The organism is Saccharothrix stipae (genome assembly GCF_054781895.1).
In genome coordinates this window covers 575,284-777,936 of record NZ_BAAGTN010000001.1, presented here as the reverse complement: position 1 = coordinate 777,936, position 202,653 = coordinate 575,284, and the positions used below count along the sequence as shown (strand labels likewise).

141 protein-coding genes and 3 pseudogenes (1 of these 144 only partly in view) are annotated in these 202,653 nt (G+C 71.5%); 79 read left to right on the top strand and 65 right to left on the bottom strand.

What is annotated here, in order from left to right; genetic code table 11:
- Together ACYVLT_RS03195 and ACYVLT_RS03190 are read left to right on the top strand one after the other, a co-directional pair.
- Window positions 1–995 (top strand): cellulose binding domain-containing protein (locus tag ACYVLT_RS03195; protein WP_461118545.1); only part of this gene is annotated, 995 nt, incomplete at its 5' end.
- A 46-nt stretch (window positions 996–1,041) separates the two neighbouring features.
- Window positions 1,042–2,121 carry a LacI family DNA-binding transcriptional regulator gene (locus ACYVLT_RS03190; protein ID WP_461118544.1) on the top strand — a complete coding sequence of 360 codons (1,080 nt, stop codon included), beginning with the start codon at window positions 1,042–1,044 and terminating at the stop codon, window positions 2,119–2,121.
- Here the strand turns inward: ACYVLT_RS03190 and ACYVLT_RS03185 are convergent.
- A complete protein-coding gene (locus tag ACYVLT_RS03185; RefSeq protein ID WP_461118543.1) occupies window positions 2,079–3,074 on the bottom strand; it encodes an acetylxylan esterase in 996 nt (331 codons plus the stop codon). The two genes, ACYVLT_RS03190 and ACYVLT_RS03185, sit on opposite strands and share 43 nt — an antisense overlap.
- Window positions 3,075–3,254: 180 nt before the next feature.
- On the opposite strand from ACYVLT_RS03185, the gene ACYVLT_RS03180 reads away from it, so the two are divergent.
- From ACYVLT_RS03180 to ACYVLT_RS03165, 4 genes are all read left to right on the top strand, one after another.
- Entirely contained in the window at window positions 3,255–5,396 is a 2,142-nt protein-coding gene (locus tag ACYVLT_RS03180) for a glycoside hydrolase family 36 protein (RefSeq protein WP_461118542.1), read from the top strand.
- A 653-nt stretch (window positions 5,397–6,049) separates the two neighbouring features.
- Window positions 6,050–7,540, top strand: a complete 1,491-nt coding sequence (locus ACYVLT_RS03175; RefSeq protein WP_461118541.1) for a non-reducing end alpha-L-arabinofuranosidase family hydrolase — start codon at window positions 6,050–6,052, stop codon at window positions 7,538–7,540.
- A 144-nt stretch (window positions 7,541–7,684) separates the two neighbouring features.
- Window positions 7,685–9,010: a CE1 family esterase gene (locus ACYVLT_RS03170; RefSeq protein ID WP_461118540.1), complete on the top strand. Its 1,326-nt coding sequence runs from the start codon at window positions 7,685–7,687 to the stop codon at window positions 9,008–9,010.
- Window positions 9,011–9,378: 368 nt separating this feature from the next.
- The gene (locus tag ACYVLT_RS03165; protein ID WP_461118539.1) at window positions 9,379–11,220 is read left to right on the top strand and encodes an RICIN domain-containing protein; all 1,842 of its coding nucleotides are present in this window, start codon (window positions 9,379–9,381) and stop codon (window positions 11,218–11,220) included.
- 160 nt (window positions 11,221–11,380) lie between these two features.
- Here ACYVLT_RS03165 and ACYVLT_RS03160 read toward each other — a convergent pair whose 3' ends face one another.
- On the bottom strand, window positions 11,381–12,334 hold the full coding sequence (locus ACYVLT_RS03160) for a helix-turn-helix domain-containing protein (protein ID WP_461118538.1): 954 nt from the start codon (window positions 12,332–12,334) through the stop codon (window positions 11,381–11,383).
- 84 nt (window positions 12,335–12,418) lie between these two features.
- Here ACYVLT_RS03160 and ACYVLT_RS03155 point away from each other — a divergent pair, with 84 nt between their 5' ends.
- Window positions 12,419–13,267, top strand: a complete 849-nt coding sequence (locus tag ACYVLT_RS03155) for a hypothetical protein (RefSeq protein WP_461118537.1) — start codon at window positions 12,419–12,421, stop codon at window positions 13,265–13,267.
- Between the two features lie 85 nt (window positions 13,268–13,352).
- Here ACYVLT_RS03155 and ACYVLT_RS03150 read toward each other — a convergent pair whose 3' ends face one another.
- Complete coding sequence (locus ACYVLT_RS03150; RefSeq protein WP_461118536.1) at window positions 13,353–14,537, bottom strand: hypothetical protein; 1,185 nt, start codon at window positions 14,535–14,537, stop codon at window positions 13,353–13,355.
- A 138-nt stretch (window positions 14,538–14,675) separates the two neighbouring features.
- On the opposite strand from ACYVLT_RS03150, the gene ACYVLT_RS03145 reads away from it, so the two are divergent.
- Window positions 14,676–17,621, top strand: a complete 2,946-nt coding sequence (locus ACYVLT_RS03145) for an AfsR/SARP family transcriptional regulator (RefSeq protein WP_461118535.1) — start codon at window positions 14,676–14,678, stop codon at window positions 17,619–17,621.
- Here ACYVLT_RS03145 and ACYVLT_RS03140 read toward each other — a convergent pair.
- The 11 genes from ACYVLT_RS03140 to ACYVLT_RS03090 form a co-directional block, all read right to left on the bottom strand.
- Complete coding sequence (locus tag ACYVLT_RS03140; RefSeq protein ID WP_461118534.1) at window positions 17,605–18,372, bottom strand: Calx-beta domain-containing protein; 768 nt, start codon at window positions 18,370–18,372, stop codon at window positions 17,605–17,607. The genes ACYVLT_RS03145 and ACYVLT_RS03140 overlap by 17 nt on opposite strands.
- Window positions 18,373–18,535: 163 nt before the next feature.
- Window positions 18,536–20,575: a cellulase family glycosylhydrolase gene (locus ACYVLT_RS03135; RefSeq protein WP_461118533.1), complete on the bottom strand. Its 2,040-nt coding sequence runs from the start codon at window positions 20,573–20,575 to the stop codon at window positions 18,536–18,538.
- Window positions 20,576–20,610: 35 nt separating this feature from the next.
- Window positions 20,611–22,725, bottom strand: a complete 2,115-nt coding sequence (locus tag ACYVLT_RS03130) for a beta-galactosidase (RefSeq protein ID WP_461118532.1) — start codon at window positions 22,723–22,725, stop codon at window positions 20,611–20,613.
- A 95-nt stretch (window positions 22,726–22,820) separates the two neighbouring features.
- Complete coding sequence (locus tag ACYVLT_RS03125; protein WP_461118531.1) at window positions 22,821–24,548, bottom strand: cellulase family glycosylhydrolase; 1,728 nt, start codon at window positions 24,546–24,548, stop codon at window positions 22,821–22,823.
- A 64-nt stretch (window positions 24,549–24,612) separates the two neighbouring features.
- Entirely contained in the window at window positions 24,613–26,112 is a 1,500-nt protein-coding gene (locus tag ACYVLT_RS03120; protein ID WP_461118530.1) for a glycoside hydrolase family 43 protein, read from the bottom strand.
- A gap of 84 nt (window positions 26,113–26,196) precedes the next feature.
- The gene (locus ACYVLT_RS03115; RefSeq protein ID WP_461118529.1) at window positions 26,197–28,158 is read right to left on the bottom strand and encodes a beta-galactosidase; all 1,962 of its coding nucleotides are present in this window, start codon (window positions 28,156–28,158) and stop codon (window positions 26,197–26,199) included.
- Window positions 28,155–30,185 (bottom strand): glycoside hydrolase family 31 protein, encoded by a 2,031-nt coding sequence (locus ACYVLT_RS03110; RefSeq protein WP_461118528.1) that lies wholly within the window; start codon window positions 30,183–30,185, stop codon window positions 28,155–28,157. Before ACYVLT_RS03110 ends, ACYVLT_RS03115 begins: the two co-directional genes overlap by 4 nt.
- A 78-nt stretch (window positions 30,186–30,263) precedes the next feature.
- Window positions 30,264–31,304 (bottom strand): LacI family DNA-binding transcriptional regulator, encoded by a 1,041-nt coding sequence (locus tag ACYVLT_RS03105; protein WP_461118527.1) that lies wholly within the window; start codon window positions 31,302–31,304, stop codon window positions 30,264–30,266.
- 71 nt (window positions 31,305–31,375) lie between these two features.
- The gene (locus ACYVLT_RS03100; protein WP_461118526.1) at window positions 31,376–32,353 is read right to left on the bottom strand and encodes a carbohydrate ABC transporter permease; all 978 of its coding nucleotides are present in this window, start codon (window positions 32,351–32,353) and stop codon (window positions 31,376–31,378) included.
- On the bottom strand, window positions 32,350–33,297 hold the full coding sequence (locus ACYVLT_RS03095; protein WP_461118525.1) for an ABC transporter permease: 948 nt from the start codon (window positions 33,295–33,297) through the stop codon (window positions 32,350–32,352). The genes ACYVLT_RS03100 and ACYVLT_RS03095 overlap by 4 nt, the downstream gene beginning before the upstream one ends.
- Window positions 33,294–34,973: an ABC transporter substrate-binding protein gene (locus ACYVLT_RS03090; protein ID WP_461118524.1), complete on the bottom strand. Its 1,680-nt coding sequence runs from the start codon at window positions 34,971–34,973 to the stop codon at window positions 33,294–33,296. Before ACYVLT_RS03090 ends, ACYVLT_RS03095 begins: the two co-directional genes overlap by 4 nt.
- A gap of 197 nt (window positions 34,974–35,170) precedes the next feature.
- Between ACYVLT_RS03090 and ACYVLT_RS03085 the strand changes: the two genes are divergently transcribed.
- The 4 genes from ACYVLT_RS03085 (at window position 35,171) to ACYVLT_RS03070 (ending at window position 41,506) form a co-directional block, all read left to right on the top strand.
- On the top strand, window positions 35,171–38,017 hold the full coding sequence (locus tag ACYVLT_RS03085; RefSeq protein WP_461118523.1) for a glycoside hydrolase family 3 C-terminal domain-containing protein: 2,847 nt from the start codon (window positions 35,171–35,173) through the stop codon (window positions 38,015–38,017).
- Between the two features lie 425 nt (window positions 38,018–38,442).
- Window positions 38,443–39,705 (top strand): ABC transporter substrate-binding protein, encoded by a 1,263-nt coding sequence (locus tag ACYVLT_RS03080; RefSeq protein WP_461118522.1) that lies wholly within the window; start codon window positions 38,443–38,445, stop codon window positions 39,703–39,705.
- Entirely contained in the window at window positions 39,702–40,661 is a 960-nt protein-coding gene (locus ACYVLT_RS03075) for a carbohydrate ABC transporter permease (protein ID WP_461118521.1), read from the top strand. The genes ACYVLT_RS03080 and ACYVLT_RS03075 overlap by 4 nt, the downstream gene beginning before the upstream one ends.
- A complete protein-coding gene (locus tag ACYVLT_RS03070; protein WP_461118520.1) occupies window positions 40,658–41,506 on the top strand; it encodes a carbohydrate ABC transporter permease in 849 nt (282 codons plus the stop codon). Before ACYVLT_RS03075 ends, ACYVLT_RS03070 begins: the two co-directional genes overlap by 4 nt.
- Window positions 41,507–41,579: 73 nt before the next feature.
- Here the strand turns inward: ACYVLT_RS03070 and ACYVLT_RS03065 are convergent, their stop codons facing one another.
- The 6 genes from ACYVLT_RS03065 to ACYVLT_RS03040 form a co-directional block, all read right to left on the bottom strand.
- On the bottom strand, window positions 41,580–42,869 hold the full coding sequence (locus tag ACYVLT_RS03065) for a ricin-type beta-trefoil lectin domain protein (RefSeq protein WP_461118519.1): 1,290 nt from the start codon (window positions 42,867–42,869) through the stop codon (window positions 41,580–41,582).
- A gap of 78 nt (window positions 42,870–42,947) precedes the next feature.
- On the bottom strand, window positions 42,948–43,655 hold the full coding sequence (locus ACYVLT_RS03060; RefSeq protein ID WP_461118518.1) for a hypothetical protein: 708 nt from the start codon (window positions 43,653–43,655) through the stop codon (window positions 42,948–42,950).
- 86 nt (window positions 43,656–43,741) lie between these two features.
- Window positions 43,742–47,215: a ThuA domain-containing protein gene (locus tag ACYVLT_RS03055; protein ID WP_461118517.1), complete on the bottom strand. Its 3,474-nt coding sequence runs from the start codon at window positions 47,213–47,215 to the stop codon at window positions 43,742–43,744.
- A gap of 398 nt (window positions 47,216–47,613) precedes the next feature.
- Window positions 47,614–48,387 (bottom strand): FadR/GntR family transcriptional regulator, encoded by a 774-nt coding sequence (locus tag ACYVLT_RS03050; RefSeq protein WP_461118516.1) that lies wholly within the window; start codon window positions 48,385–48,387, stop codon window positions 47,614–47,616.
- Window positions 48,388–48,668: 281 nt separating this feature from the next.
- Window positions 48,669–49,562, bottom strand: coding sequence for an amidohydrolase family protein (locus ACYVLT_RS03045; protein WP_461118515.1), 894 nt, complete (start codon window positions 49,560–49,562; stop codon window positions 48,669–48,671).
- A gap of 85 nt (window positions 49,563–49,647) precedes the next feature.
- On the bottom strand, window positions 49,648–52,503 hold the full coding sequence (locus tag ACYVLT_RS03040) for a glycosyl hydrolase family 95 catalytic domain-containing protein (protein ID WP_461118514.1): 2,856 nt from the start codon (window positions 52,501–52,503) through the stop codon (window positions 49,648–49,650).
- An 808-nt stretch (window positions 52,504–53,311) separates the two neighbouring features.
- On the opposite strand from ACYVLT_RS03040, the gene ACYVLT_RS03035 reads away from it, so the two are divergent.
- The 10 genes and pseudogenes from ACYVLT_RS03035 to ACYVLT_RS02990 all read left to right on the top strand — a co-directional run bounded on the left by ACYVLT_RS03035 (window position 53,312) and on the right by ACYVLT_RS02990 (window position 67,237).
- The gene (locus tag ACYVLT_RS03035; protein WP_461118513.1) at window positions 53,312–56,128 is read left to right on the top strand and encodes a PQQ-dependent sugar dehydrogenase; all 2,817 of its coding nucleotides are present in this window, start codon (window positions 53,312–53,314) and stop codon (window positions 56,126–56,128) included.
- A gap of 82 nt (window positions 56,129–56,210) precedes the next feature.
- Window positions 56,211–57,908, top strand: a complete 1,698-nt coding sequence (locus ACYVLT_RS03030) for a ThuA domain-containing protein (RefSeq protein WP_461118512.1) — start codon at window positions 56,211–56,213, stop codon at window positions 57,906–57,908.
- A 112-nt stretch (window positions 57,909–58,020) separates the two neighbouring features.
- Window positions 58,021–59,292, top strand: a pseudogene (locus ACYVLT_RS03025) (RICIN domain-containing protein); the annotation flags it as partial.
- 127 nt (window positions 59,293–59,419) lie between these two features.
- Window positions 59,420–60,607 (top strand): substrate-binding domain-containing protein, encoded by a 1,188-nt coding sequence (locus tag ACYVLT_RS03020; RefSeq protein ID WP_461118511.1) that lies wholly within the window; start codon window positions 59,420–59,422, stop codon window positions 60,605–60,607.
- Window positions 60,608–60,663: 56 nt separating this feature from the next.
- Complete coding sequence (locus ACYVLT_RS03015; protein ID WP_461118510.1) at window positions 60,664–61,809, top strand: inositol-3-phosphate synthase; 1,146 nt, start codon at window positions 60,664–60,666, stop codon at window positions 61,807–61,809.
- Window positions 61,806–62,588 carry an SCO3242 family prenyltransferase gene (locus ACYVLT_RS03010; protein WP_461118509.1) on the top strand — a complete coding sequence of 261 codons (783 nt, stop codon included), beginning with the start codon at window positions 61,806–61,808 and terminating at the stop codon, window positions 62,586–62,588. Before ACYVLT_RS03015 ends, ACYVLT_RS03010 begins: the two co-directional genes overlap by 4 nt.
- The gene (locus tag ACYVLT_RS03005; protein ID WP_461118508.1) at window positions 62,585–63,913 is read left to right on the top strand and encodes an EboA domain-containing protein; all 1,329 of its coding nucleotides are present in this window, start codon (window positions 62,585–62,587) and stop codon (window positions 63,911–63,913) included. The genes ACYVLT_RS03010 and ACYVLT_RS03005 overlap by 4 nt, the downstream gene beginning before the upstream one ends.
- On the top strand, window positions 63,913–64,782 hold the full coding sequence (locus ACYVLT_RS03000) for a TatD family hydrolase (protein WP_461118507.1): 870 nt from the start codon (window positions 63,913–63,915) through the stop codon (window positions 64,780–64,782). Before ACYVLT_RS03005 ends, ACYVLT_RS03000 begins: the two co-directional genes overlap by 1 nt.
- Window positions 64,779–65,858, top strand: a complete 1,080-nt coding sequence (gene eboE, locus ACYVLT_RS02995; protein WP_461118506.1) for a metabolite traffic protein EboE — start codon at window positions 64,779–64,781, stop codon at window positions 65,856–65,858. Before ACYVLT_RS03000 ends, eboE begins: the two co-directional genes overlap by 4 nt.
- On the top strand, window positions 65,855–67,237 hold the full coding sequence (locus ACYVLT_RS02990; RefSeq protein ID WP_461118505.1) for an alkaline phosphatase family protein: 1,383 nt from the start codon (window positions 65,855–65,857) through the stop codon (window positions 67,235–67,237). The genes eboE and ACYVLT_RS02990 overlap by 4 nt, the downstream gene beginning before the upstream one ends.
- A gap of 22 nt (window positions 67,238–67,259) precedes the next feature.
- On the opposite strand, the gene ACYVLT_RS02985 is transcribed toward ACYVLT_RS02990, so the two are convergent.
- Window positions 67,260–68,369 (bottom strand): LacI family DNA-binding transcriptional regulator, encoded by a 1,110-nt coding sequence (locus ACYVLT_RS02985; protein WP_461118504.1) that lies wholly within the window; start codon window positions 68,367–68,369, stop codon window positions 67,260–67,262.
- A 518-nt stretch (window positions 68,370–68,887) separates the two neighbouring features.
- Window positions 68,888–69,661 (bottom strand): FadR/GntR family transcriptional regulator, encoded by a 774-nt coding sequence (locus ACYVLT_RS02980; protein WP_461118503.1) that lies wholly within the window; start codon window positions 69,659–69,661, stop codon window positions 68,888–68,890.
- Window positions 69,662–69,814: 153 nt separating this feature from the next.
- Between ACYVLT_RS02980 and ACYVLT_RS02975 the strand changes: the two genes are divergently transcribed.
- From ACYVLT_RS02975 to ACYVLT_RS02930, 10 genes are all read left to right on the top strand, one after another.
- Window positions 69,815–71,083 (top strand): ABC transporter substrate-binding protein, encoded by a 1,269-nt coding sequence (locus tag ACYVLT_RS02975; protein WP_461118502.1) that lies wholly within the window; start codon window positions 69,815–69,817, stop codon window positions 71,081–71,083.
- Window positions 71,084–71,227: 144 nt separating this feature from the next.
- Window positions 71,228–72,073: a carbohydrate ABC transporter permease gene (locus tag ACYVLT_RS02970; RefSeq protein ID WP_461118501.1), complete on the top strand. Its 846-nt coding sequence runs from the start codon at window positions 71,228–71,230 to the stop codon at window positions 72,071–72,073.
- Window positions 72,073–72,900, top strand: coding sequence for a carbohydrate ABC transporter permease (locus tag ACYVLT_RS02965; RefSeq protein WP_461118500.1), 828 nt, complete (start codon window positions 72,073–72,075; stop codon window positions 72,898–72,900). Before ACYVLT_RS02970 ends, ACYVLT_RS02965 begins: the two co-directional genes overlap by 1 nt.
- Before the next feature lies 1 nt (window position 72,901).
- Window positions 72,902–74,092: a mandelate racemase/muconate lactonizing enzyme family protein gene (locus tag ACYVLT_RS02960; protein ID WP_461118499.1), complete on the top strand. Its 1,191-nt coding sequence runs from the start codon at window positions 72,902–72,904 to the stop codon at window positions 74,090–74,092.
- 246 nt (window positions 74,093–74,338) lie between these two features.
- A complete protein-coding gene (locus ACYVLT_RS02955) occupies window positions 74,339–74,719 on the top strand; it encodes an L-rhamnose mutarotase (protein WP_461118498.1) in 381 nt (126 codons plus the stop codon).
- 175 nt (window positions 74,720–74,894) lie between these two features.
- A complete protein-coding gene (locus ACYVLT_RS02950) occupies window positions 74,895–77,252 on the top strand; it encodes an RICIN domain-containing protein (protein ID WP_461118497.1) in 2,358 nt (785 codons plus the stop codon).
- A gap of 216 nt (window positions 77,253–77,468) precedes the next feature.
- Window positions 77,469–79,292, top strand: coding sequence for an alpha-galactosidase (locus ACYVLT_RS02945; RefSeq protein WP_461118496.1), 1,824 nt, complete (start codon window positions 77,469–77,471; stop codon window positions 79,290–79,292).
- A 341-nt stretch (window positions 79,293–79,633) separates the two neighbouring features.
- Window positions 79,634–81,070: an arabinofuranosidase catalytic domain-containing protein gene (locus ACYVLT_RS02940; RefSeq protein ID WP_461118495.1), complete on the top strand. Its 1,437-nt coding sequence runs from the start codon at window positions 79,634–79,636 to the stop codon at window positions 81,068–81,070.
- Between the two features lie 75 nt (window positions 81,071–81,145).
- The gene (locus ACYVLT_RS02935; RefSeq protein WP_461118494.1) at window positions 81,146–82,270 is read left to right on the top strand and encodes a ricin-type beta-trefoil lectin domain protein; all 1,125 of its coding nucleotides are present in this window, start codon (window positions 81,146–81,148) and stop codon (window positions 82,268–82,270) included.
- Between the two features lie 220 nt (window positions 82,271–82,490).
- Window positions 82,491–83,246, top strand: a complete 756-nt coding sequence (locus ACYVLT_RS02930; protein ID WP_461118493.1) for a GH12 family glycosyl hydrolase domain-containing protein — start codon at window positions 82,491–82,493, stop codon at window positions 83,244–83,246.
- Window positions 83,247–83,306: 60 nt separating this feature from the next.
- On the opposite strand, the gene ACYVLT_RS02925 is transcribed toward ACYVLT_RS02930, so the two are convergent.
- The 4 genes from ACYVLT_RS02925 to ACYVLT_RS02910 form a co-directional block, all read right to left on the bottom strand.
- Window positions 83,307–84,824 (bottom strand): glycoside hydrolase family 43 protein, encoded by a 1,518-nt coding sequence (locus ACYVLT_RS02925; RefSeq protein ID WP_461118492.1) that lies wholly within the window; start codon window positions 84,822–84,824, stop codon window positions 83,307–83,309.
- A 114-nt stretch (window positions 84,825–84,938) separates the two neighbouring features.
- Entirely contained in the window at window positions 84,939–87,038 is a 2,100-nt protein-coding gene (locus ACYVLT_RS02920; protein ID WP_461118491.1) for a family 43 glycosylhydrolase, read from the bottom strand.
- Between the two features lie 73 nt (window positions 87,039–87,111).
- Window positions 87,112–87,294 (bottom strand): hypothetical protein, encoded by a 183-nt coding sequence (locus ACYVLT_RS02915; RefSeq protein ID WP_461118490.1) that lies wholly within the window; start codon window positions 87,292–87,294, stop codon window positions 87,112–87,114.
- A gap of 94 nt (window positions 87,295–87,388) precedes the next feature.
- The gene (locus ACYVLT_RS02910) at window positions 87,389–88,825 is read right to left on the bottom strand and encodes an endo-1,4-beta-xylanase (protein WP_461118489.1); all 1,437 of its coding nucleotides are present in this window, start codon (window positions 88,823–88,825) and stop codon (window positions 87,389–87,391) included.
- 1,209 nt (window positions 88,826–90,034) lie between these two features.
- Between ACYVLT_RS02910 and ACYVLT_RS02905 the strand changes: the two genes are divergently transcribed.
- From ACYVLT_RS02905 to ACYVLT_RS02890, 4 genes are all read left to right on the top strand, one after another.
- A complete protein-coding gene (locus tag ACYVLT_RS02905; protein ID WP_461118488.1) occupies window positions 90,035–91,681 on the top strand; it encodes a glycoside hydrolase family 27 protein in 1,647 nt (548 codons plus the stop codon).
- A gap of 158 nt (window positions 91,682–91,839) precedes the next feature.
- Window positions 91,840–93,312, top strand: a complete 1,473-nt coding sequence (locus ACYVLT_RS02900; RefSeq protein WP_461118487.1) for a glycoside hydrolase family 43 protein — start codon at window positions 91,840–91,842, stop codon at window positions 93,310–93,312.
- A gap of 406 nt (window positions 93,313–93,718) precedes the next feature.
- Window positions 93,719–95,515: a glycoside hydrolase family 6 protein gene (locus ACYVLT_RS02895; RefSeq protein WP_461118486.1), complete on the top strand. Its 1,797-nt coding sequence runs from the start codon at window positions 93,719–93,721 to the stop codon at window positions 95,513–95,515.
- A 13-nt stretch (window positions 95,516–95,528) separates the two neighbouring features.
- Complete coding sequence (locus tag ACYVLT_RS02890) at window positions 95,529–96,875, top strand: glycoside hydrolase family 6 protein (RefSeq protein WP_461118485.1); 1,347 nt, start codon at window positions 95,529–95,531, stop codon at window positions 96,873–96,875.
- A 152-nt stretch (window positions 96,876–97,027) separates the two neighbouring features.
- Here the strand turns inward: ACYVLT_RS02890 and ACYVLT_RS02885 are convergent, their stop codons facing one another.
- Entirely contained in the window at window positions 97,028–98,380 is a 1,353-nt protein-coding gene (locus ACYVLT_RS02885) for an extracellular catalytic domain type 1 short-chain-length polyhydroxyalkanoate depolymerase (RefSeq protein ID WP_461118484.1), read from the bottom strand.
- Window positions 98,381–98,652: 272 nt separating this feature from the next.
- On the opposite strand from ACYVLT_RS02885, the gene ACYVLT_RS02880 reads away from it, so the two are divergent.
- A complete protein-coding gene (locus ACYVLT_RS02880; protein WP_461118483.1) occupies window positions 98,653–99,681 on the top strand; it encodes a PaaX family transcriptional regulator in 1,029 nt (342 codons plus the stop codon).
- A gap of 85 nt (window positions 99,682–99,766) precedes the next feature.
- Here ACYVLT_RS02880 and ACYVLT_RS02875 read toward each other — a convergent pair whose 3' ends face one another.
- From ACYVLT_RS02875 to ACYVLT_RS02860, 4 genes are all read right to left on the bottom strand, one after another.
- On the bottom strand, window positions 99,767–101,191 hold the full coding sequence (locus ACYVLT_RS02875; protein ID WP_461118482.1) for an endo-1,4-beta-xylanase: 1,425 nt from the start codon (window positions 101,189–101,191) through the stop codon (window positions 99,767–99,769).
- A gap of 404 nt (window positions 101,192–101,595) precedes the next feature.
- Window positions 101,596–102,795 carry a hypothetical protein gene (locus ACYVLT_RS02870; RefSeq protein ID WP_461118481.1) on the bottom strand — a complete coding sequence of 400 codons (1,200 nt, stop codon included), beginning with the start codon at window positions 102,793–102,795 and terminating at the stop codon, window positions 101,596–101,598.
- A 64-nt stretch (window positions 102,796–102,859) separates the two neighbouring features.
- On the bottom strand, window positions 102,860–104,635 hold the full coding sequence (locus ACYVLT_RS02865; protein ID WP_461118480.1) for an ABC transporter permease subunit: 1,776 nt from the start codon (window positions 104,633–104,635) through the stop codon (window positions 102,860–102,862).
- Between the two features lie 6 nt (window positions 104,636–104,641).
- The gene (locus tag ACYVLT_RS02860; RefSeq protein WP_461118479.1) at window positions 104,642–106,159 is read right to left on the bottom strand and encodes an ABC transporter substrate-binding protein; all 1,518 of its coding nucleotides are present in this window, start codon (window positions 106,157–106,159) and stop codon (window positions 104,642–104,644) included.
- Between the two features lie 247 nt (window positions 106,160–106,406).
- Between ACYVLT_RS02860 and ACYVLT_RS02855 the strand changes: the two genes are divergently transcribed.
- The 4 genes from ACYVLT_RS02855 to ACYVLT_RS02840 are packed head-to-tail and all read left to right on the top strand — an operon-like array spanning window position 106,407 to window position 111,500.
- On the top strand, window positions 106,407–107,903 hold the full coding sequence (locus ACYVLT_RS02855; protein WP_461118478.1) for an ABC transporter substrate-binding protein: 1,497 nt from the start codon (window positions 106,407–106,409) through the stop codon (window positions 107,901–107,903).
- Between the two features lie 5 nt (window positions 107,904–107,908).
- Window positions 107,909–109,711, top strand: coding sequence for an ABC transporter permease subunit (locus tag ACYVLT_RS02850; RefSeq protein WP_461118477.1), 1,803 nt, complete (start codon window positions 107,909–107,911; stop codon window positions 109,709–109,711).
- On the top strand, window positions 109,708–110,715 hold the full coding sequence (locus ACYVLT_RS02845; RefSeq protein ID WP_461118476.1) for an ABC transporter ATP-binding protein: 1,008 nt from the start codon (window positions 109,708–109,710) through the stop codon (window positions 110,713–110,715). The genes ACYVLT_RS02850 and ACYVLT_RS02845 overlap by 4 nt, the downstream gene beginning before the upstream one ends.
- Window positions 110,712–111,500, top strand: coding sequence for an ATP-binding cassette domain-containing protein (locus tag ACYVLT_RS02840; RefSeq protein ID WP_461118475.1), 789 nt, complete (start codon window positions 110,712–110,714; stop codon window positions 111,498–111,500). Before ACYVLT_RS02845 ends, ACYVLT_RS02840 begins: the two co-directional genes overlap by 4 nt.
- A gap of 14 nt (window positions 111,501–111,514) precedes the next feature.
- On the opposite strand, the gene ACYVLT_RS02835 is transcribed toward ACYVLT_RS02840, so the two are convergent.
- Complete coding sequence (locus ACYVLT_RS02835) at window positions 111,515–113,152, bottom strand: PucR family transcriptional regulator (RefSeq protein ID WP_461118474.1); 1,638 nt, start codon at window positions 113,150–113,152, stop codon at window positions 111,515–111,517.
- Window positions 113,153–113,368: 216 nt separating this feature from the next.
- Here ACYVLT_RS02835 and ACYVLT_RS02830 point away from each other — a divergent pair, with 216 nt between their 5' ends.
- The 3 genes from ACYVLT_RS02830 to ACYVLT_RS02820 are packed head-to-tail and all read left to right on the top strand — an operon-like array spanning window position 113,369 to window position 118,925.
- On the top strand, window positions 113,369–114,628 hold the full coding sequence (locus ACYVLT_RS02830) for an aspartate aminotransferase family protein (protein ID WP_461118473.1): 1,260 nt from the start codon (window positions 113,369–113,371) through the stop codon (window positions 114,626–114,628).
- Window positions 114,625–117,492 (top strand): FAD-binding and (Fe-S)-binding domain-containing protein, encoded by a 2,868-nt coding sequence (locus ACYVLT_RS02825; RefSeq protein WP_461118472.1) that lies wholly within the window; start codon window positions 114,625–114,627, stop codon window positions 117,490–117,492. Before ACYVLT_RS02830 ends, ACYVLT_RS02825 begins: the two co-directional genes overlap by 4 nt.
- Window positions 117,489–118,925, top strand: coding sequence for an NAD-dependent succinate-semialdehyde dehydrogenase (locus tag ACYVLT_RS02820; RefSeq protein ID WP_461118471.1), 1,437 nt, complete (start codon window positions 117,489–117,491; stop codon window positions 118,923–118,925). The genes ACYVLT_RS02825 and ACYVLT_RS02820 overlap by 4 nt, the downstream gene beginning before the upstream one ends.
- 20 nt (window positions 118,926–118,945) lie before the next feature.
- Here the strand turns inward: ACYVLT_RS02820 and ACYVLT_RS02815 are convergent, their stop codons facing one another.
- The gene (locus ACYVLT_RS02815) at window positions 118,946–119,692 is read right to left on the bottom strand and encodes an IclR family transcriptional regulator (protein WP_461118565.1); all 747 of its coding nucleotides are present in this window, start codon (window positions 119,690–119,692) and stop codon (window positions 118,946–118,948) included.
- Window positions 119,693–119,951: 259 nt separating this feature from the next.
- Between ACYVLT_RS02815 and solA the strand changes: the two genes are divergently transcribed.
- The 12 genes from solA to aspA all read left to right on the top strand — a co-directional run bounded on the left by solA (window position 119,952) and on the right by aspA (window position 132,584).
- Window positions 119,952–121,085, top strand: a complete 1,134-nt coding sequence (gene solA / locus ACYVLT_RS02810) for an N-methyl-L-tryptophan oxidase (RefSeq protein WP_461118470.1) — start codon at window positions 119,952–119,954, stop codon at window positions 121,083–121,085.
- Between the two features lie 7 nt (window positions 121,086–121,092).
- Window positions 121,093–122,076 (top strand): M14 family metallopeptidase, encoded by a 984-nt coding sequence (locus tag ACYVLT_RS02805; RefSeq protein WP_461118469.1) that lies wholly within the window; start codon window positions 121,093–121,095, stop codon window positions 122,074–122,076.
- Window positions 122,077–122,128: 52 nt separating this feature from the next.
- On the top strand, window positions 122,129–123,220 hold the full coding sequence (locus tag ACYVLT_RS02800; protein WP_461118468.1) for an ABC transporter substrate-binding protein: 1,092 nt from the start codon (window positions 122,129–122,131) through the stop codon (window positions 123,218–123,220).
- Window positions 123,213–124,355 (top strand): ABC transporter ATP-binding protein, encoded by a 1,143-nt coding sequence (locus ACYVLT_RS02795; RefSeq protein ID WP_461118467.1) that lies wholly within the window; start codon window positions 123,213–123,215, stop codon window positions 124,353–124,355. The genes ACYVLT_RS02800 and ACYVLT_RS02795 overlap by 8 nt, the downstream gene beginning before the upstream one ends.
- Before the next feature lie 3 nt (window positions 124,356–124,358).
- Window positions 124,359–125,288: an ABC transporter permease gene (locus tag ACYVLT_RS02790; protein WP_461118466.1), complete on the top strand. Its 930-nt coding sequence runs from the start codon at window positions 124,359–124,361 to the stop codon at window positions 125,286–125,288.
- Window positions 125,285–126,142: an ABC transporter permease gene (locus ACYVLT_RS02785; RefSeq protein WP_461118465.1), complete on the top strand. Its 858-nt coding sequence runs from the start codon at window positions 125,285–125,287 to the stop codon at window positions 126,140–126,142. Before ACYVLT_RS02790 ends, ACYVLT_RS02785 begins: the two co-directional genes overlap by 4 nt.
- Complete coding sequence (locus ACYVLT_RS02780; RefSeq protein ID WP_461118464.1) at window positions 126,139–126,603, top strand: hypothetical protein; 465 nt, start codon at window positions 126,139–126,141, stop codon at window positions 126,601–126,603. Before ACYVLT_RS02785 ends, ACYVLT_RS02780 begins: the two co-directional genes overlap by 4 nt.
- Before the next feature lie 35 nt (window positions 126,604–126,638).
- On the top strand, window positions 126,639–127,592 hold the full coding sequence (locus ACYVLT_RS02775; protein WP_461118463.1) for a succinylglutamate desuccinylase/aspartoacylase family protein: 954 nt from the start codon (window positions 126,639–126,641) through the stop codon (window positions 127,590–127,592).
- A complete protein-coding gene (locus ACYVLT_RS02770; protein WP_461118462.1) occupies window positions 127,589–129,091 on the top strand; it encodes an aldehyde dehydrogenase family protein in 1,503 nt (500 codons plus the stop codon). Before ACYVLT_RS02775 ends, ACYVLT_RS02770 begins: the two co-directional genes overlap by 4 nt.
- Before the next feature lie 17 nt (window positions 129,092–129,108).
- Window positions 129,109–129,774, top strand: coding sequence for a haloacid dehalogenase type II (locus ACYVLT_RS02765; protein WP_461118461.1), 666 nt, complete (start codon window positions 129,109–129,111; stop codon window positions 129,772–129,774).
- Window positions 129,775–129,791: 17 nt separating this feature from the next.
- Complete coding sequence (locus ACYVLT_RS02760) at window positions 129,792–131,075, top strand: NAD(P)/FAD-dependent oxidoreductase (RefSeq protein ID WP_461118460.1); 1,284 nt, start codon at window positions 129,792–129,794, stop codon at window positions 131,073–131,075.
- 102 nt (window positions 131,076–131,177) lie between these two features.
- The gene (gene aspA / locus ACYVLT_RS02755) at window positions 131,178–132,584 is read left to right on the top strand and encodes an aspartate ammonia-lyase (protein WP_461118459.1); all 1,407 of its coding nucleotides are present in this window, start codon (window positions 131,178–131,180) and stop codon (window positions 132,582–132,584) included.
- A 23-nt stretch (window positions 132,585–132,607) separates the two neighbouring features.
- Here aspA and ACYVLT_RS02750 read toward each other — a convergent pair whose 3' ends face one another.
- Together ACYVLT_RS02750 and ACYVLT_RS02745 are read right to left on the bottom strand one after the other, a co-directional pair.
- The gene (locus ACYVLT_RS02750) at window positions 132,608–132,868 is read right to left on the bottom strand and encodes a hypothetical protein (protein ID WP_461118458.1); all 261 of its coding nucleotides are present in this window, start codon (window positions 132,866–132,868) and stop codon (window positions 132,608–132,610) included.
- A complete protein-coding gene (locus ACYVLT_RS02745) occupies window positions 132,865–133,677 on the bottom strand; it encodes a phytanoyl-CoA dioxygenase family protein (RefSeq protein ID WP_461118457.1) in 813 nt (270 codons plus the stop codon). Before ACYVLT_RS02745 ends, ACYVLT_RS02750 begins: the two co-directional genes overlap by 4 nt.
- Before the next feature lie 70 nt (window positions 133,678–133,747).
- On the opposite strand from ACYVLT_RS02745, the gene ACYVLT_RS02740 reads away from it, so the two are divergent.
- Window positions 133,748–134,515 (top strand): helix-turn-helix transcriptional regulator, encoded by a 768-nt coding sequence (locus ACYVLT_RS02740; protein ID WP_461118456.1) that lies wholly within the window; start codon window positions 133,748–133,750, stop codon window positions 134,513–134,515.
- 8 nt (window positions 134,516–134,523) lie between these two features.
- Here the strand turns inward: ACYVLT_RS02740 and ACYVLT_RS02735 are convergent, their stop codons facing one another.
- Window positions 134,524–137,418, bottom strand: a complete 2,895-nt coding sequence (locus tag ACYVLT_RS02735) for a glycosyl hydrolase family 95 catalytic domain-containing protein (RefSeq protein ID WP_461118455.1) — start codon at window positions 137,416–137,418, stop codon at window positions 134,524–134,526.
- A gap of 184 nt (window positions 137,419–137,602) precedes the next feature.
- Window positions 137,603–138,166: a DJ-1/PfpI family protein gene (locus tag ACYVLT_RS02730; RefSeq protein WP_461118454.1), complete on the bottom strand. Its 564-nt coding sequence runs from the start codon at window positions 138,164–138,166 to the stop codon at window positions 137,603–137,605.
- A gap of 365 nt (window positions 138,167–138,531) precedes the next feature.
- Between ACYVLT_RS02730 and ACYVLT_RS02725 the strand changes: the two genes are divergently transcribed.
- Window positions 138,532–139,923, top strand: a complete 1,392-nt coding sequence (locus ACYVLT_RS02725) for a hypothetical protein (protein ID WP_461118453.1) — start codon at window positions 138,532–138,534, stop codon at window positions 139,921–139,923.
- Window positions 139,924–139,931: 8 nt separating this feature from the next.
- Here the strand turns inward: ACYVLT_RS02725 and ACYVLT_RS02720 are convergent, their stop codons facing one another.
- Entirely contained in the window at window positions 139,932–140,975 is a 1,044-nt protein-coding gene (locus tag ACYVLT_RS02720) for a glycosyltransferase family 4 protein (protein WP_461118452.1), read from the bottom strand.
- A gap of 134 nt (window positions 140,976–141,109) precedes the next feature.
- Here ACYVLT_RS02720 and ACYVLT_RS02715 point away from each other — a divergent pair, with 134 nt between their 5' ends.
- On the top strand, window positions 141,110–142,144 hold the full coding sequence (locus tag ACYVLT_RS02715; protein ID WP_461118451.1) for an SAM-dependent methyltransferase: 1,035 nt from the start codon (window positions 141,110–141,112) through the stop codon (window positions 142,142–142,144).
- 31 nt (window positions 142,145–142,175) lie between these two features.
- Here the strand turns inward: ACYVLT_RS02715 and ACYVLT_RS02710 are convergent, their stop codons facing one another.
- From ACYVLT_RS02710 to ACYVLT_RS02635, 16 genes and pseudogenes are all read right to left on the bottom strand, one after another.
- The gene (locus ACYVLT_RS02710; RefSeq protein WP_461118450.1) at window positions 142,176–142,877 is read right to left on the bottom strand and encodes an HAD family hydrolase; all 702 of its coding nucleotides are present in this window, start codon (window positions 142,875–142,877) and stop codon (window positions 142,176–142,178) included.
- Complete coding sequence (locus ACYVLT_RS02705) at window positions 142,871–143,560, bottom strand: hypothetical protein (protein WP_461118449.1); 690 nt, start codon at window positions 143,558–143,560, stop codon at window positions 142,871–142,873. The genes ACYVLT_RS02710 and ACYVLT_RS02705 overlap by 7 nt, the downstream gene beginning before the upstream one ends.
- 9 nt (window positions 143,561–143,569) lie before the next feature.
- On the bottom strand, window positions 143,570–144,682 hold the full coding sequence (locus ACYVLT_RS02700; RefSeq protein WP_461118448.1) for a radical SAM protein: 1,113 nt from the start codon (window positions 144,680–144,682) through the stop codon (window positions 143,570–143,572).
- A 21-nt stretch (window positions 144,683–144,703) separates the two neighbouring features.
- The gene (locus ACYVLT_RS02695) at window positions 144,704–145,966 is read right to left on the bottom strand and encodes a glycosyltransferase (RefSeq protein WP_461118447.1); all 1,263 of its coding nucleotides are present in this window, start codon (window positions 145,964–145,966) and stop codon (window positions 144,704–144,706) included.
- Window positions 145,963–146,340 (bottom strand): cupin domain-containing protein, encoded by a 378-nt coding sequence (locus tag ACYVLT_RS02690; RefSeq protein ID WP_461118446.1) that lies wholly within the window; start codon window positions 146,338–146,340, stop codon window positions 145,963–145,965. Before ACYVLT_RS02690 ends, ACYVLT_RS02695 begins: the two co-directional genes overlap by 4 nt.
- A gap of 8 nt (window positions 146,341–146,348) precedes the next feature.
- On the bottom strand, window positions 146,349–147,083 hold the full coding sequence (locus ACYVLT_RS02685; RefSeq protein WP_461118445.1) for an SDR family NAD(P)-dependent oxidoreductase: 735 nt from the start codon (window positions 147,081–147,083) through the stop codon (window positions 146,349–146,351).
- A complete protein-coding gene (locus tag ACYVLT_RS02680; protein ID WP_461118444.1) occupies window positions 147,080–148,783 on the bottom strand; it encodes a thiamine pyrophosphate-binding protein in 1,704 nt (567 codons plus the stop codon). The genes ACYVLT_RS02685 and ACYVLT_RS02680 overlap by 4 nt, the downstream gene beginning before the upstream one ends.
- A complete protein-coding gene (locus ACYVLT_RS02675; protein WP_461118443.1) occupies window positions 148,780–149,775 on the bottom strand; it encodes a glycosyltransferase family 2 protein in 996 nt (331 codons plus the stop codon). The genes ACYVLT_RS02680 and ACYVLT_RS02675 overlap by 4 nt, the downstream gene beginning before the upstream one ends.
- A 212-nt stretch (window positions 149,776–149,987) precedes the next feature.
- Entirely contained in the window at window positions 149,988–151,127 is a 1,140-nt protein-coding gene (locus tag ACYVLT_RS02670; RefSeq protein ID WP_461118442.1) for a pyridoxal phosphate-dependent aminotransferase, read from the bottom strand.
- A gap of 5 nt (window positions 151,128–151,132) precedes the next feature.
- Window positions 151,133–151,900 (bottom strand): PIG-L deacetylase family protein, encoded by a 768-nt coding sequence (locus ACYVLT_RS02665; RefSeq protein WP_461118441.1) that lies wholly within the window; start codon window positions 151,898–151,900, stop codon window positions 151,133–151,135.
- A 23-nt stretch (window positions 151,901–151,923) separates the two neighbouring features.
- Window positions 151,924–153,729, bottom strand: a complete 1,806-nt coding sequence (locus tag ACYVLT_RS02660) for an ATP-binding cassette domain-containing protein (RefSeq protein ID WP_461118440.1) — start codon at window positions 153,727–153,729, stop codon at window positions 151,924–151,926.
- Entirely contained in the window at window positions 153,726–155,573 is a 1,848-nt protein-coding gene (locus tag ACYVLT_RS02655; RefSeq protein WP_461118439.1) for an ATP-binding cassette domain-containing protein, read from the bottom strand. Before ACYVLT_RS02655 ends, ACYVLT_RS02660 begins: the two co-directional genes overlap by 4 nt.
- Window positions 155,570–156,123: pseudogene (locus ACYVLT_RS02650) on the bottom strand (NADPH-dependent FMN reductase). Before ACYVLT_RS02650 ends, ACYVLT_RS02655 begins: the two are co-directional and overlap by 4 nt.
- Before the next feature lie 53 nt (window positions 156,124–156,176).
- The gene (locus tag ACYVLT_RS02645) at window positions 156,177–156,797 is read right to left on the bottom strand and encodes a class I SAM-dependent methyltransferase (RefSeq protein WP_461118438.1); all 621 of its coding nucleotides are present in this window, start codon (window positions 156,795–156,797) and stop codon (window positions 156,177–156,179) included.
- Window positions 156,794–159,649 carry a glycoside hydrolase family 3 C-terminal domain-containing protein gene (locus ACYVLT_RS02640; RefSeq protein WP_461118437.1) on the bottom strand — a complete coding sequence of 952 codons (2,856 nt, stop codon included), beginning with the start codon at window positions 159,647–159,649 and terminating at the stop codon, window positions 156,794–156,796. The genes ACYVLT_RS02645 and ACYVLT_RS02640 overlap by 4 nt, the downstream gene beginning before the upstream one ends.
- Before the next feature lie 91 nt (window positions 159,650–159,740).
- Window positions 159,741–162,560, bottom strand: a complete 2,820-nt coding sequence (locus tag ACYVLT_RS02635; protein ID WP_461118436.1) for a glycoside hydrolase family 3 protein — start codon at window positions 162,558–162,560, stop codon at window positions 159,741–159,743.
- Between the two features lie 490 nt (window positions 162,561–163,050).
- Here ACYVLT_RS02635 and ACYVLT_RS02630 point away from each other — a divergent pair, with 490 nt between their 5' ends.
- The 3 genes from ACYVLT_RS02630 (at window position 163,051) to ACYVLT_RS02620 (ending at window position 166,911) form a co-directional block, all read left to right on the top strand.
- Complete coding sequence (locus ACYVLT_RS02630) at window positions 163,051–164,445, top strand: glycosyltransferase family 4 protein (protein WP_461118435.1); 1,395 nt, start codon at window positions 163,051–163,053, stop codon at window positions 164,443–164,445.
- Between the two features lie 133 nt (window positions 164,446–164,578).
- Window positions 164,579–165,562, top strand: a complete 984-nt coding sequence (locus ACYVLT_RS02625; RefSeq protein ID WP_461118434.1) for an NAD-dependent epimerase/dehydratase family protein — start codon at window positions 164,579–164,581, stop codon at window positions 165,560–165,562.
- 32 nt (window positions 165,563–165,594) lie between these two features.
- Window positions 165,595–166,911, top strand: coding sequence for a UDP-glucose dehydrogenase family protein (locus ACYVLT_RS02620; protein WP_461118433.1), 1,317 nt, complete (start codon window positions 165,595–165,597; stop codon window positions 166,909–166,911).
- 27 nt (window positions 166,912–166,938) lie between these two features.
- On the opposite strand, the gene ACYVLT_RS02615 is transcribed toward ACYVLT_RS02620, so the two are convergent.
- Window positions 166,939–167,589, bottom strand: a complete 651-nt coding sequence (locus ACYVLT_RS02615; RefSeq protein WP_461118432.1) for a hypothetical protein — start codon at window positions 167,587–167,589, stop codon at window positions 166,939–166,941.
- Window positions 167,590–167,706: 117 nt separating this feature from the next.
- The gene (locus ACYVLT_RS02610; protein ID WP_461118431.1) at window positions 167,707–167,952 is read right to left on the bottom strand and encodes a hypothetical protein; all 246 of its coding nucleotides are present in this window, start codon (window positions 167,950–167,952) and stop codon (window positions 167,707–167,709) included.
- A gap of 61 nt (window positions 167,953–168,013) precedes the next feature.
- Between ACYVLT_RS02610 and ACYVLT_RS02605 the strand changes: the two genes are divergently transcribed.
- Both ACYVLT_RS02605 and ACYVLT_RS02600 read left to right on the top strand, forming a co-directional pair.
- Window positions 168,014–168,619: a TetR/AcrR family transcriptional regulator gene (locus tag ACYVLT_RS02605; protein ID WP_461118430.1), complete on the top strand. Its 606-nt coding sequence runs from the start codon at window positions 168,014–168,016 to the stop codon at window positions 168,617–168,619.
- 48 nt (window positions 168,620–168,667) lie between these two features.
- Window positions 168,668–169,123 carry an alpha/beta fold hydrolase gene (locus ACYVLT_RS02600; RefSeq protein WP_461118429.1) on the top strand — a complete coding sequence of 152 codons (456 nt, stop codon included), beginning with the start codon at window positions 168,668–168,670 and terminating at the stop codon, window positions 169,121–169,123.
- 586 nt (window positions 169,124–169,709) lie between these two features.
- On the opposite strand, the gene ACYVLT_RS02595 is transcribed toward ACYVLT_RS02600, so the two are convergent.
- On the bottom strand, window positions 169,710–170,273 hold the full coding sequence (locus ACYVLT_RS02595) for an AAA family ATPase (RefSeq protein WP_461118564.1): 564 nt from the start codon (window positions 170,271–170,273) through the stop codon (window positions 169,710–169,712).
- Window positions 170,274–170,310: 37 nt separating this feature from the next.
- On the opposite strand from ACYVLT_RS02595, the gene ACYVLT_RS02590 reads away from it, so the two are divergent.
- Window positions 170,311–171,273, top strand: a complete 963-nt coding sequence (locus ACYVLT_RS02590) for a threonine ammonia-lyase (RefSeq protein ID WP_461118428.1) — start codon at window positions 170,311–170,313, stop codon at window positions 171,271–171,273.
- 98 nt (window positions 171,274–171,371) lie between these two features.
- On the opposite strand, the gene ACYVLT_RS02585 is transcribed toward ACYVLT_RS02590, so the two are convergent.
- The gene (locus tag ACYVLT_RS02585; protein ID WP_461118427.1) at window positions 171,372–171,938 is read right to left on the bottom strand and encodes a DUF402 domain-containing protein; all 567 of its coding nucleotides are present in this window, start codon (window positions 171,936–171,938) and stop codon (window positions 171,372–171,374) included.
- A 95-nt stretch (window positions 171,939–172,033) separates the two neighbouring features.
- Here ACYVLT_RS02585 and ACYVLT_RS02580 point away from each other — a divergent pair, with 95 nt between their 5' ends.
- The 6 genes from ACYVLT_RS02580 (at window position 172,034) to ACYVLT_RS02555 (ending at window position 183,460) form a co-directional block, all read left to right on the top strand.
- Window positions 172,034–172,843 carry a phosphotransferase family protein gene (locus ACYVLT_RS02580; RefSeq protein WP_461118426.1) on the top strand — a complete coding sequence of 270 codons (810 nt, stop codon included), beginning with the start codon at window positions 172,034–172,036 and terminating at the stop codon, window positions 172,841–172,843.
- A 214-nt stretch (window positions 172,844–173,057) separates the two neighbouring features.
- Window positions 173,058–174,320, top strand: a complete 1,263-nt coding sequence (locus ACYVLT_RS02575; RefSeq protein WP_461118425.1) for a glycosyltransferase family 39 protein — start codon at window positions 173,058–173,060, stop codon at window positions 174,318–174,320.
- Between the two features lie 134 nt (window positions 174,321–174,454).
- Window positions 174,455–174,892, top strand: coding sequence for a hypothetical protein (locus ACYVLT_RS02570; protein ID WP_461118424.1), 438 nt, complete (start codon window positions 174,455–174,457; stop codon window positions 174,890–174,892).
- Window positions 174,864–178,670: an NACHT and WD repeat domain-containing protein gene (locus tag ACYVLT_RS02565; RefSeq protein WP_461118423.1), complete on the top strand. Its 3,807-nt coding sequence runs from the start codon at window positions 174,864–174,866 to the stop codon at window positions 178,668–178,670. The genes ACYVLT_RS02570 and ACYVLT_RS02565 overlap by 29 nt, the downstream gene beginning before the upstream one ends.
- 248 nt (window positions 178,671–178,918) lie before the next feature.
- The gene (locus ACYVLT_RS02560; protein WP_461118422.1) at window positions 178,919–179,467 is read left to right on the top strand and encodes a hypothetical protein; all 549 of its coding nucleotides are present in this window, start codon (window positions 178,919–178,921) and stop codon (window positions 179,465–179,467) included.
- A 12-nt stretch (window positions 179,468–179,479) separates the two neighbouring features.
- Window positions 179,480–183,460, top strand: a complete 3,981-nt coding sequence (locus tag ACYVLT_RS02555; RefSeq protein WP_461118421.1) for a hypothetical protein — start codon at window positions 179,480–179,482, stop codon at window positions 183,458–183,460.
- 279 nt (window positions 183,461–183,739) lie between these two features.
- On the opposite strand, the gene ACYVLT_RS02550 is transcribed toward ACYVLT_RS02555, so the two are convergent.
- Window positions 183,740–184,603: an NAD(P)-dependent oxidoreductase gene (locus ACYVLT_RS02550; protein ID WP_461118420.1), complete on the bottom strand. Its 864-nt coding sequence runs from the start codon at window positions 184,601–184,603 to the stop codon at window positions 183,740–183,742.
- A gap of 85 nt (window positions 184,604–184,688) precedes the next feature.
- On the opposite strand from ACYVLT_RS02550, the gene ACYVLT_RS02545 reads away from it, so the two are divergent.
- Together ACYVLT_RS02545 and ACYVLT_RS02540 are read left to right on the top strand one after the other, a co-directional pair.
- Complete coding sequence (locus ACYVLT_RS02545; RefSeq protein WP_461118419.1) at window positions 184,689–185,081, top strand: MerR family transcriptional regulator; 393 nt, start codon at window positions 184,689–184,691, stop codon at window positions 185,079–185,081.
- Window positions 185,078–185,647 (top strand): dihydrofolate reductase family protein, encoded by a 570-nt coding sequence (locus tag ACYVLT_RS02540; protein ID WP_461118418.1) that lies wholly within the window; start codon window positions 185,078–185,080, stop codon window positions 185,645–185,647. The genes ACYVLT_RS02545 and ACYVLT_RS02540 overlap by 4 nt, the downstream gene beginning before the upstream one ends.
- A 31-nt stretch (window positions 185,648–185,678) precedes the next feature.
- Here ACYVLT_RS02540 and ACYVLT_RS02535 read toward each other — a convergent pair whose 3' ends face one another.
- The 3 genes and pseudogenes from ACYVLT_RS02535 to ACYVLT_RS02525 form a co-directional block, all read right to left on the bottom strand.
- Window positions 185,679–186,269, bottom strand: coding sequence for a hypothetical protein (locus ACYVLT_RS02535; RefSeq protein WP_461118417.1), 591 nt, complete (start codon window positions 186,267–186,269; stop codon window positions 185,679–185,681).
- Between the two features lie 72 nt (window positions 186,270–186,341).
- Window positions 186,342–187,570, bottom strand: a pseudogene (locus ACYVLT_RS02530) (DUF1501 domain-containing protein).
- Between the two features lie 4 nt (window positions 187,571–187,574).
- A complete protein-coding gene (locus tag ACYVLT_RS02525; protein WP_461118416.1) occupies window positions 187,575–188,834 on the bottom strand; it encodes a DUF1800 domain-containing protein in 1,260 nt (419 codons plus the stop codon).
- A 93-nt stretch (window positions 188,835–188,927) separates the two neighbouring features.
- Here ACYVLT_RS02525 and ACYVLT_RS02520 point away from each other — a divergent pair, with 93 nt between their 5' ends.
- Window positions 188,928–190,049 carry a glycoside hydrolase family 43 protein gene (locus ACYVLT_RS02520; protein WP_461118415.1) on the top strand — a complete coding sequence of 374 codons (1,122 nt, stop codon included), beginning with the start codon at window positions 188,928–188,930 and terminating at the stop codon, window positions 190,047–190,049.
- Window positions 190,050–190,084: 35 nt separating this feature from the next.
- Window positions 190,085–190,594 (top strand): polyketide cyclase, encoded by a 510-nt coding sequence (locus ACYVLT_RS02515; RefSeq protein ID WP_461118414.1) that lies wholly within the window; start codon window positions 190,085–190,087, stop codon window positions 190,592–190,594.
- Between the two features lie 32 nt (window positions 190,595–190,626).
- On the opposite strand, the gene ACYVLT_RS02510 is transcribed toward ACYVLT_RS02515, so the two are convergent.
- The 3 genes from ACYVLT_RS02510 to ACYVLT_RS02500 form a co-directional block, all read right to left on the bottom strand.
- A complete protein-coding gene (locus ACYVLT_RS02510) occupies window positions 190,627–191,019 on the bottom strand; it encodes a hypothetical protein (RefSeq protein ID WP_461118413.1) in 393 nt (130 codons plus the stop codon).
- A 262-nt stretch (window positions 191,020–191,281) separates the two neighbouring features.
- Window positions 191,282–192,574, bottom strand: coding sequence for a cellulose binding domain-containing protein (locus ACYVLT_RS02505; RefSeq protein WP_461118412.1), 1,293 nt, complete (start codon window positions 192,572–192,574; stop codon window positions 191,282–191,284).
- 95 nt (window positions 192,575–192,669) lie between these two features.
- On the bottom strand, window positions 192,670–194,025 hold the full coding sequence (locus tag ACYVLT_RS02500; protein WP_461118411.1) for an endo-1,4-beta-xylanase: 1,356 nt from the start codon (window positions 194,023–194,025) through the stop codon (window positions 192,670–192,672).
- Window positions 194,026–195,159: 1,134 nt separating this feature from the next.
- Between ACYVLT_RS02500 and ACYVLT_RS02495 the strand changes: the two genes are divergently transcribed.
- The 4 genes from ACYVLT_RS02495 to ACYVLT_RS02480 all read left to right on the top strand — a co-directional run.
- Window positions 195,160–196,209, top strand: a complete 1,050-nt coding sequence (locus ACYVLT_RS02495; protein ID WP_461118410.1) for a LacI family DNA-binding transcriptional regulator — start codon at window positions 195,160–195,162, stop codon at window positions 196,207–196,209.
- Between the two features lie 119 nt (window positions 196,210–196,328).
- Window positions 196,329–199,226: a beta-xylosidase family glycoside hydrolase gene (locus ACYVLT_RS02490; RefSeq protein WP_461118409.1), complete on the top strand. Its 2,898-nt coding sequence runs from the start codon at window positions 196,329–196,331 to the stop codon at window positions 199,224–199,226.
- Between the two features lie 113 nt (window positions 199,227–199,339).
- The gene (locus tag ACYVLT_RS02485) at window positions 199,340–201,700 is read left to right on the top strand and encodes a family 43 glycosylhydrolase (protein ID WP_461118408.1); all 2,361 of its coding nucleotides are present in this window, start codon (window positions 199,340–199,342) and stop codon (window positions 201,698–201,700) included.
- 136 nt (window positions 201,701–201,836) lie between these two features.
- Window positions 201,837–202,653 carry the 5' portion of a beta-L-arabinofuranosidase domain-containing protein gene (locus ACYVLT_RS02480; protein WP_461118407.1) on the top strand. It continues 1,514 nt past the right edge of the window, so 817 of the gene's 2,331 nt are visible here — the first part of the coding sequence; the start codon lies at window positions 201,837–201,839; its stop codon lies beyond the right edge, outside the window.

Sequence of the window (202,653 nt, the reverse complement as noted above, 5' to 3'; positions counted from 1 at the left end):
GGGGCGACGTGTCGAACATGTGGCGCACCACCGAGGACATCACCAACAAGTGGGACACCGGCCAGACCAACGGCTACCCGATGGGCATCCAGAACATCGTCAACGTCACCGTGCCCCTGGCCTCCTACGCCAAGCCCGGGTCGTTCAACGACATGGACATGCTCGAAGTCGGCCGCGGCGGCATGAACGACACCGAGATGCGCAGCCACTTCGCCCTCTGGGCGATCATGGCCTCGCCCCTCATCGCCGGCAACGACCTGCGCAACATGGACGCCGCCACCCAGACGATCCTGAAGAACCCCAACCTCATCGCCATCAGCCAGGACCCCCTCGGCTTCCAGGCCAGGCAGGTCTCCAACGACGGCACGCGCCGCATCCTGTCCAAGACGCTGAACAACAACCAGGTCGCGGTCGCCCTGTTCAACCAGGGCTCCAGCACGACCACCATCAGCACCGACCGCTGGGCCGTCGGCGGCCTGGAAGGCGTGGACATCTCGGTGCGGGACGCCTGGACGAACGCGGCCGTCCCTACGAACGAGGGCAGGTTCTCCGCCACCGTGCCTCCCCACGGCACCGCCGTCTACGTGGTCAAGGGCTCCGGTTTCCCGACGAGCACCACCACTACCACCACCACCACGACGACGACCACCACGACGACCACGACGCAGCAGCCGGGCGACTCCTGCCGGATCACCAACACCGTCAACGCCTGGGGCAACGGTCTGACCTCGGACATCACCATCACCAACACCGGGTCCGCGCCCATCAGCGGCTGGTCGCTGGCGTTCACCCTGCCGGGAGGCCAGAACATCACCTCCGGTTGGAACGCGAGCTACTCGCCGTCCTCCGGGCAGGTGACGGCCAGGAACGTCTCCTACAACGGCAACATCGCACCCGGCGGGTCGGTGAGCATCGGCTTCCAGGCCACCCACACCGGCAACGCGGCCAAACCGACTTCATACACCCTCAACGGCGCTACCTGCACCAGCGCCTGACCGCCGGCGCGGAGCAGCGCGCGAGCACCACGTAGATAGGACGGTAGTGGGGAAGAGGACCTTCAACCCGCCGGCGATGGCCGACGTCGCCCGGCTCGCCCAGGTCTCGCACCAGACGGTGTCGCGGGTGCTCAACGGGCACCCGCACGTCCGGGACCAGACCAGGATGCGGGTCCGGGCGGCGATCGACCAGCTGGGCTACCGGCCGAACCGACTGGCCCGCGCGCTGGTGACGGGCCGCTCGCAGCTGATCGGCGTGGTGGCGCAGAACTCCACCCTGTACGGGCCGGTCTCGCTGGTGGCGGCGTTCGAGCAGGCGGCGGCCGAGGTGGGTTTCGTGGTGACCGCGCACCGGGTGGACGTGGCCGACCGCGGGTCGGTCACGAGTGCGTTGGAGTGGCACCGCGACCAGCGGGTGGCGGGCATCGTCGTCATCGCACCCACCGCCTCGGTGAGCGACGCGATCGACGCCATCCCACCCGGCGTGCCGTTGGTGATGGTGGACGGCGACCCGGAGCGGTCCACCCCGCTGGTGACCGTCGACCAGGCGGCGGGCGCGTACGCCGCGACCCGCCACCTGCTCGACGCGGGCCACCGCACGGTGTGGCACGTGTCCGGTCCGCCGGACTGGTTCGACAGCGCGGGTCGCGTGCGCGGCTGGCGGGCGGCGTTGGCGGACGCGGGTCTGGAGGCGCCGCCGCCGCTGCCCGCGGACTGGAGCGCGGCGGCGGGGTACCGGGCGGGGCAGGAGCTCGCGCGGATGCCCGAGGTGACCGCGGTCTTCGCGGCCAACGACCACCTGGCGCTCGGCATCCTGCGTGCGATGGGCGAGCACGGCAGGCGCGTGCCGCACGACGTGAGCGTGGTCGGCTTCGACGACGTGCCCGAGGCCGGGTACCTGATCCCGGCGTTGACGACCATCCGGCCGGACTTCGACGCCGTCGCCCGGGAGACGCTGGACCTGCTGCTGGCCCAGGTCGGCGACCGCGAGGTCGGCGACTGGCAGCGCACCATCGCACCGACCCTGGTGGAGCGCGACAGCGTCCGCCCGCCGGCGGACGGACGCCCCGAGCAGGAGCCGGGTCAGGCGGACGCGCCCGCCGCCGCGGTGAGCCCGCGCTCGTGAAGCCAGGCCAGTTGCACGGCCGTGTTGGAACCGTAGCCGCCACCGTGGTCGGCGAAGGGCCACACGGTCATCGTCCGCTCGTCGCCCGCGTAGTGGTTGAAGGCGGCGTAGACCGTGGAGGGCGGGCAGATCGGGTCCATCAGGCCGACGCTGAACAACGCCGGCGCCGTCGCCCGCTGGGCGAAGTGCACGCCGTCGAAGTAGGACAGCGTGGCGAAGGTCCGCTCCACGTGCTCGCGGCTGTGCCAGCGCAGGTACTTGGCCAGCTCCGGGTACGGACCCTCGCCGCTGATCTCCGCCGCCCGGCGGAAGTGGCACAGGAAGGGCACGTCCGGCAGGACCGCGGCCACGGCGTCCCGCGCCAGCCCCGCGACGGCGAGCGCGAGGCCGCCGCCCTGGCTCCCGCCGGTGACGATCACCCGTCGGGGGTCCAGCCCGGGCAGGTCGGCGACCGCGTCCACCGCCCGGACGCAGTCGGTGATGAGACGTCGGTAGTAGTAGTGGTCGGGGGAGTCGACACCGCGGGTCATGAAGCCCTCGGCCCACTGCGTGCCGGAGCCCTCGGTCGAGTCCGGGGTGTCGTGGCCCTGGCCGCGGCTGTCCACGACGAGCTGCGCGTACCCGGCGGCGGACCAGAGCAGGTGGTCGGTGGGCAGCCCGCGACCCCCGCTGTAGCCGATGTATGTCACGACCACGGGCAGCGGGCCTTCGGCGCCGCGCGGGCGCAGCAGCCAGGCGGCCACCGGGTCGCCGTTCCAGCCGGGGAACCGCACGTCGTCCACGTCGACGGTGCGCAGCAGGTGCCGGTCGGTGACCCGCTCGGCCCGCACCGCTCCGTCGCAGGCGCGTGCCGCCGAGAGGGTGCGCTCCCAGAAGGCGTCGAAGTCCTCCGGAGGGCTGGCGTCCGGGCGGTAGTGGGCCAGTTCGTCGTGCGGCGAGTCCGTCAGGGGCATCGGGGAGTCCTCCGGGTGGCACGCGGGCGGTGAAGCGCTTCGACGTTCGCACGTGTCCGCCGAGTATGTCAATCGTGTGACGGCAAGGAGTGTTCGCGCTGTTGAAGGCCTTGTTGAAGGTCGATGTGCGTGGTTAGTCTCGACGGGACAGGTCAAGCGCTTCGACACCGGGGGCTCGTCGTGACCAGCGAACCGCAGACGATCCAGTGGGGCCACGAGACCCTGGCCGCCGAGTTCGACCTCACCGAGGACGGCGTCATCCGACTGGCCCGGCTCGGCTCGCCCGGTGACACCGCCGATGAGCACCACCCCGGCGCGGCGGTGCCGCTGGTGGCCGTGACCGCGGTGGACCACGGCCGCCGGTGGTCGGGCAACCGCTTCATCCACTCCACGATCGGCGAGAGGCTCCGCTACCGGACGCACCGCTCGACCCACGAGGACGGTTGGCACACGCTCGCCGTCGAACTCGGCGATCCGGAGACCGGCCTGGTCGCCGAGGTGGTCTACGGCTCGCCGGACGGCGTCCCCGCGCTGCGCGGTCAGGTCGTCCTGCGCAACGAGGGCGACACCACCCTGCGCCTGCAGGCGGTCAGCTCGCTCGCGCTGGGTGGCCTCACGCCGGCGCGGGCGGAGGCGCTGGACGACGCCGACCTGCTGTGGGCGGACAACGACTGGTTCGCCGAGTGCCGCTGGCAGCGCCGACCGCTGCGGCTGACCTCGCCCGCCCTCACCAAGCGCGTGCGGATGTCCAACGGTCGGGGCGCGTTCGTGCTGGCAGGCCAGGGCGCCTGGTCCAGTTGCGGTCAACTGCCGATGGGTGGTCTGGTCGACCGCCGGACCGGTCGGGCGTGGGTGTGGCAGGTCGAGCACAACGGTGGCGGCTGGCGCTGGGAGTGCGGCGAACGCGAGGAGTCCGCCTACCTGGCGGTCTTCGGTCCCTGCGACGGCCACCACGGCTGGCACCACGCCCTCGAACCCGGCGCGGAGTTCCGCACCGTGCCCGCGTCCCTCGCGTTCGGCTCCGACGGCGGGACCGACGTCGCCTTCGCCGCGCTGACCGACTACCGCCGTGCGACGCGCCGACCGCACCCCGACCACGAGCGCCTGCCGGTCATCTTCAACGACTACATGAACTGCCTGATGGGCGACCCCACCACCGCCAAGCTGCGGCCCCTGGTCGACGCCGCGGCCGATGCGGGTGCGGAGTACTTCGTCATCGACGCCGGCTGGTACGCCGAAGAGGCCGAGAACTGGTGGGACTCGGTCGGGCTCTGGGAGGCGTCCCGCTCCCGCTTCCCCGGGCCGCGAGGTCTCCACGACGTGCTGGACCGCATCCGGGACCGCGGCATGGTCCCCGGTCTGTGGCTGGAACCGGAGGTGATCGGGGTCTGCAGCAGCGTTGCCGACGCGTTGCCCGAGGAGGCGTTCTTCCGGCGTGACGGCGTGCGCGTCGTCGAATCGGGCCGCTACCACCTCGACCTGCGCCACCCCGCCGCCCGCGCCCACCTCGACGCGGTGGTGGACCGCCTGGTCGGCGAGTGGGGCGTCGGCTACCTCAAGCTGGACCACAACGTCGACGTCGGCGTCGGCACCAGTGGCCACCCCGGCGAGAGCCCGGGCGCCGGCCTGCTCGGCCACAACCGCGCCCAGCTGGATTGGCTCGACGGCGTCCTGGACCGCCACCCGCACCTGGTCGTGGAGAACTGCGCCTCCGGTGGCATGCGGATGGACCACGCGCTGTTGTCCCGGTTGCAGGTGCAGTCCACCAGCGACCAGGAGGACCTGGCGCTCTACGCACCCATCGCGGCCGCCGCGCCCACCGCGGTCACCCCGGAGCAGGGCGCGGTCTGGGCCTACCCGCGGCCGGAGGACTCGCTGGACGAAGTCGCCTTCACCATGGTCAACGCGCTCCTGGGCCGGGTGCACCTGTCCGGGCGGATCACGGAACTCGGCCCCGAGGCCCGTGCCCTCGTGCACGAGGCCGTGACCGTGTACAAGAGCATCCGCGCCGACCTGCCGCGGGCCGTGCCGGCCTGGCCGCTGGGACTGCCCGCCTGGGACGACCCGTGGATCGCCCTCGCCCTGCGCACAACCGACACCACGTACCTCACCGCGTGGCGGCGACCCGGCACCGGGGACACCGCGACGCTGCGACTGCCACACCTGCGGGGCACGGGCGTCGTGGTCGACCTGCTCTACCCCGGCGCCGCTCGGGCCGTCACGACGTGGCATCCCGAGACGGCCGAACTCGCGCTCACCATGCCGGCGGCGCCGTCGGCCGTGTCGTTGCGCCTGAGGCGTTCCCCTGCGAGCGCCCAGTAGCCGGAGCCCCAGTAGCGGGACACCCGGTAGCCGGTCGTCGCGGTAGCGGAGTATCGCGGTCGCGAGCAGTTCACGAGACCGTGGTGTTTGCGCTAACAATTCTGCTCACCGTGCAGTCTTTGTTCATTGACCTGAACAGCACGATCGCCTCGAAGGTGCAATCTGATCACCGCCTATCCGCTGCGGTCAGTCGATTGCGTTCGATAACACGGCGGTGACCGGCGAAAAGTGAGCGCTAACAGTTTTAGCTTCCTTGAGCGTTGACCGCCGCTGCGGGTGCCGGCTAGATTGGCTCGAAAGTAGTGGTCTCTGCACCGAAAGTTTCGAACCCTGTCGGTCGGGCAACTCCGCCGCGGCCGTCCGTCAACGACGACGATGGGGACACGGATGCGATCGCCTCCTGCGCCGTGCGCGTTCGACGCGCACCCCTCCTCCGGGCTCTCCCGATCAACCCGTCGGGGTCAGCCCTGGTGTCGTCGGCCGATCGTGCCCGGCGCGGTGCCCGCCCTCGGACCGGCCCGGCTCCCCGGCGCGCGACCCTCCATTGAGGACGGTCTGGTCGCGCGGGTCGATCCGGTGCGCCTCCCTCGATCCGGTCCCCGCGCGAGTCCGTGAGCAGGCTCCGGCACGATCACGCTCAGGAAGGCGAAGTCATGCTCTTGTCACGGCGTTTCAGGTCGAGGCGGGCCAAGCTGGCCATCGCGGCGTTCACACCGGTGGTCGCCCTGTCCGCGCTCGCGGGGGTGTCGGTGCCGGCCTCCGCCGCACCGGGCTGCTCGGTCGTCTACTCCGCACCGTCCCAGTGGCCGGGCGGGTTCACCGCGAACGTGTCCATCACCAACCTCGGCGACGCGGTCGACGGGTGGACGCTGACGTGGTCCTACCCGGCCGGGCAGAAGGTGACCCAGGCGTGGAGCGCCACGGTGTCGCAGGCGGGGGACCAGGTCAGCGCGCGGAACGTCGGCTACAACGGGTCGATCCCGACCGGTGGCCGGGCCGAGTTCGGCTTCAACGGGTCGTGGACCGGCAGCAACCCCGCGCCGACCGCGTTCTCGTTGAACGGCACGGTGTGCACCGGTGAGATCGGACCCACGACCACGACGACGACCAGCACCACCAGCAGTAGCACCACCACGAGTACGACCACCAGCACCACGACCACCACGACGACTACGCCGTCGGGGAACCTGCCGTCGAGTTTCCGGTGGTCGTCCACGGGCGCGATCATCGGTCCGAAGCCGGATTCGAGTCATGCCAACGTGGCGGTGAAGGACCCCAGCGTGGTGTACCACGGTGGTAAGTGGCACGTGTTCGCGTCGACCTACACCACCGGCTACAACCTGATGTACACCAGTTTCAGCGACTGGTCGCAGGCGTCGTCGGCGCCGCACACCTACCTGGACACCACCGCGATCGGCGGCGGGTACAAGGCGGCGCCGCACGTGTTCTTCTTCGCGCCGCAGAACCTGTGGTACCTGGTCTACCAGACCGGCGACAACGCCTCGTACTCCACCACGACCGACATCGCCAACCCCCGCTCGTGGAGCGCGCCCAAGAAGTTCTACGCCAACGGGATGCCGCAGATCATCCGCGACAACATCGGCCCCGGCTACTGGGTCGACTTCTGGGTCGTCTGCGACACCGCCAAGTGCTACCTGTTCTCCTCCGACGACAACGGTCACCTCTACCGCTCCGAGACCACGGTCGCGAACTACCCCAACGGCTTCACCAACACCGTGATCGCCATGCGGGACTCCGACAAGAACCGCCTGTTCGAGGCGTCCAACGTCTACAAGATCGCGGGCAAGAACCAGTACCTCCTCGTGCACGAGGCCATCGGCACCGACGGCCGCCGCTACTTCCGCACCTGGACCGCACCCGCCATCACCGGACCGTGGACCGCCCTGGCCGACACGGAGGCCAACCCCTTCGCCCGGCACAACAACGTCACGTTCCCGGGCGGTGCCTGGACCCGGGACATCAGCCACGGCGAGATGCTGCGCTCCGGCTCCGACCAGACCATGGAGATCAGTCCCTGCCACCTCCGCTTCCTCTACCAGGGCATGGATCCCAACGCGGGTGGCGACTACAACCGCCTGCCCTGGCGGCTCGGCCTGCTCACCCAGACCAACTCCCCCTGCTGACACCGGACCCGGGCGCGGGACGTCACGACGAGGTCCCGCGCCCACCGGACGCACCTGATCACTTCCGCCGCCGCCGGGTGGTCGGCCTCCGCGGTGACCGCCCACCCACGCACTCGATGTCCGAACGGCAGAAAAGAGTCCTTGATGATCACGCGTAGGCTTCTCGGGCCCGCGCTCGCCGCGGTGCTCCTCACCGCGGCGGCGACCGGCACGGCGTTGAGCGGAGGGCTGGGCGAGACCGCGCCGGCCTCGAACGTCGGCGCGCTCGCGTCGAGCGCCGGCTGCGGCAAGGCGCCGACGTTGCGCAGTGGCAGCCACACGATCCAGAGCGGCGGGAAGAGCCGCAGCTTCATCCTGCGTGTACCCGACGGCTACGACAACACGCGCCCGTACCGGTTGATCTTCGGGTTCCACTGGCGGGGCGGGACGATGAACGACGTCTCCTCCGGCGGCACCAGTGGGACCGCGTGGTCGTACTACGGGATGCAGGAGCAGTCGAACAACAGCGCGATCCTGGTCGCCCCGCAGGGCCTGGGCAACGGCTGGGCGAACTCCGGTGGCGAGGACGTCACCTTCACCGACGACATGATCAGGCGGATCGAGAGCGACCTGTGCGTGGACACGGCGCTGCGGTTCGCGATGGGCTTCAGCTACGGCGGCGGCATGAGCTACGCGCTCGCGTGTGCCCGGGCGACGGTGTTCCGGGCCGTGGTGGTGTACGCGGGCGCCCAGCTGAGCGGGTGCAGCGGCGGAACCCAACCGATCGCCTACTTCGGCATGCACGGCTTGACCGACAACGTGCTCAACATCTCGATGGGGCGTTCGCTGCGGGACAAGTTCGTCGCCAACAACGGCTGCACGCCGCAGAGCCCGCGTGAACCGGCGCAGGGCAGCATGTCCCACATCACGACGACGTACTCGTGCCGGGCGGGGTACCCGGTGCAGTGGGCCGCCTTCGACAACGGCCACATGCCCGGTCCCGTGGACGGCACCTACGCCGAGAGCGGCATCCGGACCTGGACCAAGGGCGAGGCGTGGAAGTTCATCTCGCAGTTCCAGGGCGCCCCCGGCACCACGACGACCACCACGTCCACGACGACTACCACCACCACCTCCACCACGACGACCACGACGACCACGAACCCGCCCGGTGACGGCTGCAAGGTGACCGACACCGTCAACGCCTGGGGCAACGGTTTGACCTCGGACATCACCATCACCAACACCGGGTCCGCGCCCATCAGCGGCTGGTCGCTGGCGTTCACACTGCCGGGAGGCCAGAACATCACCTCCGGTTGGAACGCGAGCTACTCGCCGTCCTCCGGGCAGGTGACGGCCAGGAACGTCTCCTACAACGGCAACATCGCACCCGGCGGGTCGGTGAGCATCGGCTTCCAGGCCACCCACACCGGCAACGCAGGCGAACCGTCCTCGTTCACCCTCAACGGCGCGGCCTGCACGGTCGCCTGACCCACCGGCGCGGGCCCGGCCGGTGAACCCGGACCGGCGCCCACGCCACGGGTTCCGCCAGAACACCACCGCAGGAGCCGCCGTCGCGGACCGGCCGGTGCGAGGCAACCAGCCCGCACCGGCCGGCCGCACGGCGGCTCCTGCGGTTTCGCGCTCGCCCACCCGTCCGCACGTAGTCGAACCGGTTCGGTCGATCTCGCCCGCGACGATCCAGGCAACCGTTGCATCCCTGACAGGACTGCGCGTACGGTGATCCCTGTCACTCGAATCGGTTCGACCTCCCCCCGGTGGTCCGATCGACCTGGGCCGACCGCATCCACGACGGAGTCCGGGAACCGCGGCCACCAACCCTGCACCAGGAGTCTCCTGTGGACACCACACCCCCGAGGCGGCGCCCTCGCCGCCGCGGCCTTGCCGGCCTGTTCGCCGTCGGCACCTTGGTCGCCTCGTCCCTGATCACGATGACCGGTCCCGCCCAGGCCGGTGACGAGTCGATCGCGGTCGACTTCTCCGTGGCGGGCGGTTCCCCGACCTACCGGGCGTCCGGCTGGATCTACGGCATGTCCGAGGACGCCTCGGCGCCCGCGGACAACTTCTTCCGCGACGTGAAGTTCCGGTACATGCGTGCCGGTGGCGCGCAGCTCGACAGCCCCGGTGGCTGGGTGTCGGGCAAGTACGACCGCAGGTGGAACGCGACCCGCGCCCAGCTGTTGCGCACCCGGTCGCTGGGCGGCGAGTTCATCCTGCTGCCCCACGACCTGTGGGGTGCCGACGGCTACCCGATCTCCCGGTTCCCGGGCGACAACGGCAACTGGACCGACTACGACAACTTCCTCACCCGGTTGATCAACGACGTGCGGGCCACCGGAGCGCCGGTGCAGTGGGACATCTGGAACGAGCCCAACATCACGCTGTTCTGGAACCGCCCGCAGGCGCAGTACTTCGAGCTCTGGCGGCGCTCGTACCAGCGCATCCGCGCCGCGTTCCCCACGCACCTGATCGTCGGCCCGAGCTGCGCGTGCGTCCCGTCGACCTCCGGGTGGTGGACGCAGTACCTGGACTTCGTCAAGGCCAACAACGTCGTGCCCGACATCATCAGCTGGCACTCCCTGCCGGGCGACCCGGTCGCGAACGTGGCGACGGCCAACGCCACCCTCGACGCGCGCGGCATCCCGCACCCGCGCCCGTACCAGATCAACGAGTACGGCGCGTCCAACGAGCAGAACCCCGGTGACGGCTCCTGGTACATCGCCCGACTGGAGCGAGCCGGAGCCGACGGCCTGCGCGCCAACTGGGCCAGCGCCGGGAACCTGCACAACGACCTCGGCAACCTGCTGGTCCGCGACTCGGCGGGCCGGCACCAGCCTAAGGGCGAGTGGTGGGTCTACCGGTTCTACGGCTCCCAGACCGGTCAGATCGCCTCGGTCACGCCCAGCCAGTCCTACGACGCGTTCGCGACGAAGGCGCCGGGTGAGGCCAAGGTGCTGGTCGGTGGTGGTCGCACGACCGGCAACATCGCGGTCTCCCTCCGGCGCCTGGACGCCACCGAGGGCCTCGTGGTGAACAACCAGGTGCGGGTGCTCGCCGAGCGCATCCCGCACAACGGCGGCGGGGCGGTCCAGGGCCCGGTCACCGTGCTGAACACGATCGTGACCCTGGCCGGCAACGCCACCACGGTGAACCTGCCGCACTCCAACGTCGACGACTCGTTCACCATCACGGTCCTGCCGCCCTCGGGCACCGGTGACGGCTCCTTCCAGTCCACCGCGGTCGTCCAGCACTCGCAGCAGTGCCTGACCAACCCCAACCGCAGCACCGCCGACGGCACCCAGCAGCGGCAGTCGTCCTGCGGCACCGGTGACGAGCAGCGGTGGAACTTCGCCCCGGTGGCCGGGCTCGCCGACACCTTCACGGTCGTCAACCAGCAGTCGGGCAAGTGCCTGGACGTCAACGCGGCCTCCACCGCGGACGGCGCCGCGGTCATCCAGTGGGCCTGCAACAGCGGTGCCAACCAGCAGTTCACCCTGCGGAAGGTCACCTACGCCGGCAACGACCCGGACGACCACCAGCTCGTCGCCCGGCACAGCGGCAAGTGCGTCGACGTCAACGGTGTCTCCACCGCGCAGGGCGCCGTGGTCCACCAGTGGACCTGCAACCCCGTGACCCAGGGCAGCCCGCTCAACCAGACCTGGCGACTGGCCGGTCGCTAGCCCCGCACGCGGTCGTTCTGCCCGACCCCGCACCGGTCACGGCTGGGGTCGGGCAGAACCACCGCGTCGCGGCTGGTCGCACCCGCGGCGGGTGCTCGACCGGCTGATCCTCTGGAGGCTGGCGGCGCGGGATCTCGGTGCGGCAACTCAGCGCGGCAACTCAACGCACCGTTCGGAACGCCCGGCGGTGGTCGGTCGGTGTGATGCCGCGGCGGTCGGTGAAGTGGTGCCGCAGCGTGTCCGGACTGCCCAGGCCCGCTCGGGCGGCGACGGTGTCCACGGTCAGCTCGGTGGTCTCCAGCAACCGTTCGGCCAGGTTCAGCCGTTGGTCGAGGATCCAGCGGTGCGGCGTGGTGCCGGTGGCGGCGCGGAACCTGCGGGCGAACGTGCGGGGTGACATGTGCACGCGTGCGGCCAGGGCGTCGACGGGGAGCGGTCGGTCGAGGTTGCGCTGGACCCAGTCCAGCAGCCGGGCCAGGTCGTCGTGGTCGGCCCGGGCGGGCACGGGGGTCTCGACGTACTGGGCCTGGTCGCCCGAGCGGTGTGGCGGCACCACCATGCGCCGGGCCAGCGAGTTGGCCGACTCCGCGCCGAACTCCCGCCGCACCACGTGCAGGCACGCGTCGATGCCTGCGGCCGCGCCCGCGCTGGTGACGATCGGGCCGTCCTCGACGTAGAGGGCGTCCGCGTCCACCCGGACCCGCGGGTGGCGGCGGGCCAGCAGCCGGGCGAACTGCCAGTGCGTCGTGGCGCGGCGGCCGTCCAGCAGCCCGGCTCCGGCCAGCGCGAAGGCGCCGGTGCACACGGAGACCAGCAGCGCGCCCCGGTCGACCGCCGCGCGCAGGGCGTCGGCGAGCCCCGGCGGCACCGGTGCGTCGACGTCCCAGGCGGGCAGGGTGACCACGTCGGCTTCGGCCACGCGGTCCAGGCCGTGCTCGACGTCCAGCGCGAAGCCCGAGGTCGTCGGGATCCGGCCGGGCGCGGGAGCGCACACCTCGAAGGTGAAGGCGGGCAGCCCGCAGTCGGTGCGGTCCAGCCCGAAGACCTGGCACACCAGGCCCAGTTCGAAGACCGCCGCCCGCTCGCCGACCACGGCCACCACGTTCCGGATCACGCCCACGAGTATGGCAGAAACCTCCGGAACCCTGGCATTCCTGCCACTCACCGCGGTCCGCACCGCGGTATCAGGCTTGCCGTCATGAGCTATTTCCCGGGCAATCGCCCCTACACCGTCGTCGCGTCCGCGCCGGGCGTCGGTCCGCACCAGTGGGCCGGTGCTCCGTGCGCCGTGTTGGACGACGACGGCTCGATCGTGCTCGCCTACCGCGTGCGCGGCGACGGCGACCACAACGTCATCGCGCGGTCGGCCGACGGCGAGAACTTCACCACGGTCGCGACGATCACCAGGGACCGCTTCGGCGCCGCCATGCTCGAACGGCCCGCGCTGGTGCGCACCGAGAGCGGGGCGTGGCGGCTCTACGTCTGCTGCGCGGAGCCCGGGACGCCGCGGTGGTGGATCGACGCCGTCGAGGCGCCGACGCTGCGGGCCCTGCCCCACGCGCCGATCACGCGGATCTTCTCCGGCGACCCGGTCACGGCCGTCAAGGACCCGGTGGTGCGCCGCACCGCCGAGGGTTGGGAGGCGTGGATCTGCTGTCACGCCCTGGACATCCCGGGCGAGGAGGACCGGATGAGCACCGCGTACGCGACCAGCGCCGACGGGCTCGGTTGGACGTGGCGCGGCACGGTGCTGAGCGGCCGACCGGGGGAGTGGGACGCCCGCGGTGCCCGGTTGACCGCGGTGCTGCCCGACGGCCGCGCCTTCTACGACGGCCGCGCCACCCCGGCGGAGAACTGGTTCGAGCGCACCGGGCTGGCCGCGCCGGTCGGCGGCCGGTTGGTCGCCGTGCCGGACGCGCCGGTGGTGGACGTCCGGTACGTGGACGTCCTGCGGCTCCCGGACGGCGGGTGCCGGCTCTACTACGAGGCCCGGTTGCCGGACGCGAGCCACGAACTGCGGACGGAGTTCATCCCCGGTGCGGGTTGACGCGGCGCGCCACGCGGGCGGGAAGTGGTGTGGCGCAGGCGAAAGCTCCCCCGGCCGCGCGCCGGGGGAGCCCTTCGGTGGCAGCTCAGGCGTTGACCTGCCAGTGCACGTTCACCCGGTAGTCGCCCCCGTGCCCGACGAACCGCATCTCGGTGGTGGGCAGCCGGTGGTCGGTCCAGCCGAGGTCCGCCGCCTGCCGGTACAGGAACTCGTACCGGTGCGGGAGGCGGACGACCGCGGTCCGCGCGTCGAACAGGTCGTCCTCGAACATGCCGATGAACCACCGCACGGCCTCGTCGACGATCCAGCCGACGACCTGACCGATGAGCTCGCCGATCACCTCGCCCAGGGACGGGGACACGACGGCCGCGGTGCCCTGCACGACCACCCTCCGCACCTGTTCGGCGACCTTGGCCCAGGCCGAGTGCAGGGCGCTCGCGAAACCGCCGTGGTCCTCCTCGGCCATCATCACCACGGCCACGTACGTGCGCGGCCAGGTCCCGGTCGTGGTGAGCGAGGACCGGCTGAACAACCGGCCCGGCGCGGTGTAGTCGACGGCCTCACCGGCGTCGAAGTCGCCGCTCACCAGCCACGGGCTGACCTTCCTGGTCACACCGGCCGGGTCGATCTGCATGCCGCCCATCAGGATCTCGTCGCTGTCGCTCCACTCGTCGGTCTCCTCGATCGCCCGCACCCGGTCGATCCGGAAGTCCAGCGACGTCAACCTCGGCGTGGTGGCGAGGTCGATCGACCGCTCCCGGGCCTTGCGCTGCGCGTCGGTCTCCTGCGCCTTGTCCTCCCGTGCGAGCTCCTGGGCGCGCGCCGCGGCTGCGGCCGCCAGCGCGCTCCAGTCCACCTGCACCGAGCGGAACGCGCCGGCGAAGCCGAGCGCCCGGAACTGGTCCGCGGTCAGCGAACCGTGCCTGCCGAACTGCGCGACCCTGGTGTTCGCCGACGCGGTCACGAGCTGCTTGGCCGTCGCGACGATCGGGGCGCGGTCGGCCGCGGGCAGGGACAGCAGGCCCTCCTTCAGGTCGGCCTCGACGGTCCCGGCCGCGTAGGACCTGCCCAGGTCGGCCGCCACGGCCGCGAACGAGTACCGGAAGGCGTGGTTCGCGTCCCGGGTCAGCGAGAAGACCTGCGGGTTGCCCTGCTCCGGCGAGACCGGTCCGGGCGTCGGCGGCAGCTGGGAGTCGGCCGCCGCGATCCGGGCCTGCGAGATCGCCTGCCCGGGCCCGGCGAGCGTGGCGGCGATCACCAGCAGTGGCACGGCGATGGTGCGCCGCAATCGATATCCGGTACGGGCTCCGTCGTTCATCCGGGTACCTTCCCCCTTGTGGACGATCAGGTTGACCGTCGTGGGGACAGGTCTACCGACGGGGGGCTGTCGTCCGGCTGTGAGCCGGTTGTGGGGCGGATCGCGGTGCTGGGACCGGTCGAGGCAGTCGGCCCGCTCGGCCCCGCCGCGCTGGTCGGCACGAGGCAGCGGGCGGTGCTCGGGGTGCTGGCCCTGCACGCCGGCGCCGTGCTGCCGTTCACCCGGCTCGTGGACGTGCTGTGGGGCGACGACCCGCCGCGCACCGCGATCAAGACCCTGCACAGCCACGTCGCCCGCATCCGCCGGGCGTTGGCCGACTGCGGGCTGCCCGACGTGCTGCTCACCAGGGAACCCGGCTACCTGCTGACCGGCGTCGAGGTCGACGCGCGGCGGTTCGAGGAACTGCTGCGGGCCGGTCGGGCGGAGCGGTCGCCGCGGCGCGCGGCCGAGCTGCTGCGCGCCGCGGCCCAGCTGTGGCGCGGTGACGCGCTCGCCGACGCGGAACCGGCCGGGTGGGCGCTGCGGGACGTGGAGCGGCTGCGCGAACTGCGGTCGGCGACCCTGGAAGACCTGTGGGACGCCGAGTTGCGCGCCGGCGGCCACGAGGCGGCGGTGGTGGAGCTGCCCGCGCTGCTGGCCGCCAACCCCACCAGCGAACGCCTGACCCGGCTGCACATGCTCGCCCTGTACCGGTCCGGCAGGCACGTCGACGCGTTGGACGCCTTCCGGCGGCTGCGCGAGCAGCTCGCCGACGAGTTCGGTGTCGACCCCGGCCCCGAGCTGGTGGAGCTGCACACCGCGATCCTGCGCCGCGACCCGGACCTGGACCCGCCGGTCGCCCGCGCGCCGGCCGAGCTGCCCGCGCGGGTCGGCCACTTCACCGGTCGGGACGACGAGCTGGCCGGGCTCGACCGGCTCCTCGCCGAGGGCGACGACCCGTCGGTGGTGGTGATCTCCGGCCCCGCCGGCATGGGCAAGACGGCGCTGGCGGTGGAGTGGGGCCACCGGATCGCGCACCGGTTCCCCGGCGGACGGCTGTTCCTGGACCTGCGCGGCCACGACCCCGAGCAGGCGTTGTCCGGCGCCCACGCGCTGGCGCATGTGCTGCGCGTGCTGGACGTGCCCGAAGACCACATCCCCGCCGACGAGGCCGAGCGGGTCGCGCTGTACCGGACGCTCGTGCACGACCGGCGGTGCGTGGTCGTGCTGGACAACGCCGGGAACGTGCGGGACGTGGAACCGCTGGTGCCGGGCGGTGGGGCGTCGCTGCTCGTGGTGACGACCAGGCGATCGCCCGCCGCGCTGGCCGCCCGGCACGCGGTCCACCCGGTGCTGCTGGACGCGTTGTCGCACGAAGAGTCCCTGGCGCTGCTGGGCGCCGTGCTGGGGGAGCGGCGGGTCGCGGCCGAGCCGACGGCGGCACGTGAGCTGGCGGCGCTGTGCGGCGGCATGCCGCTGGCGTTGCGCATCGCCGCCGCCCGGCTGCTGGGCAGCCCGAACCGGCGGATCGAGGCGTTGGTGGCCGAGCTGGCCGAGGACCGGCTGGACGGGCTGGAGGTGGAGGGCGACTCGCGGAGCGTGCGCGCGGTGATCGCGGGCGCCTACCGGCCGCTGGCGGAGGAGCAGGCGCGGGTGTTCCGCCGAGCCGCGGTCACGCCGGGCGCGACGTTCACCTCCTGGTTGGCCGCGGCGGTCTCCGAGGTCGAGTCGGCCCGGGCGCCCCTGGCGTCGTTGGCCGCCGCGCACCTGGTGACCGAGCTCGGGCCCCACCGCTTCGGTTTCCACGACCTGATCCGCGAGTACGCCCGCGGCCTGCCGACCGACGACGAGCGGACCGAGGCGGGCGAACGGCTGCTGGACTGGTACACGCAGGCCGCGCACGAGGTGAACCTGGTGGCCAACCCGGCACGCGACCTGGTCCGCCCCGTCATCCGGTACCCGTGGCAGAAGCCGCCGTTCCCCCGGGACCGGCACGCCGCGCTCGCGTTCCTCGAAGGGGAGCGGGAGAACCTGCTGCCCGTGGTGCAGTTCGCCCGCGAGCGGCGCGACCTGACCACCGCCTGGCAGCTGACCTACCTGTTGACCAGCTTCTACGAGGCCACCGGCCACTGGCACGAGCGGGTGGCGATGTGCCGGGTCGCCGTCCGGGCCGCCGCCGAGCTGGGCGACCGGGCCGCCGAGGCGGAGATGCTGCGCGCGCTGGGCGTCGCGCTGTTCATGACCCGCCGGCTGGCGGAGGCCATCGACGCCAACCACCAGGCGCTCGCGATCGTCCGCGACCTCGGCGACCTCGCCGGCGAGGGCCACGTGCACAACAACATCGCCAACGCCCTGGCCGAGCTGCGCCGGTTCGACGAGGCGGTGCCGTCGCACCTGCGCGCCGTGGACTGCTGCGCCCGCGCGGGCAACCCGCTGGGCCGGGCGCTGTCGCAGCGCAACCTCGGTCACACCTACATCCGCATGGGAGACCCGGACGCGAGCCTGGCGCCGCTGCGCGACGCGTTGGAGGCGTTCCGCGAGCTGGGCAACACCAGGTTCGAGGCGGGCACGCTGAACACCCTGGGCGAGGCGCACCTGCGGCGCGGTGAACCGGACGTGGCGTTGCGGGACCTCGACCGCGCCCTGGAGCTGAGCCGCGAGATCGGCGACCGCTGGCTGGAGTGGGAGGTGCTGGCCGACATCGGCGCCGCCCACCTCGACCGCGACGGGCACGGCGTGGCGTTCTTCGAGCAGGCGCTGGCGATCTGCCGCGAGGTGGACGACCGCCACGGCCTGGCCACCGTGCTGAACCTGCTCGGCCGGGCCCACGCGCGGGCCGGTGACCTCGACGCGGCGGCGGGAGCGCTGTCGGCCGCGCTGGCCGAGCGCTCCCGCGTGCCGGACGCCTTCGAGGAAGCGGGCGTGCACCGCGACCTGGCCGACCTGGCCGACCGGCGCGGCGACGGGGCCGCCGCACGACACCACCGGGACCGGGCGACCCGGCTGTACCGGCAGGTGGGTGCGACGGCCGAGGCCGCGGCTACTGACCGGACTTGACCGTCACCGAGCCGTTGCCGCCGACCACCCGACCGGCGGACGTGCTGAGCACTTCGAGCTCGAACACCTCGTCCGGCTCCGGTGACTGGTCGGGCAGCAGCCTGACCGGCACGACCACGCTCGTCACGCCGGGCTTCGCGGTCACCTTCGCCCTGGTGACCACCACGTAGTCCTGACCGCCGATCGCCGTCACGTCGTGCGTGCGGTAGTACAGCGTGACGGGGGCGCGCAGCGGCACGGAGAACCTGATCGGCACCCGGCAGACGTCCGGGACCCAGCAGATCTTCCCGCTGTCGACCTCCGTCTGGACCGGGCGGAGGACCATCCCGTCGTCGTCGCGCAACCACCCGATCGCCACCGGGTCGGTCACGACCACCCCGTTCGCGCCGACCAGGTGCAGTTCCAGCTGCTCGTCGTGCTCGCCCCGGTCGTCGTGGTGCACCGTCACCGTCACCGACCGCGTCGCGGACGAGGTGGCGGTCCACGTCAGGGTGCCCTCCGGGACGGCGGTGAAGTCGCTGCCCGCGGTGGCCGAGGTGCCCTCGACGTAGTAGCGCACCGAGCCGACCGGGTCACAGCCGGCGTCCGCCGTGGCGGTCACCTGGAACACCAGGTGGTTGTCCGTCGTGGTGCCCTCGTACTCGTTGACGTCCTCCGCCGCCACACGGGCGGGCGTGCACTCGGTGGCGTGCGCGGCGGACACGGGAACCAGCACCCCGGCCGCGGCGACCACCGCCAGGACCAGTCTCATCGTGAACTTCATGGGGTGATTCCTAGTACCGGCCGGTTGTGGCCGGGTTGTGGTGCAGGTCAGCGCCGTGCACCGGCGCCGCGGCGGGTGGGGTGGGCGCCGCGCCGAAGACCGCCGAAGACCGTGAACGGCCTTCGGCGGTCTGCTCGTCGACCCGGTCCGGTCAGGCCGTCGTACCGGTGACCGCCGTGCCCGACTTGGTGACGTAGTACGTCACCTTGTCGCCGCTCCAGTAGTGGAACGTCAGCGTCACCCGCGAGTCGTCCTTGACCGCGGCGAAGAACTCCGGCGTCAGGGTGGTGTGACCGTCGGTGTAGTTGGGCGTGAACGCCCGGTCGTACTCCTTGAAGGACGTCCAGTCGTGCGGGCCCGCGTTGGTGCCGTCGTCGTACTTGGCCTCCATCGTGGCGAGCAGGTCGCCGCGGAAGGCCGTCGGGATGACGAACGAGGCCGTCGTCCCGGTGGCGGCGGACAGCACCGGGGTGTCGTAGGTGATGACGTAGAACCGCCACGGCACACCGTGGGAGAACCGGGCCGTCAGCACCGCGTTCGTGCCGTAGCCCCGCGAGCCGCTCAGCCTCGTCAGCGCCGCGGCGGTCAGCGTCAGCCGGCTGCCCTCGATCGTGTAGTCCCGGCCGCGCGCCAGTTTCGTGTTGCCGTGGTACAGATCGGTGAACGACGTGCCGTTGAGGTTCAGCGCGATCGTCTTGGCGGTGATGGCGCTGGACTTCGAGTTGAAGACCTGGTCGGTGTAGGCCGTGCCGGAACGGGTCTTCCAGCTCGACTTGATCTGCGCGAACAGCTCCGGGTCGCTCCACTGGAACGAGGTGCGGTGGAGGTGCTGGCCGTTGTCCCACAACATCGTGGTGACCTTCTTGCTGCGCGCCTGGTGGCCGAAGTACTCGAAGAACTTCAGCTTCTCGCCCTGCTCGATGGTCCCGGTGTGCCGGTCGAAGCCGAGCAGGCCGTACTCACCGATGATCACCGGGATGCCGCGCGCGATGAAGCTGGTGGACACGCGGTCGAACGTGTCGGTGACGTCCTTCTGGACACCTTCGTCGAAGCGCGTGCCACCCGCGACGTTCACGCTGAACGGCCAGTAGCCGTAGTAGTGCACGGTCGCGATCAGGTTGGGGTCGTTGAACCCCTGGATCTGCTGCACCAGCGGGTCGACGTACACCTGCTCGGACGAGGTGTGCAGGGTCGGCAGGACCAGCAGGCGGGTGGCGTTGTTGCCGCCCGAGCGCCGCACGATGTCGTGGAACGACGCGTTCAGCTCGGCGTTGAGCTCCACCTCCTGGGGCTTGCCGGTGCTCCCGGTGAACTGCGGCTCGTTCCAGCTCTCGAACGTCAGCTTGGGCCCGAACTCGGTGAAGGCGCCCGCCAGCTGCGTCCAGATCTTGTTGAACCGGTCGAGCACGCCGGTGCGGTCGGTGGGCATGTTCCAGACCCACTGCCACGAGTCGTGGTGCAGGTTGATCATGACGTACAGGTCGCGCGCCAGCGCCCAGCGCACGACCTCCTTGACGCGGTTCAGGTACGCCGCCTCGATGGCGTGGTCCGGCCCCGGGCCGAGGTGGGCACTCCACGTGACGGGCAGGCGGACGCTCTTGAAGCCCTGCGCCTTCACGTTGTCCAGCAGGGCTTCGGTGATGCGCGGGTTGCCCCAGGACGTCTCGTCGCTGCCGGTCGAGTCCAGCGTGTTGCCGAGGTTCCACCCCGGCTGCATCGCCGCGGTGTGCTCCATCGCGCTGAGCTGCTTGCCACCGTGGACGCAGCCGACGCCGTTGAGCGAGAACGACAACGGCGCCGTGTTGGCGTCCGTCCAGGTGCCGGTGAAGCCGAAGCTCACCGTCTTGTTCGTCGCGACCTTGGCGTTGTAGCCGGCGTCCGCGGCGGTGACCTGGTGGTCGGACTCGGTCACCTTCGCGTTCCAGGCGTGGCCGACCTGCTGGCCGGACGGCCACTCCCAGCCCAGCTGCCAGCCGTCGACCGCGGCGCCGAGGTTGGTCACCGCGACGTCGGCGGTGAAGCCGCCTTCCCACTGGCCCGTCACCGAGTACGTGACGCGGCACCCGGCCTCCGCCGCGACGGCCTCGTTCGCCGTCACCGTGACCAGGCTCGCGGCCAGGGTCGCGACCCCGGCCGCCACGACACCCATCCGGCGACCGGCCGGTAGTGTCTTCCTGCGCAATCCGAACATGGGACTCCTCACTCTTTCAGCTGACGAAGAGGTTGTTACGGCCTGCGTGGCGCGTCGTCGCCCGCGGTGAAGATCCGCACATCGCACGCGTCGAGGCGCACGGGTCCGCCGGCGTCGACCGAGTCGCCGGACAGCACGTCGGTCAAGTCGTGCGGCGCCCGGACCTCGGTGGGCAGCGGGCTCCAGTTGTGGACCACGTGCACGCGGCGGCCGTCCGGTGACGTCCCGGTGGTCGCGGTGGCGGTGGCGGGCAGGTCGGCCCAGCCGCTGACGGGTACGGGCGCGAGCCAGGCCGCCAGGCTCCGGGCCAGGGCGCGCCCGGGCACGGTGCCCACGCTGGTGACGCGGCCGGCGCCGTGCCGGCGGGTGGTGACGGCGGGCCAGCGGCCGAAGTGCGGGTGCTCGTACTCGGCGAGCACGTCCGCGTCCACCGCGGTCAGGCCTTCCACCCACCGCGTCGCGGTCGCGTCGGCGCCGAGGTCGAGCGGGCTGCCCGGCGTGGCGCGGACCGGCAGCGGGGTGGCCAGGTTGCTGAACTCGTCGTACCACGCGCCCGCGGCCTCGACGAGCCGCGGCGGGGCGGTCTCGGGCCGTGCGCGCGCCTCGTGGTCCGCGTAGCCCGTGCGGGGGCCGAGGACCAGGTGGCCACCGGCGTGCGCGTAGGCGGCGAGCCAGTCGAGCGTCGCGTCGTCGGCCATGTACAGGCCGGCGGCGACCAGCACGGGGTGGCGTCGCACCGCGTCCTCGGGGGTCGAGCGCTGGAGCAGCTGGCGGGTGTGGATGATGCGCGCCTGTCGACCCGCCTCGAAGACGCCGCGGTAGAACGAGTCGAAGATGCGGTGGTACGAGGAGTGGTCCGGACCGCCGTCCGCGGTCGCCAGCGGCGGGTACTTCTGCATCAGCCACTTGTTCGGCATCGAGTAGACCAGTGCGATGTCGGCGTCCGGCTCGATCCCGGCCACCAGGGCGCCGGCGGTGTCGAACTCGGCGCCGAGGCGGGCGATCTCGGCGTAGACCCGGCCGGGACGGCCGCTGTGCGGCAGCACGCCGCCCCAGTGGGTCTCGGCGCCGAAGTGCAGCGTGTGCCAGTGCCAGTACTCCACCATCCGCGCGCCGCGCGAGACCAGCGCCCAGGCCGCCTGCCGCCACTGCCCGTCGTAGCCCGGCCGGTTGTCCGACGTGCCGCCGACCGCCTGCGCGTTGGTCTCGGTGATCAGGAACGGCTCCTGGCGCGACGAGAAGACGCGGTCCGCGTTCTCGTAGAGCGCCCACACGCCGGTGGTCTTCCAGTGCTGCTGCTCGTGGTCGTCGGGTGTGGGATCGGGCAGCACGAGGCCGTCCTGCATGTCGTAGTACGGGTTGCCCGCGGTGACGTCCAGCGCGTCGGTGAGCTCGTCGTCCTCGAAAGCCGGGTGGCCGTAGGAGATGCACGTGGTGATGAACTGGTCCGGGTTCGCGTACTCGCGCACGATGTCCGCCTGCCAGGCGACGAACTCGGTGGTCTGGCGGGCCTGGAACGCCCGCCACGCGACGTCGTACTGGGGCTGTGCGTTGTCGTCCGGTGTCCAGAGGTCGGCCCAGGTGGAGAGCCGGTGCGACCAGTAGACCAGGCCCCACTCCCGGTTGAGGTCCTCCACGGTGCCGTACCGCGCGCGCAGGTCGTCCACGAACCGCTGGAACAGGCCGTGGTTGTGCGGCAGCCGCAGACCCGGTTCGTTGTCCACCTGGAAGCCGACGACCGCCGGGTGCGAGGCGTGCCGGACGAGGATCCGGCGGGTCACGCGTTCGGCGTGGAAGCGGAAGGCGGGGTGGGTGAAGTCCACCTCCTGGCGGGCGCCCCAGCCCATCCGCTGCCCGGTGGCGTGCTCGGTCACGATCTCGGGGTACTGCCGGGACAGCCACGGCGGCACGGCGTACGTGGGCGTGCCGAGGACGACGGAGATGCCGCGTTCGTGGGCGCCGTCGAGCACGGGCGTCACCCAGTCGACGTCGAACCGCCCGTTCTCCGGTTCCCAGGTGGACCACACCGACTCGCCGACCCGGATGACGGTGAACCCCGCTCGCGCCATCAGGTCCAGGTCGGTCTTCAACCGGTCGTGGGGCTGGTACTCGTGGTAGTACGCGGCGCCGAACAGGATGCGCGGTGGCATGGATCGATCCATATCTCGTCAGCCTCCGAAAACCGTGTGTGTGGTGGAGGCGGCCGGGGCCACACCGGACCCCGGACCCCGGCCGCCGGCACCGGTCAGGACGTCGTGCCGGTCACCGAGGTGCCCGACTTGACCACGTGGTAGGTCAGCTTGACGCCGCTCCAGAAGTGGAACGTCAAGGTGACCGGTTCACCGTCGCGGACCGGCTCGAAGAACGCGGGCGGCAGGATGATGGCCTCGCCGGGGTAGTCCGGGCGGACGGTCGTGTAGAACTCCTGGAACGGGGTCCAGTTGGTCGGTCCGGCGGCCGAACCGTCCGCGTACTTGGACTCCATCGTCGCGAGCAGGTCGCCCTGGAACCGCGTCGGCACGGTGAGGGAGTTCGCGGTGCCGGTCGCGTCGGAGAGGGTCGGCGTGTCGTTCGTGATCACGTTGATCCGCCAGGGGATGCCGCGCGTGAACCTGGCCTCGATCGTCGAGTTGACGCCGTACGCCCGGTCGCCGACGAGCTTGGTCAGCGCGGTGGCGGTCAGCGTGAGCTGGTCGCCGGAGACGGTGTAGTCGCGGCCCTCGCGCAGCCTGGTGTCGCCGTGCCACAGGCCGCGCAGGCTCGTGCCGTTCAGGTTGAGCGTGAGCGTGGTGGCGGTGATCGGGGTGGACTTGGGCACGAACAGCAGGTCGGACGAGGCCGTGCCCGAGCGGGTGGTCCAGCCGGACTTCATCTGGGCGAAGACGTCCTGGTCGCGCCACTGGAGCGTGTGGCGGTTGATGAACGAGCCGGCGTCCCACAGGGCCGTGACGACCTTGCTCTTGCGGGCTTCGTGACCCACCGCCTCGAAGTACTTCAGCACCTCGCCGCGCTCGATGATGCCGGGACGGGTGTAGTCGTAGGAGAGCAGGGCGTATTCACCCAGGTAGACCGGGATGCCCTTGGCGGTGAAGGTGTCGCGCATCCGGGCGAACGCGTCGGTCATGTCCTTCTGGACGGTCTCGTCGAAGCGGGTGAAGCCCGCGATGTTCACGCTGAAGGGCCAGAAGCCGTAGAAGTGCACGGTGGCCATCAGGTTGGGGTCGTGCAGCGAGGCCATCGTGGCGGCCAGGTCGTCCATGAGCTTCTGGTCCGGCGTGCACACCTGCGTGGGCAGCACGAGCACCCGCGTGGCGTTCCGGCCGCCGGACTGTCGCACGATGCGGTGGAACGAGGTGTTCAACTCGTCCAGCAGCCGCACCTTCTGGGCGTCGTCGGCGTTGGTGAAGGTCGGTTCGTTGACGCTCTCGAACAGCAGCCTGCGCGACGAGTGCTTGAACGTGGTGGCGATCTGGGTCCAGGTCGAGTCGAACCGGGCGCGCACGTTGTCGTGGTCGGTGGGCATGGTCGCGATCCACTGCCACGAGTCGTGGTGCATGTTGAGCACGACGTAGAGGTTCTCCGCCAGGGCCCAGTCCACGACCTGCTTCACGCGGTTCGTCAAGGTGGCGTCGATGGTGTACGGAGCGGTGGTGGACTGGGAGTTGGACCAGGTCACCGGGATGCGGACGCTGCGGAAGCCCTGCGCTCGCAGGGTCTGGAACAGCTCCCTCGTGGCGGGCGGGTTGCCCCAGGCCGTCTCATCGGGGATGGCGTCGAGGCTGTTGCCCAGGTTCCACGAGGGCTGCATCGCGGCGGCGACGGCCATCGCGCCGCTCGGGACGCCGGAATCCGCCTCGGGCGCGGCGCCGGAGGCCGTGCCGGCGGCGAGGACCCCGGCGACGACCAGCGCCACCGGGATGCTCACCACCCGGCGGAGCCTGCCGCGCCAGGACTGCGGTCGGGTTCGATCCATGTCGGTCGCCTTTGCTGTCGGTGGAACCGGTTGCGGCAGGCGGAACACCCGCGCGGGACGCGGGTCAGCTGTCGAGCGGCTCATACTCGAACCAGTCGAAGTGGACGGCGCCGTCGGCGGCGTACAGGCCGATGACCCGGCCGGTGAAGCCACCGGCGACCTCGGTGGAGAGGTAGCGGCCGTCGAGGGTGGCCAGGGCGGTGAACGTCCCGTCCGGCTCGCCGATGCCGAAGGTGACGGTGTCGGGGCCGGTGCGGGCGTCCCGGAGGGTCTTCTCCTCCCGCACGTCCACACCCAGGACCAGGGGACCGGCGGGTACCGCCCGGGACGCCACCACGGTCTTCAGCGAGCCGACGCGGGCGACCACCCGCACCTCGTCGGCGGTCGCCTCGATCCCGTAGTGGTGCTCCTCGTCCAGCCGCACCGCGAGACCGCCCGTCCCGCCCGCGGCGTCCACCAGCGCGCGCACCCGGCACGACCGGTGCTGCTGGCGGCGGCCGACGAACACGACGTCGCGCTCGTCCAGGGACGCGCCGCGCGCGTGCAGGGTCAGCCACCCGGCGCGTTCCTTCGTCGTGCAGTGCCGTTCCTGGCGGTCGCGCAGCGAGATCCAGGCCGGCTGGAGCGCGGGGAGGTCGAAGTCGTCGCGACCCGGCGCGGGCGGCTGCGGCCGCAGCGGCCACGGCACGGTCGCCTCGGGCTCGAGCGGCCCGACCACCGGCCAGTCGTCCACCCAGGTCACGGGCGCGAGGAAGGTCTCGCGGCCCAGTACGTGCCAACCGGGCGTCCCGCCACCGGGCCGCACGCCGAGCAGCACCATCCACCAGGAACCGTCCGGTCCCTGCACGAGGTCGCCGTGCCCGGTGTTCTGGATCGGGTGGTCGGTGCTCCGGTGGGTCAGGACCGGGTTCGCCGGGCACGGCTCGAACGGTCCGTCGGGGGTGGTGGCGCGGGCGATCGAGACGCCGTGGCCGCGTTCGGTGCCGCCCTCGGCGATGAGCAGGTACCAGTGGTCGCCGACGCGGTACAGGTGCGGCGCTTCCGGGGCCTTCGCGCCGGGCCCTCCGGACCAGATCCGCCGAGGTGCGTCGAGCACCTGCCCGGTGTGCGGGTCGAGCCGGACCTGCGCCACCCCGGCGACCGTGCACCAGCAGGTGCCGTCGGAGTCCCACGCCAGGTCCGGGTCGATGCCGGGCACGTCGGGCAGCAGGATCGGGTCCGACCACGGTCCGGCGGGGTCGGTGGCGGTGACCAGGAGGTTGCCGTCACCGCTCACGTTGGTGGTGATCAGCCAGAACCGGCCGTCGTGGTGGCGCAGGGTCGGCGCGTAGACACCGCCGGACGACGGCGTGTCGAGCGGGAGGCGGAGCTGCTCGGGCCGGTCGAGCACGTTGCCGATCTGCGTCCAGTGCACCAGGTCCCGGCTGTGGAAGATCGGCACACCGGGGAAGTACTCGAAGCTGGAGCAGACGAGGTAGTAGTCGTCGCCGACCCGGCACACGCTCGGGTCGGGGTGGAAACCCGCGAGCACGGGGTTGGCGAACGTGCTGGGGTTCGGTGACATCCCAGGCCCTTTCGTGGTTGGGGGCGCGCTCCAGCGCACCGGTGCGGCACGGCGCACGGTGTGGTCGACGGGTTCGGCGTGGGGTCAGGGCATCCGGAGCACGGCGCAGCCGCCGGGTGGCAGCTCGGTCAGCGGCCCGCCGGTGAGCAGGTCGTGCGCGGCCCGGGGGATCGGGACGGTGTCACCACCGTGGTTGAGCAGGAAGCACCAGTCGCCGCGGGTGACGGCTTCGACGCCGGGCGGCCACTCGCGGACCACACCGACCTCCCGCAGCAGTCGGTCGACCAGCGCGGCGTAGTCGGCGGTGTCGAGGATCGTGGAGAGGTACCAGCCGTGGCCGGCACCGAAGGCGTGGCGGGTGAGCGCCGGGCGTCCGGCGAGCATCCCGTGGGTGTAGGCGGCGACCGCCTCGGCGCCGTCGAGGTCCAGGTACTCGCTCCACGCCGTGCCGTGCGTGCCGTCGGACAGCGCGATCCGCTCTTCCCGCCGCAACGGCCGCGGCTCCTCGACCCGGATGCCGAGAGCTTCGCGCAGCGCCGGGGCGGGGTAGCCGCCCAGGCGCGCCTGCGCCCGTTCGTCGACCGCGCCGCCGAAGTGCTGGACGAGCAGCGTGCCGCCGTCGGCGACGTAGCGGCCCAGGTTCGCCGCGCCCGCGTCGGACAGCAGGAAGAGGGCGGGGGCGAGGACGAGCCGGTACCGGCCCAGGTCGTGCTCCGGGTGGGCGAAGTCGGTCACCACGCCCGCGTCCCACAACGCCCGGTGCGCCCGCCGCAGCATCGAGTGGTAGTCGAGGTCCGGCGAGGGCAGGCCGTCCGCTTCCGACGCCCACCACGCCTCCGCGTCGTGCAGCACGGCCACCTCGGCGGTCACGGTCGACCCGGCCACCTCACCGAGCCGGGCGACGGCCTCGCCGACCGCCGTCACCTCCCGGAAGATCCGGCTGTCCGGCCCGGCGTGCGGCACCATCGCCGAGTGCCACGTCTCGGCGCCCGCCTTCGACTGGCGCCACTGGAAGAACAGGGCGCCCTCCGAGCCACGCGCGACGTGGGCGAGCGTGTGCCGCAGGATGTCGCCCGGCTCCTTCGGCAACACCCGGCCTTCGGCGTAGACGGTGTTCGTGCCCTGCTCCATCAGCAACCACGGCCGGCCGCCGCCGAACGAACGGGCGCGGTCCGCGCCGAACGCGGTGTCCGCCGCGGCGTCGAGGCCCGGCCGGTCCGGGTAGTGGTCGATGGTCACGACGTCCAGTTCGCGGCCGAACGCCCACAGGTCGAGGTTCTGGTAGCCGGGCAGCATCAGGTTGGTGGTCACCGGTAGGTCGCTGTGCGCGCGGATCGCGTCGCGCTGCTCCCGGTAGGCCGCGAGGGCCAGGTCGGACCAGAAGCGGCGGAAGTCCAGCGACTGACCGGGGTTGTGGTGCCACTGCGTGGCGCGTGGCGGCAGGACGTCGTCCCACGAGGTGTAGCGCTGGCTCCAGAACGCCGTGCCCCACGCCTCGTTCAACGCCTCCAGCGAGCCGTGCCGGTCGCGCAGCCAGGTGCGGAACGCGGCGGCGGTGTGGTCGCACCAGCAGACCGTGGCGTACTCGTTGTGCACGTGCCACAGCGCGACCGCGGGGTGCCGGGCGTAGCGCTCGGCCAGCGCGGCGGCGATGCGGCGGGCCGCGTCACGGTAGGCCGGTGCGGCGAGGCAGTAGGTGTCGCGGCTGCCGTGCACGAGCCGGACGCCGTCGGGGGTCACCGGCATCGCGTCCGGGTGCGCCCTGGTGAACCACGGGGGAGGTGATGCCGTGGGCGTGGCCAGGTCGACGGCGACGCCGCCCGCGTGCAGGCGGTCGAGGTGCGCGTCGAGCCAGGAGAAGTCGTAGCGGCCTTCCTCGGGCTCCAGCAGCGCCCAGGAGAACACGCCGACCGTGGCGAGGTTGACCCGCGCCCGGCGCATCAGCTCGTCGTCCTCGGCCCAGACCTCCTTGTCCCACTGCTCGGGGTTGTAGTCACCGCCGAACGCGAGACCGCCGAGCCGCTTGGTCAGGTCGTGTGCCGTCATGCCTGCTCCTCGTGCAGCGGCAGCCGTGCGTCGTCGCGCACGAACAGCGGGATGTGCTCGATCGGGGCGGCGACGGTGACCGTCCGCCCGCCCGTGTACTGCCGGTCCGTCCACGCGTCGGTCCACCGGGCTCCGGAGGGCAGGTGCACGGTGCGCTCCCGTGCCCCCGCGGCGGTGACGGGTGCGACCAGCAGGTCGGGGCCGAGCAGGAACGCGTCGTCGACCTCCCACGCCCGCTCGTCGTCGGGGAACTCCAGGAACAGCGGCCGCATCGGCGGCAGACCGGTCCGCGCGGCGGTGTGCATCTGCGCCATGACGTAGGGCCGCAGGCGTTCGCGCAGGCGGAGGTGGTCGACCAGGATCGGGTAGACCTCCTCGCCGTAGGACCAGACCTCGTTGGGCAGGCCCGTCATCGCCGGCTCCAGGACCTGTGAGGGACCGCGGAAGCCGTGCAGGCGGAACAACGGGCAGAACGTCCCGTACTGGAACCACCGCACCAGCACCTCGCGGTACGCGGGGTCGTCGGGGTCGCCGCCGTGGAAGCCGCCGATGTCCGTCGTCCACCACGGGATCCCCGACATCATCACGTTCAGGCCGGCCTTGATCTGCGCGCGCAGCGTGGTGAAGTCCGTGCCGATGTCGCCCGACCACAGCGCCGCGCCGTAGCGCTGCGCGCCCGCCCAGGAGGACCGGTTGAGCGAGATGATCTCCGTCTCGCCCGCCGCGCGCAGGCCGTCGTGGACCATGCGGGCGTTCTCGCGCGGGTACAGGTTGGCCACCTCCGGGCCCGGGCCCGCGTGGTAGCGCAGACCGGTCTGGTGGCCGGGCCTGAGCTCCGGCTCGGAGGCGTCGAGCCAGAAGACCGTGATGCCCAGCTCGTGGTAGCCGCGCCGGATGCGTTCCCACACGTAGTCGCGGGCCTCGGGGTTGGTGCTGTCGTAGAACGCCACCTGCGCCGAGTACGCGCCCAGGCCCTTGTCCGGCCAGTCGGCGTGGGCCACCGGCCCGTAGTCCGAGCCGATGAGCAGGCCCCGGTCCGACATCGGGTGGAAGTTCTCGCTCGCCGGGCCGACCGACGGCCAGACCGAGACCATGAGCTTGACGCCCAGCTCGTCCAGCTCGCGCACCATCCCGGCCGGGTCGGGCCACTCCCGCGGGTCGAAGCGCCACTCGCCGAGGTGCGTCCAGTGGAAGAAGTCGCACACGATCACCGACAGCGGCAGGCCGCGCCGCCGGTACTCGCGGGCGACCTCCAGCAGCTCCTCCTGGGTGCGGTAGCGCAGCTTGCACTGCCAGAAACCGGCCGCCCAGGCGGGCAGCTCCGGTGCGTGGCCGGTGGCGTCGGCGTAGCGGCGCAGCACGTCGGCGGGGGTGCCCGCGGTGACCCAGTAGTCGATCTGGCGGGCGCTGTCGGCCACCCACCGGGTGCCGGTCTCGGCCAGCTCCACCCGGCCGACGGCGGGCGAGTTCCACAGCAGGCCGTAACCGCGGTCGGACACCAGCAGCGGGATGGTCACCTCGCCGTTGCGCTGGACGAGGTCGACCACGGCGCCCTTCTGGTCGAACAGGCCGTGGGTGTGCTGGCCGAGGCCGAAGAGCCGTTCACCGGGGTAGGCGCGGAACCGCTGCTCCAGGCGGTGGTAGCCGTTGCCCGTCGGCGCCGCCGACCGCGGTCCCGGCCACCAGAAGTGGGCCGGTTGCTCGGCCAGCAGCTCCGCACCGTCCTCCGTGCGCAGGAACGTCAGCCGGCCCGCCGTCGCCGGCAGGTACGGGGTGACCGAGCCGTCGGTGTCGGCGTCGACCCGCACCGTCAGCGCCCCGTTGACCAGGGTCGCGTGGTGCTCGGCGAGGCTGATCTCCGGCTTGCCAACGGGCGGGGCGTCCAGCAGCGCACCGGGCAGGTCGTCCAGCACCGGTCCGCCGGAGGTGGCCCGGACCCGGACCGCGTCGGGCCCCCACGCCTCGATGCGCAAGGTCTCGCCGTTGGCCCGCCATTCGAGGGCGTTGCCGAGATCGCGGAAGTGCATGGGGGTGCTCCTGGCGGTGGTGAAGGTCGCCCGCGCCCGAAGCCGGTGCGGCGGACGAGGCAGAGCCGGTTGCAGGTGTCAGGGGGTGCTGGAGGTCCGGCTGCGGTGGGGTCCGGTGCTCTCCCGGACGGTCAGGACGGGTCGGAGCAGCACGAGCTCGTCGTCGGGCTGCTCGTCGCGTCCGGCGGCGGCGATCCGTTCCAGGACCTGCTCGACGGCGACCCGCCCGAGCTCCTGTGCCGGGCCGGTGACCGCCGTCAGCGCGGGTGCGTACTGCTCGGCGAGCAGCTCGGGGCACAGCGCGATCACCGAGGCGTCCTCGGGGACCGTCCGCCCGCTGATGCGCAGCAGGCTGAGCAGCGGGCCGATCGCGCCCTCGTTCTGCACCACGAACCCCGTGGTGTCCGGTCGGTCGGCGAGGATGCGGGCCAGCGTGCCGGCGGTGCTCTCGTACGTGCCCTCGCACGGCCGGTGCACGAAGCGCAGACCGCGTTCCCCGGCGCGTTCCCGGAAGCCGATCAGGGTCCGCTCGGCGTACCCGGCGTGCCGCTGGTACACACCCGAGCCGTACCCGACGAACGCGACCTCGCGGTGGCCCAGGTCGGCCAGGTGGTCGGCGCACAGCGCGCCCGCGGCCGCGAAGTCGTGGTCCACGCAGGACAACCCGCTCCGGTCGTCGGGCAGGCCGATGAGCGCGGCCTGCGTGCGCAGCTCACGCAGCACCGCGATGCGCTCGTCGTCCAACCCGACGTCCATCAGGATCACGCCGTCCGCCAGCCCGCTCAACGCGACCCGGCGGACGCCCTCCGGACCCTCGTCGTTGGTGATCAGCAGCACGTCGTAGCCGTGCTGGCGGGCCGTCATGGTGACCGAGATGGCGATCTGCATCATGATCGGCACGTAGACGTCGGCGCGCAGCGGCACCACCAGGGCGAGTATGTGCGAGCGCTTGGCCGCCAGCGCCCTGGCGCCCGCGTTGGGGTGGTAGCCGAGCTCGGCCACCGAACGCTCGACGCGGCGCCGGGTCTCCTCGGAGATCGAGCGCTTGCCGCTGAGCACGTAGCTGACCGTGCTGGCGGATACGCCCGCGTGCCTGGCCACATCGGCGAGTGTCACCATGCGTGATGCTCCTGCTCCCTCGTCGGTGTTCCGGGCCCGCTCCGGCGCCCGCGTGCGCCCAGTCTGCCGGTTCAGCCCTTGACCGCCCCGGTGAGCACGCCGACACGGAAGTGCTTCTGCATGAACGGGTAGACCAGCAGCAGCGGCACGATCGTCAGCACCACCACTGCCATCTGCAAGGACAGGGGCGCGGTCTGGGCGAACTGCGAGCCGAAGCCGGAGTTCACCGACCCCGGCATCCCGTTGCCCCGGTTGACGTAGGTCAGCAGCACGTACTGGAGCGGCCACTTCGCGCTGTCGGTCGGCATGTAGAGCATCACGTTGAAGAACGAGTTCCAGTAGCCGACGCCGTAGAACAGGGCGACGACCGCGGTCACCGCCCGGGACGTCGGCAGCACGATCGTCCACAGGATCCGCCAGTCACCGGCGCCGTCGATCCGCGCCGCCTCGATCAGGTCGGCCGAGGTGCTCGAGTAGAACGCCCGCAGCACCAGGATGTTGAACACCGAGACCGCGCCGGGCAGGATCAGCGCCCAGTACTGCCCGTAGCCGCCGAGTTCGGTGACGACCAGGAAGGTCGGGATCAGGCCGCCGCTGAGGAACATCGTGAGGATCAGCACGACCAGGATGAAGCGGTGGGCCACCGAGCCGGACCGGGACAGGCCGTAGGCGCACAGGATCGACACGACCATGGAGATCGCCGTGCCGACCGCCGTGATGCCGAGGCTGACCAGCAGCGCGTTGCGCACCGTGGGGTCGCCGAGCATCACGCGGTACGCCTCGAAGGTCACGTCGGTCGGCCACAGCACCAGGCCACCCGCGCGGTTGACCGCCGCCTGGGTGGACAGGCTGGTCACCACGATGATCCACAACGGGACCAGGACGACCGCCACGACCACGCCGAGGGTCAGGCCCTTGGCGGTCTGACCGGCCGCGGTCGGCGGCTCCTCCCAGATCGGGCGCTTGGAGCCCTTGCGACGTCGAACGGGCGCCCGGCCGGTCACGTCGCGCTTGTCCTTGGTGCGGTCGATCGTCAGCGTCTCGGTCATTTCCGGTACAACCCGTCTTCGCCGAAGGCGTGCGCCAGCTTGTTCGCGCCCCAGATGAGCAGCAGTGAGATGACGCTCTTGAACAACCCGGCCGCCGCGCCGTAGCTGTAGTTGTTGGTGGCGATGCCGTAGTAGAACGCGAAGGTGTCGAGCACGTCGGCCGCTTCGTGGCCGACCGCGTCCCGCTGGATGAGGAACTGCTCGAAACCGACGCTGAGCGCGTTGCCCAGGCGCAGCACCAGCATGAGCATGATGACGCCCATCATGCCGGGCAGGGTGATGTGCCACAGCCGCCGCCACCGGCCGGCCCCGTCCACCGCGGACGACTCGTACAGGTCGGTGTTGATGGCGGCGAGTGCGGCCAGGAACACGATGATCGACCAGCCGGCTTCCTTCCAGATCGCCTGTGAGGTGATCAGCAGCACGAACGTGTCCGGGTCGGTCATGATGTCCCAGGTGCTGATGTCGTTGCTGCGCAGGAACTGGTTGAGCAGCCCCGCACCGCCGAACATCTGCTGGAAGATCGTGATCGCGAGCACCCACGAGAAGAAGTGCGGCAGGTAGGCGATGGACTGGATGAGGTTGCGCAAACGCTCGCTGAGCACCGAGTTCAACAGCAGGGCCAGCGCGATGGGGATCGGGAAGAACAGGATCAGCTGCACGAAGCTGAGGTACAGCGTGTTCGTCAGCGACCCCCAGAACAGCGAGTCACCGAACAGGGCCTCGAACTGGGCGAGGCCCACCCACTCGCTGTTCCACACCCCCACCAGCGGGTTGTAGTCCTGGAACGCGGTCAGCAGCCCGAACAGCGGCACGTAGTTGAAGACCAGGAGCAGGGCCACGCTGGGCACGGTCATCAACAACAGCGACCGGTCCCGCCGCAGCCTGACCCGCAGGCTCAGCTTGTTCCTCCGTGCGGGCGGCTCCGTGTCGACGGAGCTCATTGCCCGGTCCCGAACTTCTGGAGGACGTTCTCGTCCATCCACTGGACCATCTTGTCGCCGCCGCCGCTGGACTTCCAGGTGGTGATCGCCTCCTTCACCTCGGCGACGGTCTTCTTGCCGTGGTAGCAGTCCTTGATCGCGTCCTCGACGGCCTGCGCGGCGTCGGCGGTGGCCATCGAACGGGGCAGGCTGATGTTCATGTTCCAGAACACCGGCTTGTGCAGGTACTTGACGTTCGCGGCCTGCCAGGCGGTGTAGTCCTTGGTGACGACGTCCGAGCCGGGGTTGCTGATCACCGAGGCCGGCGAGGCCAGGAACGGGAAGGTCTGCGGCTGGACGTTCTTCTTGCCCTCCTCGGTGGCGGTCGGGACGCCGTTGACCATCGTGTGGTGGACGCCTTCGACGCCGAAGTTGATCAGCGTGTACTCCGCCGATCCGTACGGCGCGGCCAGGTAGTCGGCGACCGCCAGCAACTCCTCGATCTGCTCGGGCTTCAGGTTGCTGTTGAGGTAGCTGAGGATGCGGGAGGAGGCACCGATCTCGATGCGCGGCTCGCCCTTGCCGTCCGCGGTGAAGAAGTCGAAGGCGCCCTTGCGGAAGTTCGGGTTGGCGGCCGTGCCGGACTGGTGGTCGGAGGCGTTCCACCCGCCGGAGCCGCCGCCCGCGATCAGCACCTTCCCGGAGTAGAAGCGCACGTTGCCGTCGGCGTTGTTGCCGGCCAGCGCGTCCGGGTGGACGTAACCCCCGGTCGCGAGCTTGTGGTGCCACTCCAGGGCTTCCAGCAGTTCCGGCATGTCGTACTTGTGGACCAGCTTGCCGTCCTTCACGGTCCACTTGAGGGGCACGCCCCAGGACGGGAACATGTAGGTCCACACGTCGTCGAACGCCCACACGCCGCCCTTGGCGTCGGTCAGCTCCTTGCCCAGGTTCATCAGGTCGTCGGCCGACTTCACCTGGTCCGCGGTGATGCCCCTGGCCTCCAGGAGGTCGCGGCGGAAGGACACGTTGCCGGCGACCACGAACCCGCTGGAGAACGACGGGATGCCGTAGATCTTGTCGCCCCAGGCGCCGGCCTGCCAGGCGCCCGTGGGGATGGCCGCGAGGTTGGGGTACTTCTTGATCTTGTCGCCGGCCAGGTAGGGCGTCAGGTCCGCGAGCTGCGACCCGGCCAGCTCACCGACGTTGAAGTTGGCGTTCCACCAGCTCGGCAGCTGGATCCAGTCGGGCAGCCGCTTGGCGGCGGTCATCGTGGGGATGATCGTGGCGTAGTTGTTGCCGTCGGCCGGCTTCATCTCCAGCGTGACGCCCAGCGCCTGGTTCATGGCCTGGTAGAACGAGTTGTCGGCGGGCGGGATCGTGCCCCACAGCGGCGTGACGGTCGTGTACTTGCCGCCCTTGCCCGGGATGCCGGACACCGTGGTGACCGGGTTCGACGGGTAGGTGAGGAAGCCGGGGTCGGTCAGGACGTCCGCGCCACCGGCGACGGAGGGGATGTCTGCCTTGATCGCGCTGCTCGGCACGTAGTTCGGCAGCGCGGACTTGAGGGCGTCGCTGTTCGCGCCGGTCTTCTGCTGAGCGCCGCCGCCGCAGGCGGACAGCAGGCCACCCGTGGCCGCGAGTCCCGCGACCGAGGCCGTGACGCTCAGGAACCTCCTGCGATTCAGCTCAATCCCCATGACAGGGCCCACCCTTCTTCGTTGAAAGCGGAGTGTCGAAGCGCTTGACGATGTCGGGAGAGTAATCATGTGACGTGGCGCACGGCAAGGGTAAGTTCCCGGTAAATCCCGAGCTTGGCCGGACTGATTGACAGCTCTGCCAGCCGCGTGTCAGCGTTGAAGCGCTTCACCTGGACTGACTCAAGGGGTTGTGCCGCGTGAGTTCCTCATCCCTGTCCGCTACCGAGCGGCTGCCGTTCCACGACTCCGAGCTCGACGTGCGCAAGCGCGTCGATGATCTACTCGGTCGGTTGACGCTCGACGAGCGGATCGCGATGCTGCACCAGCACGCGCCGGCCGTGCCGCGGTTGGGCATCGGCCCCTTCCGCACCGGCAGCGAGGCCCTGCACGGCGTGGCGTGGCTCGGCGTGGCCACGGCGTTCCCGCAGGCGGTGGGTCTGGGCGCGACCTGGGACGAGGACCTGGTGCACCGCGTGGCCGAGGCGACCGCGATCGAACTGCGCGCGTTCCACCGGCACCGCCCACCGACCGACGGCGACGCCCCGACGAGCCTCCAGGCGTGGGCACCGGTGGTGAACCTGCTGCGCGACCCGCGCTGGGGGCGCAACGAGGAGAGCTACTCCGAGGACCCGCTGCACACCGCGCGACTGGCGGAGGCGTTCTGCCGCGGCATGGCGGGCGACGACCCGCGGTTCCTGCGCGCCGCCCCCGTGCTCAAGCACTTCCTGGCCTACAACAACGAGGACGACCGCTGCACCACGTCGTCCGGCGTGCGCCCACGCGTGCTGCACGAGTACGACCTGGCGGCGTTCCGGCCCGTGGTGGCGTCCGGCGCGGCGACCGGCGTCATGGCCGCCTACAACCTGGTCAACGGGCGTCCCTGCCACGTCAGCCCGCTGATCGAGGACGAGCTGCGCCGCTGGGCCGAGCCGACCGGGCACGAGCCGTTCGTGGTCAGCGACGCGGAGGCGCCGTCCAACCTGGTGGACCTGGAGCACTACTTCGACGACCACGTGCAGTCCCACGCCGCCGCGCTCAAGGCGGGCATCGACAGCTTCACCGACCACGGCCTGGACAGCGACGTGACGATCGGGCGGCTGCGCGAGGCGCTGGAACGCGGCCTGATCGACGAGGCCGACGTCGACCGCGCGGTGCGCCGGCAGCTGGCGCTGCGGTTCCGCCTCGGCGAGTTCGACCCGGACCTCGACCCGTACGCCGCGATCGGTCCGGACGTGATCGACCACCCGCGGCACCGGGTGCTGGCCGCACGTGCGGCCACCGAGTCCGTGGTGCTGCTGAAGAACGACGGGCTGCTGCCGCTCGACCGGGCCGCGGCGCCCCGCGTCGCGGTGATCGGCCCGCTCGCGGACGTGCTGCACGAGGACTGGTACAGCGGCACCATGCCGTACCAGGTCACCGTCGCCGCCGGGCTCGAAGAGGCGGTCGGCGGGGTGGTCCGCGTGTCGGGTGAGGACCGCATCGCGCTGCGGTCCCGCACCACCGGCCTGCTCCTCGGTGACACCGCGTTCGACGTCGTCGAGTGGGGCGACGACGTGGTGACCCTGCGGTCCGCCGACACCGGTCGCCACCTCGGCGCCAAGTACGGCACGCTGGTCATCGAGGAAGAGCGCGTCAAGAGCTGGGACGTGCACGAGACGTTCCGGCTGGAGCCCGTCGCGGACGACGGCGACGTGGTGCTGCTGCGCAACGTCCTCACCGGCCGTTACGCCGCGGTCGACCAGGCCGACGGCCGGGTCGCCGTCACGGCCGAGACGCCCGAGGCCGCCGAGCGCTGGACGCGGGAGCTCGTGCGCGACGGCGTGGCGGAGGCCCGTGCCGTCGCGGCCGCCGCCGACGTCGCGGTCGTCGTCCTGGGCAACCACCCGTTGATCAACGGTCGCGAGACCCAGGACCGCACCGGCACCGCGCTGCCCGCCATGCAGGAGGCGCTGCTCCGCGCCGTCGCCGAGGTCCGGCCGGCCACCGTCCTCGTGGTGACGAGCAGCTACCCCTACGCCGTGGACTGGGCCGACGAGCACCTGCCCGCCGTGGTGTGGACCTCCCACGGCGGGCAGGAGACAGGTCGTGCGCTCGCCGCCGTGCTGCTCGGCGAGGCCGACCCGGCCGGCCGGCTGCCGCAGACGTGGTACCGCGGCGACGACGACCTGCCCCACCCGCTCGACTACGACATCATCAAGGCGGGGTGGACCTACCAGTACCACCGGACCGCACCGCTGTACCCGTTCGGCCACGGCTTGTCCTACACCGACTTCGCCTATCGCGACCTGGGGTTGTCGTCGGAGGTCGTGCCGCAGGACGGCGCGCTCGACGTCTCGGTGACGGTGGCGAACACGGGCGCGCGGCCCGGCAGCGAGGTGGTCCAGGTCTACGCGCGGGCGTTGGGCGCCGGTTACGAGGCGCCCCGGCTGCGCCTGGTCGACTTCCGCAAGGTCCGCGTCGGCGCGGGGGAGAGCGAGGCGCTGACCTTCCGGCTGCCCGTCGAGCGGCTCGCCCACTGGGACGTGGCCCGCGGTGCGTTCACCGTCGAGCCGGGCGACTACGAGATCGTCGTCGCCCGTTCCGCCGAGGACCACGTCCTCGTCGCACCGCTGACCGTCACCGGCCACAAGCCCGCGCCGCGCGCGGTGGTCGACCGGCACACCCGTGCCGTCGACTTCGACGACTACGCGGAGCTCGTGCTCGTCGACGCCACCAAGGTCACCGGTGACGCGGTCGCCCCGGCGGACCCGGCGCGACCCGCGAGCGTGCTGTTCCGCGCCGCCGACCTGACCGGCGCGGTCGGCGTCGAGGTCGAGGTGGCGCGGGCGGAGGGCTCGGGGCAGGCGAGGCTGGCGTTCCACCTGGCCGACCGGTCGCTGGGGGTGGTCGACGTACCGGTGACGGGCGACCGCTACGCGTGGACGACCGCCGACACCCGGTTCGATGAGCGGTTGGACGGCGTCCACGACCTGTGGCTGACCCTGCACGGCGACTTCCGACTCGCCTCGTTCCGCCTGGTGTCGTCTCACCCGGATGTCGAGTGACAAGCCCAGGCCCGGAGTCCTGACGCGCGGCTCGGTGGCGACACCGAGCCGCGTCTGATCTGGATTTCGGAAGACGAGCGGGAACGCGGGCGCGTCCGGGCGCGGAGCCGATCAAGAGCAAGCTGGTTCGCCCAGGTCGTGACTGCGCGGCGACTCAGGTGTTCCCGTGCGCCGGAGAGGGGTGTGCACGTTCACAAACGAGGGCTGGACCGATTACTCCAGGTATGAGTACGACTGCCCCTCCGGTTTTCTTGACGATGCATGTGACACAGCTTACTGTCGTGAGCGCTAACATTCGAGGGTTGCTTCGAAAGTTTCGGTCCGGCGGCCGGGTGCCGACTCCGGTGCCACACGGCCTCCGGCCGTGACGACCGAGCGCTCGTCGAGGCTGTGCCGCCTGTCATCGTCGGTTCTGGAGGAGCGTCGTGAGCATCCGCTTGCCCCTGTTGTGCGCCGCCGTGGCCTTGGTCGCCGCATGTACACCCGGCACCGGAGGTGGTGGCGGGGGTGACGGCAAGTCGTTCGAGTTCTGGTCGTTCTCCGCGATCAACCAGAAGCTGTCGGTCGACGCCTACAAGCAGAAGCACCCCGACGTCGACGTCAAGCTGACCGAGGTCGGCTCGTCGGTGGAGACGGCCCAGGCGCTCACCACGGCGCTGGCCGGCGGCAAGGTGCCGGACCTGGTGCTGATCCAGGGTGACGACCTGCCCAAGTTCGTGCAGCAACCGCAGAACTTCGTCGACCTGCGGACGATGGGCGCCGACGACATCAAGGGCGACTACCTGGACTGGGTGTTCAAGCAGAGCGTCGCCAAGGACGGCGAGGTGCTGGGCATCCCGACCGACGTGGGCGGCATGGCCATGGTGTACCGGACCGACCTGTTCGCCGCGGCCGGCCTGCCCACCGACCGGGAGGCCGTCAGCGCGCTGTGGCCGACGTGGGACGACTACATCGAGACCGGGAAGCGCTACAAGGCGCAGACCGGCAAGGCGTTCGTCGACAACGCCGCGACCAGCGTGTTCTACCAGGCCGTCAACCAGGTCTCCGAGAAGTACTACGACAACGACAAGCGCGAGCCGGTCTACGACAACAACCCCCAGGTGAGGGCGGCCTTCGACCTCGGCATCAAGGCGGCCACCTCCGGGATCACCGCCGGGCAGACGTCGTTCGAGACCGCGTGGAGCGCGGGAATGGCACAGGGCCAGTACGCGACCGTGGCCGCGCCGTCGTGGATGCTCAACAGCATCCGCACCACCGCGCCCGACACCAAGGGCAAGTGGGACATCGCCCGCATCCCGGGTGGTTCCGGCAACTGGGGCGGCAGCTACCTGGCCATCCCCAAACGCGCGCAGAACCCCCAGGCGGCCTGGAACTACATCAAGGAGATGCAGTCGCCGCAGGGGCAGTTGGAGCACTTCGGACGGGTCGGCGCCCTGCCTTCCACGCCGTCGGTCTACAAGGACGACAAGCTCGCCTCGGCGAAGGACCCGTTCTTCTCCGACGCGCCGACCGGCACGATCTACACCGACTCGCTGCTGGAGCTGAAGCCCTTCTACATCGGACCGGACAGCGCCACCATCGGGCAGGAGTTCCTCAACTCCATCACCAACGTCGAACAGGCCGGTGGTAACGCGGCCACCGCGTGGGACGACGCGGTCCGCAACATCAAGACCGCCATCGGCGGGTGACTGCCGTGGTCGCCACCGTCACCCCGGTGCGCCCGGCCACTCCGCCTCCCCCAGCCTTCGGGACTTCCCGAGGGCTGGGGGAGCGGCTGTCGCCGTACGCGTACATCGCACCGTTCTTCGTCATCTTCGCCGCATTCGGGCTGTTCCCCTTCGCCTTCACGTTCTACGTCGCCCTGTTCGACTGGAACCCCATCGGCGACCAGGAGTTCATCGGCCTGGACAACTTCACCCGCATGCTCGGCGACCCGAGGTTCTGGAACGCCACCCGCAACACGGTGAGCATCTGGGCGTTGTCGACGATCCCCCAGCTCCTGATCGCCCTGCTGCTGGCCCACGTGCTCAACAACGCGCGGCTGCGGTTCGCGTTGTTCTTCCGCATGTCGATGCTGGTGCCCTACGTGACCTCGGTGGCGGCCACCGCGATCGTGTTCGTGCAGCTGTTCGACCGCGACTTCGGGCTGCTCAACTGGTTGCTCGGGCTGGTCGGCGTGGCGCCGATCGACTTCGTCCAGTCCACGTGGGGCAGTCACCTGCTGATCGCCGCGATGGTCACCTGGCGGTGGTTCGGCTACACCACGCTGCTCTACCTCGCCTCGCTGCAAGCGGTGCCCCGCTCGGTCTACGAGGCCGCGGCCATGGACGGCGCGGGCCCCTGGCAGCAGTTCCGCCACATCACCGTCCCCTCGCTGCGGCCGATGATCATCTTCACCGTGGTCACGTCCACCATCGGCGGCCTGCAGATCTTCACCGAACCGCTGTTGGTCGGCACGGGCGGGCCGCAGTCCTGCGGTGTGGTGCGGCAGTGCCAGACGCTGACGCTGTTCCTCTACGAGCAGGGCTTCGGGCAGTTCCAGTTCGGCTACGGATCGGCGGTCGGCGTCGCGCTCTTCGTCATGGTCGTCGCCATCGCGGCGATCAACTACCTGCTGTCCACCCGGATCAAGGCGGACCGATGACGAGTACCACGCCGCAACCCCGACGCCACGGCCGGGTCCGCTGGTGGACCTACGCGCTGCTGGCCGCGGCCACCGTCGCGTGCCTGTTCCCGCTGTACTGGATGTTCATCGTCTCCACCACCGACAGCGCGACCGCGACGGAGATGCCGCCCGAGATCGTGCCGGGGGACAACTTCTTCCACCTCGCGGGCCTGGTCCTGGACACCGTGCCGTTCGTGCAGTCGCTGCTCAACAGCCTGTTCGTGGCCACCGCGATCGGGGTGGGCCAGGCGGTGCTGTGCGCGCTGGCCGGGTTCGCCTTCGCCAAGCTCGACTTCCGGGGCCGCAACACCCTGTTCCTGATCGTCCTGCTGACCATGACCGTGCCCACGCAGCTCTCGGTCATCCCGCAGTACCTGATCATGTCCTGGCTGGGCTGGGTGGACACCCTCCAGGCCCTGGTGGTGCCCGGCCTGGCCAGTGCCTTCGGCATCTTCTGGATGCGCCAGCACATCATCTCCACGGTCAGCGACGAACTCCTCCAGGCGGCGCGGATCGACGGCGCGAGCACCTGGCAGGTGTTCTGGCGGATCGCCTTCCCGATCGTGCGCCCGGCGGCGTTCGTGCTGGGCCTGTTCGGGTTCATCACCGCGTGGAACGACTTCCTGTGGCCGTTCATCGTGCTCAAGTCGCCCGAGCGGTACACCGCCCAGATCGCCATCAAGGCCTTGCAGAACAGCCTCGACGTCGACCTGGGGCTGGCCATGTCCGGCTCGTTCCTGGCCACCATCCCGCTGGTCGTGGTGTTCATCGTGGTCGGGCGGCGCATGGTCGCGGGCATCCTGGACGGCGCCTTCAAGGGCTGATCACGCCACCGGCCACATCCCACCGACGCGGGGTCGGCGGGATGTGGCCGGTGGACCGTGGCGAGCGAACCGCTTACGCCTTGGCCCAGCGCTGGTTGGCGCCGGTGTGGCAGTTCCACACGATCACCGCGGAGCCGTTGGCGGTGGCGGCGCTGTTGACGTCCAGGCACAGCCCGTTCTGCACGTTGCTGATCGTGCCGTTGGTGTTGAGGTTCCACTGCTGGTTGGTGCCGCTGTTGCAGTCCCAGATCCGCACCCGGGTACCGGCGGCGGCGTTGCTCGGCATGTCCAGGCACTTGCCCAGCACCTGCAGGGCCTTCCCGTTCACCGTGAACTGCTGGTTGGACCCGCTGTTGCAGTCCCAGATGATCATCTGCGTGCCGTTGGCCGAGTTCGCGCCGTTGACGTCCAGGCACCGGCTGCTCGCCTCGCCGCGCAACCGGAACGTGGTCGGGTCCGGGCCGGGGCCGGGCTGCTCACCGGTGAAGAACTTCCACACCTCGCCCTTGACCCAGCTCCTGGCACCGCTCTCGCAACCCGAGCAGCCGTCCACGGGTCCCTGCTGGTGACCACCGTCGAACGCGGCCCAGACCACCGGGTACCCGGTCCGGCACCCCGAGTAGGTGGTGCTGATGTGCGTGTTGCTGCCCCGGGCCGGCTCCGGCGGGTTCTGCGCCGTGCAGCCGTTGTTGCGGACCCACCTGTCGCGCTGGGCGCGTCCACCGCCGATGTTGTCGCCGAGGCCGTGGATGCCCATGTAGGCGACGGGCGAGGTGCCGCCCGCGCATCCACTGATCTCACCGGGCGAGGCGATGGCGGCGATGGCGCGGAACACCGTCGGCCGGGAGCACGCGAGCGAGATGCTCATCGCGCCGCCGTAGCTGAAGCCGAGCGAGAAGCGCTGCGTCGTGTCGACGCAGAGGTCGTCCTCGATCCGCTTGATCATGTTGTCGACGAAGGTGACGTCCTCGCCGCCGGAGTTGCCCCAGCCGTTGTTGAGGCCCTGGGGCGCGACGAAGATCGCGGTGTTGTTCGACAGCTGCTTCAGCCCGTAGTGGGCGTAGACGGCCCCGTCGCTCCCGCCACCGGCGACCTGGTCCATGGTGCCACCCAACCAGTGGAACCCGAAGACCAGCTTGTGCTGGTAGGTGTTGTTGTAGTTGTCGGGGACGCTCAGGATGAAGCTGCGGTTCTTGCCGCCGCTCTGGATCGTGTGCGTGCCGCTGCGCAGGGTGGGCGTCTTGCCGCAGCCCGGGGTCGCGGCGGCGGTGGTGACGGAGTCCGGTACCGCTGCCGCCGGTGCCGGTTCGGCGCCGGCGACATCGGTGCCGCCCAGCAGCAACGCGGCCGCGGCCGCGAACAACGTCCATCGTCGGTGAAGGCGTTTGTCCTTTGACACGGGTGCTTCCGTTCTCTGTGGTGTGGTTGCTGATGGGGTGGGTCAGCCGCTGCCTTCCGGCGCCGTGTCGGCGGGGATCGCGCCGGAGTCCGGCCCGGAGGGCAGGTACACGTGCACGTGGCCCTTGCCGGCGTCGATGCTGATCACGTCCAGCTGGAGCGCGGCGACCGACCAGGTCCGCAGCGCCAGCGTGCGCTGCGCGCCGGCCAGGGTCAGCAGTTCGCCCGCCAGCGGCTCGGGAGCGGTGACCGCGGCGGCGAAACCGTCGACCGCGGCGGCGAGCTGCTGGACGGCGGTGCGCATCCCGGTGCGGGCGACGTTCACGCCGTTGCCCGCGGACGGGGTCTCCTCGTACCGCCGCACCTCCGCGGCGACCACGTCGCGCCAGCCGCGCACCTCGTCGATCGTGGGTGCGGCAGGCGCCGTCGCGGCCTGGAGGGGAGACGCCTTCGCCATCGCCTGGAGCACCGGGGTCAGGCGTTCCCGGCCACCCTTGGCCAGCTCGATCAACGTGCCGACCTGCTCGACGTCGCGCTGCGCCTCGGCCTGCTCCAACTCGGCGATCCTGCGCTCCGTCGCGTCCGGTCCGGACGTCCAGGAGCCGGTCACGAACGCGACGGCGAACCCGAGCGCGAACGTGGTGACCAGGGCGGTGGCCGAGCCCCACCGGGATCTGGGTGGTCGCGCCGCCGCGGCTTGGCGCGGGGACTTCCCCGGCCGTGCCCGTCCCACCGATGTGGTCCTGCCCATGACCTTCCTCCTTGCCGAACGGTGAGAAGGAACCTCGCGGCGGAGGTCCGCGGCCCCGGCGCTTGCCGGGGCCGCGGACGACCCGCTCAGGACAGCGTCCACCTCTGGTTGGTGCCGCCGCTGCAGGTCCAGATGATCAGCTGGGTACCGTCCGCGGAGCTGCCGCCGTTGGCGTCCAGGCACTTCGTGCCGTTGCGGATCGTGCCGTCCGACTGCACCGCCCAGTTCTGGGCGGACGAACCGTTGCACGTCCACAGCTGCACTAGCGCGCCGTCGGCGGTGCTGCCACCGTTGACGTTGAGGCACTTGCCCAGGGCCTGGAACGTCTGCCCGGTGCGAGTCCACGCCTGGTTGGTGCCGCCGTTGCAGGTCCACAGCTGGACCTTGGCGCCGTCGGTGCTGCTGTTGCCGTTGACGTCGACGCACTTGCCGCCGATGCCGGTGATGCGAGTGGTCCCACCGCCGGGGCCGGGTACACCGACACCGTTACCGGTGAACGTCATCGAGTCCAGGTCGTAGCTGGTGCTCGAACTCGTCTTGAACACCACGAACAGTTCCGTGGTGCCACCGGGGTTGGTGACGTTCACCGCGGGCGTGCTCGCGTAGTTGTCCCAGCCGCCGGTGCTCGGGACCGGGACCGTGGCGATCAGCGCACCCGTCGGCGAACCGGCGCGCAACTCGACCGATCCACCACCGCTCGGCGACGACAACCGGAGCGACACCTGGTTGATGCCGGTGAAGTTGTACGGCGTGAACGAGATCCAGTCGTTGTTGCTGATGTCGCCGACCCTGGAGCCGGACTCGGCCGCCGCCTGCGCCACGACCCGCACGCCCGAGGAGCCGGTGAAGAACTCGGCCTGCTTGCGCTTGGGTTGCAGCAGGACCTTCCGGTTGCCTTCCAGCGCGGGCACGCCGGACGTGCCGTTGTCGGTGTACCTGCTCGCCGCCACCCAGAACGAGTTCAGGTTGGCGTGCGCGCTGTCGGTCTCGGCCTTCAGCGTGCCGGTGCAGCCGGGGATCGGCGAGAGGTCGTGCCCGTGCTGGTCGTGACCCAGCGCCGGGGTGGTGGTCACCCTGCCGCAGTCGACGGTGCCGTCCTCGGGGTCGGTGACGGTGACCGTGTACGGGATCGAGTCGCCCCAGCCGAACATGCCGCCGTCGGGGATGCTCAGGTTGACCGTCGGCGCGGTGTTGCCCGAGGTCACGACCACGCTGGTGACGCCGGACTTCCCGCCGGCATCGGTGACGGTGAGCTTGGCGTTGAACTGGCCCCTCGCGGTGTAGGTGTGCGTGGGGTTGGCCTCGGTGGACGTGCTGCCGTCGCCGAACTCCCACCGGTAGGTCACCGGACCGCCCTCCGGGTCACCCGAGCCCGCGCTGGAGAACCGCACGGTCAGCGGTGAGGAGCCCGAGGTGGGCGTACCCGTCGCGGTCGCGACCGGACTGCGGTCGCCGCTCTTGTAGTCGATGCGGTAGAGCCCGGAGTCGGGGTTGTCCCGACCGTACCCGGAGCCCCACTCCAGCAGGTACATCGAGCCGTCCGGGCCGAACTTCATGTCCAGCGGGGACTTGAAGCTCAGGTTCGACAGGAAGTCGTTGATCTTCAACAGCTTCCCGTCCTGGCCGAGCCGGAACTCCCACATCCGGTTGCGCGACCACTCGCCGAAGAACGGCGTCTGGTCGAAGTAGGCCGGGAACTTGGTGGGGGAGGGGTTGTTCGCGTCGTACTGGTAGATCGGGAACGCGCCGGGCGCCTCACCGCCCGAGGGGCTGCCCATCTCCGGGAACTTGTTGCCGTTCGCGCCGTTGCCGTACCAGACGTCGGCCTTGCGCGCGGCCGGCAGGTCGGTCAGGCCGGTGTTGTTGGGCGAGTTGTTCACCGGTCGGTCGCAGTTGAACTTGGCGCCCGACTGGCCGGTGGCGAAGTTGTAGTCGTTGAACGGGATGTTGTCGCCGATGCAGTACGGCCAGCCGTAGAAGCCCGGCGACGAGATGATGTTCCACTCGACGGTCCCGCCGGGACCGCGGTTCGCGTTGTCGTTGGCGGCGTCCGGGCCGTAGTCGGCCGCGTAGATCACGCCCGTGGTCGGGTGCACCGAGAACCGGAACGGGTTGCGGAAGCCCATCGCGTAGATCTCGGGCTTCGTCCGGGCCGTGCCCTGCGCGAACATGTTGCCGGTCGGGATGGTGTAGGTCCCGTTGGTCTCCGGGTGGATGCGCAGGATCTTGCCCCGCAGGTCGTTCGTGTTGGCCGCGGTGGCCTGGACGTCGTTGTTCGCCCAGCCCGGCCGCTCGTCGATCGGCGCGTAGCCGTCGGAGCGGTGCGGCTGGACGTCGTCGCCGGTGCCGATGTAGAGGTTGCCGTTCGGACCGAACGCGATGTAGCCGCCGGTGTGCCCCGGTTCCGGCGCCTGCCGCGAGGACGGCACCTTCATCAGGATCCGCTCGCTGGCCATGTCCAGCGCGTCGCCGTTCACGGTGAACCGGGAGACCCGCGCGATGTCCTCGCCTCCGCCGGAGGGGGAGTACATCAGGTAGATCCACTTGGTGGTGGCGAAGTTCGGGTCCAGGGCGAGCCCGGTCAGGCCGTCCTCACCACCCGTGTACACGCTCAGGGTTGCCGCCGTGACGGTGGTGCGGGTGTCCGGCTTGTGGATCTTCACCTTGCCGCCGTACTCCGCGTAGAACACGCGGCCGTCCTTGGCGACGTCGAGCGCGGCCGGTCCGACGGTGTTGTCGTCCAGCGCCACCTTCTCGAAGCTGCTCCACGCCGTGGGACCGCAGTCGGCCTGGACCTTGCCGCCGGCCGATTCCACGCCGCCCTTGACGTGCTCGCGGAACAGCGGTTCGGAGTAGCTGGACGCCTGGTGGCCCATGGCGGTGGCCCACAGCCGACCGCCCTCGAAGTTGCGGCACCACGAGATCGGGTGGTCGTAACCCATCCGGCTCGTGCCGGGGTCGTACGTCGTCTCGTCGGCGGTCACCAGGACGTGCGCGTTGCCCCGCACCGAGCGGTTGAAGTTGTACCACTCCTCGGTGCGCGTCCACCGGTCCGGCAGTCCCGTGCCGGACGGGTGCTTGCGGTCGGCGACCTTGGCGGTGCCGGACACGATGGCCGAGTGCTGCGTCATCGTGGCGCCGAGCATCTGGTCCCACCACGGGAACTGCTGCTCGATGTTCATGTCCGTCGCGTTGTGGATCGCGACGAAGCCGCCACCGGCGCGCATGTACCTCTGCGCCGCACTGCGCTGCGCGTCGTTGTCCCACACCATGCCGGAGGTCTGGAGCATGACGACCACGTCGTACGTGGCGAGCGAGGCGTCGTTGAAGACCGACGAGTCCTCGCTCTTGGTCATCTCCCACTGGTTCTGGGCGGCCAACTGCTCGAACATCGTGATCCCGGCCGGGATCGAGTCGTGTCGGTAGGCCCCGGCAGCGGTCTTGCTGAACAGCAGGACGTGGAAACCTTCAGGGTGTGCGGGAGCCGGCGCGGTAGCCAGCCCCATGATCACCAGCGCGCAACCTATGATCGACGACAGGCGCGCGAATCTGTGCCGCATTGCCACTCCTCTGGGGCATGTGAAGGCGACTGACTGGATTACGCGGCGGCGGCGGCGTATGGAGAGGTCGGCGTCCGGCGGATGTCACCGGACGTCGGTGCTTGCGGTACGCGTGCTGCGCTGGACCGGGGTACGAGGGTCCGTCCGGCGCGGCTGGTGGCGCCGCGCCGGACGGGATTCGGATTCCAGTCAGCTGGAGCACTTCGAGGGTTCAAGAGCAGACATGGGCGCCCCCTCGGTGCGTCGTTGCCCGGGTGCTGAATGTCATACAAGTGCTCGTAGATCCGCCACGATTTGTAACACACATTCGGCGGGCGAGTCCAGACGCACCAGTCGGCCCGGGCGCTCCGCCTGTCGTCTGACAAGCGGTTGCCACGTGGCGGATCGGCGTTCGGGCGTCAGCCGAAGAGGCGGCGCTGGATCTCGCGGCGGTAGTCCTGCAGGGTGTTGTCGATGTGGACACCCGCGGCCGCCGCGGCGGCTTCCGGGTCGCCGTCGCGGATCGCCTGGTAGATGGCGAGGTGCTCCTCGACCGCCTCGGTCGCGTGGCCGCCGATCGTGCCGTGCAGCCCGATGGTGCTGGACTGGCGTTGCAGGCGGCGCGCCTCGCGCACCGCGGCCACGAAGAACTGGTTGTGCGACGCCGCGGCGACGGCGAGGTGGAAGTCCTCGTCGCCGCGCTCGAACAGGGCGAGGTGGCCGGTCAGGTAGCCCTCTCGGCACGTCTCGGCGGCGGCGGCGATGGCCCGCAGCTCAGCCGGGGTGGCGTGGGTGGCGGCCAGGCGGCTGGCGGCGGTCTCCTGGACGCGGCGGAACTCGAAGAGCATGTAGACGTGGTCGAGGTTGGTGGGCAGGAAGAAGCCTCCCCACCGGGAGGAGCCGAGCATGCCCTCGTCGTCGGCCACGTAGAGCCCGCGCCCCTTGTGCGCCCGCACCCGTCCGATCGCGGAGAGGATCTTGACGGCTTCCCGCACCACCGTGCGGCTGGTGCCCATCCGCGCGGCCAGCTCGTTCTCGGTCGGCATCCGGTCGCCCGGTCGCAGCTCCAGCTCGGCGATCAGCCGGAGGATCTGCTCCGCCACGAGCTCGTACCCCGGTCGGTACGGACCGGTCGTCGGGGTGGTGTCCGGCTGCCCGCTCGGGCCTCCCGGCACAAGTGCGCCATCCGTCAACGCCGCTCCTTAGTGACGGGTCGCCTGAAGAGTATGACGGCTCACCGCTGTCCCCACAGACTACATCCCGGTGGGCACGACCTGCCCCAGCTTGCGCAGATGTGGATGTCGTCGCAGGTCAGGCGCTCGGTCCCGGTAGGCGCCGCCATCGCGCGGCCGGACGGTGCGGATAAGCATGCTCATCGGTCGCGTGGCGGGTGGCGATCGGCCGCTCCGGGCGGCGATGGGTAGTACTCACCTCCATCGGGGACGGTCGGGGTAGCGCACCATCCGGCGCACCTTCACAGTCGTTCTTCCGGCAGCCGGTACACGCGCGCCGCCGTGCCGCCGAACACCTCGTCCCGCTCGGCGGCGGTCAGCCCCGAGGTCAGCCCTTCGGCCGCCGCGACGACCTCCTCGTACGAGGCCGCGAGCAGGCAGACCGGCCAGTCGGAGCCGAACATCACCCGTGACGGGCCGAACGCGTCCAGCACCACGTCGGCGTACGGGCGCAGGTCCGCCACCGTCCACCCGACCGGGTCGGCCTCGGTGACCAGGCCCGACAGCTTGCAGGTCACGTTCGGCTCGGCGGCGAGCTCGCGGATGTGGGACGCCCACGGTTCGCGCTCACCGGTGGCGATCGGCGGTTTCGACAGGTGGTCCAGGACGAACGTCGCCCCGGGCAGGGCGCGCACGGTCTCGATCGCCGCCGGCAGCTGGTGGACGAGGGTGAGCAGGTCGTAGGCCAGTCCGGCCTCCGCCATCGCGCGCAGGCCGCGCCGGACGTCCGGCCGGGCCAACCAACGGGGGTCCGGCTCGCCCTGCACCAGGTGCCGCACACCGACGAGCAGGTCACCGCCGGGACCCGCGCGCAGTGCGGCGAGCACGTCGCCGACGGCGTCGTCGGTGAGGTCGACCCACCCGACGACGCCCGCCACCAGCCCCTTGCCCTCGTCCGCCGACAGGGACAGGAAGTCGGCGGTCTCCTCGACCTCCGGGACCACCTGGACCAGGACCGTCCGGTCGATCTCCGCCACCGCGGCCACGGACGACAGGTCGTCCAGGCCGAAGTCGCGGCGGATCGGGGCGAGGTCCGCTCCGCTCAGCCAGTCGTGCGCGCGAGGGCTCGGCCCCGTTCGGGCGTGCCCGTCCGGCAGGAGCCGCCAGACGTGGTGGTGCGCGTCGATCCGGGTCATGTCGTCTCCACCTCGGTCGGCAGGTCGTCGGCCGCCCGCGGCCGCCACCGGGAACGATGGCGGCCGTGCCCCGGGACGACGACGGTCACACGCGCTGGAGTTGGAAGCGCTGGTTGTCGCCCGCGCCGGGGGTCCACTGCGAGATGCGCGCGCCGTCGGCGGTCGACGCGCTCCACACGTCCATGGCCAGGTTGCTGAGGCGGTTGACCAGGCTGACGACACCTCCGCCCTGGTCGACCACGCGCCACTGCTGGCTCGTGGCGTTGGTGTCCGGCCGCTGGGTGATGTCGGCGCCCGTGCTCGAACTCGCCACCTGGAGCACCATCCCGCTGTGCCGGGCCCGGACGCGGTAGTAGCCGCCGCCCGAGTCGACGAAGTCGAACTGCTGGTTCTGCCCGCCGGTCGAGGACCACTGCTGCAACAGCGCGCCGGCGGCGGTGGACACGCCACTGATGTCGGCGAACTTGCCGCTGTGCCGCGCGACCAGCCGGTAGTACACCCCCGGCTGGACGATCGGCCCGCTGCCGCCGCCCTGCCCGGTCGCGCGGTAGGTGTGCCCGGCCTGGCCGGCGAACTGGACGACGTCCGCCTCGGGCTTGGTCGGTTGCACGATCGCACCGCTCGTCGTGTCGGTCAGCTCGAACGTGCCGGTGAACACCCGGCTGCGGACCCGGACCGTGCCGTCGCGGTCCGGCGTGACGGAGAGAGTGATCGCGCTGCTGCTCCAGGTCGCCCCGACCGTGTACCCGCCGCGCCCGCGCAGACCCGTCACGCTGCCCGCCGACCACGCCGGTGGCAGCGCGGGCAGGACGTGCAGCTCGCCGTTGTGGCTGTGCAGCAGCATCTCGGCGATGCCGGACGTCGCGCCGAAGTTGCCGTCGATCTGGAACGGCGGGTGCAGGTCGAACATGTTGGGCGCGAGCCTCGCCGGCGTGACCAGGTAGCGGATCAGGTCGTGCGCCCGGCCGCCCTCCTCCATCCGCGCCCAGTAGTTGATCTTCCAGGCCAGCGACCAGCCGGTTCCGTCGTCACCGCGCAGCTGGAGGGTCCGGCGGGCGGCCTCGAACAGCTGGGGTGTGCCGCGCTTGGTGATCTGGTTGCTGGGGTGCAGGCCGTACAGGTGCGAGACGTGCCGGTGGTTCGTCTCGGGCTCGACCCAGTCGTAGAGCCACTCCATGATGTTCCCGCGCGAGCCGACCCGCATCGGCGCGAGCCGTTGAGCCGTCGCGCGGACCCGCGTGCGGAAGTCGGTGTCCACGCCCAGCACCTCCGAGGCGCGGGCGGAGCCCTCGAACAGGTCGCGCAGGATCTGCATGTCCATCGTGGGCCCGGCGGCCACGCTGGCGTTGGCGTGGTGCGGCAGCTCCGGGGAGTTCGACGGGTTGGTGACCAGCCACTTCAGCGTCGGTTCCTCCACCAGGGTGTCGAGGAAGAACTGGGCGGCACCCTTCATCGCGGGGTAGTAGGACCGCAGGAACTCGACGTCGCCGGTGAACAGGTAGTGGTCCCAGATCATGGTGGCGAGCCACGCGCCGCCGGTCTGCCACATGCCCCACATCGCGCCGTCCACGACCGAGGAGCCACGCCACCCGTCGGTGTTGTGGTGCGTGACCCAACCACCGGCGTTGTACTGCGCACGCGCGGTGCGGGCGCCGGTCACGGTGAGGTCGTTGATCATCCGGAACACCGGCTCGTAGCACTCGGCGAGGTTGGTCGTGTCGGTCGGCCAGTAGTTCATCGGCAGGTTGGCGTTGATGGTGTACTTCGAGTCCCACGAGGGGGCCAGCTGGTCGTTCCAGATGCCTTGCAGGTTCGCCGGCTGGGTGCCCGGCCGCGACGACGCGATCAGCAGGTACCGGCCGTACTGGAAGAGCAGGGCGGAGAACTGCGGGTCGACCGCGGTGTTGTGCTGGGCGATCCGGACGTCGGTCGGCTGGTCCGCCGCCGCGGTGCGACCGAGGTCGATGGTGACGCGCCCGAACAGCCGCTGGTAGTCGGCCACGTGCCGGCTGCGCAGCACGTCGTACGCCGTGCCTTGGGCGCCGTTGAGGCGCCCCCGCGCGATGCCCTGGTAGTCGCCCGCCACGTTCCGGTAGTCGACGTAGCTGGTGCCGATCGAGATCAGCAGGGTGACGCTGTTGGCGTTGGTCACCCGCAGCGTGCCGCCGGAGCTGCTGGTGCTCCCGCCCTCGGCGATGGCCTTGGCCAGCGCGAGGAACCGGACCGAGCCCGCGATGCCCCGCTGATCGCCGGACCGGCCGTCCAACCCGATGGTCGTGCCGTCCGGGCTCGACATCGTCGCCCGCTGCGGCGTGCTGAACGTGGCGGTGAACGAGATCGACCCGGGCGTCTCGGCGGTCAGGCGCATGGCGATCACCTGGTCCGGCGCGCTGGCGATCACCTCGCGCCGGTACCGCACGTTGTTCGCCACGTAGGTCACCGCCGTCGTGCCGGTGGTCAGGTCGAGCCACCGCTGGTAGCCGGACACGGTGCCGGGGCTGGGGAAGGCGAGCCTGAGGTCGCCGACGGGCTGGTAGGCGAGCTGGCCGGCCGGGTTGCCCAGCATCGCCTGGTCGATGAGGGTCTGCGCCTGCGACCACTGGTTCGCGAACACCAGGCGTCTGATCTCCGCCAGCGCGGCCGCGCCGCGCGTGTTGGTGTAGTCGTGGGGACCGCCGGCCCACACCGTGTCCTCGTTGAGCTGCAACCGCTCCGTGTCGGCGTTGCCGAAGACCATCGCGCCGAGGCGGCCGTTGCCGATCGGCAGGGCGCGGAGCCACTCCGAACCGGCCTGCCGGTCGTACCACAGCGCCAGGTCGTTCACCGCGCGCACTTCCGGCGGCGCGGCCGAGTCGGCCCGGGCCACCGCCGTCCAACCGCCCGGCACCAGCACGGCCCCGGCGCTCGCCGCACCGAACTGCATCAGTCGCCTACGTGGCATTTCCGGCATTTGAACCCTCCACAATGGACGGTATTCGCTCGGGGAGCGGGGCCGCCGCCTTCGACGGTGGTGGAAAGCGGCGTGGCCGCGGCTCAACCGAAACCCCTCGGCAACGTAGCCACCGGTGAACGCAGCCGTCAACGGCGAAGGCCCCATTGATGTTAGCGGTAACACCGTTGGGTCTGCCGAGCGACGTGGTCGAATCCACCTTCGGTGCGGCGTTTTGCCGAATGGGCCGGCACGTCAGGGGGCCGGGTCGGACATGCCGTTAGCGCTAACAGTTTTAGCACCGCAAAACGTTGACGCCCCGTCTCGTCGGTGGCTACCGTGCCGGAAGGCCCCGGTGAGACCTGTGGTTTCCCGAGGTCGGAGTTGGCAGTCCGGTTGCGCCGTCGACGATGACGAGGGGGACCCTTCGATGTGCTGAACACGTTGGAGTGGAACGAGTGCCGCCCTCCGGTCGGCACGTCCCGCGGCCGCACTTCCCCGGACGGCCGCGCCCGATCGGCGGGTGCTCCATTGAGGACATTCCGGTCCACGTCGCCCTGAGGTCGTGCGAGCGACGGGCGAGCCGCTTTTTTAGCGGCTATTAGCACTTGGCCTTCTTCCCGTTCCAAGTCGGTTCGAACCGCGGACTTCCCGATTCGCTCGGAGTTCCGTTCACGAGTGTGCCTGGGAGCGCTCCCGGAAGGATCGCCCCGGACCGACTCGAACCGCCGACCGCCAGCGCGGTCCACCGGCGCGTCGCTTTCCGGCGCGCCGGCCGTGTCGATGCCCGTCAGTTGAGAACAAAGGGTGTGAGCCTGCCATGAGATACCGAGTCAGGGCGGCGATGACCGCCGCTCTCCTCGTGGCCGCCGGTGTGGTGGCGACGGTGATCGGCTCTTCGTCACCGGCCGCCGCGCACGCGGTCAACCCCGCCGACTTCCAGCAGGTCGAGCTGGCCCGGGGGGTCGGTGAAGTGGGCGAGCCGATGACGCTCGCCGTGTTGCCGGACCGCTCGGTGCTGCACACCGCCCGCAACGGGACGGTGCGCCGCACCACGGCCGCCGGCGTCACCAACGTGATCGGCACGGTGCCGGTCTACACGCACGACGAAGAAGGCATGCAGGGCATCGGGGTGGACCCGGGCTTCGCCACCAACCGGTTCATCTACCTGTTCTTCGCACCGCCGCTGTCGACCCCGGGCGGCGACGCACCGGCCACCGGCTCGGACTTCTCGGCGTGGAAGGGGGTCAACCGGCTGGCCCGGTTCACCCTGAACGCCGACTTCACGCTCAACATGGCCAGCCAGGTCACCGTGCTGGAGGTCGGGACCGACCGGGGCAACTGCTGCCACGTCGGCGGTGACATCGACTTCGACGCGGCCGGCAACCTGTACCTGTCCACCGGTGACGACTCCAACCCGTTCGACTCCAGCGGCTACACCCCGATCGACGAGCGGACCAACCGCAACCCGGTCTACGACGCCCAGCGCAGCGCGGGCAACACCAACGACCTGCGGGGCAAGGTGCTGCGGATCAAGGTGAACGAGAACGGGTCGTACTCGATCCCGGCGGGCAACCTGTTCGCGCCCGGCACCGCGAACACCCGGCCCGAGATCTACGCGATGGGTCTGCGCAACCCGTTCCGGTTCAACGTGGACAAGGCGACCGGCGCGATCTACGTCGGCGAGTACGGTCCGGACGCGGGCACCAGCAGCAACACGCGGGGACCCGCCGGCATGGTCGAGTTCAACCGGGTCACCTCGGCGGGCAACTACGGCTGGCCCTACTGCGTCGGCTCGAACACCACGGCCGAGGCGTACGTGGACTACAACTTCGCCAACGGGCAGTCCGGCAGCCGGTTCAACTGCGCCGCGCCGGCCAACAACTCGCCGCGCAACACCGGGTTGGGCACCCTTCCTGCCGCGCGTTCGGCGTGGATCAAGTACGACAACTGCTCGTTCTCCGCGTTCGGTTGCGGCTCGGAGTCCCCGATGGCCGCCCCGGTGTACCGGTACGACGCGGCCAACCCGTCGTCGATCAAGTTCCCGCCCGCGCTGGACGGCCACGTGTTCGCCACGGAGTTCGGCCGGCGCTGGATCAAGACCATCGACGTCAACGCCGACGGGTCGGCCGGCCAGGTCAACGACTTCCCGTGGCGCGGCACGCAGGTCATGGACGCCACCTTCGGCCCCGACGGCGCCCTGTACGTGCTGGACTACGGCACCGGGTGGGGCAGCGGCGACGCCAGCTCCGCGCTCTACCGCATCGAGTACAACCCGGCCGGGAACAGGGCGCCGACCGCACGGGCCGCCGCCGACCGCGTCTCCGGCAGCGCGCCGCTGACGGTGAACTTCTCGTCGGCCGGCTCCTCCGACCCCGAGGGCACCGCGCTGAGCTACTCGTGGAACTTCGGCGACGGCACCACCTCCACGGCGGCCAACCCGAGCCACACCTTCACGGCCAACGGCCAGTACTCGGTGACGCTCACGGTGACCGACACCGGTGGCCGCTCCGGCTCCGCCGGCGTGTCCATCTCGGTCGGGAACACCGCTCCGACGGTCAAGCTGAACACACCGATCAACGGCAGCCTGTTCAGCTTCGGCGACGCCGTGCCGTACACCATCACGGCGACGGACGCCGAGGACGCCACGATCGACTGCAACCGGGTGAAGCTGAGCTACGTGCTCGGCCACGACAGCCACGGGCACCCGATCACCACGCAGACCGGCTGCTCGGGCACGTTGCAGATCCCGGTGGACGGTGAGCACGACACGGCGGCCAACCTGTTCGCGGTGTTCGACGCCGAGTACACCGACTCCGGCTCCAACGGCCAGCCGCCGGTGACCACGCACACGCAGCACGTGCTGCAGCTGAAGCACCGCCAGGCCGAGCACTACTCGACGCAGTCCGGCACCGCCCTGTACGACAAGGCGGCGGCCGAGGGCGGGCGGACCGTGGGCGACATCCAGAACGGCGACTGGATCGCGTTCGAACCGTACGCGCTGGGCAGTTCCGCCAGGTTCACCGCCCGGGTGTCGTCGGCGGGCGCGGGCGGCACGCTGTCCGTGCGGGCAGGATCGCCCACCGGAACGGTGCTCGGCACGGTGACCGTGCCGGTGACCGGCGGGTGGGACACGTTCACCGACGTGTCCACCAACCTGTCCAACGTGCCGGCCGGAACGTTCACGCTGTACCTCACCTTCGCGGGCGGCACGGGCACCTTGTTCGACCTGGACGCCTACACGTTCGGCACCTCAACGGGCACTCGGACCGGACCGATCGTCGGCGTCGCGAGCAAGTGCGTGGACGTGAACGGCGGTAGTTCGGCCGATGGTACGAAGGTGCAGTTGTGGACGTGCAACGCCGGTGTGAACCAGCGTTGGACGGTGACCGGGTCCACGCTGCGCGCGCTGGACAAGTGCATGGACGCGGCCGGCACCGCGGACGGCGCCCTGGTGCGGTTGTGGACCTGCAACGGCGGCGGTGCGCAGAACTGGACCGCCGGCGCCAACGGTTCGCTGGTGAACCAGCAGTCGGGCAAGTGCCTGGACGCCAACGGCGCCAGTTCCGCCGACGGCACGCAGTTGATCATCTGGAGCTGCCACGGCGGCACCAACCAACGATGGACCCTGCCCTGACGAACTCGGCAAGGACAGCGGTGTGGCGTCGCTCCTCTCGCAGGGGCGACGCCACACCGCCCTCCTCCCAGGAGGCCAAGAGATGAGAAGCTCCCTCACCCGACGCGTGATCGGCACGGCCGCGGCCGTGCTGACCATCGCCGCCCTCAATTCGAGCCCGTCGGCCGTCGCGGCCGACGCGCCGTACGACGTGCTGGTGTTCTCCAAGACCGCGGGTTTCCGGCACGACTCGATCCCGGCGGGCATCCAGCTGATCCGCGACCTCGGCGCGGCCAACAGCTTCACGGTCACCACCACCGAGGACTCGGCCCACTTCACCTCGGCCAACCTGTCCCGGTACGAGTCCGTGGTGTTCCTCAACACCACCGGGGACGTGCTCAACGCCACCCAGCAGACCGCGTTCGAGTCCTACGTCCGGGGCGGGGGCGGGTACGTCGGCATCCACTCGGCGTCCGACACCGAGTACGACTGGCCGTTCTACGGCGAGCTGGTCGGCACCTACTTCACCTCGCACCCCGCCATCCAGCAGGCGACGGTCCGGGTCGAGAACCGGGCGCACCCGGCCACCGCGCACCTGAGCCCGGCCTGGACCCGGACCGACGAGTGGTACAACTTCCGCGGCAGCGTCCGGTCGACGGCCCGGGTCCTGGCGACCCTGGACGAGTCGACCTACAGCGGCGGCTCGATGGGCGCCGACCACCCCCACACCTGGTGCAAGGCGGTCCAGGGCGGGCGCTCCTTCTACACCGGCAGCGGCCACACCCAGGCCAGCTACGCCGAGGCCGGTTTCCGCGCCATGGTCCTCGGCGGCATCCGCTACACGGCCAACCGGGCCGACGCGGACTGCCGACCGGAGACCGGTTACACCACGCTGTACAACGGCTCGACCACCGGCTGGACGCAGGTCGGTCCGGGCGGCTTCACCAACAGCGACAACACGCTGACCTCGACCGGCGGCATGGGGATGCTCTGGTACAGCGCCAAGGAGTTCCGCTCCTACTCCCTCAAGCTGGACTGGCGGATGCCCGGGGACGACAACTCCGGAGTGGTCGTCGGGTTCCCGGCGGGCAGCAGCGCGGACTCGGCCCTCGCCAACGGCCACGAGGTGCAGATCGACGCCACCGACACCGCGGACAAGACGACCGGCGCGATCTACGGGTTCAAGGGGGCCGACCAGGCCGCCCGTGACGCCGCGCTCAACCCGCCGGGCGAGTGGAACACCTTCGAGCTGCTGGTCGAGGGCGAGCGCCTCCAGGTGTTCCTCAACGGCGCGCTGATCAACGACTTCACCAACACCGACCCGGCGCGGTCCCTGGCGTCCGGGCACATCGGCATCCAGAACCACGGCACCGGCGACGACGTGTCGTTCCGCAACATCCGCATCAAGGAGCTGGGCGGCACCGTGCCGCGCACCGGGCCGATCACCGGGGCCTCCGGCAAGTGCGTCGACGTCAGCGGTGGCAGCACGGCCGACGGCACGAGGTTGCAGTTGTGGTCGTGCAACAGTGGCGTGAACCAGCGTTGGACGGTCAACGGCTCCACCCTGCGCGCGCTGGACAAGTGCATGGACGTGTCGGGCACGGCGAACGCCGCCGCGGTCCGACTGTGGACGTGCAACGGCAGCGGTGCCCAGAACTGGACCGCGAACGCCAACGGATCGCTGGTGAACCCGCAGTCGGGCAAGTGCCTGGACGCCAACGGCGGCGGCTCCGCGGACGGCACGCAGCTGATCATCTGGACCTGCCACGGCGGCACCAACCAGCGGTGGACCCTGCCTTGAACCGAAGGAGTGTTCGATGAAAACCCCCGGTGAGGCCCACGCCTCCCCACAGGCACGACGCAGACGGCCGGTGACGGTCGCCGTGGCGGCGGTGCTCCTCGCGGCCGGCACGATGACCGCGGTGACCGCGCTGCCCGCGTCGGCGGCCACGGTCGACACGAGCGCCTGGTACGTCCTGGTGAACCGCAACAGCGGCAAGGCCCTGGACGTGTACGGCCTGTCCACCAGCGATGGTGGCCGCATCGCCCAGTGGACGCGAAACGACGGCGCGAACCAGCAGTGGCAGTTCCTGGACTCCGGCGGCGGCTACTACCGGCTCAAGTCGCGCCACTCCGGCAAGGTCCTGGACGTGCCCAACTCGTCGACCGCCGACGGCGTCGCGATCCAGCAGTGGACCGACCACGGAGGCAACAACCAGCAGTTCCGGTTGGCCGATTCCGACGGCGGCTTCGTGCGGATGATCGCCCGGCACAGCAACAAGGCGGTGGAGGTGCAGGGCTCCTCCACCGCGGACGGCGCGAACGCCGTCCAGTACTCCGACACGGGCGGCAACGGCCAGCAGTGGCAGATGGTCAAGGTGGGCAACGGTGGTGAGCCCGGCGGCTCCGGCTGCGGCAAGGCACCGACGTTGCGCAGCGGCTCGCACACGATCACGAGCAACGGCAAGACCCGCAACTTCGCCCTGCGGGTCCCGGACGGCTACGACAACACCCGGCCCTACCGGTTGATCTTCGGCTTCCACTGGCGTGGCGGCACGATGAACGACGTGTCCTCCGGTGGTTCCAGCGGTGCGTCCTGGGCGTACTACGGGATGCAGGAGCAGTCGAACAACAGCGCGATCCTGGTGGCTCCCCAGGGCTTCGGCAACGGCTGGGCGAACTCCGGCGGTGAGGACGTCACGTTCGTCGACGACCTGATCAAGCGGATCGAGAGCGACCTCTGCGTCGACCCGAAGCTGCGGTTCGCGATGGGCTTCAGCTACGGCGGCGGCATGAGCTACTCGCTGGCGTGCTCCCGGGCCACGGTGTTCCGCGCCGTGGTGGTGTACGCGGGTGCGCAGTTGAGCGGGTGCTCCGGCGGTTCGCAGCCGATCGCGTACTTCGGGATCCACGGCATCTCGGACAACGTGCTGAACATCTCGCAGGGGCGGTCGCTGCGCGATAGGTTCGTGGCGAACAACGGCTGTGCCGCGCAGAGCCCGCGCGAACCGGCCGCGGGCAGTCGCACGCACATCACGACCACGTACTCGTGCCGCGCGGGTTACCCCGTGCAGTGGGCCGCGTTCGACGGCGGTCACGGCCCGGGGCCGGTCGACGGCTGCGCGTGCGAGGACGGTGCCAGGACGTGGACCAAGGGCGAGGCCTGGAGGTTCATCGCCCAGTTCTGATCGCAGTCACCTGATCGGCACGACACACGGGCGCCTGGGCTCCCCGTCGCGCGATCGACCCGGCCGGTTCGGCCGCCGGTCGCGCGGCGGTGGGGCCCAGGTGCCCGTACCGAGGAGCAGCACCATGCGCAGGAAGTGGCCCGCAGTCGTCCTCGCGGGCGTCTTGGCGACCGCCGGTTGTTCGAGCGACCTGCCCACCGGGGGTCCGGGCGCGACGACGACCTCCGACCGGGCCGGGGCGAAGTCCGAGTTCTTCGACCAGGCCGAGTACGAGCGCCAGCTGAGGGCGCGCACCGTGCAGCCGGTCGGGTTCGAGGACGGCGGCGGGCTCCACCCGTGGGAGCAGATGCTCGACCCGCAGCTGGTCGACACGGCGAAGTTCGCCAAGCCGGGCGGCGAGCACCACCTGTGCTTCTCCAACGCCGCGGTGAACAACCCGTGGCGGCAGGTCGGGTTCAAGACGATGAAGGAGGAGGTGAAGCTGCACCCGGAGATCACGAAGTTCACCGTGCTGGACGCGGAGGCCAAGGACGACAAGCAGATCAGCGACATCCAGTCGTTCGCCTCCCAGGGGTGCAGCGCGCTGATCGTGTCGCCGAACACGACCGCGACCCTGACCCCCGCCGTCGAGGCGGCCTGCAAGACCAACGTGCCGGTGATCGTGTTCGACCGGGGCGTCAACTCCACCTGTCCCGTGACGTTCATCCACCCGATCGGCGGGTTCGCGTTCGGCGCGGACGGCGCGGAGTTCCTGAAGGAGAAGGTGAAGGCGGGCGGCAAGGTCCTGGCCCTGCGCATCCTGCCCGGTGTGGACGTGCTGGAGCAGCGGTGGGCGGCGGCCAACGAGATCTTCGCCGGCAGCGAGCTGAAGGTGGTCGGGGTGGAGTTCACCGACGGTGACGCGGCCAAGACCAAGAGCATCGTCAACGACTACATCCAGCGCGAGGGACAGCTCGACGGCGTCTGGATGGACGCGGGGGCGACCGCCGTCGCCGCGGTCGAGGCCTTCCAGGACGCGGGCGCTCAGATCCCGCCGTTCGTCGGCGAGGACCAGCAGGACTTCCTGCGGATGTGGGCCGAGCAGAAGATGACCGCCGTCGCCCCGACCTACCCCACCTACCAGTGGCGCACCCCCGTCATCGCCGCGCTGCGGGTCCTGGAGGGCAAGCGGGTGCCCGGGGAATGGGTGCTGCCCCAGCCGAAGATCACCGAGGACGACGTGCGGAACTTCATCAAGCAGGACATGCCACCGCTGCACTACGCCATGTGCGGCTGCGAGTCGATGCCGGGCTACCCCGGCCCGTGGAAGTAGTGGTCGTGGACGGGCGAACCGGCCGCGGCGCGGCACCCGAGTTCGGAGGAGGACGCATGGGGGACGAGCCCACCGGGCTCTGGCTGATCGGCGCACGCGGCTCGGTCGCGACGACCGCGGTGAGCGGGCTGCTGGCCCTGCGCGCGGGACTGACACCCGCCACCGGGTGCGTGACCGAACGGCCCGAGCTGGCCGGTGTCACGCTGCCCGGGTGGTCGGACCTCGTGGTCGGCGGGCACGACATCGCGCAGACGCCGCTGGAGAAGCGGGCCGAGCTGCTGGCGCAGGACGGTGTGCTGCCGCACCACCTCCTGGACTTCATCGCACCCGGTCTGCGCGAGGTGGACCGCGAGATCCGGACGGCGGGCTTCGACGGCGTGCAGGCCGACGTCGCCCGGCGCCTGGCCGACGACATCACCTCGTTCCGCGAGCGGCACCGGCTCAAGCGCGTCGTCGTGGTCAACGTGTCGTCCACCGAACCGCCCGTGCCGGCGCTGCCCGAGCACGCCGAGCTGGCCCGGCTGGAGCGGGCGATGGCCGACCCGGACCGGAAGGTGCTGCCGCCGAGTTCGCTGGCGGCCTACGCGGCGCTCACGGCGGGCTGCCCGTTCGTCGAGTTCACCCCTTCGACCGGGATCGCCCTGCCCGCGCTGGACGAGCTCGCCCGGCGGGAGGGGCTGCCCTACGCCGGGCGGGACGGCAAGACCGGTGAGACCCTGCTGCGCACGGTGCTCGCGCCGATGTTCACCGCACGGGCGCTGCGGGTCAGGTCGTGGGCGGGCACCAACCTGCTCGGCGGCGGGGACGGCGCGACGCTGGAGGACCCCGCGCACGCCGACAGCAAGCTGAGGTCCAAGGCCAACGGGCTCGCCGCGCTGCTCGGCGGTGAGGTGACCGCGCCCCTGCACATCGACAACGTGCCGGACCTCGGCGAGACCAAGACCGCCTGGGACCACGTGTCGTTCGAGGGGTTCCTCGGCGCCCGGATGAGCCTGCAGCTCACCTGGACCGGCCTGGACTCCGCACTGGCGGCGCCGCTGGTGCTCGACCTCGCCCGGCTCGTCGCCGCGGCGCACGCGGCGGGGGAGAAGGGCGCGTTGGGCGCGTTGGCGTTCTTCTTCAAGGATCCGCTCGGCAGCGACGAACACCGCTTCGCCGAGCAGACCCGACAGCTGTACGAGTGGGCCGGAGGACTGGGATGAGGGCGTACCTGGAGCTCGTGCGGGCGCCCGCCGCGCTGACCGCGCTCGGCGACACCCTCGTCGGCGCGGAGGCCCCGTTGCGGGGCAGGCGACTGCTGCTGCCCCTGGCGTCGGCGGCGCTGTACTGGGCGGGCATGGCGCTCAACGACTGGGCGGACCGCGACCTGGACGCGGTGGAACGGCCGGAGCGACCCATCCCGTCGGGCAGGATCAGCCCGAACGCCGCCCTGGCCACCGCCATCGGCCTGACCGGCGCCGGCATCGGGCTCGCGGCCGCGGCCGGGCGCAACGCGGTGCCGCTCGCGGTGGCGGTGTGGGGCTACGACACGGTCCTGAAGAACACCCCCGCAGGCCCGGCCGCGATGGCCGCGTGCCGAGGGCTGGACGTGCTGCTGGGAGGCAGGGCCGCGGTGCCCGCCGCGCTGATGGCCCTGCACACGTTCGGCGTGACGGCGCTGTCGCGCGGCGAGGTGCACGGCACGTCGCCCGCCGTGGCCAAGGCGGTGGTGGGCGGCACGGCGCTGACGGCGTTGACCGCACTGGTCGCCACCCGTGGCCGGTACACCGCCGTCGCGGCGGCCGCGGCCTTCGCCGCGTCGGTCGGACGTGCGCAGTGGGCCGTGGTGCGTGACCCGTCGGCCGAACGCGTGCGCCTGGCCACCAAGGCCGGCATCCACGGCATGGTGCTGCTCCAGTCCGCCCTCGCCCGGCACGGATCGGCCGTCGTGCTGGTCCTGCCGCTGGCCCGGGCGCTGAGCCGGAAGGTGAGCCCGACATGACGTTCCAGCTCGGCTACGGCACCAACGGGTTCGCCAACCACCGCCTGGACGACGCGTTGGCGATCATCGCCGACCTCGGGTACACGGCGGTCGCGCTCACGCTGGACCACCACCACCTGGACCCGTTCGCCGACGACGTCGCCGCGCAAACGCAACGGGTCGGGGCCCGCCTCTCGGCGCTGGGCCTGCGCGTCGTCGTGGAGACCGGGGCGCGTTACCTGCTCGACCCGCGCCGCAAGCACCACCCGACGCTGGTGAGCGAGGATCAGGAGGTCCGGGTCGACTTCCTGCGGCGCGCCAAGTGGATAGCGGCCGACCTCGGCGCGGACTGCGTGTCGTTCTGGTCGGGGGTCGGCTCCAAGGACAGCTGGGAACACCTGAAGTCCGGCGTCGCCGCGGCGCTGGAAGCCGGACCTCCCGTGCCGCTCGCGCTGGAGCCGGAGCCCTGCATGGTGGTGGAGCGACTGGACCAGGCGCTGCGGCTGCGCGAGGAGCTCGGGAACCCGGAGCTGCTCGGCATCACCGTGGACGTGGGGCACTGCGTGGCGGTGGAGCCGCAGGACGCGGCGGCGTGCCTGCGGCAGGCGGGCGGGCTGCTGATGAACGTGCAGCTGGACGACATGGTGCCCGGCGTGCACGAACACCTGGAGTTCGGGGAAGGGCGGCTGGACCTGCCCGACACCCTCGGGGCGCTGATCGACATCGGCTACACCGGTGTCGCGGCCGTGGAGCTGCCCCGGCACAGCCACGCCGCACCCGTGGTGGCCGACCGGGCGTTCGAGGCACTGCGCACGGCGAACTGGCTGGCCGGCGCCGAACAGGCGCTGCGAGCGGATCCGTCCTGCATCCAGACCCTCTTCCCGGTCGTGGGCCGAGCGGTGCCCTCCGGTGTGCGCGAGGCCCGGGCGCGGCTGCTCGTCACCTACGTCGACACCTCCGAGGACGCGGCCGAGGGGCTCACCGCGCTCTACCGGCACGGCACGTCCGCCGAACGCCTCGGGGTGCTGCGCGGGCTCGCCGAGATCGGCGGCCGCGTGCCGCAGACCGGGGTCGACCTGGTCAAGGACGCGCTGCGCAGCAACGAGACCGGGCTGGTCGCGGCGGCCATGGGCGCCTTCGCCGCCCAGCACCTCGACGAGCACACGTGGCGGCACGGCGTGCTGAAGTGCCTGTTCATGAACATCCCGTTGAGCGTGGTGAGCGATCTCGACCGGCGTGCGGACGACGAGTTGCGGCGCATGGTGTCCGCGTTCGCCGACGAACGCCGCGCCGCCGGCCGCCCGGTGCCCGCGGACGCGCTCGACCTGCTCGGGAAGGCGTCCTGATGCGCATCTTCGACCCGCACGTCCACATGACGTCGCGCACCACCGACGACTACGAGGCCATGCACGCGGCCGGGGTGCGGGCGCTGGTGGAACCGGCGTTCTGGCTCGGGCAACCCCGTACCAGCGTCGGGTCGTTCCTCGACTACTTCGACGGTCTGATCGGGTGGGAGCGGTTCCGCGCGGCGCAGTTCGGCATCGCCCACCACTGCGCGATCGCGTTGAACCCCAAGGAGGCCAACGACCCGCGGTGCACCGGCGTGCTGGAGCACCTGCCGCGCTACCTGGTCAAGGACGGGGTCGTCGCGGTCGGCGAGGTCGGGTACGACTCGATGACGCCGCAGGAGGACCACGCGTTCGCCCGTCAGCTGGAGCTGGCCGTGGAGCACGACCTCCCGGTCCTCGTGCACACACCGCACCGGGACAAGCTGGCCGGCACGCTGCGGACCCTGGACGTGGTCCGGGAGTCCGGCATCGCGCCGGAGCGGGTGCTGGTCGACCACCTCAACGAGACGACCGTGCGCGCCGTCGCGGACTCGGGGTGCTGGATGGGGTTCTCCATCTACCCGGACACCAAGATGGACGAGGCGCGGATGGTGGCGGTGCTGGCCGAGCACGGCACCGACCGGGTGCTGGTGAACTCCGCCGCCGACTGGGGTCGCTCGGACCCGCTGAAGACCCGGTCGACCGGTCTGGCGATGCTCGCGGCCGGGTTCGACGAGACCGCGGTCGACACCGTGCTGTGGGGCAACCCGGTGGAGTTCTACGGCCGGAGCGGACGGCTCGTGCTCGACCCGGCCACCTCGGTCGCGACCGGGACCACGACCGACACCGCGACCGGGAACTCGGTCCTGCGGGGTGAACGCCGGTGATCGCGTACTGCACGAACGTCCACCCCGCCGACGACCTCCCCGGCATCCTCGACCAACTCGACCGCCACGCGGTCGGCGTGCGGGCGCGACTCGGTGTGGACACCCTACCGCTGGGGCTGTGGCTGCCCGCGTCGGTCGCGCGCGGCCTGGCCGAGGACGGCTCCGCGCGGCGCGCGCTGCGGGCCGAGCTCGACGCCCGGGGGCTGTCGGTCAGCACGCTCAACGCCTTCCCGTACGGCGACTTCCACGGCGAGGTGGTCAAGCACGCCGTGTACCACCCCACCTGGGCCGATCCACGCCGCCTCGCCTACACGGCCGACTGCGCCACCGTGCTCGCGGACCTCCTGCCCGACTCCGCCTCGTACGGCAGCATCTCGACGTTGCCGCTGGCGTGGCGCGAACCGTGGGGCGTCCGGGACGACGCCGTCGCCGAGGCCGCGCTGACCGAGTTGACCAGGCGGCTGCGGGGCAGTGGCGACCGGCCGATCAGGCTGGCCGTCGAACCCGAACCCGGCTGCGTGCTGGACACCGTCGCGGACGCCGTGGCGTGGCTGGCCGGCCGCGTCGACCCCGAGTACGTCGGCATCTGCCTGGACACGTGCCACCTCGCGGTGTCGTTCGCCGACCCGGTGGAGACGGTCACGACGATCCGCGCGGCCGGGCTGTCGATCGTCAAGGTGCAGGCCTCCGCCGCCCTGGAGGTCGCCGAACCCGGCGGTGAGGAGGGCCGGCGTGCCGTCGCCGCCTACGCCGAACCCCGCTACCTGCACCAGGTCCGGGAGAACGCGCCCGACGGCGTGCTGGCCGCGGACGACCTGCCGGACGCGTTCGCGACCCTGCCCGCGCGGCACCCGTGGCGGGTGCACTTCCACGTGCCGCTGCACGTCCAGCCCGCACCGCTGCGGTCGACCACGGACGTGCTGGTGGCCGCCATGGCGGAGGTGGACCCCGGCACCCACGTCGAGGTGGAGACCTACACGTGGAACGTGCTCGCGGACGCGGGCGACCTGACCGACGGGATCGCCGCGGAGCTGCGGTGGGCCCGGGCACACCTCTCGACGGGGGTATCGGCGTGAAACCACTGGTGGTCGTCGACGTGGTCGGCATGACGCCCGCGCTGCTGCGGCACATGCCCAACCTCGCCGGTCTCGGCTGGCAGGCCGAGCTGGGCACCGTGCTGCCCGCCGTGACGTGCAGCGCGCAGGCGACCCTGCTCACCGGGCTCACCCCCGCCCGGCACGGCATCGTCGGCAACGGCTGGTACTTCCGCGACCTCGGCGAGGTCCACCTGTGGCGCCAGTCCAACCGGCTCGTCGGGGGCGAGAAGCTGTGGGAGACCGCGCGGCGCGTCCACCCCGGCTACTCCGCCGCGAACGTCTGCTGGTGGTACGCGATGGGCGCGAGCACCGACATCACCATCACGCCGCGGCCGATCTACCACGCGGACGGCCGCAAGTCGCCCGACTGCTACGTCCGCCCGCCCGAGCTGCACGACCGGCTCACCGGGGCCCTGGGCGAGTTCCCGCTGTTCCAGTACTGGGGACCGACCGCCTCCCTGGCCTCCAGCGAGTGGATCGTCGGCGCGGCCCTGAAGGTCCTGGCCGACCACCGACCCGACCTGCTGCTGGTCTACGTGCCGCACCTGGACTACGACCTCCAGCGGTTCGGGCCCTCCTCGCCGCAGGCGATCAAGGCCGCGGCCGACGTGGACCGGGCGCTCAAGCCGCTCCTGGACTCCGACGCGACGATCGTCGCGCTGTCGGAGTACGGGATCACCGAGGCGCGCCGGCCGGTCGACGTCAACCGGGCGCTGCGGGCGGCCGGCCTGCTGGAGGTCTACGAGCAGGCGGGCATGGAGTACCTGGACCCGTGGACCTCCCGCGCGTTCGCCGTGGCCGACCACCAGGTCGCGCACGTCTACGTCGCCGATCCCGCCGACCTGGCCAAGACCCGCGCCGTGCTCGACGACCTGCCCGGCGTGGACGTGGTGCACGACCGGGACGCGCAGGCGAAGGTGGGACTCGACCACGAGCGGTCCGGTGAGCTGATCGCGGTCGCCGAGCCGGACGCCTGGTTCACCTACTACTACTGGACCGACGACGACCGGGCGCCCGACTTCGCCCGCGGCGTGGACATCCACCGCAAACCCGGCTACGACCCCGCCGAACTGTTCTTCGACCCGGCCGACCGGCTGGCCAAGGCCAAGGCGGGGGCGAACCTGGTGCGCAAGAAGCTCGGCCTGCGGTACGCGATGAACGTGGTGCCCCTGGACCCGTCGTGCGTGCGCGGCACGCACGGCAGGCTCCCGGACGTCGCCGCCGACGGCCCGGTGCTGCTGTGCTCCGACCCGGTCGTGCCGCGCTCGGTCGAGCGGGACGGGCGGCTCGCCGCCACGGACGTGCGCGACTTCCTGTTGGGGCTCCAGGGGATCAGCGCGCCGCCCGTGGGGCGTTGAGCCCGCCCGGCGGGTGCCCGGCTCATCGAGGCGGTGCCACGGAATCCCGGTGGCGGACCGGCATCGGGACGCGGTGGGTGCTGCCGCGGCGCACGCGGTCCAGGTCCGGGTGGTCGATGTCGGCGAACAGGAGGTCGACGGCCTTGGCACCGAGGTCGTGGTGGGGGAGGGCGACGGTGGTGAGGGCGGGGCGCAGCCACGAGGCGATGGGGTGGTCGTCGAAGGAGACGACGGAGACGTCGTCGGGCACGCTGACGCCCGCGTCCTGCAACGCCTGGTAGGCGCCGAGCGCGAGCCGGTCGTCGAGGCAGATCAACGCGCGGGGGCGGGCCTTGCCCAGCAGGTCCCGGGTCGCCTCGAAGCCGTACTTCGGCAGCCACCAGCGGCAGGGGCGTCCGCTCTCCACCTCGACCCCCACCTCGCCGAGTTCCTTGCGGATACCGGTGAGCCGGTCGAACGCCGCGGTCCGACCCGGGGGCACGTCGTCACCGGACGGGCCGACGCCGATGAGGTGGATGCCCTCGCGGTGGCCCGCGTCGAGGAGCACGCGCGCGGCGGCGCGGCCGGCCTGGACCTCGTCCGGCAGCACGGAGACCAGCGGTGACGGTTCCCGGGGCAGCAGGTTGAGCAGCACCGCGGGTCCGGTGGCGAGTTCGCTCGGGATGCTGATCGTCCTGGTGTGCACCGAGGCGAGGATGATCCCGTCGACGTGGTAGTCGTGCATCGTCTCGATCAACGTGCGCTGGAAGCCGGCGTCGCCCTCGGTCTCGCCGAACAACAGCGTCACGCCGTGCCGGCGGGCCGCGCCGAGCGCACCCTTGATCATGTGGCCGGCGAGCCGCGAGCTCGCGACCGAGTCGGACACGAAGGCGATCGTCTGCGTCCTCGGCCCGCGTTCACCCAGCGAGACCCGGTGTCGGCGGTACTCCAACTCCGTCGCCGCCTCGCGGACCCGGCGCTGCATCTCCTCGGAGATCCGCAGGTCGCGGCCACGTCCCGATAAGACCAGGGACACGGTGGTCTGGGAGACGCCGACCACCTTGGCCACGTCGGCCAACGTGACCCGTCGTGCGCCCAACGTGGACCTCCCGTTCTCCGTGTCCGGCCGCCGGTGCACGGCGACCCGGTGCATGCACAACAAGGGACGGGGCCGTTCGGGTGGAGAGGCGGCCCCCGGGGAACTCTCGCGGGGCCGGTGAGGCGACGCGCGACGGCTGTTCGTCAGCCGCCCGTCAGCCGGGGCCGCCGGTTCGGGGCGCGCAGGGTGCGCGGCCGTTCGGCCGTTGTGGCATGAGCTGCTCCACTACGTCGTGGTGCTCGTGGGGGCGTTGCGCTCGTGGACCGGAGCCCGGCGAGCAGAACCACCGGTCGATGAGTCTGACTTATCGAGCGGTGGTGCTAGCTACTCATGACAGCTTGTGTGCGGCCGTGTCGTCAAGGGTAACGGACCCGCAAATTTCGGAGCAGCCTTGTTCACCCGGACCTGCGGTCGGTCCGCCGCGAGGCTGGTCGACCGTTGATCCGGTAAGTATTACTCATCGTTCCCTGATGGGCCGCAGATCGGTATGCTGACCGCAACCGTCGGCCGTGCGCATGGCGACGACTCAGCGAAGTGGCTGTGCGAGGGGGGTGGTGTCGCCGAGTGTCCGCCTAGCGCTCCAGGCGGCTCGGGTCTCCGTTGTCGGTGCGGCGCACCAACCACGCTTCGGTGATGTGGGTGTGCATGGCGTCGGCGGCGCCCGCCGGGTCGTGCGCCGCGATCCGCTCGTAGATCCGGCGATGTCCCCGGTTGGACGCCACGCACAACGCCCGTTCGGTCCGACCCATGTAGCGAGCGGTGTTGATGACCTGGCTCTCCAGGGAGCGCACGACACCCCGGGCGATCCGGTTGCCCGACGTCTGCATGATCGTGTCGTGGAAGACGCGGTCCTGCTCGCCGTAGGCGGCGGGGTCGTCGACGAGTTGGTCCATCCGGTCCACGAGGGCACGTAGCCGGTCGATCGTGTCCTGGTCGGCCGCGCGGGCGGCGACCTGGGCCATGTCCGATTCGAGGAGCCTCCGGGTGATCACGAGATCGTCGAGCACGGCCAGCGTCTCGTCTTCGGCGATGGTGGCCGCCAGGACGAGTTCGTCCAGCATGTTCCACATCGCGGGCGGGGTGACCATGGTGCCCGCGCCTTGTCGCACCTGGACCAGGCCCTTCTCCTGCAGGATCTTCACCGCTTCGCGGATGACCGTCCGGCTGACCGAGAAGGTCGCGCCGAGGGCGGGCTCGGGCGGCAAGGACGTCCCGGAGGGGTGGACGCCCCTGACGATGCGCCCCACGAGTTCCTCGGTCACCGCCTTGGCCAGGTTGGTCGGTCGACGCGCCCACCCGGGAGGTGCGGGTGCGTCTTCGGCCGGTCGCCTGCCCGCTGCGGTCATCTTTCCTCCGGTTGCGCCCTGCGCCCCGGTGCTTCAGGGCTGCGCCAAGTATACGTAGCACCGTTGACGTCAGACGTCATACGAGTTAGGTTCCGAAACGCTGTCGCGCCGAGCGCGTAGATCGCCCGGTCGCCGTCTGGGAAGTGAGCAGCAATGAAGCAGCGCGCACTGTGGTCGGCTGCCCTGGTGCTGGGTCTGGCTCTGGCAACCGGCTGCGGAAGCGCCGCGGGTCCGGGATCCTCCGGCAGCTCGGGCGACAAGCTGGTGGTGTGGGACTGGAAGTCCGGCGACGCGAACGTGGCCGCCTACCTCGACAAGGCGAAGGCGGACTTCGCGAAGGGCCACCCGGACACCGAGGTCGAGTTCGTGGCCCAGCCGTTCGACCAGTACTACACGCTGCTCGGGGCGGCGATCCAGGCCGGCAAGGGGCCGGACGTCATGCTCTTCAACGGCGGCGGCCAGCTGCGCGACCGGGTCGACGCGCTGGTGCCGCTGGACACCTACGTCGACCAGGACAAGCAGCGGCTGGCCGGCTGGGAGGCGTTCACCAAGGACGGGAAGACCTACGCCGCGCCGGTGACGCTGCAAGGCCACCCGCTCTACTACAACAAGGCGTTGTACGAGCAAGCGGGACTGGACCCCGAGGCGCCCGCCAAGACGTGGGACGACTTCGTCGAGGACTGCGGCGCGATCGCCGGCAAGACGGGCGCCAAGTGCTTCGGCGTGGGCAACAAGGAAGGGATCGGAATCCAGTTCTTCCTGTCCAGCATCGGTGCGGCGGTGCTCACGCCGCAGGAGTACGACGCCTGGATCGCCGGGACGCGGAACTGGTCCTCGCCGGACGTGAAGCGGGTCTTCGAGCTCTGGAAGCAGGTCAACGACGCCGGCCTGAACAACGACGGGATCAACTCGACCGCGATGTTCAACGACGCGTTCGCGGTCTTCCAGTCGGGCAAGGCCGCGCACATCATCGGCCTGATGTCGGACATCGGGCACTGGAAGGACTTCGGCGAGTTCCTCGACCCGGGCGACATCGGCGTCATGGCGGCGCCGGTGGTCAACCCGGCGGCGACGCCGAGCCTGCCGTACGACGGCGGCATCGGTTTCGGGGTCGCGAAGTGGACCAAGGACCCGAAGCTGGCCGCCGACCTGGTGCGGTCGTTGACCTCGTCCGAGGCGTTGAAGGCGTTCTACGCCGACGCGGGCGCGATCACGTCCGATACCACCATCGACGTCTCCGCCGGCGGCCCGTCCGTCGGCACGATCCTCGCGGGGATCAAGTCCGGCAAGCCCGCCCTGCACGTCGCCCTGTCCAGCAAGACCATCGACCTGATGGGTCGACTCTCCCAGCAGCTGCTCAGCGGCTCGATCACCGCGGACGAGGCCGTGGCGCAGCTGGCCGAGTCCGACAAGGCGAGTTGATTCGTGCCGCCCGGAGGTTCCCCGTCCTCGGTCCGCCCGGCAGTGGTCGGGCGGACCGGAGGAGCGGTGGTCGCGGAAGCGGCGGGCCGGCGACCGGTGAGGCCGCTCCGACGGCGCAACCGTCGTGGGTCGCGGTCGGAGCGCTTGGCGCCGTTCGTGCTGTTGGCGCCGGCTGTGCTGATCATCGTGGTGTTGCGGTTGTGGCCGTTGGTGTTGGGGGTGAACTTCTCCTTCACCGGTGACGGTGTGCGCAACGGCATGTGGGTCGGTCTGGCGAACTACGTGACCCTGTTGGGTGATCCGTTGTTCCGCATGGCGTTGCGGAATGTGGGTCTGTTGGTGTTGTTGCTGCCGGTGGCGGTGGCGGTTCCGGGTCTGCTGGCGACGTTCGTGTACCTGCGGGTGCCGGGGCATCGGGTGTACCGGGGTGTGTACTTCTTCCCGGCGGTGTTGTCGCCGGTGATCGTCGGGGCGATCTTCAACCTGCTGCTGGCGTTCGACGGTCCGGTCAACACGGTCCTCGGCGGGGTGGGGCTGGGTCCGGTGGACTGGTTGGGTGACCCGGACGTGGCGATCTTCGCGGTGGTCGGGGTGCACATCTGGGCGACGTTCGGCATGGCGTTGGTGGTGTTCCTGGCCGGGTTCTCGACTCTGGATCCCACGTTGTTGGACGCGGCCAAGGTGGACGGTGCGTCCTTGTGGCAGACCATTCGGCACGTGATCGTCCCGAGTCTGTCGCGGACGATCCAGTTCGTGTTCGTCACCACGATGATCGGCATGTTGACGTCGATGTTCGGTCTGTTGTTCGTGATGACCAACGGTGGTCCGGAGGCGTCGACGTACCTGCCCGAGTACTACATCTGGGTGCAGCAGGGGCAGTTCAACCAGCCCGCGCTGGCGTCGGCGGCGTCGACCGCGTTGTTCCTGATCATGCTCGTGGTGGGGCTGGCCCAGATCGCCGTCCTGCGCCGCACGGGCAAGGAGACATGATGGCCGGCCGCCGGGTGACGAAGTGGGTCGTCGCGGTGCCGATGGCCGCGCTCGCGCTGGCGACGATCTACCCGCTGGTGTTCACCGCCAACGTCGCGATGAAGACCCGCCGCGAGTACGTGCTCGACCGGTTCTCGCTGTCGGGTTCGCTGCGGTGGGACAACATCGCGGCGGCGTGGACGAGCGTGGGCATGTCCCGGTACTTCGTGAACTCGGTGATCGTGGTGGCGTGCTCGGTCGCGTTGCTGCTGCTGTTCGGGTCGATGGCCGGGTTCGCGCTCGCCCGGCTGCGCTTCCGCGGGTCCTCGGTGCTCTTCCTGGGTGTCCTCGCGGCGCTGTTCATCCCGTTCCAGGTGATCATGGTCCCGCTCACCCGGGTCATGGCCGACGCCGGCCTCATCGACACCTACCCGGGGCTTGTTCTCGCGTACGTGGCGCAGTTCCTCCCGTTCACGATCTTCCTGATGACCAGCTTCTACTCGACCGTGCCCGCGGAGATCGTGGACGCGGCGCGGATCGACGGGAACACGCTGTACGGCGTGTACTGGCGGATCATGCTTCCGATGGGTGCCCCGGCACTCCTGTCGGTCGGTGTGCTCAACGCACTGTTCTGTTGGAACGACGTGCTCATCTCCCTGCTGATGATGCCGTCGGCGGACAATCGCACGCTCATGGTCGGGGTGACCTCGTTGCGGGGGCAGTACTCGGATGACATCCCCGTGTTCGCCTCCGGCGTGCTGATCGCCGCGGTACCCGTCCTCGTCGTCTACCTGTTCCTGCAACGCCAGATCGCCGAAGGCGTCACCGCGGGGGCCACGAAGGGCTGACATGCGCATCACTGGTTACCGGACCCTCACCACCGTCCAGGACTGGGGTCGGCCGATCGGCGACGCCAACGGCGTCTTCGCCGACGGCGTCATCCGGGTGCCGATCGTCCTCGTCGAGACCGACGTGGGCATCACCGGCGTCGGACTCGGTTCACACGTGGAGATCGCCTCGATCTTCGCCGCCCTGGAGGGGGAGGACCCGCGCGGCGTCACCGCCCTCTACGACCGGATGCTGCGCCAGACGTTCAAGGCCGGTCACGCGGGCACGGTGTTCGGCACGATCGGTGCCTTGGACACCGCGTTGTGGGACATCAAGGCACAGGCCGCGGGCGAACCGCTGTGGCGACTGCTCGGCGGCCGCGACCGCCGCGTGCCCGCCTACGCCTCCGGTGTGGACATCGGGCTGGGCGACGACGAACTCGTGGCCCTGTACGAGACTTACGCCGACCGCGGCCTGCGGGTGGCCAAGATCAAGGGAGGTCTCGACGTCGACCGGGACCGGGACCGCCTCATGCTGGTGCGCGACGTGCTCGCCAACGCCGGTCGCGGCACCCGGCCGGGCCTGATGCTCGACGTCAACGAGGCGTTGACCCGCAAGCAGGCGGTGCGCCATGTCGGCGAGCTCGAACGGGCGCTCGACCTGATCTGGATCGAGGAGCCGGTCCGGCGGTGGGACGCCGAAGGGCACGCGGCCGTCAGCCGCGGCATCCGCGCCTCGGTCGCCAGCGGCGAGAACCTCACCGGGCTCGACCAGTACCGCCCGCTGATCTCGACGGGAGCGATCGACATCGTCCAAGCGGCCGCCGGCTGGGGCGTCACGCACTTCCTGCGGGTCTCCGCCTTCGCGCACGCCCACGACCTGCCCGTCAGCCCCATCGGCAACTCGCCGGTCGGCCTGCTGCACGCGGCCACGTCGGTGCCGAACCACCTGGTGAGCGAGTTGCAGGACCTGCGGCCGCCGTCGGGCATCTCGATCGACCTGCACGTCGAGGACGGGGCGTTCATCCTGGGCGACAGCCCGGGGCTGGGCGTCCGCGTCGACGAACAGGCGATCGCCGCGTCCCAGGGCCTCGTCACCCTCCCGGTGTCCGAGGGCCCCCACGTCCGGCCGGAACGCGCGGGCCAACGCCTGCTGGCCGTGGTGCAGGGCGCCCCGACGGTGCCGGAGCAGATGCACCCCCTGCGGTCCTGACCGCCGTCGACTCGCGCTGACAACGATGTCCGGTACTCGCCCTTCCCTTGTGAATACGTCATTCGTATGATGAAGTGATCACGGCCTTGTTTCCGGCACGGGTCGGCTGGTCGTCAGACGTCATCCCGACGCTCGAACCGGCGTGCGCGGGAGCCTCCGGTCCTCGCCGCCGCACGGTTCGCGGACCGGAAGCCGTCGACGACAGCGCCGTGGTCCGGCCGGTGGGGCAACCTCGAGGAGTCCGACGTGGACCGCTTGCAACGTTATGGGATGGTCACCCGGTTGCGCCCGGAGCGGCGTGAGGAATACCTCCGGCTGCACGCCGCGGTCTGGCCGTCCGTCGAGCGGATGCTGCTCGACGCCAACATCCGCAACTTCACCATCTTCCTGCACGGCGACCTGCTCTTCGGCTACTACGAGTACACCGGCGAGGACCACGACGCCGACCAGGCCCGCATCGCCGCCGATCCGGAGTCGCAGCGCTGGTGGGCGTTGACCGACCCCTGCCAGGAGTCGCCCACCGCACCGGACTCCGACGTCCGCTGGGAGCCGATGCGGGAGGTGTGGCACCTGACCCCCGGCACCGCCGTGCCGCGTCCGGCGGACGGGCCACCGGTTCCCCGTTAGGCGCCGCTCGACGCGAGGCGTACCGCCCGACCCGGCCCCCGCCGCGGTCGTGGACCGGGCCGGGACGCCCGCGTCACCACGAAGTGCCATCCGACACCTCGACCGGGCGTCGCACCACACTCCAAGTCAGGAGGTCTCCTTGTTCGCGTCCTCGTCCTCTGCGGTGCGAAGGCCGGTGTCGGCCGGCGTCGCCGCCGTGGTGCTGACCGCCACCGCCGCGGCGGTGGCCCTCGCTCCTACCGCATCCGCCGCCACCACGACCCTCTACGCCTCGCCCACCGGTACGGGCACCAGTTGTTCCGCCGCCCAGCCGTGCTCGTTGCCCGCCGCCCAGACCGCGGTGCGGTCGCAGAACAGCAGCATGTCCGGTGACATCGTCGTGCAGCTGGCCGACGGGGTGTACCGGCTCTCCCAGCCGCTGCGGCTGACCGCGGCGGACTCCGGCAACAACGGTTACCGCGTGCAGTGGCAGGCGGCCCCGTCCGCGCGTCCCGTCATCAGCGGCGCCCGCGCCGTCACCGGCTGGTCGGTCGTCGACGCCGGGAAGAACATCTGGCGGGCCAACGTCCCCACCGGGGCCGACTCCCGCCAGCTGTACGTCAACGGCGCGGTCGCGACCCGGGCGCGCACGCAGGTGAACCGGGCCGACTTCACGTTCACCAGCACGGGCATGAGGTTCTCCAACTCCGCGCTGAACTACCTGAACAACCTGGGCAACCAGAGCCGGGTCGAGGTGGAGAGCGTCAACTCGTTCACCGACCGGTACTCGCCGGTGCAGAGCATCAGCGGGAACTTCCTCACCATGCAGCAGCCCGCGTGGAACAACAACACCTTCGGGTACGACACGCTCAGCCAGCCGCACCGGGCCGGGCCCTTCTACCTGGCCAACGCCTACGAGTTCCTGGACTCGCCGGGGGAGTGGTACCTCAACCCCGGGACGGGCGCGTTGTCCTACATCCCGTTGGCCGGGCAGAACATGAGCACCGTCAGCGTCGAGCTGCCGGTGTTGCAGTCGCTGGTGGACGTCGGCGGCACCTATGACGCGCCGGCGCACCACATCTCGTTCAGCGGCATCACGTTCACCGGCACCACCTGGCTCGGCCCCAGCAGCAACCAGGGGTACGCCGACCAGCAGACCGGCGCCTTCATGACGGGCAACTGGAACTGGCCGGGCGACCGGCTGACCTCGTGCCAGAACGGCTGCACCCAGTTCGAGGCGGCGCGACCGCACTGGAACCAGATGCCCGCCGCCGTGCAGGTCTCGGCCGCCAACAACATCACCTTCAGCGAGTCCCAGTTCGTCAACCTGGGACAGACGGCCATCGGCATCGGCAACGACGCGAACGCCCACGCCAGCGGTGTCGGCCTCGGTGCCAGCAACATCACGGTCACGCGGTCCGAGATCGCCCGCAGTTCGGCGGGCGGCGTCGTGGTCGGCGGCGTGCGCGCCGACGCGCACCACCCCAGCGACCAGCGGATGGTCAACCGGGACATCACCGTCAGCTACAACCGCATCCACGACCTCGGCATCGAGTACCGGGGCAACGTCTCGGTGCTCAACACCTACGTCAGCACCGCCACCGTGGCCCACAACGAGGTCTACAACATGCCGTACTCCGGCATGTCGATCGGGTACGGCTGGGGCGCCAACGACGCCGGCGGCAACAACAACTACGCCAACCGCGGCCTGTACAACTACCAGCCGCGCTACACGACGGCCACCACGGCGTCCAACAACAAGCTCATCAACAACTACGTCCACGACGTCATGCAGCAGATGAACGACGGCGGGTGCATCTACACGCTGTCGTGGAACCCCGGCGCCTCGATCAGCGGGAACCACTGCCAGCGGACCAACGGCTACTTCGGGGTCTACTTCGACGAGGGCTCGAAGTACTACTCCGTCACGGGCAACGTCTTCAACAACACCGGCACGTGGGCCACCGCCAACTACTGGGGCGGCGAGAACATGGGCAACTGGACGGTCACCAACAACTGGTCGACGAACAACAGCACGAACGTGACCAACGGTGACCGGGGCAACGTGGTGTCCGGCAACACGGTTGTCAGCAACGGCAACTGGCCGTCCGGCGCGCAGGCCGTGATGGCCAACGCCGGGCCGGGTGGCGGCAGCACCACCGGTCCGCAGAACGCCATGCTCGTGGGCACCCAGTCGGGCCGCTGCGCCGAGGTCGCCGCCGGGAGCGCCAACGGCGCCCAGGCCCGGCTCTGGGACTGCGGCGGCGCCGCCAACCAGCGGTGGACCTACACCGCGGGCAAGCAGTTGACGGTCAACGGCAACAAGTGCCTGGACGCCAACGCCGCCGGGACCGCGAACGGCACCGCGGCGATCATCTGGGACTGCCACGGCGGCACGAACCAGCAGTGGAACGTGAACGCCAACGGCACCATCACCGGGGTGCAGTCCGGGCTGTGCCTGGACGCCAGCGGCAACGGGACCGCGAACGGCACCCTGCTCCACCTCTGGTCGTGCCACGGCGGCACGAACCAGCAGTGGAGCGTGCGCAACTGACCCACCGCGCGGAGGCCGGTCCGCCGGCCTCCGCGCTGGTCGCGTCCCTCTCGCTGCGCCATGTGAGCGCTAACTACAGGGACGACCTTGACTCTCCCCCTGCCCCACAGCAGACTCAAGCAGGCAGGTCACCGACTCGGGGCCGCTCCTTGTGAGCGTGAACAAGCAGGATCGGTGATCGGCGGAGCGCCCTCTCGACGATGAGCAGGAGGCACCGTGGGTGGAGTCCGAACGTCGTCCTCGCGCAAGGCGGGCGTGGTGCTCGCCGCCGCGGCGTTGCTGGCCACGACCCTCACGTCGGGATCGGAGGAGCCGGCGATGGCCTGGGACAACGGGGTCGCCACGACTCCGCCGCTGGGCTGGAACAGCTACGACTCGTTCAACTGGAACGTCACCGAGGCGCAGGTCAAGGCCAACGCCGACTACATGCGCGACAACCTCAAGCAGCACGGCTGGCAGTACATCGTCATCGACTGGGCCTGGTACCGCCCGGGCAGCGGGTCGGGCGCGCCGAGCCAGGACGCCAACTTCCAGCCCAGGCTGCGCACCGATGCCAACGGTCTGCTGCTGCCCGACACCACCCGGTTTCCCTCCGCGTCGGGCACCAACGGGTTCAAGCCGCTGGCCGACTACATCCACACGGCCGGTCTGAAGTTCGGCGTGCACCTGATGCGGGGCATCCCGCGCCAGGTGGTCGCGGACAACCTGCCGGTGTCGGGCACGAACTGCCGGGCCAACGAGATCGAGAACAACACCACCGCGGCCTGGTTGAACCTCAACTGGGGCCTGGACATGAGCAACCCGTGCGCCCAGGCCTACCTGGACTCCCAGTTCAAGCTGCTGGCCTCGTGGGGCGTGGACTACGTCAAGGTCGACGACATCGCCGCGCCCACCTACCGGCAGGCCGAGATCGAGGGCTACAGGCTGGCGATCCAGCGCAGCGGCCGCCCGATGGTGCTCAGCCTCTCGCCTGGCCCGACGTCGACCGGCAACGGCACGCACGTCGCGGACAACGCCAACATGTGGCGGGTGGTCAACGACCTGTGGGACGACTGGCCGGCGTTGGAGGCCCTGTTCGAGCGGCTGCACGCGTGGACGCCGCACCGCAGGCCCGGCGCGTGGCCCGACCCGGACATGATCCCGATCGGCCGGTTGTCGCAGAACGGCCCGGTCGGCTCACCGCGCTACTCCAACCTGACGCCGGATGAGCAGCGCACCCTGATGACCCTGTGGTCGATCACCCGCTCGCCGATGATGTGGGGCGGTGACCTGACCCAGAACCGCGCGTCCGAACTGGCGCTGATGAACAACGCCGCCGTGCTGGCGGTCGACCAGCACAGCACCGGCAACCGGCAGCTCTTCAGCGGCACGCACACCGCGTGGACCGCGAACGTGCCGGGTGGCAACGACAAGTACGTCGCGCTGTTCAACCGGGGCGGTGGCACGTCGACCGTGTCGGTCCCGCTCGCCGAGCTCGGGATCGGCTCCGCCACGGTGGTCGACCTGTGGTCGGGCGCGAACCTCGGCACGGTCAGCGGCACCCTGTCCCGCTCGCTGCCGGCGCACGGTTCCGGCCTCTACCGGCTGACCCCGCAGACCACCGTGCCGGTGCCCACCGCGGAGACCTTCACCGCGCGGCACAGCGGCAAGGTCGCCGACGTGTTCAACGCCTCGACGTCCGACGGCGCCAACGTGGTCCAGTGGGCCCCGAACGGCCAGACCAACCAGCGCTGGCGGGTCCGCGACGTCGGCGGCGGTCAGCACGAGGTCGTCAACGTCGGCAGCGGGATGTGCCTGGACGTCCACGGCGGCACGTCGGCCACCGGCGACGGGGTCCGGGTCGTGCAGTGGACGTGCAACTCGGGCACGAACCAGCGCTGGCGCTTCGAGGACGCGGGCAGCGGGCACGTGCGGCTGGTGGCGCAGCACAGCGGCAAGTGCCTGACCGTGTCCAACGCCGCGACCACCGACGGCACCCAGCTCGTCCAGTGGACCTGCAACAACGGCACCAACCAGCACTGGCGGCGGCAGGGTGTGTAGCCACCGGTGGCCGGGACCGCCCCGCCGTTCCTCCCTGCGGGAGCGCGGCGGCGGTCCCGGCGTCTCAACCGTTGCTTTAGCGCGGTTTTAGCCCCTACGGTCGGCAACAGTCGAAGCGATTCGAAACCCTGTCCCCGTCCAGTGGGTCGTGCCCTGGCGATCCTGCCCGGCGACCCGCTCGCCATTCCACGCACGCGGCACGTCCGGGTGCGCGTCCGTCGCCGCTCTCCCTGCCCTCCCACATCGTCGTAGGAGTGAAGATGCAGCCCTTATCCGGTTCTCCGAAGGGGTCCGTCAAGCGTTGGTGGCGTTCGCGGGCGGCGGTGCGCGCGCGGGTCGTGATGGCTCTCGCCCTCCTGCCCACGGCGTTGCTGACGTGGTCGGCACCGGTGACCGCGTTGGCGGCGGGCACGGGGCCGTGCGACATCTACGCCTCGGGCGGCACGCCGTGCGTGGCCGCGCACAGCACGACGCGGGCGCTGTACGGTGCGTACGCCGGGAACCTGTACCAGGTCAGGCGTTCGTCGGACAACACGACCAGGGACATCGGTTTGCTGGCCGCCGGGGGCACCGCCAACGCGGCGACCCAGGACTCGTTCTGCGCCGGCACCACCTGCGTCATCACGGTCGTCTACGACCAGTCCGGTCGGGGCAACGACCTGTGGTACCAGGGCTCGTCGGTGGTTCCCGGGTCGCCCCAGAGCAGGCCCGCGGTCGCGACGTCGGAGTCGTTGGCGGTGGGCGGCAGCAAGGCCTACTCGCTCTACATCAACCCCGGCAACAGCTACTGGCGTGACGGTCACCTGACCGGTGTGCCGACCGGCGCCGCGCCGGAGGGCATGTACATGGTGACCAGCGGCACGCACGTGAACAGCGGCTGCTGCTTCGACTACGGCAACAGCGAGACGACCCGGAAGGCCGACGCGGCCGGGGCGATGGACGCGATCAACTTCAGCACGCAGTGCTGGTTCGGCGGCTGCTCCGGCACCGGTCCGTGGGTCCAGGCGGACCTGGAGTGGGGCCTGTTCCCCGGCGGCAGCCAGCAGTGGAACCCCAACCAGCGGGCGTTCACCAGCAAGTTCGTCACGGCGATGCTGAAGAACAACGGGACCACGCGGTTCGCGCTCAAGGGCAGCGACGCGCAGGTCGGCAACCTGACCACGCTGTGGGACGGCCCCCTGCCCAACGGGTACAGCCCGATGAAGAAGCAGGGCGCCATCATCCTGGGCAGCGGCGGTGACTGCTGCAAGCCCGACGGCGGCGCGAACCTCAGCGCGGGCACCTTCTACGAAGGCGCCATGGTCGCCGGCTACCCCACCGACGCGACCGAGAACGCCGTGCAGGCCAACGTCATCGCGGCCGGGTACACCACCGGCGGCGGCCCGACCCCGAACGGCGCGGTGCGCGCGGTGGGCGCGGGCAAGTGCCTCGACGTGCCGAACGGGACGGCGGGCACGCAGGCCCGGATCTGGGACTGCCAGGGCGGTGCCGGCCAGACCTGGACCCGGACGTCCTCGGGCCAGTTGACCGTGTACACCGGCTCCGCCCAGATGTGCCTCGACGCCTACGGCCAAGGCACGAGCGCGGGCACGAGGGCGGTCCTCTGGTCCTGCAACGGCCAGGCCAACCAGCGCTGGAACGTCAACACCAACGGCACGATCACCGGCGCGCAGTCCGGCCTGTGCCTGGACGTGTCCGGGGCGTCCACGGCCAACGGGGCGCAGGTGCAGCTGTGGACCTGCAACGGCGGCTCCAACCAGCAGTGGGGCGTCAGCTGACACCCACGACGAGTTCGTGACTCGACAGCGGTCCGGCACGCCGTGCCGGACCGCGGCTCAACCCGAGGAGTACAAGTGCGACAACGCCTCAGCAGATTCACCGCGCGTGCCGCGGCCCTGACCACCGCCGCGCTGACCGCCGGCGCGCTGCTGGCGGCCGGTCCGGCCGCCGCGGAATCCAACGGCGGTGTGCGGGTCATGCCCCTGGGCGACTCGATCACCGAGGGGACGCAGGTGCCCGGCGGCTACCGGATCGGGCTGTGGCAGCGGTTCGCGTCGGGCAACTACCGGGTCGACTTCGTCGGTTCGCAGTTCAACGGTCCCGGCTCGCTCGGCGACCACGACCACCAGGGCCACCCGGGCTGGCGCATCGACCAGATCGACGCGAACGTCGTCAACTGGCTCAGGAACACGACCCCGCGCACGGTGCTGCTGCACATCGGCACCAACGACATCCTGCAGAACTACAACGTGGCGAACGCGCCCGCCCGCCTGTCCGCGCTCGTCGACCGCATCACCGCGACCGTGCCGAACGCCGACGTGTTCGTCGCGACGATCATCCCGCTGGCCAACTCCGGCCAGGCGGCGGCGGCCCGGAACTTCAACGCCACGATCCCCGGCATGGTGCAGAGCAAGGTCAACGCGGGCAAGCGGGTGCGCCTGGTGGACATGCACTCCGCGCTGACCACGGCCGACCTGATCGACGGCGTGCACCCGACCGCGACCGGTTACGACAAGATGGCCGCGAGGTGGTACACCGCGCTGCGCGCCGTCCCCGGGAGCATCGGGGACCCCGTTGCCTCGCAGGGCAGGCAGATCGTCGGCGTGCCGTCGGGCCGCTGCCTGGACGTGCCGGGTTCGTCGACCACCAACGGCACGCAGATCCAGCTGTGGGACTGCCACGGCCAACCCAACCAGTCGTGGACGCACAACGCCGGCAGGCAGCTGGTCGTCCAGGGCACCAAGTGCCTGGACGCCTACGGCCGGGGCACGGCCAACGGCACGCAGGTGGTGATCTGGGACTGCCACGGTGACACCAACCAGCAGTGGAACGTCAACGGCAACGGCACGATCACCAACGTGCAGTCCGGCCTGTGCCTGGACGCGCACAACCTGGGCACCGCCAACGGCACCAAGCTGGTCCTGTGGTCGTGCACCGGGCAGTCCAACCAGCAGTGGATCCAGCGCACCCCGGCCTGACGCCGTGAACCGGCGGGCGTCCACCGGGTGTTCGACGGCGATTCGAAGAATCGCCGATCCCGGTGGGCGCTTGTCCGGAGGTATTCGACAGAAATCGACCAGACATTTCCACGAATTCGACTCAAAATTCGCCTGTCATTCGATATTGACAGTCGCAAAAAGCGGTGCGTAGCGTTTCACGGGCGTTAACCGCCGAATTTCGAGAGAAAGGTGGACCTTCGTGCTCAAAAGGTTCATGGTAACCGTGCTGGCCGCCGCCGCACTGGTGCTGCCCACGACCGGTACCGCGCAGGCGGCCGGCAGCTGTGAAGACTTCTACTCCATCACCATGGGCAAGTACTGGGTCAACAACAACGTGTGGGGCCAGAACTCGGGCCAGGGGTGGCAGTGCGTGTGGGACGTGTCGTCCGGCGGCTCGATCGCGTGGGGCACGAGTTGGAACTGGAGCGGCGGCCCCGGGCAGGTGAAGTCCTACGCCAGTTCGGTGCTGGGCTGGCACTGGGGCAACAAGCTGTCGGGCACGGGCCTGCCGGTCCGGTTGTCGGACAACAGGTCGGTGAACACGGGCGCGAGCTACACGGTCCGACAGAACACGGCGAACGTCATGAACGTCGCCTACGACCTGTGGCTGCACCCGACGGCCAACCCCGGCACGGCCAACCCGTCGGACGAGATCATGATCTGGACCTACCGCGCCGGCGGCGCCGGGCCGGTCGGCACGCGACAGGCCACCGTGTCGATCGCGGGGGCCACCTGGGACCTGTACCGGGGCAACATCGGCTGGGAGGTGTACTCGTTCATCCGGACGAGCAACACCAACTCGGCGACGTTCAACCTGCGCGACTTCACGTCGCACCTGTCGAGCCGCGGCTGGTTGAGCAACCAGAAGTACCTGACCAGCGTGCAGCACGGCACGGAGGTCTTCAGCGGGAACGGTCAGTTGGACGTGCACTCGTACTACGCCAACGTCGGCTGACCACACCGGACGCGGCGCGGCGGTTCCTGTGCCGCCGCGCCGCGTCCGGTGCCGCGGTCGTCACGCGGGGACGTCGGCGACCCGTTCCCGGTACTCGAACCAGTCGAAGGCCGCACTGCCCTCGGTGGTGTACATGCCGATCACCCGGCCGGTGAAGCCGCTCGCGACCTCGGTGGACAGGTAGCGCCCGTCCAGCTCGGCCAGCAGGTCGGTGCCGAGGTGGAAGGCGATCGTGTCGGGTCCGGTGGCCGCGATGCCGAGGTGGACGTCGTGCGCACCGGTCGCCGAAGGCGGCAGCAGGTCGTCGGTCCGGGTCGTCACCGTGAGCACGACCGGGCCGGGCGGCACCGCCCGCCGGGCCACGGCGTGCCGCAGCGGACCGATCCGCGCGATGACCTCCACCTGCCCGTCGCAGACCTCCAGGTCGTAGTGGTGCGCCTCGTCCAGTCGCACGGAGACCCCGGCGCGGGCCGACCCGGGATCCAGCCGCACCTCCACGTGGCACTCGGGGTGCTGCTGCCGTCGCCCGACGAAGGTGCACCCGGAGGCGTCCAGCGTCGACCCGGTCGCGTGCAGGGTGAGCCACCCCGGGCGCTCGGCCAGCGACCACGACGTGTCCGGCCGGCTGCGCGGCGAGATCCACTCGGGACCGAGCACCGGCGCGTCGAAGTCGTCACGCGCGGGTGAGGGCTCCCAGGGGTGCCACGCGCGTGGCGCCTCCGCCCGCAGTTCCACGGTGCCGATGCTCGGCCAGCCGTCGACCCACTCGACCCGGACCAGGAACGTCTCCCGGCCCAGGACGTGGAAGCCGGGGCTGAAGCCGCGGGGACGGGTGGCCAGCAGCACCATCCACCAGTCGCCCTCCGGGGTGGTCACCAGATCGGCGTGCCCGGTGCTCTGGACGGGGTGGTCGGTGCCGCGGTGGGTCAGGATCGGGTTGACCGGCGCGGGTTCGAACGGACCGCGTGGCGAGCGGGCCCGTGCCATCGCCACGGTGTGGCCGCGCTCGGTGCCGCCCTCGGCGATCATGAGGTACCACCAGTCGCCGATGCGGTACAGGTGCGGTGCCTCCGGCCACTGCAGGCCGGTGCCGGACCAGACCGTCAACGGTCCTTCGAGGACCTCGCCCGTCGCGGGGTCGATGCGGGCCACCCCGACACCGTGGAAGGCGGCCCAGCAGTTGCCCTCGTCGTCCCAGGCCAGGTCGGGGTCGATGCCCGGCAGGTCCACCCACACCGGGTCGGACCAGGGGCCTTCCGGACGTTCGGCGGTGACGATGAAGTTGCCGCCGCTGGAGACGTTCGTGGTGATCAGCCAGAAGCGGCCGTCGTGGTGGCGGATGGTCGGGGCGTAGATCCCCCGCGAGGGGTGCGAGTCCGGTGGCAGCGGCAGCTGCTCGGGCCGGTCCAGCACGTTGCCGATCTGCCGCCAGTGCACCAGGTCGCGGCTGTGGAAGATCGGCACGCCGGGGAAGTACTCGAAGCTGGAGCAGACGAGGTAGTAGTCGTCACCGACTCGGCACACGCTCGGGTCGGGGTGGAACCCCGCGATGATCGGGTTGTCGTACGACCGCGGCAAAACCCGCCTCCTGTGAGTGGGTCGAAGGGATGGTCTGGACGGGCAGTCGCTCGCGACCGCGGTGGTCGCGAGCGACTGCCCGCCGTTCGACCCGGTGTTCGTCGTCAGGGTAGGTCAGGGTGTGGTCAGGTCGAACTTGCGCACGGTGACCGAGCCGCCCAAGGCCTGGGTGGCGTGGTTGAAGATGCCGAAGCGGTAGCCCATGAAGAACTGCCAGGCGTTGTTGAGCGTGAACGCCGGTCCGAGCGGCGTGAAGTTCGTGCCGTCGGTGCTGTAGGAGAAGCGGGCTTGCCGGTTCGAGCCGGGTTGGATGTCGGCGTTGATCCGCAGCCAGATCCGGCCGCCGCTGATGCCGGCGCTCGCGGCCTCCGTACCGGTGCTCGTGGTGCGCCAACTGCTGTCCATGGCCAGGCCGTTGGTCATCACGACCCGGGACTGGCCGTTCTCGCGCTTGACGCCGATCCACGCCGACGACTGGCGCAGCATCGCCAGGCCCGACCGGTCACCGTCCCGCATGGTGCTGTAGTCCAGCTCGATGGTGGCGGTGGAGGTCGGCCCCTGGATGCGGTGGGTCAGGGTGTTGCGGGCGGCGTAGAGGTCGCCCGTGACCGTGGCCGTCTGCAACGTCAGCCCGTTGTTCACCGAGTACTTGGACGTGTCCGGGTCGTGGTTCCACTCCCACTGCGGGCCGAGGGCGGTGCCGGCGAACGTGTCGGTGCCGGTGAGCGGTTTGACCGGGCGGGGTGGCAGCGGCGAGGGGTAGTTCACGCCCCACCTGCCGTTGACGGTCTGCAACGTCGGCCAGCCGTCGGCGGTCCAGGTGATCGGTGCGAGCGCGGGCACCCGGCCACCGGGGTAGGCGTCCACGAAGGACATGTAGTGCCAGTCGCCGTTCTGCGTCTGCACCAGGCCGCCCTGGTGCGGCACGCCGCCGCCGGGGATCGGACCGGGCAGGTCGAGCAGGACCTGGCGCAACGTGTAGGGCCCGAACGGGTTGCTGGCCTTGAGCACGTACTGCCCGTTGGCGGGCCGGGTCAGCCAGATGTAGTAGCTGCCGTTGCGCTTGTAGAACCGCGCCCCTTCCAGGGTGCCGATGTTCTGCGGGGTCTGGAACACCTGCTGCGCGCGGACCTGGCTGCGCCCGTCGGCGGAGAGCTCGGCGACGCTGATGGTGCCGTTGCCGTAGGCGACGTACATCTTGTCGTTGTCGTCGATGAGCATGCCGGCGTCGTAGTAGCAGTTGTCGATCTGGGCGTGCCTGCTCCACTGCCCGTCGACGGCGGTCGCGGTGTAGATGTAGGTGTCGTTGAAGTCGATGCAACCGGCCCAGTAGTAGGTGCGGTTGCTCGCCCGGTACTGCAGCGTCGACGCCCAGATGCCGTTGACGTAGGCCCGCTGCCCGTTGGTCAGGTCGTACTTGGTGCCGAAGTCGAGGGACGGCACCGAGTGACCGGCGAACTCCCAGTTCACCAGGTCGTAGGACCGCAGGATCGGCGCGCCGGGGGAGTAGTGCATCGTGGACGCGGTCATGTAGTACGCGTCACCGACCCGGATGACCTCCACGTCGGCGAAGTCCTGCCACACCACCGGGTTGGTGTACTGGCCACCCGGCGCCGGCGTGGTCGTCGTCGTGGTGGGGCCACTGCCGACGGGGACCAGTTGCCACTGCTGGTTCGTGCCGCCCCAGTCGCTGTACTGGACGATGTTGGCGTTGTCGGCGGTGGAGGCGCTCTGCACCTCGACGGCCTTGTTGCTGTTGCGGTTGATCAACCGCACGTGGCCGTTGTCGGAGTCGGCGAGGCGGAACTGCTGGTTGGTGCCGTTGCCGTCGGCCCACTGCACGATGTTCGCGCCGTCGGCGGTGGAGAAGTTGTAGACGTCGAGCACCTTGCCGGAGTGGCGCGACTTGAGCCGGTAGTAGCCGCCGCCGGAATCGACGAACTGCCACTGCTGGTTCGTGCCGTCGTTGCGGGTCCACTGGGTGATGCGGCCGCCGTCGTTGGTGGCGCGGTTGTAGAGGTCCAGCGCCTTGCCGCTGTTGCGGTTCACCAGCACGTACCACGCGTTGGTGTCGACGGTCGCCGCAGAGCTGGTCGCCGATCCGAAGACGACCATCACACCGCCGAGCACGACCGCGGCCATCACCGCGGCCGTCCGCGCCACCAGGCCACGTCTCCGCGCGAGGCGCCGCGGGGGTTGATCGGGGGCAGACATGTCAGCTCCTTACCCGCCCTTCGGGCGGAGTGCGGCCCGGTGCCCGCACGGGCGTGCGGGGCGCCGGGGTCGGTCAACAGGGCGAGTTGGTCTGGGTCAGCAGACCCGTGCGGTAGGGCAGCCGGCTGTAGTCGCCGCCCGCGTTCGGAACGCTGGTCCGGGCCCGGCAGACGTGACCGTTGCCGATGTTGTTCCGCACGATGTCGGGCATGGCGAACACGAAGTTGCGCGGTGCCGTCTTGTAGCCCGGGCCCACGGCCGAGGCGGTGTCGAGGAACGTGTGCGTGGCGTCGTCGAGGGTGCGGCGAACGGCGGGGACGGGGGTTCCCGCCGTTCGCCGCGGTGCTGGATCAGCCCATCCGGACGAGCTGCCACTGCTGGTTGTTGCCGCCCGAGTCGCTGTACTGGACGATGTTGGCGCCGTCGGCCGTGGAAGAGCCCTGTACCTCGACGGCCTTGTTGCTGTTGCGGTTGATCAGCTTGACGTAGCCGCCCGACTCGACCGCGCGGAACTGCTGGTTGTTGCCGCCGTGGTCGGTCCACTGCTGGATGACGGCGCCGTCGGCGGTCGACGAGTTGGGCACGTCGAGGACCTTGCCGGAGTGGCGGGACTTGAGCCGGTAGTAGCCGCCGCCGGAGTCCGTGAACTGCCACTGCTGGTTGGTGCCGTCGTTGCGGCTCCACTGGGTGATGCGGCCGCCGTCGGTGGTGACGCGGTTGTAGAGGTCCAGCGTCTTGCCGCTGTTGCGGTTCACCAGCACGTACCACGCGCTCGGGTCGATGACGCCGGGCTGCGGGATGGTGCCGCCGTTGAGGGCGTTCAGGGTCGCGGTGTAGGCGGGCTTCTTGTTGCCGGAGCCGTCGAACAGCAGCGGAGTGCCGTACGCGCGCCAGGAGTCGGTGTCGCGGATGCCCCAGACGGTGATGCCGGTGCAGCGGGTGACCGCGAGGCAGGCCTTGACGACGCGTTCGTAGTTGGCCGCCTGCGCGGAGCCGGAGCCCTCGATGTCGAGCTCGGTGATCTGCACGTCCACGCCGAGGTTGGCGAAGTTCTGGAGCGTCGTCTGGTAGTTGCCCGGGACCGGGCTCTGTGCGTTGAAGTGGGACTGGAGGCCGACGCAGTCGATCGGCACGCCGCGGGACCTGAAGTCCTGGACCAGCCGGTAGACGGCCTGGGTCTTGGCGTGCGTCCAGTCGTCGGTGTTGTAGTCGTTGTAGCAGAGCTTCGCGTTCGGGTCGGCGGCGCGGGCGGCGCGGAACGCCGCCTCGATCCAGTCGTTGCCGGTGCGCTGGAGGTTGGAGTCACGGCGTGCGCCGGAGCTGCCGTCCTGGAACGCCTCGTTCACCACGTCCCACGCGTAGATCTTGCCCGCGTAGTAGGAGGCGACCTTGGTGACGTGGTTGAGCATGGCCGACCGGAGGGCGCTGCCGGACATGTTCTGCATCCAGCCGGGTTGCTGGGAGTGCCATGCCAGGGTGTGGCCGCGTACTCGTTTGCCCTGGGATCGGGCGAGGTTGACGATGCGGTCGGCGTTGCCGTAGGTGAACTGGTTCTGGTTGGGTTCGGTGGCGTCGATCTTCATCTCGTTCTCGGCGGTGACCATGTCGAACTCGCGCTGCAGGAGTCCGGAGTAGGTCGAGTCGCCGAGCCGGCCCGCGGCCACGGCCGTGCCGAAGTACCGGCCCTTCTCCGCCGCCGCGGCGGCCAACGTCGCGCCCGCCGCCTGGGCGGAGCCGGTGAACGCCGCCGTCAACGTGGTGGCGATCAGTCCTGCGACGAGCAGCAACGCCGTTGTTCTCGACCGACGCGTGAGCGTCGGCCGAATGACCGCTCGTGTCGAATGTTCCATCACATGTCCTTCGGATCGAACACCGCGGGCTCTGGTGCCTGCGGTGGCAGGGGGGACACCGTCGATGTCCGCACGGGCCGATCGCTACCCGAGGCCAGTTCGTGTTAGCGCTAACATGAAGACTTGGAAAGCCTCCTCGATAATGGAAGCGCATTTGGGCGCGGCAATCACGGCCACGAGCGTCGGTCGTGCCCTTCAGACTGTGAACGATGACACACCCTGGGTCAAGACGTAACGCAACTGTTTCGTGCTGGTTAGCCCGGTCCTCCGGGGCTTTGGGTCAGCGCCGGATCACCCGAAAGCCCTATCCGGCCTGCCGGCTGGGAGGGTGTGCGGCGCTGTCCAAAGGTGGGTCGAGGGTTGTTTTCAACGCCCGGACCAGGTCGAACTTCGTTCGACTTGCGATACGACCGGAAAGCTAAAGTTAGCGCAAACATTTTTAGCCGCGCGGATGCGTTGACCACTGATCGGGACGGTGGCTACCGTGAGGCTCGGTGGCCCCGCCGGCTCCGACCTCTCGTCCGAAGTTCGGCCCGAAGTCCGGCCGGCCGTCGGGAGTGATCGCTCGGCGCGGCGAGCCGCGTGCCTGCGGTGCGTCGAGGTGCTCCATCGCGATGGCCAGGCTCAGCCGGTGCTCGGCGCCCATTTCATTGTTCACGCTCACAACGGGCCCGTGTCGACCGGTGCCGCTCGATGCGCTGAACGGCGCAACTTCCCGATCGTCGTGCCCGCGCGCTGCTTTGATAACACCTGGTCCGCCTCCTCGCGGGTGGGTTGCTCAAAGTTAGCGCTCACATTTAGCTTTGACCCACCCCGGCGACCATAGTTTCATTGGCGTGACCTTGAGGCGCGCCGTTTCGGGTGTCATCCCGCCCGGTGCGCGCCGCCACGACCGCCGTCGAAGATGACGTGGGGAACTCCGATGCGACGAACTCCGGTGGCACGAACCGCGACGGGCACGTCTTGCCGGTCGCCCTCGGGGTGTGGTGTGCGACGAGGTGTGCCCAACCGAACCCGAGCCTGACGCCACCGCGTTCCGCGCTCGCTGTCGGTCGGCCCGCGTCGCGTGCTCACCGAGACCGACTCACCCTGCCGATCCCGTGACCGACGCCGCCGGCGTCCCGGTCGAAGCCGAAAGGGACGACGATGCCCACTGGCACGCGCAGACGACTCCTCCACCTCGCCGTCGCGGCCGCGGCGGCGCTGGGATTCCTCACCGCGGCGCCCACCGGGCCCGCGGTCCAGGCCGCGCCGGGCAGTCCCGCGCTCACCCCGCCACTGGGTTGGAACAGCTGGAACAGCTTCGGCTGCGGCATCACCGAGGGGCAGGTCCGCCAGGCCACCGACGCGATGGTGAGCTCGGGCATGCGCGACGCGGGCTACCAGTACGTCGTCGTGGACGATTGCTGGTTCGACCCGCAGCGCGACGCCCAGGGCAACCTGCGCGCCCACCCGACCAAGTTCCCCAGCGGCATGAAGGCGCTCGGCGACTACATCCACGCCCGCGGTCTGAAGTTCGGCATCTACCAGGCGCCCAACGAGAAGACCTGCGCCCAGGGCGTCGGCACGCACCCCGGCTCCACCGGCAGCAAGGGCTACGAGGTCCGGGACGCGCAGTCGTTCGCCTCGTGGGGCGTGGACTACCTGAAGTACGACTGGTGCTCGGGCAGCGGCACCCGGGACGAGCAGATCGCCCGGTTCAAGATCATGCGCGACGCCCTGCGCGCCACCGGCCGCCCGATCGTGTACAGCATCAACTCCAACAGCTTCCACGCGCCCACCGGTGACAAGTACAACTGGGGCGAGATCGCCGACCTCTGGCGCACCACCGAGGACCTGCTCGACATCTGGCAGAACGGCAACACCAACAGCTACCCCATGGGCGTGGGCAACGTCCTGGACATCACCGCCCCGCTCGCCGTCCAGTCCGGTCCCGGGCACTGGAACGACCCGGACATGCTCGTCGTCGGCCGTCCCGGGCTGAGCCTGACCGAGTCCCGGGCGCACTTCGCGCTGTGGGCGCTGATGGCCGCGCCGCTGATGGCGGGCAACGACATCCGCACCATGTCCGCCGACGTCAGCGCGATCCTGCGCAACCCGCGACTGCTGGCGGTGAACCAGGACCCGCTCGGCGTGGGTGGCCGCCGGGTGCGCGACGACGGCAACACCGAGGTCCTCGCCAAGCCGCTGGCCGACGGCTCGGTCGCGGTGGGGCTGCTCAACCGGGGCAGCGGCACGGCCACGGTGTCCACCACCGCTGCCCAGATCGGCCTGTCCGGCGGCTCGTTCTCCCTCACCGACCTGTGGACCGGGGGCACCTCCACCACCTCCGGCGCGATCTCGGCCAGCGTGCCGGCGCACGGCGTGGCGGCGTTCCGCGTCTCCGGCGGCAGCCTGATCTCCGCCACCACCTCCCGACTGCGCGGAACCGGCTCCAACCGGTGCGTCGACGTCGAGAACGCCTCCACCGCCGCCGGTGCGAACGCGCTGCTCCAGGACTGCCACACCGCCGCGGCCCAGCAGTGGACCAGTTGGGCGGGCGGCGAGATCCGGGTGTTCGGCGACAAGTGCCTCGACGCCTACAACCAGGGCACGGCGAACGGCACCCGCGTGATCACGTGGTCGTGCAACGGACAGGCCAACCAGAAGTGGACCTTCGGCACCGACGGGTCCATCCGCAACAACCACGCCGGGCTGTGCCTGGACGCCGAGCAGGCCGGCACCGCCAACGGGACCCGGCTGATCCTGTGGACCTGCAACGGCCAGAACAACCAGAAGTGGAGCCGCGCCTGACGCCTCGCCTGAACGGCGCGTCCGCCCTCCGGCGCCGTCGCGTCAGCACCCCGTCGGCACGGCTTCCGAGCCGGTCCCCTCGCACGGCACCGCGAGGGGACCGGCGTCCGCCGCGCCGGACCGCTCGACTTCCACCCGCGATCGGAGTGAGGAACACCGTGCGCACCGCCCGCAACCCCGTGATCGGTGGATCCCACCCCGACCCGAGCGTGTGCCGAGTCGGTGACGACTACTACCTCGTCTGCTCCAGCTTCGAGTACTTCCCCGGCGTGCCGATCTTCCACAGCCGCGACCTGGTGCACTGGCGGCAGGTCGGCAACGTCCTGCGCCGGCCGGAACAGCTGCGGCCGCCGGTCGGCACGCCCGCGTCGCGCGGGGTCCACCGGCCAACCATCCGCTACCACGGCGGCAGGTTCTGGGTGATCGCGACGGACATGTCGACGGGCGGCACGTTCGTCGTCACGGCCGAGCGGCTGGCCGGTCGGTGGTCGGACCCGGTGTGGATCGACCTGCCCGGCGTCGCGCCGGACCTGGCGTGGGACGAGGACGGCGACTGCTGGTGCACCACGTCCGACGGCGGCACGGCCCGCATCGACCCCTACCGGGGAACGGTGCTGGACGGTCCGTGGCGGACCTGGCGCGGCACGGAGACCCGGTATGCGCAGGCACCTCACCTGTACCACGTCGGCGACTGGTGGTACCTGCTGTTCAAGGACGGCCACGCGTTCGCGGTCGCCCGTGCGCGCACGCCGCGCGGGCCGTTCGAGCCCGCGCCGGGCACCCTCGTCGGCACCGCGGGTGCGATCCGGGGCGTCGGCCGCGCGGACCTCGTCACGACACCGGGTGGTGGCTGGTGGCTGGTGCAACCGGGAACCCGCGAACACCCGTCGGGCTTCCACGTGCTCGGGCAGGAGGTGTTCCTGACCCCCGTGCGCTGGGAGGACGAGTGGCCGGTGGTGGACGAGGTGACGGGAGCGGCGCCCACACCGGGGGAGTGCGCACCGCTGCCGCCGCTGCCGGCGCGCGACGACTTCGACGAGTTCGTGCTCGCCCCGTCCTGGATCTCCCCGCGCGGGCTGCCGGACGGGTCCTGGTCGTTGACCGAGCGCCCCGGTTGGCTGACGCTGCGCGCCACCGGCGACACCCTCGACCGCCCCGGCTGCACGTTCGTCGGCAGCCGGCTGCGGCACCCGGACTCACGGGTCTCGGTCCGGCTGGATCCCGGCACGGGCCGCGCGGGTCTGAGCATCCGGCGCGACGACGCGCACCGCTACGACTTCGAGGTCGTGGCCGGCCGGGTGGACGTGGTCGCCCGGATCGGGCCGGTGCGCCAGGTCGTGGCCAGCCGCACCAGGCGCCCCGGGCCGATCACGCTCACGGTGGTCACCCGCACGACCGACCTCGTGCCACCGTCCTTCGTGCGCCCGACCGACGAGTCCACCGGCGTCGTGCCCGCCGGACCCGACACCATCGCGTTCCACGTCGACGACGATCCGGGCCCCCTGGCGGAGCTGGACGGCCGGTACCTCTCGCCCGAGGTGAGCACCGACCCGGCCGGGCGGGTCGTCGGGATGTACGTCACGCGCGGCGTCGCGGCGTTCGACTGGTTCGACTACCGCGGCTTCGGCTGAGACCTGTGCACGTTAACAATGCAGGCGGAGCGCAATCATTCCGTTGGTTCAGGTGGGTGAACATCTTCCGGGAGCGCTCCCAACTTCCACCTGGCGGGTTTGCAAGATCGAATAGCGAAAGGTTTGCGCTGCGAATCAGCTAAAGTTAGCGATAACAATTTTAGCATTCCTCAGCAATTGACTGCACTGCTGTGCGTGGTTACATTCGACACCCAGAGTGAATCCTTCTCCGGCGGGAGACGCAACCGCTGCGCGGCCTTGCCGCGACCGTCCCAGTAAGCCGAGCTGCCCGGACCGAACGCCTCCTCGGTTCGGGTCGGCCGTCGAGCGAACCGCACGACTGGGAGCGCTCCCGGAAAATTTTTCCCCTTACCCACAACACAGCAACGACGCTGCGAGGACCTGAATGAATGCGACAAAACTGGCACGCGGCGGCGCCGCTGCCGCCGCCCTGACCCTGTGTTCGGGGTTGCTGGTCCTGGCGAGCACCTCGGCCAGCGCGGCACCCGGGTGTTCGGTCGACTACCGGGTCAACCAGTGGGACACCGGCTTCACGGCCAACGTCACGCTCAAGAACCTCGGCGACCCGATCTCCGGCGGGTGGACGCTGGAGTGGGACTTCCCGGGCAACCAGAAGATCACCAACGGCTGGAGCGCCACCTACGCCCAGTCCGGTCAGCACGTGAGCGCGAAGAACCCCTCGTGGTCGTCGTCGCTGCCCACGGGTGGGAGCGCGTCCTTCGGCTTCAACGCCTCGTACTCGGGCTCGAACGCCCTCCCCACGTCGTTCAAGCTGAACGGCACCACGTGCGGCGACCCGATCTCGACGTCCACCTCGACCTCGACCTCGACCTCGACGTCCACGTCCACGTCGACCTCCACGTCGACCACGACGACCACGACCACCTCGACCACGCCGGACAACCCGGGTGAGCACCTGCCCAACCCGTACGCGGGCGCCAAGGGCTACCTGAACCCCGACTACGTCGCCAACGTGAACAACCTGGCCGACGCGACCGGCGGCGCCCTCGGCACCTCCATGCGCAAGGTCGCCCAGCACTCCACCGCCGTGTGGATGGACCGCATCGGCGCCATCACCGCCGGCCGGGGGTTGACCGGTCACCTCGACGAAGCCCTGCGGCAGGCCGCCGGTGGCACGCCGGTGGTGATCCAGGTCGTCGTCTACGACCTGCCCAACCGCGACTGCGCCGCGCTCGCGTCCAACGGCGAGCTCAAGGTCGGCGAGAACGGCCTGGCCCGGTACAAGGCCGAGTACATCGACCCGATCGCCAGGATCCTGGCCGACCCGAAGTACCGCAGCCTGCGGATCGTCAACATCGTCGAGCCCGACTCGCTGCCGAACCTCGTGACGAACCTGAGCAAGCCCAAGTGCGCCGAGGCCAGCTCCAGCGGCGCGTACGTCCAGGGCATCCAGTACGCCCTGAACAAGCTCAGCGCGATCCCGAACGTCTACAACTACGTGGACATCGGGCACGCGGGCTGGCTGGGCTGGGACACCAACATGGGCCCCTCGGTGCAGTTGATCGGCAACACCATCAAGGGCACCACCAAGGGCGTCAACAGCATCGACGGCTTCGTGTCGAACATGGCCAACACCTCGCCGACCGACGAGCCCAACCTGCCCGACCCGAACCTCACCGTCGGCAGCCAGCAGCTGCGGTCCGCGACCTTCTACCAGTGGAACCCGTACTTCGACGAGGCCGACTTCGGCACCGAGATGCGCAACCGCTTCATCGCGGCCGGCTTCCCCAGCGGCATCGGCATGCTGATCGACACCTCCCGCAACGGCTGGGGCGGTCCGAACCGGCCCACCGGTGCGAGCGGTTCGACGGTGGACGCGTACGTGAACTCCGGCCGCATCGACCGCAAGCTCCACCGGGGCAACTGGTGCAACCAGGCCGGCGCGGGCATCGGCGCACGGCCCACGGCCGCGCCGCGGGCGGGCTTCGACGCCTACGTGTGGATCAAGCCTCCGGGTGAGTCCGACGGCATCGCGACCAAGACCGACGGCCCCAACGAGGAAGGCAAGCAGCACGACCCGATGTGCGACCCCGCCTTCCGCGGTGACGACCAGGCCAACGGCGGCAACCTGACCGGTGCCATGGCCGGTGCGCCGCACGCCGGTTCGTGGTTCCCCGCCGGGTTCACCTCGCTCGTCCAGAACGCGTACCCGGCCCTGTGAAGGGGGTGACACGATGACGCGCAGGAAACGGACGGCGGCCGCGTGCGTCCTCTCCAGTGCACTCCTGGCCGGGACGGTGGCCCTGGCGGTGAGCGGCGGTGCGACCGCGCAAGCGGCCGACTCGGCGTTCTACGTCGACCCGTCGAGCTCCAGCGCGAAGTGGGTCGCCGCCAACTCCGGCGACTCGCGGGCGTCGGTCATCCGTGACCGGATCGCCTCGGTGCCGCAGGCGCGGTGGTACACCACCACCAACACCTCGACGGTGCGCTCGGAGATCAGCTCCTTCGTGGGCGCGGCGGCGTCGGCCGGGAAGATCCCGATCCTGGTGGTCTACAACATCCCCAACCGCGACTGCGGTGGGGCCAGTGGTGGCGGCGCGCCCTCGCACCAGGCCTACCGGGCGTGGGTGGACGAGGTCGCGGCGGGATTGGCCGGTCGTCCCGCGACGATCGTGCTCGAACCCGACGTGCTGCCGATCATGAGCAACTGCCAGAACGCCGACCAGCAGAGCCAGACCAGGGCGTCGATGGCCTACGCGGGCAAGAAGCTGAAGTCCGGTTCCGCGCAGGCGAAGGTGTACTACGACATCGGCAACTCGGCGTGGCTGAGCCCGGCGGAAGCCGCCAACAGGCTCCGTGCCGCCGACATCTCCAACAGCGCCGACGGCATCGCGTCGAACGTGTCGAACTACCGCAGCACGTCCGACGAGGTGGCGTACACCAAGAACATCCTCAACGCCGTCGGCGACGGCAGGCTCACGGCCGTGATCGACACCAGTCGCAACGGCAAGGGCCCGCAGGGCACCGAGTGGTGCGACCCGCCCGGGCGGGCGATCGGCACGCCCAGCACGACCAACACGGGCGACTCCAAGATCGCCGCGTTCCTGTGGGTCAAGCTGCCCGGTGAGGCGGACGGCTGCATCGCGCCGGCCGGCCAGTTCGTGCCGCAGCGCGCGTACGACCTGGCGATCGCGGCGGGTCCGACATCGACGACAACGTCGACGACGACCACGACGACCACCACCACCACCACCTCGGGCAACAACCCCGGCGGCGGCTGCACGGTGACCCATCGGGTGGTCAGCAAGTGGTCGGACGGGTACACCGGCGAGATCGTGATCGTGAACCGGGGACAGGCCGTCAACGGCTGGACCCTCACGTTCTCGTCGCCCGGTGTGTCCGTGATCCAGGGCTGGAACGGGACGTGGACCGACACCGGCGACGTGGTCCGGGTCACCAACGCGTCCTGGAACGGGTCGCTCCCGACCGGCGGCACGACGACCATCGGTTACAACGCGGGCTACAACGGAGCAACACCGCCGTTCGGCTCGCCCGTCCTGAACGGCACCGCGTGTTCCTGACACCGTAACCGACCCTGAAGCGGTTCCCCGTCCGGTCATCGCCTCCGCCGGACGGGGAACCGCCACGAGAACCAGAACGCCCCGGCCACCTCTCGGTGGCCGGGGCGTTGTGGTGTGCGGTGGGCCGGGACGGCTCCGGCGCACCTGCCCGATCAGGCGGTGGAGCAGGCCGTGCCGTTGAGGGTGAACGAGGTCGGCTTGGCCGTGTTGCCGGTGTGGGTGGCCTGGAACCCGATGCCGACCGAGCCGTTCGGCGGGATCGCCGCGTTGTAGGAGACGTTGCGCGCGGTCACCTGCCCGGACGACGGCGAGTAGGTGGCGCTCCAGCCCGAGGTGATGGTCTGGCCGCCGGGGAGGGTGAAGACCAGGGACCAGCCGTTGATCGCGGTGCTGCCGGTGTTGGTGATGGTGATGCTCTCGGTCAGGCCGGTGTTCCACGCGTTGACGGTGCTGACGACCCGGCACGAGTCGGACCCGGGCGTCGTCGTCGTTGTCGTGGTGGTGCTCGTGGTGGTGCTCGTACTCGTACTGGTGGTGGTCGTGGTCGTGGTGGTCGAGGTGGGGCCGGTGCGGTCCAGACCGAAGAACTCGATCGCCCGCGCGGCCATGCCGGTGGAGGGCAGGCTGTGCCCGGCGCCCTGGATGCTGTACGCCTCGACCTGGACGGTGCCGGAGGTGTCGGCGTAGCGGCGGCGGTTCCAGTTGGGCTGCGGCGTGTCGGTGGACGTCGGCGTCTGGCTGAGGCCGAACACGTTGGTCCACTGCTCGATGGTCTCCTGGAGCAGCGAGTACGGCACGAGGGTGTCGTTGGTGCCGTGCCACACCTGCACCCGCGGCCGCGGACCGGTGTAACCCGGGTAGGCCTGCCGGACCGCGTCGCCCCACTGCTGCGGGGTCCGGTTCGCGCCTCCGCTGCCGGTGCACCGGCTGCTGCCGGGCGGGAAGTCGGCGGCGTTCGCGAAGCAGTTGAACGGCACGCCCATGAACGCCGCACCGGCCTTGAACACGTCCGGGTAGAGGGCCAGCATGTGGTTGGTCATCATGCCGCCGGACGACGAGCCGGTGGCGAAGACCCGGTTCGGGTCACCGCCGTAGCGCTGCTGGACGTACGTCACCATCGAGATGATCGACACCGGGTCGCTGCCGGCGCCGCGCCGCTTGGCCGTGTCCGACCAGGTGTCGAAGCACTTGCCGAACCCGGCTTCCTGCTGCGCGCTGGGGTAGATCACGACGAAGCCGTGCCGGTCGGCCAGCGAGGCGAACTCGCTGCCCGAGTAGAAGCCGGGACCCGAGCCGCCGCACCCGTGCATGGCCACCAGGATCCCGGGACTGGCCGGGCGCGAGTCCGGCGCGTAGACGTGCATCCGCATCCCGCCGGGGTTGCTGCCGAAGTTGGTGACCTCGGTCAACGACGCCGCCGATGCGGGTGTGGGAGCGGTGGCGGCGAGGCCGCCGACGACCAATGCCGCCGTTGCGGCGAGTAAGAGACTTCCTCTGATCTTCATGCGCTCGACTCCTTTGTTCCGCGCGCGACCGGACGGGGGAAGTTGGCTGCGGGCCGGGAAACCCGACTGCGGCGAAGGGGGAGATCCACGCGTGGACGTGCCCGCCGGATGCTGTCGTGCCTGGTCGAGGCTGCCCGCACCCGTTATGTGACACTTAGCTTGGACCTCGATCACGAAACTGTCAATCAACCGTCTCGACAGTTGCGGCCTGCTCCGCTCGCGCCGATTACAGTCGGTTCCGACCGCTCTCCCGAGCCACCGCCGGAGCCGCCGTGACGAGCCCTTATGACATCGAGGAGATCTTCCCGGACGACGCCGCGGGCCCGGTCCGGCTGCCCCGGCGGCAGGCGGGCAACTCACCGCAGGGACTGACCGTGACCCTGCTCGCCGACTACACCCTGCGCACCCGGGCCTGGCTGCCGTCGGCGGCCATCGTGGCCCTGCTCGCCGAGGCCGGGGTCAGCCACGCGGGCGCCCGCGCCTCCATCAGCCGACTCGCCCGGCGCGGCGTGCTCGAAGGCAGCAAGCAGGGCCGCAACAGCTCGTACCGGCTCACCGAGGCCGTCGCGACCGTCCTGTCCACCGGCGGACGGGCGATCGTCTCCTCCGCGGTCGACACCGGGACCTGGGACCGGCGGTGGACCCTGATCGCCTTCTCACTGCCGCAGGACGAGGTCGCCAGGCGGCGCGAGTTCCGCAGCCACCTGCGCTGGCTCGGGTTCGCGCCCCTCTACGACGGTCTGTGGATCTCGCCGCACGACCTCGCCGACAAGACCAGGTCCTACCTGGCCGACCTCGCCTTCGGTGCCTTGACCGTCTTCCGCGCCCGCCACGTCGAAGTCGGCTCGGTCGTCGGCCGCAACCCCCTCGACGCCTGGGACACCACGGACATCGCCCGCCAGTACGAAGCCTTCATCCAGAGCTGGAGCCCGCTGCTCGACCGGGTGCGCGACGCCCGGGTCACCGGGGCCGAGGCGGTCCGCGCGCGCACCGAGGTCATGGACACCTACCGCCGGCTGCCCTACCTCGACCCCCGACTGCCGCTCGACCTGCTTCCCCCGGGATGGCTGCGCGAACCCGCCCGCGACCTGTTCACCGCCGTCTACGACGGCCTCGCGGGCCCGGCCGCGGACCACGTCCGGGCCGTCGCGGGCAGGTTCACCACCGGACCCCTCACCGACATCCGGGCGCACACCGTCGCGGACCTGCTGGACAGCGTGCGCAGCGGCAGCGGCGCCGGCGCCGGCTTCGGCGAGTCGCCGTCGACGCGCCCCCGAACCGGGTCCGCCGTCGAGCCGTGATCGCGCGGCGCCCTCCTGGCCTGATGCACGACGCCGGCGACCGGAACGAGTCCGGTCGCCGGCGTCACCGGCGCTGTGCGGGCACTCAGCCGGCGGAGCAGGTGAGTGAGAGGGCGCCCGCGGTCCCGTTGGCCTGGAAGCCGAACTCGGTGGATCCGCCGGCGGGGATGCCGCCGTTGTAGGCCACGTTGGTGAACGTCACCGAGCCGGTGTTGCCGCTTCGCCCGGCGTTCCAGGCGTTCACGATGCTCACCCCGGACGGCAGTGCCACCGACGCGGACCAGCCGTTGACGCTGGACGAGCCCGCCGAGACCTTGATCGTGGCCACGAAGCCGCCGTTCCACTGGTCGAGCGCGGACACGGTGGCCGCGCAACCGCCCGGTATCGGCGTTGTCGTGGTGGTCGACGTCGTCGTGGTGGTGGACGTGGTCGTGGAGGTCGTCGTCGAGGTGGTGGTCGTCGTCGTGGTGGTCGTGGTGGTGGAGGACGGCGGGGCCGCGTTGAGCGCGTTGAGGACCGAGGTGTAGGCGGGCTTCTTGTTGCCGGAGCCGTCGAACAGCAGCGGGGTGCCCGAGGAGCGCCAGGAGTCGGTGTCGCGGATGCCCCAGACGGTGATGCCGGTGCAGCGGGTCACGGCGAGGCAGGCCTTGACGACGCGTTCGTAGTTCGACGCCTGCGCGGAGCCGGAGCCCTCGATGTCCAGTTCGGTGATCTGGACGTCGACGCCGAGGTTGGCGAAGTTCTGCAAGGTGGTCTGGTAATTGCCGGGCACCGGGCTCTGGGGGTTGAAGTGGGACTGCAGGCCGACGCAGTCGATGGGAACGCCGCGCTGCTTGAAGTCCTGCACCAGTCGGTAGACGGCCTGGGTCTTGGCGTGCGTCCAGTCGTCGGTGTTGTAGTCGTTGTAGCAGAGCTTCGCATCCGGGTCCGCCGCGCGCGCCGCGCGGAACGCCGCCTCGATCCAGTCGTTGCCCGTGCGCTGCAAGTTCGAGTCACGGCGTGCGCCGGAGCTGCCGTCCTGGAACGCCTCGTTCACCACGTCCCACGCGTAGATCTTGCCCCGGTAGTACGTGGCCACCTTGGTGACGTGGTTCAACATCGCGTTGCGCAGTGCCGAGCCCGACATGTTCTGCATCCAGCCGGGTTGCTGGGAGTGCCATGCCAGGGTGTGGCCGCGTACTCGTTTGCCCTGGGATCGGGCGAGGTTGACGATGCGGTCGGCGTTGCCGTAGGTGAACTGGTTCTGGTTGGGTTCGGTGGCGTCGATCTTCATCTCGTTCTCGGCGGTGACCATGTCGAACTCGCGCTGCAGGAGTCCGGAGTAGGTCGAGTCGCCGAGCCGGCCCGCGGCCACGGCCGTGCCGAAGTACCGGCCGGTCTGCGCCGCCGACGCGCCGAGCGTGCTCGCGGCCGAGGCCGTCGTGGCCGTGAAGATCACCGCGCCACCGGTTGTGGCCACCAAAGCCGTCACGAGCGCTGCTCGTGACACTGACCTCGCTGTCAGCTTCATGTGTGACACCTTCTGAGGGACAGCCGCCGCGTGTCCGACGGGTAGTGGTGAATCGGGCTCGTCCAGGCTTTCCGTGCGCGATGATTCGCGGGAGGACAGCGGCGGATCCGGAATCGACGAACCGGGTGAACGGGTTCGCCGCTCGAAACTTTAGGCGGAAGTTTCGACGGGCTGTCCCTGGATCGACCTGGATGCCGGAAGTATCCCACCTATTGTGGGCGCTCACAAGCGTTGTGCGGGCCTGTCGGCCGTGTCGCCAATGGCATATGCCGAGCTAAAAGGGTGCTAAAAGTTTCGTACTGCTCCATTGGCGGCAATGGCTTCGTACACCGGCCGCGCAATAGTCGTGCGCGCGGGCATTTCGATTCGACCGCGCCACCTCGTCGCCCGTCGGCCACCGGAGCTCATCGTGCGCCGCGCGATTCACCGGGGCCGCCGTGGCGCCGCACAGCCAGGTAGACCGCCCGGACCGCCAGCGTCCGCTCGATCCCGGCGATGATCGGTGCGAAGAACCGCTCGCGGTGATCGGTGTCGCTCATCGAGGTGATGGTGAAGTACATGCTGCCGAACGCGGCGAAGAGGGTGGCGTTGCGCAGCAGCGCCACCGGCACGGCAGGCAGCAGGTCGGACTTCGCGGCCGGTGCGCCGATCCACTGCTCGGCCGTCTCGGGCGTGACCACGATCAAACCGAGGACGATGAAGAACCCGAACAGCGCCAGCCCGACCACGGCGGCTTGCACGAGCTGCCGGGTGGCGAGCACGACCAGCAGGTTGCGGGACTGGCGGCCGTTGAGCGGCACCGCGCGGAAGGGCTCCTCGCGCGCCAGCTCCTCGATCGGCACGGAGGCCAGCGGTGTGCCCTGGCACGCCGCCGTGAGCAGGGGCGGGCTGAGGTCCTGCTCGACGCGGCCGATCTCGTCGCGCAGGCGCGCGGCCGCGGCGAGGACGGTGACCGCGGCGAACAGCAGGACGACGAGCACGAGCCGCCAGGTCGTGAACCGGTTCATCGCCTGCCACAGCTCACCGGTGAAGAACAGGAACAGGGTGACGAACAACATCGACGGCAGGGCCCGCCCGAGCAGGTGCGTGCTGTTGCGCAGGTCCTGCACCACGTGCACGATCGCCCGGCGCAGCAGCGTGCCGAACCCGTAGGTGGTGGCCACGAGCGTCGCGGCGAAGGCCCCGGCGAAGAAGAGGACGAACCCCGGCAGTCCCACGTCCTGCCCCGCGGGCGCCGTGACGTCGTCGTCGACGGCCAGTTGCATCAGGGGCGCGGCGACCGGCATCGCCGCGTACGCGACGAGAATCGCGACGGTGGCCGTCGGCGAGAAGCGGGGCAGCCGCCGCAGGAAGGTCCGCACGGTCACCCACGCGGCCGCCGTCACCACGAGCACGACGCCGAGCAACGCCCACCGATGGGCGCCGGCGGTCTTCAGCGGCACGAGCCACGCGAGGCTCCCGAACGTCACGAAGACCAGTGCGGGCAGCATCCTGGGCAGGATGTGGGAGACGAACCCGTAGCCCTCGATCATGGTCGGGGTTCCACTTCGGACGAACCAGCGTTCGGTCTGGCGCCCGAGCCCACGGGATGCGGTGAACGGCATGGCGCAGATGATGCCCCCTCGTCCGGGTGCGGGTAGCGGCGCGGTACCGGTGTGGCCTCCTCGGTCAACCAGCCGTGGCGCTTCCGGCCCTGCGCCTCACCGACGCGGTGCCGGACATGGCCAGGACGGAGAGCAGCACGAGCGCCGAGGCCGGGCCGAGCACCGCCCAGGGCGCCAGTTCCAGGTACGGCTGGCTCTCGGCCAGCAGCCGGCCCCACTCGGGTGTGGGCGGTTGGTCGCCGAGCCCGAGGAAGCCGAGCGACGCCAGCACGAGGACCGTCGTGGGCAGGCGCAGCAGGGCGTTGCGCAGCACGGCCGGCAGCACGGCGGGCAGCAGGTGGCGGCGCAGCAGGTGCGTCGGCCCGGCACCGCACGAGATCGACGCCAGGACGTGGCCGCTCGCCCGTTCCTGTTCGGACAACGCCGCGGTCTGCGCCGCGTAAGGGGTCCAGCCGACCAGGCACACCGCGGCCGCGGCACCCCACACCGAGGGCCCGGCGACCGCGGTGGTCAGGAGTCCGACCAGGACGGCGGGCAGCGTCGACATGACCTCGGTCAGCCCCGCGGTCACCCGCCCCGCCACGCCGAGCAGCACTCCGGTGACCACGCTGACCGCCGTCACCGCGAGTGCCAGGCCCGCGGTGCGCAGCGCACCGTGCCCCAGCCGGGCCAGCAGGTCGCGGCCGAGCGCGTCCGTGCCCAACGGGTACGTGACCGAGGGGGGCAGCAGGCGGGCCGTCGTGTCGACGTGCAGCGGATCGCGCAGCAACCCGAGGAGGACGAGCGCGAGCAAGGTCGTCGCGCAGAACCCGGCCACCCGACGGGTGGAGCGCCGCGGCCGGAGGACCGGTGCGTGCTGGGCGTTCAGCCCGCCTTCTCGCAGGGCCGGCCCGAGCAGGGCGTGCCGCAGGGCCTGGACGAGCATCCCGGCGGCGACGCCGAGCAGGGCGAGGGCCAGGGTCGCGGTCTGCAACGGCGGGAGGTCCTGGGCGATGGCGGCGTCCAGGGCGAGTCGGCCGAGCCCCGGGATGTTGAAGATCTTCTCCACCGCGACCGCGCCGCCGACGAGGGCGACGACGGTCGGCAGGAACTGGGGCAGCACCCCGGCCACCGCACCGCGCAGTGCCCGCAGGGCGATGCGGCCGGGCGGGATCCCGCAGGCGTGCCACGTCCGCACCCACGGCTCGGCGAAGGCGCCGGGCAGGGACTGGTCGAGCAGGCCGCCGATCATCGCCCCGGACGGCACGCCGAGGGCGAGGGCGGGCAGCACCATCGACGCCGGTCCGGCCCAGCCGCTGGACGGGAACCACCCCAGCCACACCCCGAACACGGTGGCGAGCAGCGCGGCGAGGAGGAACTTGGGCAGCGCGGCGAGGAAGGCGGCACCGGTGCCCGCCCGCCCCGGTGCCGGCGCCTGCCGTGCGCCGAGGTGGAGGGTGCGCGCGCTGACCAGCGCGGCCACCGCCAGCGTGACCACGAGCGCGCCGAGCATCAGCGTGGTCGAGACCGCGAAGGCGCTCGTCACCTGCGGGAGGACCGGTTCACCCGACACCCAGGAGGTGCCCGCGTCGCCGCGCGGCAGTCCGCCAAGCCAGTGCGCGAAGTGCCGGAACGGTCCCTCGTCCAGGCCCAGTTGCTCCCGCACCGCGGCCAGTTGCGCGGGGGTGGGGTCCTGGTCCGCGGAACGGGCCCGCAGGACCGTCAGCGCGGGGTCCGTCCCGGACAGCCAGGGCAGCAGCGTGACGGCCGTCAGCAGCCCCGCGCCGGCGGCGACGCGCCCCGCGCCCGCCCGCCACCGGGGCGGGCGGGCGTCGACGCCGGTGGACGTGGTGCCGATCATCCGCCGCTACTTCAGGCGGGTGTCGAGGTCGATCAGGGAGCGCTCACGGGGGTCGAGGCGCACGCCCTCGACATTGGCGCCGACGCCCTGCACGACCTTCTCGTGGACCAGCGGCACGAGGGCGTCGGTGCGCAGGACCTCGGCTTCCGCCGACATGATCTTCCGCTGGCGCAGCGCGGTGTCGCCCTCCTCGGCGGCGGAGCTGATGGCCCGGTCGACCGCGGCGTCCTTGACCCGGGCGATGTTGTAGACGCCGCTGCCGGCGAAGTCGCTCGCGAGGTACGCGACCGCGTCGCCGGTGTCGAGGAGCGTGACCCTGGAGAAGACCAGCGCGTCGTACCTGCCGGCCAGCAGGTCGGCCTCCATCTGCGTGTACTCGCGCACGTCCTGCCGCACCGCGAACCCGGCCTGCTCCAGCTGCTGCTGGAGGACCGTCGCGATCTCGGGCAGTTCGGCCCGGTTGGTGTAGGTGGCCAGGCGCAGCGGCGTGCCCTGCGTCTTCGACCTGACCTGGTCGGCGGTCGCGGCCGCCGCCCGGCCGGTCACCTCGACCCGCTGGTCGGCCGCCCACGGGATGGCGGGCCCGAACAGGCCGCGCGCGACGTCGGCGTACCCGCCGAAGACCGAGTCGACGAGCGCGGCACCGTCCACCGCCTCGCGGGCGGCCGCGCGCAACGAGGCGTCGGCGAAGACCCCGTCCGCGGTGTTGAGGACCAGGCTGTCGGTCCGGACGGAGGGCACCTCGTGCCGGGTGCCGGCGTCCAGCAGCTTCGCCTGGGCGGTGGGGATCCACTCGGCGATGTCGACTTCACCGGCGCGCAGGCCGTTGGCGCGGGCGGCGCCGTCGGCGATCCAGGTCACGTCGATCCCGGGCGCCTGGGCCTTGCCGCCCCAGTAGTCGTCGAAGCGGTCCAGGGCCGCCTTGGTCTTCCCGGTGAGGTCGGTGATCCGGAAGGGACCGGTCCCGGTGCCGATGGGGCTGACGGTGCCGTCCTGCGCGTAGGCCTTCGCGGCGAAGATGCCCAGCGCGGGGCTGGCGAGCCGGAGGGGGAGCACCGGGTCGGGGACCTTCGTGGCGATCGTGACGGTGTCGGCGTCCACGGCCTTCGCGGTCAGCGTCACGTCGCTGAGGACGCGGGGCTTGGCCTTCGCGGCGCCGGCGTGGTCGAGCGCGTTGACCACGGACTCGGCGGTGACCTCGGTGCCGTCGTGGAACTTCGCCCGGCGCAGCTCGAAGACCCAGGTCGTGCCGTCCGTCCGGGTCCAGGACTTCGCCAGCGCGGGCGCGGCGGCTCCGTCCGCCCCCAGCGCCGTGAGTCCTTCGGCGACGGAGAGCTTGCTCAGCACGGTCGCGTCGTTGCTGTACGGGGACAGTGCCTGCGCTGGGGGCACCGCGAGCGCGACCCGCACCCGGCCGCCCGACCCGGTTCCCGCGGCCGGGTCACCCGAGCCCGACACGAAACAGCCCGCCAGCAGCGGGACGAGGGCGAGCGCGGCGACGACGCCACGGGTGGTTGAGCGCATGGTGGGTCCTATCAGGGCAGAGCGGCGATGACGTCCCGGCTCACCGGAGGGCGGCGAGGGCGACGACACCGTATAAGGCGAGCCTTACCAATCCTCCGGTGAGGTGATTGAAGTCTCAATGATCCACAAGCGTCCCCGCGCGGCGTCGTGCGCCGATCCCGGGCACATCGTGGGACGAATTAGTTGGAAACGATTGTCATGAGCTACGGTCCGATCGTTCACTCTTCAACGACCTCGGGACAGGCTCATGCACCACCGCACACCCCTGGCCGCCGCCGGCCTCATGGCGGTCTCCGTTCTCCTCACCGGCTGCTTCGCGTCCGGGGCGACCGGAACCGACGACCCGTCCGGTGAAAGCCGGATCAAGGTGGCGATGATGCTGCCGCCGCGGTCGGGGTTGTCGCCGTTCAGCGACGACGCCTTCAAGCTGTCCCGCTGGTCGACGGCCGAGACGCTGGTGAACCTGGACGAGAAGGGCGACGCGCGGCCCGCGCTGGCCACCCGGTGGAGCCGCACGTCCGACACGACGTGGGAATTCGTCGTCCGGCAGGGCGTGACGTTCCACGACGGCAGCGTGCTCACCGCGGCCGTGGCCGCGAACACGCTGACCCGCGCGATGAAGGCCTCGCCCAAGCCGCGCATCCTCGACGGCGTCCGCCTGGAGGTCCGCGCCGAGGCCGACAAGGTCGTGCTCACCACCGACATGCCGGATCCCCTGGTGCCGCAACGACTCTCCTCGCCGCAGCTGTCCGTGCTGGCCGAGCGGGCGTACGCCCCGGACGGCAAGGTGAACCCGATCGGCGCCGGCAGCGGCCCGTTCGAGCTGGTGCGCGTCAACGGCACGACGGGCGCCACGCTCGACCGCTTCGACGGTTACTGGGGTGACAAGGCGAAGGCCGCGGGCATCGACGTCTCGTTCGTGCCGGACGGCGCCGCCCGCGCCGCGGCGATCCGCAGCGGTGAGGCCCACGTCGTGGAGGCGGTGCCGGTGTCCCAGGCCGCGCTGCTGGACCAGCGGACGATCACCGAGGTGCCGATGCCGCGCACCAACACCCTGTACCTCAACACCAGGACCGGGCCGTTCGCCGATCCCGCCCTGCGTGCCGCGGCACGTGAGGCGATCGACGCCGAGGCGATCGTGAAGGGCGTGTACGAGGGACGGGCCGACGTGGCGCGGGGCCTGCTCGGCCCGGCGCTGCCGTGGGCGGCCGAGGGACGGAAAGCCTTGGGCGACCGGACGAAGGCCGCGGCTCCGACGGGGGTGACCATCACCCTCGCGACGTTCACCGACCGGGCCGAGCTGCCCGAGGTCGCCTCGGTGTTGCAGCAGCAGTTGCAGGACAAGGGGTTCACGGTGAACCAGGTCGTGCGCGAGTACGCGCACATCGAGCAGGACATGCTGGCCGGCAAGTTCGACGCGTTCATCCTGTCCCGGGCGACGGTGCTGGACTCCGGTGATCCCGTCGCCTACCTGAGGTCGGACTTCGCCTGCGACGGGTCGTTCAACATCGCGGGGCTGTGCGACCCGGCGGTGGACGCCGCCGTGGCGAAGGCGGCGGGGGTGGAAGCCGGTGATCAGCGCCGGGCCGCGATCCTGGAGGCCGAGGCGGCGGTGCTGCGGACCGACGCGGCGATCCCGATGCTGCACGAACGCGTCATCCAGGGCGACCTGACGTCGGTGGCGGACTCGGCCAAGGACCCGCGCGAGCGGATGCTGGTCACCGCGGCCACCCGGTTGAGGTGAGCGGAGTGTCGGTGCGCGACCGCGCCGGTGCGCTCCTGTCCCGCGCCGGTGCGCTCGCGTTGGTCGTCGCGGTCGTCGGGTCGCTGCCCTGGCTGTCGGGTCGCGACGCGACGCTGTCGGTGCTGCGTGCCCGTTCCGCCGAACAGGAGGCGACCCCGGAGGCGCTGGCGTCCGTGCGGCGGGAACTCGGCCTGGACGCGGGGCCGGCGGGGCTGTTCGGTGACTGGCTGGGCGGGGTGCTACGCGGTGACCTCGGGCGGTCCTGGGTCAGCGGCGGCGACGTGCTGCCGTCGGTGCTGTCGGGTCTGGGCGTCTCGTTGACCCTGATGGGCGCGGCGTTGGTCGTCGCCCTGCTGGTGGCCGGCGCGTTGTGCGCGCGGACGGTCGTGCGCGGTGCGCGGGGCACGCTGCGCGGAGGTCCGGGCGGCGGCGGTGCCGCGGCGCTGGCGGCGTTGCCGGAGTTCCTGGTCGCCACGATCCTGTTGATCGTCGTCTCGGTGTGGTTGGGGTGGTTCCCGCCGTACGGCTGGGACGGACCGCGACACCTGGTGCTGCCCGCGCTCGCGATGGGCATCCCGGCGGGCGCGGTGCTGGGACGACTGGTCGACGACGCGCTGCCGGCCGCGCTGGGGGAGCGCTGGGTCGGGTTGTGGCGGTCCTCGGGGTGCACGCCGCGCGTCATCGCGTGGGCGGCGTTGCGCCGCGTCCTGCCACCCCTGCTGCCGCAGATCGGCCTCGTGGCCGTGGGTCTGACCGGTGGCGCGGTGGCAGTCGAGACCGTGTTCGCGGTGCCGGGCATCGGCCGTGCCGCCCTGGGCGCGGCGGAATCCCAGGACTTGCCGCTGCTACAGGCTTCGGTGCTCGTGCTGGTGCTCCTGGGCGTGATCGCGGGAGCGGCGGCGTCGCTCGTCCGGCGCCGGCTGCTCGGTCCCGGGTTGCGCGACGCCGCGTTGTCGCTGCCCGCGCCGGTGGCGGGGACGACCGGCCGTGCGCGGCGGGTGGTTCCGCTCGTGTGCGCGGTGGTGCCGGCCGTGGTCATCGGCTGGGGGCTGCTGCTGGAGCCGCTGCGGCTGGACGTGGCCGACCGGCTCGAGGGCCCGTCGTGGGCGCACCCGCTGGGCACCGACTCGCTCGGCCGGGACGTCCTCGCCAGGGTCGGCCACGGCGCCGCCGCGACGCTCGGTGTGGCGGCGGGCGTGTGCCTGTGCTCCTACGTGCTCGCGATGGTGCTGGGGTTCCTGCCGAGCCTGGCGTCGGGCGTGGCGGAGACGGCCAACGCCGTGCCCCCGGTGATCGCCGGCATCCTGGTCGCCGCCGTGCTCGGCCCCGGCGCCCTGGGCGCGTCCATCGCGGTCGCACTCGTGTCCTGGCCGCCGCTCGCCGCCCACGCGGCGGCCCTGGTCCAGGAAACCCGCGCCGCCGCCTACGTGACGGCGTTGCGCGCCATCGGGTCGCCACCGTCGTGGATCCTGCTGCGCCACGTGCTGCCGGCGGTGGCCGGTCCGGTCGCCCGCCACGCCGTCCTGCGCCTGCCGATCATCGCGCTCGCCCTGGCGTCCCTGGGCTTCCTCGGGCTCGGCGCGCAGCCACCCGCACCGGAGTGGGGCCTGATGCTGGCCGAGTCGTTGCCCTACGTGGAGCGCGCTCCGCTGGCGGCACTCGCGCCGGCGGCGATGCTGCTGCTGCTCGCCGCGCTCGCGGTCTCGTTGTCCACGCTGCGCGGACCGGGCCGGACGGATCACGGGCCGTTCGGCGCGATGCGCAGGCGACGCCTGATGCCGATCGTCGAAGGGATCGGTGCGCGATGAGCGCCGGAGCGCTGCTGGAAGTCCGCGACCTGCGGATCACCGCGACCCGGCCGCACGAGGTCGAACTGGTGCGCGGTGTGTCGTTCGACGTCACGGCGGGCGAGATGCTCGCCGTGGTGGGGGAGTCCGGTGCCGGGAAGTCCCTCACCGCGCGAGCCGTGCTGGGGTTGCTGCCCGCCGGGATGCGCGTGCGCGGTCGGATCCGGTTCGACGGCGGGGAACTGGTCGGTGCCGCGGGTGCGGCGCACCGGACGTTGTGGGGACGTCGGATGGCCTTCGTGCCGCAGGACGCGCTGTCCGTGCTCAGTCCCGTGCACACGGTCGGAGACCAGCTCGCCCTCGCCGTCCGGTCCGTGCGGGGCGGCGGTCGTCGGGCGGCGCTGGCACGGGCCGTCGCCGCGCTCGACCGCGTCGGCATCCCGGACGCCGCCCGCCGCGCCCGTGCATACCCGCACGAGTTCTCCGGCGGCATGCGCCAGCGCGCGGTGATCGCCATGGCGACGGTCAACGAGCCGGACCTCGTGGTGGCCGACGAGCCGACGACCGCGCTGGACCCGACCGTCCAGGCCCGGATCCTGGACCTGCTCGGCACGCTCCGCGAGCGGGCCGGGATGGCGGTCGTCCTGGTCACGCACGACCTCGCCGTCGCCGCCGCGCACGCCGACCGGGTGCTCGTGATGTACGCGGGCCGGCACGTGGAGTCCGGTCCGGTCCACCGGGTCCTGCGCGAGCCGCGTGCGCCCTACACGGCCGGCTTGATCGCGTCGTTGCCACCGCGGCACGCGACGAGCAGGTACCTGCCCGCGATGGCCGGAACACCCGCGACGAGCGGTGCCCTGCCACCGGGGTGCGCGTTCGCCCCGCGCTGCCCGGCGGTGACGGACTCCTGCACGGCGCACGAGCCCGAGCCCACCGAGTGGCGGGACGGGCACTGGGCGTCCTGCCACCGGCTCGGCGAGCTGCCGCAACGCACCACCGACCTGTTCGAGGGGGCCGCGCCGTGACCGCGCCGCTGCTCGAAGTCCGCGACCTCGTCGTCCGCTACCCGGCACGGGGACGCCGGACCCCGCCCGTGACGGCGGTGGACCGGATCTCCTTCACCGTGGCCGCGGGGGAGACGCTCGCCCTGGTCGGCGAGTCCGGGTCCGGCAAGTCCAGCACCGCCGCCGCCGTGCTCGTGCTGCGCAAGCCGGACGGCGGGTCGGTCCGGTTCGACGGTCGTGAGCTGACCACCGTGGACGAACGCGGGCTCCGCACGCTCAGGCGCGGGATGCAGCCGGTGTTCCAGGACCCGCACGCCGCGCTCAGCCCGCGCAAGACGGTGTTCGACGCGGTCGCCGAGCCGCTGCACGTCCAGGGCCGCTGGGAGGCTGCGGCCGGTCCCGCGCGGGTGGCCGAGCTGCTCGACCTCGTGCGCCTCGACCGGTCCGTCGCCCGCAGGCTGCCGCACGAGTTGTCCGGCGGCCAGTGCCAGCGGGTCGGCATCGCGCGGGCGTTGGCGAGCGAGCCGAGGCTGCTGGTGCTCGACGAACCGGTGTCGGCGCTCGACCCGTCGGTGCGCGCCGGGGTGATCAACCTGTTCACCGAGTTGCAGGACGGACTGGGGCTCGCCCAGCTGTTCATCTGCCACGACCTCGCGCTGGTCCGGCACGTCGCGCACCGGGTGGCGGTGCTGCACCGCGGCCGCATCGTCGAGTCCGGCCCCGCCCGCCAGGTGTGCGACGCACCCGCCCACGACCACACGCGGGAGCTGCTGGCCGCCGTGCCCGACCGCCTGACCGAGTGGTGATCGGGATCCGGTGGTCAGCCCAGTCTCAGCACGTCCAGCGCCATGAGGGCCACGTGCAGCTCCGTGCGCCGCTCACCGGATTCGAGGTCGCAGTCGAGCAGTCGTTCGATGGTCGCCAGGCGCTGGTAGAGCGTCTGGCGGGAGAGGTCGCCGCGGCGGGCGGCGGTGGTCTTGTTGCCGGCGGCGTCGAGGTAGTGGCGCAGGGTGGGCACCAGGTCGGTCCGGTGGCGGTCGTCGTGCTCGATGAGGCGGCCGATCTGGCGTTCCACGTAGTCCTGCACGCGGATGTCCTCGCGCAGCGTGCGCAGCAGTTCCCGCAGGCCGATGTCGGACAGCTCGTGGTAGGGCTTGCCGACCTCGCCGGGCAGGACGGCTTCCGCGACCCGGGCCGCCTGCCGGAACGACCGGGCGGCGTGGGCGAGGTCGGTGACCTCGGAGCCGACGCTCACCACGGCCGCCGGATCGACGTCGAGCGCGGTGCGGCCGAGGTGCTCGACCGCAGGCCGCCACAGCTGGCCCGCGCGCAGCGCGAGCAACACGCCGACCCGCCCCGGGCTCAGCTCGCCCACCAGGACCGTGCCGGGCTCCAGCGCGTCGACCAGGGCGTCCCCGGCCGACGTGTCCACGAGCACGGCGACGTAGCCGGTGTCCTTGGTCGGCACGCCCAGTGCCGCCGCACGCACTCGTGCCTCGTCGGCGGAGCGGTGGCGTTGTTCGGCGATGTCCTGGAGCAGGTTGCCGTGGGCCCGGCGTTCCCACGTCGAGGTGTGGATGAGGCGGGCGATCGTCAACGCCATCGCCGTTCGCACCAGCACGGTGACGTCCTCGGGTCCGAACGCGGTGGCGCGCGCGGGTCTGCCCGGCACCGGCGGGGCGAGGGCGGGGAGCATGGCCACGCGGCCCCACCGCTCGCCGTGGTACTCCACCGGGGTCACCAGCCACCTCTCGGGACCGCGGACGTCGGTGTCGTCACCGGGTGGGACGGCTCGGGACCGGCGTTCCCAGTCGGCGAGCGCCTCGGCCGCGGTCCGACCCGCGACTTCGCAGAGGAGCGCCTGGTGCGCGAGGTTCTCCAAGACCACCGTGTGGCCGCTCATCTCCGCCGCGGCCCGCAGCACGTCCTCGGGGCCCGCGCCGCGCAGCGTCAACGCGGTGAAGGCGTCGTGGATCTGCTGCGTCCGCCGCATCGCCTCCGCGTGGCTGCCGAGGATCAGGGCGTGGACGACCTGGGTGACCTCGACGAAGTTGACGTCCTTGGCCAGCGTGACCAGGGGCAGGCCGCGGGTCCGGCAGGCGCGGACCAGGGCGTCGGGTGGCCGGTGGAACCTCCGGACCAGCTCGATCACCAGGGCGGCCGCGCCCACGTCGGCGAGCTCGTCCACGTACCGGCGCACCAGCGAGGGATCGGTCGGCAGGGGCATCCCGGTGGTCAGCACCAGCTCACCGCCCTTGAGGAACGACGCCGGGTCGGTCAGCTCGGTGATGTGCACCCAGCGGACGGGCCGGTCCAGGCCGGATTCGCCGGCGACCACCTCGGGCAGACCCGCCGCGAACAGCGGCAGGGCCAGGACGTCGGCCACGGTGAGCGCGCCGCCGACCACCGCCGGGTGGTCCTGCTCGCCGGACCGGGCGGTCCGGTGTTCGTCGTCCACGGCGTCTCCCTGCGTGCCCGGTCACTCTGACAAGCGGCTTCGACCTGCGCAACTGCGCCGGCGACGGCCCGCCGCGGCCGCGGTCGAACGGGTGCGGACCGCCGACGATTGACAAAACGTCCAAACCCCGTGCCTCAAGCGGACAGAACACGCGTTGTCGCGCCCACTCGCCGCCGTGATGCTCGGGATCGCCCCGCGAGACCCAGGGAGACGACCATGACCGCACTGTCACCGCACCTCCGCCAGGCCACGCCCGTGGTCGCGGTCCGAGGGGAGGGCGTCCACCTGTACGGCGAGGACGGCCGGCGCTACCTCGACTTCACCGCCGGGATCGGTGTCACCAGCACCGGTCACTGCCACCCCGCCGTGGTGGCCGCGGCCCAGGAGCAGGTCGGCACGCTCGTGCACGGCCAGTACACGACGGTGCTCCACCAGCCGTTGCGGCGGTTGGTGGACAAGCTCGGCGAGGTGCTGCCGGAGGGCCTGGACAGCCTCTTCTTCGCCAACTCCGGCAGCGAGGCGGTCGAGGCGGCGTTGCGGCTGGCGCGCCACGCCACGGGCCGGCCGAACGTGCTGGTCTGCCACGGCGGCTTCCACGGGCGCACGGTGGCCGCCGCGTCCATGACCACCTCCGGCACGCGGTTCCGGGCCGGGTTCTCGCCGCTGATGAGCGGGGTGGTCGTCACGCCGTTCCCGACCGCGTTCCGGTACGGCTGGGACGAGGACACCGCCACCGACTTCGCGCTGCGCGAGCTGGACTACGTGCTCCAGACCGTGTCCGCGCCCGCCGACACGGCCGCGATCGTCGTGGAGCCGGTGCTGGGCGAGGGCGGGTACGTGCCCGCGACCCGCCGCTTCCTGGAAGGTCTGCGCGAGCGCGCCGACCGGCACGGCTTCCTGCTGGTCCTGGACGAGGTGCAGACCGGCGTCGGCCGCACGGGCCGGTTCTGGGGTCACGACCACTTCGGCGTCGTGCCGAACATCCTGGTCACCGCCAAGGGCCTGGCCAGCGGCTTCCCGCTGTCCGGCATCGCGGCGCCCGAGTCGCTGATGCGGAAGGCGTGGCCGGGCTCGCAGGGCGGCACGTACGGCGCCAACGCGGTGGCCTGCGCCGCCGCCTGCGCGACGCTGGACGTGGTCCGCGACGAGAAGCTGGTCGACAACGCCGAGCGGATGGGCCAACGGCTGCGCGCCGGGCTGGAGGCGGTCGCCGCCACGACGCCGGCGATCGGGGACGTGCGCGGCCTCGGCCTGATGCTGGGCACGGAGTTCGTCACCGCGGACGGCCGCCCCGACGGGGAGACCGCCGCCCGCGTGCACCGCGCCGCCGCGGAGGCGGGGTTGCTCCTGCTGCTGTGCGGCGCGTGGAACCAGGTCGTCCGGATGATCCCCGCGCTGGTGATCGACGAGCAGGCGATCGACGAGGGCCTGCGGGCGTGGGCGTCCGCGGTCGAGGTGGGCGTGGTGGCGCCGTGACGGCGGACGCCCTGGCGCGTCTGCTCGCCCGCTCCGCACCCGGGATGCGGCTGGAGACCGGCGCGAGCGGCACCGCGCCGTACGCCTACGACGCCTCCAACTACCGGGTGCCGCCGCTGGCCGTGGCGTTCCCACGCTCGGTCGGCGAGGTGCGCGCCGTCGTCCTGGCGTGCCGTGAGCTGGGCGTGCCGCTGACCGCGCGGGGCGGCGGCACCAGCATGGCGGGCAACGCCATCGGCCCGGGTGTGGTCCTCGACTTCTCCCGCCACCTGAACCGGATCCTGGACATCGACCCGGAAGCGGGCACCGCCCGGGTCGAGGCCGGGGTGGTGTTGGACGACCTGCGCACGGCCGCGGCGCGGCACGGGCTCACGTTCGGCCCCGACCCCTCGTCGCACAGCCGGTGCACGCTCGGCGGCATGATCGGCAACGACGCGTGCGGCAACCGCTCCGTCCGGCACGGTCGGACCAGCGCGCACGTCGAGTCGCTGGAGATCGTCACCGCCGACGGGGTCCACGCGATCGCCGACCACACCGGACTGCGTGCCGTCGACCCGGCCGACGGCGAAGCGGTGGCGAAGCAGGCCGAGGGCGCGCGGCGACTCGTCGCGGACAACCTGGCGCTGATCCGCACCGAGCTGGGCCGCATCCCCCGCCAGGTCTCCGGCTACCAGCTGCACCACCTGCTGCCCGAACGCGGCTTCGACGTGGCGCGGGCCCTGGTCGGCACCGAGGGCACGTGCGCCGTCGTGGTCGCCGCGACGGTCCGCCTGGTCGCCACCGCCGAGGCGTCGGTCCTGCTGGCGCTGGGTTACGACAACCTCGTGGACGCGGCCGAGGACGTCCCCGAGATCCTGCGCTGGTCGCCCACCGCCGTGGAAGGCATGGACGAGGCCATCGTCACCACCATGCGCGCCCGACGCGGCCCGGACTCGGTCACCGGGCTGCCGGACGGGCGGGCCTGGCTGTACGTCGAACTCGACGGTGACGACGAGGGGGACGTCGGTGTGCGGGCCGCCGAGCTGCTCGACGTCCTCAAGGGCCGCGGGCGCGTGGTCGGCGGCAGGCTGGTGGACAGCGCCGCGCAACGGCGTTCGCTCTGGCGGGTCCGCGAGGACGGCGCGGGCCTGGCCGCACGCCTGGTGGGCGGCGGCGAGTCGTGGCCCGGGTGGGAGGACGCGGCGGTCGCGCCGGAGCACCTGGCGGACTACCTGCGCGGGTTCCGGGCGCTGCTGGCCGAGCACGGCCTGACCGGTGTGCTGTACGGGCACTTCGGCGCCGGCTGCGTGCACGTGCGCATCGACTTCGACCTCGGCACGGACTCCGGCCGGGCCGCCGCACGCCGTTTCCTCCGCGAAGCGGCGGCCCTGGTCGTGCGGCACGGCGGCACGCTCTCGGGCGAGCACGGCGACGGACGTGCCCGCGGCGAGCTGCTGGACGTCATGTACAGCCCGAGCATGATCCGGACCTTCGCCGCCTTCAAACGGCTCTTCGACCCGGACGGGCTGCTCAACCCCGGCGTCATCGTCGCGCCCGCCGCCCTCGACGCCGACCTGGTCCGGCAGGGTCCCGTCGTGCCGGACGGCCGACCCACGCTCTTCACGTTCCCGCACGACGACGGGTTCGCGGGTGCGGCCCGGCGATGTGTCGGCGTCGGTCGCTGTCGCGGCGACACGGGCGGTGCGATGTGCCCGAGCTACCGCGCCACCCGCGACGAGAACCACTCCACCAGGGGCCGGGCGCGCCTGTTGCAGGAGATGCTGCGCGGGGAGACCGTCCAGGACGGCTGGCGGTCGACCGAGGTCCGCGACGCCCTCGACCTGTGCCTGTCGTGCAAGGCCTGCTCCACCGACTGCCCGACCGGCGTCGACATGGCCACGTACAAGGCGGAGTTCCTGCACCAGCACTACCGGGGACGGATCCGGCCCCGCTCGCACTACTCGCTGGGCTGGCTGCCCCTCACCTCGGGCCTCGCCCGTCACGTCGCCCGACCGGTCAACGCGCTGCTGCGCGGACCGTTGGGAACGCTGGCGGCCCGGCTCGGAGGCGTCACGACCCACCGCGCGATACCCGCGTTCGCCTCGCGGCGCGCCCTGCGGTCGACGTTGCGCGACGTGCCGCCGACCACCGAGCCGACCGCGCTGCTGTTCGTCGACAGCTTCACCCGGGCGTTCCGCCCGGAGGTCGCCGGGGCCGCCCTCAGGGTGCTCGGCGACGCGGGGATCCCGAGCGCGGCCCGTGACGGGTTGTGCTGCGGTCTCACCTGGGTGAGCACCGGCCAGCTCGCCGTGGCACGCCGGGTCATGGCCCGCACGGTGGCCCGCCTCGACCGCGCACCGGACCGCGACCTGCCCCTCGTCGTCGCCGAGCCGAGCTGCGCGGCCGCCCTCAAGCGCGACGTGCCGGAACTGCTCGGCACCGACGCCGCCCGGCGCGTCGCGGCCCGCGTGCACACCCTGACCGGAGCGCTCGCGGAGTTGGCCGCGCCCGACTGGAGCCCGCCGCCGCTGCCGGAGTCCGTGCTGGTGCAGACGCACTGCCACGAGTACGCCACGTTCGGCGGCCGCCGGCCGGGCGACCTGCTGCGCCGGCTCGGCGTGCGGCAGGTGACCGAGACCGAGGGCTGCTGCGGCCTGGCGGGCAACTTCGGCTTCGAGGCACGGCACTACGAGACGTCCATGGCCGTCGCGGACCTGTCGCTGCGCCCGCGCCTGGACGACCTGCCCGCCGGCGGCGGCCCGGTCGTCGCCGACGGCTTCAGCTGCGCCACCCAGATCGACCACCTCGCCCGAGGCCGGGGCATCCGCGCGAGACACCTCGCCGAACTGCTCGACCAGGCGGCCCGACCAGGAGGAACACCGTGATCGACGTACCGAGGCAGTTGTTCATCGACGGAGCCTGGCTGGACGCGGCCGATCGCGCCACCATGCCCGTGCACGACCCGGCGACCGGCGAGGTGATCTGCCACGTCGCCGACGCGGGTCCCAAGGACGCCCTCCTCGCGGAGGACGCGGCCGTGCGCGTGCAGGAGGAGTGGGCGGCCACCGCGCCCAGGGCGCGCGGCGAGATCCTGCGCCGCGCGTACGAGATCATCGTCTCCCGCACCGACGAACTCGCCGCCCTGATGACCGCCGAGATGGGCAAGCCGCTGGCCGAGGCCAGGGGAGAGGTCGCGTACGCGGCCGAGTTCTTCCGGTGGTTCGCCGAGGAGGCCGTGCGGATCGACGGCGGGTTCGGCACGTTGCCGGACGGTCGCAACCGGATGCTGCTGATGCGCCGACCGGTCGGGCCGAGCCTGCTGATCACGCCGTGGAACTTCCCGCTGGCCATGGGCACCCGCAAGATCGGCCCCGCGGTGGCGGCGGGCTGCACGATGGTGCTCAAACCCGCGCCGCAGACCCCGCTGTCCAGCCTCGCGCTGGCCGGGATCCTGCGGGAGGCGGGGCTGCCGGACGGCGTGCTCAACGTCGTCACCACCTCGAAGGCGGGCGACGTGGTCGCGCCGATGCTGCGCGGCGGGCGGATCCGCAAGCTCTCGTTCACCGGCTCGACCCAGGTCGGCAGGCTGCTGCTGGCGCAGTGCGCGGACACCGTGGTGCGCGCGTCGATGGAGCTCGGCGGCAACGCGCCGTTCATCGTCTTCGAGGACGCGGACCTCGACGTCGCCGTGTCCGGCGCGATGACCGCGAAGATGCGCAACATGGGCGAGGCGTGCACGGCGGCGAACCGGTTCTTCGTCCACCGCTCCGTCGCCGACCGGTTCGCGCGAGGCCTCGCCGAACGCATGGGCGCGCTCGTCGTCGGACCCGGCGACCGGCCGGGTGTCGACGTCGGGCCGCTGATCGACGAGGCGGGCCGCGCGAAGGTCCGGGACCTCGTGGCCGACGCCGTGCGGCGGGGCGCCGAGGTGCTCGTCGGCGGCGCCACGCCGGACGGACCCGGCAGCTTCTACCCGCCCACCGTGCTGACCGGCGTCGACCCGGACAGCAGGCTGATGTCGACGGAGATCTTCGGCCCGGTGGCGGCGATCCTGACCTTCGACGACGAGGACGAGGTCGTGCGCCGGGCGAACGACACCCCGTGGGGCCTGGTCGGCTACGTGTTCACCCGGGAGCTGGACCGCGCGTTGCGGGTCAGCGAGCGGCTGGAGGTGGGCATGGTCGGCCTCAACACCGGGATGGTCTCCAACCCCGCCGCCCCGTTCGGCGGGGTCAAGCAGTCAGGTCTCGGCCGGGAAGGCGGCCGGTTCGGGATCGAGGAGTTCCTGGAGTACAAGTACGTCGCGGTGCCGGTGTGACCCGGCACCGCGTCAGCGGGTCATGAGCCGAGCCGGCGCGCGCCGATCTCCTCCGCCGCGCCGGCCACCAGCCGACCCCACTCGGGCAGCCGGGCGTCGTCGTACCGGGATGCGGGCATGGAGACGGCCACCGAGGCCAGCGGCGTGCCGTCCGAGTCAAGGACGGCCGACGCGATCGCGCACACGTCGGGCCGGTACTGGTTGAGGTTGACCGCGTACCCGTCGGCGCGCACCCGGTCCAGCTCCGCGCGCAGTTCCGCCGGCTCGGTGGGGGTCGCGTCGCTGTACCGTTCCAGGCCGCCCGCGACGAGCTCCTCGATGTCGGCCTCCGGCAGGTGGGCCAGTATCGCCCGCCCGGTCGCGGTGGCGTGCATCGGCGAGGTGTAGCCGACGTCGTAGAAGGTGCGCACCGGGTGGTTGGAGTCGACCCGGTCGACCACCACCATGCAGTGCAGCGCGTCGGGCACCGCCAGGTGGATGGTCTCGTTCACCCCGTCCCTGAGCCGGATCATCGGCTCGCGGGCCGCCGCGAACAGGCTGGAACCCTGAAGGGCCGCGGGACGCACGGCGAGCACGCGCACGCCGATCTCCCACCGCGTCGTGTCCTTGCGGTTCGCCCGCAGCCACCCCGCCTCGTTCAGGGTGACCAGCGTGCGCTGCACCGTCGACTTGGGCAGGCCGAAGATCTTCGTCAGCTCACCCACCGTGACCGGTTGGTGTTGCGCGACCGCCTCCAGGATGCGCAGCGATCGGACCACGCTCTTCATCTCCACCCGGTTCCCCCATCAAGCCGCTGTTTCGGATGCCGACACCTCTTGACTCCCCCGGAGCCGGGTGTCATTGTTCGTGCCAGATTCTAGCACGGTGTGCCACATAGTGGCACAGGTGATTCGGAAGAAGTGATCCGCGGCCCGGCCGTTCAGCCGGCCCACAATCGCGATCTTCCCGCTGCCCCCTCAGCCTCCGAGTCGAACGATCCGCGTCGGGCGCACAGCATGACCGCCCGAAGAGTCGAAAGGAACCCTCGTGCCTGCCAGGAAGCGAGTCGCCGTCGTCGGCGTCGGAACGATGGGCAGCCAGGCCGCCTGGCGCCTGGCGACCCGCGGCGCCGAGGTGGTCGGGTACGACCGCTTCGCCCCCGGTCACGACCGCGGCGCCGCCGGTGGCGAGACCCGCATCTTCCGCAGCGCGCACTTCGAGGACTCCCGCTACGTCCCGCTCCTCAAGCACGCCGACGCGCTGTGGGAGGAACTCCAGCGGGAGAGCGGGCGGGAACTGCGCCGCCTCACCGGCTGCCTGCTGATGGGTCCGACCGCGCACCACCAGATGGCCACCGTCCTGGAGTCCGTCGCCGAGCACGACCTGGACCACGAGGTGCTCGACGCGGACCTGCTCGCGAAGCGGTTCCCGCAGTACCGGATCGAGGACGGCGACGTGGCCGTGCTCGACCACCGCGCGGGCCTCATCCGCCCGGAGCTGACCGTCCAGACCGCCGCCCGCCGGGCCGAGGAACTGGGCGCCCGCATCCGCCGCTACACCCCGGTCCGCGAGATCCGGCCCGCCCGCGGTGGCGTGGAGGTCCGCACCGACGAGGGCGTCGACCGGTTCGACGCGGTCGTGGTCACGGTCGGCCCGTGGGTCAACGACCTGCTGCCCGGGCTGCCGTGGGAGGTGGACGTCCGCCGACTGGTCAGCGCCTGGTACGTGCCCACCACCGGCGCGTGGTTCGGCGAGGAGCGCCCGGCGTTCATCCGCACCGCGCCGACGCACTGCTACGGCCTGCCGTCACCGGACGGGGTCTCGGTCAAGCTCGGCCTGTCCCGCGCCCTGCACCGCCCGGTGGACGACCCGAACCGGCTCGACCGCACGGTGGCGCCGGAGGAGCTGGAGGTCTTCACCGAGCTGATCGGCCGGCACCTGCCGGACCTGCACCCGGACCCCGTCCGGCTCTCGGTGTTCATGGAGGGCTACACCGGGAGCAGCCGTCCGCTCGTGGGTCCGCTGCCCGGCAACGAGAACGTGGTGCTGCTGGCCGGCTTCTCCGGGCACGGCTTCAAGCTCTCGCCCGCCTTCGGCGACATCGCCGCCGACCTCGCGCTCGACGGCACGTCGGCGCGGCCCATCGACTTCATCTCCACCTCGAACCGCACGGAGGCGTGACGCAGCCATGACCGACACAGCGACCACGAGCAGCGGGGCGACCACCCTCACCGTCGGCGCGGTGGGCGCCGGACCGGGGACCAAGGTGCGCGACAACGTGCTGGCCGACCTCGGCACGCTCACCGTCGACATCCCGCTGGTCCTGGTCAACGGCAGCAGGCCGGGCCCGCGCGTGGTGATCACCGCCGGCGTCCACGGCGGCGAGTTCACCGGGATCGACGCGGCACACCGGCTCGCGAACCGACTCGACCCCGACCAGGTCCGCGGCCAGGTGCTCCTCTGCCTGGTCGCCAACCCTCCCGCCGTCTACCACGGACGGCTCGGCACGTCGCCGCTCGACGGGGTCAACATCAACCGCGTCTTCCCCGGCGACCCCGAGGGCGGTCCCACCGAGCGCCTGGCGGCCTGGCTGTTCGCCAACGTGGTCGACGGCGCCGACGCGTACGTCGACCTGCACTCCGGTCGCATCGACGAGTTCCTGCGGAACTTCGTCGGCTACCGCCTGACCGGCGACCCGGAACTCGACGCGAAGGCCGCCTCCATGGCGCGCGTCATCGGCTACGAAGACGTCATCGTCGGCCTGCACGCCGACGGCGGCAACAGTCACGCCGCAGCGGCTCGGCTCGGCATACCGGCCATCATCGTCGAGACCGGTCAGCTCGGCGAGCGCGATCCGCGGGCGGCCGAACGCCTGGTCGACGCACTGGCGAGGTTGCTCGACCTCCTCAACGGCGACGACGTCGAAACCCCGCCGGCCACCGAGTGGGTCTGGACCGGATTCGCGGTCTCGGAGGCCATGGGCCTGTGGTACCCGGCGATCACCGCCGGGGACGACGTGACCGAGGGTCAGGTCATCGGCCGCATCACCGACCCCGTCGACGGCGTGGACCACGAGGTCCGCGCGCCGGCCACCGGACGTGTCTTCTACGGCATGCACGGCCTGACCGTGGTGCCCGGCACCGACCTCGTCGCCGTCGCGGCGCCCCGCTGACCCGACAGCCCACACCTCTCCCGCCCGTCTCCCCGCCCCTCGGAGGCCCCTCGTGAAAGACGTAAGGATCGACCGCCGACTCTTCCTGCGCGGTCTCGGCGCCGCCGCCGCGACCTCGGCGCTGGCCGCGTGCGGCACCGGCACCAGCCGGTCGGCCGGCGGCAGCGGCGCCGGCTCCAAGACGCTCGTCGTCCGCAACAGCGGAGGCTCCTACGGCGACGCGAACCAGAAGGCGCTCTACGAGCCCTTCATGAAGGAGACCGGCATCGAGGTCAAGGTCGTCAACGCGAACTACGCGCAGATGCTGGCCCAGATCGAGCAGGGCCGCCCGCAGTTCGACCTGATCGACGGTTCCATGCCGGACTTCGTGAAGTTCACCAAGAAGGGCATGACCGAGCCGCTCGACTACGACCGGCTCAAGAACGCCAAGGACGTCGGCATCGCCCCGAACCTCCTGGCGCCCAACATGGTCGGCAAGAACTACTGGGCGAGCGTACTGGCCCACCGCACGGACGCGTTCGGCGGGAAGAAGCCCGGCTCCTGGACCGACTTCTGGGACGTCGACGCGCTCCCCGGCAACCGCGCGCTCCAGCACCCCGACGCGGACATGCCCGAGTTGGAGTTCGCGCTGCTCGCCGACGGCGTGCCGCTGGACAAGCTGTACCCGCTGGACGTCGACCGCGCGTTCCGGGTGCTGGACCGGGTCAAGGGCTCGATCAAGAAGTACTGGGACACCGGCGCGATGCCCGGTCTGCTGCTCGGCCGCAAGGAGGTCGACGCCACCAGCGTCTGGCACGGCAGGCTGGACGAGCTCATCAAGCAGGGACAACCCCTGGCCTACCAGTGGCACGGCGCCCGCAGGCAGAGCAACGCCTGGGCGGTCCCCAAGGGCGCGGGCAACGTGGACGCGGCCTACCAGCTCATCGACTTCTCGCTGCGGCCGGAGGTGCAGGCGGCCTTCGCCGAGATCTACCCGATGGGTCCCGTCGTGCCCGCCGCCTACGAGAAGCTGTCCGAGGCGACAGTGGCGAACCTGGCCAGCTCGCCCGCGAACCTGAAGACCGGGTTCGACATGGACGTGCAGTGGTGGGTGGACAACAGGGAAGCGGTCACCAAGCGCTGGCAGGAGTGGGCCCGTGTCTGAGCTCCACGTGATGTCGGAGCGGCAGGCGCCGTCCGTTCGCACGCCGGCGGGTACCGGCACCGGAAAAGCGCTGTCGGTGGCCGAGGTGCGCAAGACCTACGGCGCCATGGCCGCCGTCGACGGGGTCTCGATGGAGATCGGCGCCGGGGAGTTCGTGACCTTCCTCGGCTCGTCCGGCTCCGGCAAGACCACCACCCTGATGATGATCGCGGGCTTCGTGGAACCCGACTCCGGGTCGATCGTCGTCGGCGGCCGGGACGTCACCCGGTTGGCGCCGCAGAAGCGCGGGTTGGGGTTCGTCTTCCAGCAGTACCTGCTGTTCCCGCACATGACGGTGGGCGAGAACATCGCCTTCCCGTTGCAGCTGCGGGGTGTGCCGAAGGCGGAGATCCGCAGGCGCGTCGGCGAGACGCTGGAGATCGCCGGGCTGGCCGGGTTCGCCCGGCGCCGGCCGCGCGAGTTGTCCGGCGGCCAGCAGCAACGCGTGGCGCTGTGTCGCGCGCTGGTCTACCGGCCCCCGGTGATCCTCATGGACGAACCGCTCGGCGCGCTGGACAAGAAGCTGCGCGACCAGCTCCAGACCGAGATCAAGCGCATCCAGCAGGAGCTGGGCCTGACCGTCATCTACGTGACGCACGACCAGGAGGAGGCGCTGGTCCTCTCCGACCGGATCGCGGTGATGCGCGACGGTCGGATCGACCAGTTCGACACGCCGCGGGAGCTGTTCGAGCGACCGAGGACCCCGTTCGTGGCCGACTTCCTCGGTGCGGCCAACTTCCTCCCCGGACAGGTGGAGGACAGCACCGCGGAGCACGTGGTGGTGCGCCTGGACACCGGCGGCGTGCTGCGCGCCCGTGCGCAGGACGCCGCCGCCCGCACGCGGGTGCGTGCGGCGGTCCAGCCTGGACGGTTGGTCCCGGTCGCGCCGGAACAAGGCTTCTGCACCGGCATCGTCGAGTCCGTGACCTACGTGGGGACGCTCGTCCGCGTGACCGTGCTGCCGGAGGGCGGCACCGGCTCGACGGTCGTGCGCCTGGAGGTCCCGGCGGGCCGGGCGCCGTACGTGGGCGACCGCGTCGGCCTGTCCGCCGATCCAGGTGACGTCAGCGTGTTCGCGGCCGGGACGGAGGGCTGAGCGATGGCCGCACCCGTTCTCGCGCCGGCGCAACCCCCGGTCGCGACCGCACCCGGACACGGGCCCGGCGGACTGCGCCGCCGGCTGTCCGGCCGCCGGACCCGGTTCGGACTGCTCAACGCCACGCCCGTCGTCGTCTACCTGATGGTGCTGTTCATCTACCCGATCTTCAGCACCCTGCTGCTCAGCGTCCAGGACGAGGACGGCGGGTTCACGCTGCACTGGTACGCGGACGCCCTCCAGGGCACGAACCTGGACATCCTGCTGGCGACGCTGCGGATCTCCGCCGAGACGTCGCTGATCAGCCTGGTGATCGGGTTCCTGCTGGCGTACTGGGTGACGCGGCTGCGCCCGTTGTGGGCGGGGCTGGTGATGCTGATCGTCGTCGTGCCGCACTTCATCAGCGCCCTGGTCCGCACGTACGGCTGGATCATCCTGCTCGGCGACCACGGCCTGGTGAACGAAGGCCTGCTGGCGCTGGGCGTCCCCGGCGCACCGTTCCAACTGCTCTACAACGAGATCGGCGTCGTCATCGGCACGACCTCGGTGATGCTGCCGTACACCGTGCTGCTGCTGTACGCCGTGATGCGCGGCGTGGACCGCGGCCTGATGGCGGCGGCCGCGAGCCTGGGTGCCGGCCGGTTGGTCGTGTTCCGCCGGGTCTACCTGCCGCTGGTGGCGCCGGGCCTGGTCAACGCCGGTGTCCTGTGCTTCATCCTCTGCCTCGGCTACTACGTGACGCCCGTGCTGATGGGTGGTCCGCGGCAGACGATGGTCGCCGCCCTCATCGACGAGCAGGTGATGAAGAACAACCAGTGGCACGGCGCGTCCGCGCTCGGCGTGATCCTCCTGCTGCTCACTTTCACCGGCCTGCTGTTGCTGCGGCTGTTCAAGAAGGTGGGCGTGGCCCGCCGGAATCGAGGTGCGGCGTGATCGGCTTGCGTGACAGCGTGGCCGGGCGCATCGTCCTGGCCGTCCTCTCCCTGCTGGTGCTGCTGTTCCTGGCGTTGCCGATCGTGCTGATCGTCGTGACGTCGTTCGGTAGCGACGCGCTGGGCGCCTTCCCGCCCGAGTCGTGGACGCTGGGCTGGTACCAGCAGCTCTTCGCCGACGGCAGCAAGTGGCCTGCCGCGCTCTCGCTGAGCGCGACGGTCGCCGCGCTGACCACGGTGTTCTCCGTGGTGCTCGGGATGACGGCGGCGACCGCCCTGGTCCGCAGCGACCTCCCGCTGAGGTCCGCGGTCTACGGACTGGTGCTGGCGCCGCTGGTGATCCCGCAGGTGGTGATCGCGCTCGGCCTGTTCCTGCTCTTCGAGCCGGCCTCGATGCTGGGCAGCCCGATCGCGATCGCGCTCGGCCACACCGTGCTCGCCTCGCCGATCGCGGTGATGATCCTGATGGCGACGTTGAAGGGGATCGACGAGCGGTTGGAGGACGCGGCCGCCGGCATGGGTGCGGGTCGGCTCACCATCGCGCGGCGGATCACGTTCCCGATGGCCGCGCCCGGTGTCGTCGCCGCGGCGGTGTTCTCCTTCATCACCAGCTTCGACGAGTTCTTCATCTCCCAGTTCCTGTCCTCCGTGGACACCACCACGCTGCCCGTGCAGGTGTTCAACGTCCTGCAGTTCGACGTCGACCCGTCGGTCACCGCGGTCGCCGCGCTGCTCATCGCCGTCGCGGTGCTGGCGCTGGCCGTGGTCGGCGTGGTCCGCAGGATGGGTTCGGGCAAGCAGGGCGGTCTGCTGCCGGTGGAGCCGGGCATCGCACCGGGGGGTGAGTCCACGTGACCGCCGCGCTGTCCGCCACCGCGTCCCGGCACCTGCTGCCGCACACGACGTCCAACGGCTCGCCGGGCCGGGACGGTGTCTTCGTGGTGCGCGGCGGTGACGGCCCCTGCGGTTCGGCACCGCGCCGCGTGCGAGGCCTCGAAACCCACGTCGCCGACCGCAGGGGCGCGCTGAAGGGCCTGCCGATCGTCGCCGACATTCGCGGCGCCGGGTTCTTCCACGCGGTCGAGCCGGTCGGGGACCTGGCGGACGGCGGTTTCTCCGACGCGGCGCGGGCGACCCTCGTCGCCGACCTCATCCCGCCTCGACTCCGCGAGGCCGCGCTGCCGGCCAGGGTCCACGACCGGGCCGCGCCCCGGTTGCGGATCGCGCCACCGCCGATCAGCGACCGGCCGCTGCCGGACCGCATCACCGAGATCCTCGCCGACACGCTCGACGAAGCCGCCGCGGTGTTGGCCTGATGACGTCTCCACGCCACACCACGAAAGGAACGCACATGTACTCCATCGGTCCGCTGACCGTCGCCCCGGGCGAGCGCGCCCAGGGCATGATCCCGGTCGGCGCCAGCACCTACGGCGTGGACATGGGCATCCCCCTGATCGTCGTCAACGGCGCCCACCCCGGGCCGGTGCTGTGCGTGGACGCCGGCGTCCACGGCGACGAGTACGACGGGCAGCAGGCCGTCCGCCAGGTCCTGGCCGAGACCGATCCCGCCACCCTGCGCGGCACGCTCGTCGGCATCCCGTGCCTGAACACCCCGGCGTTCGAGGCGGCGGCCCGCACCAGCGGCCTCGACCACGCCAACCTCAACCGGATCTTCCCGGGCGACCCCGACGGCTCCTACTCCTTCCGCCTGGCCGCCGCGTTCGTGGCGCAGGTCGTCCCGGCCATCGACGCGCTGGTGGACCTGCACACCGGCGGCGCGTACGGCGAGATCGCCCCGCTGACCATCGTGCAGGGCGGCTACGAGGACCTGGCCACCGGCATCGGCCTGGCCGCCGGGCACGAACTGATCTGGAAGGGCGGCAAGTGGGGCGGCACGGTCCGCCACCCCGCCCTCGCCGCGGGCAAGGCCGCCATCACCATCGAGGTCGGCGGCGGCACCTACCGCGACCGGAACGTCGAGACGCACGTCGACTCCGTGCGCAACATCATGCGCCACCTGGGCATGATCGACGGCGCGGTGCGGCTGCGGGACAGCTACACCGTCGTGACCGGCACGTTCGCCCGCTCCGCCGCCGGTGGCTTCTTCCTCGCCCACGCCGAGCCGGGCGAGCAGTGCGAGGAAGGCGACCTCATCGGCCGGGTCGTGGACCACTACGGCGCCACGCTGGAGGAGGTCCGCGCCGACTGGGACGGCATCGTGCTGTGGGTGCGCCGCATCCGCACCGTGCGCCCCGGCGACGAGGTCGTGATCTTCGGCGCGGTCGAAGGTGAGATCACGCCATGAGCGACACCACCGGACTGCTGATCGACGGCAAGCGGGTGCCCGCCGCCGACGGGCGCACCTTCGCCGTGGTGGACCCGGCGCTGGGCACGCCGATCGCCGAGGTCTCCCTGGCCGGCCAGGCGGACGTGGACCAGGCGGTCGCCGCCGCTCGCGCCGCGTTCACCGCACCCGAGTGGGCGCGGATGCGTGCCGCGGACCGCGGTCGGCTGCTCTACCGGATCGCCGAGGCGATCCGGCGCGAGGGAGACCGGCTCGCGCGGCTGGAGAGCCTCGACGTCGGCAAGCCGCTGCGCCAGGCCGAGGCCGACGTCGAAGCGGCGGCGCGGTACTTCGAGTTCTACGCCGGTGTGGCCGACAAGCTCGGCGGCGCCACCATCCCGCTGGGGCCGGGGCTGCTCGACTACACCGTCCGCGAGCCGATCGGCGTGTCCGGGCAGATCATCCCGTTCAACTACCCGTTGCAGAACACGGCGCGGGGGAGCGCTCCCGCGCTGGCGGCGGGCTGCACCGTGGTGCTCAAGCCCTCGCCTGAAGCGCCGCTGACGCCGCTGGAGATCGGTCGGATCGCGTTGGAGTGCGGCCTGCCCCCCGGTGTGCTCAACGTCGTGCCGGGCGACGCCGAGACCGGCGCGGCACTGGCCGGGCACGCCGGCATCGACCAGGTGACGTTCACGGGCTCGGTGGCCACCGGGGTCGAGGTCGCCCGGGCGGCGGCGGCCAACGTGGTGCCGTCGGTGGTCGAGCTGGGCGGCAAGTCGCCGGTCGTCGTCTTCGCGGACGCCGATTTCGACCGGGCCGTCACCGCCGTCGCGGGCTCCGCGTTCGGCAACGCGGGGCAGACCTGCTCGGCGGGCACCCGGCTGTTGGTCCAGCGCGGCGCAGAGGAGTTCGTCGCCAAACTCGTCGCGCACACCGCCTCGTTGCGCCTCGGCCCGGGCTCGACCGATCCGGACGTCGGTCCGCTGGTGTCGGCCAGGCAGCGCGACCGGGTCGCCGGCTACCTCGACGTGGCACGGGAGGAGGGCGCGACGGTCCGTGCGGGTGGTGGCGCGCCCGCGGACCCGGCACTCGCCGACGGCTACTACATCGAGCCGACCGTCCTGACCGGGCTCACGAACCAGGCCCGCGTCGCCCGTGAGGAGATCTTCGGCCCGGTCGTCACGGTCATCGAGTTCACCGACGTCGACGAGGCGATCGCCATCGCCAACGACAGCCCGTACGGCCTCGCCTCCTACGTCTGGACCCGTGACGTCGACCGGGCGATGCGCATGGCCGAGGGCATCCGGGCCGGTCAGGTGTACGTCAACGCCACCGGCGTCGGCACGGGCGTGGAACTGCCGTTCGGCGGCTACAAGCACAGCGGCTGGGGCCGGGAGAAGGGCTTGGAGGCCCTGGCGAGCTACACCCAGACCAAGAACGTCTGCATCCGGTTCGGGGACACCGAAGCCGACCTGGCCGCACCAGATGAGATCGCGACCCCCGGTCACCGGGTGGTCTGAGCAGAGGATTGGACACCATGCGTCAGATCGTCACCTTCGACGCCTATGCGACCTTGATCAACTTCGAGCTCGCGCCCACCACCCTCAAGGTCCTCGAAGACCGGCTGGACCTGGACAACCTGGACGTCGACGAGTTCCTCGACGACTTCCGCGTCATGCGCTTCCAGGCGGTCCTGGAAGCCTACCGCCCGTACCACGAGGTCCTGCACTCCAGCCTGCGCAACGCCATGCGCCTGCACGGCCTGGAGTACCGCGAGTCCGACGGCGACGCCCTCGTCGAGGCCGTCCCCACCTTCGGCCCCCACCCGGAGGTCCCGGACGCCCTGCGCGCCCTGAAGTCCAAGTACGAGATCGCCATCATCTCCAACACCGACGACAACATGATCGCGCGCAACGTCGAGCACATCGGCGTCGAGTTCGACTACGTCATCACCGCCCAGCAGGCCGGTGCCTACAAGCCGGACCGGCAGGCCTTCGAGTACGCGTTCAAGACCATGGGTGTCGAGCCGTCGCAGGTCGTCCACACCGCCCAGGGCTGGGAGTACGACCACATCCCGACCCGCGACCTCGGTCTGCGGCGCCGGGTGTGGATCAACCGCTACGGCCGCCCCGGCAGTGCCGACTACCAGCCCTACGACGAGCTGCCCGACCTGTCGGGCCTGCCCGCGCTGCTCGGCTGCTGAAGGAGAGGGCCGCCGCCGTGAAACAGATCCCCTACTGGCTCGACACCGCACCGCCGCTACCCGACCGTTCGGGCAAGCCACTGCCCGAGAGCGCGGACGTGGTGGTCATCGGTGGCGGCCTCACCGGACTGTCCACCGCCTACCACACCGCCCGCAAGGGTGCCCGGGTCGTCCTCGTGGAGAAGGACAAGGTCGGCTCGGGAGCCTCCGGGCGCAACGGCAGCATGTGCACGCAGGGCATCACCATCACCCCTGCCGAGGCACGCAAGCGCTACGGCCAGGAGCGCGCACTTGAGCTGTACAACGCTTTCCGCGAGGCGGTCGATGTCGTGGAGGACCTCACGCGGACCGAGCGGATCGACTGCGACTTCACCCGCTCCGGGCGCCTCGGCCTGGTCTGCAAGCCCAGGCACTTCGAGGGCCTGCGGGCCAAGCAGCGCGACCTGGCCGAGAACTTCGGTCACGAGACGGTCGTGCTGAGCAAGAGCGAGCTGCGGGCCGAACTCGGCTCGGACTACTACCACGGCGCCCTGCTCGACCCGCTCAGCGCGGGCCTGCACGTGGGCAAGTTCGTCGGTGGCCTGGCGGACGCCGCCGAGCGTGCCGGCGCCGAGATCCACGAGCGCAACGCCGCCACCGGCCTCACCCGTCTGCCGGCCGGCGGCTTCCTGGTGGAGACCCTGCACGGCACCATCCGCGCCAAGCAGGTCATGGCGGCGACGGACGCCTACACCGACAGGTCGATGCCGTGGTTCCGGAAGCGGCTGATCAACGTCGGCAGCTTCATCGTCGTCACCGAGCTGCTGGGGGAGGCGCGCGCCAAGCAGCTCATCCCGAACGGCCGCCTGCTGGTCGCCCACAAGAACGTCGGCCACTACGTCCGCCTCACCCCGGACAACCGCCTCGCCTTCGGCGGCCGGGCCCGCTTCGCCCCCTCCAACCCGGCTTCCGACATCAAGAGCGGCGACATCCTCAAGCGGGAGATGACGGAGATCTTCCCGCAGCTGGCGGGGGTGCGGATCGACTACGTGTGGGGCGGCATGGTCGGCTTCTCCTGGGATCGCGTGCCGCACGCGGGCGAGGTCGACGGCCTGTACTACTCGATGGGCTACTGCGGGCACGGTGTCCAGATGGCCACCTACATGGGCCGTGCCATCGCGGAGGTGATGGACGGCAAGCCGGAGGCCAACCCGCTGCGCGGCCTCGGCTTCCCCAAGGTCCCCGTCCCCTTCTACAACGGAACCCCGTGGTTCCTGCCGTTCGGCGGCGCCTACTACAAGGCCAAGGACCGCCTGCGCTGACGCGTCGGTGACACGGGGCCTTCCGCGATCGGGCGCGGGAGGCCCCGCCGCGCCCACGCACACCCCCTGCGGAACCACGTCCGAAAGAAGGCCGGCACGCCCATGACCACCGCAGCCACCCGGAGAGAGCGCGACCTGCTCGGCGAGCGCGACGTCCCGGAGGACGCCTACTGGGGCGTCCATACCCTGCGCGCGACGGAGAACTTCCCGATCACCGGCACGCCGATCTCCGCCTACCCGCACCTGGTCGAGGCCATGGCCGCGGTCAAGGAGGCCGCCGCGCTCGCCAACGAGGAGCTCGGGCTCCTCGACTCGACGAAGGCCGCCGCCATCGTCGAGGCCTGCCGCGAGATCCGCGCCGGCAAGCTGCTCGACCAGTTCGTGGTCGACGTCATCCAGGGCGGCGCCGGCACCTCGACCAACATGAACGCCAACGAGGTCGTGGCCAACCGGGCGCTGGAACTGCTGGGCCACGAGAAGGGTCGGTACCGGCACCTGCACCCCAACGAGGACGTCAACCTCTGCCAGTCCACCAACGACGTCTACCCGACGGCGGTGAAGATCGCGACGGTCTTCGCCGTGCGTGCCCTGCTGGAGGCGATGGCGATCCTCCAGGACGCCTTCGCACGCAAGGCGGTCGAGTTCCGCGACGTGCTGAAGATGGGCCGCACCCAGCTCCAGGACGCGGTGCCGATGACGCTCGGGCAGGAGTTCTCGACCTACGCCGTCATGGTCGAGGAGGACCGCGCCCGGCTCACCGAGGCCGCCGGGCTGGTCCACGAGATCAACTTGGGCGCCACCGCGATCGGCACCGGTCTCAACGCGCCCGCCGGCTACGCCGAGGCGGCTCGCCGGCACCTCGCCGCGATCACCGGGCTGCCGCTGGTGACGGCCGCGAACCTGGTCGAGGCGACCCAGGACTGCGGCGCGTTCGTGCAGGTGTCCGGCGTGCTCAAGCGGATCGCCGTCAAGCTGTCGAAGACGTGCAACGACCTGCGCCTGCTGTCCTCCGGGCCACGCGCCGGGCTCGGCGAGATCACCCTGCCGCCCGTGCAGGCCGGGTCGTCGATCATGCCGGGCAAGGTCAACCCGGTGATCCCCGAGGTCGTCAACCAGGTCGCCTTCGAGGTGATCGGCAACGACGTCACCATCACCATGGCCGCCGAGGCGGGCCAGCTCCAGCTCAACGCCTTCGAGCCGATCATCCTGCACTCCCTGTCGAAGTCCGTCACGCACCTGCGGAGCGCGTGCGTGACGCTGGCCGAGCGCTGCGTGTCCGGTATCACCGCCAACACCGAGACGCTGCGCGCGACCGTCGAGAACTCCATCGGCCTGGTCACCGCGCTCAACCCGCACATCGGGTACACCGCCGCCACCGAGATCGCCAAGGAGGCCCTCGCCACCGGTCGCGGCGTGGCCGAACTCGTCCTGGAAAGGGGCCTGCTGCCCGCCGCGACCCTGGCCGCCCTGCTGCGGCCCGAGGTGGTGGCGCGCAGCGGTCGGGCGTAGGAGACGTGGTCGGCGGAAAGAGGTCACTCCAGCTTCTCGAAGAAGAACTCGTGCTTGAGGAACGAGGTGTCGTACTCGTGCCCCGGGTAGGGAGGGATCAGCTGGGAGGCCTGGAAGAGCCGCCAGCCGTCGCGCAGGGCGTCGACCCCGGTCACGTACGGCGGCTCGTCGCCGTCCCCGGTGGTGGGCCTGGTGCCGCCCGTGCCGTCGTAGGACGCCCAGCCGACGACCCGGTCGTCGAGGGACGACGAGGACAGGTAGAGCACCAGCACCCGCTGCTTCACGCGGTCCTCCCGGGACGGTTGTGCACCCTGGTGGCCCAGTGCTCGATGTCGAAGGTGTCGTCACCGGTCAGGGTCCGCCACAGCGCGATCCTGTTGTAGATCTCCAGGCGCCCGGTCGCGTACTCGTACCAGGGGAAGGTGGTCGACAGCTCGGCGGTCACGGCGGGGTCGTCCAGGTCGTCGGTGTCCCACAGCCGGACCTGGGGCACGGTCGGGTTGAACCGGATCTTGAACATGTACCGGCGCCGTGCGGAGTCGTTGCGCCTGCCCCCGTGCCAGATGCCGTGGTGCAGCAGCAGCACCGTGCCCGCCGGGCAGGTCAGCCGGACCTGCCCGAGCAGGTTCTGGTAGCGCCCGGTGTCGGATTCGTTGGTGAGGCGCAGGTGGCTGCCGGGCACCAGGAGCGTGCCGCCCATGTCCGCGGTGACCTCGTGCGGGTAGTACATGAGCTGGACGTCGAACGCGTCGCGCCGGGTGTCGATGATCGCGTCGCCGTGCAGGGGTTGGGCGCTGCCCTCGTTCGGCTCGCGCACGTGCACGGCGAGGTGGTCGACGGCGGGGTCGGGGCCGACCAGGCTGCGCAGCGCACCGGCGACGGGCGGCAGGTCGACCAGGCGGCGGGCGAACGAGCCGGCCGGGAACGCCACTTCCAGCGGGATCCCGTAGGGCACGCCTGGGACGCCGCGCTCCATGGCCTCGATCGCCACGGCGTTGAGGGCGTCCGGCACGACCGCGTCGAGGCGGAGGAACCCCTGTGCCGCGAAGCGCGCCATCAGCACCGAGGGCAGCAGGTGGCTGGTGGTTTTCATGCATCCGACCCTAGGTGCGCAACCGGGCGGTGTAATGGGTTGTGTTCACCATTAGTGGTAATTTTTCACCGTGGACCACGTGACCGTCCGGCTGGACGCGCCGCCGGTCGTCGCCAACCTGGGCGTGGCCGTGCACGGTGTGGCAAGCCGCCGTGACGAGTTCCTGCTGCCCGAGCTGTGGCAGCTGCACCTGTACGGCTACACCGCCGAGCTGACCGTCGCCGGCACGACGCACCCCATCCGACCGGGGCACGTGAGCCTGGTCCCGCCGGGGGTGCGGGTGGCCTACCGCTACCAGGGCCGGTCCGAGCACCTCTACGCGCACCTGCGCCTGCCGGGGAAGGGCGCGGCGCTGACCGTGCCGGTCATGCAGCACGCGGGCGTCGACACACCGCTGCTCTCCGGCCTGCTGCGGCACGCCATCGCGATCGCACCCACGGCCGGGGTGATGGCGGCCGCGGAGGTCTGGGCCGTGTTGTGGCGGGTGGCCGACCTGGCGGCGTCCGGGAAGCCCGGCGGGGCGGTGGCCGCGGCCGTCGCGCACGTCGAGGCGCACCTGGCCGGGCCGCTGACCGTGCCCGGCGTCGCCGCCGCGGCCGGGGTCTCGCACAACCACCTGACCAGGCTGTTCCGCGCCGAGACGGGGCACACCGTGGTGGCCTACATCCGACGGCGCCGGCTGGAGCGGGCGCGCCACCTCCTGCGCGAGTCGACGTTGCCCATACCGGCGGTCGCGGCGGCGGTGGGGTTCGGCGACCTCCAGGCGTTCAACAAGGCCTGCCGCCGCGAGCTGGGCGCCTCACCGCGTGCCGTGCGAGCGGGACCTCACGGGGACTGAGCGGACGGTCATTCCGCCGCCACGATCCGCCACTCCTGGTTGGCGCCGCTGGTCGCGGGCCACTGGACGACACGGGCGCCGTCGGCGGTCGAGCCGCCCTCCACGTCCGCGCACAGGCCGTTGCGCACGTTGACGACGCGGTGGTGGCCGCCGCCCGCGTCGACGAGGCGCCACCACTGGTTGTCGCCGCCGGTGTCCTGCCACTGGTCGAGCTGGACGCCCTGGCCCGACCCGCCCGGGCTGTTGAGCACGCGTCCGCTGTGCCGGGCGGCGAGGCGGAACGAGCCGTCGGCGTTGGGGAGGAACCGCCACTGCTGGTTGGTGCCGCCGGACGGGCTCCACTGGATGACCTTGGCGCCGTCGGCGGCGCTACCGCCGTTGACGTCCAGGGCCTTGCCGCTGGCCCGGTTGACCAGCCGGCACCACCCGGTCGGCAGGGACGCGGCCGGGAGGGACACGGTGACGTCCGTGCGCTGTCCGGCGGTCAGCGTGACCTTCCGGGCGTGGCCGCCCAGGGGCGACGCCGCCACGGGCGCCGAGGTGGTCACCGACGCCATCCCGGGCCGGCTGATCAGGGTGACCTCCTGGTTGACGTCGGAGGTGATCGACAGCACGGCCGTGCGGGCGGGCAGGTCCCAGTCGAGGCGGTGGACGCGGATCCGGCCGCGGGCCCGCACACCGGTGATCGTGCCCTTGGCCAGCTGCGCGGGCAGCGCCGGGAGGATCTCCAGCACCCCGGGCCGGGAGTAGACCAGCGCTTCGGCCAGCACGCCCGGGATCGCGTTGGCGGCGTCGGCGTTGTAGATGTCCAGGTTGGGGTTGTGCGAGGTCATCAGCGACCTGAAGACCATGTTGTTGCCGATGATCTTGCGCAGGTTCTGGTAGACCTTGCCGCCGTCCTTGAGCCGCGCGCCGGCCAGGGCCCGGTGCAGGCTGCCGTGGGCGGAGATGTTCTGGTCGCCGCGCAGTTCCAGCGCGCGCAGCGCCGGGCGGACGAGTTCGGGCTTCTCCTCGGGGTTGATCTCGTGCAGCGGCCACGCGCCGTAGAGGTGGTGCACGTGGCGGTGGTCGTACCGGTCGCTCAGGCTCGGCCAGGACCACTCGGCGAGCGCGTTGTCGCCGTTGATCCGGTAGGCGGGGATCTTGTTCAGCAGCGCCGTCCAGCGCGCGACGCCGAGGCCCGGGCCCTGTTCGACGCCGAGGGCGTTGGCCGCGGAGATCGCGGCCTGGAGGGCGTGCTTGCCCGCCATGACGTCGCCGGTCGCGTTGACCGACAGCAGGACGCCGGTGTTGCCGGGGCTGTTCTCCATCGAGAACGACGGCGCGAAGACGACCTTGCCGTTCGAGTCGGTCCGGGTCAGGAAGTCCTCGTAGAACAGCGCGAGCTCCATGAGCGCGGGACCGAGCTGGTCCCGCAGGAACGCCTGGTCGCCGGTGACCTCGTAGTACTCGATCAACGGGTAGAGCAGCCAGTCGGCGCCACCGGTCCAGGTGTGGCCCGGGAAGCCCGCGTCGAAGTGCAGCATGTGGCCGTACTCGCCGTCGGTGCGCGAGGGTGCGAGGAAGCCCCGGGCGCCGTAGAGGTTGCGCGCGTTGGTGCGCCAGTGGCCGAGTTGGCCGAGGACCAGGGCGAAGTAGCCCTGCATCGCCTCGGTGGTGTCCAGGATGTTGCCGCCCGCGACCTGGAGGTTGACGTTGGCGTCGGTGGTGAAGTCGTCGGCCCAGGCACCGGACCACGTGCCGGTCCAGATGCCGGTCAGCCGGGGCGGCAGGACGCCGCTGGAGCTGATGAAGAAGTACCGGCCCGAGTCGTAGAGGCGCTCCAGCAGGGCGATGTCGATGACGTTCTTGTCGGCGTTCTGGCGGGCGATCAGCTCGCCGGTGGACAGCCGCCGGTCGGCGGGGGACACGTTCAGGTCCAGGCGCGAGCGGTCGTACCACTCGGTGTGGATCGCGGTGTGCCGGGAGCGCAGCGCCGAGTAGTCGGTGCCCAGTGCCGCCAGCCGGCCGTGCAGCGGCAGGGAGTCCCAGGCGGTCGACGACTCGTACCGGTCGAGCTTGGTGAGCAGCAGCAGCCTGCTCGCCCCGGCCACGACGACGGTCGACCCGCTCGCGCCGACGGTGCCGCCGGTCGGGACGACCCGGGTGACGCCCTCGTAGCCGAAAGCCCCCTGTCCCGCCGGGTAGGTGCCGCGCAGGTTGAGGTAACCCGAGCCGCCGCTGATCGTGGCCAGGGTGCGGTAGCCGACGTTGCCGGGCACCCCGTCCAGCGCGGTGACGACGCTGAGCGTGACGTCGACGGTCCGGCCAGGAGCCGGGAGCAGCTCGTGCACGATCACGCGGTCGGCTCGCGAGGTGAACGCACGGCGGGTCCAGGTGCCGTTGCCGTCGGTCCAGGTCGAGGTGACCTCACCGGTGCGGAAGTCGGTGATGCGGGCGTAGTCGGCCACCGTCGTCATGCCGGCGGTGGCGATCCTGAGTTCGTAGGCCGGGTGGTAGGTCTGCGTCCAGCGCAGCGACCACCCGGCCGAGAAGTCCCGGTTCGCCCCGGCGTAGTCGCCGGCGATGGCCTTGTCGCGCACCGCCGGCAGCCGGCCGGCGATCACCGGCGGGGTGAGGGATCGGGTGCCGTTCGGCAGGACCAGCCGGTGGTAGTTGAAGATCACCTTCTCCAGCGCGGGCGCACCGTACAGCAGCGCGCCGTACTCGCCGTTCCCGGTGAGGAAGCCGTCGGTCCAGGACGTGGCTTGACCGGTGTCGTAGATGCCGCGCTCGGGCAGGGTGACCTGAGGGGGCACGGCGGCGGCGGCACGCCCGGCCGCCAGTGCGCCGGGGAGCACGGCGGCTCCGGTCGTCAACGCGGTGAGGGCGAGGAAGCGCCTCCGGTCCACTGGGCCGTCCATTGCGCGAACTCCTTCGTGCGGTGGGAGCAGGGGGTGCCCGTCGGTCGGGAGCACGGCGGCCGGGACCTCACCGGCACCGGCCTCACCGGACTCGGCGGGCTACCCCGACACGAGAGGACCCGGCTTCGACCCGCGTGCCCGCCGTGTCCGGGCTCGCGGATCGAAGCCGGGTCCTCACGTGTGCTCAGGCCCGGTCGCTCGACTTCTCCAGCACCTGCATGAACGCGCGGGACCACAGGGGCAGGTCGGGCCAGCCCCGGCAGGAGACCATCGCGCCGTCCACGACGTCGGGCTCGTCGACGAACGTGGCGCCGGCCAGCTCGATGTCGAACTTGAGGGGCGGGTACGCGGCCGTGGTGCGACCGTGCAGGAGCCCCAGCGCGGCCGGTACCTGCGGGCCGTGGCAGATCGTGCCGACCGGGAGCTCGCGGTCGAAGAAGTGCCCGACGATCCGGGCCACGTCCGGGTCCGTCCGGATGTACTCCGGCGCCCGGCCGCCGGGGATCACCAGCGCGTCGTAGTCTCCGGGGTCCACGTCGCCGAACGCGAGGTCCACCGGCAGCAGGTGGCCCGGCTTCTCGGTGTAGGCGTCCCAGCCGGGCTCGAAGTCGTGGACCACGAGCTTCACCGCGCGCGTTGTCGGAGCGGTCACGATCGCTTCGTGACCACCCTCGCGCAGGCGGAAGACCGGGTACATCGAGTCGAGTTCCTCGGCGGCGTCGGCGGTCAGGATCAGCACTCGCGCCATTGGCCACTCCACATCGGACAGTCGTCGGAATTCACGGGATCCCGACTCAGCGTGGCACGGAGTCGTTCGCGTTTACAAGGAGCAATGACCGATCGGCCGAATTGTCCGGGCCGAGCCCGCGCGGACCGACGAAACAATTTCGGGCCGGGGACGACGGCTAAATATGTCGTCCATTTTTTAGCGACCGGCGAGCCTTCACGACCGAAGTGGGTGGCGGGCCGGACTCGCGGGCGGCGGCCGCCGCCGTGATCGCCGGTCGTGGTCGGATCGTGAGCTCCGGTCCCACAAAGGGCGGAGGCCGGGCGGGGTGAGCGGGCTACGGTGCCCCCGGAGCGGGGACGAGGCGCGGCACGAGGGGGACTTCGGTGGATCCGAACGGCGAGAGATTATCGGTGCACGGCACGGGTGGCGGCGAGCCCGGAGCACGGCGCGAGCTGACCTTCGAGGAGATGCTGGCGCAGATGGACGGCCCGGACCCCGTCGACGGCGCGCCGCACCAGGGCCAACCGACCCACGCACTGCCCACGCTGGCCGACGAGGACGACATCACCGTCGACGCGGGCCTGGGCGGGCTCGACCTGGACGACATGCTCGCCGACATGGCCACGGCGTCGACGGGGGAGGCGCGGGCGGCGGTCCGGAAGCAGGCGAAGCGGCTGGTCGGGTCCATCACGGCGGACGTGGTGGTGGACCGGGGCTCCTCGCCGTCGGGCGACAACCCGCTGCCGGTCGTCGTGCACAACACGCTGGACGGCGCCCTGTTCGCCGCGTTCGACCCCGACGCCCTGGTGATGACGATCAACGACACCACCGAGGCCGGCATCATCCAGCTCATCATCGCGGGCGGTGGGTACGGGATGACGGCGGCGACCCTGGAGGAGCCGGTCGCGCGCATCAAGACCCGCTACCTGGCGCTCTCCGACGGCCACGCGACCGTCGACCCGGCGGAGCCGCACGTCGTGATCCTCTCGACGATGCTGGCCGCCAAGTCGAAGCTGGTGTCGCTGTGCGACCGGGTGGCCGTGCCGGACCTCGACCTCCCGCTGCCCCAGGCGGCCGCGTTCGTCCACTTCCTGGAGGTCTACCCCGCGTTCTGGGACAACCTCGTGCGCAAGGGGTGCACCATCGTGTTCAACTCCTCCCGCGCGAACAGCCGGGGTGGCGGGCTGTTCGAACCGTCGGAGAACACGATCTACATGTCCCTGCTGGGTGTCACGCCGCCCGGCGCGTTCGTCCGGCTGCTGGTGCACGAGACGGGCCACGCCCTGTTCGAGTCCACCCTCCTGGACGACCACCCCATGCCGCCCCTGCTGACCGCCGGCAAGGCGGGCGGCCTGCCGGCCGAGTACGACCCCCTGCCGAGCGGTGTGCACGAGGACAAGGACCTCACGCAGGCGGGTCACGAGATCCAGCAGTTGCAGGACTACTGGGACCGCATGTCGGTCCACGCCAAGACCTTCTACCACGCCTGGCTGATCCTGCGCGAACACCGGCACCACCTGCTCGGGCTGGACCTGTGGCGCGACCCCAAGCGCAACCGCCTCTCACCCGAACAACGCCGGTCCTACCAGGCGGGCAAGTTCGACGAGTTCTGCGCCGAGGTGTTCATGCAGTACGCCATGGGCGACCTCCGCCCCTTCCTGGTCACCCTCCTGGCCGCTCCCGAGGTCGAGGACCTCGTGAAACTGGCATGGCGCAACGCCTGGCAGGTCCTCGAAACCATCGCCGCACCCCTGCTCGGCCCTCGCCACGGCTGAGCACGGGTTCACCCGCCCAGCACCGCGCGGTACACGTCCTGGTAGGCCCGAGCCATCCGCTCCGCCCCGAACCGCTCCTCCGCGTCACGGCGGCAGTCGCGGGGGTCGACGTCGGCCAGCGCGGCGATCGCCGACGGGAGGTCCGCGGCGTCGTCCACCGCGTAGCCGTTGTAGCCGTCCACCACGAGCTCCGCCGCCGACCCGCGGCGCAGGGCCACCACGGGCGTGCCGCACGCCAGGGCCTCCGGGATGACCATGCAGAACGGCTCGGGCCACTGGAACGGGCACAGCACACCCGACGCCCCGCCGAGCAGCGCCGTCTTCCGCGCGAAGTCGGCGGGGCCGAACCACTCCGCACCCGGACCGAGCCTCGGCCGGACCTCCTGCTCGTAGTACGCCCGTTCCCGCGGCTCGGCGCACCGCCCGGCGACCACGATCCGACGCCCGGCGGCGCGCGCCGCGTCCATCGCCACGTGCACGCCCTTCTCCGGCGTGATCCGACCGAGGTACAGCAGGTAGTCGTCCTTTCGCGGGACGTGGCGGAAAGCGTTCGTGTCGACCGCGTTGAACACCCGGCCGGCCCAATTCAGGTCCTTCGCGCACTCGATCTGGTAATCCGTGAGCGCGACCAGCGAGACCGCGCCGCCGATGCGCCGGAGGTATTCGCCGAAGCGCGCGTGGACCGGGTTGTGGACGGTGTGGACGGTCGGTGCCGGGCGGGCGGTCGCGGCGAGCAGACCGGCGATGGTGTGCTCGTGGACGAGGTCGAGCCCGGCGTCGGCGACCGCCGCGGAGACCAGCGCGGTGTACAGCAGCGCCGGGAACTCGCCGTCCTGGCCGGGGACCGCCACCTCATCGAAGACCGGAACCGCGTGCTGCGCCTTCGTGCCGTGCGGCCCGGCCGTGAACAGGGTGACCTCGTGACCGAGGTCCACCAGGCCGTCGACCAGGGTGGCGACCACGCTCTCGATGCCGCCGTAGCCGTCCGGCGGAATCGGGAGCCACGGTGGCGCCACCATCCCGATCCGCAACGGCCGTCCGCTTTCCCGCACCCGGGACTCCTCCGCTAAGTGAACGCGCGGTCCGGTGGAGCGTGAATCCGCCTTACCGGACCGAGTGGTAAGATTTACCGGCGCTCGCACGCCAACCCCTCTCGAACAGTTCCCTCTTCACGATTGGCCACAAGATGACTTCACCCGAAGGCGTTCTCTTCGCCACTGCGGAGGACAGCTACCGCGCCGCCTCCCTGGAATTGAAGAACGCTTTCGGCCGGCAGACCGACATCAAGCGGGTCGGCCCGGACGAGGGAATGGTCGTCGGCCTCACCGCCGCGCAGGTCGCCGAGGCCTGCCGCAGCGCCGAGATCGTCTTCATCAAGCACCTGACGAACCAGGTCGCCCACGTCACGGGCGCCGACCAGGCCGATCCGGCGGCGATCAGCCGGGTGGCGCGCGAGGTCGTGTCGGGGCTCGACCTCGGTGACGGGCGCGGGCTCGCGGTGCAGGCGTGGGCCAGCGGCTCGCCGCGGATGGGCTACACGTCGGGGGAGCTGTTCACCGCCATCGCCGAGTCGGTGGGCGAGGACGGCGTCCGGGTCGGTCGCGCCGGTGAGCCCGTCGTGCTGTCCTGCTGCATCACGCCCGAGGGCGTGCGCCTGGGCGTCAACACCGCCGCGGACAGCCTCACCGACTGGCCGGGCGGGCGCGTGCGGCTGGCGCGGGACCCGGCGCAGGTCTCCCGGGCCGAGTTCAAGCTCGAAGAGCTGTTCCAGGTGTTCCCCTCGGACCTGCCGACCGGCGGCCGCGCCGTCGACCTGGGCGCGTCGCCCGGCGGCTGGACCCGGATCCTGCGGACCAAGGGCTTCGACGTGTGGGCGGTCGACCCGGGCGACCTCGCGCCGCAGCTGACGGGCGACCGCCGGGTGCACCACGAGCGCACGACCGCGGGCGAGTTCTTCCGCCGCTCGAACCGGGCGTTCGACGTGGTCGTCAACGACATGCGGATGGACCCGGAGCTGAGCTGCGAGGTGATGCTCGACGCGGCGTCGCACCTGCGACCCGGCGCGGTCGCGATCCTCACCCTCAAGACGGGGACGTACCGCCCGGTGGAGGTCGTGGACCGCTGCCGGCGGCTGCTGCGCAAGCGCTACGACATCACCTTCGCCCGTCAGCTGCACCACAACCGCCACGAGCTGACGGTGGTGGCCACCCGCCGGGCCTGACCCCGACCCGGCACCGACCTCGACACGGCGCTCACCTCCCGGTCGGGGCGGACGCGCCCGGTCCGGTCAGCGCGACGAGCGCCGCCAGGGACACGCCCTCCACCGTCGTCACGATCGCGTCGGCCTCGGCGAAGTCGAGCGACGCCGTGACCGGACCGGGCACGGCCAGGCAGCGCAGCCCCGCCGCCATCGCCGCCCGCACGCCCAGGGGCGCGTCCTCGACGGCGACCGCGCGCCGGGGATCGACGCCCAGCCGGGCGACCGCGGCGAGGTAGGCCTCCGGCGCCGGTTTCCGCTCCCGCACGTCCTCGCGGCACACCACGACGTCGAACTCCGACGCGAGGTCGAGCCGAACGAGGTGGCGGCCGACCCAGTCCCGGCCGGAACTGCTGACCACGCCGGTGGGCACGCCGTGCCGCCGCGCGTCGGCGATCAGCTCCCGCACACCCGGCCTGGTGTCCAGCAGGCTCGCCATGCGCAGGTTGGTCGACCTGATCAGCTCGGTCACGGCCCGGGCCTCCCCGGCGCGTCCCGCCAGCGCGGCCGCGACCCGGTCCTCCAGAGGAGATGGAGGGGAGTGGAAACCGGCGCGCAGGTACTCCGTGCGCCCGAACGGCACGCCCAGCGCCCGGAACACCTCCTGCCAGCTCGTCAGCAGCGTGGTCTCGGTGTCCACCAGCACGCCGTCGAAGTCGAACAGCACGGCGTCGCACGGCCGGCCGCCGGTCACCACGACGGCCCCGCCCAGTGACCGCCCGAGACCAGCTCGTCCCGCAGTCGCCGCCACGGCTCCAGGTCGGGTCCGAGGAACGGGCGCAGCAGCTCCTGCTGGTCCAGGAACGGCTTGCCGCGCAACGACCCGTGCAGCAGGTCCGCCAGGAAGATCACCGTCACGTCCACCACCGGTTCGCCCGCGAGCAGCACCTGCACCGACACGTCCACAGTGGACAGGCTCCGCACGCCGGCGGCGGTGCCGACGACGACCCGGACCTCGGGATGTCCGCCGCACCCGTCCACCACCGCGCGGATCGTCAGACCTGACATCAGCACGTCGTCGAGCACGCAGATCCGTCCGCCCAGGCCGGACACGTCGTCGGTCAGGCGGACCGATCCGGTGCGCCCGTCGTCGTCGTGCACGCGGGTCGTGCGCACGTGGACCACGGGCTTGGCCTCCGCGCGCGCCGGATCGCGTGCCCACAACCGCACCGGCCGGGTGCCGACCAGGACGTAGCAGTCCGCGTCCACGGCCGCCGTCCGCGCCCACAGCCGCTCGAACTCGGCGAAGCCGATCCACGTGAGGACCGCCGGGACCGCCCCGGCCTGGCGTCGCACGACCCGGCGCACGTGCGCGTCGAGGCGCTGCTCGTCCGCGCACGTGCCCATGAGGGGCAGGTCGTTGATGAGGTACAGGTCCACCGGTTGCGCCTACCGCGTGCCCGTCACCGGCTCGATGCCGAGCCGGTAGCGCTCCAGCGCGGGTTCGAACACGTCCTCGAAGTCCACGTTGCGGTGCTGGTAGCAGCGGAAGCAGCCGTGGAAGGCGCGTTGGTCGGCGCGGTGCGGGTCCGCGTGCCAGCGGCGCAGCTCCTGCCAGCGCGGACCGTTCCAGATCTCCTCCAGGCTCGTCCGCCCGGCGTGGCCCTGGCTGTAGTGCTGCATGATCGGACCCACCAGGTGGTCGCAGTAGCCGACGCTGCCGTCGTAGCCCACGGTGAGGTACGACCACGGGTGGATGCACGTCGAGCTGTTCTTCAACGCGGGCACGCAGTGGCCGAGGGACGTGCCGGCGAACAGGTCGACCCCCAGCTCGGCGGCCACCTCGCGCGCCTCGTCGACGGCGCGGTCCACCTCGACCTCCCGGCCGTGCAGACCGGTCGGATCACCCTCGGCGACGGTCACCGCGTTCAGCACGATCTGCGGGACGCCCACCTCGGCGGCGTAGCGGACGAGCCCGGCCAGCTCGGGCACCGTGACCGGCTGGACGGTGGCGACGATGCGCAGCGAGTCGGCCGGTCGGCCGTTGCGGGCGAACCCGTCGACCAGCCGGCGCAGGTTCTCGGTGATCAGGGGCAGCTTCGCGCCCTTGCGGGCCTCGGCGAGCGGACCCTGTTGCGCCGCGTCCAGCGAGACGTCGACCATCGCACCGACCTCGGTGAGCAGGTCCAGGGTCGCGGGCTTGCGGAACGACAGGTTCGTGACGACCCGGCACCGGGCGCCGTGGGCCGCGACCTCCCGGACGATGTCGTCGACGTCGGACACGAGCAGGCTCTCGCCCCAGCCCCGGATGTCGACCATCTCCGCGGTCGGGAACAGCTCCGCAGCGATGTGCGCCAGGACGTCGCGGTCCATCTCGCGTTCGCGGTAGCCGATCGCGCGGTCCCGGCACATCGGGCACTGGAGGTTGCACCCCTGGGTGAGCTCGACCAGCACGTAGCGCGGCTTGCTGCGCAGCACCAGGGCGCCGGCGCGGCTCTCCTGGAGGTTGAGCGCGGCGTTGCGGGCTCTGCGGGTGTCCGGTGAAGCGGTGTCCGTGAGCACGTGGAGCTCCTTCCGGCCCGATCACGGGCGAGAGGCGGTGAGCGGGGAACGGGTGGGGCGCGAGCTCGCGAGCCGTGCGACGGCGGCGCGGTAGACGTCCAGCTGCGCGTCGACCGGCCGAGCCGGCTGGAACGCGCGGATCCACCGCGCCGCGCCGCCGCCCAAGCGGTGTCGAGCCGCGCGATCGGTCATGGCGCCGATGGCCGCCACGAGGTCGGCAACGGAGCCGGGCCGCACCAGCAGCCCGGTGCGGCCGTGCTCGACGACGTCGGGCAGTGCGCCGACGGAGGAGGCGATGACGGGCATTCCGGCGGCGTAGGCCTCCAGGACCACGTACCCGAACGTCTCGGTCCAGGTCGACGGGCACAGCAGCACGTCGGCCCGCCGGTACAGGTCGTGCCTGCGGGCGCCGTGCACCGGGCCGTGGAAGGTGACGCGCCGGTCGCGTTCGGCGGACCCGGCGACCAGCGCGGCCAGCAGGCCGTCCCCCGCCACGTCGAGGCGCAGGTCCAGGTCGTGCAGCGCGTGCACGGCCGCCAGCAGCTCACGCACCCCCTTGTAGTTGTCCAGCCTGCCCACGAACAGCAGGCGCAGGGGGCGATCGCGCGACTCGGTGGCCCTTCGGCGCGCCATCTCGTCCGGGTCACCCCACTCGAACGGCACGGACAGGGGCACGACGCTGGCCGGCACACCGGCGAAGTAGCCGTCGCGCCGATAGGCGTCCAGCGCGAACCGCGACGGCGCGCAGACGTGGTGCACGGTCGTGGACAACCGCCGGTGCCACTTCTTCAGGGCGGTCACCGGCCACGGGCGCTTCGAGTGGATCTTCTCGGGCCGGTCGTCGCGCAGGTAGGCGTTGAAGTTCCACAGGGAGAACAGCTCGTGCACGGTCTGCACGACGGGGAGCCGGTGCGCGCGCAGCACCGGCAGCACGGCCGGGGTCAGCCTGCGCGGCATGTGGACGTGGCACAGGTCCGGGCGGAACCGGCGGACCGCGGCGTGCACGCGGCGGCGCACGAACGGGTTGTGGATGGCCAACGTCTGGTTGACCACGTGACCGGACGGCAGGCGTGGCGGCCTGATCCGGTGCACCTCGATGCCGTCCACCGTGGACACGTCGTCCTCGTCGCCCTGGCACAGGACGGCGACCGTGCGGCCGTCGTCGCGCAGGGCGTGGGCCAGGAGGCGGGTGTGGACCTGCGTGCCCCCGACCGTGCCGTCCTCGTAGTTGCCGTTGACCAGCAGCACCCTCCCGATCGGGTCGGCCGGTGCCGCGCGGCTCATGGCGCACCCCCGGCCGGCACGTCGTCCTCGGGGCCGAACTCGACGTGCGGCAGGAGGATCTCCCGGTCGGTGTGCAGCAGGTGCTGGGGCCAGTGCCAGTGCCGCAGGTGCAGTTCGTCGCCGGTGCTGCGGAACGAGTGCGGCGTGCCGGGGGAGATGACGTATAGGTCGCCGGCGGTCAGCGGGAACGCCTGGCCGTCGACGGTGATGTAGCCGGTGCCCCGGTCGATCATCGTCAGCTGCCCCATGACGTGGTGGACGACGAGCGGCCGGCCGCTGTCCGGGGTGAGCACCTGCACGGGCTCGCCGAGGTGCGTGAACATCTCGCGCACGGCCGGCAGCACGGGTTCTTCGATGCGGAGTCGTTGGAACATCCCAGTCCTCAATCCATGCTCACGGTGCCGCAGACGTTGATGGTCTGGCCGTTGACGGCCCGCCCGACCCCGGTGCCGAGCCACACCACGACCTCGGCCACCTCGTCGGCGTCGAGGAGCCGGCCCAGTCCGGTGCGGGCCGCCATGGCCTGCTCGTAGGCGCCCGGGTCGAGACCGTTGCGCCGGGACAGCTCCGCCCGGCCCGCGGTCGCCAACGCGGTGGCGACCCCACCGGGACAGACGCAGTTCGCCCGCACACCCGAGGACGCGTGCTCGTCGGCGAGGCTCTGCGTGTAGGCGATCAGACCCGCTTTCGCCGCGCTGTAGGCCGGCAGGTACCGCACGCCCGTCCGCCCGGCCGTGGACGCGACGTTGACCACCGCGCCGTCGCCGGCCGCGCACATGCCGGGCAGCACGGCGGCGCACAGCAGCATCGGCGCGGTGAGGTTCAGGGTCACGTCGCGCTCGACCCGCGCGTGGTCGAGTTCCGCCGCGGCGATCGGGGCCGCGCCACCGGCGTTGTTGACCAGCAGCGCCACCGGCGCCAGCTCCGTGACGGCCGCCGCGGCGGCCTGCGCGCCGCGCGGGTCGGCGAGGTCGTGGCGCAGGAACGTGACGGGGCCGTCGACGTCCGGGGCGTGCAGGCCGATCGCGACGCAGTCGTAGCCGGCGGAGACCAGGCGCCGCAGCGTGGCGAGGCCGATCCCGCGCGACGCACCGGTCACCACGGCGACCGGCGTCACGGCGCCACGCCCGCGATCCAGTCCCGCAGGCTCGCGGGCGCCTCGTCCGGGCTGCACCGCACCTCCACGCCCACCGTCCCCGGCGTCGCGATGGCTTCGCGCAGCACGTCCTCGACGTCCTCGGGTCGCTCGACCACGAACGTGCGCAACCCCATCTCGGCCAGCCAGCGGTGCAGCCGCAGGTCCGGGACGTCCGAGCTGACCACGTCGCCGTCGAACGCCATGGCCTGGTTGATGCGCACCCGCGCGTGGGACCGGTTGTTGAACACGATGACGAGCAGGTCCAGGCCGTGCTCGGCGGCCACCGACAGCTCCGTGCCGTGCATGAGCAGCGAGCCGTCGCCGGTGACGCACACCGTGCGCCGGTCCGGGCGGCCGAACGCCATGCCGACCGCCGCGCCGATCGCCCAGCCCATCGCGCCGATGCCGCAGTTGAGCTGGAGGCCGTCGGCGGTGGGGGAGTGGTGCAGGGACAGGGTGTCCAGCCAGTGGTTGCCCGCGTCCGGCAGCACCACGGCGTCGCGCGGCAGGAGGTCCGCCAGGCGTGCGATGGTGCCCGACATCGACGGCGCGCCGTCGTGCTCGTGCGGCTGCGCCTCGACGGCCCGGCGGCCGCGGTCGCGGAAGCGGGCCACGACCGCCCGTGCGTGTTCCGACCTCGCCGCCGCGTGCGGTGGCGGACCCGATCGCTGGGTCTGCGCCACGGCGTCGGCCAACGCGGGCGCGATGACCGCGAGGTCGCCGTGCAGCGCGATGTGGGGCCGGACCCGCAGGCGCAACTGGTCGGCGTCGATGTCGGCGCGGACGAGGGTCGCGTCCTCGAACACCGGCAGCACCGGCCCCGCGTAGTACGACGACATGCTCGCGCCGAGCGCCACCACCACGTCGGGCCGGTAGTCCCGGACGAACGCGGGCGCGTCCGACCGCTGACCGGGCCCCAGGTGGCAGGCGAGCAGCGGGTCGGCCGCGGCGAGCGCGGAGATCGCCTTGGTCGTCGTCACGACCGGTGCCCCGATCTCCTCGGCCAGCCGCGCCACCTCGGCGCCGACACCGGCGAGCGGGACGCCCCACCCGACGAGCAGCAGCGGCCGTTGCGCACCGGCGAGCACCTCGGCGGTGTCCCGCAGCGCGCCGGGCGCCACCGGCAGCGTGGTCGTGGCCCGCTCGACGCCGTCCGGCACCGGGACCTCCTGCGATTGCAGGTCGACCGGGATGCTGAGGTGCACCGGCCCCGGCCGGCCGGAGAGGGCGAGGTCGATCGCCGTGTCGATGAGGAACGCCGCGTTGGCCGAGTCGACGACCTCGATCGACTTCTTGGTGATCGGCGCGAACAGCGCCGCGGGCGACACCGCCCGGTCGAGCACGTAGGACTCCAGGAACGCGCCCCGGCCGAAGCTCGCGGTCGGCGCCTGACCGGTGATCACCAGCATGGGCAGCGAGTCGCGGTAGGCGCACGCCACACCGGTCACGCAGTTGGTCATGCCGGGGCCGCTCGTGGCGAGCACCACGCCCAGCCTGCCGGTCGCGCGGCTGTAGCCGTCGGCCATGAACGCCGCGCCCGACTCGTGCCGGGAGAGCACGATCCGCGGCGACTTCTTGAACTCCTGCCAGATCGGCATGACGAAGTAGCCGGGGATGCCGAAGGCCACCTCGACGTCGTGCGCGGACAGTTGTCGGTGGACGTACTCGCTGAGGATCATCGGACCGCCTCCGGGTCGGTGGGTGCGTGCTCGCGGATGCCGGTGAAGCGCCCGTAGCGGGCGATGCGCTCGTAGACGTCCCTGGCTTCGGCCAGCAGCGACCGCGTCTCGGACAGCGGTGCGGACCGGCGTCCGCCCGCCCAGCGCCGTTCGACGCGGCGTGCGCGGTCGAGCAGGTGCCGCACGTCGAAGTCGGGGGCGAAGTGGAGGTCGCCCGCCGCCGCGGCGGCCACGCCGACCGGCATGACCCGCTCGATGTCGGGGTGCAGGTCGACCAGCCGGACCGCCGACCGGCCCAGTTCGACCGAACGCGCCAACACCGACGCGGGCGCCAGCGGCTTGTGGTGGTAGACCTTGGCCGGTTCGAGCTCGAAGGAGAGCCCTCCCCGCTCCGCCCGGATCGCGAACTCGACGTCCTCGTAGCCGTACGCGGTGAATCCCGGGTCGAACCCGCCGAGACGGAGGAAGTCCTCGCGCGGCACGGCGAAGCAGCAGGACACGAAGTGGCGGAACTGGAGCGGGCCGAGCCGGCGCTGCCTGCGGTAGGCGCGGAAGTACGCGGCGACGTCGAACAGGTGGGTGCCCAGACCGCGCGGCTCGTCGGGCGGGAACACCACGTCGGCCATCACCAGGGTGCGCGGGCGCGCCGCCGATGCCCTCGCCACCCGCCGCACCGCGCCGGCGGCGAACCGCACGTCCGAGTCGACGAACAACAGCGTCGCGCCGCGCGCGAGGTGCGCGCCGACGTTGCGGGCGAGTCCGCGGTTCGCGGTCGACACGCACGTGTAGCGGACGGGGAACGGCAGGTCGGCGGTCCGCAGCCACCCGGCGTTGTCCGGTGCGGGGTTGTCCACGACCACGACCTCCACCCGCGGACCACCGCCGACCTGACCCGCGACGGACGCGAGCAGACGACGCAGCGCTCCACTGCGCGCCCGGACGGGGACGACGATCGACACGTCGGGCACCTGCACGTCAAGCGTGCCGACCACGTCGACCTGCGGCTCGGCTGTACCGGCCAGATCGACGCCTCGGTCGGTGGCACCGGCTACGTCGGCGCGCGGGTTCGTTGTACCGGCCCCGTTGACGCGTGGGTCGGTTGTGCCGGCTTCGTCGGCGCGTGGGTCGAGCGTGCCGGCCGCGTCGACGTGTGGGTCGGTTGTGCCGGCCCCATCGGCGTGTCGGCCGGAGGTCGGTGGGCCGCTCATCGGCGTGCCTCGCGCAGCCGGTCCGCTGCCGCCGTGCCGCGGTGCAGGTCGGCGATCTCGTGGAGCGCGGTGGCCATGCGCCGCATGTCCTCGTCGCGTGCTGCGGCGACGCGGATGTGCCGGGGGAAACCGAGAGCGGCGAGCGGCTTCACGGCGATGCGCCGCCGGGCGAGTTCGGCCGCGAGGTCCTCGGCGGGCAGCGGGCTGTGCACCAGCACGAAGTTCGTCTCCGACGGCAGCGCGTCGGCCCAGCCCGTCTCGTTCACGGCGCGGCGGAACCCGGCGAGCACGGCGCGTGTCCCGCGTGCCACCGCCTCGGTGAACGCCGGGTCGCCGAGGCTGGCCTCGGCGGCCGCGAGGGCGACCCGGTTGACGTTGAACACCAGCACGTTCTTCAACCGGCGCAACTCCCGCGCCAAGCTCGGTGTCGTCACGGAGTAGCCGCAGCGCAGCCCGGCCAACCCGTGGATCTTGGAGAACGTGCGCAGCACGACCACCGGCAGGCCCTGCCGCACGTACCGCACACCGGAACTCGCCCGATCGGGTCCGGCGTACTCGATGTACGCCTCGTCCAACACCAGCACCGCGCCCGCGGACGCCACACCCTCGACCACGGCCCGCAACTCGGCCGCGGCCAGGGCCGACCCGGTCGGGTTGTGCGGGTTGCACACGTAGACCACCACCCCCGGCGCGGCGGCCGCCACGACCCGCTCGACGTCCACGCGACCCGCCGCGAGCGGCACGGTCGTCAACGGCGACCGCGCCGCGCCGACCGCGTTCGCGTGCCCGGCGTAGGTCTGGCCGCTGACGACCCCGCCCGCGTCCGGTGTGGACAGTGCCAACGCGGACAACAGCAGCAGCTCGTCCACCCCGTTGCCGACCACGACGTGGTGGGGCGTCACCCCGTGCACCCGCGCGACGGCCCGCGCGAGCGAGGACGCGTCGGCGTCGGGGTAGCGCTCGGCGTCGGCCAACGCCGCCTCGGCGGCCAGCCGGGCGGCCGGGCTGCACCCGAAGGCGCTCTCACTCAGGCTGAGCCGCAGCCACCCGTCGTCGAACGCCCCGGGCTCCGGGGGCACGAACAGGGGCAGCCGCGGCGGCGGCACCGTCGGCACCGGTGTCGAACGCGGGGACACGGTGATCAACTCCTCGTTCCGGAAGGGGTGCTCGCGGCCGGTTGGCGCAGGGGTTCGGCCCCGCCCGCCGCGGCCCGCCGCCCGGCGTGGTGGGTCAGCAGATCGGCACGCCAGTCCGCGCCGTCCGGCCACAGGACGCGCACCTGCGAGCGGTAGCGCTCCACGGCGGCCAGCTTGGTGGCGAGGTGGGTCCCGCGGACCGGCCGAGCGGTGACGGGCCCGGCCGGGGCGGGGGTTCCGAGGGCGTACGGCAGGTCTTCCCACAGGTGCGGCGTGAGGCCTTCCCCGGCGCACGCGGTTTCCACCGCGGTCCGGCAGAGGCGGTGGTCCACGTGGCCGCCCAGCGCCAGGCACGTCCACACCGCGGCCGGCCGGATCACCCGCAGCAGGCGCCGCACGTGCCGGGCGACCTCCGCAACGACCCCTGGCTCGGGCGGCCACCCCGGGTCGAGCGACGCGCCCGGCCGGTCGTAGAGCCACCCGGCCGGGCCCCGCCGGTACAGGCAGTCCGGCACCGGCAGGTGCACCACCTCGACCCCGAGCACCGCGGCGGCGTCCCGGTCCTCGGCCCGGCGGGTGGCCACGCCGTCGTCGCCCAGCCCGCAGTGCCGGTGGAACGCCCGGCCCGCAGGCGACAACGGTTCGGGCGGGTCACCCGCGAACACCGTGCACACGACGACCCTCCCCCCGGACTGGACGACCGCCGCGAGGGACGCGCCGACGGACAGCACGGCGTCGTCCAAGTGCGGCGAGAACACCATCAGCACGTCCACGCGGCCCTCCCCGGCAGCTGCGGTCACAGATTCGCGAACGACTTCTCGCTCAACGTGAACAGTTCGGCGTAGCCACCACCCCTGGCCATCAACTCGGCGTGGGTGCCGCTCTCGACCAGCCGGCCGCCCTCCAGCACGAGGATCAGGTCGGCGGCGGCCACGGTGGAGAAGCGGTGCGACACCACGACGGTGACGCCGCCGGTCGCCGCCGCGACCGCCCGTGCCCTCGCCAGGTACCGGCCGAAGACCTCGCGTTCGCTGGGCGCGTCGAGCGACGCCGTCGGCTCGTCCAGGACGAACAGCACCGGAGCCGGGCGCATCGACGCGCGCGCCAGCGCGGTCTTCTGCCACTGCCCCTCGGACAGCTCAAGCCCGCCGAAGGCGCGGCCCAGCCTGGTGTCGAGGCCGTCCGGCAGCCGTTCGAGCAGACCGGCGCCCCCGGCGGACACCACCGCCTCCCGCACCGCGTCGCGGTCGTCGATGCGGGGCAGGTCGCCCAGCCCGACGGCCTCGCGGAACGGCACCTCGAACCGGCCGAAGTCCTGGAACGCGGCGGCGGTGGCCCGCCACCACGATTTCCGGTCCAACCGGTCGAGGTCCTCGCCGTCGACCCGGATCGTGCCGCTGGTCGGTCGGTGGAACCCGCACAGCAGCTTGACCAGCGTCGATTTCCCCGACCCGTACTCGCCCACGACCGCGACCGTGCTGCCCGCCGGCAGGTCGACGGTCACGTCGTGCAGCACGTCCCGCCCGGTGCCCGGGTAGCGGTAGCCGACGCCGTGCAGGCCGATGCCCTCACGCAGCCGCTCGGGTGCGGGCAGCCCCGCGCCCTCCCGCTCCTGCCGCCGCGCGTACGCCCGCAGCCACAGGTACGGCTCCAGGAGCCGCCCGGCGCCCGCGGTCTCCGCCGCGCGGTCCACCGTCCGCTGCACGGTGGTGCGCAGGGTGACCGCGATCGTCGTCAACAACACCACGTCGCCCGCCGATGCGTGCCCGCCGCGCGCCTGGTGCACGACCAGCGCGACGGTGCCGACGAAACCGGCCGTGAACACCGCCCACCCGCCGAACCGCCACGCGGCGCCGGTCGCCTGCGCGCGGACGCGGGGGCGGTGGACCAGGTCCCACTCCCGCTCCGCGCGGTCGACGAGCTCGGCCGCCGTGCCGCCGAGCCTGACCTCCTTGTGCGCGTGCGCCGAGGTCAGCAGCGAGAAGAGCTGCCGGTGCAGCCGCAGCCGCCAGGCGGTGTCGACCTCCGCCCGGGTGATCGCGCGCCTGCCGCGCACGTCGAACCACAACGGGATCGCGGCGAAGGCGAGCAGTCCGAGCAGCGCCGGGTGCACGGTGCCGAGCAGGAGGAGCACGATGCCCAGCCGGGCGAAGTTGAGCAGGCCGTCCAGCGCGCCCCACGCGCCGTCGACGATGCCCCAGGCGGCGCCGCGCAGCACGGTCACGCGGTCGAGGTACTCGGGTTTCTCCAGGTGGTCGGTGTCCTCCAACGCGCACACCGCGCCGACGATCTCCGCGTCCAGGACGGTCAACCCGACCCTGGAGACCACCTCCGTGCGGTAGGCGTTGGCCAGCACCTCGATCGTGGCGTTGAGCGCGAACGCCACCGCGCCGACGACCGCCGCGACCACGACCGCGTCGGGCACGCCGCGCCCGGACGCGTCGATGGCCTCACGAGCGGCGAGACCCGTGGCGGGCAGCGTGACCAGGCCGGCCAGCCGGCACAGCAGCGCCGCCCTGGTCAGGCCCGGTCGGACCCGGTGGCAACGACGCAGCACGTCGAGCCACACCGCCACGTACCGCGAAAACCGTCGGGCGCTCACGTCAGGTCGCCCCTCTCCAGCCGGTCGTCGTAGCCCTGGTGGAAGCGGGCCGCCTGCCGGCGGAAGTCGTCCGCGTACCTGCCGTCCAGGCGCATCAACTCGTCGTGGGAACCGAGTTCGGCCACGCGGCCGTCCTCCAGGTAGGCGATGCGGTCGGCTTGCCTCACCGTGGCCATGCGGTGCGAGATGAGCACGATGGTGTTGCGCCCGGCCATGCCGCTCACGCGACCGAACAGCGCCGCCTCGCTGCGCACGTCCAGGTGGGCGGTCGGCTCGTCCAGCACGAGCACGTCGGCTCCCCGTCGCAGCTCGTGCGCGGCGCGGGCGAGCGCGACGTGCTGCCACTGGCCGCCGGAGAGGTCCACGCCGCCCGCGTAGGAACGGGACAGCACGGTGTCCCAGCCGTCGGGCAGCTGCTCCAGCACGTCGTGCAACCCGGCGTCGGCCGCGGCGGCCCGCAACCCGGCCGGTGTGCGCGCGGCCCGCAGCGGCGCCACGTTGTCGGCGAGCGGCAGCGGGTAGCGGACGAAGTCCTGGAACACCACGGCGAGGCGGCGCGGCCACCGGTCTCCCAGGTGGGCGATGTCCGTGCCGTCGGCGGAGATCCGGCCGGCGGTCGGTGCGAGGAGCCCGGTGAGCAGCTTGATCAAGGTGGACTTGCCCGCGCCGTTGAGGCCGACGACGGCCAGCAGCTCACCGGGCCTGATGGTCAGGTCGAGGCCGTCGATGACGGGTCGTGGCGCGCCCGGGTAGGCGAACCGCACGCCGTCGAACCGGATCGTCGGAGGGCGGTCGGCTCGCCGGTCGTCGTGGGCGGTTGCCGGAGCAGCGGCGGGCTGCTCCACGGGGTGGTCGCGGCGCAGCTCCGCGAGCGCCCGGACCGCCGGGATCGACCCCTCGACGTCCAGCGCGTCGTCGGTCTGCCCCACCGCCTGGTAGAGCGCGACGCCCGCGGTGATCACGGCGGTGAACACCGCCACCGCGGTGTGGCCGTCGACGACGGCCAGGCCGGTGGCGGCGTAGGCCACCCCGAGCGGCACGGCCATGAGCGCCGCGAAACCGAGCTGGACCGCCCGGTCCCGCCGACCGAACCGCCAGATCGGCTCGAACATCTCCCGCACGTGCCCCACCACGCGGTCGACCGCCCAGTCGCCGAAGCCGTAGATCCGCTGTTCCCGTCCCTGGGCCGGGGCCATGACCAGGTCTTTCCAGTACTCCGCCTGGCGACCGGCCGGCGCGCCGGCCGCCCACGCGCGGGCGATGCGCAGGATGTTGCGCCGCCGGATCACCCGACCCGCGAGGGCCGGCACCACCACGACGGGCACCAGCCACCACTCCCAGGACGCGAGCACGAACGCGATCCCGATGACACCGACCGACTTCGCGAGCAGCCCGAGCAGGGCCACCGCGCCCGAGCCGGGGCTGCGCTCCACCCAGTTCTCCTGGTCGGCCGACGCGACCCTGATCAGGTCCGCCACCGCCGGGTCCTCCAGCTCCACCAGGCCCATCCGGGTCGAGGCGATGCGCGCCACCCGCGCCCGGTGCCGTCCGTCCACTCCCGCCTTCACCGCCTGGGACAGCGGCACCAGCGCGGTGTCGGCCAGGTGCCCGGCGAGCACCACGGCGCCGAACGACACCAGCGGCCACCAGGTCGCGGACGACCCGAGCCCGGCGATCACCGCCGCCACCGCCACGGCCGCGCCGGCCGGCACGAGGTTCTGCACGAGGGCCGCCACGAGCAGCCCGGCCACCGACGCGGGCCGGGCGGACCGCAGCGCGGACAGCAGGAGCACGCGATCCGACCACGCCTGCCGGAACGCGCCACCGCGCGGGTGCGCGGTCACGGCGCCTCGACCGCCAACTTGCGCACCTCGCCGACCAGCCGGGCCAGGGCGGCCACCAGGTCGCCGAGCAGTTCGCGGACGCCCTCGTCGACCAGCGACCCGGAGCTGTCGAACTTCTCGTGCGCCAGCGCCACGTGCAGCTCGGGCTTGGTGATCATCTGCGAGTCGGTCCACAGCAGGGCCTGGCGCAGCGCGAGCTGGGCGCGGACCGTGCCGAAGTTCGTGATCGACGCCCCACCGACGGCCACCGGCTTGCGGGTCAGCGGCGACCGCCCGAACGGCCGGGACAGCCAGTCGAGGGCGTTCTTCAGCTGCCCCGGGACGCCGTAGTTGTACTCCGGCGTGAGGATCAGCAGGCCGTCGGCCCGGCGCACCGCCCGCGCAGGTCCGCCACCGGCTCCGGCACCTCGTCTCCGTCGTCGTCCTGGTCGTAGGGAGGTATGTCGCGCAACCGGTCGTAGGGCTCCACGAGGACACCGGGCGGGGCGAGGCGCACCGCGCACCCGACGAGCCTGCCGTTGTACGAGTCCCGGCGCAGGCTGCCCGACACCGCGAGGATCGTCGTCTCCGCGGACTCGGTCCGCGCCTCGTCCCGCGCCGCGCTCACGTGTACCTCCCCAGTGCCAGGACCCGGTCCGCGGGTTCACACGCGCTGTCGACGACCTGCCCGTCCTTGAGCATCTCCTCCTGCACGATCAGTCCCTCCTGGAGCGCTTCCCGCCACGCGGTCGCGGGGCCGACGCCCCAGGGGCGCCACGGCGTCAGGTCGTCCACCACGACGTGGGCGTTCGGCTTGCACAACGTCCGCGTGTTGCGCAGGTCGGCGCGCACCACGTCGACCTCGTGCCCGCCGTCGACGAAGGCGAGGTCGAACACCGGGCGCGCGCAGTCGGCCGCGTAGCGCGGCAGGGTCGTCCGGGAGTCGCCGAGGATCAGCTCGTGCCGACCGGGGAAGCGCCGGTCGACGTACTCCTTGGCGCGGTGCACGTACGGGTGGTCGCCCACGTCGAACGAGACCACCCGGGTCGCGGGCGACGCCGACAGCAGGGCCTGGCTCGACAGGCCCGCGTTGAACCCGATCTCCAGGACGGTCTCCGCCGACGTGCGCCGCACGAGTTCCGCCAGGTAGGCCAGCTCCTGCTGCCCCGACGACCCCTCGAACGCCACGTACCCCCACCCGAGCAGGTAGTCCATGGTCTGCTTGTGGATCTCCTGCGTGCTCATCCCGGCTCCCCGGCGAACGTGAAGGTCGCGATCCGCACGCCCTTCGACAGCACCAGGTGGACGTCGTGCCGCCCGACCGGCACGGCCGCCGGGAACTGGACGGTGCGCCACCGCCCGTCGCCCACGACCTCGGTCTCGGCGACCACCGGGCCGTCCTCCGGGTCCGCCAGGCGGATCAGCACGCTGCCGGGTCCGTCCCCGGCGACGCGGGCCACGGCGCTGGTCGCACCGGTGGTGAACTCGCCGGACCGGAACGTCAGCCAGGCCCCCGATTCGTCGGCCTCGACCGCGTCACCGCCCAGCGCGGTCTCCGCCACCAACCGCGTGGCGCGGTAGTCGTCGAACTCCACCGCGCGCACCAGCCGGGTGTCCAGCCGGCGTGGTTGCGGGTCGGGGCCGACGACGTCGACGGTCCCGGTGAGTCGGATGTCCTCGGACGAACCGCCCAGGAGGACCTCGAACCGGCCGGACGTCACCTGGTACCGCCCGCTCGCGGTGTCCCAGGTGGACAGGTCGGAGTCCTCGACCGTGAACCCCACGTCGACGGTCGCGCCGGCCTCGACGCGCACGCGTCGGAAACCCTTCAGCTCCCGACGCGGTCGCGGCACGACGGGGTCGACCGCGCGCACGTAGAGCTGCACCACCTCGTCCGCCGCGCGGTCCGCCGTGTTCGCCACGGCGCACGTCACCGTCATGGCGTCGTCGGTGCGCACGATGCGCAGGGACGAGTACTCGAACGTGCCGTAGCCCAGGCCGTGCCCGAACGGGAACAGGGGAGTGGCTTCGGTGTAGAGGTAGGTCTGCCGGGACTTGATGATGTCGTAGTCGGCCAGGGGCGGCAGGTCGGCTTCGTCGCGGTACCAGGTCTGCGGCAGCCGACCGGCCGGCGAGTGGTCCCCGGAGAGCACGTCCGCCACCGCCCGGCCGAGCTCCTGGCCGCCGTGGCAGGTCCAGAGCAGGGCGGGCGCGTGCTCGGCCAGCCACGGCACGGCGAACGGGTAGCCGCTCACGACGATCCCCACCGTGCGGCGCTGGGCGGCCACCACGGCGCGGGCCAGGCGGTCCTGCTGGTCGGGCAGTTCGAGCCCCGGCCGGTCCTCGCCCTCCTTGCCGTTGATGTGCGGGTGGTTGCCGACGGTGACGAGCGCGACGTCGGCGCCCACCGCCGCCTCGACGGCCGCGGCGACCCCGTCGCGGTGCACTTCGACCGTGAAGTGCGCCGCCGCGCCGGGCGTGGTCGCGCCGAACCGCAGCGGTCCGTCCGGCCCGGGCGGCGCCAGGTAGCTCCCGGTCGCGATGTTCCACAGCACGAACGCGTCGTCGTGCGGTTCGATCGCGAACGTCTCGCGGACCATCCACCCCGGTGGCCAGGACGCCGTGTTGACCAGCACGTCGTCGACGCGGCGCACCGACAGCAGCCGGCCGTTGGCCGCGCTGCGCAGCGACACCACGCCCTGTCCCCAGTCGGCGCGGTCGAACAGGTGCGCCAGGTCGGGGGTGTCGACGGCGTCGATCCCGAGCGGACCTCCGTCGGCGTCGTGCGGCGAGGCCAGGTAGCCGTGGCCGCGGACCAGCAGCGCGATCCGGTCGGCGCCGCCGGCGAAGGTGACCTCCGCACCGGGCCACCGCTCGCGCACGCCGTCGAGGATCGTCCGCCGGTAGGGCAGGGCGCCCGAGTACCAGTCGGTGTGCACCTCGTCGGCGAGCGGCCCGAGGACCGCGATGCTCGTGACGTCGTCCCCGAGGGGCAGCAGCGGGGTGTCGCCGACCACCGCGTTCTTCAGGAGCACGACCGCCTCCCGCGCGGCCCGCAGGGCCAGCGCCTGGTGCTCCCGCGACCCGTACAGCTCCTCGACCGAGGGCCCGGTGTCCGGCCGCCCGTCGAACTCGCCCAGCCGGAAGCGCATCCGCAGCAGGCGGCGCACGGCGACGTCCACGTCGTCCTCGTGCAGCAGCCCGGTGTCCAGCGCGGCGCGGAACCCCGCCACGGTCGGCGCCGGGTTCTTGTTGTGGTCGGTGAAGCTGTCCACTCCGGACCGCAGCGCGGCGGCCAGCGCCCGCGGGTGGTCGGGGAAGTACCCGGTCCGGTCGACCAGCGCGGACGGTCCGGACGCGTCGGTGAAGACCACCAGGTCGGGGTCGATGTCGCGCAGCACCCCAAACCACGGTCCCACGTGCGCCGGGCGGCCGTTGACGCGGTGGTAGGACGGCATGACACCGGACACCACCCCCGCCCGGATCGCGTCCAGGAACGGGCGTGCCTCGTACTCCCAGAACACCCTCGGGCGGACCTGCGCCGAGGCGCCCAGCTTGCCGTCCTCGTGGTTGTACGCCAGGAACGCCTTCAACGTCGGCGCGGTGGACCACGGCCCGTCGTCCGGGCCGCGCAGTCCGGTGCAGTAGGCGATGGCGAGCGCGGTGGTCAGCACGGGGTCCTCCGAGTACCCCTCCTCGTTGCGACCCCAACGCGGATCGCGCAGCAGGTTCACCACGGGCGCCCACACGTTGCGGCTCACCGTCGGGTCGGCGCGGTGGAACGCCTCCACCTCCTTGCCCACGGCTCGTCCGACGTCGCGCAGCAGGTCCGGGTCCCACGTCGCCCCGAGACCGACGGCTTGGGGGAACACGGTGGCCGGACCGAGCCACGCGACGCCGTGCAGCGCTTCGGTGCCGGTGCGGAACGCGTCGACGCCCAGGGCGGGCACCCCCGGCGAGTGCTGGTGCAGCATCGCCACCTTCTCGTCGAGGGTCAGGCACCGGAGCAACGCCTCGACCCGGTGGTCCAGCGGTAGCGTCGGATCGCGGAAGGACAGCCCGGTCCGCGGCGGACCCGACTCGACGAACTCGGTCAATGCGCACATCTCCTTCGGCCGGGCGCGGTCGGCGGAGCCCGGTGTGGGGTAGGGGCGGCGGTGTGGCCGGGTGTGGGACCGGAACGGCGGTTCAGGCGGCCCGGAACAGGGCGAAGGAGGACACCGCCACCGGGCCGGTGAAGCTGAGGAAGATGTTCTGCACCGGATCGGGCCGGCGCAGCGGGTCACAGGGGATCCGCACGGTCGTCCACCCGCCTCCGGCCAGGTCCGGCGGGACCGGGACGGCGGCCAGGATCCGCCCGTACAAGGGGTCGTCCAACCGCACCTCCAGGCAGGAGGTGGCGGACGTCCCGCCGCTCACCCTGGCGACGAAGGTGTCGGGTGCGTCGCTCAGGTCGACGTCGCGGAACAGCAGCCAGCTGCCCGCTCCCGCCGCCTCGACCGCCTCACCGGAGGTGCGGTGCTCGGCCGTGAGGCGGATCCCGTGGTAGTCGTCGAAGTCGACGGCCCGCACCAGTTGCGGTCCCAGGGATCGCGGTGGTGGCGGATCGGCCCGCACGTCCACCTCGGTGCTCAGCCTGATGTCCGTCGAGGAGCCGCCCACCATCATGCGGTGCGCGCCGGGCGCGACGCGCCACCTGTTGCCCGCGACGTCCCAGTAGGCGAACTCGGCGACGTCGACCGACATCTCCACCGTGGCGGACCCGCCGGCGGCCAGCCGCACCCGGCGGAACCCGAGCAGTTGGCGCAGCGGGCGCGGCACCGGTCCGTCCGGCGCGCGCAGGTACAGCTGGACGACCTCCTCACCGTCGACCTTGCCGGTGTTGGTCACGGTGACCTGCACCGCGACCCGGTCGTCCTCGCTGACGACGTCGGTGTCCAGGCGCAGGTCCGAGTAGTCGAACGACGTGTACGACAGGCCGTGCCCGAACGGGTACAGCGGTGGTTCGCGCAGGTACAGGTAGGTGGCGCCGCTCTTGATGATGTCGTACTCGAACAGGTCGCCGAGCTGGTCGACGGAGCGGGGCCAGGTCTGGGGCAGCCGTCCCGTCGGCGCGTGGTCGCCGGCGATCACCTCGGCGAGCGCCGTGCCGAACTCCTGGCCGCCGTGCGCGGACCAGAGCACCGTCGGCGCCTGCCCGTCGATCCCGTCCATCGTCACGGGATGGCCACTGGCCACCACCACGACCGTCGAGGGGTTCGCGGCCACCACGGCGCGGGCGACCGCCACCTGGCGCGGCGCCAGTTCCAGCTCCGTGCGGTCGTGCATCTCGTGACCGTTGATCTGGGGATGGCTGCCCACGACGACCACGACCACGTCCGCGCCCCGTGCCGCCTCCACCGCCGCCGCGACGCCGTCGGACACCCGTTCCACGGTGAAGGCCGCCGCGGTGTCGGGTCCGGCCGTCATGACGAGTGCGCCGCTCTCGGGCACGACCGCGACGTACTTGCGCGTGGCCGCGTTGTAGATCAGGAAGTCCTGTCCCGAGGCGACCAGGCGGAACGTCTCCCGCACCACCCAGCCCCAGGGCCGTTCCTTGTCGTCGACCAGTTCGTAGTCGTCGGAGCCCGAGAGGAACCGGCGGTTCGCGACGGACCGGAACGACAGGCCTCCCTCGCCCCAGTCGAAGACGTCGAACAGCGTGCGGTCGCCGTCGTTCCCGTCCGCGACCCGCAGGACACCTCCGCCGGTCGTGTCGGCGGTGATGCGGAGGTCGGTGCCGGACAGCCTGAAGGCCATCCTGTCGACGCCTTCGACGTGGCGGACGGCGGCACCGGCGAACCGCGTCCGCAGGCCGTCGAGCGGTGTCACCTCGTACGGCGGTTCCGGCGCGTACCAGTCGTTGCAGACCCGGTCGGCGAACTGGCCCACCACCGCGATCGACGTGATCCGGTCCGACCGCAGCGGCAGCACGCCGTGGTCGTTGCGCAGCAGCACGATCGCCCGCCGCGCCGCTTCCCGCGCGAGTTCCCGTTGCGGGGCACCGGTTCCGACCTCGACCACGTGGTCGGCGTGCGGATCCTCCCCGGGGCCGAGGAACTCGCCGGTCTCCGCGCGCAGGCGCAGCAGCCGCCGCACCGGACCGTCGAGTGCGGACTCCTCCAGCAGACCGCTGTCGAGCGCGCGCCGGAGCACCTCGGTCGTGGGGCCCGGGTCGTCGTCGTGGTCGGTGAAGTTGTCCAGGCCGGCGTTCAGCAGCGCGGCGGAGGCGACGTCCGGATCGGCGAAGTACCCGCTCTTGTCCACCAGGTCCGACGGCGCGAAGGCGTCGGCGACGACGACCAGGTCCGGGAACTCCGCGCACAGCGCCCGCAGGTGCTCGCCGACGTGGTTGGGGCGGCCGTTGACCAGGCCGTAAGAGGGCATCACCGCGGCCGCGACACCGGCGCGGACAACTTCCAGGAAAGGGCGCAGGTCGTACTCGTGGAGCACCCGCGCGGGCACCTGGGAACTCCGCTCGAATTTCGCGGTTTCATGGTTGTAGGCCAGGAAGGCTTTCAGCGTCGGCGTGACCCGGAGAAACTCCTCGTGCTCGCCCCGCAATCCGCGGCAGTAGGCGATCGCGAGTTCTCTGGTCAGCGTCGGGTCTTCCGAATACCCCTCTTCGTTGCGGCCCCACCGGGGATCGCGCAGGAGGTTCACCACGGGGCCCCAGACGTTCAGGCCGACTGCGGGGTCGCGTTCGTGCAGCGCTCTCACCTCGCTGCCGACCATGGTGCCCACCCGGCGCACCAACTCCGGCTCCCAGGTCGCCGCCAGGCCTACTGCCTGCGGAAACACCGTCGCGACACCTGTGAAGCCCACGCCGTGGAGCACTTCGGTGCCGGTTCGGAACGCGGCCAGGCCCAGCCGCGGGACGGCGGGCGCGTACTGGTGCAGCAGGCTCACCTTCTCGTCCAAGGTGAGCCGGGACAACAAGGAATCGACGTAGGAGTCAATCTGTCGCAAAGATCCCCCAACCGACGCGCGCCTCGCAAGCCCCAGCAAATCGAAGCGCTTCGCTTGGCTCGACCATAGGTAGCCCCGACAGAGCCTGTCAACCGATCCCACGCCGCCGCGGTCGACTGTCGAATGCATTCGACAAGGCCGTGGGGGAGTAAATACAGGGGTGTCACGAGCAGGTATCACGCTGTGTCGCGGCACGGCCGGAAACTTGACCCGTATGACCCAACGACGTATCAATTGGCCGCCTTCTTCGACGCGATGCACGCCCTCGTGGCACGGGCACGGCCCGCGCGCGAGACGTGCGTTGTGCCAGGCGAGCGCCGCACTGAAGGCCCCGGCGCGCCATCGGCCCACAGTGGAGTGACGACCTGGGTCCACATACGACTGTTCGGGTCACGGCGCGCGATTTTCGTTCCGGCGGAAGGGAAGTAGGCCCAGGCGGACCACTCGTCGAATCGACGCGGGCAACCGTCCGATCGGTATAACTGGGTCCATGTCGAATGGACGGCCTGCCGTGGTCTTCGTGCACCCCACCGTTCCTCCGCTCTACACGGGCGGAATCGAGACGATGCTGAGCCAGTGGATCGACCACTTCGCCGCCCGGGGTTACCCGGTCTACGCCCTCCACCAGGACCGGACGTGGACGGCGCACCGCCGCTGGGAGTTCCTGGGCGCGACGATGATCGTGACACCCACGGCGTCGGTCGAGCGGGCCCTGGACTACCGCTCCCGGTTCGGCGAGGACGGCGCCACCGAACGACTGCGCGACGAGTTCCACCGCATCCTCCAGGACATCACGGAGGAGGCGGGCCGCGTCGGGGTCGTGCACGCGAACAACATCCACGCCGTGGCCGTGCGCCCGATGGCCGAAGGCCTGGCCGCCGCCGCGAACGACCTCGGGATCCCCGCGGTGCACCTCGCGAACAACGTCTGGCCGGTCCTGCCCGGCGAGGATCCCCGCTACGTGCCCGCCGGTTACCGGCACCACAGCGGCAGCCGGGGGATCCTCGACGCGTACGCCGCTCGCGGCGCGTGGCCGGCCGACGGCGTCGTGACGCGGCCCGGGGTGGACCCCGACCTCTTCACCCCCGACGGGCCGGCCGACCCGCGGCTCTCCCGGTTGCCCGGGTTCAAGGTCTTCCTGCCGGGGCGCGCCTCCCGCGTGAAGGGTGCCGAGTACCTCATCGCGGCGGCCGGCCTGATCAAGCAGTGGACCGCCCGTGCGGCGGCGGAGGGGACCGGGTTCCTCGCCGAGAGGTTCCCGGCGTTGCCGGGTCTGGGCGTGTCCGCCAAGCAGTTCCGGGCGGTGACCGGTGCCGGCCTCGCCGTCGTGCTCTGCGACTCGCTCGACCCCGATCCGGTCGCACGGCAGGACTACCGGCAACCGCTGCGGCGGTTGGCGGCCGAACACGGCGTGCGGGACCAGGTCACGTTGGTGGCGCTGCCGTACGACGACATGCCCGCGGCGCACCGCGCGGCCGACCTGGTCGTGACGCCGTCACAGCGTCCGACGGTCGACGGCACGCGCGCCGAGCAGACGTTGGAAGGGCTGTGCCAGGCCGTGATCGAGGGGATGTCCAGCGAACGCATGGTGCTGACCACCGGTGCCGGCAGCCAGACCGAAGCGGTCCGGCACGCCTACGGCGAGCGCGCCGCGGCGGCGATCGCGGACGGCGACGACCCGGCGTCCCTGGCCGCGCGCATCCTCTGGGCCTGGCTGAACCCCGCCGAACGCCGGTGGTACGCGCGGGCCGGCCGGCACGCCGCCGAGGGCGAGTTCCGGCTGTCGCGGTCGGTCGCGGGGATCCACAAGGCGATCGCCGCGACCGCGCCGCTGATCTCGCGACCCGACGAGGACGTGGCCCGGCACCGGCCGGGCGTCCGATGACGTTGCGCTCGGCGGGGCCGGGTGCGCGGCGGGAAGGCGGCGAGCGTCCTGCCGGCGGGACGGACGGGCTGTCGTCCCGTGCTCGCGGCCGGCGGATCGTCCCCGATCACGCGCCGGACCAACGGGAGTTGCCGTGGTGACGTCGGGTTCGCCGAGCGGTGGCAGGGTCTTCCGCCGGGCCGTGGTGACCGGAGGCGCCGGGTTCCTGGGGTCGAACCTGTGCCGGGCGCTCCTCGCGGCCGGCACCCGGGTCGTGTGCGTCGACGACCTGTCGACCGGGACCGCCGAGGCGGTCGAGCCGTTGCGCGCGGATCCCGGGTTCGAACTGGTCGTCGCGGACGTGAGCGACGGGCTACCCGTGGCCGGGGACGTGGACCTCGTCCTGCACTTCGCCTCGGCGGCGTCACCACCGCGGTACCTGGCCCGTCCGGTGGAGACGTTGCGGGTGGGCAGTGCGGGCACGCACCACGCCCTGAGCCTGGCCCGCGACCGCGGCGCGCGGTTCGTCATGGCGTCGACGTCCGAGGTCTACGGGGATCCGTTGCGGCACCCGCAACGCGAGGACTACTGGGGCAACGTCAACCCGGTCGGCCCCCGGTCGGTCTACGACGAGGCCAAGCGCTTCGCCGAGGCGTTGACCACGGCCTTCGGCCATGCCGAGGGCGTCGACGTGGGCATCGTGCGCATCTTCAACACCTACGGTCCCGGACTCCGACCGGACGACGGCCGTGCGGTGCCCAACTTCATCCGGCAGGCGCTCGCCGGAGAACCGATCACGGTGGCCGGCGACGGGCGGCAGACCCGTTCGCTGTGCTACGTCGACGACCTGGTCCGCGGTGTGCTCGCCCTGGCGCGCTCCGGCCTGCGCGGCCCGGTCAACATCGGCAACCCGCAGGAGGTGACGGTGCGGGACCTTGCCGTGCGCATCCGAGACCTGGCCGGCAGCTCGTCGCCGCTGCGGTTCGTGGAGGCGGCGGCGGACGACCCGAAGCGACGGTGCCCGGACATCGCGCTGGCGCGGCGTGAGCTCGGTTGGGCTCCGGAGGTCGACCTGGACGAGGGGTTGCGGCGGACGATCTCGTGGTTCGCCTCGACCGGGCCCGACCGGCGGTCGTAGGCCCGGGATCCGAGGGGGAGAAGGGGGAATCCATGCAGCGGATCTCGGTGGTGGGCAGCGGGTACCTCGGCGTCACGCACGCGGCGGGCCTGGCCGAGCTCGGGTGCGAGGTGGTGGGGCTCGACCTGGACGAGGCGAAGGTCGCGCGACTGGCCCGCGGCGAGCTGCCGTTCCACGAGCCCGGGCTGGCCGAGCTGGTGCGCGAGCACGTCACCTCGGGCAGGCTCCGGTTCACCACGTCCTACGACGAGGCGGCCGAGTTCGCCGACGTCCACTTCCTGTGCGTGCACACGCCGCAGCAACCGGGCGGGGAGGTGGCGGACCTGAGCCACCTGGAAGCCGCCGTGCACCGGCTGGTGCCGTTGCTGCGGCGGGAGTGCCTCCTGGTCGGCAAGTCGACGGTGCCGGTCGGCACGGCCGCCCGGCTGGCCGGTGTCGTCGCGGACCTGGCGCCGGCGGCGGTGACGGTGCGCCTGGCGTGGAACCCGGAGTTCCTCCGGGAGGGCCACGCGGTCGCGGACACCCTGTCGCCCGACCGCGTCGTCCTGGGCGTCACGGGCCAGGAGCCGGAGAAGGTCCTGCGGGACGTGTACGCGCCCCTCGCGGATGCCGGCGTGCCGTTCGTGGTCACCGACCTCGCCACCGCCGAGCTGATCAAATCCGCCGCCAACGCCTTCCTCGCGACGAAGATCTCCTTCATCAACGCGATGGCCGAGGTGTGCGAGGTGGCCGGTGCGGACGTCACCCTGCTGGCCAGGGGTCTGTCCTACGACCCCCGGATCGGCGACCGGTTCCTCGACGCCGGTCTGGGCTTCGGCGGCGGCTGCCTGCCCAAGGACATCCGGGCGTTCGCGGCCCGTGCCGAGGAGCTCGGCGTGGGCGCCGCGCTGTCGTTCCTGCGCGAGGTCGACTCGATCAACCTGCGCCGCCGTGCCCGGGCCGTGCACCTGGTCCGCGAGCAGTGCGGGGGCTCCCTCGACGGCCGTCGCGTGGCCGTGCTGGGCGGGGCGTTCAAGCCGGACTCCGACGACATCCGCGACTCGCCCGCCCTGCACGTGGCGGAGGAACTGCGCCGCGGCGGGGCCGAGGTCACCGCGTACGACCCGGTGGCGAACGACAACATCCGGCGCCACCACCCCGGGTTGGGTTGCGCGGACACGGTGGAGGACGCCTGCGCAGGTGCCGACGTCGTCGTGCTGGCCACGGAGTGGGCGCAGTTCCGGGAGGTCGACCCCGAGGCGCTGGGCACCGTCGTGGCCCGCCGGCACGTGGTCGACGCCCGCAACGCGCTCGACCCGGAGCGCTGGCGCCGTGCCTCCTGGGACTACCGCGCCCTCGGTCGGCGATGACCCCGCCGGTGCGCTCGGGTGAGGTGCCTACGTCTCGTCGCGGTCGGGACGTGCCGTGGTGCCCGCCCAACGGGACGGACGAGGCGCGGTCCCGTTCGCCGCTTCGTCCCGGCGGTGGATCTCGATCAGCTCCTCGCGGTACCGGTGATCCGCCGTGGGCAGTTCGTCGCGCACTTGAGCGCCGTTGTCCCACCACTGCACGAGACCGCGACCCGACTCCTGACCGGCGCGGGTGTGCACGCAGTGGGCGTAGTCCGGGACCTCGACCAGTGCTTCGCCGAGAGCGACCTTGGTGGCGACCCAATCGGCGTGCTCGGCAGCGGTGCGGTCCTTGGGTGCGGTGGCGAGCAGGCGCACCGCGTGACAGGCCATCATCCAGTCCCCGCCGGGGTTCGCATCGGAGTTGCGGTGGAGCACGTCGACCAGCACCGGCCCGAGCGGCAGCCCCATCCCCACGTCCTCCACCGCGATGATCCGCAGGCGTCGCCACAGGTGTTGAGCGACATCCGCCGAGGTCGTGAACATCTCGTGGGCGGCGAGCACGGCGTTGTCGACGCGACCGCGCCTGATCTCCTTGTGCAGGACGGAGACGAGGTCGTCCACCGGGATGCCGTGCGGCGAGAGGATCTGCGAGTAGGGGTCCTCGGTGAAGTGCCCGGGACCGTAGAGACGCGGCATGATTCGCGTGTCCTTCCACGTGACGACGACAGACACGTCCGACGCGCGGAAGGGGTCTCCAACACCCTCACCGTAGCACCGCACGATCGACCTCACCCTCGTGCGTCCACCTGATCGTCATCGACCGGCGGTGGGGTCGCGCAGCGTCAGGGGCGGGTCGCCGGGTGAGGGCGTCTCGGGTGACCGCTCGGCCTCGACCTGGATCTCGATGTTCGTCCGGTGGCTGATCGGGTCCCAGATCTCCTCGAACGGTGACATGAGCGACTGACCTCCGCCGCGGCGGGCACGCACGGCGTACCAAGCGAACCCCGCCAGGCAGAGCGGGAGGCTGAGCAACGAGGCCGCGACAGCCAGGAAGTCCATGCACCGGAGCTTATAGTAACATCGCGTTTCCAGAAACGCTTCGTTACCGAGTGGGGGGGCGATGGTCAGGCTGACACGGGCCGAGCAGCAACAACGCACGCACGAAAACCTGCTGGTCGCCGGCCGGCAGGTGTTCCTCCGACGTGGCTTCCTGGCCGCGACCGTCGAGGAGATCGCGGCCGACGCCGGGTACACCCGCGGTGCCGTCTACAAGCACTTCGGCGGCAAGGAGGGGCTGTGGCTGGCGATCATCGAAGCCGACGCGGGCGCCCACCTGCGCCACCTGCGCGACACCCTCGCCCACGCCACCGACCGTGATGACCTGATCGCGGCCCTCGTCCCCGTCGACCCGGCCGACGAGCACGCGGCCAAGTGGACCGCCGCCGCCGCGGAAGTGCTCGCCGCGACCGCACAGCAACCCGACACCGCCCCGCTGATCGCCGCCGTCCAGCAACGCCACGACGAGGAGGTCGTCGCCCTGCTCACCGAGCACACCCGCCGCCTGCGCCTCGAACCCGCGATGCCCCTGCACCAGGCGGTCGTCATGCTGGGCGCACTGGGGATCGGCCTGGCCCTGCGCCAGACGATCGCCCCACCCGCGGACTCCACCGCCATCCTCACCCACGTGCTGACAACCATCTTCCCGCGCGGCTCCGCGGACCGCTGAGACCTGCCCGCCGGTCACCGTCATCGGCCGTCCGCCCACCGACGGCCGATGGGGATCCCCGGACCCGGGCTGCTCGCCGGCGGCACCACGATGCTCTCCTGGCGGGACGCGCTGTGCGCGCGGCTCGCCGCCGGCGGACGTCGAGTGGTCCGTTACGACCTGCGCGATTGCGAGGGCTCCACAACCGTCGATCCAGAGGCACCCGACTACACCCTGCGCGATCTCGCCGCCGACGCCGCCGCGCTCGTCACCGCGCTCGGCGCCACCACCGCCCACCTCGGCGGCTCCGGCGTCGGCGGGATGGTCGCGCAGGTCGCCGCACTCGACCACCCGAACGTGTTCTCGGCATTGACCTGCCGACCACCTCGCCTCGCGACTAACCACCGAGCGTTCGCCCCACGGCCGCACCGCTCTCGCAGGAGCGAGCCACCACGGGGAACCTGCCCTCCTGCCCCAGCAGGCACGTTCGATTCACTCAGACGGACGCTCCGCTGTTGCGGCTGAAATCGGGTCTTGAAGGTCCTGAGACACAAGGGCATTCAGTCGAGCGTGGAAGTGCTCTTCCCCAACGGCTTTCCGTATCGTTGCGACGAGTTCGACCCGACGAACGTCCGCTCATGCGGCTCATCGAGCCGTTGGCCATCTTGGGCAGATATCGATGGTCTGCGAGATCGAGTCGTTCGATGCCTGCCCTGTCCCACTCAAGGTGGAGGTGCGAGGGCCGTGCATGCCGCACCAGGGGCGTTCGGCTCCTCGTGCTCGATCTCGTACTGACACTCCGAGCACGGCCCGGGGGCGATGTGCTCGCGCCAGTCGTGTCCGCACTGCGGGCAGTCGCCGTACCAAGGGCGCCGACGCCTCCACTTCATCCGGAGATGATCGCGCGAACCCGAGACCAGGTGAAGTCCGTTTCTGCCGCCGACGGGTGCTTCGGTCTGCTCCTCATGGCGACGTGCGGACAGATCAGGATCACCAGTTGGCGAGGCGCACTCTCACCTGGTGGTTGTGCTCGGCGTGCGAGATGACCGTGCCGGCGATACGCGCACCCATCGGCGAGGTCCCTGTCGCGCCCCACGCCAGGTGGCTGCGGTCAGGAAATGGTCGGTGGCCAGCGATGCTCGCGCCACTCGTCCCAGGAGGCGAATCCGGCCGGCGGGTCGTCGATCGGTTCGCTGCCGTCGAGTTCACCGCGCGTCGGGACCTGGATGACGCCGGCCCACTCGGCGAGTTCCTCGTCGGACATGGGCCACGTGGTGTCCGGCTCGTCGGCTTGGCGCTGGTCGAGTCGTCTCCGCTGTTCGGCCGGGGACACCTCAAAGTAGTGCATCTCCACGCCTGCGCCGCGGTCCGCCGCGGCCTGGCGCAGTGCGGAGCGCTCGTCCCGAGCCCACAGCCCGAAGTCGATCACCACGTTGGTGCCCAGCTCGATGGCGCGCAGTCCGATCCCGATGAGCCGTCCTTCGATCACGTCGGAGGCCGAACGCGGGTTCTCCGGTCCGTGGAGAGCCTTCACCCATTCGTCCTTCGTCAGCCGAAGCGCGCCGCGCTCGACCTCGATGCGCCGCGCGGCGACGGTCTTGCCGGTGGCGGGCAGCCCGACGGTCAGAAAAAGTGTTGGTCGCCTCATCCCATCCCCAAGCGAGAACCTCATCATCACCGATCGCGTGCTCCGAGGTGTATAGGGTCTCGGAGTGCTCAAGACGCGGCTTGATCTCGATCGGATCCACGCGGCCCGCCACGTGATCGACCCCATGTTCCTGGACACTCCGATGTACCGGTGCGACGCCCTGGGAAGCCGACTCGGCTGCACGGTGAGCATCAAACTGGAAACGGCGAACCCGGTCCGCAGCTTCAAGGCCCGTGGTACCGAGCTCGTGACGAGCCTGCTGGCCGAGCAGGGCCGCACTGCCGCGGTGTGCGCCAGCGCGGGCAACCTCGGCCAGGCGCTCGCCTGGTCGGGACGCCGCCGGGGTCTCGACGTGACGGTGGTGGCATCGCGGCGCGCCCCGGTCGCCAAGCTGGATCGAATCCGCGCGCTCGGTGCGGAGTTGCTGCTGGTGGACGGCGACATCGAGACGGCCCGCGAACAGGCGGCGATCATCGCGCAGCAACGCCGCATCCGGTTGGTCGAGGACAGCCTGGACGTCGAGACCTGCGAGGGCGCCGCGACGATCGGCCTCGAACTGGCGGACGGGCGGGCCACGTTCGACTCGGTCCTGCTCGCCTTGGGCGGCGGCGCGATGGCGACCGGTGTGGGTCACGTCCTCAAGAACCTGGCGCCCGGGGTCGAAGTGATCTGCGTGCAGCCCGCGGGCGCACCGGCGATGACCCGCTCCTGGCACGAGCGCCGCGTCGTCACCACCGAGTCGACCGACACCATCGCCGACGGCGTAGCAGGCCGGTTCCCCATCCCGGAGGTCCTGGACGACCTGCTCACGGTGGCCGACGACGCCGTCCTCGTCCACGAGTCGTCGATCATCGCGGGTATGCGGATGCTCCTGGAGCACACCGGTTTGATCGTCGAGCCATCCGCCGCCCTCGGCGTCGCCGCCGTCCTGGAAGACCCTGACCGTTTCGCCGGCCGTCACGTCGTCACCGTCATCTGCGGCGGCAACGTCGACCTCGATGCCTACCACCGTTGGGTTCGTCCGTGACCCGCGCCGATGCACCGTCATGCCGCTGATCGGTCGCTACGCGGACGTCTCCTACTGCCGATGAGCGGATATGGGCGGGACGGGTGGTAGTGGTCCGATCAGCCCGGTGCGGTGACGATCGGTCCGAGTGGGCTGGGGAGCGCCGCCAGGGCGTGCAGCCGCCGAGGCGGGAAGTCGGTCCACGTGTCGCTGGGGTCGCGGGCGGCGTGCAGGTGCCGGTCCAGGAAGCGCTGCCAGCGCCGGAGGCCGTCGATGGCGGTGGCGATGTCGAGTTGCCCGGCTTCGATCGCGTCGGCGAACTCGTCGAGGTCGAGCAGTCGCTGGTGGCGTCCGTCGGTGGGCACCAGGACGTCGGCGTAGAGGTCGCGGACGGTGATCGAGTCCTGGGTGGACGAGACGTGCACGAGGTCCACGTACCAGGTGGTCGGTCCGGTCTGGGCGCGGTCGGTTCCGCGGCGGGACCGCCAGGCGGGAACGGACATGCTGACACCGAGGTCGAGCAGCACGAACACGCGCTCCAGCAGCGTACGTCCGGGCCACGGGTCGAAGCTGTCCGGCAGTTGGAACTCGTAGGTGAGCGTGTCACCGAGGCGGACCCCGGGCAGTGGCCCGAACAACGGTGCCGGATCGCCGTGAGCGCCTCGCCAGACCTCGACTCGTTCCATGAACCATTCGTACCCGACACGGCGGAAGCGTGGTCGACGCGCCGGGCACGGAAATTCGGTGGCGCGGGTTCGGCCGTTCACCCAGGATCAACCGCGTGCTCGTCGCCCCGGACGCCGTCGTGGCCGGTCATGGTCTGCCGATCGGGCCGGTCACGATCCACGTCGATCGTCCCGGCCGGCTGGTCGCCCGGGTCGGCGACTTCGCGGTGAAGGCAGACGAGCGGCCGGGTGCGTTCGGGCGGGAACGGGCGGCGATCGCCCGGCTCAAGGCGGCGGGCCTGCCGGTGTCGGAAGTCCACGCCGGTCGTGATGACACCCCCTCCCATCTCGTGCTGCGGTGGATCGAGGGAGAGCCGCTGTCGGCGGCCGGCCCGCCGTCGGCGTTGCGGGAGGCGGGCCGGTTGCTGCGCCGGGTGCACGCCGAGCCCGAGCGCAGGCCGGACACGATCGGTGCGTGGATGACGGGCTGGACCGCCTGGATCGTGGCCTGGCTGGCGGACTTCGCCGACGTGCCGGCCCAGCGGTGCGACGAGATTCGGGCTTGGTGCCGACGCCTCCAGCCGCTGATGACCGGCCGCGGCACGCTGACGCTGCTGGACGGCCGCCCTGCGCACTTCCTGGTGCGCGACGGCCGGATCGCCGGCCTGATCGACCTGGAGGACGTCAGCGCCGGCGATCCCGCGATGGACCTGGCGGTGCTCGCGGTCGCCGACGAGAACTTGCTGCCCGCGGTGTTGGAGGGATACGCGCCGACGAACGCGGAAGCGGTCGCTTTCGACGAGCTGATCCCGTTCTACGTGCTGCTGCGCCGGCTCGCGGCAGCCAAGTGGGAGCACGAGCGCGGCGACGCCGCTCGCACACCCCGTCTGTTGGAGCAAGTCGCCAGGACGCGGATGTCTCCTTGACGCCGGCCCCGTGGGAATAAAAGTCCCCTCCGGACGGAACAGTTCATTCCCCGGCACCGGAAATAAGCGACGGAATCGATTGGAATATGTGCCCTATACGGGTGAAGTGCGCCTGCGGTGCGTTTGTCGCAACGACACGCTCTGATAGGACGGTCGGCCTGGTCCGCTGCTCGGCGGAACGACCTCGTCGCCGGTCGACAAGGAGCAAGGTCACGTGCTCGAAGGGGCATCGACAAGCACCACCGCGTCCTCGCCGGACTCCGCCGCGCCCGCGAAGGACCCACTCCGGTGGGCCGCGTGGCTCGAGGCACTGTGGATCTTCCTGCTGAGCAGGCTGGCGATGGTGGTGATCACGATCGTCGCGGTCGCCGAACCCGGTGGCTTCCAGTGCCTGTCGCAGCTGCGCCAGTGCTCCAAGAGGTGGCACCGGTTCGACATCGGCTACTACCTCCAGATCGCCTCGCACGGCTACTGGGACCCGCGGCAGCCGGTGGTCTGGCCGCCGGACGGGGTGCGCACCGAGTTCCCCGAGGCGGTCGTCTTCTTCCCGCTGTGGCCGAAGCTGCTCGGGTGGTTGTCCATCCCGTTCGGCCGCACCTACTGGCACGCCTACTACGTCGGTCTCGTGCTGGCCAACGTGCTGGCGCTGGTGGCCCTGTGGCTGCTGTACAAGCTGATCAGCGAACGGTTCGACCGCCGCACCGCCCGGTGGTCGGTGTTCTTCCTGGCGTTCAGCCCGTTCTCGGTCACCTTCGCCGCCGGCTACGCCGAGGCGCTGTTCGTGCCGCTGACCCTGGCGGTGTTCCTGCTCGTGCGCCACGAGCGCTGGCTGCTCGCCGGCGTGCTCGGCGCGCTGGCCACCCTGACCAGGCCCAACGGGATGCTGATCGTCATCGTCTTCGTGGTGGCCCTGGTGCACCGCTTCGGCCCGCGCGACCTGTTCACCCGGCACGGGCTCGGCACCAAGCTCAAGATCGTCGCGTCGGCCGCGATCGTGCCGCTCGGCCTGCTGGCGTACATGGGTTACCTGTGGTTGCGGTGGGACGACCCGTTGGCCTTCTCCCGCTGGCAGCAGGACTACTGGCACCGCAGCCCCGGTTGGCCGTGGGAGCCCATCGTCCAGGCGGTCGGCAACGTCATCCGCTCGAACAGCCCGCACAACGACACGGACTCGTTGTGGGAACTGCTCTTCCTGGTCCTGCCGCTGCTCGCGCTCGGGTTGACGTGGCGGCGGCTCCCGCCGGACTACCTGCTGTTCGCGGTCGCGATCTTCCTGCTGACGGTCAGCACGTCCGCGGGACCGGTGGAGCCGCTGTCCTCGATCGGCCGGCACATGTCCGGCGCCTTCCCCGTCGCCGTGGCCTACGCCCTGCTCGCCGTCGAGAAGGTCCGCTGGCAGCAGGCCCTGATGGTGTTGAACCTGGCGTTCTTCGGCCTGTTCACGGCGTACTTCGCGGTCGGGCGCTGGATGGCGTGACGAACCGACCGCCGCGGCGCTTCGCCACCGCCGTAGGCCATCCGAGTGGTCGTTGGAGCGGTCGTCACATCCACGCTCGCGAATCACGCCACGCTGAGAGGTGGCGGCGTGCCCAAGCTGATGGGGGAGGAAGCATGGATCCGGAAACGGCGGCACTCGCGGCGGCCGCCGCGGCGACGATGGTCGAGCTGCTGACGACCGAGGCGTGGCAGAAGGCCAAGTCGGCGATCGGCGGGCTGTGGCGACGTGCCCGTTCGACCGACGCCGAGGCCGTGGACGTGATCGACGTCGAGATCGCCGAGACCCGGGTGAGCGCGATCGCCGCGCGCCAGGCGGAGGACGACGAGGCCGAGCGCGAGCTGGTGGGCGCGTGGCAGGCGCGGCTGAGCAGGCTGCTGGCCGCCGAACCCGCGCTGGTGCCCGAGCTGCGCAGGCTGCTCGACGACACCCTGACCCCCGCCCTGGACGAGAGCGCGCCGGGCCGCACGACGATCACGATGCGGGCGACGGCCTCGGACGACGCCCGGATCTACCAGGCGGGTGGTGACCAGCACATCAATGAAGGCCGATGACCAGGACGCCGAGCCGGCACCCGGGAAGTCCGTCCACCTGGAGGCGATCGCCTCGGGGGACGCCAGGGTGGTCCAGGTCGGCGGCCACCAGCACAACTACTACGGCGCGGGCGTGCACGGCACCCGGCGCACGGAGCCGGGCTCGACCGACGGGGAGTGCCCGTACCCGGGCCTCGCCGCGTTCGGCCCCGAGCACGCGCGGTGGTTCTTCGGGCGCGACGCGCTCACCGCGGAGCTGGTCGAGCTGGTGGACCACCGGCAGCGCGCCGGGGGAGTGCAGGTGGTGGTGGCGCCGTCCGGCGCGGGCAAGTCGTCGTTGCTGCGCGCCGGTCTGCTGCCCCGGCTCAAGCGGTCGTCGTTGCCGGGATCGGGCACGTGGCCGCAGCTGCTGTTCACCCCCACCGCCGATCCGTTGACCGCGCTCGCGGAGCAGGTCGTGCCGTTGCTGGGCGACCGGCCCGGCGTCACGGTCGAGGCACTGGCCGCCGACCCGGCGCGGTGCGTCGACGCCATCGTCGAGGCCGGCGGGGACGGGCCCGCGGTCGTCGTGGTGGACCAGCTCGAAGAGCTGTTCACCCTCTGCCCCGACGAGGAACGGCGGCGCGCCTTCACCGAGGTGCTCGACCGGTTGGCCCACGTGAGCCCGCCGGCGTTGGTCGTGGTGGGCGTGCGCGCCGACTTCTACGCCTCGTGCGCCAACGACCCGGTGCTGAGGGCCGCGTTGCGGGACAGCCCGCTGGTCATCGGTCCGATGTCGGAGGTCGAGCTGCGCGAAGCCGTCCTCTACCCCGCCCAGGACGTGGGCCTGACCGTCGAGCCGGGCCTGGTGGAACTCCTGCTGAACGACCTCGGCGCCGCCGGTGACGCGGCCGGTTACGACGCGGGCAGGCTCCCGCTGTTGGCGCACGCCCTGCGGGCGACCTGGCAGCGGCGCGAGGGCGACGCGCTGACCGTCGCGGGCTACCGGGCCACGGGCGGCATCGAGGGCGCCGTCGCCCGCACCGCCGACCGGGTCCACTCAAGCTTGGACGCGACCGGCCGACACCTGACCAGGTTGTTGTTCCCGCGGCTGGTGAGCATCGGCGACGGCACGGAGGACACCCGGCGTCGCTTCCCCCGTGCGGAACTGCTCGAAGCCGGTGGCGACCCGGACGCGGCGTCGGCCGTGCTGGCTGCCTTCACCGCCGCACGCCTGCTCACCCAGCGGGAAGACACCGTCGAGATCACGCACGAGGCGCTGGTCCGCGCGTGGCCCGCGCTGCGCCGGTGGATCGACGAGGACCGCGCCGGGTTGTTGGTGCACCAGCGGCTGGCCGAGGCGGCGACCACGTGGGAGCGCACGGAACGCGATCCCGGCGCGCTGTACCGGGGCAGGCTCCTCGCCGACGCCAACGTCGTGGCCGCCGACCCGGCCCGCCCGCTCACCGAGCTCGAACGCGAGTTCATCACCGCCAGCGGCCGAACCCAGCTGCGGAGCGTGCGCAGGTTGCGGCAGCTCATCGCCCTGCTCGCGATCCTGCTCCTGACCGCGTCCGCCCTGGGCGGCCTCGCCTACCGGCAGTCCCTGGACGCGCGGCAGCAGGCCCGCGCGGCGGTCGCGAGCGGGCTGGTGGGCCAGGCGAACGCGTTGCGCGAGAGCGACCCGCCGACCGCGCTGCGGCTCGCCCTGGCGGCCCACCGGCTTGCGCCGACGCCCCGAACGAGGGAAAGCCTGCTCGGCCTCTTGACGCAGAGCCGGTACACCGGCGCGATGACCGGTCCCGACGGCACCGTGCGGGCACTGGCCTACAACCACGACGGCAGCATGATGGCGGTCGCGAGCGGCCACGCGATCACGCTGTGGAACGTGCCGGACCGGACCAGAATCGAAACGCTCAGGACCTTGACCAACGACGTGGAATCGGTCCGGTTCAGCGACGACGGCACGCTGCTCGGCGCGATCACCGACGACGGGACGGCCGCCCTGTGGCGGATCGACGGGACCAGGGCGGGGCCGCCGTCCACCTGGCGGGTTTTCGAAGACCGGCTCGGCACCCCGTTCTACAAGTCGTCCTTCGTCTTCGCGCCCGGTGGGCGCACCGCGTACACCAACGGCTCCGGCGCGGGTTCCTTCGGCATGTCGGTGTGGGACATCTCCGACCCGGGCGCGCCCCGGCGGCTGGCGGAGACGCAGGACACCGGTGCCAAGTCGATCGCCCTGAGCGGCGACGGCCAGGTGTTGGTCACCGCCGAACCGCCCGGCCGGAGCGCGACGCTGTGGAACGTGAGCAGGCCCGCGCAACCGGTGAAGATCAAGCGGTTCGACGTGCCGGGCCCCGGCGTGGACAGCCCCGAGGTCGCCTTCAGCCCGCACTCGGCCACCGTCGCCGCCGCCAACGGCAACACCGTGTCGGTGTGGGACGTCAGCCGACCCGAGCAGCCCGTCCACCTGGCCACCACGGCCGAGCACGGCGAACGGGTCCTGGGGCTGGCCTTCCACCCGACCGCCGATCTCCTGGCCACCGCGAGCCTCGACCACACCGCGGTCGTGTGGAACCTGTCCGACCGCACTCGCGCCGCCAGGTGGTCGACGCTCAAGGGGCACAAGGCCGGGCTGTACGCGGTCGCCTTCAACCCCGACCAGTACACCCTGGCCACCGGCGGAGTCGACCGCAGCGCGATCCTGTGGCGGGTCGGCAACCCGACCGAGCTCGGCGTGCGGCAGGTGGCCCACGGCCACGGCGACGTCGGGCTCAACGCGGTGGCGTTGAGCCGGAACGGCGAACTCATGGCCACCGCCGACACCGGCAGCCAGGTGCTGCTGTGGGACGCGGCCGACCCGCGCGAACCCCGCCAGGTCTCGTCGTTCGAGGTTCCGCTCGCCACCCACTCCGGGCAGACCTCGGTCGTGATGAACAGGTACGGGGTGCAGGAGCTGGCGTTCTCCGATGACGCCGACCTGCTCGCCACGCGGGACCTGAGCCCGAGCGGCACCCTGGGCACGGCGACGCTGTGGGACGTGTCCGACCCCGGCAGGCCGCGCGCGCTGGCCGAGCTCAACGACGACCGGACGATCTACCGGGGCATCGCGCTGAGCGGGAACGGCGACGTCCTCGTCACCGGGAACGAGGTGTGGGACGTGCGCGCCCCCACCGCACCGAAGAGGGTCGCCACGCTGCCCGACCACGCGTCCGTCACGGCGATCAGCCCGGACGGCGACACCATCGTGGTGAACGGCGCGAGTGCCCTGTGGGATCTCACCGACCCGGCACACCCCCGTGAGCTGGCCGACGTGGCCCCCGCCCTGAGGCAGGTCGTGGACGTCGCCTTCAGCGATGACGGGCGCACGCTCGCCGTCACCCTCCAGGATGGCACCACCGCCCTGTGGGACCTCACCGACCGCGCGCACCCGAAGCCGCTGCCACGCTTGACCGGAGGACACGACGGCCCGGTGAACGCGGTCGCCTTCGCGCCCGGCGGCCGGTTGGTGGGCACGGTGGGCGACGACCGGCGGTTGGTGCTGTGGGACCTCACCGACCGGGAGCACCCGGTCAAGCTCATCGCGGCGGCGCAGCACGGCAACGAGGTCATGGGCATCGCCTTCAGCCCCGACGGCACCACGGCGATCACCACCGGCGCGGACGGCAACATCGGCGCCTGGCCGCTTGAGGACCTCACCCGCACGGTGGACGACTTCGTGGGCCGCGCGTGCGAGATCGCGGGCGACGACGTGTCACGCGAGGACTGGTCACGGCTTGTGCCCGGCGTGCCGTTCGAACGGACCTGCGCGGACTCGTAGGTCAGGTTGGCGTTCGGGAGCACAGCTTGGTCCACAATGGACTGTAGTCGGGGCGGTGTCGGAACGGTACGGCGCGGCGACCCGGTCCGGTCGTCGCCAGGACTCGAACCTTGCTCACGTGCGGACTGTGCACGCTTGAGCGAGACGTTCGCCCGTTCGGGCGGATCGCGCGGAATCGCTACCGGCGTTACCACGGTCGGACCAGAATCGGTGGGCCGCAGGTCGCCGAGCGAACCAGGAGCCCGCCGATGGCCGACCCGTTCTCCCTCAGCGCCCTCGGCGCCGTCGCGCTGGGCGAGGGGGTCAAGTTCCTCTACAACCAGGTCACCGAGCTGCTCAAGCGGCGCCGCGATCGCAAGGCGGGCCGGCCGGTCGACACCGAGCCCCGAGCCGAGGCCCCGGTCCTGGACGGGCCGCTGGACACCTCCGAGGTCGACGACGACGTCCTGGAGGCCAGGCTCGACGAGTTCGAGGCGCTCTACGACCAGCTGGGCCGCTACGCGCACGACCTCGCCGACGTCGACCCGGCCGACCGCGCGCTGGTCGAGCGCGTCGAGGCGGTGCGGCGACTGCTGGAACTGGTGTACGGCCGGCGGATCACCTTCCGCGGCGAGCAGCGGGAGCCCTCGGGCACGGCGGTCCAGGTCGGCATCGAGGCCGAACGCGTCGACGGCTACGTCGCGGCCGTGCGCGCCAGGACGATCGGGGGCGCGGACGTGGTGGTGCGCAACCAGGTTCGAGAGGTCGGTCCGACCGGCGAGGTCGTCGGCGTCGACGCCGACCGCATCGGCGACTGACCCGGACCGCCCATGCCGAACTCGACCGTCGGGGACCTGTTCGCGCGTCCCCTGATCGACTCGCACCTGGACCGGCTGTTCGTCGAGCGACCCTGGCTCGCCGAGCAGGTGACGACCGCGCTGGACGACCCCGGTTGCCGGTTCCTGCTGCTGACCGGCGAACCGGGCAGCGGGAAGTCGTCGTTCGCCGCGTGGCTGGCCGACCGGGTGCCGGACGTGCTGCGCTACTTCATCCGCAGGGACAGCAAGTCCGTCGCCTCGTCCGGCGACGTGCAGTCGTTCCTGCTCACCATCGGCCACCAGTTCGCGGTGCTGCGCCCCGAGGCGTTCGAACCGGACCTGCTGCGGCTGGTGGTCGAGCAACAGGCGGGCCAGGTGCACCCCGGTGGCCGGGTGATCGGCCTGCGGGTCGAGGACCTGGTGGTCTCGCCGTTCGCCCGCACGTCGGCCACCGTGCGCCAGCGGGCGGACGTCGTGCAGGGCGAGATGATCGCGGTGGACGCGGGCCGGCTCGTCGGCGACCCGCGCCTGATCGAGCCGGAGAACCTCCAGCACCTCGCCCTGATAGCGCCCGCGATCGCACTCGACGAGGTCGACCCGGCGGCACGGGTCGTGGTCGTGGTCGACGCGGTGGACGAGTTGCGCTTCCAGCCCGACCAGCAGTACCGCCCCGCGAACGTGCTGGACTGGCTCGCGACCTGCCCCGAACTGCCGCCCAACGTGCGCGTCGTCGTCAGCGCCCGACCCGACGACGACCTGCTGGCCCGGTTCCGCGGCGCCCAGCAACCGTGGCTGCGAGAGGTGGTCATCGACGCCGACGCGGACGAGGTGCGCGCCGACGTCCACCACTACACCAGCCACGTCGCGACCGCGGAGCCCGCGCTCGACGCCGCGCTGCGCGAGGCGGGCGCGGTCCCCGAGCGGTTCTGGGAGGCGGTGGCCGCCCGCGCGAGCGGGAACTTCCAGTACGCGAGCGCCGTGGTGCGGGCGGTGATCGACGCCGTGCGGCGCGGCGAACGCGAAGAGCTCGCCTCGCTCGCCCGCCTCGACAACCTGCCCGCCGAGCTCGACGACCTGTACGCGTTCTTCATCCGGCTGGTGCGCGACGGCGTGCGGCACCGCGTGGTCGACCTCGTCGGACCACGGCCGCAGCGGTCCGCCGCGTGGACCGCGCTCTACCAACCCCTGCTGGCGGTGCTGGCCGTCGCCCAGGAACCGCTGACACCGGTCGCGGCGGCCCGCCTCGTCGCGCTCCCGGTGGACGAGCGCTTCGTCGTCGAGGCGGCGACCGGGCTGACCCAGTTCCTCGACCAGGTGGGGGACGGCTACCAGCTCTACCACACCAGCTTCCGCGACTTCCTGCTCGCCGCGCGGACCGATCCCGAGCTGAGGGTCGACCCCGCGTACTGGCACGACCGGATCACCGGCACCGCCGTGCAACGCCACGACGCGACCGGGTGGTTGGGCGCCGACCCCTACACGTGCCGTCACCTGGCGGTGCACGCCGCGAGCGCGGGGCGGTTGGACGAGCTCGCGGTGGACGCGGGCTTCCTGGCCGCCGCCGATCCCGACATCCTGCTGCGGGAACTGCCCGCGTTGCGGCAGCCCGACGCACGCGCCGCCGGGTGGGTGTACGAGTCCGCGGCCCGCCGGTTCGCCGGTGGCCCGCCCCTCGAACGGGTGAGCTACCTGGGCTACGTCGCCCGGCAGCAGCGGGTCGGCTTCCTCGTCGACGCCATCGCGGCCCTTCCGGTGCGCCCCGACTTCGCGGTGCGGTGGCTGCGCTCCTGGCAGTGGCGGCCGCACCACCGGATCGGCCGGTTCGGCTCCCACGCGAGGGCGATGTCGATCGACCCGGAGCTGGACGAGATCGTGATGGTCGACCACCGGGGTGTGGTGCGCATCGTCAACCGCAGCACCGGCCTGGTGGCGACGGAGTTCGACTTCGCCACGGCCGTCGGTCCGTGCAGCGCGGTCGGCCTGGGCAGCGCGGGCGGCCGGACCGTCGCCGTGTTCGGCCGCGAGGACGGCCAGGTCCACGTCTGGGACCCGAGGACGGCCGAGCCGGTCACCCTGCCGCTGTGGGGCCGGTCGGGTTCCACCGTGCCCACCATGCTGGTGTTCGCCGGGCGGGCCACCGCGCCACCCGTGGTGCTGGACGTCCCCGACGAGATCATGGCGGTGGCGGCGGCCGAGGTCGGCGGACGTTCCCTCGTCGCCGCGGGCGACATCCGAGGCGTCGTCCACGTGTGGGACCTCGCGACGGGCGAGTTGATCCTGGAGATCACCCCGTTCGACTTCGGCTGGCCGACGACCATCGCGATGACCGACGGCGCCCACGGCACCGTGATCGCGGTCGGTGACAACTGCGGACGGGTCACCGTGCTCCACCTCGGCGACCGCCCCGCCTGGTACGGGCGGGAGCCGATGCACCAGCTGGAGCTGGACGACGGCGAAGTGCCCCTCGGCATCAACGCCCTGGTCTTCGCCACCGTGGCCGACACCCTCGCCGTCGTCACCGCGGGGGAGGACAGCACCGTTCGGCTCTGGGCCGCCGACGACGGCCGCCCGCTCGGGGAGCCGATCGACGTCGGCGGCGACAACGCGACCGCGCTCGCCGTGCTGCCCGACGGCGTCCTCGCGGTGGGTGGCGACGACCTGCACCTGTACTCGCTCGAAGACCTCCGGCTGCTGGCGAGCGTGTCGAGAGCGCACGACTCGCGGGTCACGACGGTCGCCGTCGACCGGTTCCGCGCCGCCCCGGCGGTGGTGAGCTGCGGTCACGACGGGGTGGTGAACGTCTGGCCGGTCCCGGACCTGCTGTCGTCCACCGCACCTGCCGACGAGGAGTCGCACGACCTGCACGCGATCGTGTCCGCGACCGTCGGCGGCCGTTCGGTGGTCGTCACGGCGGACCTCGACAGCGGCGTGCGGCTGCTCGACCCGGTCACGGGGCAACAACTGGGGGAGACGCTGCACACCGGGCAGAAGGGCGTGCACGCGTTGGCGGTCGTGCCGGACGAGGACGGGTTGTCGGTCGCGGCGGGAGGTCGCGACCACACCGTCGTGCTCCTCTCCGTCGACCAGCACGGTGCGTGGTCGCGTCGGCGTGTCCTGGCAGGGCACACCGACTACGTTCCCGGGCTCGCGTTCGGCCACATCGGCGGTCGACCGGTGCTCGCCACCGGGAGCGGGGACCACACGATCCGGCTGTGGGACGTGGCCGACGGGCACTGCGTCATGACGCTGACCGGCCACCTGGGGACCGTCCAGTCCCTGCTGTTCCCGCCCACGCGGAAGTCGGCGCTCGGGCGTGACCGCCCCCGGCTGCTGTCCGGTGGGGCCGACGGCGCGATCCGGTTGTGGGACCTGCGGACGGGGCGGCAGGTCGGCGAGGCGTTCGTGGACCCGGGCGGGGTGCTCGACGACGATCGCGAACCCGAGGAACCCGATCTGCCCGAGGACGAGTCCGAGTGGTCGCCGGAGGACCGCCGCCGGGCCGCGGACAACCTCCTGCTGAGGGCGGACATCAGCAGGTGGATGGCCGAACGCAGCTGGCAGCTGGCCGGGAACCCGCCCGACCCGGAGTGGACCGAGCGCAAGGGCGGTCTGTACCGCCCGGCGATGGTGCTGGCCTCCCGTGCCGTCGGTGACCGGTCGCTGGTCTACGCCGGGTCGTGCAGCGGGGTTCGCGTGTGGCACCTCGACCGGGACACCCTGACCCCCGGCGCGTGGCTCCCGCTGCGTGCCGGAGCCGTCTCGGACATGTGGCTCGACGAACGCGGCTCGCGCCTGCTGACCGTCGGCCAGTCCGGAGCGCTGGAGGTCACGAGCCTGCGTGACGGCGCCCGGTCGGCCTTCGACACGAGCAACCGCCTGTTCGGGGTCACCGTGGATGCCGCCGACCCGGACACCGCGGTGGTGTGCGGATCGCTCGGCGCCCTCTCGATCAGCCTGCCGGACGAGTTCTCCTCGCCCGAGCCCGCCGGGTGACCCACCTCATCGTTTGACCTGTGCCGGTCGCCGGTACCCAACGGGTGCGCGTGCGACTTCACCAGGAGGACCCCATGCACGAGACGGACACCGGACGAACGGTCGCCAACCCACGCCGCACGCGGCTGGGGAAGGACTGGACCGCGCGGTCGGCGGGGGTGACCGACCGGTCGCGACCGGCTCCCGGTCCCGGGACCGACCTGGAGGAACGCTCCACCGATTCCTGAGTGCCCGGACGCTGCCCCGCGGCCCTTCCCCGGCCGGTCACCACCGCGTGGCTCAGGGGGTGCGGAACTGCTCCACCAGCGCGACGTACCCGCCGGCGCCGTGACCGGCCGCCGCCGCCCGCTCGGCCAGTGCCTTGACCAGCCTCGGCAGCTCCGCGTTGACACCGAGCGACTCGCTCTCCTCGACGACGTGCGCCATCGCCACCAGGTGGATGTCGATGGTGCCGTCGTCGGCCGGGTAGGTGCCGCTGTCGACCTGCCGCGCGTAACCCGGCAGCCAACCGGCCACCATGTCGACCGCCGTCCGCGCGATCGGCAGGTACGCCGTGGCGGACACACCGGCCGTGCCGAGGATCGCGGCGCCGTTGAGGAAACCGTCGAGCATCGCCCACATGAGGACGAGCGTGGCCATCTCGTGCGTGGCCGACAGGCCGGGGTCGTCGCCGAGGTGCATACCCGTGCCGAGGCTGTCCAGCGTGGACCGGTGGGCGTCGTACAACGGTCGCGGCCCGCTGTAGGCGAGCACGGCGTCGGACGTGCCGACGGCATCCGGAACGGCCATGACCCCGCCGTCGAGGTAGCCGCCGCCGCGGCGCGCCACCTCTGCCGCGAGCGCCCTGGCACGCGTCGGCGAGCCCGAGGTCAGGTTCACCACGACCCGGCCGTCGAGCGGTCCGTCGAGGACCTCCGCCACGGCGTCGTAGTCCTTCACGCAGACCACCACGAGCGGGGACGCCGCGATCGCGGCCGACGGAGACCCCGCGAGCGTCGCGCCGCGGGCCACGAGGTCGTCCGCCTTCGCGGTCGTGCGGTTCCACACGGTCGTCGGGTGTCCCGCGCGCAGGAACGCCCCGGCGACGGTGCCGCCCATCAGTCCGAGACCCAGAACGGTGACGGGTGTGCCGGTGTGCACCATGTGCTCCCTCTTCTTGATCGTTGATCGTCGATCGGTGGCACAATCGTCAACGTTCACACCGGTATGAAGGTCAAGGGGGATTCGCGTGCTGATCGGGGAGCTGAGTCGGCGGACCGGGGTGAACCCGCACCAACTGCGGTACTACGAGGCGCAGGGCCTGCTGGTCCCCGACCGCGGTGGCAACGGCTACCGCGAGTACGGCGACGACGCCGTGCTGACCGTGGCCCAGATCAGGAAGCTGCTCGACGCCGGCCTGTCGACCCAGGAGATCGGCTACCTCCAACCGTGTGCCACCGGCCCGGCGCCGGACCTGAAACCCTGTCCGGAAACCCTGGACCTGCTGCGGGCGCGCATCGCCGAGCTGGACGAGCGCATCGATACGCTCGCCCAGTCCCGTGAGACGTTGCGGGAATACTTGCTTGCGACGAAGCAGCGGATCCGGCCCCGTGCTTCCGGGATCCGAGGAGAAGACGCATGAGTGACGTGGACACCGGCACCGGCAAGGTGGTCGTGAACAGGGCGATGTCGCTGGACGGCTTCATCGCCGGTCCCGGCCACGCGATGGACTGGATCGCCGAGTACGTGACCTCGGACGTGTTCCCCGAGGTCATGGCGGCCACGGGGGCGATGCTCATCGGCCGGCGCACCTACGAGGTCGGCAAGCGCATGGCCGAACAGGCCCAACAGGCCGACCACGCCGAACAGGCCACCGCCTACGACGGGGGAGCGCTGTTCGTCCTCACCCACGAGCCGCCCGACGAGCCGGACCCCACCGTCACGTTCCTCAGCTGTGGACTGGAGGAAGCCGTGGCCACCGCACGCCGCGCCGCGGGCGGCAAGGACCTGGAGATCCTCGGCGCCGACCTGGCCACCCAGTGCCTGCGGCACGGGCTCGTCGACGAGGTCCTGGTCTACGTCCTGCCGGTGCTGCTCGGCGACGGCGTCCGCTTCTCACCCGGGGGCCTCGACCGGATCGAGCTGGAGCCTTTCGACAACAGGCAGGCAGGTGCCGTCACGATGCTCCGCTTCCGCGTGCGGAAGTAGGCGCGGCCGGATCCGCACGGGTTCCCGCCCGTCACACCATGCCCTTGCCCCGCGGGTGTACGTGATCCCGTCGCGCGCGCCCGGGTCGAAGTCGTGGAAGATCAGGTGGTTGGACATGCCGGCCTGCGGGAACCACCGGCGGTTGTTCGCCCGCGCGAGCCGGTAGGACTTGCTGGGGGTTGCGCGTCACCGTGACGACCGGTGCCGGCTGGTCGTGCTGGACGCCGCCGGGCTGGGCCAGCGGCCGGTTCGCCGGGAGCAGGTCGACTTCCTCGTAGCGGATCCACTGGTCCGGGTAGGCGGCGTTCCAGTTGTCGAACATGCGCCACGCGGCGCTCTTGTCCACGGCCGTGTTGCCCTTGATGAGGTTGACGGCCTTCGCCCGGGTGGTCGCGTAGTTGGCCTTGAGCCACGCCTCGGCCGCGACCGGGTCGATCGGCGGTCCGGGCGGCGCGACGTGGCACAGCAGGGAGGCGTCCGCCTCGTCGTACTCGTAGGCACCAGTCGGGGTTGTCGGCGACCGGCTCGAACAGGTACTGCGGTGCCGGGTCTCCCGAAAGCGGTCGAGGTGCTCGGATCCCCTTTTCCGTGACGCGTGCGGCCTTCCGCCTGTACTCGTCACGTGGAATCCTTGTCGTGCAGGGACGTTCGCCGCTACCACGCGGTCGGTGCCGCGTGCGGTGCGGGTGACGGGTCACCTCCACAACGAGTCGAGCCGGCCTGCGTGGTCGGGGAGCACCCGACCGGGATCGGTGCCGAGCACGCGGTCGAGCAGGGTGGCGTAGACGTCCCGGAAGTCGGTGGTGGCCTTGAGGTCGCCGTCGTCGAGGTCGGTCAGGCTCGGCTGTGCGCCGTGGAAGCCGCCGTTGACGCCGCGGCCCAGCAGGAACACCGGTCCCGCCGTGCCGTGGTCGGTGCCGTCACCGGAGTTGGCGCGCACGCGTCGGCCGAACTCGGAGTACACCAGCACCACCGCGCGCTGCCCGACCCGACGCGTGAACGGGGTGAGGGCGCCGTCCAGCTCGGTGAGCAGCCGTTGCTGGGTGGCGCGTTCGTCGGCGTGGGTGTCGAACCCGCCCAACGACACCGAGTAGACCCGCGGCGGCGCGCCCGCCTCGATGAGCCGCGCCACGACGTCCAACTGGGTGGCCAGATCGGTGTTCCCGCCCGCCGAGGAACCCTTGTCACGGCGGGCGTCCGGATCGTCCTCGCCCGACTCCCGCGCCGCGTCGCGCAGGTCGGCGGAGGCGCGGTACAGGTCGGTGATGGAACGGGCGGCCCGCGCCTGCCACGTCCCCTCGCCGTCGGCCTCGCCGCCGAGCCCCGCGAACGCCTCACGCAACCGCCCCGACGGCAGGCGCAGACCGCTCAACGGCAGCGAGGCCGCCGCCGTGCTCTCACCCGCGAGCATCGGCGGGAGCAGGGGTTCCACCGACAGCGCCCGCAGCGGGTCGCCGTCGGCGGTCACGTCGAGCCAGCGGCCCAGCCACCCGGACGGCACGGAGGTGCGCGGCGAGGCGGTCTGCCAGATCGCCATCGACCTGAAGTGGCTGCGGTCCGGGCGCGGGTAGCCGACGCCGCGCACGACGGCCAGGCCGCCCTCGTCCCACAGCGACTTCAGGCCCGCCATACCGGGGTTCAGCCCCAGGCCCTCACCGAGGTCGAGCACGTCCTCGGGCCGGTACGCCAGGTCGGGCCGGGCGTCCTGGTAGGCGCGGTCGGCCGCCGGGACGACCGTGTTCAAGCCGTCGTTGCCGCCGTAGAGGGTCACGACCACGAGCACGCCGCGATCCGGGGCCGGCGGGCGTTCGGCCGCCGCACCCATCAGGTCCGGCCAGCTCACCTGGTCGCACCGACCGCGAGCGCGCCCGCGGCGGTCACCCCGGAGAGGGTGAGGAAACGTCGTCGCGTCACCCGGTCCACGTCATCACCCGCTCACCACGTACTCGGGGGCGCACGCCGCCGCGGTCGTCAGCTCCGCCGGGTCGTCGGCGACCCGTGCCAGCGCGGACCGGGTCCGCTCGGACCAGGCGTCCACACCCAACCGCCGCCGCACGCCCTCGACCGGATCGGCCCTGCCCAAGCCGGACAGGTCGGCGCGGTCGGCGACCAGGCGGGCCAGGTCGAGCCTGGCCGGCCACGCCGCAGTGGTCAACCAGGCGCCGCCCGCGGGCCAGCCGCCGACGCTCGGCGGTCGGAACGGCACCTGCCCCAGCGCGCGCAACCCCCGGCCGAGCCTGCCGGCGGCCTGGTCGTCGAGTTCCGCCGGCCGCACGCCCAACGCCCGCAGCAACCCCACCAGCCACTCCACGGGTTGTTTGACCAGCGCGTTGGCCGGGTCGAGGAACGCGGGCTCCGTCGCGATCGCCCGCAGCGCGGACCGCGTGTCGACGCGGAAGGCCGCCACGACCCGCTCCACCGCGTCGGGCGCGGGCGGTGCGGCGGACACCAGCCGGAACCACAGCCGCCCGACCACGAAAGCCGCCGACTCCGGCCTGGACAGCACCAGGTCCACCAGCGACGCGGCGGTGTGCGGCGCGGTGTCGCCCAGGATGGTCTTGGCGCCGCCGTCGTGGCGCTTGGCGACCGGCTCGGCGCGACCGGCGGCCCGGTCGACCTTCCACCCGGTCAGCGCACGAGCCGCCTCCCGCACGTCGTGCTCGTCGTAGTGGCCGATGCCGAGCGCGAACAGCTCCAGGAACTCGCGGGCCAGGTTCTCGTTGGGTGAGCCGGCGCGGTTGTCGTCACCGTCGAGCCACAGCAGCATCGCCGGGTCGACCACCACCGCCCGCGCGAGCGGGCCGAACGGGCCGAGGCCCAGGCGTCGGAACAGCTGGTTCTGCGCCAGCATCAACGCGGGCGAGCGCACCTTCTGCTCGCTGGTGGCGAAGTGCCCGTGCCAGAACCAGGTGATCCGCTCGGTCGCGGCGGCGTCCGCGGTGACCATCCGGTCCAGCCACCACACCACCAGGGCTCGTTCGGCCGCGGCCCGCTGCCGGTTGGCCTCCCGCTTGTCGCCGGTCGGGCGCGGTGCGCCCACCGACGGGGGAGGGGCGTCCTCGGCGGTCGGGACGGGCAGGGCGTCGAGGACGGCGTCGAAGCCGCGGTCGAGGTCGCCTTCACGCGGGCCGAAGCCGAGCCGGTCGTACAACCTGCGCACGGCGGCGTGCTCGTCCAGTTGCGCCATGCCGACGAGTATGTGATCTCCGCACCGGCCGCGGCGTGCGCGGGGCGGGATCTTCAGCGGGTGCTCAGCGCCGCCGGCCACTAAGAAGTACCCATGCGCTCCTCCTCCGGCTCCGAACGAACGATCCCGGCCAGGGTCGGGCGGCTCACCGCGGCAGCGGTCGTCGCCGCGCTCGCCCTCGTCTGGCCGCCCGCCTCCGGCGCCGAACCAGCCGTGCGGGACGACTGCGAGGTGTCGACGCGGGCGGGGACCGGGCTGCGCGCCGCCGACCCGAGCGTGATCCGCGTCGGCGGCACCTACGTCGCGGCGCAGGTCGGCGGTGGCGGCATCCAGGTCCGCCAGGCGTCGTCCCCGGACGGTCTGGCCGCCGCGCCCGCGCGCCTGGTGTGGCGGGACGCGGGCAACCGCGGCTCGGTGTGGGCGCCCGAGATCGTGCGCGACGGCGGCCGGTACTACATCTACTTCACCGCGGGCAACGAGGCGGCGCACCGCATGTTCGCGATCAGCTCGACCGCACCGGACACCGGCTACACCAGCGAGGTCGCGCTCACCCTCCCGGATGACCGGTGGGCCATCGACGGTGTCCCGGTGACGTTCAACGGTCAGCGCTACTTCATCTGGTCGGGCTGGGACTGCACCACCGACGTCGAGCAGAACCTCTACATCGCCCGCATGTCCGACCCGCTCACGGCGGTCGGCGACCGCCACGTCATCTCGCAGCCCCGCGAGCCGTGGGAACGGGTGGTCGGCAACCCGTACGTCAACGAGGCGCCCGAGGTGATCAAGGACCCCGACGGCCGGTTGCACGTCGTGTACTCGGCCAACGGCAGCTGGAGCGAGCAGTACTGCCTGGCCGACCTGCGGTTGCGCGCCGGCGGCGACCCCACCCGGGTGTGGGACTGGTACAAGTCCAACGGCTGCCTGTTCGGCTCCAACCGGGCCACCATGATGGCCGGGTGGGACCCGACCCTGCACGTCGACGGGCCCGGTCACCACACGTTCGTCCTGCTCGACGGCGACATCGCCACCAGCCCGCCCGCCGGCCCGAGGTTCCCGCTGATGTACCACGCGGTGCCCAAGGGCACGCCCTACCACTGGGACAACCGCTACTGGTACACCGGCACGTTCGCGTGGTGGGGCGACACGACCTACCGCCGCGCCAACGTCCCGGGCGCCACCGCGGACACCGGCTGGAGCCTCAAGTTCTTCGAGTAGCGGTCCGGACCTCCCCGGTGGTGGATGATGGACGGGTGATCGGCGATCGGTGGGGTGTCAGCGACGGCGAGACCTCGCGCCCCTACCCGTGCGACGACTTCGTCACCTCACCCGCGTTGCGGGCGTGGCGGGGCGTGGACGTCCAGGCGCCCGCCGAAGCGGTGTGGTCGTGGGTCGCCCAGGTGAGGCTCGCGCCGTACGCGTACGACTGGATCGACAACCTCGGCCGCCGCTCGCCGCGCGAGCTCGCGGGCCTGCCCGAGCCCCGACTCGGCGAGCGGTTCACCACCGCCGGTGGGCGCCGGCTCGGCCGGATCGTCTCGGTCGAACCGGGCAGGCAGCTGACGGGCGCCATCATGGGCGCCTTCATGTCCTACGTCCTCGTGCCCCAAGGTCCGGACACGACGCGCCTGCTGCTCAAGGTCGTCATGCGGACCAACCGCTGGGTGGCCCTCGCCGTGTCGGTCGGCGACCTGGTCATGGCCCGACGGCAGCTGCTCAACCTGAAGCTGCTGGCCGAGCGGCACCAGCACCGGGCGGCTTGAGGACGGCACCGCCGTGCCGTCGGCGAGTCCGGTCACCGCGAGTGATCAGGTCCTCCGCCGTGCCGGTGCCGGGTGGTCGACAGCCGGTCGTCCGCCGCCGAGCCCGCGACCGACGGGACGGACTGGGGCTTGACGGTGCCCCGGACTTCGACCGCGCGGTCGTCCACCACGCCGCGGTAGGTGAAGACACCGCGCAGGCCCCGATCGGGCCGGACGAGGGCGAGGTCGAGCACCGCGGCCCAGTTGACCAGGCGTTCCAGCACCTCCGCGGCCGGGCAGGACTCGGGCACCACGCCGCGCAGCACGCCGTGTAAGTCGATCTCCCAGAGCAGTCCCCGGTCGCCCAGCGCCGGTGAGGCGTCGGTGCCGTACTGGTTCAGCACCGCGGTCAGAGCGGTGTTGACGATGCGTGTGATCGGCGGCATGAGAGGGCCATCTTCCGGGAGGTGGGGTCGTCGCGGCAGCCATCATCTCCTTACCGTTCGTGACACGATCGAGCGATCCGGTGTCCGCAGGGTCCCGTCCGGGCCACGGTGCGCCCGTCCGAGGGGACGCCGTCGCCGGGGGCGTGTCGGGCCGACGACGACCGGGACCGCGCCGCCGGGCACCGGACGCCGAACGGCCGTCACCGGCACACGCGCTGGTCCGCGCGCGTGCCGGTGACGGCCGTTGCCCCTCGTGCGGCGGTCAGAAGTTCTTCGTCGACACCACCCAGGGCACCTTGGCGGCCAACCCGGACGGGCTGAGGATGTAGGCGCGTGCCGTCTGGTTGCCGTTGAGCACCATGTCGAAGAACTGCACCACCGTCGTCATGCCGTCGGTCAGCTGGCTGCCGGTGATGAAGCCACCGTGGCCGGCCTGCGGGTGGCGGGCCAGCACGGCCGGGACCGCGGCCAGGTCGTAGGTGGCCTGGTTGTTGGCGTAGGCGACGTCGGAGGAGCCACCGTCCATGAACATGGCGGGCGTGTGCAGCTTGCCGACCTCGGAGCGCGGGTAGCCGAAGGAGCCGTCGGCGAAGAACCCGCTGTTCAGCGAGACGACCGCGGACACGCGGCGGTCCTGGGCGGCGACCATGGCCTCCAGGCCACCGCAGGAGTGGCCGGCGGTCGCCACCTTGGTCAGGTCGAGGCGCTGGCGAAGCGGCGCCCCGGAGCGGTTCTGCTCCCGCTCGGCCCAGGTGATCGCGTCGGTCAGCAGGGAGGGGATGGGCGACCCGCTCGGCACGCCGTTGGGCGAGCCGTCGACCGAACCGGTGTCCACCACGACGAAGCCCTTCGACGCGACGAACGTCAGGATCCGCGTGACCTCGCTGTTGTTCGTGTGCGCGCACGCGCCGTTCCCGAACGCCAGCACGGGCAGCGCCCGGTCGACCGCCTGCGGGTTCGACGGGCGGAACACGGTGAAGCGGTTGTCACCGTAGGCGCCTTCCCTGGTGACGGAGAAGTTGTTCTCGATCATGGGACGGCTCGGCTGGGGGGTCGTCGTGGTGGTCGTCGTGCTCGTTGTCGTCGTGCTGGTGCTGGTGGTGGTCGTGGTCGTGGTCGTGGTCGTGACCGTCGAACCGGTGCACGCGGTGCCGTTGAGGGTGAACACCGACGGGGGCGTCGTGCGGGCACCGGACGTGGCGTTGAAGCCGAACGACACCGTCGCACCGGTGGCGATGGTGCCGTTCCACGCCGCGTTGGCAGCGGTGACCTGTGCGCCCGACTGGGTGTGCGTCCCGTTCCACGACTGCGTGATCCGCTCGTCACCGGGGAACGTCCACGACAGCCGCCACCCGTTCACCGGGTCGCCGAGGTTCGTCACGACCGCGTTGGCGGTGAAGCCGCCCGGCCACTGCGAGCCGATCGAGTAGTCGACCCGGCACCCGGCGGCGGCCGACGCGGACTGCGACCCGATCAGGGCGCCGGTCGTCGCCACGAGTGCCACGGCGGCCACCAACGCGGCCGACCGCGTCGCGCGGGAATCGTGCCTGCGCATGGGATTGCTCCTTCCACTGCGAGTGGCGGCGGATTGGCGTCGCGCGATCGGGCGCGGGAGGACCCGGCGGCGGCCGGGCCCTCCCGCGCGGCGGATCAGCCGACCCGGCAGGAGACGCTGGGCCAGCTCCAGTTGCCGCCGTGCTGGATGGTGAAGCCGAACGTGTTGCCGTTGCCGTTGGGGCGCGCGGTCATCACGTTGGCGCTCTCCCACGTCGCACTGGTGTTCCAGGTGGCGATGATCCTCTGGGGCGAGCTGACGGTGACCGTGACGATCCAGTTGTTCGTGCCCGACACGGTGACCTGGCCGTTGAAGCGGTCACTCCACTTCTGGCCCTCGGAGTAGGTCGCGGTGCAGCCGCCGGGGTTCGGCGTGGTGGTGGTCGGGTCGGTCGTGTTGGTGGTGGTCGACGTGGTCGGGCCCGTCGTGGGTGCGGCGTTGAGGGCGTTCAGGGTGGAGGTGTAGGCGGCTTTCTTGTTGCCGGAGCCGTCGAAGAGCAGCGGGGTGCCGGAGGCGCGCCAGGAGTCGCTGTCGCGGATGCCCCACACCGTGATGCCGGTGCAGCGGGTGACCGCCAGGCAGGCTTGGACGACGCCCTGGTACTGCTGGGCCTGGGTGTTGCCCGAGCCTTCGATGTCCAGTTCGGTGATCTGGACGTCGACGCCGAGGTTGGCGAAGTTCTGCAGGGTGGTGTGGTAGTTCGACGGGACCGGGTTGCCGCTGTTGAAGTGGGCCTGGAAGCCGACGCAGTCGATGGGGACGCCGCGGGACTTGAAGTCCTGGACCATGCGGTAGACGCCTTGGGTCTTGGCGTGCGACCAGTTGTCGGTGTTGTAGTCGTTGTAGCAGAGCTTGGCGTTCGGGTCGGCGGTGCGGGCGGCGCGGAAGGCGGCTTCGATCCAGTCGTTGCCGGTGCGTTGGAGGTTGGAGTCGCGGCGTCCGCCGCCGCTGCCGTCGGCGTAGGCCTCGTTGACGACGTCCCAGGCGTAGATCTTGCCGCGGTAGTAGGTGGCGACCTGGGTGACGTGGTTCAACATCGCGTTGCGCAGGGCGGTGCCGGACATGTTCTGCATCCAGCCGGGTTGCTGGGAGTGCCAGGCCAGGGCGTGGCCGCGGACGCGTTTGCCCTGGTTGCGGGCCTGGTTGACGATGCGGTCGGCGTTGCCGTAGCTGAATTGGCCCTGGTTGGGTTCGGTGGCGTCCATCTTCATCTCGTTCTCGGCCGTGACCATGTCGAACTCACGGTTGAGAATCCCGACGTAGGTGGAATCACCCAGTTTGCTCGCGGCGACCGCGGTGCCGAAGTACCGCCCGCTCTGCTGTGCCGCGGCGGCGAGCGTGGAGGCGGCGCCACTGGCGGGTGACGCCACGAGCACCGCGGCACCCGCGGCGGCGGCGACCAACGTCGACACGAGCGCGACTCGTGCAACTGACTTCGCTGTCAGCGTCATGTTCGGCGCTTTCTGGTTGCACCCGCGGGAGTGCGGGTGGGGGACGGGTGGGCGTCGGACCGGTCGACGGTCCGCTCGGCGCGGGTGGCCGGGAGACCTCCGTAGCCACACGCTGTTCGGTTCGAAACGTTAAGCAGTATTAACCGAAACAGTTAGGCCAATCAAGGCTCATCTCTGCCCGCCGCGACCGCTCCCGCGCCGAGGTTTACATGCATGAACTGCGACGAACCGGTTAAGTGTGATCTTGCGGTCCCGCCGAAACCGCAGGTGAGCGACCTGTTCACGCGGGCGGGGTCCGGCGCGATCGCGGACCGACGAGCAGGGGTGTGCCAGGGCATTGTTTCGCAACTATTCGAAGTTGTATTCGCAAATTTCGGTGCCGTGATCCGGTTCCAGCGCGTGGGCTCCGATCTGTTCAGCGGTATGCGCCTTGCTCCTTTCGACGGTGTTGTCCGTAGGCGGGGTCGCCTCGGTGGCGAGGTCGGCGGTGGCGCCGGGTAGTCGGCGAAGCCTGCCGCGAGCGGACTCTGCAGGGCTCGGATGTTTACGTTCACAACCACAGTGGTCGGCGCGCACACAACGTTGAGCCAAATGGCCTACATAGGCAATAAAAGAGCAGCTCAGCACTCTAGAGCGCGCGGCGCAATCATGCGCAGCCTCCTGTCCAAGCTGAGTGAGCGTTCACAAAAGTCGATCCGGGATGCGTTGACGGGCTGACGAACGCGGGGCTACATTGGCCCGAAAGTTCAGGCTCCACGACCAAAACATTCGACCCGGGAACGGGTCGAGTCGTCTGCCGCCGCAGACCACCCCGCCGTCGACGATGGGGACTCCGCTGCGAGGACCGCCGGGGCTCGGCTCCGGATGGCCGGTCGCACGGTTCGTCCTGGCTGGACGTTGACGAACACCGAGCACCACGCCGGGACAACGCAGTCCAGGAGGTAGCCCCATGTTCTCGTCGTCGAGAGCGCTTGTCGGTGCGTCGACCGCACGCCAAGTCGCCCGGTGCTGCCGTGACGTCGCCGCGCCGTGAACGGCCCGCTGCCTGAGACGCCGGCACCGGCCGCTGCCTCGACGAGCCGGCGGGGCGGTGCCGGCACGGGCCGTGCCGAGTCCGGTGCGCGGGAGGCCGGGGTGAACCGACGACGGGTCACGATGGCCGACGTGGCCAAGGCGGCCGGTGTCTCGATCACGACCGTCTCGGTCGTCCTGTCCGGGCGGGGTCGGGACCTGCGGATCTCCGCGGACGCCGAACAACGCGTGCGGCAGGCCGTGCAGACCGTGGGCTACCGCCGCAAGGTGGTGCCCTTCGGGTCCCGCACCGGCCGCACCCACACGATCGGGTTCATCGCCGACACGGTGGCGACGTCCGTGATGGCCGGGGACATGATCCGGGGTGCCGTGGACGCGGCCCGTGCGCGCGGCGCCCTGCTGCTCGTCGCCGAGGCGGACGGCGACCCGGCCTCGGAGCAGGACCTGATCGACGCCATGCTCGACCGCCAGGTCGACGGGATCGTCTACGCCGCGACGTGCACCAGGCGGGTCTCCGTACCCGACCGCATCGACGCCGGTCACGCCGTGCTGCTCAACGTCCTGCCCGACGGACCGTCCCGGCTGCCCGTCGTCGTGCCCGACGAGGTCGAGGCGGGCCGGACCGCGGCACGCGCGCTGCTGGAGGCCGGTCACCGCGACGGCATCCACCTCATCGGCGCGGACGTCGGCCCGCACCCCGCGCCACCCGGCTCCGTCGCCACCGCCGAGCGCCTCATCGGCATCCACGAGGTCCTCGACGCGGCCGGCGTGGAGGTCGCCGGCGGCCGCGCGTGCGGGCGGTGGTCGCCGGAGCACGGCTTCGCCGCCACCAGGGACCTGCTGGGAGCCGACCGCCCCCGCGCCCTGATCTGCTTCGACGACCGGCTCGCGTTCGGCGCCTACCACGCCCTGGCCGACGCCGGCCTCAGCGTGCCGGCCGACGTCTCGGTCGTGTCGTTCGGCGACCACCCCCTGGCCGGCTGGATGCGCCCCGAACTGACCACCATCGCCCTCCCGCACCACGACCTCGGCGCGAAAGCCGTCGAAGTCCTGCTCTCCGAGCACCGATTACGGACTCCCGCGGTGCACCGCGTCCCGATGCCCCGACGCGACCGCTCCTCCATCGCGCCGCCCCGAGCGGCCGGCAGGTGATCGGCGGGACCCCGCCGATCACCGCCACCAGCGTCGACAAAAGACCGCGATCCCGTACAACCGCTCCTGGAGCCGCGATGCCCCCGAACGCCCACTTCCGCCGTCGTCCCCGGCGGCCGATGCGCACACTGACGGCCGCCACCGTGACGGTCGTGCTGGCCACCGGCACCGGTCTCGGTGCCACCGGCGCCACGGCCCACGCGGCCGACGAGTGGGCGCCGCGGTCGTCCCCCACGTCGACGGACAAGGGCGACGGCACCTACTCCGTTCCCCTGCTCAACTCCGACGTGCCGGACGTGAGCGTGGAGCGCGTGCCGGCGGCGGAGAACGACGAGGGCCGCGACGTCTACTACATGATCAGCACGACGATGCACCTGAGCCCGGGTGCGCCGATCATGAAGTCGTACGACCTGGTCAACTGGGAGATCGTGAACTACGTCTTCGACCGCCTGGGCATCGGGGACGCGTTCTCGCTGCGCAACGGCCAGAACTCCTACGGCCAGGGCCAGTGGGCGTCGTCGCTGCGCTACCACGGCGGGAAGTTCTACGTCGCCTTCAACACGAACAACCTCGGCGGCTCCTACCTCTACCAGACCGACGACATCGAGAACGGCGCGTGGACGCGGCTGCCGCTGGGGCGGGCGTTCCACGACCCCTCGCTGTACTTCGACGAGCAGGACGGCGGCACGCCCTACATCTTCTACGGGTCCGGCTCGACCAGCGCGGTCAAGCTGGACGCCGGCCTGACCCGGGTGGTGGCGGAGTACCCGAACATCCTGCGGCCAGCCGACTACCCGGGGTCCCCGTTCCTCGGCGGGCTGTTCGAGGGCGCCCAGGTGCAGCACATCGACGGGTACTACTACATCGTGATCATCACCTGGCCGCCGGGCCAGGGACGTCAGGTGGTGTTGTTCCGCTCGCCCCAGCTGCTCGGGCGTTACGCGACGGTCGACGGCGCCAACCCCTACCAGGCCCGCGGTGCGTTGAACTCCAACGGCTTCGCCCAGGGCAGCCTCGTGCCGATCTCCCGTGCCGGCGGGACGGCGTGGTACGGCATGTTCTTCCGCGACTCGTTCCCGGTCGGCCGCATCCCGGCGCTCATCCCGGCCACCTGGCAGGACGGCTGGCCCACGTTCGGCGACAACGGCGCGGTGCCGGTGAACGGGGTGTTCGCCAAGCCGATCCGGCTGAGCCCGGAGCAGGAAGCACTGGAGCGCCAGAAGAGCGTCGTCGCCTCCGACGACTTCGCCAACGACGCGCCGCACAAGGCGTACATGGACGAGCAGTGGACGATCCCGGTCCCGCCCGACGTCGACGAGTCGCTGCTCGGCGTGGAGCTGCTGCGCAACGCCGGCTTCGAGTCCGGGTCGGTGCAGCCGTGGGCGGGTCAGTTCGGCGCGCGGCTCACCCTCGACGCGACCGATCCGGCCGCCGGCTCCACCGCCCTGAGGGTGGGTGACCGGACGGTCAACGGCTCGGGCCCGAACCAGTCCCTGGACGGGGTGTTGCAGCGCGGTGTCACGTACGCGGTGTCGGCGAAGGTCAAGTACACCGCCGGTCCGGCCACCGTGCGGTTCAACCTCGCCGCGGACTGGGGCGCGGGCGTCCAGGTCATGGCCTCCGGGGACGTCCCGGTCGGCCGGTGGACGACGGTCTCCGGTCGGTACACCGTCCCGGCCGCGGCCGAGACCGGCAGGGTGAAGTTCGCGGTCGAGACACCGTGGGCCAACCCGCAGCCACCGTCGTCGAGCGTCGAGTACCTGATCGACGACGTCTCGATCGTCGGACAGCCGGTGACCACCGAGCACCCGACGGAGGAGGAGGTCAAGCCCAACGGTTCGCGCCTGGGCCTGGTCTGGCAGTGGAACCACGCCCCGGACAACCGCCACTGGTCCCTGACCGACCGGGACGGCTGGCTGCGGCTCACCACCGGCAAGGTCGTCACCGGCGACTACGTCTACACCAAGCTGTCGAACCGGGCCGAGCTGACGTGGTTCGAGGAGGCCCGCAACACGCTGTCGCAGCGGACGTTCGGCCCGAAGGGCTCCGCGGAGACCAAGCTCGACATCTCCGGGATGAAGGACGGGGACGTCGCGGGCCTCGCGATGTACAACCGCGGCTTCTCCTACGTGGCGGTGAAGCGGGTGAACGGCCGGAACACCCTCGGGGTGGTCAACCGCGTGCAGCCCTTCCCGGTCACCTTCGACCAGGCGACGGCGGAGAGCTTCGTGCCCGGCACCGAGGTACCGCTCGGCGACGCCACCGAGGTCCACCTCAAGGGCGACGTGGAGTTCGACGCCCCGACCGGCCAGGGCTGGACCACGTTCCACCACAGCCCGGACGGGCGCACCTGGCACCGGCTCGGCGACCGCGTCGGCCCGCAGACCCTCGACGGCAGCCTGGCCCACTTCATGGGCCACCGGTGGGGGTTGTTCAACTACGCCACCGAACAGGCCGGCGGGACCGTCGACTTCGACCACTTCCTGCTCAGCGACACCCTGACGGCGGAGGGCAAGCCGCTCGACACCGGCGACCTGGACGCCGCGATCGCCCACGCGGCCACCCTCGACGAACACCACTACCCGGCCGAGGCGTGGGCGGCGATGCGGGACGCGCTGCGCAAGGCCGAGGCCGCACGGGCGTCGGCGCCCGGTACGCAGAACCAGGTCGACGCGCCGGAGCGGACGTTGAGCCTGGCGCTGGCCCGGCTCGGTGTGGCGAGGTTCCCGGTGGCGGTGCGGGTGTCCGCGCACACCAGGTGCACGGGCCACAAGGTGAAGCTGACCGTCGAGTTCACCAACCACGAAGCGGTCCCGGTGGACGTCTCGATCGAGACGCCGTACGGGACGAAGTCGTTCCACGACGTCGAACCGGGCAAGACCCGCTCGCACCCGTTCACGACCCGTGAACGCGCCGTGCCCGCGGACTCGGCAACGGTCACCGCGTCGGCGACGATCGACGGCCATCCCCGCTCCGCCGTGCTCGAAGCACCGTACGAAGCCCGGACCTGCCGCTGATCACCGGGTCGGCCGCGCGCTGCCCGGCGTGCGGCCGACCCGCCGACCCAGTACCTCGCCGCCCGTATCGCGGCGGGCGAGTGAGATCACGTACCAAGCACAAGGAGAAACCCGTGGATCGACAACGTCCGCAGCGGTCGAGGCGGCGGAGAACGGCCGTGCTCGTCGCGGTCGGCGCCCTGGTCGCCGCCGGCCTCGCGGCCACCCCGACGGCGATGGCCGCCGGCCCGAACCTCATCACCAACCCCGGCTTCGAGGACGGCCTGACCGGCTGGGCGGTCAACAGCGGGAACCCCACCGACGGCGCCACCCTGTCGCCCACCGCGGACGCCTACGCGGGTGCCGGCGCGGTGCAGGTGACCAACCGCAAGACCACCGGTTCGGGACCGGCGCAGGACCTCGCCGGCAAGGTCCAGGCCGGCAAGACCTACACCGTCACCGCCCGGGTGAAGTACGAGAACCCGGAGAGCCCGGCCACCAAGCAGTTCTTCGTGACCATGCACTACGGCGGCTCGACCTACACCAACCTGGGCACCGGGACGGTGCCGCGCGGCCAGTGGGGACTGCTCCAGGGCACGTTCACCATCCCGGCCGGGCAGGCCGTCACCACGCCCCGGGTCTTCGTCGAGACCCCGTGGACGGCCGACCCGGCAGCCGCACCGGCGATCCACCTGATGGACTTCAAGGTCGACGACGTCGTGCTGACCGAGTTCACCCCCTCGACCACCATCGAGGTCCTCGGCAAGAACCCCGGCGAGGGCAACCCCCTGATCTCGCACAAGTTCGGCGCCGACGGCAACGCCTTCGTGCACGACGGCCGGGTCTACGTCTACCTGACCAACGACACCCAGGTGTACAACCCGGGCCCCGACGGGACCTCGCCGACCAACACCTACGGCGGGATCAACACGATCACCGTGATCTCGTCGGACGACCTGGTCAACTGGACCGACCACGGCGAGATCCCGGTGGCCGGACCGAACGGCCTGGCCAAGTACGCCACGCAGTCCTGGGCGCCCGCGGTCGAGAGCCGGGTCGTCGACGGCAAGGAGCAGTTCTTCCTCTACTTCGCCAACAACGGCGCGGCCACCGGCGTCGTGGTGGGCGACTCGCCGCTGGGCCCCTGGCGCGACGAGCGGGGCAGCCTGCTCATCACCGCCCAGACCCCCGGCGCGTCCGACGGCCGCAACTGGCTGTTCGACCCGGGCGTGTTCATCGACGACGACGGCCAGGGCTACCTCTACTTCGGCGGTGGCGGCAACGACGGCTCCAACTCCTACGAGAACACCAACCACCCGAAGTCGACCCGCGTCATCAAGCTCGGCGACGACATGATCAGCACCGAGGGAGCGGCCGAGACCATCGACGCCCCGCTGATGTTCGAGGCGGGCCACGTCTTCAAGCGCGGGGACAAGTACTACTACTCCTACTCGTCCAACTTCGGCTTCGGCGGCCCGATCGACCCGAACGGCCCGCCGACCGGCGCCATCGCCTACCTCGTGGCCGACAACCCGATGGGTCCGTGGACGCCCGACAAGTACGCGGGGGTCATCTTCAAGAACCCGGGCGTCTACTTCGGCGCCGGTGGCAACAACCACCAGTCGGTGTTCGAGCTGAACGGCGAGCACTACTTCACCTACCACGCGCAGACGCTGAACCGCCGCATCACCGGCGGCGCGACGCAGGGGTTCCGCAGCCCGCACATCGCGAAGCTGGAGTTCAACCCCGACGGCACCATCAAGGAGGTCCTCGGCACCTTCGACGGCGTCGAGCAGATCCGCCACCTCGACCCCTACCGGGTGATCGAGGCGGAGACCATCGCCTGGCAGCAGGGGCTGGCCACCAAGCGGCTCACCGCACCCGACGACGTGCCGAACCTGGCGCTGCACGACGTCGACGACGGCGACTGGACGTCGCTGTCGTCGGTCGACTTCGGCACCGGCGCCACCGGTGTGTCGGCGCGGGTGAAGCCGCTCACCGCGGGCACGAGCGTCCAGGTGCGCCTGGACGACCGCACCGGACCGGTCGTCGCGACCATCCCCGTGGCGGGGCCCGCGGGGGAGTGGACCGAGGTCGGCGCGGAGCTCGACGGCGTCTCCGGCGTGCACGACGTGTACCTCACGTTCGTCGGACCCGACGGCCGTGACCTCCTGGAGGTCGACAGCTGGCGGTTCACCAAGCCGTCGCTGAAGGTCGCGGGCTCCGCCGACACGCGGTGCGCCGGGCCGAACGTCAAGCTCACCGTGCACGTGACCAACAACGAGTCCGTGCCGGTCGACTTCGTGGTCGAGACGCCGTACGGCACGAAGTCGTTCGACGACGTCAAGGCGGGCAAGACCCGCTTCCACCCGTTCACGACGCGGCAGTCGAGCGTCCCCGCCGGCACGGTGACGGTCACCGCCACGGCCACGGTCGACGGGCACGAGGTGTCGACCCGGATCCCCGTTCCGCACGAGGCGCGCACCTGCCGCTGACCTCAGGGTCGGGGCGGCCCGGGACCTCCGGGCCGCCCCGACCACCGCCACATCGGCCGCCGTGCCGTGCCTGAAGCCACCCGTCCGCCGCCGGGTTCGTACCGAGAATGACTCCTACAACGCACGGGAGCACCTCATGTCCTCTCCACTGAGTCGGCGCAGACTGTTCCAGGCCGCCGGCGTCGCCGCCGTCGCGACCGGCGCACCGTCGCTGTTGACCGGAACCGCCTCGGCCGCGGCCGTGCCGCCGGTCCGCGGCGACATCGGCGTGTCGGCCCACCCGTTCGACCTGAGCCAGGTGCGCCTCACGCCGGGCCGTTGGCTGGACAACCAGAACCGCACGCTGAACTACCTGCGGTTCGTCGACGTCAACCGGCTGCTCTACAACTTCCGCGCGAACCACCGCCTGTCCACGGGCGGTGCGGCCGCGCTCGGTGGCTGGGAGGCGCCGAACTTCCCGTTCCGCACCCACAGCCAGGGGCACTTCCTGACCGCGTGGGCGCAGGCGTGGGCCATGCTGGGCGACACCACGTCCCGTGACCGGGCGAACTACATGGTCGCGGAGTTGGCCAAGTGCCAGGCGAACAACGCGGCGGCGGGGTTCAACACCGGTTACCTGTCGGGGTTCCCGGAATCCGACTTCGACGCGATGGAGGCGGGTTCGCCCAAGTCGGTGTCGTACTACTCGCTGCACAAGACGCTGGCCGGCCTGCTGGACGTGTGGCGGTACATGGGCAGCACCCAGGCGCGGGACGTGCTCCTGCGGTTCGCGGGCTGGGTGGACTGGCGGACGGCGCGGTTGTCCTACAGCCAGATGCAGCGGGTGCTGGGCACGGAGTTCGGCGGCATGAACGCCGTGCTCGCCGACCTGTACCAGCAGACCGGTGACGCGAAGTGGCTCGCCACCGCCCAGCGGTTCGACCACGCCGCCGTCTTCGACCCCCTGGCCGCCA

Bases quoted from the DNA above. Each gene is read 5' to 3' on its own strand.
- ACYVLT_RS03185 (WP_461118543.1), bottom strand. From the start codon at position 3,074: ATGCCCCTGACGGACTCGCCGCACGACGAACTGGCCCACTACCGCCCG.
- ACYVLT_RS03175 (WP_461118541.1), top strand. From the start codon at position 6,050: ATGCTCTTGTCACGGCGTTTCAGGTCGAGGCGGGCCAAGCTGGCCATC.
- ACYVLT_RS03170 (WP_461118540.1), top strand. From the start codon at position 7,685: ATGATCACGCGTAGGCTTCTCGGGCCCGCGCTCGCCGCGGTGCTCCTC.
- ACYVLT_RS03155 (WP_461118537.1), top strand. From the start codon at position 12,419: ATGAGCTATTTCCCGGGCAATCGCCCCTACACCGTCGTCGCGTCCGCG.
- ACYVLT_RS03140 (WP_461118534.1), bottom strand. From the start codon at position 18,372: ATGAGACTGGTCCTGGCGGTGGTCGCCGCGGCCGGGGTGCTGGTTCCC.
- ACYVLT_RS03135 (WP_461118533.1), bottom strand. From the start codon at position 20,575: ATGTTCGGATTGCGCAGGAAGACACTACCGGCCGGTCGCCGGATGGGT.
- ACYVLT_RS03130 (WP_461118532.1), bottom strand. From the start codon at position 22,725: ATGCCACCGCGCATCCTGTTCGGCGCCGCGTACTACCACGAGTACCAG.
- ACYVLT_RS03125 (WP_461118531.1), bottom strand. From the start codon at position 24,548: ATGGATCGAACCCGACCGCAGTCCTGGCGCGGCAGGCTCCGCCGGGTG.
- ACYVLT_RS03120 (WP_461118530.1), bottom strand. From the start codon at position 26,112: ATGTCACCGAACCCCAGCACGTTCGCCAACCCCGTGCTCGCGGGTTTC.
- ACYVLT_RS03115 (WP_461118529.1), bottom strand. From the start codon at position 28,158: ATGACGGCACACGACCTGACCAAGCGGCTCGGCGGTCTCGCGTTCGGC.
- ACYVLT_RS03110 (WP_461118528.1), bottom strand. From the start codon at position 30,185: ATGCACTTCCGCGATCTCGGCAACGCCCTCGAATGGCGGGCCAACGGC.
- ACYVLT_RS03105 (WP_461118527.1), bottom strand. From the start codon at position 31,304: ATGGTGACACTCGCCGATGTGGCCAGGCACGCGGGCGTATCCGCCAGC.
- ACYVLT_RS03100 (WP_461118526.1), bottom strand. From the start codon at position 32,353: ATGACCGAGACGCTGACGATCGACCGCACCAAGGACAAGCGCGACGTG.
- ACYVLT_RS03095 (WP_461118525.1), bottom strand. From the start codon at position 33,297: ATGAGCTCCGTCGACACGGAGCCGCCCGCACGGAGGAACAAGCTGAGC.
- ACYVLT_RS03090 (WP_461118524.1), bottom strand. From the start codon at position 34,973: ATGGGGATTGAGCTGAATCGCAGGAGGTTCCTGAGCGTCACGGCCTCG.
- ACYVLT_RS03070 (WP_461118520.1), top strand. From the start codon at position 40,658: ATGACGAGTACCACGCCGCAACCCCGACGCCACGGCCGGGTCCGCTGG.
- ACYVLT_RS03060 (WP_461118518.1), bottom strand. From the start codon at position 43,655: ATGGGCAGGACCACATCGGTGGGACGGGCACGGCCGGGGAAGTCCCCG.
- ACYVLT_RS03055 (WP_461118517.1), bottom strand. From the start codon at position 47,215: ATGCGGCACAGATTCGCGCGCCTGTCGTCGATCATAGGTTGCGCGCTG.
- ACYVLT_RS03045 (WP_461118515.1), bottom strand. From the start codon at position 49,562: ATGACCCGGATCGACGCGCACCACCACGTCTGGCGGCTCCTGCCGGAC.
- ACYVLT_RS03040 (WP_461118514.1), bottom strand. From the start codon at position 52,503: ATGCCACGTAGGCGACTGATGCAGTTCGGTGCGGCGAGCGCCGGGGCC.
- ACYVLT_RS03035 (WP_461118513.1), top strand. From the start codon at position 53,312: ATGAGATACCGAGTCAGGGCGGCGATGACCGCCGCTCTCCTCGTGGCC.
- ACYVLT_RS03030 (WP_461118512.1), top strand. From the start codon at position 56,211: ATGAGAAGCTCCCTCACCCGACGCGTGATCGGCACGGCCGCGGCCGTG.
- ACYVLT_RS03020 (WP_461118511.1), top strand. From the start codon at position 59,420: ATGCGCAGGAAGTGGCCCGCAGTCGTCCTCGCGGGCGTCTTGGCGACC.
- ACYVLT_RS03015 (WP_461118510.1), top strand. From the start codon at position 60,664: ATGGGGGACGAGCCCACCGGGCTCTGGCTGATCGGCGCACGCGGCTCG.
- ACYVLT_RS03010 (WP_461118509.1), top strand. From the start codon at position 61,806: ATGAGGGCGTACCTGGAGCTCGTGCGGGCGCCCGCCGCGCTGACCGCG.
- ACYVLT_RS03005 (WP_461118508.1), top strand. From the start codon at position 62,585: ATGACGTTCCAGCTCGGCTACGGCACCAACGGGTTCGCCAACCACCGC.
- ACYVLT_RS03000 (WP_461118507.1), top strand. From the start codon at position 63,913: ATGCGCATCTTCGACCCGCACGTCCACATGACGTCGCGCACCACCGAC.
- ACYVLT_RS02985 (WP_461118504.1), bottom strand. From the start codon at position 68,369: ATGCACCGGGTCGCCGTGCACCGGCGGCCGGACACGGAGAACGGGAGG.
- ACYVLT_RS02980 (WP_461118503.1), bottom strand. From the start codon at position 69,661: ATGACCGCAGCGGGCAGGCGACCGGCCGAAGACGCACCCGCACCTCCC.
- ACYVLT_RS02975 (WP_461118502.1), top strand. From the start codon at position 69,815: ATGAAGCAGCGCGCACTGTGGTCGGCTGCCCTGGTGCTGGGTCTGGCT.
- ACYVLT_RS02965 (WP_461118500.1), top strand. From the start codon at position 72,073: ATGGCCGGCCGCCGGGTGACGAAGTGGGTCGTCGCGGTGCCGATGGCC.
- ACYVLT_RS02960 (WP_461118499.1), top strand. From the start codon at position 72,902: ATGCGCATCACTGGTTACCGGACCCTCACCACCGTCCAGGACTGGGGT.
- ACYVLT_RS02940 (WP_461118495.1), top strand. From the start codon at position 79,634: ATGGCTCTCGCCCTCCTGCCCACGGCGTTGCTGACGTGGTCGGCACCG.
- ACYVLT_RS02920 (WP_461118491.1), bottom strand. From the start codon at position 87,038: ATGTCTGCCCCCGATCAACCCCCGCGGCGCCTCGCGCGGAGACGTGGC.
- ACYVLT_RS02905 (WP_461118488.1), top strand. From the start codon at position 90,035: ATGCCCACTGGCACGCGCAGACGACTCCTCCACCTCGCCGTCGCGGCC.
- ACYVLT_RS02895 (WP_461118486.1), top strand. From the start codon at position 93,719: ATGAATGCGACAAAACTGGCACGCGGCGGCGCCGCTGCCGCCGCCCTG.
- ACYVLT_RS02890 (WP_461118485.1), top strand. From the start codon at position 95,529: ATGACGCGCAGGAAACGGACGGCGGCCGCGTGCGTCCTCTCCAGTGCA.
- ACYVLT_RS02885 (WP_461118484.1), bottom strand. From the start codon at position 98,380: ATGAAGATCAGAGGAAGTCTCTTACTCGCCGCAACGGCGGCATTGGTC.
- ACYVLT_RS02875 (WP_461118482.1), bottom strand. From the start codon at position 101,191: ATGAAGCTGACAGCGAGGTCAGTGTCACGAGCAGCGCTCGTGACGGCT.
- ACYVLT_RS02870 (WP_461118481.1), bottom strand. From the start codon at position 102,795: ATGCCGTTCACCGCATCCCGTGGGCTCGGGCGCCAGACCGAACGCTGG.
- ACYVLT_RS02865 (WP_461118480.1), bottom strand. From the start codon at position 104,635: ATGATCGGCACCACGTCCACCGGCGTCGACGCCCGCCCGCCCCGGTGG.
- ACYVLT_RS02860 (WP_461118479.1), bottom strand. From the start codon at position 106,159: ATGCGCTCAACCACCCGTGGCGTCGTCGCCGCGCTCGCCCTCGTCCCG.
- ACYVLT_RS02855 (WP_461118478.1), top strand. From the start codon at position 106,407: ATGCACCACCGCACACCCCTGGCCGCCGCCGGCCTCATGGCGGTCTCC.
- ACYVLT_RS02845 (WP_461118476.1), top strand. From the start codon at position 109,708: ATGAGCGCCGGAGCGCTGCTGGAAGTCCGCGACCTGCGGATCACCGCG.
- ACYVLT_RS02830 (WP_461118473.1), top strand. From the start codon at position 113,369: ATGACCGCACTGTCACCGCACCTCCGCCAGGCCACGCCCGTGGTCGCG.
- ACYVLT_RS02815 (WP_461118565.1), bottom strand. From the start codon at position 119,692: ATGAAGAGCGTGGTCCGATCGCTGCGCATCCTGGAGGCGGTCGCGCAA.
- ACYVLT_RS02805 (WP_461118469.1), top strand. From the start codon at position 121,093: ATGACCGACACAGCGACCACGAGCAGCGGGGCGACCACCCTCACCGTC.
- ACYVLT_RS02790 (WP_461118466.1), top strand. From the start codon at position 124,359: ATGGCCGCACCCGTTCTCGCGCCGGCGCAACCCCCGGTCGCGACCGCA.
- ACYVLT_RS02775 (WP_461118463.1), top strand. From the start codon at position 126,639: ATGTACTCCATCGGTCCGCTGACCGTCGCCCCGGGCGAGCGCGCCCAG.
- ACYVLT_RS02770 (WP_461118462.1), top strand. From the start codon at position 127,589: ATGAGCGACACCACCGGACTGCTGATCGACGGCAAGCGGGTGCCCGCC.
- ACYVLT_RS02765 (WP_461118461.1), top strand. From the start codon at position 129,109: ATGCGTCAGATCGTCACCTTCGACGCCTATGCGACCTTGATCAACTTC.
- aspA (WP_461118459.1), top strand. From the start codon at position 131,178: ATGACCACCGCAGCCACCCGGAGAGAGCGCGACCTGCTCGGCGAGCGC.
- ACYVLT_RS02745 (WP_461118457.1), bottom strand. From the start codon at position 133,677: ATGAAAACCACCAGCCACCTGCTGCCCTCGGTGCTGATGGCGCGCTTC.
- ACYVLT_RS02735 (WP_461118455.1), bottom strand. From the start codon at position 137,418: ATGGACGGCCCAGTGGACCGGAGGCGCTTCCTCGCCCTCACCGCGTTG.
- ACYVLT_RS02730 (WP_461118454.1), bottom strand. From the start codon at position 138,166: ATGGCGCGAGTGCTGATCCTGACCGCCGACGCCGCCGAGGAACTCGAC.
- ACYVLT_RS02715 (WP_461118451.1), top strand. From the start codon at position 141,110: ATGACTTCACCCGAAGGCGTTCTCTTCGCCACTGCGGAGGACAGCTAC.
- ACYVLT_RS02695 (WP_461118447.1), bottom strand. From the start codon at position 145,966: ATGAGCCGCGCGGCACCGGCCGACCCGATCGGGAGGGTGCTGCTGGTC.
- ACYVLT_RS02690 (WP_461118446.1), bottom strand. From the start codon at position 146,340: ATGTTCCAACGACTCCGCATCGAAGAACCCGTGCTGCCGGCCGTGCGC.
- ACYVLT_RS02680 (WP_461118444.1), bottom strand. From the start codon at position 148,783: ATGATCCTCAGCGAGTACGTCCACCGACAACTGTCCGCGCACGACGTC.
- ACYVLT_RS02645 (WP_461118438.1), bottom strand. From the start codon at position 156,797: ATGAGCACGCAGGAGATCCACAAGCAGACCATGGACTACCTGCTCGGG.
- ACYVLT_RS02630 (WP_461118435.1), top strand. From the start codon at position 163,051: ATGTCGAATGGACGGCCTGCCGTGGTCTTCGTGCACCCCACCGTTCCT.
- ACYVLT_RS02620 (WP_461118433.1), top strand. From the start codon at position 165,595: ATGCAGCGGATCTCGGTGGTGGGCAGCGGGTACCTCGGCGTCACGCAC.
- ACYVLT_RS02615 (WP_461118432.1), bottom strand. From the start codon at position 167,589: ATGCCGCGTCTCTACGGTCCCGGGCACTTCACCGAGGACCCCTACTCG.
- ACYVLT_RS02610 (WP_461118431.1), bottom strand. From the start codon at position 167,952: ATGGACTTCCTGGCTGTCGCGGCCTCGTTGCTCAGCCTCCCGCTCTGC.
- ACYVLT_RS02605 (WP_461118430.1), top strand. From the start codon at position 168,014: ATGGTCAGGCTGACACGGGCCGAGCAGCAACAACGCACGCACGAAAAC.
- ACYVLT_RS02600 (WP_461118429.1), top strand. From the start codon at position 168,668: ATGGGGATCCCCGGACCCGGGCTGCTCGCCGGCGGCACCACGATGCTC.
- ACYVLT_RS02595 (WP_461118564.1), bottom strand. From the start codon at position 170,273: ATGATGAGGTTCTCGCTTGGGGATGGGATGAGGCGACCAACACTTTTT.
- ACYVLT_RS02585 (WP_461118427.1), bottom strand. From the start codon at position 171,938: ATGGAACGAGTCGAGGTCTGGCGAGGCGCTCACGGCGATCCGGCACCG.
- ACYVLT_RS02570 (WP_461118424.1), top strand. From the start codon at position 174,455: ATGGATCCGGAAACGGCGGCACTCGCGGCGGCCGCCGCGGCGACGATG.
- ACYVLT_RS02560 (WP_461118422.1), top strand. From the start codon at position 178,919: ATGGCCGACCCGTTCTCCCTCAGCGCCCTCGGCGCCGTCGCGCTGGGC.
- ACYVLT_RS02555 (WP_461118421.1), top strand. From the start codon at position 179,480: ATGCCGAACTCGACCGTCGGGGACCTGTTCGCGCGTCCCCTGATCGAC.
- ACYVLT_RS02550 (WP_461118420.1), bottom strand. From the start codon at position 184,603: ATGGTGCACACCGGCACACCCGTCACCGTTCTGGGTCTCGGACTGATG.
- ACYVLT_RS02540 (WP_461118418.1), top strand. From the start codon at position 185,078: ATGAGTGACGTGGACACCGGCACCGGCAAGGTGGTCGTGAACAGGGCG.
- ACYVLT_RS02525 (WP_461118416.1), bottom strand. From the start codon at position 188,834: ATGGCGCAACTGGACGAGCACGCCGCCGTGCGCAGGTTGTACGACCGG.
- ACYVLT_RS02520 (WP_461118415.1), top strand. From the start codon at position 188,928: ATGCGCTCCTCCTCCGGCTCCGAACGAACGATCCCGGCCAGGGTCGGG.
- ACYVLT_RS02510 (WP_461118413.1), bottom strand. From the start codon at position 191,019: ATGCCGCCGATCACACGCATCGTCAACACCGCTCTGACCGCGGTGCTG.
- ACYVLT_RS02505 (WP_461118412.1), bottom strand. From the start codon at position 192,574: ATGCGCAGGCACGATTCCCGCGCGACGCGGTCGGCCGCGTTGGTGGCC.
- ACYVLT_RS02500 (WP_461118411.1), bottom strand. From the start codon at position 194,025: ATGACGCTGACAGCGAAGTCAGTTGCACGAGTCGCGCTCGTGTCGACG.
- ACYVLT_RS02490 (WP_461118409.1), top strand. From the start codon at position 196,329: ATGCGCACACTGACGGCCGCCACCGTGACGGTCGTGCTGGCCACCGGC.